The sequence below is a fragment of the Streptomyces kurssanovii genome (assembly GCF_040677245.1).
GTDB lineage: Bacteria > Actinomycetota > Actinomycetes > Streptomycetales > Streptomycetaceae > Streptomyces > Streptomyces kurssanovii.
The window spans coordinates 56,720-286,453 of sequence record NZ_JBFAQK010000003.1 but is presented as its reverse complement, the minus strand read 5'-3'; the positions used below and the strand labels follow the sequence as shown (position 1 = coordinate 286,453).

Sequence of the window (229,734 nt, the reverse complement as noted above, 5' to 3'; positions counted from 1 at the left end):
CGCCCGCGCTTCCCACCGCACCCCGCGGGCCGAGCCTCTCGGCGGGGGCCGCCCGGGGGCAGCCACGAGGCGCCGGCCGGGTCTGCGGTGGTGGTGGCCGGGCGGTCAGCCGCCCGGCCGGCCTGACGGGCGAGGTGGGACACCTCTGCCCGCCCGGTCGGGGCGAGTATCAGCGGCGGTGGTCACGGCCCCAGGACTCGGTGTCGACGGTGTGGCCGCGGTGGTCGCGCAGCGTCGCCTTGTCGGAGCGCTCGTCCCAGACCGAGTGGCGGCGGTCCTGGTAGAGATCCGTGCGGGTGTCGCGTCCGGAGCCGGTGTGGACGCGGACGGTCGAGCGGCCGGCGAGACGGTAGTCGTCGAAGCGGTACCGGTTGCCGTCGCGGTCGCGCAGGGTCCAGCCGTCGAGGTTGACCGGACGGCGGCTGTTGTTGGTGATCTCGACCCACTCGGCGTTCAGCGCCCGGTTGGAGCGGTGGTCGCGGCCGCGGTCGCCGGTCTGCACGGCGCTGATCTCGACCCGCGCGTCCTGGCGGTGCCGACGGTCCCCGTCGTGGGCGGAGGCCGGCAGTGCGACGGCCGAGACGACGGCACCGGCGGCGAGAACGGTCGCCGCGATGCGACGGGAGGTTGAAGCAGCAGACATAAGTGATGTCTCCTCGAAACTGTGCGCCACCCGCTGCGAGAGCGGTGGTGGCGGTGCGGTCACCGGCCCGTGACGAGCCGGCGGACCCGACTCTGCGGCCGCGGCGGGCACGACGGCCCGGCGACCCGACCGAGTTACCATTTACGGACATTTCCGTAACTGTCGACTGCACGGACCGTGCGCCGACGCTGACGTGACCCCGGCAATCGCTGAGCGGTACATCGACCGCCCATGAACAGCGGAAAGTCCATGCCCACCGCCGCACACCATCGGTCGCGCCACCCCGCGAACCACCCAGGACATCGACTCCCGTGCCGGTAACAGCAGTTCTGCACGTTTCTTCGCACAGAGGGTCCGGGATCGCACATCCGCGCCGGCCGCCCCACGCTCCGGCACGAGCGCAAGAGGCGCCGGTGCGGGGGCGTGACACGTACCCGTACCCGCCCGGCAGAGGTGCTGCCGAGGCGCTCGTGACGCAAGACGACCGGACACCCGCCGCTCCCGCATGGGAACGGCGGCGGGCGCTGCTTCTCTCGCGGGGAGCCCGGACGGCGGGCGTCAGGAGATCTGGGCGCTCTGCAGCCGCGCGTAGGCACCGCCGCGTGCCAGGAGTTCGCCGTGGGTGCCCGCCTCTTGGACGCGGCCGTGCTCCAGGACCACGATCCGGTCGGCGTTCTTGATCGTCGACAGCCGGTGGGCGACGATGAACACCGTACGGCCCGCGACCAGCCGGGCCAGGGCCTGCTGGATCAGCGCCTCCGAGCGGGCGTCGAGCGCCGAGGTCGCCTCGTCCAGGACCAGCACGCGAGGGTCGCGGATGAGCGCCCGGGCGATCGCCAGCCGTTGGCGCTGGCCGCCGGACAGCCGGGCCCCGCGCTCACCGACCACGGTGTCGAGGCCGTGGGGCAGACGGTCGACGAACTCGGCCGCGTTGGCGTCGGTCAGTGCCCGGCGGATGGCCGGTTCGTCCACGTCCGGCAGCCCGTAGGCGACGTTGTCGCGAATGCTGCCCTCGAAGAGGATGGACTCCTGCGGGACGACGGACAGGAACCGCCGGTAGCTGCGCAGATCCAGTTCCGCGAGGTCGCGGCCGTCGAGCAGGATCCGGCCACGGGTCGCGCGGTGGAACCCGAGCACGAGACTGAGCACGGTGGACTTGCCGGCGCCGGAGCCACCGACGAGGGCGATGGTCCGACCGGCGGGGACGGTGAGGTCGAGGCGGTCGAGAGCCGGGCGGTCCCCTGCTTCGTAGGTGAGGCTCACGCCTTCGAAGCGGAACTCCCCCGCCACGGCGGCGACATGCTCCTTGCCGTCGTTCTCCTCGAGGTCGGGTGCCTGGAGGACCTCGCCGACGGACCGTACGGACTCGAGGGCCTTGCCGATCACGGGCGCCAGGGTCAGCAGGGTGGTGACGGAGCCTGTGAGGCTGGAGAAGTAGGCGCTGAGCATGACCACGGCGCCCGGGGTGATGTCGAGCCAGCCGTAGTAGGCGACGAGCGCGGCGCCGGCCAGACAGCCCATGCCGAGCGTGTTCAGGACCATCCAGGACAGCGAACCGAACCGCCCGTTGAGCAGATCCAGGCGTGAGCCCTCGCGCAGCACCGTGTCGAGGTCGTGGTCGACCCGGCGCAGGGCCGTGCGTTCCAGCCCGTGGGCGCGGGTGATGGGTATGAGGGTCGTCATCTCGCTGACGCTGGAGGAGAGTCGCTCCACGGAACGGCGGAAGGAGGCGTTGCGGTCCCGCAGACGGGACCGCAGGGTCACCACGATGAGCGCGGAGGCCGGGACCAGGACGACGAAGACAGGCAGGAACGCGGGCGTGACGACGGCGATGACGGCCAGCCCGCCGGTGAGGGTGGCGGCGGCGGTCAGGCCGTTGTCCGCCGTCTGCTGCACGCCGGTCTCCAGGGTCTCCACGTCGCGGATCACCTTGGCGTGCAGCACGGAGGAGCTCGTGCGGGAGTGGAAGCCGATGGACAGCTGCTGCATGCGCTGCACGAGTGCCGACCGCAGATCGCGGCCGACGCGGCGGACGGAGCCGTGCATCCAGTGCACGTAGAGCAGATGCAGCGGCAGGTTGAGCGCGAGGACGACGAGCATGACCGCGCAGTTCCACCACAGTTCGGAAATGGGACGCTGCTCCACGACGACGTCGATGATGTTCGCCGTCACCGGCGGCAGCAGCCATACGGGGGCGTGCTTGCCGAAGAACACGACGACCGCGCCCGCCATGGGGGCGCGTTCGGGCCGGAACAGATAGCGCAGTGTGCGGACGGGATGCTCACCGCGGTACCGGTGGTCGAGCGGACTCTCCGGCATGGCCATCGGCCCTCTCCCCTTTCATGGCGGCACACGTCTTTCATGGCCGGACTCGCACCGTGCATCCGGGCGTGCCGCGGCGCGTGCGCGCCGCGGCTCTGCCGAACGGTGGTGCTGCTACTTGGTCGCGCCCTGGGCGAAACCGTTGTAGATGTACCGCTGGAGGAACAGGAAGACGGCCAGCGTCGGCAGGATCACCAGGATCGCGCCGGCCGAGATGTTCTCCCAGTGGGCCCCGAAGGGCCCCTTGAAGCGGAACAGGGCGGTGGAGATCGTGCCCAGTTCCTGGGACGGCATGTAGAGGAAGGGGATGTAGAAATCGTTGTAGACGGTGATCCCCTTGATGATCACCACTGTCGCGATCGCCGGTTTGAGCAGCGGCAGGATGACCTTGCGGTAGACGGTGAACGAGTTCGCGCCGTCCAGCCGGGCGGCTTCGTCGAGCGAGACGGGGATGCCCCGGACGAACTGCAGGAAGATGTAGATCGAGACGATGTCCGTGCCCATGTAGAGCAGGATCGGCGCCCACCGGCTGTCGAACAGGCCGAAGCTGTTGACCACTTGGAAGGTGGCGACCTGCGTGGTGACCCCCGGTACCAGCGTGGCGATCAGGAACAGCGCCATGACGAGCTTCTTCGCCCGGAAGTGGAAGCGGTCGATCGCGTACGCGGTCATGGAGCCGATGATCACCGTGCCGGTGATGGAGAAGAGCAGGATGAACGCGGTGTTGCCGAACGCGGTCAGCATCCTCCCGTCGGAGAACGCGGTCGCGTAGTTGCCGAAGTTGAGCCAGTCCCCCGGCAGGGAGAGCGCGCCGCCGTCGGCCACCTCGCCGGAGGTCTTGAGCGAGGTCAGGAAGACGACGACGAGGGGCAGCAGGACCACCAGCGAGGCGGCGACCAGCGACAGGTAGACCAGCGCGGGGCCGATGCGGCCCGCTCGCGCAGTCCGCCGGGCCGTGTCCGTCCGCCGGGGAAGTGGCCCCCGCGGTGGCAGCTTCGTCTGCGGGGCCGTGGTCATACGAGGTCCACCTTGTCGTCGGGTACGAGACGGCGCTGTATCCAGGTGATCAGCAGGATGATCAGGAGCAGTACGACGGCGGCGGCCGAGGCCAGCCCCGTCTTGTTGAACTGGAAGGCGAGCTTGACCGTCTGGATGACGAAGGTCGAGGTGCCGGTCGCGCCGCCGGTCATGATGTAGGGGATCTCGAAGACCGAGAGGGACCCGGAGACGGCCAGGATGATGCTCAGGCTCAGCACGGGCTTGATGCTCGGGGCGATGATGTGCCGGAACTGCTGCCACCTGCTCGCGCCGTCCAGCTGGGCGGCCTCGTAGAGCTCGCCGGGGATGGACTGGATCGCCCCGAGGAACAGGACGAAGTTGAGGCCGGTGAAGCGCCAGACGGACACGCCGGCCAGTGAGGTGTTGGCGGAGGCGGGGTCACCGAGCCAGGCATGGTCGGTGGCGGCGCCGAACCAGGAGAGGACCGAGTCGAGGGTGCCGCCGTCCTGGAAGAAGTACAGGAAGACGAAGCCGATGGCCACGCCGTTGATCAGGTAGGGGAAGAAGAGAATCCCCTTGAACAGGTTGCGGAAGCGGATGTCGAAGCTGAGGACCGTCGCGAAGTACAGCGCGACGACGATCTGCACGACGGATGCGGCGAGGTAGTAGAAGCTGACGAAGAACACCCGGAACAGCTCCGGCCGGGTGAAGATCTGGGAGTAGTTGTCGACCCCGGTGAAGTTCCGGTCGGGGCTGATGCCGTCCCAGTCGGTGAAGCTGTAATAGATCATGTTCCCTACGGGGACGTAGGTGAACGTGATCAGCAGAACCAGGGGCACGGCCAGGAACATCCACGGAGTGATCCGGCGCAGGGTCTGCCCCCGCCGGTTCCGCGTACCGTGAGGGGCGCTCGCCGCCCTGGTCCCGCGCGAGGAGGTGGCGGCGCGCGGCGGTCGCGCGGCCACCGTCTTGGTCGTCTCGGTCATGTCGGGCCTTTCGTGGTCCGCTGATGCGCGGCAGGCGATGGGCCCCGGCCGGTGTGGTGCGGCCGGGGCCCGCCTCCGCCGTCTGTCAGGAGCCGGCGGTCTTCGCCGCCTCGTCCCACCTCTTGTCGAGGTCGGCGAAGAAGTCCTGGAGGCTGCCGCTCTGGGCGCCGCGGGCGATGTCGATCAGCTTCTGCCGGTAGTCGGGCGTGTTGAGACCGATCTCGGCCGCGTTGTCTATGGCGTTGACCTGCCCGGTCCTGGTCTCGGAGCGCTCCACGAAGGTGACATCGTTGTCAACATAGTCCTTGAGTGTGTCGGGCATGGCGGCCGACTTCACGGTGGGGACAGCGCCCTCCTTCGCGGAGTAGCCGGACTTCTCCGTGAACCAGTCGATCCACGCCCGGGCCGCCCCCTTGTGCTCCGAGTGGATGTTGACGGCCTGCTGGTAGTCGGAGACGACCGTGGCGCAGAACTTGCCGTCCTTCTGTACGGGGAACGGCATGAAACCGATGTCGTCCGGCTTCGCGCCCGCCTTCTCGGCCGCGTCCCTCATCTGCGTGATCGACCAGGAGCCCAGCATCATCGCGCCGATCTCGCCCTTGGCCACCATGCCCTTGGAAGCTTCCCAGTTGGTGGTGTTGGGGTCCTTCTCGGACAGCCCGCCCTTGACGATGTCGTGCAGGAGCGTGTCGCTCACGTTGAGCTCGCCGCCCTGCTTCCAGGGGGAGACGGCACCCGCCAGCTTGTTGCCGGCGTCGCTGTCGCAGGTGACGGAGCCGAGGTTGCCGCCCCACTGGACCAGGGGCCAGCCGTCCTTGAAGTTGGTGTAGTACGGCACCGCGCCGGTCCTGGACCTGATCGCCCGGAGCCCGGCGAGGAACTCCTGGGGAGTGGTGGGCCACTTGGTGACGCCGGCCTTCTTCCAGACCGACTTGTTGTAGACGAAGCCGTTGGCCGTGCCGAACTGGGCGATGCCGTAGACCTTGCCGCCGACGTCCGTCTTGTCGCTGAAGCGGTACTTGGCCGTCAGTTCGCCGGTGGGACCGAGGGGTGCGAAGAACTTCGGGTAGTCGTTCTTGGACACGGCGGCCGGGATCATGAGGACGTCACCGTAGTCGTCGGTGTTCATCCGGATCTTGACCTCGCCCTCGTAGTCGGTGAGGCCCTCGAACTTCACCTTGACCTTGGGGTAGATCTTCTTGAACTCCGCCGCGTACGCGTCCATCGCGCCGTTCTGGACGAGATCGGTGCGGTGGGTGAGGACGGTGATCGCGCCGGACACCTCGTTCGGGTCGGCGGGAACCGTCGCCGGCTCGGCGGAGGGTGTTCCTCCGCCACTGCACCCCGCGACGGTCAAGGTCGCGACGGCGAGAAGCACGCCCGCGAGCGTCTTCTTCTTCCCCATGTGCCCAACTCCTTCAGGATTGCGGCTCAGGTCCGGGTGGGATGTCGGCACTATGGCAGGCGAGAGGTGAACCGGTAAAGCTCTGATTTCCACCACGATGCCTAATCGTTACCAGGCAACCCTCTTGAAGCCACTTGACGGTGCCAGGAGCCATCCCTCGCCCACAGAACTGGAGCTTGACCGGTTTATGGACAGGATCTGATCACCGGGTTAGGTTGTGCGACGTCGTACATCCACGGCCTGAGTCAGGCGATTGGAGCCGCACCATGAAGGACGTCACCCAGCTCACCGAGGGGTGGAGCGTGCGCCACGAAGAGGCGCTGCTCCCGGCTCGGGTCCCCGGCTGCGTGCACACCGATCTGCTGGCCGCCGATGTCATCCCCGACCCCTTCATCGGACTCAACGAGGCCGAGGTCGACTGGGTCGGCCGGCGCGGTTGGACCTACCTCGCCGACCTGGCGCACGACAGCGCCCACGAGCGGACCGACCTGGTCTTCGACGGCCTCGACACCGCGGCGCTGATCACCCTCGCCGGCCAGGAATTGGGCCGTACCCGCAACATGCACCGCTCCTACCGCTTCGATGTCACCGGCCGCACCGGCCCCTTGGAGGTCCGCTTCGCCTCCGCCTACGAGGAGGCGGAGGCGGTCCGTTCACTGACCGGGTCCAGGCCGAACGTCTATCCGGAACCCTCGCAGTACATCCGCAAGATGGCGTGCAGTTTCGGCTGGGACTGGGGTCCCACGCTGGTGACCGCCGGGATCTGGCGGCCGGTCCGGCTGGAGCACTGGTCGACGGCGCGCCTCGCGCGGGTCCGCCCGCTGGTGACCGTCGCCGACGGCACCGGCCGGGTGGAGGTGCGGCTGGACGTGGAGCGCACCCGCCGGGGCGAGGGGCGGCCGCTCACGGCCCGGGCGACGGTCGCCGGAGTGCGGGCCGAGGTGACCTTCGAGGGCGAAGAGGCGGTGCTGGAGCTGGAGGTGGCGGACCCGCGGCTGTGGTGGCCGCGCGGCTACGGCCGGCAGCCGCTGTACGACCTCGAGGTCACGCTGTCCGACGAGAACGGACCGCTGGACGCCTGGCAGCGCCGGATCGGCTTCCGCCGGATCGAACTCGACCGCTCGGCCGACGAGTACGGCACCGGCTTCACCCTCGTGGTCAACGGCGTGCGGATCTTCGCGCGCGGGGTCAACTGGATCCCGGACGACGTCTTCCCCTCCCGGATCACCCCCGAGCGCTACCGCGCCCGGCTCGAGCAGGCCGCCGACGCCAACGTCGACCTCGTACGGATCTGGGGCGGCGGCATCTACGAGGACGACTCCTTCTACGACGCCTGCGACGAACTGGGTCTGATGGTCTGGCAGGACTTCCTCTTCGCCTGCTCCGCCTACCCGGAGGAGCAGCCGCTGCGCGGGGAGGTGGAGGCCGAAGCCCGCGACAACGTTGTCCGACTGATGCCGCACCCCAGCCTGGTGCTGTGGAACGGCAACAACGAGAACCTGTGGGGCTTCAGGGACTGGGGCTGGGAGAGCGAACTCGCCGGCGACTCCTGGGGCGAGGGCTACTACCTCGGCCTGCTGCCCCGCGTGGTCGCCGAGCTCGACCCCACCCGCCCCTACACCGCGGGCAGCCCCTGGTCCGGCTCCTGGGACCACCATCCCAACGACCCGGCCCACGGCACCTTCCACTCGTGGGAGGTGTGGAACCGCCAGGACTACGCCGAGTACCGCACGAGCGTCCCGCGTTTCGTCGCCGAGTTCGGCTGGCAGGCACCGCCCGCGATGGCGACCCTGCGGCGCGCGCTCCCCGGCGAGCGGCCGGCACCCGACTCCCCCGGCATGCTGCACCACCAGAAGGCCGAGGACGGCAACGGCAAACTGAACCGCGGTGTCGCCCGCCACTTCCCCCTCCCCGACGACGACTTCGACCGCTGGCACTACCTCACCCAGGTCGTCCAGGCCCGTGCCGTCGCCGCGGGCATCGAGCACTGGCGCTCCCACTGGCCCGTCTGCGCGGGCACGGTGGTCTGGCAGCTCAACGACTGCTGGCCGGTCACCTCATGGTCGGCGGTCGACGGCGACGGCAGGCTCAAGCCCCTCCACCACGAGCTGCGCCGCGTGTACGCGGACCGGCTGCTCACCGTCCTGCCCGGCGACGGAGGCCTGACGCTCGCCGTCGTCAACCAGTCCGCGACCGTGTGGCGGACGTCGGTGACCCTGCGGAGGCTGGAGGCGGACGGCACCACGGTGCACGAAGGCGTCGTCGACGTCACCGCCGGACCGCGCTCGGTCGTGCGGTTGCCCGTTCCGCCGGTGCTCGCACCCGCGGAACGCTCGGCGAAGGAGTTCCTCGTCGCGGACGCCGACGGCCTGCGCGCCCTCCACTTCCCCGTCGCCGACAAGGATTTCGCCTATCCGCGGGCCCAGTACGACATCGCCGTGGAACCGGTTCCCGGCGAGAGCGATAGAGTCGACATCGTGGTGAGCGCACACACTCTGGTCAGAGACCTCCTCCTCCAGGCCGACCGGCTCGGCCCCCGAGCCGCCGCCGACCAGGGCCTCACGACGCTCCTGCCCGGCGAGCGGACCCGTATCAAGATCAGCGGCTGCGGTTCCGTGGACGTCGAGGACGTGCGGGCCGCCCTGTTCAGCGTGGACGTGATGTGACGGGAACGACTCGCGTCACGATCAAGGACGTCGCCGCCCGTGCCGGTGTCTCCAAGGGGGCGGTCTCGCTCGCCTTCAACCACAAGCCGGGCGTCTCGCAGGCCACCCGCGAGCGGATCTTCGCCGCCGCGCGCGAACTGGGCTGGGCGCCGAACCTCACCGCACGCAGCCTTTCCAGCCAGCGGGTCGACATCGTGGGGCTGGCCTTGTGCCGGCCCGCTCGGCTGCTCGGCCTCGAACCCTTCTACATGGAATTCATCTCGGGCATCGAGAGCGTCCTGGCCGACCGCTCCTGTTCGCTGCTGCTGCGCCTGGTACGGGACCTCGACGAGGAGATCGACCTCCACAAGACGTGGTGGCGCAGCCGGACGATCGCCGGAGCGATCCTGGTCGACTTCCACGACGACGACCCGCGGGTGCCGGCGCTGCAGGCCGTCGGCCTGCCGGCGGTCGCGGTCGGGCATCCGTCCCTGACGGGCTCCTTCCCGGCCGTCTGGACGGACGACGCGACCGCGGCCGCCGAGGCGGTCCGCTATCTGGCCGCGCTGGGCCACCGCCGCATCGCACGCGTCGGCGGCCCGGCCGGGCTGGGGCACAGCTCCATCCGGGCGGCCGCCTTCGAAGCCACGATGCGCCAGCTCGGGCTGGAACAGGGCCGGCAGATCTCCACGGGGTTCGACGGCAAGGAGGGCGCCCGCGCCACCCGGTCCCTGCTGCTCTCCGCGGACCGGCCCACGGCCATCGTGTACGACAACGACATCATGGCCGTCGCCGGCGCGGGCGTCGCGGCCGAGATGGGGTTCGTCATCCCCGACGACGTGTCGCTGCTGGCGTGGGACGACTCCCAGCTGTGCCGGATAACCCATCCGACGCTGTCGGCCATGAGCCACGATGTGCACCACTTCGGTGCGGAGGTCGCTCGCACGCTGTTCGCGGTACTCGACGGGACGCACAGCGGGGCGCTTCAGGTGCCCACTCCCTCGCTCACGCCTCGCGGCTCGACGGCTCCCGCACCGCAGCGCACCTGACACGGAGGACATGGTCCAGGGCCCCGACCTTCCCGGTCGGGGCCCTGGTGCGTTCCGGTGCCCGGCAGGACGTCCCGTCAGCCCTTGGTGCAGGAACCGCCGTTGAGGGTGAAGGCGGCGGGGATCCCGTTGGCGCCGCCGGAGGAGCCGTTGAGCCCGAAGCTCACGCTGCCGCCGGCGGGGACGGTCTCGGTCCAGGACTCATGGGTGGCGCGGACCTGTTGCCCCTGCTGGACGACCTTGGCGTTCCAGGCCGCGTTGACCCTCTGGTCACCGGGGAAGGCGAAGTCGAGCTGCCAGCCCTTGACGGCGGTGGTGCCGGTGTTGCGGATCGTGACATCGGCGTTGAAGGAGCTGCCCCAGTCGCTCAGCCGGTACGTGACCTGACAGCCGCCGGCTGCCGGGCCGCCGGAGAAGACGCCGGCCTCGCGTGCGGTCTGCTTGATCCCGTCGGCGCCGTTGAAGATGCGCTGCCCCCAGGGGCTGAGCTGCGAGGCGTTGAAGCCTGTGGCCATGTCCAGGTACTCGACGCCGCCGCCGTTTCCGCTCCAGGACCAGCCCATGTAGCCGACGCCGAGCTGCTCGGCCGTCGCCATGATGGCGTCCTCGTCGGGGTTGCCGTCCGAGTGGGCGTCGCCGAACTCGCCGACGAGGACGGGAAGTCTGTTGGACACGAACCGGCCGAGGTAGTCCCTGACCTCGGCCGCGGTGTCGAAGACGCCGTACATGTGGATCGAGAACATGGTGTTCCGGTCGGGGTCGGCGGCGAAGACGCCGGCCGCGTTGTCGCGCATGGTGAACGACCAGTCCTGGCCCCAGTTCGGCGCGTCGACCATGAGGGTGTGGTCGAAGCCGGCGGCGCGCAGCCGCTTGATCGCGTCGGTCGTGCCGGACGTCCAGGCGCTGTATCCGGAGTTCCCGTAGGGCTCGTTGCCGATGTTCAGGAGGACGTACTTCTCCTGGCCCTTGAGCGCGGCCTGGACGTCGATCCAGTAGTCGACCGCGCGGGAGAGCGGGACCGCTGCGCCGGCCTCGCCGTACCCGGTCGTGTCGTGCGCCTCGAGGACGCAGACGAGCCGGTTCGCCTTGCACTGCGCGACGACGTCCGCGACGTCGGCAGTGTCGTTCCTGGTCCACTGGTCGCCCGTACTCAGCACGACCCGCACGGAGTTGGCGCCGAGCGCCTTGATGTCCTTGAGTGCTTGCGTCGTGCGGCTCGGATACCAGGTGTGGGCGTGATTGACGCCCCGCAGGACGAAGTCGTTGCCGCCCGCGTCCAGCAGCCGGCCTTCGCTGATGTGGAATCCGGACGCCGTGTCCGCCGAATGGGCCGGTGTGGGGGCGGCGAACAGCGTGGCGGCCATGGCCAGCAGCGCTCCCGCCGCGGTGGCCAGTTTCCTTCTCATGGTCTGCTCCCAACGTGGTTGCACGCGCGTCACGGGCACGGTGGTCCGGGCGCGCGGCACTGTCATGTGTTTCGGACGCTCTTGTCCCTCTGCCGCACTGGAAACCGGATTCCGGATTCGGAGCTCTCACGTCCGGAATTCGGCAGGGCGGCGCGATGAACACTGCGATGAATGCGATGAATAGTGCGATGAATTCGTCGCAGGGCGGGACAGGGTCCCGCCGACCGGGTATTGACTGCGGCTCCCACCGGTCGGCGGGAAGAGGTCACCCGGACGGACTGCCGCCTTTTGCTGGTCGAAGCGGTGTCGAGCGGCGGCAGTTCGCCTTTCGTGCGGGCGACTGGAAGAGAGGCTAGGCGTCGAAAGACATGGACACAACACTTGAAGCCAAACCGGTTAAGTTTAGTAGTTGTTCATCTCGGCGGGCTTCGTGGACACCGTTCGTGCCGGTGCCCGCAGCCCCTTACGGGCGGGGCGCCGCCGCCACGTGGGCGGCCGGGTGGCCGAGACCGGCCGACGCGGCAGCCGCGGCACCGATGAGCCCGGCGTCGAGGGCGAGGCGGGCCGGCACGATCGGCACGTCACGGGTGAAGTCGAGTACGGCGTAGTCCGCCATGCGGCGGCGCAGGGGCGTGAAGAGGGTGTCACCGGCCTGCGCCACCCCGCCTCCGATCACCACGAGGTCCAGTTCCACGAGGGCGGTCGTCGCCGCGATCGCCGCCGCCAGCGCCTGCGCGGCACGCTCGTACGCCGCTCGAGCGCGGACGTCCCCGTTCCTGGCCGCGGCGGCGACCGCCGCCGCGTCCGGCGTCGCGCCTGGCGGAGCGGTCCAGCCGGCGGCCAGGGCGTGAGCCGCGATCGCGGTTCCGCTGGCCAGTCCCTCGACACAGCCCGGGGCGCCACAGGCGCAGACGGGACCGTCCAGGTCCACCGTGATATGGCCTATGTGGCCCGCGTTCCCCGAACGCCCGGGATGCAGACGGCCGTTCAGTACGAGACCGCCGCCCACGCCGGTCGACACCACCATGCACAGGGCGTTGTCCACCCCGCGGGCCGCGCCGAGCCAGTGTTCGGCCGCCGTCATCGCGACGGCGTCACCGACCAGTACGGGACGGAGACCGACCGGCGTCCGGGGATGCGCGCGTACCCGCTCGACCAGCGGAAACCGGCGCCACGCCGGGATGTTGACCGGGCTGACCGTGCCGGCCGCCGTGTCGACCGGACCGGCGCTCGCGATCCCGAGGCAGGACAGCGCCTCCCATGCGAGGTGCGAGGCCAGTTCGTCGAGCACGCCCGACACGGCACCCATCAACTCTTCGGCCGGACGCCGGGCCGGGGTCGCCCGCTCCGTCCGCACGAGCAGCCGGCCCTCGTCGTCCACGAGCGCGCCGGCGATCTTCGTGCCCCCGATGTCCAGTGCTCCGTACACCATCACGTTCGCCCTTTCATGGAGGGAGCGGATTCATCACTCCGGGGCGTTACTGTGCACGGAACTGACAACGTTGTCCAGTAAACGGTTTAGTAGAGCAACTGTTTAGTCAAGAGCGGAAGTTGCTTTTCGACCCCGGTTCGGGCCGGACTGCTGGTTCCTGTCCGGGGAATCAGGGGATTCGCCAGGGTCCCGGCGCACTGTTCTCCGTGTGCGAGGCCTACGGACGCGGAGCGGGCCCGGTCGGCGGGGTATCCGCGAAAGCCCGACGGCCGAGGCGGGCGACCATCGCTCCGACGACTGGCTGCGCCGGGGCCGTCCGACCCGCAATGGCGTTTGGGCCTTCCCAGGTCAGGTAACGGGCAGGCCGGTGGATCGTTCGGTCCCGCATGGGGGCCCTGACGGGTAACGGGGCCGGCCCTTCTCAAGGGCGAGCGGCCGTTCGGGCGTTGACCGTCACCGCGCCTCAGCCCGTGGCGCAGCCCCCCACCAGGCCGGGGACACGTTCAACGCCCACACGTCGCCCGCCTGGTGAGCCTCCTGATCATCGGGATCATGGGCGCCGTCCCCATACGGGTCGGGGTCGCTGATGACGAATATGCGAGCATCGGACTCGGGCACGCGATAGCGGTGTACGTCCCCTGTGAGGTCGTCGGGCTCGACGGTACGCCCCAGAGACAGGATCGCGGCCTGCAGTTCCGTGAACCGGGCGCGGGGCGCGAACTCCCCGTACTGCCGTGCCAGAGCGGTCGGTACGGACAGACCGTGGATCAGCCGGTGGACCTGCACACTGATCCCGAAACAGGCCAGAGCCCCTTCGGCATCCGAAAAAGAGAGCTCCACCAGACCGTAGTCCCGGCGTAGCAGCCCATTGCCCGGCTCGTCGAGGCAGTCCGCCCCTATTGTGGCTTCCCATGCGGCAGGACTGGATCCGATGCCGGTTCCGAACACATCGCAGCGCGTGGCGACGTGTGCGTAGAAGTCCAGATCGGACACTTGTTGATCTCCTTGGGCCCGTCACATGTACGGACGGAACCCTACGACAGCGCCCTGAACGATCGGTCCCGACGCCGGAGGGCTGGTCGTGCCCTCCGGCTCACTGCCTGACCAGCTCCGCGCGGCGCTGACCCCGCTCGCGCCCGCGTTCGACGCCGCCGAGCGACGTACCCAGCCGTGAAGTCGGCCCCACCGGAGCATCCGCCGACAGACAGCGGATCCGGAACATGCCGACGCATCCGGCCGTCGCCATCGCCATGCGGTACGCACGGTGATCAGTCAGCGGACCGGCTGACCGAGTCCCAGCATGTTGCCTTCGCTGTCACGGAACCAGCACCCGAGCTCGCCCGTCGCGCCCTTGCTCGGGTAGTTCCCCTGGATCTCGGCGATGCCGTCCACGGTCTTCAGGCCCGGCAGATCGACCTCTTCGAACACCACGCCGCGCCGCTTGAGTTCGTCCATGGCGGCCCGGAGGTCGTCCACCTCCAGCGCCATCTGGGTGAAGGTCCCGGGCGAAGCGCCCGCGGACCGGAACAGGGCGAAGTCGGCGCCACCGCAGCGGTACAGGAGGCCACCCGGGCGCTCGTCGACGGGTTCGAGCCCCAGCTTCTCGGCGTAGAAGCGCCTGGCTCGCTCCAGGTCCTGTGCGGGCAGCCGAACGGCCACGCGCGCGCTGTCGAGGATCCCCATGCCGCCTCCATCCATCGGTCCGGACACACCGAGGTAACGGGTCGTCAGCGTGATGGGCAACGGGCAGGGGCGCAGACCGCGGGCATCCGGGGGACCCGGCGGGGAGACGGAAGCCGGGGCCGGTGGATCAGCGGACCGGAACGGCGTCGTAGTCGTGCCGGGCCTGCTCGACCTTGTCCAGGTTGTCGGCGGCCCATTCGGCCAGGTGCGCGAAGAGCGGGGCGAGGCTGCGGCCGAGCTCGCTGATCTCGTACTCGACCCGAGGGGGGACCTCGGGATGGTAGGTGCGTACGACGAGACCGTCGCGTTCCAGTTGCCTCAGCCGCTGGGTCAGCACCTTCGGGGTGATCCTCGCGATCCGTCGTTCCAGTTCGACGAATCGCTGCCGCCCGTAGGTGTGCAGGCTCCACAGGATCGGTGTGGTCCACCGGCTGAACACGATGTCGACGACCGGCCCGATCGGGCAGGCCAGCTCCGGGTCGGTCGCGGTGGGCGGCGTCCGGGTGGCTTCGCGTGCCATGCACATCCCTTCTGGAGAGTCACTTTCCTGTAGGTACCTACTATACCGGCGGTGTTAGCGTCCCGACATCGCCCGGACCTCAAGGTCCGCGGCACTCCGGCCCGTTGTGCGGGCATCGGTAACGACACTGGGAATACAGGGGAGTTGTCATGATCGTAGTGACGGGGGCGACCGGCAATGTCGGACGCTCGTTGGTACAGGTTCTCGAGGCCGGCGGTGAGCGCGTGAGTGCGACGTCCCGGAGCATCACGGACGCGGACGTCCCGGAGGGCGTCCGGCACCGGGCGGCGGACCTCACCGACGCGGAGAGCCTGCGCCCCGTGTTCGACGGCGCCGACGCGTTGTTCCTGCAGGACGGCGGTGCGAGCGCGCACCTGCTGAACCCGTACGAGATCCTGGACGTCGCCAAGGCCGGAGGAGTCGGCCGGGTCGTCCTGCTGTCCTCCCAAGGAGTCGCGACCAGACCGCAGTCGGCATCACACGGGGAAACGGCGCGCACGATCGAAGAGGCAGTACGCGAGTCCGGCATGACGTGGACGATCCTGCGGCCTGGTGGCTTCAACTCCAACGCCTACGCCTGGGCCGAGACGGTCCGCGCGCACCGGAGCGTCGCCGCACCGTTCGGGGACGTCGGCCTGCCCACCGTCGACCCGGACGACATCGCCGAGGTCGCCGCCGTGGCGCTGCGCGAGGACGGACATGACGGGCGTATCTACGAGTTGACCGGGCCCGCGCCGAGCACGCCCCGGGAGCGGGCCGCGGCGATCGGCGACGCCCTCGGCGAACCGGTCCGGTTCATCGAGCAGACCCGCGAGGAGGCGCGCGAGCAGATGCTGCGGTTCATGCCGGAGCCGGTGGTGGAGACGACCCTGGCCATCCTCGGCGAACCGACCGGTGCGGAACAGCGCGTCAGCCCTGACGTCGAGCGTGTTCTCGGTCGTGCGCCGGGTACCTTCGCCGACTGGTCACGACGGTACGTCGCCGCGTTCCGATAGGGCTGTCGGGTCAGGGCCGTCGCTGTCGGCCCGGTCGTTCCGGAGGCGGGCGACGGGCGGTGGGGCGAACGGACGAAGGGGGCGGCGACTACGGCCCGCGCGCCCGCCGGGGAACCACAACTCGCCGTACCGGGACGGGCGGCGCGTCGGTGTCCGGGACCGTAGCGCCGGGTCTCGCGGTCTATCGTGGACGCCATGTCCACCCTTGACCAGATCCGCATCGTCTCCCGCGACTCCCCCATGGCGCTCGCCCAGGTGGAGCGCGTCCGCGCCGAGCTGGCCGCGCTCCACCCCGGCATCACGACCGTGGTCGTCCCGGTCAAGACCACCGGCGACAAGTGGATGGGCGACCTGTCCCTCGTCGAGGGGAAGGGCGCGTTCACCAAGGAGGTCGACGCCGCTCTCCTCGCGGGCGAGGCCGATCTCGCGGTGCACTGCGTCAAGGACGTGCCCGCGGACCGGCCGTTGCCGGCGGGGACGGTGTTCGCGGCGTTCCTCGAGCGCGACGACGTACGCGACGCGCTGATCCACCCGGGCGGTCTGACGCTCGACGAGCTGCCCGACGGCACCCGCATCGGCACCTCCTCCGTGCGTCGTACCGCCCAACTGGCCGTTTCCCACCCGCATCTGCAGTGTGTGCCGATGAGGGGCAACGCCAACCGGCGTCTGGAGAAGCTCGCCGCGGGTGACGCCGACGCGCTGCTCCTGGCCGTGTCGGGCCTGGAGCGCATCGGGCGCGAGGACGTGATCACGCAGACGCTGTCGACGGAGGTGATGTGCCCGCCGATCGGCGCGGGGGTGCTTGCTCTGCAGTGCCGGGAGGGCGACACCGCGCTGATCGACACGGTGAGCGACCTCGGCCACCCCGGGACGCACCGGGAGGTCACGGCCGAGCGCATGTTCCTCCATGTGCTGCAAGGGCACTGCAACAGCCCCATCGCGGGCTACGCCCGGTGCGAGCGGAACGGCGAACTGTCCCTGCGGGCGAAGGTCTTCTCCCCCGACGGCAAGGTGATCCTCAACGCCCACGAGTGGGCCGGACGCCTCGACCCGGCCACGCTGGGCACCTCGGTGGCGGTCGCGCTGCTGCGCCAGGGCGCACGGGAACTGATCGACGGCATCCCCCACTGATCTCTGCTCCTCTGGCCGCTGCCGAAATCCGGCAGGTACGCAGGGGTGCGGGCCATCCGGGCGAGGTGGCGGGGGCAGCAGCGGCAGCAGGCCGAAGTTCGCCGGCCGCAGAGGCACCAGCGCCTTGCGCCGCCACGCCCGGCCGAAACGCGCGCACCGGCCACTCCGGCCGACCGGCTCAGCACAAGGTGGGCGTCGACCCCGCCGGACACCTGACAACCGGCGGCAGTGACGTCCACACTGGGGCATGCGAGTTGATCAGACGCTGAGAGTGGCCCTGGCCAGGGTCTTCACCCCCATGGCGATCACCATCGCTTCGCCCGTCCTGTTGGTGGCGGGAGCATCGATCCGCCGCCGCTACCTTCGACACGTCTACCGGGATGAAGCTCCGGACATCGTCGCCAAGGCCGGCGGGCACGTGAGCATCCACTACTTCGTCGTGAGCAGCCGGCTGCTGCACTGGCTCTGCCTGCCCACCGAAGCGCTGACGCGACGGACCAGGTGATGCGCGCCCGGAGACCGGGACGAATTCACCCGGGCCGCGACACGCCGCCCGGGCGCTTCGTGGTCGGAGGCGTCCGTCTCACCGGCCGGCCGGCGGTGCAGCGTTTCCATAGCATCGACTGCACATAAGACATTTGGTCCGTCTCGGGTAATCGTTGGCCGGCGAGGTGTCGCGCACCGTGGAAGATCGTTTCTCCGGCGTGGAACCACGTGAATTTTGGCAGCGCAACTCGCTTCTGGCTGAAGCTTTCTGCAGCAGCGACGACAAGGTACGGCAGGCACGGGCGATCCTGGACGAGGCGCACGCGGACCGAGCGCGGATGCTCGCCGCGTTCGCGGTCACGGTCGGCAGCGACGGAGCCGTCGCGGATCTGATGGGGCTGAACGCGCGGGATGTCCGCGTGGCCCGCAAGACCGTCGGCAAGGCCGACGCCCGCACCGTCGCGGAGCACATCCTCACCACTCGTCCGGACTCCCGTGCGGCGCCGGTCCCGCACGAGGACGACTTCGCGGCACCCGAAAGCCCGTTCCCCCACCCACGTGTGGAGACACCTCCGGCCCCGGTCCCCGCGCCCGCGCCACCGCCCGCGCCCGCGCCACCGGTCGAACATGTGGCACGCCCCGCCGATGACTCGGTGGTCTGGTCACCCGGCATGGACTCCGTCCTCCAGTGGAGCTGGCAGTCGGGACTGGACCTCCAGAGGGTCGCCGAAGAGCTGGGCCTCAGTTCCAGGGCACTGCTGCTGCGCGCCCAGCACCTGGCCGCCGAGGGCCGTCTGTCACCGAGGGCCGGCGACAGCGAGCTGCTGCAACCCGGTCGCCACCGCAGAAACGAGGAGACGCTCTCCTCAGCGGTGCCGGACAACATCGAGAGCCTCTACTACTCGCCCGCGCCGCACAGCTGGGCACACGCCTGACGGTCGGCGGTTCGGCCGGAGGGCGATGAAGCCCGCTGCGAAGCAACCGTCCGGATCGCCGCCATCACTGACTGGCTCTGAGCCCGTGGGTCAAACGGGCTTCGGGCCGGGTCAGTGTCCGATGGCCTCTCGGAGAAGCAGCACGGTGCCCCGCCTTGGGCGGGGTTCCGCGTTGGGCGAGGCTCCGCGTTGGGGATGAGCAGGCGGTCGACGGCGCTGGGCATCCGGTACACCGTCCGGGCGCGGGCGTTCTCCAGCGGGAGGGCGTGCTCCTCTAGGCGCCGCCGTCCGGGGCGGACGCCCGGGCCGCGCGGCGGAAGGCCGCCCGGTAGACGCTGGGGCGATGGCCGGTGTGGCGGGCGAAGAGGGCGGCGAAGGTACCGGGGTCCTCGTAGCCGACTGCCGCGGCGACTGCGGCGACGGTGCGGTCGGTGGTCTCCAGAAGATGGCGCGCGCGGCGGACCCGGGAGGCCTGCAGATGGGCCAGCGGGCTGCGTCCGGTCTCTTCGGCGAAGCGGCGAAGCAGCGTGCGGGTGCTGACTCCGAAGGCGTCCGCGAGCGCGGCGAGGTCGTACCGCTCGGTGAGGTTCTGGTCGAGCCGCCGCATGACCTGCTGGGAGAACTCCCGGCCGGGCTGCGGGAGGAGCCGCGGGTCGACGTACGGGGTCTGGGAGGTCCTCGCGTCGTCGACGAGCGCCAACCGCGCGGTGGCGCGGGCCACCCTGGCGCCGTGGTGCCGGCGGATCAGGTCCAGCGCGAAGTCGTACATGGCGCTGAAGGCGGCCGTGGTCGTCACCCCCGTGTCGGTGACGACCAGGCGCTCGGGCCGCACGTCCACGTCCGGGTAGCGCGTGGCCAGTTCGCCGGCGTGCAGCCAGGAGGTAGTGGCCCGGCGCCGGTCGAGGAGCCCGGCCTCGGCGAGCAGGAACGCGCCGACGCACAGGGAGACGACGGCGGTGCCGGCGGCGGCCTGCGCGCGGATCGCGGCGATCTCGGGGGCGAGCCGGGCGAGCCGCGCGTCGAGGTCCGTGTCGGGGCGCAGTTCGAAGCCGGGGACCACCAGGACGTCGACCTCGCGCAAGGGACGTACGTCCAGGCTCGCGCCACCCGAGGCGGTGACCCGGCGGCGGGGCGAGACGACCGACACCTGGTAGCCGGGTGCGTCCGGTCCGGCGACATGCCCGGCCATCGTCAACAGGTCAGGGACGCCGAACACTTCGGACGCGAAGCAGTCCGGGTACGCCAGGACCCCGACCCGTAGTGCACCCGACCCGGCGCCCGTGCCCGCACTGTCCTGCGCCTGCCGCGTCGCCTCCGTCATCGCTCCCCACCCCCTGGTGTCCCGGGCCCGGGCCGGCCGCGTACCGCTCGCCTCCCTCGCGTGTGGCGAGATTACCCCTGGCCTTGGCGATCCCGCCCCTCACCCGGCGGCCGGCCCCGGGAGCAGGCTGGCCTCCATGAGCGACGACGATCCGATCACTGACTTCACCCGCCGGAGCGTGGCCGTCGAGGGGGTGGAGAAGACGGTGTACGTGGCCGGGACCGGGCCCGCGGTCGTGGTGCTGCCCGAGATGCCGGGCATCAGTCCCGACGTACTGCGGCTCGCGCGCTGGGTGCGGGACGCGGGCTTCACCGTCCACGTGCCCTCCCTGTTCGGGACGGACGGCGCCTTTCCCACGGTCGAGGGCGGCCGGGAGGTCGTCCGCCGCGCCTGTGTCAGCGCCGAGTTCCGCGCGTTCGCCGGGGGCGGCACCAGCCCGGTGACAGCCTGGCTGCGCGGCCTGGCGCGCCAGGCCCACACCACGTGCGGCGGGCCCGGCGTGGGCGCGATCGGACTGTGCTTCACCGGTAACTTCGCCCTCACCATGGCCCTGGAGCCGGCGGTGATCGCCCCGGTGGTCAACCACCCGTCGCTGCCGCTCGACGACCCCGGCGGACTCGAACTCGACGAGGCGGACGCGCAGGCGGTGCGCGACCGGCTCGACCGCGACGGACTCACCGTCCTCGCCTACCGCTTCGAGGGCGACCGCTGGTGCACGGGACAGCGCTTCGCCGCCTACCGGTCGCTGCTCGGCGACGCCTTCGACGGGCGCGTCCTGCCCGACAACGCCGCCAACCCGTCCCCGCCGCCCTTCTTCGCCGATCTGGTCGGCACCCCGCACAGCGTCGTCACCGCGCATCTCGTCGACGAGGCCGGCCATCCGACGGTACGGGCCCGCGACGAGATTCTCGCCTTCCTCACCAACCGCCTGCACCCGCACGGGACCCGACCGCTGCCCGCCAACTGACCGGGCCCCGTCGGGGGCTGTCACAGGACCCAGTTGCTGAACGCTTCCTGGGTCACCGTACGGATCAGTTCTTCCTCCACCGGGTGGAGCCCCGCTCCGGATGCCGGCGAAGCACCGTACGGCGCACCCTTGGCACGCCATGCCTTACGAGCGCCCGGCGTTGCCACCAGGCATTCGAACCGCAGGTCGCCGGCGATCCACAGGACACCGCGACCGTCGGCCGTGTTGCGCCACACGTCCTCAGGAATGGTCGACCGCAGTTCCCGCGCGACTCTGCCGTCCGGGGCCAACAGCAGCACGACCCCTTCGCCGGTCCGGAGCCGCTCGAGCTGGCACGGCCACGCCTGGAACGGATGAGCCCGGGAGATTCTCACCAGCTGCTGTGCCTGGGGCAGGACCATGAACAAGCCTGGGAGCAGGAAGAAGAGCCCCATAAGGGCCGAAAAGACAGACACCATGATCACCCACTCCGCCACACCGGTCCCGGCGGGGATCCACCACTGCCACATGAGGACTGTGGCCACGGCGCACAGCAGGCACCCCACCATGACGATGGTGCGTGCGGTCCGCCGTTCACTGAGCAGCCGCTCCGCAAGGCCGGGAAAGCTCGACGCCGGTACGCGTGACACCTGATAGCCGTACTCGTCCGCCAGCATCGTCCCCCCATGTCCTGGTCCGTTGACCCCTGTCCGGGTAAGTGCCGGACGTCGTCCGGACGTACGGACTCCGCCCCGGATCCCGCCGGGCCCTTCCGCCCGGCTTCACGGGCAGGGTCCTCTCCCACAGGCCGTGCGGGCCGGCACGCCGCCCCGGACTGGGCCGGGATTCGCGGGTGGCACGTCCTGCTATGAGGATGCCGCGTCCGGCGTGGCCGGCCCTTGGCTATCTCTGCACAGTTGTTGTTCTTTCTTGCACGACGTGGCGGCGATAGTCGGTGGGTGTCATGCCGCAGGCTCTGCGGAAGATCCGGCTGAAGTGAGCCGGATCGGAAAAGCCCCAACGCGCGGCGACGGCCTGGATGGTGCAGGAGAGAAGGCGTGGATCGGCGAGGTCACGGCGGCAGCACTCCAGGCGGCGCTCACGGATCCACGCGGCGACGGTGAGGCCCTGCTCACGAAAGAGCGTGTACAGATGACGGGTGGAAATGCCGTGGGCGGCGGCGATGGTCTCGGGGGTGAGATCCGGGTCGGCCAGCCGTTGTCGGACGAAGTCGTGGATGCGTGCCTGAAGGACAGACCGACGGGCCTCGGGGCTCATCGCATCCTCAGCCTCCTGGTAGCGAGCGACTACGGACGCCAGGAGGTCCACGGTGACCGACGTGAGCGTGGGGACATCGGCCGGGGTGAACTCGTGGGCGCGGGTGTTGAGGTCGGTCACCCAGCGGGCGAACACCCCGCCCATGCCGTGTCGTCCGCTGATCGGGACACCGAGCAGGCTCCGCACCGTCTTCTCCGGCAACGGCAGCAGCCCGCGGGGACACTGCACGGTCACATGCGACCAACCGCCCGGAACCGCATGCACGTCCCCCTGATAGGGACGGCTGCTGTCCATCACTACCAGGTCGCCGACGCTCAGCGCCGTGTCACCCCCGTCCAGGGAGACAGCGCCCTTCCCGGCGAGAAAGTAGTTGATCTGGTACACCTCGGGGTCCGACTGCCGGATCAGCTTCGCCGTCCGCGCTATCTCCAGATGCGGGTAGGCCACCGCGGACACCTGCACCTCACCCAGGTTCAGAACGCGCAGCTCGGCCCGGAAGTCGTCGCGGTCGTTGCTGCGCAGCCGATTGCGCATGTGCGACCGGTTCGTCGCTTCCTCCCACACGGCGAACCGCTCCGGCGCTTCCACGACGTCGGTGCTGAACTCGGCAACCAGCATTCCCAGCCCCCCGTAGCCGGTTTTCCCTGTGGCAGCGAACCTGGCACGGGCAGGTGCAGGAGTCCAGCGGCACTTCAGCCACATGCGGCCCGACGGGCGACCTCTCGCAGGCGTCGCAGTTCCCCGCAGACCGTGCCGGTGCCGGTGCCGGTGCCGGTGCCGGCACCGTCACCGTCCCCAGGCGTCGCGCCAGTTGTTGAATCAGGAACCGGGGGCCGAGCCGTCCCCTCAGTTCGGGTCCAGGGCCGATGACGGCAGGATGACGCCGGGCTGACAGCAGGTCCGTAGCCTGCAAGTGAGGCGGCTGCTGCATCGACCGTCCTTCCGTACTCGGTGGGCAGCCGGGCACCGGCCCGGCACCGGCACCGACGTGGAGGCCACGCAGCCACGCGCCGTCGAATCCGCGGAGGTGTCGCCATGCCCATGTTGCTCATCAAGGGCTTCTACGACGTCAAAGGCTCGCAACCCGACGGGGACACGGTCCATTTCACGGCCGACGACCCCTCGGAGTGGAGCCTGGTCGGCGGTGGGCTGGGCCGCGCCGTCGAGCACAGCGTGGTGGGGCGCGCGAAGCTGCGGCTCGACGCGGTGGACGCGCTCGAGACGCACTACGGCGCGAACCGTGTCCACCAGCCGCTGCAGTTCGCCCACGCCGCACGCGACGAGCTGTTGGGGTGGCTCGGTTTCACCGATGTCCAGCGCCGCCCGGACGAGACCGTGACCGCCACCACCCCGGACACGGTCCCCGGGTTCGTACTCACCCGCGGTTCCGATGTCCACGGCCGCTGCATCGCCCTGGCAGGGCGCGGCGCACCTCCGGGGACCAGTGGCCTGGAGATCGACGTCGACACCGCTGTGCTCAGGACGACGGTCAACCACCATCTGGTCACGACGGGCCTGGTGTACCCGACGTTCTACCGCAGCCTGTTCACCAGCCTGCGGGCCGAGATGGCCGGTGCGGTCAAGGAGGCCCGGGACGCGGGACGGGGCCTGTGGCCGAGTGATGTCACCACGACCGGGGCGAAGATCACCGGTCTGGCGTCGCTCACGGACGATGTCGTGCTTCTCCCCAAGCTGTTCCGCAGGCTGGTGGACTACCTCCAGCTCGGGACCATGCCTCTGGCGTGCTTCCCGGCCTTTCTGGCCGGCGTCGGGGACCGCTTCTCCGTCCTGTCCACGGGCGAGCGGTGCAGGGGCCTGCACCGTGTCGTCGAGGCCACGAACGGCCAGACCGTGAAGATGACGCATCCGCCCGAGGACCTGCTCTTCGAGGATGCCTGACACGTCCGTCCTCGGCGGAGCCGGCGCCGTCTTCCTGGCCCCCACGGCGCTTGTGTGGGCAGCGGGCTCGTTTCCGGGGTCGGCACCGGTGTGAAGGAAGTCCTCGTCCGCGTCCCGCTCAGGGCGCCTCTGTAAGCCGTCGCCATGGCCTGGGCTGTCGCCTGTCGCCTGTCGGCTTCCGGCTTCCGGCTGTCGGCTGTCGGCTGTCGGCTGTCCAGAGGCTTCGGCCACAGCCCAGGGGCAGGACCTGACGGCCGCCGGGCCCCACGCGCGGACTGCTGTGACGTGGACGCCGCCGGCCGCGCTCCTCCCCGGTGTGCCGCCATGGGTGTGCCGCCATGCGAGTCGGAAACGAGACACGAAAGGCGCTCTGCCGCGTCAGGTCCCGCGACTCGGATGTGACGAGGTGTTTGCTTGCCGACATCTCATGCCACCGTCTCGCACTCCGCGGCGCGGCCACGGGGGTGACCGAAAGGCCCGGAGTGTTCGCGCAAGGGTGTGGGTTCCTCTTCTACGAGCTGGAGGCCGGCATGCGGTTGCTGTTGATTCATCCGAGCGCGCTCATGTATTCGGAGATCTTCCTGCGCCTGGAGCCGCTGGGTCTCGAGCGTGTTGCGGGTGCCGCACGGGAATCGGGTCATGAGGTGCGGGTGATCGACCTGCAGACCGAATCGCATACGGCGTTGAAGCGTCTGATGGAATCCTTCCGGCCGGAGGCCATCGGCGTTTCACTCAATTATCTGGCGAACATTCCCGAGGCGATCGAGATCGCCCAGGCCGCCAAGCGCAGGCTGCCCGGCGTGTTCGTCTTTTTCGGCGGGCACAGCGTGTCCTTCGTCGCCGACGACGTCCTGGAGCAGGCCGACGGCGCCGTGGACGCGGTGGCCCGTGGCGAGGGGGAGGCGGCGATCGGGCCGCTTCTCGACGCCGCCCGCGACGGCGGCCTGTCCTCCGTGCCCGGGGCGGTCACCCTGGAGGGCCGGGGCCCGGCGCCCACCATGCTGCACAGCATCGATTCGCCTCGCCCGGCCCGCGATCTCCTGCGGCACCGCCGCCGCTACTTCATCGGCGAGCTCGACCCCTGCGCCTCGATCGAATTCACCCGCGGCTGCCCTTGGGACTGCTCGTTCTGCTCCGCCTGGACCTTCTACGGCCGCAGTTACCGCAAGGCTTCCCCGCAGGTCGCGGCGGAGGAAATGGCGAGCATCCGGGAGCGGAACGTCTTCATCGTCGACGACGTCGCATTCATCCGTCCCGAACACGGCGACGGGATCGCCGCGGAGCTGGAACGCCGCCGTATCCGGAAGAGCTATTACCTCGAGACCCGTGCCGATGTCCTGCTGCGCAACAGGGAGATCTTCGAGCGCTGGTCGCGGCTCGGCCTGAAATACATGTTCCTCGGTATGGAGGCGATCGACGCCGAAGGGCTCGATCTCTACCGGAAGCGCATCAGCCCTGATGAGAACTTCCACGCCCTCGAGACGGCGCGGAAGCTCGGTATCACCGTCGCCATCAATCTGATCGTCGACCCCGCCTGGGACCGGGAAAGGTTCAGGATCGTCCGGGAATTCGCTCTTTCGGTGCCGGAGATCGTCCACCTCACCGTGATGACTCCGTATCCGGGGACGGAGATCTGGCACACCGAGGCTCGGAAGCTGACGACCCGCGACTACCGGCTCTTCGACATCCAGCACGCGGTCGTGCCGACGACGCTGCCCCTGGACGAGTTCTACCGCGAGCTGGTGCGCACGCAGTCGGTGATCAACCGCAAGCACCTCGGCCTGCGGACCGCGTTCGGCGCGGCCCGCGTCCTGGCGGCCAACCTGGCCCGCGGCCAGACGAACTTCGCCCGGATGCTGTGGCGCTTCAACCGGGTCTACAACCCGGCGAGGCAGATGGCGGACCACGGCCGCCCGGTGCGCTTCGAGCTGCCGCTGCCCCGGCACCTCGAGGTGGAGGACCGCCGGCAGCTGTACATCCACACGAAGCCGGCACCGAAGGGCCGCGACGACGCCGCGGCGCGGAACCCCGAAACCCTGCCCGAATAGGGGTGCGGATCCGGCGGGAATCGTGTCGGGGCCGGCGGCCGGACCGGGCCCGGCCACGGAGTCTCGGCTAGGGTGATTTGGTATTAAATGATCCATTTGTAGTGAGGTCTCATATTGGACGCTCACCGGCCGGCGGGCCAGGTGCCGCCCGTAGGCGCTGTCGGATACGCGGGCGTACTCCGCGAGCTGCTGCCGATCGCGCTCTGGAGAGAGGATGCGGACGGACGCGTCGTGGAGTGGTCCCTGGCCGCCCAGGACCTGCTCGGGCACCGGCCCGAGGACATTCTCGACCGACCCGCGTCCGCCTTGCTGGTCCCGGAGGGCAACGCGCCACTGGCCGATCAGCTCACGCGGCGCGTCCACGCCGGGGAGACCGTGGTCGGGACCCTTTCCGTGCGCCACCGCGACGGCCACCGGGTGACCATGGAGATGTGGATCGTCCCGGCCGCCGACGCGCAGGGACGGGCGGGAGCCCTCCTGATCGCCGTGGAGACCTCGCAAGTGCTGCGTATGCGGGAATCGCTGGCGGCACTGGAAAGTCTCTTCACCCAGTCGCCCATCGGCCTGGCCACCCTCGGCACCGATCTGCGTTTCCTGCGGGTCAACGACGCCCTGGCCCGGATGAACGGTGTCCCCGCCGCCGAGCATCTGGGCAAACGGCTGACGGAAGTGGTGCCCGGCGTCAATGCCGCGGCGCTCGAATCGACCATGCGCGAAGTACTGGACCGGGGCACCGCGGTCGTCGACATCCGCCGTACGGGCCGGACCGCCGCCGACCCGGACCGGGAGCGGACCTGGTCCTGCTCGTACGCTCCGCTGGTCGACGGCTCCGGCCGGACACTGGGAGTGATCGCCTCCCTCATCGACATCACCGAGGGGCAGCAGGCCGAGATCGAGGCCGAGCGCGCGCGGCGCCGCTTCGCCCTGCTCGCGGAGGCAGGTACCCGTATCGGCACCACCCTGGACCTGCGGCAGACCGCCGAGGAGGTGGTGCAGGTGCTGGTGCCCCAGCTCGCCGACTCGGCCGACGTACAGCTCCTCGAAGAGCTCATCGACCCGGACGAGTCCGCGGCGTCCACGCAGGGTGTGGTCCGCCGCATGGCCGCCGTCTTTCCCGAGCCGTCCGCCCCCACGGCGAAACTGCTGCCCGGCATGACGTCCCGGATCCCGCAGGGATCCCTGTACGAACGCGTCATCGCGGACGGGCGTCCGACGGACCTGTACCGCTCCGACGTGCCTGCGTTGATCACCGATCCCCGGGCCGACGACCTGCGTGCGTACCTCAAGACCCTCGGCTCGGCGCGGCTGATCCCCCTGGTCGCGCGGGGCAAGGTGCTCGGAGCCGTCGTGGTGACGCGGCTCAGCACCCACGAGCCCTTCGACGAGCAGGACTGCGTGCTCATCGACGAGCTCGTCGCCCGAGCGGCACTGAACATCGACAACGCGCTCATGTACACCCGCCAGCGCGCTGCGGCCCTCACTCTGCAGCGCAGCCTGACGAACAGTGAACTTCCCACGGTCAGCGGCCTCGAACTCACCGGCCGCTACCTGCCCGCCAGCGAACACGATGTCGGCGGCGACTGGTTCGACGTCATCACGCTGCCCCAGGGCAGAACCGGACTCGTCATCGGGGACGTCATGGGCCACGGCATCCATGCCGCCGCCGTCATGGGGCAACTGCGCACAGCGGTGCGGACGCTCGCCCGGAGCGACATCCCACCCGCACAGGTGCTCCGCTCGCTCGACGCCGTGGTGGCCGACATGGGACAGGACGAAATGGCGACCTGCGTCTACGCCGTCCACGATCCCGTGTCCGGCGGATGCCTGATCGCCAGAGCCGGCCACCCTCCGCCGGCCGTCGCCTCGCCCGGCGGCGCGATCACCTACCTGGACGGCCCACCGGGCACTCCACTGGGAACGGGGGGACAGGACTTCCGGGCGGAACAGGTCCGGCTGCCTCCCGGCAGCCTGCTGGTGCTGTACACCGACGGCCTCATCGAGGCCCGCGGCCGGGACCTCGATCAGGGCCTCGGCCAGCTCGCCCACGCCCTGCGGGACCATGATCAGCAGCCGCTGGAGGAGCTGTGTGACGGCGTCCTGCGGCAACTTCTGCCCGTACGCCCGCAGGACGACGTGGCGGTGCTCATGGCGCGGCCGCAGCACCCGCAGGGCGGCGGTGGGGCGGGACACCCGGTCACGCGAGAGCGTTCACCGCGGCGGTGAACACGCGGGGCAGTCTCCGGGCCGTGGGAACGATCAGCCGGGCCAGCAGGGGCTGCTGCCGGGCCCGTACGAGGCAGTCGGTCAGAAGCCGGTGTCGCCGGGTGGCGGCCTTCCAGGCGGACTCATAGGCGGCGGGCGTCCCGCGTCGCAGATGGTCGACCAGCACTTCGGCGCCCGTGAGGGCCAGCGAGAGGCCTTCTCCGGTGATCGCGTCGATGTATCCGGCGGCGTCGCCCACCAGCAGCACGCGCCCGTGGACGCGAGCGCCGGCCGTCTGCCGCAGCGGGCCCGCGCCTCGCACGTCCGTCACGGCCGCCCCGGCGTGGAGCCGGGCGGCCAGTTCGGGGAAGCCGGCCAGCTGGGTGCCGAACGGCGAGCGCCGAGAGGTCAGGAGGGCGACGCCCACGAGCCGGGGACCGAGCGGTGTCACATAGGCCTCCCCGTGCCGGCCCCAGTGGACCTCGACGTACGGGGACCGCGACGGCACCGCGTAGTGCCGGCGCAGTCCGTACCGGGGGGTGCCACGGCTGGTGGTCAGGAGTCCGAGCGACCGCCTCACCGGCGAGTGGAGTCCGTCCGCCGCGACCAGCCATCTGGCACGGAGGCCGGTGCCGCACTCGGTGACACCCGTGGCGTCCTGGTACACGTCTTTGACCCGGAGGGGCAGCACGGGCACTCCCTCGTCGACGACCGCCGTATGGAGGGCCAGATGGAGGCTGGTGCGGCGCACGCCGAGGCCGTGCCCCTGCCGGAACGCGGCCTCGACCCCGCGCGTGCCCTGCACGTAACGGATGCCGGCGATCGGCTGGCCGGGGACCTTCAGACCCAGCGCCTGCAGCGCCCGTACCGCCCCGGGCATGAGTCCCTCGCCGCACGCCTTGTCGATCGGCGCTCCGCGGGGCTCTGCCACGACGACGTCGAAGCCCGCCCGGGCGGCGTGCAGCGCGGTCGCCAGGCCGGCGGGCCCGCCTCCGACGACCAGGAGGTCGTGGATCGGCTTCATGCCGTCACGGCCTGGGCAAGAGCCGTGTTCTCGCAGCGGACCCGGACGCCCATGAGGACCGCGTTGGCCGCGCTGAGCACGACGGCCGTCACCCAGGCGGAGTGCACCAGTGGCAGGGCGACGATCTCCGCGACGACAGCGACGTAGTTGGGGTGGCGGGCGAAACGGTAGGGCCCTGCCCGGACGAGGCGCGCCCCGGGAACCACGATGACGCGGGTGTTCCAGTAGGGGCCGAGTGTCCTGATGCACCACCAGCGCAATGCCTGGGCCAGCACGACGACGGCCAGCATGGACCAGCCGAGGGCGGGGACGAACGGCCGGTCGCCGACGGCCGGCTCGATCAGGCAGCCTGCGAGCAGAGCCGTGTGAAGGGCCACCATGACGGGGTAGTGACCGCGGCCGTGCTCGACGCCGGCACGGGCGAGGGTCCAGGCGGCGTTGCGCCTGGCCACGACGAGTTCGACGACGCGTTCCGCCGCGACGGCGAGAACGAGCACGGTGTACCAGAGCATCAGCGTTTCCTCACCAGCGCAGGAGGACGAACTCGGTGCAGAACCCGGGGCCCATGGCGAGCAGTACGCCCCAGGTCCCCGGCTCGGGGCGCCCGGCCCTGCCGATGTCTTCGAGCAGCCTCAGTACGGAGGCGGAGGACATGTTCCCCACGCTCGCCAGTGACCGCCAGGCGGACTCCAGGGCGCCATCGGGCAGGTCGAGTGTGTCGGCGACCGCGGAAAGCACCTTCGGGCCGCCGGGGTGGCAGATCCACGTGCCGACGTCGTCGGGGCCGAGGCCGTGGGCGGCGAGAAAGGCCCGCAGGTCCGGACCGAGGCGGGCCCGGACGATGTCAGGGATGCCGGCGTCGACGACGACGCGGAAGCCACTGGCGCCGATCTTCCAGCCCAGCAGGTGTTCGGTGTCCGGATACAGCCGGCCCCGGGTGGCCACGACCCGCGGCCGGCCGGCGTCCGGCCCCGCCGCCCGGCCGCCGCGTGCGACGACGGCGGCCGCGCCGTCTCCGAAGAGTGCCCCCGCCACGAGGTTGGCGAGCGATCCGTCGCGCTGCTGCAGGGTCAGCGAACAGAGTTCGACGCTGAGAAGGACGGCGGTGTCCTCCGGATGGCCGCACAGGTAGTCGTGGATCCGGCCGAGACCCGCCGCGCCGGCGACGCAGCCCAGGCCGAACACGGGGATCCTTTTCACGTCGGGCCGCATTCCCACACGTACGGCGAGGCGGGCGTCGAGCGAGGGAGCGGCGACCCCTGTGATGGACGTGCAGACCAGGAGGTCCACGTCCGCCGCTGTGATCCCGGCGCTTTCGAAGGCGCCCACCAGGGCTTCCTCGCCGAGCGCGAGACCCGCCTCGATCCATGCGGTGTTGGACTGCCCGAAGTCGCTCAGCCCCTGGTACCGCTCGATGGGCAGGGCGAGGTGACGGGTACGCACCCCCGCAGAACGGTGCAACCGGCGCAGCAGGCCCCGGTCCTCGCCCGGCCGCAGGCACAGATCGCCGATCAGCTCGGTCAGGTCGCTCTGGGCGTACCGGTGCGACGGCAGAGCGGTCCGTACGGCGGCGACGGTGGTGGTCCGGTTCGACGCGACGGAGTGGGCGGGGGTCATTTCATCGAGCGCGGGGACACGCATACCGGGATGTCTCCTCACGGTCGATCCGGTCATTACCTTGCACCCGTGTCTCTATACCCCTCCGCGACTTCCCTTCGGGCGACACACCGGCTACTGGTGCTGCTGCGTGCGTGCCACCCGGAGGCGACGGTCGCCGTGACGGTGTTCGTCACCGCACTGGCCCTGTCGGCCGGCCGCGGGCCGGCCGGCTCACTGGGCGTCGCCGCCGCGGTGCTGGCCGGACAGCTTTCCGTGGGGTGGTGCAACGACGCGGTCGACGCGCGTCGGGACACCGCCGTCGGCCGCCGGGACAAACCGGTGGCCGCGGGCGTGTTGGCTCAGCACGTGGTGACGAGGGCAGCCGCGGCGGCGCTCGTTCTCTGCGTCCCGCTGTCCCTGCTGAGCGGGGTGACGGCGGCGGCGGTGCACCTGGCGGGAGTGCTGGCCGGGGGCTGGGCCTACAACCTCCTGCTGAAAAGCACCGTGTTCTCCCCTCTCCCCTACGCCCTCGGGTTCGCCTCACTGCCCGCGTTCGTCACGCTCGGCCTGCCGTCCCAGCCGTGGCCCGCCTGGTGGGCGACGGTCGGGAGTGCCGTGCTGGGCGTCGGGGCACATCTCGTCAACGTCCTTCCGGACATCGACGACGATCTGGCGACCGGTGTCCGGGGACTGCCGCAACGGCTGGGCGCCACCGCGTGCCGGTGGCTCGCCCCCGCCGTGATGCTGGCGGCTCTCGGCGTGCTCACCGCCGGGCCTCCGGGCACGGCCGGAGTGATCGGATGGGCGGTAGCGGCCACGGCCGGGTGTGCGGCGGTGGCTGCCACGGCCATGCGGCACGGCAACAGGAAGGGGCCTTTCCGGGCCGCGATCGCTGTGGCCGCGCTGGCCGTGGGACAACTGCTGCTGCGGGGCGCGGATCTCACCTGACAGCTCGCGGCCGGGTACCGGGCCGCGTAGACGCGGGCAGTGCTGCGGAAGTGACGGGGGATCACGTCGACAGGTGCGGGAAGCGGAACTCGGTGCGGCTGGTCAGGGTCGCGCCGGGGCGCAGGACGGTGCTGGGGTAGTCGGGGCGGTTGGGCGTGTCGGGGAAGTGCTGGGTCTCCAGGCACACGGCACTGTGGCGGCCGAGGCTTCGTCCGTGGCCGTCCATGAGCGAGCCGTTGAGCTGGTTGGCGGTGTAGACCTGCAGTCCCGGTTCCGTCGTCCACACCTCCATGACCCGTTCCGCGGACGGGGCGGTGAGCCGGGCGGCGCGCCGCAGTGTGCCGGCGGGGGCGGCCGACAGGACCCAGCAGTGGTCGAAGCCCCCGGCCCGTTCCGTCTGGGCGTCCGGTGCGGACAGCCGGTCGCCCAGAAGCGCGGGCGTCGTCAGGTCGAAGGGTGTGCCCGGAACGTCGAGTGGCCGGCCCGTCGGGATGCCGTCCTCGCGGACCGGCAGGTACGCGGGGGCGTCGACCTGAAGGGTGTGGGCCAGGATGTCGCCGGTTCCGGCGAGGTTGAAGTACGCGTGGTTGCAGAGGTTGACGACCGTGGGGCGGTCCGTCTCCGCCGTGAAGGACAGGGAGAGGGTGCCGGAGGAGTCGAGCGCGTAGGTGACGGTGACATCGAGCGCGCCGGGAAAACCCATCTCGCCGTCCGGGCTGTGCAACGACAGCCGTACCGCCGCTCTGTCGTCCTCGACCAGCGGGGTGGCGTGCCAGACCTTCGTGTCGAAACCTTCCGGGCCGCCGTGCAGGGCGTGCCCGCGGTCGTTGACGGGGACGTGATGGGTCGCCCCGTCGAGGGTGAAGCGGCCATGGGCGATGCGATTGGCGTACCGGCCGATGAGGGCGCCGAAGTAGGGGCTCTTCTCCGCGTACTGGTCGGCGGAGGGCAGGGAGAGCACCACGGAGGCGGTGTCGCCCGCGGTGTCGGGCACGCCGAGTGCGTGCAGGATGCCGCCGTAGGTGAGGATCTCGGCGTACACGCCGGTGCCGGATTCCAGCCGCCACAGGCCGACGTCCTCTCCGCTCGGCGTGCATCCGAACGGCCTGTGATGCGCGGTGGGTCGGGGCATGATGAGTCCTCGTAGCGAGTGGTGTCCCCAAAGAACACGGTTGGCCGGTGGGGGTCGGATCCCGGTGGTCGCCGGGATCGTGCCGGAGCGTCGCCGGTCGGATGCCGGGTCGCCGTCAGGCGGATTCCGGTCCCTCTACGTCGCCGGTGCGGGACCGGCCTCCGGAGCAGGGACGGAACGCGTCTCCCGGACCGGTGCGGAACCAGCCTCCGGAGCCGGTGCGGAACCTGCCCCCTGGGCGGGCACGCGGGCGGCCTGCCGCCCCTCCGCGGGGCCGGTCGACTCCCGGACCACGAGCCGGTAGCCGGGTCTCGCCCTGCGGGGCTCGGCCATCACGTGACCGGAGAGCCGTTCGACGAGGCTGTCCACGGCCAGCCGGGCGATGGCCTGCTTGTCGGGAGAGATGGTGGTGAGTGTGACGCTGCCGTAGCGGCTCTCCTCGATGTCGTCGAAGCCCACCACGGCGACGTCGTCCGGGACGGTGAGTCCGCGTTCCGTGAGCGTACGCATCGCTCCCATGGCGATCAGGTCGTTGTAGGCGAACACGGCGTCGGGCCGCCGGCCCCGGTCGAGCAGGGCGGCCATGGCGGCGGCGCCGTCGGCGCGCCCGTAGCCGTCGGTGGCGACGACGAGTGTCTCGTCCGGTTCCCGGCCTGCGGCGGCGAGTTCCTCGCGCCAGCCCCGCAGTCGCAGGTGGGCGGGCCGGCGCTCGCGGTCGGTGCGTGAGCCGAGGAAGGCGATGCGTTCGCGGCCCAGATCGAGCAGGTGCCGTACGGCGGTGCGGGCGGCGGCCACGTTGTCGATGGCGATCTGGTCGTACGGGGCCTCGTACTCCCGCTCCCCCAGCAGCACCAGGGGTGAGGTCTCCTGACGGCCGATCAGGTCCTCGGTCTCCAGATGGATGGGGCTGAGGATCAGTCCGTCGATGACGTGCGACCGGAACTCCTGGCTGACCAGGAGCTCCCGCTCGCGCAGGCCGGCGGTGTGATCGACGAGCACCGTGTAGTCGTGGCGGGCGGCGGCGTCGATGACGGCGCCGGCCAGTTCCGCGAAGTAGGGGTTGCCGAGTTCGGGAACGGCGAAGGCGATGATGCCGGTGCGTCCCTTGCGCAGATGGCGTGCGGTGAGGTTGGGACGGTAACCGAGTTCGTCGATGGCCTGCTGCACCTTGGCGCGCATGTGCGGTGTGACATGGGGATAGTTGTTCACCACGTTCGACACGGTCTTGATCGACACGCCTGCCCGCTGCGCGACGTCCTTGAGGCTGACGCCCACGGCACTCCTTGTGTTCGACTTGAGCCGACCGGAAGGCGGCCGGGTTGTCCAGCTCCGGGGGTGGTCGACCGGGCGGCGGCCCCCGGTCCCCCGAGGTCCGCGGGCCGCCGCCCGGCTCAAGCGGTTCTTCGGCTTCGCGCCAGGTACCGCTGCGCCACCACGACGACGATGAGGAATCCGCCGCTCACCACGGACTGGTAGGACGAGTTGAGCGAACCGATCTGGTTGATGAGGTTCTGGATCACCGCCAGCAGGAGCACGCCCCACAGCGTGCCGCTGAGGGAGCCGGCGCCGCCGACGAGGAGAGTCCCGCCGATGACGACGGCGGCGATCGCGTCGAGTTCCATGCCGACGCCGATGATGGTCACGCCCGACGAGAGCCGTGCCGCGTTGATCGCTCCGGCCAGGCCGGCCAGCAGTCCGCTCAGCAGGTAGACGGTGAGCTTGACGCGTGCCACGGGAAGCCCCATCAGCACGGCGGCGTCGCTGCTGCCGCCCACCGCGAAGAGTGTCTGACCGAACGAGGTGCGCTGGAGCACCACGCCGCCTGCGGCGAAGAGCACCAGGGCGATCAGGATCGGGTAGCCGAAGCCCCACACGCTGCCCTGGCCGAGCTCGGCGAACGCCGAGTCCTTGGGCACCAGATAGGTGGTGGCGCCCTCGTCGGTGATGGCGAGCAGCAGTCCACGGGCGCCCAGCAGGGAGGCGAGCGTGACGATGAAGGGAGCCATGCCCACGCGGGCGATGAGCACTCCGTTGAGTGCGCCGATCGCTCCGCAGACCACCAGCGGGACCAACAGCGCCGGGAGTACGCCCCATTGGGACGCCCATGCCGCGAGTACGCCGCCGAGGGCGAAGACGGAGCCGACGGACAGGTCGATGCCACCGGTGATGATCACCATGGTCATGCCCAGCGCGACGATGGCGAGGAAGGACGCCTGCACCGTCACGCCACGGGCGTTGTCGAGCGTGGCGAACGTCGGGTAGACGAAGGAGGCGATCAGGACGACGAGGAGCAGGACCGCGAGCACGCCCTGCCGCTGGACGAGCGAGGCGACGCGCTGCCTGCCGGACACGCCGGCCTGGGCCTCCGGACCGGCCTGCCCGCCGGTCCCGGGGGACGGTGCTCGTGTCCCGGCGGGGTCGAGAACTGAGGAGAGTTTCATCGGGATCGGCGCTCCCGTGCGACGTAGACGGCGACGATGATGATGGCCGCCTGGGCGATCTGGGCGGTCGAGTCGGGCAGGTCGTGCTTGACGAGCGTGGCGCGCAGCAGCTGCATCAGCAGCGCGCCGGCGACGGTGCCCAGCACGCGGATGGAGCCACCGCTGAGCGGTGTCCCGCCCACGACCACCGCGGTGATCGCGGACAGTTCCATCAGGTTGCCCAGGGAGGATGGGTCGCTGGCGGTGAGGCGGGCGGTGGCGAGGATGCCGGCGAGCGCCGCGAGCACGCCGCACAGGATGTAGACGCCGGTGAGAACACGCTTGACGGGCAGACCCGCCAGGGCCGCGGCGGGCCGGTTGCCGCCGATCGCGACGACCTGCCGTCCGAAGGTGGTGCGGTGGACGAGGAAGGCGACGGCGAGCGCCAGTACTCCTGCGATGAGTACGACGAGCGGGATGCCGAGGAAGCTTCCGGTGCCGAGGGCCAGCAGGTCGGGGTTGGAGATCTGCTTCAGCTGCCCGTCCGCCATGACCAGGGCGATCCCGCGGCCTCCGACGAACAGCGCGAGTGTGGCGACGATGGGTTGCAGGCCCACCACTGATACGAGGGTGCCGTTCACCGCGCCGACCACCGCTCCCGCGAGGAGCGCGATGAGCAGGGCGGGAACGAGACCGTAGCCGAGGTAGAGCGGCAGTACGGCCGCCGCCAGGGCCATGGCGGAACCCACCGACAGGTCGACGCCCTCGGTGCCGATCACCAGCGCCATGCCCAGAGCCACGATGACGACCGGGGCGACCTGGATCAGCTGGGTGCGAAGGTTGTCGGCGGTGAGGAAATGCTCGGTGAAGAAGGCGTTGAAGAGGAGGAGCGCGGCCACCGCCGCGTACACGCCGTACTCCTGGAACCACGCGGGTCCGGGCAGCCGTGGCAGGCTCCGCCCCGGCGCTGCGGGGGCGTGGGTGGTCATCGGAGGTCCTCCTTGACGGCCGGGTCGTCGGCCGGGGCGTGGGCCGCGAGATCGGCGTGGACATCGCCTGGGGCCTGGTCAGGAACCGGGGCCGGGGCCGGTTCCGGGTCCGGTTCCGGGGCCGGTTCCGGGGCGAGCGGGTCGGTGGCGTCGGTGTCGGCGTGTGCGCCCCCGCCTGCATCGGCATCGGCGTCGCTGTCGGCGTCGGCCTCGACCTCGACCTCGGCGTCGGTCTCCGCCGCCGGCGGGGCCGGCGCGGGCGCGTGGTCGGCGAGCACCGCGAGCAGCGCCGCCTCGCTGACCTGGTCGCCCGTCAGCTCGCCTGCCGTCGCCCCGCCCCGCAGGACCACGATCCGGTCCGACCCTTCGATGAGTTCCTCGATGTCGGAGGAGATCAGCAGCACGGCGAGCCCTTCCTGCGCGAGCTCGTCGATGAGCGCCTGCACCTCGGCCTTTGCACCGACGTCGATGCCTCGGGTGGGCTCGTCGAGCAGCAGTACCTTGGGCTCCAGACACAGCCAGCGGGCGAGCAGCACCTTCTGCTGGTTGCCGCCCGACAGTTCGCCGACCTTCTGCTCGGGGCTCGACGCCTTGATGCGCAGACGCTTCATGAAGATGTCGACGATGCGGTCCTGCCGCTTGCGGGAGACGATGCCGCCGCGGGAGAGCCGGGGCAGTGCGGCGAGCACGATGTTCTCGCGTACCGAGAGGCCCGGCACGATGCCTTCGGCCTTCCTGTCCTCGGGCAGCAGGCTGATCCCGGCGCGGATGGCGCTCGCGGAGGAGATCCGGCGGAGCACCCGGCCCGCCACGCTGATGTTTCCCTTGTCCAGGGGCAGCGCGCCGGCGAGCGCCTTGGCCGTCTCGCTGCGTCCCGACCCCAACAGGCCGCCGAGACCGAGCACTTCGCCGGGGTGCAGATCGAGCGATATGTCGTCGAGGCGGTGCCTGCTGGTCAGTCCGTCCGCGGTGAGGACCGGCTTGCGCGCGATGTCGTGGCCCTCGTCGCCGAAGCTGGTCACGCCGTGCCGGCGGACCTCGGTGATCTCCCGGCCGAGCATCATGGACACCAGCTGCACACGCTCGAGGTCCGCCAGGTCGCCGGTGTGGATGTGCCGCCCGTCGCGGAGCACGGTGACGCGGTCGCAGACGCGGTACAGCTCGTCCATGCGGTGGCTGACGTAGAGGACGGCGATGTTCTGCCGGCGCAGATCGCCGATGACCCGGAACAGGGTCTCGACCTCGCGCGGCTCCAGGGACGACGTGGGCTCGTCCATGATCACCACTTGGGCCCTGACCGACACGGCGCGGGCCAGCGCGACCATCTGCTGGGTGCCGACGCCCAGCGTGTGCAGGGGCCGGCGGGGATCCACGGTGACGCGGAAGCCTTCGAGCAGGGTGGCGGCCTCGCGGTGCATCCGCCCGAAGTCGATGAGCCCCAGCCGGGTCCTCGGTTCGCGGCCGAGGAAGATGTTGCGGGCAACGCTCATCAGGGGGACGAGGTTCACCTCCTGGTAGATCGTGGAGATGCCGGCCTGCTGCGCCTCGAAGGGCCGGGCGAAGTGCACGTGCCGCCCTGACAGCAGCAACTCTCCGCCGTCGGGGCGGTGGACGCCGGTCAGTACCTTGATCAGCGTGGACTTGCCCGCCCCGTTCTCGCCGACGAGCGCGTGGGTCTCTCCCGCGCGCAGGGTGAACGAGACGTCGTCGAGGGCAACCACGCCCGGGAAGCGTTTGCTGACGCCGCGGGCCTCCAGCACCGTCGGCGTGAGTGACGGCGGTTCGCCGGTCGCCGCGGACGCTGCCGCTTCGGGGGATGCCATGAACTCGGCCTTCCGGAGATCGTGTGGGATGGTTCCCGGGCCGCCGCGGGCACGAGCACCGCGGCGGCCCGGAGCGAGCTCGGTCAGTACGCTCCGCCGATGGACGCCTTGGCGTTGGACTCGTCGTAGGCTCGGTCGCTGATGATCACGTTCTCCGGGATCTCCTCACCGGCGTAGAACTTCTGCGCGGTGGCGAACGCGAGCGGACCGAAGCGCGGGTTGGACTCGATGACGGCGTTCATCTCGCCGTTGACCAGGGCCTGGACGGCATTGCGCGTGCCGTCGATGGACACGATCTTGACGTCCTTGCCGGGCTTCTTGCCGGCGGACTTCAGGGCGGTGACGGCGCCGAGGGCCATCTCGTCGTTCTCGGCGTAGACGGCGGTGATGTCCGGCTTGGACTGGATGAGCTGCTCCATGACCTGCTGGCCCTTGTCGCGGGCGAACTCGCCGGTCTGCTGGGCGACTATCTCCAGACCGGGCGCCTTGGCGGCGACCTGGTCGACGAAGCCCTTGGTGCGGTCGGTGGTGACGTTGTTGCCGGACGCCCCGAGGAGGATGGCGACCTTGCCCTTGCCGCCGGTCGCCTTGATCATCGCATCGGCGGCCCGCTTGCCCTGTTCGACGAAGTCCGAGCCCAGGAAGGCCAGATAGTCCTTGCAGGCACCCGCGTTGACCTTGCGGTCGATGGTGAGGACGGGGACCTTCTTGGCCGCGGCGGCCTTGAACGCGGGCTCCAGGCCGTCGGAGTTCAGCGGGGCGACGATGAGGAACTGGGCGCCCTGGGCGAGCATGTCCTGGATGTCGCTGATCTGCTTGGACAGCTGGGACTGCGCGTTGGTGGTGAGCAACTTCTTGACGCCCACCTTCGCGGCCTCGTCCTTGATGGACTGCGTCTCCGCGATACGGAAGGGGTTGGCCTCCTTCTCCGACTGGGAGAAGCCGACGACCGCGCCCTTCAGGTCGAGCTTCGGGGCACCGTAGGTCTCGAGCGTGCAGCCGGAGCCGGAGCTGCCGGCGGGCGTCTCGGCCGCCTGGGCGGCCTGGCTGCTGTCACCGCCGGCGTTGCTCGGGGTCTCCGACTTGGCGCAGCCGGACACGGCCAGTGTCGCGGTGGCGGCGAGCAGACAGGCGACGGTGAGCGAGCGAGATCTCTTCGGGATGGTCATCTCAGGACACTCCTAGGCGGGGTGAGCGCACCGCCGAGTGGCGTGCGGTCGGGCGGCGTGGGTACGGAGAGTCAGCCTGCGACCGGTCCGGCAGGCTCGGTCGGAAACAACTCCGACCTGGGGAAAGGAAGGTGGAACGCGTCCGAGCGGCCGTTGGCGACCTCGGGTTTACAACGTTATATAGCCGCCGGTCGACATGCGGCAAGGGTGTTGCGCGACGTTTCCCAAAAGCGCCGGGACGAGGACCTGTTGACGACCGGAGTGACCCCCGGAGCCGTCCTGCGCAGGGCCTGGACAGCCGCCGGGCGGCGTGCTCTCATTCCGCTGCACACAGTTTTCCAACGATGGAACAGTGGTCGGCGACGGACGCCTGCCGCTGTCTGCGCCGGTGCCCTGCCCCCGTGGGCGGCCGACGGCCGTTCACCCGCTCCCACGAGCGGGCCCGGCCCCGGAGGCCGCTCCTCGAGGGCGGACACCCCCCATCACCGGATCCCATCTGCGCATCCACTCCTCACAGGCCCGGCTCCGATCCCTCTGTGCGAGGAAAGATTCGATGACAAGACAACTCACCCGACCCCGAACCAGGTTGTGGGCGCTGCTGACCGCAGCCGTCCTGACGCTGCCGGTCAGCAGCCTGGTGCCCACCGCGTCGGCCGCCGAGCCGATCGGCACCGTGTCCGCGTCCGCCGCCGAGACCGCCGCCATCGAGGTGCACGGCCTCAAGGGCGAGTACTTCAGCATGTCGGCGCCCGGTGCCCGGGACTTCGCCGACCTCGGCGGCGTATCACTCGATCCGCAGATCAACTTCCCCGGCCTCGCGGGCACTTTCGAGTCGCTGACCGGGCGCGCGGAGCACACGACCGCCCGCTGGACAGGCATGATCGAGGCACCCGCCACCGGGGACTACACGTTCTACGGCATCGGCGACAACGGCTTCCGGCTGTTCATCGACGGCAGGCCCGTCATCGACCACTGGGAGCCGGACTGGGACAGGGAGCAGACCAGCGCACCGGTCAGGCTGACGGCCGGCGAGAAGCACGAGTTCCGCCTGGAGATGTTCCAGGACTTCGGCGGGGCGAACATGTTCCTGCGCTGGTCGAGTCCGGCGATGGGCAAGCAGCTCGTCCCCGAGTCGGCCTTCACCCCGCCCGCCGGCTTCCAGGTCTACCCGGTCGAACTGTCCGTCACCGAGGACGGTCGGCGGCTGCGGGCGCGGTTCGAGAACGAGGTCGGCGACATCGAGGCGGTCAAGGACCACCTGAAGATCGAGGCCGACACGACGGCCATGCCGATCAAGTCGCTCGCCGTCGACTCGGCCGATCCCGACTCGCTGCTCGTCGACCTCGCGGCGCCGATCCAGAAGAACCAGCAGGTCAAGGTGACCTACGACGGTGAAGGCGGCCTCAAGGCCGGCGCTGAGACCGTGCCGCAGATCGTCCGTTCGGCGCAGAACGCCTCCACCCACCGGCTCACCACCACGTGGGGCGACAAGGTCGACAAGAACAACCCGCTGCCCGAGTACCCCCGCCCGCAGCAGGTCCGCGGCAAGTGGAAGAACCTCAACGGCCCCTGGCAGTTCAGCGGCGCCGAGGCGGGTGAGCAGCCGGTCTTCGGCAAGGATCTCGACGAGAAGATCGTCGTGCCGTTCCCGGTCGAGTCACAGCTGTCCGGGCTCGAGCGGCACGAGGACCACATGTTCTACCGCAAGCTGGTGAACGTGCCCAGGGACTGGAAGGTCGGCAAGGGCAACCGGCTGAAGCTCAACTTCGGCGCCGTGGACTACCGGGCCCGTGTCTGGGTCAACGGCAAGCAGGTCGCCGAACACACCGGCGGTTACAACGCCTTCAGCGCCGACGTCACCGACGCGCTCAAGGGCACCGGACCGCAGGAGGTCGTCGTCGCGGTCACCGACACGGGCGGCGCGAACCAGCCGATGGGCAAGCAGTCCACCAACCCGGGCGGCATCTTCTACACCCAGACCTCGGGCATCTGGCAGACGGTCTGGATGGAACCCGTCGCCGACGCCTCGATCGACAACGTCGTCACCACGCCCGACATCGACACCAGCAGCCTGGCCGTGACCGTCGAGTCCGACGACGCCTCCGCGAACGCCCGTGTCGAAGCCGTTGCCCGCGACACACGTGGCAACGTTGTCGGCAAGGTCAGCGGTCCGGCCAACAGCAAGCTGCGGTTGCCCGTGGCGAAGCAGCACCTGTGGACCCCGGACGACCCGTACCTCTACGACCTCGACATCAAGCTGACCGACGGCAGGTCGACCGACAGGATCGACAGCTACTTCGGCATGCGCGAGGTCGGGATCGAGAAGGTCGGCGGCTTCCAGAAGCTCGTGCTCAACGGGAAGCCGGTCTTCTCCCTCGCCACGCTCGACCAGGGCTTCTGGCCCGACGGCCTCTACACCCCGCCCAGCGACAAGGCCCTGGCCTTCGACCTCCAGGCTCACAAGAAGCTCGGCTTCAACGCCGTCCGCAAGCACATCAAGGTGGAGTCGCCGCGGTGGTTCTACCACGCGGACCGGCTCGGACTGCTGGTCTGGCAGGACTTCGTCTCCGGGAACATCACCGACGAGACGGGACAGAAGGCCTTCGTCGACCAGGGCCGGGAGATGATGCGCCAGCATCACAACTCCCCCTCCGTCATCGGCTGGATCGTCTTCAACGAAGGCTGGGGCGAGTGGAACCGCGAGGAGAGCGGACGCATCGCCGAGTCGGTCAAGGCCGCCGACCCGTCCCGTGTCGTCAATGCCCACAGCGGCGTCAACTGCTGCAACTCCAAGGGTGACTCGGGCAAGGGCGACATCATCGACCACCACGACTACAACAACACCGACCCGGCCTTCCCCGACGCGAACCGGGCCGCGATGGACGGCGAGCACGGAGGCTTCACACTGCGCACCCCGGGCCACATGTGGCCGGGGGCTCCCACGGTGATCTACAGCGGTGTGGCCGACAAGGACGCGCTCACCCGCAAGTACGTCGAGAACACCGAGAAGTTCTACCTCGAGCAGGCCGGCGCAGAACTGTCCGGCTCCGTCTACACCCAGATCTCCGACCTGGAGAACGAGCTCAACGGGCTGTACACCTACGACCGCCGGGAGATCAAGGTCGACCCGGTCAAGGTGCGCGAGGTCAACCGCAGGATCATCGCGGCCGGCGCCGCCGCGGGCGAGCATGACGAACTGAAGGGCGGCGGGTACTGGGCCCTCGACGAGGGCCAGGGAACCACCGCACGGGACGTGGGTCCCAACAACAAGCCCCTGGAGCTCACCGAGGGCACCACCTGGACCCCGGGCGTCAGCGGAAGCGCGCTGAAGTTCGACGGCCAGGGGCAGTTCGCCCAGACCGAGGGCCCGGTGCTCGACACCACCAAGAGCTACTCCGTCTCCGCCTGGGTCACGCTCGACGCGGTCCCCGGCAACTACGCGACCGCCGTCAGCCAGGACGGCCGCCGCCAGGAGAACCCGTTCTATCTGCAGTACGGGCAGGGCGCCTTCGCGTTCAGCACACCCGGCGGCCATCGCGCCCGCGTGGAGACGGTGCCCGAACTGGGGCGCTGGTACCACCTCGTCGGCGTGCGCGACACGGTGAGCAACGACATCAAGCTGTACCTCGACGGCAAGCTGGTGGCGACGGCCGAGCCCGGCCCGGCCGACGTCAGCACCGGCCCTCTCGCCGTCGGCCGCGCCCGGTGGAACGGCGGGAACGTCGACTTCTGGAACGGCGCGATCGACCAGGTCCACGCCTTTGACAAGGCACTCACCGCGGAGGAGGTGAGCGCTCTCCACACCGGGGAGAAGTCGTAGCGTCACGGGCTGACCGGTCCCGGCGAGCGGCGCCGACCGCTCGCCGGGGACCGTCGTGCGCGGCGGCTCCCTTCGACCGAGGGAGCCGTTCGGGCGCCGTTCGCAGGCCGCCGGCGCTTCATGGCGGCTCCGCCGGCCGGTCGCTCCGCGCCCGGGAGCCGTGAGCAGCCTCAGGCGTCGCCCATGACCAGGCCCTCGATGGTGTGCTTCTGGGTCACGGGTGTCAGCGCCTCCACGACAGGGCAGTCGAGGTGCCGGCGCACACGCTCGGAGAGCGTTTCCCAGTACGCGCGGGTCACGGCGGTGTCGTGACGGTCGCCGTTGGTCGCCTCGGGGCCGTCGACGCCGAGTACCAGCACGGGCCGGGGCCGTTCCGAGTGGTTGGTGGTTCCGCGGTGGACCGTCAGCGCGCTGCGGGCCGAGATGTCGCCACGCTGCGGGAACTTGCGCACCGCGCGCTGCTCGTAGCGTGCGTGCTCGGCCTTCGGCGGGAACATGCCGTGTGCGAAGTGCGGGCCGTCGTCCCACTGCGTACCCGGCGCGATCTCGAACGGGCCCATGTCCGGCGTCGTGTCGACCGTGGTCACGTTGAAGGCGAGCGAGGTGTAACGGCGCTCCCTCCGTGTCTCCTCCGGCATCGGGAAGTCCCGGTGCCACGGCTGGTCGACGGCGCCCGCGAGCGGTACGTCGAAGCCGACCTCGACGATCCGGTAGTCAGGGCCGAGGACGGCGGCGCACAGGGACCGCACCCAGGGGTGGTCGACGAGGTCCACGAAGCCGCGGATCTGTTCCGGGTGGATCTCCACGTAGTAGCGGTTGGGTCCACGGCCGACCGCCCCGCCCGGCCGCTGGAGGGCTGCCTCGAAGGCGGCGGCGATGTCCTCCCCCAGCCGGTCGGCCCATTCAGGGTCGAACGCGCCCTTCCGGGCCGTGATGCCGTCGCGGTAGAGAGCCTCCACATCCGCGCTGACGTCCACCTCCGGGTCGGCGACGGGGCTTCCTGGGAACACGGGACTACTCATGTATGCCTCCTCGCACAAGCTGTCACCGCCATATTGCATCGTTGAATGCAACGTTGCAATACCCAGGTGGGCGAGGCATCGAAGCGGCCGGGCCCGTGACACGATGGGGCGGTGAGCAGTCGTCTGAAGGATGTCGCCGCCCGGGCGGGCGTGTCGGTGCGAACGGTCTCGAACGTGGTCAACGGCTCCGCCTCGGTGGCCGAGGACACGCGCTTGCGCGTGCAGGCGGCCCTCGACGAGCTCGGCTACCGGCCCAACCTCGCGGCCCGCAGCCTGCGCGCGGGCCGGACAGGCTTGATCGGGCTCGCCATCCCCGAAGTGCGGTCCCCCTATTTCGGCGAGCTCGCGGGGCTGCTGGTGGAGGCGGCGGAGCGACGTTCCTGGACGGTGATCATCGATCAGACGCGGGGCGACGCCGAAGCTGAACGCCGCCTGCTGACCCGGGCCGGCGGCCGGGTCGTCGACGGGCTCGTCATCAGCCCCTGGGCGCTCGGCCCCGAGGAACTCACCGCCGCCGCCCGCTCGACGCCCGTGGTGCTGCTCGGCGAGCGCAGCCCAGAAGGGCTGGTGGACCGGGTGGCCGTCGACAACGTGATGGCGGCGGACCAGGCGACCACGCACCTCCTGGAGTCGGGGCGGCGGCGCGTCGCCGCCCTCGGCCTCCAGCCGCATCTGCGCAACGGCACCGCCGAACAGCGCCGGGCGGGCTATCACCAGGCACTTGTGCGAGCGGGAATCACACCGGACCCGGCCCTGGAGGCAGAGGTCTCCGCCTTGCACCGTGCGGACGGGGCGAGGGCCATGGCACAGCTGCTCGACGGGGCCGGCCGGCCGGACGCCGTGTTCGCGTTCAGCGACGAACTGGCCCTCGGCGCGATGCACATGGCCCGTCTGCGCGGGCTGGACGTGCCGGGGGACATCGCGTTCGTCGGCTTCGACGACGTGGAGGACGGCCGGTTCGCCAACCCCGCGCTGACGACCGTCGCACCGGACAAGGAGCAGATCGTCGAGCGGGCACTGCAGTGTCTCGCCGACCGCATCTACAGCCCGGGCAACGCCGTTCGGCCCCTCGACGTCGTCGTGCCTCACCGGCTCGTGGTCCGGGCCAGCAGCGACGCGCCGTCACCCTGACCCGGGGCCGGCCGGCAGCGGAACCCGCCCGCACCCGTGCCCGCCCCGCACCGACTCGGCGCGTCCGGCGGTGTCACGTGGCCGGTCCCGGCGACGCCGGGGGCGGCCGGCCGTACACACCGCCGGTCCCCCACGCACGGACAGCGTCTGGTCGGCAGAGGGCGCGGGTGCCGGTGGATCTGGCCGGGCGTGGGTCGGCGTCGGTGGGGTGTGACGGCATTGGGCGACGGGGACGGGGCGGCGGCGCACCGCCCCCCTGGCGCCCGGCATCGGGTGCCCGCGTCCTACCGCTGGGCGGAGGGCGCACGCCAGGCGAGTACGCCGCCGGAGAAGTCGTCCTGGAGGCGCACCTCAAGACGCAGCGCGGTGGTCGTCACCGGTGCGAAGGTCACCCGGTTGAACCGGTCCTTGGCCGTGCCGTACTCCGTGGTGGCCGCCACGGGACGCCATTCGCCGGCGGCGTCACGGTGCAGGAGCTGCCAGGACCCGGGGACGCGGCAGCGTCCGACGCCGGTGTCGTCGAACCAGTACACGGAGACCTCGTCCACCGGCCTCGCGGCGGCCGTCTCGTACTGGACCCACTCGGTGGTGCCCGTACGGTCCCACCAGGTGAAGCGGGGCACGGAGTGGTCACCCGAACCTGACGGTTCCGTACCGGCGTTGAGGATCAGCGCCTGGGGGCTGTCCACGCCGCTGAACGACGCGCTGCAGGAGATCCATTCGTGGGCGCGCGGTCCCGAACCGGCCGTGGGGAAGGCCGTGATGCGCAGGCGTGCCGCGGCCGAGGGAACGAGCGTCACCGGCTCGAGTGGTTCCGCGGTACGCACGGGGCTCTGCTGAAGGGGCGTGACGACGTCCTGGTCGTCGGTGCTCCATGCGGGGACGCGGCGGGCCCGTGCCCGTATCCGGACCGGGGTACCGGTGTGGGTGAACGGGTTGGCCTCGTCCGCGCCGGTGCGTTCGAGGGTGAACGACTTCGCCGGGGACTTCTCGTCGATCTCCAGGGCGTAGTTCCAGGGTGATCCCGGGTGGACCTCGTACTCCGGCCAGTCCTCCGTTCCGGCGAACCGCCGCCACTGCTCGGCGATCTGGAGGGAGTAGGTGAGCGGGCCGTGGTCCACGGACACGGCGTCGCGGTTGTCGCCCCACGTCCGCACAGTGGTACGCATGGGCAGGCGCAGCTCCACGGTGTCGCGGTCGTGCCATCGACGGTCCAGGACGAGGTAGCCGCCGCTGGTACGGGCGCGCACAGGGCGGCCGTCGAGCCGGACGGAGGGCGCGGAGCACCAGCCGGGCACCCGCAGATAGAGCGGGAAGGACACGTCCCGTGGCGTGGACAGCGTGAACCGTACCCTCTCCTCGAAGGGGTAGTCCGTGTCCTCGGTGAAGGTGACGGTGGTCCCGTCGCCGACCTTGGCGCGCACGGACGACTGCCCGTACAGGGAGGCGCACAGGCCGCCGTCCGCGGAGGCGAGCCAGGCCTCCTGGGCGTAGTAGGGCCAGCCCATACCGTAGTTGTGGGGACAGCAGCGGTAGTTGTGCACGCCCGGCATGTACGCCTGCATCGCGAAGCGGTTGTCGAACTGGCCGTGGTTCTTCGCGCCGTTGTCGAGCTGGACGGAGTTGGCCGAGGTGACGTAGTGGATGCCCTTGTGCATCGGGTCGAGAGCGGCGGGCAGCATGTTGAGCGCCAGCTCCTCGCAGCGGTCGGCCCACACCGGGTCGCCGGTCAGCCGGGTGAGCAGCTCGTGGCTGTACATGTACTCGACGATGCCGCAGGTCTCGAACCCCTGACGGGGGTCTTTGTAGCCGGCCCGGCAGTTCTCGTCGCCGGCGAATCCGCCGCCGGGGAACCGGCCGTAGCGACGCATCACCGTGTCGTAGTTGCGGTACGTGGCGTCCAGCAGGGTGGAGCCGCCGTCGAGGAGGCCGTACTGGGCCGGCTCACGGAAGCCCTGCGCCAGGTTGACGTTGTGCCAGTTGGGAATGCCGGTGGTGTAGTCGGCGGAGTGCGTGTGCACCTTGCGGACGAGGTCCAGCAGCCATGCGTCCCCGGTGCGGTTGTAGAGCCAGTAGACGCTCTCGATGACGTCCGCGCAGCGGTAGGTGCCCCAGCCCAGTGCGAACAGTTCGGGATTCCGGCCGTTGAGGTAGGCGAACCAGCCCGTCAGCGCCTCGATCACCCGCTCGTCGCCGTTGTACTCGTACCGGCTGCGCAGCGCGTCGAGCACCGGCACATAGGGCCAGAAGTCGGGGCCGCCGTTCAGGGCCGTGCGCAGCGCGGTGGGTCCGAAGAAGCCGTCGGGCTGACGGGTGGCGAGAATACGGTCGATCCAGGTGCCGGTGAGTTCCAGGACGCGGGCGTCGCCGGTGACATGACCGAGGTCGCCGAAGCCGCGTAGCCAGTACGGCAGTTCTTCCCATCCGCCACGGTCGGGGTCGGACCAGCCACTGGTCGCCGGATCGAGGAAGTCGGAGACCTCGGGCAGGCGTCCGCCCAGACCGTCGAGCTGCAGGCGGAGCTGTTCGCGCAGCCATCCCCCTGGAGTGATGCTGCCCGGAGGTAGACGCAGAAAGGGCGCGGCGCGCAAAGGGGCGCGGTTCTGCGGGTAGTGGGCCGTGCCGCGGCCGACGAGGCGCACCGGCGGTCGCGGTGCGGCGGCCTGTGCGGGCAAGGCGGCCATGCCGCTGAGCGCGGCGCCGCCGGCGACGGCGACCGTGCTGGTGAGGAACGTTCGTCGCTCCATCTGAATCCCTTCCGAAGACCTTGCGTCGGCGCGGTGCGGGACGGCCGCCGCCCGGCGGGCGGCTCGGGACTCCGGAGTCCTGGCGGGTCCTCGGGTCCTCCGGTGTGACCCTTTCGGGGCGGCGGCGGCTGTACGGGGCCGGGCAGTGCGCCGCGTTCCGGGTGCGGCAGACCTGTTCGAGGGCGCACGGAAGTTACCCGTCGAGGTGGCGGAGTGCGGTGGCCACCGGGCCGGGAGCGGCTCTTCTACTACGTTGGAAATTCTGGCGCAGTGAGCATGAGAGCACGGGTTCATGACCCTGTCCACCCTGCGGAACTCAAGGCGACCGGGGTCTTGCTTTGACGGCCCCCGAGCCTCTATAACGTTGCAAAGTCAGGCGCCTGGCGGCCGGCGCGTTGCGCCGCCTGCGGGCGGCCGCGCTGCTACGGCCGGGCGAGGCCCGGGCTCGGAGGCTCACCGCCACGCGTCGGCGCGAGCCCTCTAGGCTTGCCGGGTTCGAGAACGCATCGGCTACGAGAAGTGGGCACGACGATGGCGCGGGTCACGGCTGTGAGCAGCAACGGGACGTATTCGTTCAGCAAGCCGAACCGCGAGAGCATCACGCTGCTCGCCGGTCTCGGCGTGGAGGGCGATGTCCACGCGGGGGAAACGATCAAGCATCGGTTCCGTATGCGGCACGAGCCGCATCTGCCCAACCTGCGCCAGGTGCACCTCATCCACGAGGAACTCTTCGACGAGCTGGCCTTGAAGGGTTTCACCGTGGCCGCGGGCGAGCTCGGTGAGAACGTCTCCACGCGCGGGATCGACCTGCTCGGGCTGCCCACCGGCGCCCTGCTGCACCTCGGTGAAGAGGCGATCGTGGAGGTGACAGGGCTGCGCAATCCCTGCTCGCAGATCGACACGTTCCAGAAGGGCCTCTTGAAGGAGGTCTTCGAACTCGACCCGACGACCGGGGACTTCGCCTTCAAGTCCGGGATCATGGGCGTGGTCCGGCAAGGCGGAACCGTCCGCCCCGGCGACACGATCGGCGTCGAGCTGCCTGCGGGGCCGCACCGTCCGATGGAACGCGTCTGAACGCCATCGTTCGGGTCTGCGGTCATCATCACCGTACGCCGCCGACCTGACGCGCCTGGTCCCTCCGCCGCCGGGACGCCCGCCCACCCTGCATCGGACCACTTACCGGCAGAGCGGTTCGCCATCTGAAGCCATCGGCTGGGCCGCAGGCGATCAACACCGAGCAGCGCCACATCGGGATCACCGACGAACTCCGGCTCGGTCGGACTGATCGCGTCAGTGCTTCGTTCGCCGACGGAGCCGATGCCGGCGCAGACCCGGCGACCACCCGGCCCTGCCAACTCGCGCTCAATGCGCTGGTCCCTGCGTGGTTCATCCGGTCCTTCGCCGCGGACCTGAGCCAGCCCGTGGCGCTGGACGGGCGAGTCAACACGGCGTACCTCACCACTCAGGTCACCCAGGCTCCGGCCAGGAGCTTTTCCTGCCGCTCACGTGACAGTCGTTGCGACTGAACCTGATCGGCCACACAGGAAAATTGATCTTTGTCCAGTGTCGGCTGTGGCAAGGTGCTCATATGTCCAGCCCCATCGCGTATCCGGTCTTCCGCACCACCGACCCGGTACGGGCTCTGTGCGTGGCGCGTCAGCTTGTGGGAGTGGGCGACCTGCAGTACGCGGAGGTGTCAGTAGACGTCGAGCTGTGCACCGTCCCGGAAGTGTTGCGGATACGCGAGGCATTGCCGGACGCCTGGTTCCGGAAGGAGGATGCCGCGGGCTGGGCGCTGGATCTCACTGACCCGACGGGTTTGTACGGTGGTGTCCACGCGCCCGAGCTCTCGAGCGATCCGGACTTCCTCTCCTCGCACGTGCCGCTATGGGCATCGATGGAATATCGGCGCGTCGACAGCATCGAGGAGGAGTTCGCTGCCTTGGTGGGCTCGAATGTCGGCGAGATCTGGTGGTCCAGCCTGATCTGGCCCGATGTACCGGACTGCGACATCCGCGGCGAAGCCGACAACGCCCGGGTGTCACTGCTGTTCAACTGCCGCACCATAGGCCTCGACGAGCGCTCCGACGACCACACTGTGCTCGTCCACGTGCGCCGCAGGAATCGCGACGGATCCGAGGAACGGCACGCCTCCTGGCTGGCAGAGCAGATCGGTCAGTCCGTCATCGGCCCACCACAGGAGTGACCCCGATCGAGCCCAGCCGCTCCAGGTTGATTACGTGACTGTCCCGTCTGCGCATCACTCGGGGTGGACACAGCCATCGTGATCTGGCTCCGTAGCTGAGTACCGGCGTCACAAGACTGTCGGTCGGTAGGCCAAGGCCTGGTCGACCACTTCCTCGGCCGACAACTCCCGCTCCGGCGGCCAAAAGACCAGGCCACTGACGTAACCGGACGGACAGGCCAGAGCTCTGTCGAGCCGGGCCAGCCAGTCATTCACCTCGCCTTCGGAGGCGTGGTCCGCTTCCATGATCCGCCGCACGAGCGTGACCGCTTCCGCCCGACTCAACTCCACCGCACTCATCAGCCTCCTTCCAGCGGCCCCACCCAAAGGACTGTCCCGTAAAGATCTCCTGGCCCGTCGTGCGCTCTGCTCATGGTTGTGTTGCTTCAGGATCGCCCGGGGAAGTCGGGGTGGTCGGTGTAGGGCGAGGCGATGTCGATCAGGTCGTCGCATGGCCAGGGGTCGCCGTCGAACTGGCAGTCATTGCGGTCGTCCCACGGCAGTTCCGGGTCGCCCACTGCCGGACTGAGGGCGTGACGAGCCAGGATGCGTCGCTTGGCCTCGATCTCACGCAGGACGCGGGCCGGGTCGTGCAGGGCCACATGCAGAGCAATCGTGGGGTGGAAACCTGCGAGATCGGCCTGACAGAAGTCGACCGTGTGTCCATGAGCGGACCACTCCCCGCATCCGTCGCCGTCGCAACGCCGGGCCAAGTCGGCCTCCTCATCCAGCCGCGTCTTGAGGAACCTCACGAGATCTTCGTTCATAGGGGCATCCTCGATGATGCGTCGGGCGGCGACGCTTGATTTTCGTAGCGCGAGCAAGCCGTCCTTCGCCGGCGACGGTGAAATTATCTCGGTGTGGCTGGTGTGGTGTGACCACGGTGTCGGAGCCGTCTTGGATAGCCCCGTCCACCGGGTTGAGTCCCCGCCCGTTCGGCAAGCTGGTGGCTGTGCTGCGGTGCGAGGGTGCGGACGCGGCCCGCAAGGGCCGGCCGTGGGGCCTGCCACTGGAGGACCGGGGGCCCGAGTTGGGCATTGCCCAGCTGCGCATCTTGCGCTGACCCGATAAGCGAGGGGTGCAGCCCGGCTCAGGCCGCGCCGGAGCCCGCCGGCTGCGGGGGCCTCTGGTGCCCGCACTCCAGCCGCTCGCCGTCCGCGTCAGTCACGGTGTACTCCAGGACGACCTTGGCCGGGTCACCGTCCTCATAGAGCCACACCGTGATGCCCTCCTGGCAGAGAGCGGTAGAGAACCAGACATCGACCCCCTCAACCTCCGGAACGACCGTGAAGACCTCCCCGGGTTTCAGCCAGTAGTCCTCACCGTACGGCTCGATGAAGTGCCAGAGGTTGCCGTCGCCCACATTCTCCACAGGCAACCTGCTGCGTCCCACTTGTCTCCCAAGACCGCTGCCTCCATGAACCCCTACACGCTATCCACCAGCCCGCTTCGGCGCCGCCATCGATATCGTTGTGCCCACGCGCCCGGTGCCGGGCGCGACGGACGGGGATGCCGTCGCGACCCCACAGCGGAATGAGGCACGGCCGGTGACCACGATCGACGTCGACCGGCTGGTAGCGGTCGGAAGGACCTGGCTGACGGATGTCGCGCCCGGCGCGAACCTCAATGTCGTCGAGCTGGACGACGGCGCGGGCGTGTGTGTCGTGCACGCCGTCCGAGGCGGCGGCAAGGTCTACGTGGCGCCCGACGGGACGGTGCTGTTCGCCGGCTCGTCGGTGACCTTCGAGGCCGGGCTCGGCGCGTTCCTCGACGGAGCCCGCACGGCGCCGGAGGGCGCCCGTCCGGTCGCGCAGTAAGGCGCCCTTTACGGGCCGGCACGTGGTCCAGCAACTGGATGCGTGACGGGCCGGGGGTGCGGGAGGGGTCGTCACGGCAAGGCGCCGGCGCATCGGGCTCCGGGCTGGCACGGCACCGTCCGGGACCGGCGTGGCCGGTCAGGTCTCGATCGTCGCCACCGTGTCGACGCCCGCGTGCCGCAGGGTGCGCACCACGCCGCGGCGGGCGCCTCGGACGGTGATGCCGGCCGATTCCGGCGCGACGGTCACGGCGCGGAGCAGGCCGTAGGCGCACGCGAGGTCGATCCGCTCGAGACCGCTCATCTCCAGCACCCAGGTGCCTGCCTGTCTCAGCCGTGGGTCGAGGAGCCGTTCCTCGAGCTCAGGCAGCGCGTGGGTGTCCAGGACACCCGAGAAGACCAGGACGGCGTTCCGGCCGTCCGCCTCCACGATCCGAACGGACCCGGCCTGTGGGCGGGCGGGCTGGTCGGGTTCGACTGCCACAGCGACCTCCTCAGCGGTAGGCAGGGGCGTGCGCTTCCATTGTCTCAAGCCGGACGGCCGAGCCGGGATCGATCAGGGGCCGAAACCTGACGCGGCCGACGGCCGAGCGGGGCCGCGCCCGGTCGCCGAGCCCGTCCGCTCCCCCGCTGTCAGCTCGGCACCCGGCCTTCCAGCGCGGACCGCCAGGCCGGCGGTACGGCTTCGCGCACCGGCTCCGCCGGTCTGCCGCCGCCCGCCAGGAAGCCGGCCAGCGGCAGGGTGGCCGCGCCGACCGTGACCGCGTCCGGCCCCAGTTGCCCCAGGTCGATGGTCACCCGCCCGGCCGGATAGCGGAGCGAGTACGACGTGGCGTGCTCCCGCACGGCGGCGAGGAATCGAGGGCCGAGCTGGAGCCCGGCCCAGCCGCCGATGAGGACGCGCTCGGGCTGGAAGAGGTTGATGAGGCCGGACAGCCCGGCACCCAGGTACTCCGCGGTCTCCTCCACGACGGCGAGCGCCACCGGATCCGCCCCTGCGCCACCGTCCGGATCCATCCCTTCACCGCCGTCCGGCTCCGCCGCCACCTGACCGCCGCCCCGGCCCGCCACCTCGCCGCCGTCGCGGTCCGCGCCCCGGCCACCGCCCGCACCCGCCACCTGACCGCCGCCCCCGCCCACGACCTCGCCGCCGTCCCGGCCCACGACCTTGCCGCCGTCCGGGTACGCCGCGGAGAGCAGTGCCGTCAGTGCCGTCTCCTCGTCGGCCCCCTCCGGCGGCCGGCCGCCCGCCTCGCGCCACCGGTCCACCAGGGCCTCCGCCCCCGCGTACGCCTCGAGGCAGCCCAGCGCTCCGCAACGGCAGCGGCGGCCGCCGACGTTGACCGTCAGATGGCCCCACTCCAGGGCCCTGCCCTGTTCGGCGGTGTCCGTGACGTGACAGGCGCCCACGCCGGAGCCGAAGAGGATCACGGCCACGCTCTGTGCGCCCCGGCCGGCGCCGAACCACATCTCGGCCTGGCCGAGGGTCCTCGCGCCGTTCTCGATGAAGAACGGCACGGTCTCGGGCAGCCGGCAGGAGGCACGCAGCAGGGATTCCAGGGGTACCGCGTCCCAGCCGATGGTCTGGCCGTGGACGACGGCCCCGCACTCGGGTGTGGCGGCGACGATGCCGGGCACGCCGACACCGACGCCGAGGAGTCCGTCGATCCCGATTCCCGTCACGTGCAGCACCTCGTCCATGGCGTGGCGGATGTGCTCCACGATGACCCCGACGTCGTAGTCGACTCCGTTCAAGGGCCGTTCGGTGCGGGCCAGTTCCGTGAGCGTGAGGTCGAACAGCTCCACCCGGACCCGGGTTTCACCGACGTCGACACCGATGAGGCATCCGCTGCCGGGCGCGACACGGACCAGGGTGCGGGGGCGGCCGCCGTCGGACTCGATACTGCCGGCTTCCTCCACCAGGCCGTCGCCCAGGAGTTCGCCCACGACGTTGCTGATGGTGCCGGAGCTCAGTCCGGTGGCGGGTCCGAGGGCCTGCCTGCTCATGGGGCCATCGAAATACAACCGTTGCAGTACGGTCGCGCGATTGCTCCGCCGCAGGTCATTGACCGTTCGCCCGCTTCGTCCAGACATCCTTCGCTCCTTCGGCCCGCGCTGTCCCGGAAGTGCGCCGGGTCGCACCCCTTGACGATGTCGCTCGCGAAAGCTTAACTCACGTCCTAAATTAAGCCGTGAGGGCATTCAGAGGTTGAAGCCGCAGCCTGTCGGCCCCTCCCCGCGGCGCCACCCCTCCGGAAGGGACACCTGGAGTTATGCGCAGATACAGAGCTGTAGCCAGTGGTGCGGTCGCCGTCTCCCTGCTCGCCACCGCGACCGCGTGCGGCGGTGGCTCGTCCGCCGGAGGCGGCGGATCCAACGAGTCACCGAAGACCCTCACCTACTGGGCGTCGAACCAGGGTCCGAACATCGAGGCCGACAAGAAGATCCTCGAGCCGGAGCTGAAGAAGTTCGAGCAGAAGACCGGCATCAAGGTCAAGCTCGAGGTCGTTCCGTGGTCCGACCTGCTGACCCGAATCATGACCGCCACCACGTCCGGCCAGGGCCCCGACGTCCTGAACATCGGCAACACCTGGTCCGCGTCCCTCCAGTCCACCGGCGCGCTGCTGCCGTGGGACGAGAAGAACTTCTCGAAGATCGGCGGCAAGGACCGGTTCGTGGAGGCCGCGCTCGGCTCGACCGGGGCGGCCGGTTCCGACCCGGCGGCGGTGCCGCTGTACTCGATGTCGTACGCGCTCTACTACAACAAGAAGATGTTCGCGGACGCCGGCATCGAGAAGCCGCCGGCCACCTGGGACGAGATGGTCGCGACCGGCAAGAAGCTGTCGAAGGACGGCAAGTGGGCCCTGGGCGCGGAGGGCGCGAACCTGTCCAACAACATCCACCAGGTGTTCGTCCTCGGCAAGCAGCACGGCGCCGACTTCTTCGACGCCGAGGGCAGACCCGACTTCACCTCCGACGGCGCCGTCGCGGCCGTGAAGCAGTACGTGGACTTCATGGCCAAGGACAAGATCATCGCTCCGGGCAACGCCGAGTACGCCCAGAACCAGTCGCTGAGCGACTTCGCCAAGGACAAGACGGCGATGGTGCTGTGGCAGGCGGCCGCCTCCACGTTCAAGTCCCAGGGCATGGGCGACGACGAGTGGGGCGTCGCGCCGGTGCCCGTCCATGCGGGCGCTCCGGGCCAGGGCAAGAACGTCAACTCCATGGTCGCCGGCATCAACATGGCCGTCTTCAAGAACACCAAGAACCTCGACGGTGCCCTGGAGTTCGTGAAGTTCATGACCAGCGACGAGGAGCAGAAGCTGCTCTGCAAGACCTACGGGTCCATACCGCCGGTCAAGGCCGCGCAGAGCGACCCCGCGTTCGACCGGCCTGAACTGAAGGTCCTGCGTGACACCCTCGCCACCAGTGCCGAGGCGCTCCCCCAGGTCCCGAGCGAGTCGCAGTTCGAGACGGTCGTGGGCACCGCGGTCAAGAACCTCTTCGCCTCCGCCGCCAATGGCGGTGAGGTGACCACCGAGTCCGTCAAGGCCGAACTGGCCAAGGCCCAGCAGCAGATGCCCCAGCAGTGAGCGACACTCTCATGAACACGACCGCCGTCCCGGCCACCGGGGAACCGGCCGTGCGGAAGAACTCCCCCGGGGCGGCGCGCGGCCCGCGCCGTCCCGGGCGGACCCGCCGCACGGCGCTGCCGTACCTGCTGTTGCTCCCGGCGCTGCTGCTGGAGATCCTGATCCACCTGCTGCCGATCGTCATCGGCGTCGCGATGAGCTTCAAGGAGCTCACGCAGTTCTATCTGCGCGACTGGGGAGCCGCCCCGTGGCGGGGCCTGGACAACTTCAGGTTCGCGGTCGACTTCGACACGCCGGCCGGTGAGTCGCTGCTCAAGTCGTTCACGACCACGTGCCTGTTCACCGTTCTGTCCGTCGGTCTGTGCTGGCTGCTCGGCACCGCGGCGGCGGTCTTCATGCAGGAGACGTTCAAGGGCCGCGGCTTCCTGCGGGCCCTGTTCCTGGTGCCGTACGCGCTGCCCGTCTACGCCGCCGTCATCACCTGGTCGTTCATGTTCCAGCGCGACAACGGCCTGATCAACCACGTGCTCCACGACCAGCTGGGGCTGACCGACAACCCTTCCTTCTGGCTGATCGGCGACAACAGCTTCTGGGCCCTGCTCATCGTCTCGGTGTGGAAGGGCTGGCCGTTCGCCTTCCTCATCATCATGGCCGGTCTGCAGAACATTCCCAAGGAGCTGTACGAGGCGGGAGCGCTCGACGGCGCCGGCATGTGGCAGCAGATCCGCAAGATCACGCTGCCGTCGCTGCGCAGTGTCAACCAGGTGCTGGTCCTGGTGCTCTTCTTGTGGACGTTCAACGACTTCAACACGCCGTTCGTGCTGTTCGGCAAGTCGGCGCCGGAAGCGGCCGACCTCATCTCCATCCACATCTACCAGTCTTCCTTCGCCACCTGGAACTTCGGCGCCGGTGCGGCCATGTCCGTACTGCTGTTGCTCTTCCTGCTGCTGGTGACGGGCGTCTATCTCTTCTTCACCTCCCGCGGGAGGAAGGCCACCGATGCATAGTTCTCCGGAAACCGACACCGCCGTGCCCCGGTCCCCGATGGCCGCGCCGCGGTCCTTCGTATGGTCCCGGCGGATCTTCCTGACCCTGCTGACGGGCTTCGTGCTGCTGCCCGTGTACGTCATGGTCTCCAGCTCGCTCAAACCGCTGGAGGACGTGTCGAGCGAGTTCCGGTGGATGCCGAGCGGTCTGACGATCCGCCCGTACTTCGACATCTGGGAGACCGTCCCGCTGGCGAAGTACTTCGTCAACTCCCTGATCGTGGCGGGTGCTGCCACCGTCTGCTCGGTGATCATCGCGATCTTCGCCGCGTATGCCGTCAGCCGGTACCGCTTCCGGGGCAAGCGGCTGTTCACCGTGTCCGTGCTGTCGACGCAGATGTTCCCCGGCATCCTGTTCCTGCTGCCGTTGTTCCTCATCTTCGTCAACATCGGGAACACGACCGGTGTCGCGCTGTTCGGCTCACGCGGCGGCCTGATCCTCACCTATCTCACGTTCTCGCTGCCGTTCTCCATCTGGATGCTGATCGGCTACTTCGACTCGGTGCCCAGGGAGCTGGACGAGGCCGCGCTGGTCGACGGCTGCGGGCCGCTGAAGGCCCTCTTCCGGGTCGTCGTGCCGGCGGCAATCCCCGGCATCGTCGCCGTCGCCGTCTACGCCTTCATGACGGCGTGGGGAGAGGTCCTCTTCGCCTCCGTCATGACCAACGACACCACGCGCACGCTCGCCGTCGGCCTCCAGGGCTACTCGACGCAGAACGACGTGTACTGGAACCAGATCATGGCCGCTTCCCTCGTGGTCTCCGTCCCCGTGGTGGCGGGCTTCCTGCTCCTCCAGCGCTATCTGGTCACCGGACTCACCGCCGGCGCCGTGAAGTGACCGGCGCCCTGCCGCGCCATCCCCTGATCCCTTGTCAGAAAGGACGTCCGTGACCGAGTTCACCGACCTCGCCGCCCTCCCGCAGGACTTCGCCTGGGGGACCGCCACCTCCGCCTACCAGATCGAGGGCGCGGTCGCCGAGGACGGCAGGTCGCCTTCCATCTGGGACACGTTCTCGCACACCCCCGGCAAGATCGAGGGCGACGACCACGGCGATGTCGCCTGCGACCACTACCACCGCTGGCGCGAGGACATCGCGCTGATGAAGCGGCTGGGCACCAACGCCTACCGCCTCTCCGTCGCCTGGCCCCGCGTCGTGCCGGGCGGCGACGGCGCGGTCAACGCCAAGGGCCTCGACTTCTACGACCAGCTCGTGGACGGGCTGCTCGACGCGGGCATCACGCCGTCCGTCACGGTCTACCACTGGGACCTGCCGCAGGCCCTGCAGGACCGGGGCGGCTGGCCGGAAAGGGACACCGCCCACCACCTCGCGGCGTACGCCTCCGCCGTCGCCGAACGGCTCGGCGACCGCGTCAAGCACTGGGCCACGCTGAACGAGCCGCTGTGTTCCGCGTGGATCGGGCACCTGGAGGGCCGGATGGCTCCTGGGGCGACGGATCTGACCGCCGCCGTCCGTGCCTCGTACCACCTGCTGCTGGGCCACGGTCTGGCCGCCGGGGCGATCCGGGCCGCCGCGCCGGGCGCGCAGGTGGGGATCGTCAACAACCTGTCCACGGTGGCCCCCGCGAGCGACCGCGACGAGGATGTCGCCGCGGCCCGGCGGATGGACGGCCACACCAACCGCTGGTGGCTCGACCCCGTCCACGGGCGTGGTTTCCCCGCCGACATGCTCGAGGTGTACGGCGTCGAACTCCCGGAGCTGCCGGGTGACATGGAGACCATCGCCGCTCCGCTGGACTGGCTGGGGCTGAACTACTACTTCCCCGCGGTCGTCACCGACGATCCCACCGGTCCCGCGCCCTTCGCCCGGCAGGTCGAGCGTCCCGGCGTGCCGCGTACCGGCATGGACTGGGAGATCGACGCGAACGGCATCGAGGCGCTGCTGCTGCGGCTCACCGACGAGTACGGCGCGCGCAGGCTCTACGTCACCGAGAACGGCTCCGCCTACCCGGACGTCGTCCGCGCCGACGGCAGCATCGACGACAGGGAGCGTGCCGGGTACCTGGAAGAGCACCTGGCCGCCTGCGCCCGGGCCGTCCGCAAGGGCGCACCGCTGGCGGGCTACTTCGCCTGGTCCCTGCTGGACAACTTCGAGTGGGCGTACGGCTACGACAAGCGCTTCGGCCTCGTCCATGTCGACTACGCCACGCAACGCCGCACCATCAAGGGCAGCGGCCACCGCTACACGGACATCATCCGCGCGCACCGCGAGATGCGCGCCGGCAACGCGGCCTGACCGGTCGGCCGAGGGCCCGGGACGCGTCGCGTCCCGGGCCCTTGCCGTCTTCCGGCCGGCGCCGGCGCGTCCCGGTCAGATCCGCAGCCACACCGCCGTGTCCTGCGGCAACTGCCCGCCGTCGTCCAGCGGGCCGCTGGCGAGCAGCAGGCTTGTGTGCGGCGGGAGCCGGACGGGCTCCGCGTCGAAGTTCACCAGGCACACCAGCCCGCCCGGCCGGGCGAAGGCGAGCACGGCAGGGCCGCCGACGGACAGCCAGGTGAACGGGCCGTCCCCGAAGCCGGGCTCGTCGCGGCGCAGCCGCAGAGCTTCCCGGTAGAGGCTGAGCATCGACCGGGGGTCCCCGGCCTGGCGGTCGGCGGCGTAGGCGGCCCAGTCCGCCGGTTGCGGCAGCCACGGTTCGGTCCGGGAGCCGAATCCGCTGTACGGCGCGTCCGCGCTCCACGGCAGCGGCACCCGGCAGCCGTCCCGGCCCGGGTCCGTCCCCCCGGAGCGGTGGTGCATCGGGTCCTGGATGCGGCTCGGCGGGATCTCCGCCTCCGGCAGGCCCAGTTCCTCGCCCTGGTAGAGGTAGACGGCGCCCGGCAGCGCGAGGGTGAGCAGTGCGGCGGCGCGGGCGCGCCGGGTGCCGAGTTCCAGGTCGGTGGGTGTGCCGAAGGCCTTGGTGGCGAAGTCGAAGGCGGTGTCCTCGCGGCCGTAGCGGGTCACGGTGCGGGTGACGTCGTGGTTGCACAGCACCCAGGTGGCGGGGGCGCCGACCGGCGCGTGCTCGGCGAGTGTGTCGTCGATGGTGCGGCGCAGCCGCCGCGCGTCCCAGGGGCTGCTGAGGAAGTTGAAGTTGAAGGCGGTGTGCAGTTCGTCGGGGCGCAGGTAGCGGGCGAATCGCTCGGCGTCGGGCAGCCACACCTCACCGACGAAGACCGCGCCGTACTCGTCGGCGACGGCCCGCCAGGAGCGGTAGATGTCGTGGAGTTCGTCGCGGTCGATGTAGGGGTGCGGGTCGCGGCCCTCGACGAAGTCGGCCAGGTCGGGATCCTTGGCCGGCAGGGCGGCGGAGTCGATCCGTACGCCTGCCACACCGCGTTCGAACCAGAAGCGCAGTACGTCCTCGTGTTCCTCGCGGACGGCCGGATGAGCCCAGTTCAGGTCGGGCTGCTGGGGCGTGAAGAGGTGGAGGTACCACTCGCCGTCCTCGACCCTGGTCCAGGTGCTGCCGGCGAACTGCGAGGGCCAGTCGTTGGGCGGCAGTTCGCCGTTCGCGCCGCGTCCGGGGCGGAAGTGGAACAGCTCGCGTTCCGGGCTGCCCGGTCCCGCGGCGAGTGCGGCGCGGAACCAGGCGTGCTGGTCGGAGACATGGTTGGGGACGATGTCGACGATGGTGCGGATGTTCAGCTCGCGGGCCTCCGCGATCAGCTTCTCCGCCTCGGCAAGGGTGCCGAACGCCGGGTCGATGGCGCGGTAGTCGGCGACGTCGTACCCGCCGTCGGCCAGCGGCGAGAGGTACCAGGGCGTGAACCAGATCGCGTCGACGCCCAGTTCGGCGAGATACGGCAGCCTGGCCCGTACGCCGGCGAGGTCCCCGGTGCCGTCACCGTCACCGTCGGCGAAGCTGCGCGGGTACACCTGGTAGATGGCGGCGCTGCGCCACCAGTTGTCGGTGCGGTCCGAATGAGGGACTGCCACGGGAGGTCCTTTCGGGCAGAGGGTTCTCCGCCGCCGGCCCGGACAGCGAGGCGTCAAGGACGGACCGGCGGCGGAGGCTTCATGGGTGAGCGCGGGGGCGGGCCGCCGCGAGGGCGGCCGGGCATGTCAGCCCTTCAGGCCGCCCGCGGTGAGACCGCTCATGATGTTGCGCTGGAAGAGGAGGAAGATGAGCAGCGTCGGCACGGACGCGATGGTGAGCGCCGCTATCAGGATGTTCTCGGGCACACCGGTGGACAGTGAGTAGATGCCGACGTTCAGCGTCTGCTTGGTCGGGTCGGGCAGGGTGAGCATCGGCCAGAGGAAGTCCTTCCAGACGCCGACCACCGCGAAGATGGAGACGACGCCCAGAATGGGCCGTGAGATGGGCAGCACGATCGACCGGAGCGTGCGCATGGGGCTCGCGCCGTCCATGGAGGCCGCGTCGAGCAGCTCCTTCGGGATGGAGTCGAAGAAGCGCTTCAGCAGGAAGATGTTGAAGGCGTTGGTGACGGACGGCAGCCAGATCGCCCAGGGCGAGTTCAGCAGGTTGCGTTCGAAGACCGGCACGTCGAGCACGGTCAAGTACTGGGGCACGACGAGCACGGTCGCCGGGATCATGAGCGTGGCGAGCATCATGCCGAGGATCGCCTTGCCGAAGACGGGCCTGAGGCGGGACAGCGAGTAGGCCGCGGCCACGTCGAGGACCAGCTGGAAGGCGAGGGCCCCGAAGGCGTAGTAGAGCGTGTTGAACAGCAGCCGGGCCAGGTCCATGACCTCCCAGGCCCGCGAGTAGTTCTCGGGGTGGAGGGCGTCCGGCACGAGCGTCGGCGGGGTCTGGACCACTTCCTGGGTGGTCTTGAGTCCGCCGGAGACCATCCAGTACAGCGGGCCCAGGAAGACCAGCGTGAACAGGACGACGACCAGGGCGAAGGTGACCCAGTAGAGGACCTTGCCGCGGGGCCGTGCCAGCTGGGCCGGCGAGATGAGAGTGCGTGTGGTCATCTGTCGGTTCCCGTCCTACTCGTCCTCGGCGCGGCTGAGTTTCACGTACACGGCCGAGATTCCGGCGAGCAGCACGAGCAGCACCAGGCCGAGCGCCGCCGCGGCGCCGTAGTTGTTGAAGTTGAAGGCGTACTGGTAGATGAGATACACGACGGTGGTGGTCGAGCCCTCCGGGCCCGCGCCGCCGGTGAGCAGGAAGGGCTCCACGAACACCTGCATGGTCGCGATGACCTGCATGAGCAGCATCAGCGAGAGGATCAGCCGGGTCTGCGGGACGGTGACGTGCCAGATCTTCCGGAGGACGCCGGCGCCGTCGAGCTCGGCCGCTTCGTAGAGTTCTCCCGGGATGCCCTGGAGTGCCGCCAGGTAGATCAGGGTGGCGCCGCCCATGTTCATCCAGGTCGCCGCGATGACGACGGAGAGCATGGAGGTGTCGGGGTCCTGGAGCCACTGCTGGGCGGGCAGGCCGAAGAAGCCGAGGATCTCGTTGAAGAGTCCGTAGCCGGGGTCGTAGAGGTACTTGAACAGCAGCACCGACGCGACCGGCGGCAGCATCACCGGCAGGTAGACGAGCATGCGCAGGTAGCCCTGGGCATGGCGGAACTCGTTGAGCACCACGGCGACGAGGAACGGCACGGCGAAGCCGAGGAGCAGCGCGAGGACCGTGAACAGGGCGGTGTTGCGCCATGCCTGCCAGAAGGCCGGGTCGTTGAAGACGGTGGTGAGGTTGGACCAGCCGGCCCAGGTGGTCTGTCCGCCCTCGGTCTTCTGGAAGGCGAGGAGGAACTCCCTGACCATCGGGTACCAGGAGAAGAACGAGAAGCAGAGCACGGCACCGATCAGGAATCCGTGGGCCGTGAGGTTGCGGCGAAGGGCCTTGGCGAAACCTCCGCCGCGGGGCCGCGGGACGTCCCCGCGGTGCCGCGGGCGGCGGGGCCCGGCCGCCTTGTCCGTGGTCATGGTGGGGGCCGACATGGTTGCTCCTTGGTGCGTCGTGATGACGTGACGGTGCCGGCGCGCCGGCTCGTGAGGCCGGCGCGTCGGCGGGGTGCACGGGGGCCGGGCGGGCCCGGTCCCCGTGTGTCACCCGGTGGCGAGCACCTGGTCGACCTGTGACGCCGCCGTCGTGAGGAGCTTGTCGATGTCGGCGTCCTCGTTGGTGAGGATGCCGGACATCACGTTGTCGAGGACCTTGTAGATCTCCTGCGCCTTGGGCGGTTCGGCCTTGCCCGGGACCGGGTTGTCCATGAAGGTCTTGAAGTTGGCGACGGGCATGGAGGCGTGCTGGGCGCGGGCCGCGTCGTCCTTGGTCTTGGACCCGTCGAGCCAGAAGTTGGGCTGCGGAAGTCCGACCGGCAGCTTGTCCGCCTTGCTGCGGGCCCAGTCGAACTGGCCCTTGCCGACGGTGAGGTTCTTGAAGTTGAGCCAGGCGACGGCGGCCTTGATCTTGTCCGGGGAGATCCCCTTCTTGATCATGTAGTTGTTGCCGCCGGCCAGCGTGCTGCGCTCACCGGGTATCGGTCCCATGCCGAAGTTCTCGTACGAGGCGCCGAGTTGCTGAACCATGTACGTGATGTCGTCCGGGGCGGCCAGGAACATCCCGAGCTTGTCTGAGGCGATCTGCTTCTGGAGGTCGCCCCACTTCAGCAGTTGCGTCTGCCCCATGCTCTTGTCCTGCCAGCGCATGGCGTGGAGGTTCGCCGCGACCTGCTTGCCGATGTCGTTGTCGAAGGCGGCCTTCTTGCCGCTCGCGTCCACGATCTCGCCACCGAGGCTGTACATCTGTGCGGTGAAGTGCCAGCCGCCGGTGTTCCCGGCGCTGTACTCGCCGAAGCCGGCGATGCCCTTGCCGAGTCCGGCGATCTTCTTGGCGGCCGTGCGGACCTCGGCCCAGGTGCGGGGCGGGTTGTCCGGGTCGAGCCCGGCCTGCTGGAAGAGCTTGCGGTTGATGAGCAGGCCCATCGTGTAGTTGCTGGTGGGCAGCCCGTACAGCTTGCCTTCGTGCTTCAGGGAGTTCAGTACGTCCGGGTCGATGTCCCCCAGCAGCGGGACGGTCTTGTCGGTGACGTACGCGGTGATGTCCGCGGCGCCGTCGTGGTCCAGCACCTGCGGCAGGTCGGTGAAGTAGGTGTAGAAGACGTCCGGCTGGGACTTCGCCTTCAGCATGGCGGTGAAGCGCGGCGGTTCCAGGCACTGACCGGGCGTGGAGCGGCCCTGGATCGTGATGTTCGGGTAGGTCTTGTTGAACGCGGCGACGTCTTCCTTCCACTGCTCGAGCTCGGCGGCCTTGGCGGCCGGCGGCATGCAGTCGATCGTGAGCGTCAGCTTCGTCTTCGGGTCCAGTGGAGCGGCGGGGTCGGAATTGCCGCCGCTGTCGGATCCGCCGCTGTTGTCGCTGGTGCTGCTCGTGCCGCAGGCGGCGAGCGCGGTGAGCGTGAGCGCGGATACGAGGGTGACCGCGCCGGCGCGGCGTGAACGACGGAACCGAGCACTTCTCATGGATGGTCCCCTTCGGGCATGAACGTGGAAGGCGCCCCACCACCGATGCGAGGCGGGCGTCGCACACTCAATCATCACCACCAGGTGAACGCAATATCTCGCGCATGTTCCGTAATTGATTGACAGGTGGTTGCAGAACGGGACAGGTGCGTCCGAGGACCCCCTCCGCGGGCGGGATCCCGGCAAGCCGTACCACTGGAGTCCCGCAACGCACGCGGCGGCTACGCAAGGACCGTTGACAAACGAACCCAGCGCTAGAAACCTGTCAGCGCACTCAGCGCAAACATTTGACTGAATCACTCAAATTCTGTCCCGGGAGCGCTGGACCGGCTCCGGGGCCCGCCGTCACCTACGGAACCGAGGACACCATGAGACGCAGACTGTTCAGATGGCGACTGCTGCCGGGCACGCTCGTAGCCGGGCTGGTCGCCGCCGGGCTGCTGCCCGTCAGCACTGCTCACGCGGCTGATCCGAGCCCCAACCTCGCCCTCGGCAGGGCCGCGACCGCGGGCGGCTCCCACGGGTCCTACCCCGCCGCCAACACCACCGACGGCAGCCAGCATTCGTACTGGGAGGGCCCGGCGGGCAGCTTCCCGCAATGGGTCCAGGTCGACCTCGGCAGCAGGACGGACGTGGACCGGGTGGTGCTGAAGCTGCCCTCCACCTGGGAGGCGCGCACCGAGACGCTCAGCATCCAGGGCAGCGGCGACGGCAGCGCCTTCAGCACGCTCTCCGCCTCCGCGGCCCGGTCGTTCAGCCCGTCGCAAACGAACACCGTGGGCATCGACGTCACCGCCGACGACATCCGCTACGTCCGTGTGCAGGTCACGGCCAACACCGGCTGGAACGCCGCACAGCTCTCAGAGATCGAGGTCTACGGGGAGACCGGGGACACCGGCAACCCGCCCGTGGACGGCGCCGACCTTGCCCACGGCAAACCGATCGAGGCGTCCTCGACGACCCAGTCGTATGTCGCCGCCAACGCCAACGACGGCCGTGTCACCACCTACTGGGAAGCCGGCGGCCATCCCTCGACACTGACGGTGAAGCTGGGCGCCAACGCGGACGTCGAGGCCGTCGTCGTCAAGCTCGACCCGAACCCGATATGGGGAGCCCGGACCCAGAGCATCCAGGTGCTCGGCCGCGAGCAGTCCGCGAGCGGCTTCACCTCGCTGAAGGACCGCGCCGACTACGCCTTCGCCCCGTCCACGAACCAGAACACGGTGACCATTCCGGTCACCGGCCGCTACGCCGACGTGCAGCTGAAGTTCTTCGGCAACACCGGGGCCCCCGGCGGGCAGGTGGCCGAGTTCCAGGTCATCGGCACCGGGGCGCCCAACCCCGACCTCACGCTCACGGAGCTGACCTGGTCACCGGCCTCTCCCTCCGAGAGGGACGCCGTGACCGTGAACGCGACGGTACGCAACGCCGGCACGGCGCCGGCCGGCGCGACCACGCTCGACGTCAGTCTGGAAGGCGTCGTCGCGGGCAGCGCCCCGGTGGGGGCCCTCGCCGCGGGCGCCACGGCCACCGTCGCGGTCGACGTCGGCAGACGCCCCATGGGCAGGTACACGGTCACGGCCGTGGTCGACCCGAGGGACACGATCGTCGAGGCCGACGACACCAACAACAGCCGCACGGCCGCCTCCCAGCTTGTCGTCGGCCAGAGCCCCGGACCGGACCTGGAGGTCCGCTCCATCACCACCAGCCCGGCGAACCCCGCCGTCGGATCCCCGGTGACCTTCACCGTGGCCGTGCACAACCGCGGCACCACCGCCGTCGGCGCCGGCACCGTCACGCGCCTGGTCGCGGGCGGCACCACGCTCCAGGGCACGACCGGCCAGGTCCCCGCCGGCGGGACGGTCGACGTACCCATCGGCGGCAGCTGGACCGCCACCAGCGGCGGCGCGACGCTGACGGCCACCGCCGACGCGACGGCCCTGGTCGCGGAGACCGACGAGAACAACAACGTGCTCGCGCGTTCCGTGGTCGTCGGCCGCGGGGCCGCGGTGCCGTACACCGAGTACGAGGCCGAGGACGCCCGGTACGAGGGCACCCTGCTCACCGCCGACCGGAAGCGCACCTTCGGGCACACGAACTTCGCCACCGAGTCCTCCGGCCGCGAGTCGGTCCGGCTGAACTCCACCGGCCAGTTCGTCGAGTTCACCTCCACCAACGCGTCCAACTCGATCGTCGTGCGCAACTCCGTCCCCGACGCTCCCGGCGGTGGAGGAGCGGACGCCACCATCAGCCTCTACGCCGACGACACCTTCGTGCGGAAGCTGACCCTCACGTCCAAGCACAGCTGGCTGTACGGCAACACCGACAGTCCCGAAGGGCTGACGAACACCCCCCAGGCCGATGCCAGGCGGCTGTTCGACGAGTCCCACGCACTGCTGTCGCAGACCTATCCGCCCGGAACGAGGTTCCGGCTGCAGCGCGACGCGGGCGACTCCGCGGCCTTCTACATCATCGACCTGATCGACCTGGAGCAGGTGGCCCCGGCGGCGAGCCGACCGTCCGAGTGCACCTCGATCACCTCCTACGGAGCGGTGCCCAACGACGGGATCGACGACACGGACGCCATCCAGCGTGCGGTGACCGCCGACCAGGAAGGTGACATCGGCTGCGTGTGGATCCCGGCGGGGCAGTGGCGCCAGGAGCAGAAGATCCTCACCGACGACCCGCTCGACCGGGGCACCCACAACCAGGTCGGCATCAGGGACGTCACCATCCGCGGCGCGGGCATGTGGCACTCCCAGCTCTACACCCTGACCCCGCCCCACGAGGCGGGCGGCATCAACCACCCGCACGAGGGCAACTTCGGCTTCGACATCGACGACAACACCAAGATCTCCGACATAGCGATCTTCGGCTCGGGCACCATCCGGGGCGGGGACGGCAACGCCGAGGGCGGTGTCGGCCTCAACGGCCGGTTCGGCCAGGACACCAAGATCTCCAACGTGTGGATCGAGCACGCCAACGTCGGTGTCTGGGTCGGCCGCGACTACTCCAACATCCCCGAGCTGTGGGGGCCGGGAGACGGCCTCGAGTTCACCGGGATGCGCATCAGGAACACGTATGCCGACGGCATCAACTTCGCCAACGGCACACGCAACTCGACGGTGTTCAACTCCTCGTTCCGCAACACCGGTGACGACGCCCTCGCGGTGTGGGCCAGCCGGTACGTCAAGGATCCCGCCACCGACATCGGCCACGACAACCACTTCCGCAACAACACCGTCCAGCTGCCCTGGCGCGCCAACGGCATCGCGATCTACGGCGGCTACGGAAACACCATCGAGAACAACCTGATCTCCGACACGATGAACTACCCCGGCATCATGCTGGCGACCGACCACGATCCGCTGCCCTTCTCGGGCCGGACCCTGATCGCCGGCAACGCGCTGCACCGCACCGGCGGGGCCTTCTGGGGCGAGGCGCAGGAGTTCGGTGCGATCACGCTCTTCGCGGCGGGGCAGGACATCCCCGGTGTCACCGTCCGGGACACCGAGATCCGCGATTCCACGTACGACGGCATCCAGTTCAAGTCGGGCGGGGGCGCCGTGCCGGGCGTGCAGATCCAGAACGTCATCATCGACGGGTCCGGCAACGGCTCGGGCATTCTGGCCCATGGGGGCGCCCGTGGCAGCGCGACCCTGACGGACGTGACCATCACGAACTCGGCCGAGGGCGATGTGGTGATCGAACCGGGCTCGCAGTTCGTGATCAACGGTGCGCCCGCCGCGGCGTCGGAGAGGAGGACACGGTGACCGTCCCGACGACGCGGGACTGATCACCGCGGGAGCGGTTTCCAGGAGACCGATCGTGGTCCCGGCCGAGGCGTACGTCGTACCGACACACCGCCGGAGCCGGGGCCACGTTCCGTGCTCCGGCTGCCCCGCGTGGCGAAGCGGGGCCCTGGCCCCAGGGCGCGGCGAAGAGCGACGTGAGGCGCGGGCGTATCTGGGTACCCGGACCTCAGCACGGACGGTCCGGGCACGACCCGGGCCCGTCGTCGTGCTGAAAGAGGGATCGCCGCAGAACAGAAGGAGGCACTGATGAGCACCGTGAAGGAAGCCGTCGAGGTCGAGGTTCCGGTGCGGACCGCGTACAACCAGTGGACCATGTTCGAGGAGTTCCCCCGCTTCATGGAGGGCGTCGAGGAGATCCGGCAGATCGACGACCGCCACAACCACTGGACGACCAAGATCGGCGGCGTGCGTCGCGAGTTCGACACGGAGATCGTCGACCAGTTCCCCGACGAGCGGATCGCCTGGCGGACCATCAGTGGCGACACACAGCAGAAGGGCACCGTCCGCTTCGAGCGTCTGGACGACACGCACACGCGGGTGGAGCTGGTCATGGACGTCGAACCGTCCGGTCCTGCTGAGAAGGTCGCCGACGTCACGGGCACCATCGACCGGCGCGTCAAGGGGGACATGCGGAGGTTCAAGGACTACATCGAGAGCCAGGGCGGCGAGTCCGGCGGCTGGCGCGGCCGGATCGCGCCGAGCGACGCGTGATGCCCCTCGCGTGGCGTCCGGCGCCCGCGGCCTGACGCGCCCGTCGATGTCGACGCGCGGCCGCGACGCCGCTTCGCCACGCGGGGCTGCTTCCCCGTAGACCTGTGGCCCGCTGCCCACGGGTGCCTCGTAACCGGCCGGCGCGCACTGCGCGCCGGCCGGTCCGCTGTGTACGGGGCCAGTCCGCTTTGTAGGGGGCCGGTCCGCTGTGTACCCCGGTCCGCTCTGTAGGGGCCAGCCCGGTTTGCGCGGCCTCGCCCCTGCGACGGCCCGCAGGTGATTCACCGCCTCCCGGCGGCTGAGAATGCGATTTGTGAACGGCGGACTTCAGGCGCATGGCGAGATATTCGGCATGTGAGACGGGCCCGTTTCCCGCATTGACGTGGCCGATTCGCGCTGCAAGCCTCATGGGCGTGAGCCAGTCAGCGAACTTCACCGCGCGGCGGCACGTCGATCTTCGACGGCACGCCAGCGCCCTCTGTCTGTTCCACCGCCGCGGCTGCTAGGCCCCGTCCGGCGGGTCGCTCCTACGCCTGGTCCGCAGGGCGCTGTCCCCTTCCCTGGCCCCCCGCGTCGTCCGCGCTCGGCCCGGCCCCGACCCCGGCCCCGGCCCCGGCGCCGGATGAGTTCGCCTTCCTCCGGCGCCCGTTCTTCCTTCCTGCCTTTTCCGTCATTCTTCGGCATTCCCTCGCTGCGATTCCGCCGGGCTGCCGTATTTCGTCCAGGGGGCTGCTGTGCCGTCCGTCGTCGCCATTTCCGGAAGCCCGTCCGCCGATTCCCGGACCGCCCGCGTGGTCCACCACGTGCTGCACCGGCTCACGGTCGGCGGGGACGGCGCCGACCACATCGCCGTACGCGACCTCCCCGCGCAGGAACTCCTCAGGGGGTCGGTCGCGCACCCCGTGCTGGGGCAGGCGCTGGAGGCTGTGGCCCGCGCCGAGGGCGTCGTCGTGGCCACGCCCGTGTACAAGGCCTCGTACAGCGGCCTGGTGAAGGTGTTCCTCGACCTGCTGCCGCAGGCCGGGCTGGCCGGGAAGACGGTGCTGCCGCTCGTCACCGGCGGCAGCCTCGCGCACATGCTCGCCATGGACTACGCGCTGCGCCCGGTGCTGTCGGCGCTGGGCGCCCGCCATGTGGTGCCCGGTGCGTTCCTGCTGGATTCGGCGATCGAGCGCCTCGGCGCGGACGCGTGCCGGGTCGACCCGGCAGCAGAGTTGCGGCTCCTCGAGGCCGTGGACGGATTCACCCGTGCGCTCACCGGCCGGGAGGCGCTCACCGTCACCGCCGGCACCTGAGCTCCGTACGTGCTCCTGCCCGCTCTCCCCCTCTCCCTCTCTCCCTGAACAGGAAGTTCCCATGAGTACGTTGCGCCCGGCGGACCGACGCCGGTTCCTCGCCCTGCTCGGTCTCTCGGCGGTCGCGGTCGGCTGCGGCACGGCCGTGGGCGGTGGAGGCTCCGGCAAGGGCGGCACCAGAACACTCCGCTACCAGGGGTGGACCGGCCAGGTCACGCCCGCGGAACTCGCCCAGGATCTCGGACATCTGGAGGACGTGAAGCTGGAGTGGGTCGGCGACACCATCAGCGGCCCTCAGGACATCCAGTCTGCGGCCACGGGCCAGACCGACTTCGGCGGCGCGTTCAACGGCGCGGTGGTCAAGCTCGCCGCCAACGGCACCCCGGTCAAGGCCGTCATCAGCTACTACGGCGCCGACAAGGATGCCTACAGCGGCTACTACGTACTCGCCGACAGCCCGATCCGCTCCGCCCGCGACCTCATCGGCAAGAGGGTCGGCATGAACACTCTCGGCGCGCACTCGGAGGCCATGCTGGACATATACCTCCAGCGCGGCGGACTCTCCGCCACGGAGGCCGACAGGGTCGAGTCGCTCGTCGTGCCGCCGGTCAACACCGAGCAGTCCCTGCGCCAGAAACAGATCGACGTAGCCGTGCTGAGCGGTGTGCTCCGGGACAAGGCGCTCGCGAGCGGCGGCCTGCGGCCGATCTTCACCGATCACCAGCTCCTCGGTTCCTTCAGCGCCGGGACGTACGTCATGACGGAGCGGTTCGTCGAACAGAACCCCGACACGGTACGGACGTTCGTCACCGGCGTGGGGCGCGCGATCGACTGGTCGCGCACCACCCCCCGCGACGAGGTCGTCGCGCGCATGACGGAGATCGTCAAGAAGCGTGGACGGAACGAGGACGTCGCCACGCTGCGCTACTGGAAGTCGTTCGGCGTCGCCCGGCCCGGCGGTCGCATCGACGGCGACGAATTCCGGCTCTGGATCGACTGGCTGGCCGAGCGCGGCGACATCGACCGGGGCCGGGTCCGGCTCGACGCCCTCTACAGCAACGACTACAACGCCGCGGCGTCCGCGTCGCCTTCGCCTTCAGCTCCGAAGGCGACGGCGAGCGGGACGACGGCGACAGCGACAGCGACAGCGAGCGGGAGGTGAGCGGCACCGTGGCTGATTCCGTGAACGCGCACACGGCCAAGATCGTCCTCGACGGCGTACGCAAGGAGTTCCCCGTCAAGGGCCGGAACGGCGAGCGGTCCGCGGTCACCGCCCTGGACGGTATCGACCTCACCGTGGGAGCCGGCGAGTTCCTCGTCGTCGTCGGCCCCAGCGGCTGCGGCAAGTCGTCCCTGCTCGACCTGCTCGGGGGCCTCTCCCGGCCCACTTCGGGCAGCATCCTGCTCGACGGTTCACCGGTCACCGGACCCGGTCTGGACCGGGGCCTCGTCTTCCAGCAGTACGCGCTGCTGCCCTGGCGCACTGCCCAGGGCAACGTCGAATTCGGTCTGGAGGCCACCGGCGTACCGCGGCGTGAACGCGCCGCCCGCGCCCGGGAGTTCCTGGACCTGGTGGGACTGAGCGGGTTCGAGGGCCGTCATCCCCACGAGCTGTCGGGCGGTATGCGGCAGCGGGTCGCCATCGCGCGGAGCCTCGCGTACGACCCGGACGTACTGCTGATGGACGAGCCGTTCGCGGCGCTGGACGCCCAGACCCGTGAGTCTCTCCAGGACGAGCTGCTGCGCATCTGGCAGCGCACGGGGAAGACGGTCGTGTTCATCACGCACGGCATCGACGAGGCCGTCCACCTGGGACAGCGCGTGGCCGTCATGACCTCCCGGCCCGGCCGGATCAAGGAAGTCGTACCGATCGACCTGCCCGCCCGCGCCGGCAGCGACGATCCGCGCTCCAGTCCCGAGTTCGCCCGGTACCGGCACCGGATCTGGTCCCTGCTGCGCGACGAGGTGTCCAGGGCCCAGCAGGAGGAACGAGAAGGAGTCGTCGTATGAGTCCCGTGACCGAGGCCGGCACCGGCCTGGCCCCGCATCCCGTGGCGCGCCCCCAGGGTGCCGCTCCGCAGCCGGTGGCCGTCCTGGCCGCTCCCCCGCCGCGCCCCGAACGGTTCCGCTCGGCCGTCCGGCGGTCGGCGTACGCCCTCGTCAAGGCCGGCACCACATCGGTGGCCGTCGTGGCGCTGGTCCTGCTGTGGGAGACGGCTCCCCGGTTCGGGCTGGTCGACCGGACGTTCCTGCCTCCGTTCAGTGAGGTCGCCCAGGCGTGGTGGCAGCTCGCCGCCGGCGGACAGCTGTCCGCCAACGCGGGCGCCAGCCTCACCCGCTCGCTCAGCGGATTCGGGATCGCGGTGGCGTTCGCCGTTCCCCTCGGGCTGCTGATCGGCTGGTACCGGCCGGTGGCGGACCTCCTCGGCCCGCTGCTGGAAGTGTTCCGGAACACCGCCGCCCTCGCGCTGCTGCCGGTGTTCGTGCTGCTGCTGGGCATCGGGGAGACGTCCAAGATCTCGATCGTCGTGTACGCCTGCACCTGGCCGGTGCTGCTGAGCACGATCAGCGCGGTGCGCTCCGTGGACCCGACGCTGCTGAGGCTCGCCCGGTCGCTGGACCTGTCCCCGCTGCGGCTGTTCCAGAAGGTGATCCTCCCGGCGTCCGTGCCGGCGGTCTTCACCGGGATCAGGCTCGCCGGGGCGGTGTCCGTCCTGGTGCTGGTCGCGGCGGAGATGATCGGCGCCAAGGCGGGACTCGGCCATCTGATCAACACCTCCCAGTACAACTTCGCCATCCCGCAGATGTACGCCGGGATCATCACGATCTCCGCGATCGGCGTGGCCTTCAATCAGCTCCTGGTCGCCCTGGAGCGGCGACTCAGCTCCTGGCGGGTCCCCGCGAACGGCTGAACCGGCCGCCTCCGCTGCCTGATCCCGTTCCCGGCTCCTGTGCCGGCTGCCCGCCGCTTCGCCCCTCCCTGTCCTCCATTCCCTCACCGCCAAGGACTTCGCCATGCCTTCCTCGCCCACCCGTCGGCTGCACCTCAACGCCTTCCTGATGAACGCCGGCCACCACGACGCCGCCTGGCGGCATCCCCTCACCGAACCGGGGCGCGTGACCGACCTGACGTACTTCCAGCAGCTGGCAAGGACCGCCGAACGGGGCCTGCTCGACTCGGTGTTCCTCGCCGACGGCCTGACCCTGCCGCGCAACGTCCGGCACAACGCCCTGGGCGGCTTCGAGCCGCTCACGCTCCTGTCGGCGCTGGCCGCCGTCACCGAGCGCATCGGGCTCATCGCCACCGTCTCGACCACGTTCAACGAACCATTCACCACGGCCCGTGCCTTCGCCTCCCTCGACCACCTGAGCGGCGGCCGGGCCGGATGGAACATCGTGACCTCCGGAAACGTCGAAGAGGCCCGGAACTTCGGCCGCGACGAACACCTCGAGCACGGCCTCCGCTACGAGCGGGCACGGGAGTTCGTCGACGTCGCCGTGAAGCTGTGGGACAGCTGGGAGGACGACGCGATCGTCCTCGACCGCTCGAACGGCGTCTACGCCGACACCGACAAGGTCCGGCCGATCGACCACCGGGGAACGCACTTCCAGGTGCGCGGTCCGCTGAACGTGCCCCGCTCCCCCCAAGGGCACCCGCTGCTGGTGCAGGCGGGGTCGTCGGAGGACGGCAAGGAGTTCGCCGCCCGGTACGCGGAAGCGGTGTTCACCGCGCAGCAGACCCTGGCCGACGCGCAGGCGTTCTACAAGGACCTCAAGAGCCGGACGGCCCGCCACGGTCGCGCGGCGGACGACGTGAGGATCCTCCCCGGCGTCTGCCCCGTGATCGGTTCGACGGAGGCGGCGGCCCGGGCCCTGGCACAGCAGCTCACCGACCTCCAGGTGCCCGAGTACGGCGTGGCCCAGCTCTCCGGGATGCTGGGGACCGATCTGACGGGCCTGCCGCTGGACGGGCCGCTGCCCGAACTCCCGGACGAGAGGGACATCAACGGCAACAAGAGCCGCTTCAGGCTCGTCGCCGAGCTGGCCCGGCGGGAAGGGCTCACCCTGCGGGAGCTGATCGCCCGGCTCGGCGGCGGTCGCGGTCACCTGGTGGTCGCCGGCACCGCGGAGCAGATCGCCGACCACCTCCAGGAGTGGTTCACCGAGGGAGCGGCCGACGGGTTCAACATCATGCCGCCGTACCTTCCCGGCGGCCTCGACCACTTCGTCGACCAGGTCGTGCCGATCCTCCAGGCTCGCGGCCTGTTCCGTACCGAATACACCGGCCGCACGCTGCGCGACCACTACGGGCTTCCGAGGCCGGTCGGGTCCCGTGCCGGCCTGCCCGGCGCGGGGTGGGTCGCGCAGCCCGCCTGACCGGGGGCCGCCGACCCGTTCGTTCCCGCTGTCCACCGCCGCCGATCCCCCGCGTGGCAGTCCGGGGTCCGCACGCGCCGTCGGACCGGAAGGCGCCGAGGGCCCCGGACGCCCACTGGTGCATCGTGTGCTTGCGCCGGATCTCCAGGAGAACCCCTTGTCAGTAGTCGACGCGGTCGGACTTGGCCAGCCACTCGTCGAACGGCGCCGTACGGTTCGCCACGTCCAGCCGCTCGACCGGCATGGGCCACATCGACGCGGGCTTCTTGTCGAACAGGTCGTAGAACCTGCGGTCGTCGAAGCCGGCCACCGCGGCATCGTGGCGATCGGCGGCGTAGACGATCCGGTCGACACGCGCCCACAGCGCGGAGGAAAGACACATCGGACACGGCTCGCACGAGGTGACCAGGACGCAGCCCTCGAGCGAGAAGGTGTCCAGTTGCTTGCAGGCGGCGCGCATCACGCTCACCTCGGCGTGCGCCGTCGGGTCCAGGGTCGCGGTGACCTGGTTGTTCCCGACCGCGACCACCTCGCCGTCCTTGACGACCAGGGCGCCGAACGGGCCACCGCCGTTCGTCACGCTCTCGCGGGCCGATCTGATCGCCCGTTCCATCCAGATTCGCTCGATCTCCTGGATGCTTGTTTCCTGGGCGTGTGCAGTCATGGTCATTCCTCTTTCGTGGGTGGGATCCCCGGATGCTCTGACTTGTTGAGGAGTACACAGGGACCCGAGTGGAACCAGCCAGGAGTAAAAGACATGAAAGCGTCGGCAGGCTCGTCATAGATTTCTACAAGCAGCGGTCGGACCTGCGACGTTGGCCGACTTCCGGCGCCCCGGACGTGGTCGTTGATCAGGCCGGCGGCGCTCGGTGGCCCTGGGTGAGGCGGCAGCGGCCCCCGCGTGGGCGGCGACGGATCCGTCGATCCAGGAACGCGCCGCGTCGTCACCGACGGCGCCCGCGTGCCGCACGACCCGGCGGGCATCCTGGCAGGCCTGCTCGCCGCCTGTCGGGCCGGCGTGTCCCGGCGCGCCGCACCCTCATGTGCGCAGGTGAGACGCGCCGTTGAGGTCGAGCACCGCGCCGGACGACCATACGGCACCGGGTGAGGCGAGGTAGAGCACGGCCTCCGCCACCTCCTCCGCCGTCCCGACCCGCCCGAACGGGCTCTCGCCACGCAGCGTCTCCCCGTCCCGACCCGCCAACTTCGCGGCCTGCCGTTCCGTCGCGACGAAGCCCGGCGCCACGGAGGTCACGGAGATCCCGTGCGGCGCCAGCGCGACGGCCATCGACTGCCCGAACGCGTGCAGCGCGGCCTTGCTCGCGCCGTACGCGGGAAAGTCGGGCTCTCCCCGGAACGCCCCGCGGGAGCCGACGTTGACGATGCTGCCCGTCCCGCCCCTGTCGATGAGGTGCCGGGCGACGCCGTACGTCAGGTTCGCCGCGCCGAGCAGATTGACGTCGATCATGCGGTGCCAGGACTGCTGCCAGTCCTCGTAGGAGACGTCGGCCACGGAGTGCCGGTTCTCGGCGGAGGGCGCGACGGCGGCGTTGTTGACCAGTACGTCGACCCCTCCCAACGCGGCCACGGCATCGTCGACGATGCGTCGTGCCACGGACGGATCGCTGATGTCGCCCGCGAGAAGAGTGTGGCCGTGGCCGGGCAGGCGCCGCAGTGTCTCCTCGGCGTCGTCGCGCCGGGCCGCGTAATGGACCGCCACGGTGTCGCCCTGTTCCGCGAACGCCATCGCCACTGCGCGGCCGATCCCTCGCGACGCTCCCGTGACCAGTACCCGCCTCATCGGTTCTCCTTCAGCTTCGGCATCCGCCCGACCGTAACCGGTCCGTGCCCCGACCAGGTTCGGCGACCGTCGGTCACGGGCCGAGCGGCCATGACAGGACCGTGGCCCGGCGGACTACCGTGGAGTCATGGGCAGTGGCCTCGTCACCCTGTTCCTCAGCGGTGACGTGATGCTCGGCCGCGGCGTGGACCAGATCCTTCCGCACCCCGGGGACCCGGCCCTGCGCGAGCCGTACGTCCGGGACGCGCGCGCCTACGTCGACATGGCCGAGGCGGTGAACGGCACGCTCCCCGTCCCGGTGCCGTTCTCCTGGCCCTGGGGCGACGCGCTGCCCGTGCTCGACGAGGCCGGGCCCGACGTGCGGCTGCTGAATCTCGAGACCTCTGTGACGCGGAGCGACGACGCGGCTGCCGACAAGGAGGTCCTTTACCGGATGAACCCGGCGAATCTGCCCTGCCTGACGGCGGCCCGTCCCGATGCCTGCGTCCTCGCCAACAACCATGTTCTGGACTACGGCCGCCGAGGGCTGGAGGAGACACTCGCGGTTCTGGCGGATGCGGGCCTGCCCACGGTCGGTGCGGGGCGGGACCTGGCGGCCGCCCGGCGATGCGTGAGCCTCCCGCTCCCCGAGGGCCGACGGGTGCTCGTCGTCTCGCTCGGCCTGGAGTCCAGCGGTGTCCCGCCGGAGTGGGCGGCCACCGCGCGGCGCAGCGGGGTCCACTTCGCGGCCGACCCGTCGCCCGCCGTCGCGGCGGAGGTGACGGCCGGGCTGCGCGAGGTGAAGCGGCCGGGCGACGTGACGGTCGTGTCCCTCCACATGGGCTCCAACTGGGGTTACCACGTCTCCCGCGACCAGGTCCGTTTCGCCCACGCGCTGATCGACGGCGGCGCGGACGTCGTGCACGGGCACTCGTCCCACCATCCGCGGCCCGTGGAGGTGTACCGCGCCAGGCTCGTCCTCTACGGCTGCGGGGATCTGATCAACGACTACGAGGGCATCGGCGGCTACGAGCGGTACCGTGACGACCTGCGTCTGCTCCACATCGCCTCGGTCGATCCCGCCACCGGCGCCCTGCACGAGGTCAGGATGGTTCCCCTGCAGGCCCGGCGGCTGCGGCTGACGCACGCCTCCGCGTCCGACTGCCGTGTCGTGCACGATGTGCTGGACCGGATCAGTCACGGCCTGGGCGTCCGTATGCGGGCCGAGCGGGACGGCTCGGTCACGGCCCGTCCTTCCTGAGGACACCCGGCCCGGCGGGTCACCGGGCGTTCCGGTCACCGCGCTCCCCGCAGCGCGGACCGCCCTCGCACATGTCAGGAGGGGGCTGCTCAACCGATCGGACGACCCCGCTGTCAGCCGTCCCGTGCACCGTGTCGAGCCGGTCCGTCGATGATCACGGGACGCCCACGGGACCAGACTGGAGACACAGCGCACAGCGCCCACACGTGCCATCCGGGACCGCGTCGCTGCCGTCCGGCACCGCACGGCGCCGGACGTCGAATCGCCCGCTGCCACTTCGTGAAGGAGTTCGGTCGTGCCCAAGAAGTCACTGTCCCCGACCGGCCTTGCCCTGCTGGCCGCCGCGTCGGTACTCGCCGGGTGCGCGTCCGGCGGCGGCCCGGCCGCCCCCTCCCCCTCCGCGCCTCGGTCCTCCGCCTCCGTTCCCTCCTCCCCCGCGGGTGCGGGGACGCCGGACAGTTCCGCCGGCGACGCGGCGCGTACACCGGAAGACGCCCTGCTGGTCGCCGACTTCGGAGCGGACACCGTGACCTTCGTCGATCCGTCACAGCGAGGTGAGGACGCCCGTCCGGGATCGGTGAAGGTGGGCACGGCCCCGTACGGGATCGCACTCGGCGAGGACGGCACGGCGTGGGTGGCGACGGCGGAGGGCGTGGCCGCCGTGGACACCGCGACCAGGAAGCGCACCGCCCTGATCCCGTACAGGACGGACAGCGGGCCGGTGACCACCGGCGAGTACCGGGGCGGCGGCATGGGCATCGCGCTCTCCCCGGACGGGAGACACGTCTACGTCGGCGTGAACGTCCCTGGCGGGAACGGCGTGTTGGAGGTGGTCGACACAGGGCGGCGCCAGGTGGTGGCGACCGTCCCGGTCGGCCGCCGGCCCTTCGACGTCGATGTCTCCCGCGACGGCCGCCAGGTGTACGCGACGAACCACGACTCCTTCGACGTCACCGTCGTCGACACCGGCGACCGGAGCACCCGCCGGGTCGAAGTGGCCCCCTACGGCACCGAGGGCGGCCTCGGCTCCTGGCTCAAGCCGCACTACACCGCCGTGCGCCCTTCCGACGGCGCCCTCCTGCTCCCCTTCGAGGGCGAGCGGCTCGCGGTGGTCGACCCGGACACCGGCCGGGTCCGCGTCGAGCGGATGACCGCCGGCACCCACCAGCACGGGGCCGCGGTGGCCGACGACGGCACCCTGTACGTGGTGGGCACCGGCCCGATCGACCCGTCGGAGGACAACGGCCCGTCCCTGACCGTGCGTACGCCCGGCGGCAAGGAGCGCGTGATCCCGCTGGACGGCCCGCACGAGGACGTCGCCGTGTCGGCCGACGGCCGCACCGCGTACGTCTCCGGCGGTTTCACGCGCGACGGTTACTGGAACGGCCTCAGTATCGTCGACACCGCCACGGGGCACGTGACGCGTCTGCCGGTGGGCGTACGGCCCCTGGGGATCGTGGTGTTGTAGGGCGCGCCGCCGGTGCGGACCGGGTGTGCGGCAGGGGGCACGGCTCGTTCACGCGGCCCGGCTCCGCGCGGCGAGCACGTTGTCGGAGTTCCGCATCATGAGCGCGTAGACGCATGCGGCGACGACCATGCCGGCGGGCAGGGCGAGGTCCACCCCGCCCAGGGCACGCGCCACGGGCCCGGTGTAGAGCGTGTTCACGCTGAGGGCCGCCGCGACGACGCCGGAGACGAGGGCGAGGGCGCCCGCAGGGTTGACGCCGGCGGTGTACCAGAAGGGGCTGCCGGTGGTCTCGTCCATGAGGACGGGGCCGTCGTAGCGGTTGCGGCGTATCAGGATGTCGGTGGCGTAGACGGCCATGGCGGGACCGAGGAGGACGACGGTCAGCTGGAGGACGTTGCTGACGGTGTCGAGGAAGTTGGAGACGAGGAGCCCGTACAGCGTGAGCGAGACGGCGGCGATCCCGTCGACGAGCACGCTGCGGGAGCGGCGGATGCGGATGCCGACGGCCTGGAGGGCGAGGCCGGCGCTGTAGGCGGTCAGGGCGTTGATGGCGATCGTGCCGACGATCAGGGAGAGCAGGAAGACCGGGTGGAACCAGCCGGGAAGGATCGTCTCGAGTCCGGTCTGCGGGTCGGTCATGTCGACAGCGGTCGCGGCGAAGGCTCCGAGTGAGCAGACGACGACGCTCGGTACGAAGCCGCCCAGAGCGGTCCAGCCGATGATCGCCTTCGCGGACGTCGCGCGGGGCAGGTAGCGGGAGAAGTCGGCACTCGTGGTGTAGGAGAGCGGGCCGGAGCCGACGAGGGTGACACCGGCGGCCAGGACCGCCCACAGGTCGACGCCGGTCAGCGGCTCGGCCGGCGTGTAGCCGAAGTCGGTGTGCCGGACGACGGCGACGGCCACGACGGCGAACGCGGCGGTGAGGGCCAGCGTGATCGGGAGGTAGAGCTTCATGATCATGCCGTGGCCGTAGACGCCGATGACCAGGGTGAGAGCGGCGACGACCACGACGACGGCGACCTTGACGCCGGTGTTCGCCATGATGCCGGTCTTCTCCACGAGGGCGAAGGCGGCGGTCGCGGCGGCGGCCAGGTTGAGGGCGAAGTAGCAGACGGAGATCATCCAGCCCACGATCGCGTTGTTCACGCGGTTGCCCCGGATCCCGTACATCGCCCGTGTGATCACCTCGCTGGGCGCGCCGGCGGCCGGGCCGGAGACGGAGAGCAGCCCGGTGAGCACCCAGAACAGGTTGCCCACCACGATCACGGCGAGGGCCTGCCACAGGCTCAGGCCCATGAGCACCAGGGCGCCGCCGATGACCAGGCTGAGGTAGTTGACGTTCGCCGCCGCCCAGACGGAGAAGAGCTGCCGTGGCCGGCCGCGGCGCTCGTGGTCGGGGATGTGGTCGATGCCGTGTGCCTCGATGCGGACCGCGCGGTCCTCCGGAGGCTGCGAGGCCGCATCGGGTGTGGCGTGCGTGCCGGGACGCGGGTCGGGAATCGTGGACGCCATGGGCCCCTCCGGGTGCTGGTTTACCCACCTGCTTGTTTGTTGGTCGCAAACTCAATAGCATCGATTCCATGTCGTCAAGCGTTCAACACAAACGAATCCGCAAGTCTCCGGCCGCCAGACGTGCGGAAATCGTTGCGGCGGCCGCGATGGTCGCTCTGACGGAGGGGCTGGAGTGCATCACGCTCCGGCGCATCGCGGAGGAGCTCGACGTGCGCCCGGGACTGATCAGTCACTACTTCCCCGCGGTGGAGGACCTGGTGGCCGAGGCTTACGGCAGCGCCGCCGGTTCCGAACTCGACGGCCTCCTCCCGGCCGACCGGGCCGGCGCCACCCCCACGCAGCACCTGGCCCGGTTCTTCGCCCGCGCGACGGGACCGGCGTACGACGACATCAGCCGGCTGTGGCTCAACGCCCGGCACCTCAGCCGCTACCGGCCCGCCCTGCGCGACCGTGTCGCCGTGCAGGAGGCCGAGTGGCGCGACCGGCTCGGCGGCCTCATCCGTGACGGGGTCGAGCAGGGCGAGTTCCGCACCGACGACCCGGCGGTGACGGCCGTTCAGATCCTCGTCGTCATCGACGGGCTCGGCGTCCACGCCAACAGCGCCACCGGCGACCGACCGCCCGCCGTCGTGCACATGGCCGTCACCACCGCGGAGCGTGAACTCGGCCTGCCCGACGGCACGTTGACCGCCGCCGCCACCTCGAACTGACCGTCTCCAAGGAGCTCCTTGTGCGCACCTCACTCGTCCTGCTCTCGGCCCGTCTCCTCGACCCGGCCTCCGGCTCGTTCCTGCCCGGGACCGCTCTCGCCGCGGCCGGCGGCCGGATAACCGCCATCGGGGACGACCGGGAGATCCGCGCGCTCGCCGACCCCTCGACGACGGTGATCGACCTCAAGGGCGCCGTGCTGACCCCCGGTCTCGTCGACGGGCACCTCCATCCCGTGAGCGGCGCCGAACTCACCCACGGTCTCGACCTGTCGGGCTGCGCCGACCTCGACGCCGTGCGCCGGGCGCTGGCCCGCGAGACGGCGGGCCTCGCGCCCGGGGCGTGGCTGCACGCCTGGGGCCTCGACCCCAATGTCTTCGCGGACCGGCCCGTATCGACCGCCCCTTTCGACGCCGTGCTCGACGGCGTTCCCGCCCTCCTCCTGCTCTTCGACGCCCATTCCATGCTCGCCAGCCGACGGGCCATGGAACTCGCCGGTGTCGACGGGCCGCGCCGCTTCGACCAGGCCTCGGCCGAGGTCGTCTGCGACGAGGCGGGCCGGCCCACCGGTCTCCTGCTCGAGGACGCCGCCTGCGAACTCGTCGAGCGCGCCGCCCCGCAGCCCACCCGGGCCGAGCGCCGCGACCGGCTCGCCGCCGCCCTGCGTGCCATGGCGGCCGCCGGCCTCACCGGCGGCCACGCCATGGACGCGAACGGCGACAGCCTGGAGCTCTACGCCGACCTCGACGCCGCCGGGGAACTGCCTCTGCGGCTACGGGTCGCGCCCTGGTGCCAGCCCGGCATCGACGCCGACGCGCTGCAGACCCTGATCGAACAGCAGGGCACCGGGGGCGCGTTGTGGCGGACCGAGGGCGTGAAGCTCTTCATGGACGGCACCATCGACAACGGCACCGCGTGGCTGGAACGTCCCGACTGCCACGGCGAGTCCACCCACGCCTTCTGGCCGGACCCCGCCGAGTACACCCGTGTCATCGGCCGACTCCACCGGGCCGGGGTGCCCACCGCCACCCACGCCATCGGCGACGCGGCCGTCCGGCACGCCCTCGACGCCGTCGAGAAGGCGCAGGCCGAGGGCGGGCCCGAGGTGCGGCACCGGATCGAACACATCGAGACCGTGCCCGACGACACGCTGAGCCGCTTCGCCGCGCTCGGCGTCGCGGCCTCCATGCAGCCCACCCATTGCTGCGACTTCACCCGGGCCGACCACACCGACAACTGGTCACGCCGCCTCGGCGAGGAACGTGCCTCGCGCGCCTGGCGCTGCCGCGACCTGTGGGACTCCGGCGCCACCGTCGTGCTCGGCTCCGACTGGCCCATCGCCCCCTACCCTCCGCTGGGTGTCATGGCAGGCGCCCGCCACCGCCGGCCCGGCCGGGACCTCACCCAGCCCCCGCACGGGCCCCAGCAGGCGCTCACACCGCTGGAGGCACTCCAGGGAATGACCGTCAACGCCGCCCGGGCCGCGGGCGAGACGCGGGAGGCCGGCCGGCTCGCCGTGGGCCACCGCGCCGACCTGACGGCCTTCGCCGCCGACCCGCTCACCACGGCCGCCACCGACCTGCCGGACGTGCCCGTGCTGCTCACCGTCCTCGACGGCCGTCCCACGCATCGCGACCCGAGCGTGTGACACCTCCGGCGCCCCGGTCGACCCGGTCGCCCCGGTCGCCGCGAGGTCCGCGGCGACCGGGGCACCGGACGTCGGGGCGCGGTGCCGCGATGCGTGGCTGCTCCATGACCGGTTGATCCCTGCGACCGCACGACACAGCAGCGGACAGCAGGGCCTCCTCCCGACAACGTGCGGACCCACCCACCCGGGGAGCAGGACCCCTGTTATCGTGCGCCAATGTCAACGATCAAACAGTTCCAAGTGACCTTCGACTGCGCGGAACCTGCGCGCCTCGCCGCATTCTGGTGCGAGGTGCTGGGGTACGTCGTACCGACGGTCCCGGAGGGCTTTGCCACGTGGGAGGAGTACCACCGCTCGCTGCCGCCTGAGGATGAGATCTACTTCGCGTGCGCTGATCCCTCGGGTGCGGGTCCACGCCTGCTCTTCCAGCGAGTTCCCGAAGGCAAAGTCGTCAAGAACCGGGTGCATCTCTGTGTGCGGGCCGGCGCCGGGCTCGTGGGTGACGAGCGCCTGGCCACACTCGAGGCCGAATGCGCACGGCTGGTGGCTCTCGGCGCGAAACACGTGCTGACGCAGCGCGCCGACGGCGACAACGAGTCGTGCATCACGATGCAGGACATCGAGGGCAACGAGTTCTGCCTCGACTGAATCTCCTCCGAGACCGCAAGGTGGGGAGCCGTCTCCCGTGGACCTCTCAGGTCCCCCAGGCGGCAGGAGCTATCCAGTGAGAGCCAGGTTGTTCGCCGCATCCGCGCGGCGCCGCCCATCTCCCGCACCGGGCGCCCGAGGTCGCTCGCCGCCGCCGGACGTGCCGTCGTCAGGTTCCACGGATCGCGCCGCACCGGCCTGCCCGACGGGCCCGGGCGTGCGGCCCGGCCGACCGACTCCGCCACCCCACGGCCCCGTGCTGGGCGGGTTCCGCCGTCCGCCCGCTGGTTTCTGTTCAGGGTTCGGGTCACCCCCGCGACGACTGCTGTGGTGAGTACCCAGCCTGCGGCGATCAGCACGTAGGCCAGCCACTGGGGGCCGCTGTCCGTCCAGTACCAGGCGGTGCGCTGACCAAGGCCACCGATGGGAATCAGCAGGTCGAGGGTGTAGACGAAGGACTGGAACGGGGCGCCTTCTCCGGGCTTCACCGGGGTAGGAGAGTGGGCCCCGAATACCAGCGTGCCGACCAGGGCCAGCGCGATGAGCCACACGCCGGCCAACCACGGTCGGTAGCCGTAACCAACGGTGGCGTCCAGTAGATGACCCCATATGCGTCCCGCAGGATGCAGCGTGCTGCGGCGGTGGCGCTGCTTCGCAAGGAGTACCCGGCGCGCGTCGCCGTCGTGGCCGATCTGCCGGTACCAGCCTGCCAGTTGCTCGTACGGCTGCGGTGCGTAGCCGGGATTCCGGCGGATCCATGCCAGGCGACCGGCGACCTCGTCCCCCGCGGGCATCGTGTCTCCCAGAGGCGTTCCGTCCTCCCCTGCCGCCCCGCCTTCCGTGGACGCTGTCTCCCCGAAACGGATGGAGCCGTACGTGAACCCTTCCAGCAGTACTTCCTCCGGCCAGGCCCGCTCGCTGTCCTGGCACCAAGTGGCATGCGCGGAGCGGAGGTCCACCGTGCCCGAGGGCGGTGAGGCGGCCCTGAAGTCGAAGTCCCCCACGTGCATCGCTGTGCACACCAGGGCGGTGCCGTCGCCATTCAGATGTGCCCCCTCGAAGGTCAGCAGGTCCTCTATGCGAGCACTTCGCAGCCGCACGGTCCCCTGCGCGGTGAATCCCTGGGAGCAGTCCACGGTCGAGGCGGCCACATGGCCTGCGGCGAGTGCGACACCGTCGGGGTTCTCCAGCCGGGCGCCCTGGAGGAACAGGCCCTTGGGCAGGTGTGCGCCAGGCAGCCGCAGCCCGCCCTGCGTGGTGAGTCGCTTGCCGAAGACGCCGCCTTCCATGACGAGCCCGCCCGCGAGCACCGCCCACTCTCCGGGGCCCGAGATCCTGGCGTCGGTCAGGATCAACTCCCCGGCCACCCGGGCGTTGATGAGTGTGAGAGAGCCGCCTGCAAGGGTCGACCGCCTCAGGTCGAGGGCGCCGTCGATCCGGGCAAGCCCGGCGTCGATCCCAGGAACCCAGCTGTTCGCGATCCCGATCGTCCGGGTCGCGGCCCCGTACAGGCTCACCGCCTCCTCCAGCCGGCAGTCCTCGAACCAGAACGTGTGACAGATCTCCGCTCCGGACAGGTCGAGGCGGCCGGTGATCCGCGCACCGGCGAGCCGCAAGGCGGCGACGACGCCGGACCGCTCGGCATTCGCGCCGAGCAGCAGCGCCGCCACGACAGCTGCGCGAACAGAGCGTTCGGAGCCCCACTGGGCACCCGCGGCGGGTCCGTCCGCCTCCGACACGCCCGTACGCAGACCCACAAGACGCCCCTCGGGGAAGGCGTCCCACAGTTCACGTTCCGGCTGGGTCAACTCATCGTATGAAAGCACCCGTGCAGGGTAATGACCTGCTCATCCTCAGAGCCCGCCCTGTCGCACGCCAAGTGGGAGACGGATTCATTCTGTTGGTGGTTCTTACGCACGAGGGGCTGCACAAGAGTCCGCAGCGAACGGCGTCCAGGATGAGTCCGCCGCGCGCATGGCGCCATTTCCTGACGCGCCACAGCACTTCAATCGCGCGCTCGTGGCTGTCGGTGGGTGAAGCTGGATCAGATGGAGCAAAATCAGCGGTCCGCGTCCTGGCCGTCGATCCTCTTGTCGCCGTGGTCCATGGGGATCGGGGCCCTCGGCGTCTCCACATCGGCGATCCTGATCGGCCTCTCCGGCGCGTCGCCGGGAACAGCGTCCTTCTACCGGTGTGCCCTGGCGGCGCTGCTGCTCATGCCCTTGGTGATCTTCGAACGGCGTCGCGAGGGTCCGCCGACAAACCGTCAACGACTGTACGCATCGGCGGCCGGCCTGCTGTTCGCTGGCGACGCGCTGTGGTGGACCCAAGCCATCGGCGAGGTGGGTGCGGGCCTGTCGACCGTACTGGTCAACGCCCAGGTGGTGATCGTCCCGCTGCTCGCCCTGATGGTGGACCGGGAGCCGATCAGCCGACGTTTTCTGGCGCTCCTTCCCGTCATGGTCATCGGTATCGTGCTCACCGGGGGCGTCCTCGAACGGAAAGCCGCTGGTACCGACCCGGTCGCGGGGACAATCCACGCGCTCCTGGCGGCCGCGTGCTACTCGGGCTTCCTGTTCCTGCTGCGGCGGGGTGGAAGCCAGGGTCACATCGTGCAGTCGTACCAATACGTGGTGACGAGTGCGGCTGCGGCTTCCCTTGGCGCGGGTTACCTCTGGGAGGGCATGACCTTGACGCCGGGCTGGGCGCAGTTCGGCTGGCTGCTCCTGGTCGCCTTCGGTGGCCAGGTCGCCGGGTGGTTGCTCGTCGCTCTCGCTTCCCCGCACCTGCCCAGTGAAGTAGGAGCGGCCCTGCTCATGTTGACGCCGGTCGGTGCGCTGGCTCTCGGCGCACTGGTACTCGATGAACACCCCTCGCCACTTCAGCTCAGTGGCTGCGCACTGATCCTGGCCGGCGCGTACCTCATCTCACACCGAGCCAAGCGCGACGAAAGCGATCGCTCAGGCGGTGCGCGACGTTCTCTTTGAAACACGCATGCCGTCGATCTCATCGGGCACGTGCGCGGCGATGTAAGGAACGGCGCGACCTGTGCCGGCCATGACTGCGCGAGGACTCTGCAGGGATGCGTACGTTCATCGCGGAGCAACTGCGGGCGGCCGGAGCGGACAGCACCGACCCCCGAACTCGCGGCGATCGGCCTGATGGCGCTCGTCGACGGCCTCGGCATGCAGCTGCTGTCACGGCAGTACGCAGAGAAGGACGCAGTCGCCGCACTGGATGTCCAACTCGCTGCGATCTTCGGTGCGGCCTGAGCGGGCTGATCGCGGCGTGGCGCTTGTGCGGCCACCGGGTCGAGATGGACGCACGAGCGGGCCGGGCCGGGCGGGGCGGTGGGCCGGTGGGCCGGTGGGCCGGTGGGCCGGTGGGCCGGTGGGCCAGGGTGATGGGCAGTGGTTGACGTATTCCCATATCGGCATACGATGGGGGTATGGCACGGGCCGCGACGACAGCAGACGCGTTCAACGCCGTAGCGGAGCCGCAGCGCCGGCGGATACTCGACGTCCTCGCCGACGGCGAGCGTTCCGTAACCGCCCTCGTCGAGGACCTGGGGCTGACGCAGCCGCAGGTCTCCAAGCACCTGCGCGTCCTGCGGGACGTCGGCGCCGTGGACGTCCGGGAGGACGGCCGGCACCGGCTCTACCGGCTCAACGCCGAGGCACTGAAGCCGATCCACGAGTGGGTCGGGAGATATGAGCGGTTCTGGTCGGAGCGGTTCGACCGGCTGGACGCCGTCATCGAGGACCTCAAGCGGCAAGAACACCGCGACGAGCGAACGGAGAACAGGCCATGACCAGCAACCGCACCGCGACCCTGACCCTGCCGGCGGACGACCAGATCCTCATCACCCGCGACTTCGACGCGCCCCGGCGGCTGGTCTACCGGGCGTGGACCACGCCCGAACTGGTCAAGCGCTGGTGGTGCGGCGAGCGCGGCACAATGGACACGGTCGAGATGGACTTCCGGGTCGGCGGCACGTGGCGGTACGTCATGACGGCCGACGGCGGCGTCGAGGTCGCCTTCCACGGCGAGTACCGCGAGATCGTCCCCGAGGAGCGGATCGTGTGGACCGAGGTCTTCGAGGGGGTGCCTGGGATGACCCCGAAGGAGGCGGAGAAGAACGCCGCGGTGAACACCGCCGTCTTCACCGAGAAGGACGGCCGCACGTCGCTGTGGATGCTCACCGAGGTTCCGGACCGCACCGTCCGCGACGCGATCATCCAGTCCGGAATGGAGGTCGGCATGCAGGAGCAGATGGCGGCACTGGAGAAGCTGGCGGCCTCGCTGCCCGACTAGCGAGCAGCGCAGGGACGGGAACGCCGGCCTGAGCAGACCTGCTGTCTCAGTCCCCGAGGAACACTGACCATCTTCCGTGAAATGGGAGTCAAGTGGAGGACGACGAGATACGTGCACGCTTCGACGGTCGTGCCCGCGTCAAGCTGTTGCTCGGCAACATCACCACCTTGGAGCAGCGCCGGGCCGACGAGATAGCTCGCGCACTCGGCTACCGGTTCTTTGCTGTCTACAGGCAATGGCCCAGTGGCGTCCAGCTCGTGTACGAACGCGACGACGACCCGCGAGCACACGGCCGCCGCGAGCTGACCATTGCCCGTCTGCGCGCGGGCGGACCGCTGCTGTCTGAGATCGAGCCGCCTCCGCCGCCGCCACCAGGTCCGCCGCCTCCGGCCCCGACACAGCCACCCCGGCAGCCGAGCCGGCCTCCTGCGGAGCCCCCGCCACCTCCCACCGCGGTACGGGCCGGACCGCGGATTCCGCCACGGCCACCAGTCCCGCCGCCTCCACCTCCGCCCCCGATCACCGCGGCGTCGTGACGGAATTCCCCCTTGATTGGACGGTTGACGTGGTCGAGTGAGTCGACGGGCGCCGGGGCGTGGGTGGACATGCGCGCGACTCCGGAAGTTCGGGGAGCGGCGGCGGGGGAGGCTTGTCTGCGCCTCCCGCCGATGTTGAAGGGGGCGCGGCCGGGGCGGCGGGCCCGCCTGGTGGGGGGCGGGCCCGCGCGGCCTACGCGGCCAGCACCAGCGGCTTCAGGTCCGGGTGGTCGCGGTCCAGCCCCAGGGAGATCAGCTCTGCCTCAGTCTTCGCAGCGCCCCCCACTGACGGTCCGGACGTCGTGCCGCCCGGATGCCCGTACCGGCGGCACCGGCTACCGGCGGCCTACGGGGCCGGCGGCCCGTTCTCGCGAACGGCCGCGGCCCTCACGTCGGTCGGGCCCCAGCCCGGCGGCAGCAAGTCCCATGAGCCGTGGCGAAGCCACTCGCTGAACGTCACCGGACGGGCGCCGCCCGCGTGATCGAGGGACAGCGGGACGATCAGATCGCAGGTGGCACGGCCGTCCCACCAGACCGTGCCGGCGAGAGGACCGGTGACCGCCAACAACGTATAGAAGCCGCAGCCGTTGTCCTGCAGAACCACGGCTCCGGCGGTCTTGCGGTCCTCGAAGTCCTCGCACTCCTCGTCCCACGCCCGCCAGGCCTCCTCGTGTGCCTGCTCGTCGGCGAAGTCCTCCGGCCGGGGTTCACGCGCCGCCAGCGCGGCGTCCGCCTTCACGTACGAGTCGGGGTGCGGGAACGGCAGGGTCAGCAGCCGCGCCGGTGTCGAACGGTCAGCGCCCCAATCCCATCCCCACTCCCTCCGACGGGGTCGGACGACCCGCTCGGCGGGCTTCTCCTCCATCAGACACGCGCGGTACGCAGCCGGGAAGGAGACCCCGAGCTCGTCCTCGGCCATGGCCAGCTCGGACGCGGTCAACGGCGGGGACACGGGCGGATGCTGCATGACGCCGAGCCTAGAGCCGATCCGTTCGTGTGCGCGCATGGGACGGCCACGGGAGCCGGCCGGGCCTGGGACGTGATCAACTTCGAGCTGGTTGGCATCGAGCTCGAGATCCGCCTACGGCACGCACTCCGGGGCGCCGTCTCCCGGCTCGCAGAAGAGGGGATAGCGGCGGAACCCGTCGTCGGCCGCGGCCGACGGCCCTATGCGCCAGCTCCGCAGCACCGCGGCGGACGGCGCGAACAGCGGCTCCGGCACGGCCTCCGGCGGGAACCACTCCCACCGCACGATCTTGTCCGGCTCCCGCACCCGCGGTGTGCCGGCCGTCCGCGCGACGAGGGCTGCGCCCGTCACCCGCGTGAGCCCCCGCTCCCCGTCCACCAGTACCGCCCCGATGCGTACCGCGGCCGGCTCCGCCAGCAGGCCCGTCTCCTCCGCCAACTCCCGCGCCGCGGCCTGCTCGAACCCCTCGCCGGGGTCGACCTTCCCGCCGGGCAGCTCCCATCGTCCGTCGTGGCCGAGTCCGAGCAGCACCCGCCCTCCGCTCTCGTCGAGGACGACGACACCGACTCCGGTGAGGCTGTTGGGGGTGGGGAACGCCCGCTCATGACGTTCGGCAGTCCGGTGGTCGTCGTGCACGGGATCTCCTGGTGTCGCGTCGCTCGGGCGATCGCGCCCGGCACCACCCTCATCCTCGCACCCGAGTGAACCGGAGAAGCGACGACTCTTGCCGCCACGCTTCAGGGCTGGAGGTCGAACACCGGCTCCTGGTCGGTGGGCGTGAACAGCCGCGCCTGAGGCCTCCCTTCCGTCTTCCTGACCTCCTGCCCCCCTGACCCTCTTGGCCCTTCCGGGCTCGCCGGAAGGCACGCCCGGACGCGCCGCGTCACAGGCGCGCGGCGATCCGTTCGTATGCACAGCCGTCCGGTGCGCGTCGGAACGAGGTTGCCCTGAAATGGACATCGCGACGACGCGGACCCCGCACTCGGGTGATAATCCCGCCGTGGACAACGACCATGTGGTGCCCCTGCCGGGCAGCACGCACCGGCCCGGCGCGCTGCCGGCGGCACACCTGCCGGCGTCCTGGCCCCAGTGGCAGGACGAGTACCCCGTCATGGCGCCCGGCGGGCACCCGTACGTGCTCGCCGCGCTGCGGATGGAGGTCGCGGGCAATCGGCACTGGCAGCAGCAACGCCTGGTCGAGAACGACGATCTACGGGCCAGGCTCGTGCCGTTGTTCAGCACCGTGCCGGTCAGTCACTCGCTGCTCCAGGAACCGCACGGCGGACAGCACTGCCGCTTCAGTACCGACGGACCCCGGCTCTGGCAGGACACCGACCCCGACCGCTGGCCGAACACTCTCTACCGGCAGCTCGAGCAACAGGACGGCCCACGGCGGGGGCTCGGCGAAGTGACGGTGGCTCTGCGCCTCCTGACGAGGAGCGGCCTCACGCTGGAGGTCCGCCGGACCATAAGCGAGTGCAACGTGCGGGCAGACGCCCGGTTGCTGCTGGTCCAGCTCCCCCAGCAGCTCGCCGACGACCGGTCCTGACCGTCCCGGACTCCGCGACCCGGGCCGCGCCACGCCGACACGATCCTAAGACCCTCACGATCCGCAGGCCCTCACGATCCGAAGGCGCCGGCCCGCCCGGAATCCCGTACGCACGCCGACGGCTCGGGCGGCACCGCGGGCGCCCCGGCGGCGGTGCCCATGTCGGCGTGACCACTCCGCGGAACGCGGCCCGCGTCGCCGTCACTCGTGCGCGACCACCGCGACAGGTGCCCTGCAGTGGTGCATCGCGGCATGCGCGACGTGGCCGATGTGCGGGACCAGAGGCGCGCGGCGGACATGCCTGCCGACCACCACGAGGCCCGCGTCGGCGGCCTCGTCGACCAGCACTTGTGCACCGGCGCCCATCACGGGCCGTTCCACCACCGCCACCGACGGGTGCTCCTGCCTCCAGGGGAGCAGTGCCGCGCCGAGGGCCGTCGCCGCCTCGCGCCCGGCGTCGGCCCGGGCCTCGTCGGAGTGGGCGAACACCAGGGGCAGCTTCCAGCCGTGCACGGCGCGCAGGGCGCATCCGCGCCGGGCCGCCTCCTCGAAGGCGAAGGCGAGGACCGGACCGGCCGGCCGGTGGAGATCCACCCCGACCACGACCTCCTTCTCGGGGCCGTGCCCGTGTTCGCAGCCGTCGGCGCGTACGACGACGACCGGTGCCGTCGTGGCGGCGACGGTCGCCAGACCGACCGAGCCCATGAGAGCGCCCATCACGGTCCCCAGCCCCCGTGATCCGAGGACCAGCAGCTCCGCGTCGGCGGCCTCGACGGCGAGTGCGCCCGCGGGCCGCCCCGACATCCGGCGCCCGGAGACCCGAAGGCCCGGGTGGGCGAGCCGCAGCTCGTCCACCGCGCCTTCCAGCAGCCTGTCCGCCCAGTCGCGGTGGTCGTCACGCGTGACGGTCGGCATGGCCACGGCCACCGGCAGCGGCCACTCCTCCACGTGCAACAGAAGCAGGTCCGCACCGCGCAGCACGGCCTCCCGGGCCGCCCAGTGCGCCGCCGCGAGACTCTCGGGCGAGTTGTCCAGACCGACGGTCACGTGCCCGGTCATGGTGGCTTCCTCCTTCGGATCGCTGTCTGCGGCCACCTTCCAGCCTCCCGCGCCGGCGCGCTCGGCGGCGCCGGGCGGCGACCACCACAACCATGGGGCCCGGCGCCCGTGATCCGGTGGCCGACGCGCGTCCCGCCGTCGCCGCTCCCCCGACCGCGGCCGGTCGGCAACCGCGTGCCGGTCCGCCATCGGTGCCCGTCCCCGCCCGGGTGCCCGCTCCCGATACCGCGTACCGTCCGCGAGCGGGGGGCGAGCGTGCTGGACACCGCCCAGCAAATCGTTTCGGCAGCGGGTTCGCCCGGTCCTACGATCACGAGATGACGGCTCCCCTGTACCCCGCCAAGCCCCGCCCCGGAGATCCGGTCGCGGTGCTGTCCCCTTCCTCCGGTCTGCCCGGACACCTGCCCCTGCCCTACGAGTTGGGTCTGCGCAGGCTCCAGGAGGACTTCGGGCTGAAGCCGGTGGAATACCCGACGACCCGGAAGACGGGCGCGACGCCGCAGGAGAGAGCCGCCGACATCCACGCCGCCTTCGCCGACCCCGACATCAAGGCGGTCATCGCGAGCATCGGCGGCGACGACCAGATCACCGTCCTCCCTCACCTCGACGGAGACCTTCTCCGCGCCAACCCGAAGCCCTTCTTCGGCTACAGCGACAACACCAACCTGCTGCTGTTCCTGCGGAACCTGGGCATGGTCGGCTACCACGGCGGTTCGGTGATGGTCGAGCTCGGACGGCCCGGCGCGATGCACCCGCTGACGGCGGACTCTCTCCGGGCGGCGCTGTTCACGTCGGGCGAGTACGAGCTCACGCCCTCGAGCACGTACAGCGACGTCGACCGGCCCTGGGACGACCCGCGCACCTTCGAGACCGAACCGGGGACCGAGCCCGCCGAAGGCTGGTTCTGGCACAACGGTGACCGGGTGGTCGAAGGAGCCGGCTGGGGCGGCAATCTGGAGATCCTGTCCTGGCTGATGATGGCCGACCGCGTGGTGCACCCGGTCGACTCCTACGCCGGCAGCGTGCTCTTTCTGGAGACCTCGGAGGACATGCCGCGTGCCCAGGACGTCTTCTGGATCCTGCGGAGCATGGGCGAACGCGGGCTGCTGCGGCAGTTCCCCGCGCTGCTGATGGGCCGGGCGAAGAGCTGGTCGTTCGAGAACCCGCTCGAACCGCGGGCCCGGGCGCGCTTCCGCCGGGACCAGCGCGAGGCCGTCCTGCGGGCCCTCGACCGGTACGCCCCCGACACGATGGCGGTGTTCGACGTCGACCTCGGCCACACCGACCCGCAACTCGTCATCCCCGTCGGAGGACGGATCCGGGTGGACGGTCCGGCGCGCCGCATCCACGTCACCTACTGAGCCGCCGATCGCCCACGGCCCGTGGACCGCGGCCGGTGGGGCCCGGTCTCCCCGGCCGGGAAGACGGGTACAGCTGCTCGCGCCGCCGGGGAACGCCTGCCTCACGCACGGCGAGCGCTCTCTCCCCGGACGACGGCACAGGGCACAGCACACAGGGCACAGCACCCGGTGCAGGCCCATTACCGTGACGGCGCCGGCGCGGCGACGCAGTGGACGACACGGACGCCGGTGAGACCTCTTCGGCGTCGTGCGACCGCGACCGACGGCGCGCCGCTGGGGCGGGCCGCCGGGGTTCAGCCGCTTTCCGTGGCGCAGGCCGGGTGGCCCCAGCCGTCGGGGTTCTTCGCGATCGTCTCTCCCTTGGCGTAGGGCCGACCGCAGCGGCACCGGCCGGGGAACTTCGCAGCGACCGAACCTCGGGAGGAGCCCGCGGCCGGTGAGCGCCGGTCCGCGGGCCGCCGGCCGCGCCCCGCTGTCGCGGGCCGTGACGCCGGCTCGGGCGGCGGCAGGACGGAGCCGGCAGCGGAGCCGGCCGGCTCCTGGGAGCGGGCGGTGTGACTCGCGGCGGCGTCGGCGGCCGCGTTCAGGGCGTCCCCGTCGACCTGATGCGCCGGGGTGTACACGAAGGTGACGTCCCGGCCGGTCAGCAGCGTGTCTATCGCGACCACCAGGTCCCGGTTGGCCACCGGCGTTCCGGCGGCCGTCTTCCAGCCCTTGCGGCGCCAGCCCGGCAGCCATGTCGTGACCGCCTTCATCGCGTACTGCGAGTCCATGCGCACCTCGAGCGGAACGACCGGGTCGGTCGCCTGGAGCAACTCGCGCAGCGCGGTCAGCTCCGCCACGTTGTTCGTGGCCCTCCCCAGCGGGCCCGCCTCCCAGGAGGCCACCTGGCCGTCCGTACCGGCGACGACCCATGCCCAGGCCGCCGGCCCGGGATTACCCTTCGACGCCCCGTCACACGCGGCGATGATCCGTTCCACCATGCACCCGATGCTGCCACGTCCCGGACACGGGGCCCGCACGGCCCGGACGTCCGCGGGCGCGGCGCCCCCGCGAGGCGTGCCGCGCCGGGCCGGGCACGGGCACGGAGGGGGCCGCGGCGGGGGCGGCGTCCAACGGCACGCCGCCCCCGGGCGGACGAACGGCCCCGGGCCCGGCCCCGGGCTCGGTGCGGAAATGCTTTCACACCGTCCGCCGCACAATTGCCGTTTCTTCACAGACCTGAACGGCCCGTGAATTCTTTCAGAGACGCCGCAGCCGTGAGGCGACACCGTGCCCGATCAGCAGATAAATCACCGCGGGCAGCCCGTAATTGAGGAGAACGCGGAGGCCTTCCGTGTCCATTGTGAAAATGTCCTGTGACCACCACGCCAGCAGATCCGCCATACCTTGCACGAACTCGACGAAGATGTTGGACCGGTTGGCCTCGAGCAGGTAGAGCAGGACCCACAGCCCGAGGAACGCCGCGGCGATGTCGGCGATCGTGTGGGTGATCAGGGCCGCCCGACGTGTGCCGGACCCGTCTCCGCCGTGCGCAGCACGGTGACCGCTGCCCTGGGTGGGGTCGTACTGCCGGTGGTCCGGCAGGGGTTCGGTATTGCTCACTGGATTCCCAATCTGGCGCGTAGGCAGCCTCGACGGCACGGAAGCACGGTCGGCACACAGAGGGAATACCACAGCGGGGAAATCCCGGCCCTGACCGCATCAGAGGTCGCTATTTGCGCCCCTGCCGGAAACTGCGCCACGCATGGACGAAGCGTTACACGGAGATCGAATCAGGTCCGTTTTCACCGGCTACGCCAATTCCTGTCGCACGGATACCGATCGGTCCGGAGGTGTCCGCAGCGGTCGGTGGTCAGAAGTTGCCGTAGTTGACCTGCCATGTGGGCAGGCCCATGCGGCGCCAGACGGCGACGACACGATCGCGGTCGTCGAGCGAGACGCGCACCGCGAAGCGGTGACGGACATGACGGTCGAAGAGCTCCGCCTTCACGACGTCGTCACGCCGGCCGTCACCGGCCGCGCGCATCCAGAGTTCGTCGTAGGGGACCTCGTGGCGGCGCAGCCACGCCTCCGTCCGCTCCCGGTGCTCCTCGCCCCGGCCGGAGAGCAGGACGATCACGTCGCCGTCCGCACGCCGGAACGACCACAGCGCGCCGCGCACCGACACGTTGAGCAGGTCCTCCTCGCAGCGGGTGAAGTCGTAAGGGCCCCGGTCACCTCTGAGGGCGAGTGTGCCGTCGATGTCGCACATCACCGCCGCGGGCAGCGCCGGGTCGGCGGCATAGGGCTCGACCGGGATCTCGTCGTTCAGCCACTCCTCGGTGAGGCGCCAGCCGCCCCTCCTGGCCTTGGCGTGCTTGTCCGCGAGAATCCGGATGATCTCCTCGCCGACCCGCCGGTCCCGTCCGGCGTCGCGCCGTATGCATTCGTCGACCGGTACACCGGTGAAGTCGTGCACCCTGAACTCGGCCTGACCGGCCACCGCCGCCTTCAGACGCTTCGGGATGTGCGGTGTCAGGTGTGTGTTGTCCACGACGACGTCGAACCCGCCGTCGACCGCCTCCCGCACCGCCGCGTCCTGGATGGCCAGCACGGTCTGCTCGTGCGCGTGCGAACGGCCCGTCCCGGGCGCCGGAATGTCGAGCATGACCCGCAGGTCGTCCAGATTCACCCGTCGGATCCGGCCCGCCGACTCCGCCTGCAGCGTGCGCGCCGCTGTGGTCTTTCCCGAGGCAGGGAGCCCCGTCATCACGTGTACCACGGGCACGGTCAGTTCTCCTCGTCGGTCTGGAACGGGTCGGCCGTCGCGGGCCGCACGGATCGGTAGGTCAGGAGTTCGGTCGGGCGTCCGTCAAGGCGCAGGAACATGGCGGAACGGACGGCGGTGTCGGGCAGCGACTTCGCGGCGCGGGCGAACGCGCCCCGGTCGGCGGCGAGCGGGACCAGTGACCGGTACGCCTCGTCGATCGCGCGCTCGCGGTCGGCCACGTCCTTGTCGATCCGGGCGATCACCTCGCGCACCCACGCGTCGAACTCGTCGGGCACCTGCTCCAGCAGCGAGTCGAGCGGCTTCCCGTCGGACTCCGCGAGGTCCGCCACAGAGCAGCCCAGCGTCTGCGCCACCTGCTTGGCGGGCAGGCCGGCGAAACGCTGGATGCCGTGGCTGCGCCAGATGTCCCGCTCGGTGACGCCGGTGAGTACCTTGTGGAGCCGTACGTACTCGGACAGTTTGGCCTTCGCCCGTACGCCGGAGGCGAAGCGCAGCACGAAGCCCTCCGCTTCGGTGCCGGTGGCCGTCCGGCCGCCGGGCAGCTGATTGGCTTCGGCCAGGGCGAGCAGTTCGGCCAGCGGCACGGCGGGCCAGGCGGTGACGACGGAGCCGATGCCCTGCCAGGCGGCCGCGGTCTCCGTCAGGGCGATCTCCGTGCCGTCCTTGGCGAACGCGGCGAGGAGCACCAGGTCCCGGCGGTCTCCGTAGTCGACGACTATCCGGTTCTGCGGGTAAAGGATCTCGGCGAGGTAGGTCACGCCGGGTATCAGCGCGGAGGTGTCACGGCCGTCCAGCAGGCGCTGTGCCCAGACCGCCTGGGCGCTGATGAAGGAGCCCTTGGACGCCACCCGCCACCGGCCGGCGTAGTGGAAGACCACCGCGAGGCTGCCGTCGACCTTGTCGTAGACCTCGAACGGCTCGTCCGGGAGAGCGGGCGCGTACGGCTGACCCGCCTCGTGCTCGCCGACGTTGAAGAACTTGGGCAGCGGAAGGGCGACGATCTCACCGGTGGCGTCGTCGGCGACCAGGCCGCGGCAGCGCGTGGTGACCCGGTTCCACACGCGCTCGTACTGACACGTCCTCGTGTACGTGTAGAGGGAGAGCGGCAGTTCGGGGTGGCGCTTGCGGGTGACGTGGCCGGCCTCGAGTGCTGCCGCCAGTTCGTCGGGCGGCAGCAGCTCTTGGAGGGTCGCGTACGCCTGGCTCATGGGGTCCTCCCGTTCGTGGACCGTGATTGTCACGCGCGGGAGACCGTGTTGCGTACCGATTTACCTGCGAGGAAGCTGCCGGCGCGGCCACCTCCCCGTACCACCACGCTTGCGGCGGGCCGGTCAGCGGGGCCCGGAGAGCAGCCCGTTGAGCTCGGGGAAGGCGATGCCGTCGGCGAGGGAGTCGTAGCCGCCGGTGTCGAGGAGTTCCCGCGTGGCGCGGCGGGCGGCGGCGTACGCGGCCTGTGCCACGCCCGAGCCGAGGCTGACGCGGGCCACGCCGAGGCCGCCGAGCTCGGCGACTTTCGGGGCGCCCGGGCCGGCCATGACGTTCAACGGTACGGAGATGTCCCGGGCCAGCGCCGCGATCGTGGCGGTGTCGGTGACTCCGGGGACGAAGATGCCGTCCGCGCCGGCGTCGACGTACCTGCGTGCCCGTTCCAGGGTCTCCGCGAGCCGGGTTTCCGGGTCGCCGAGGCCGAAGAGGTAGGTGTCGGTACGGGCGTTGAGGAAGAGGTCCGCGCCGGCCCGGTCGGCGGCCTGCCGGGCGGCGGCCAGCCGGGCCGCGAGTTCGCCCGGCGGCCGGGTGCCGTCCTCGATGTTGACGCCGACGGCACCCGCCGCGAGCACGCCGGTGACGGTCTCCGCGACATCGGCCGCGTCCCGCCCGTACCCGCCCTCGATGTCGGCTGTGACCGGGACCGCGACGGCGGCGGCGATCCGGGAGATCAGTTCCAGTGCCCGCTCGCGGGTGAGGGCGTCACCGTCCGGCGAGCCCAGCGACCAGGCGACGCCGGCGCTGGTGGTGGCGATCGCGGCGGCGCCGGCCGCCTCGATGACTCGGGCGCTCGCGACGTCCCAGGCGTTGGCCAGTGCCAAGGGTCGCGACGAGGTGTGCAGGGAGCGGAAGCGGCGGGCCTGGTCCGGCCGGGTGGTGAGCATGCGGGCAGTCAAACACCGCCCGATCGCCGCTGTCCGGCAGGAATCCGACATCGACGTCGGACGGAACCCGTCCGGCGTTCGTGTGGGTGACGGGGCGTCACGCGCCCGGCAGGGCCTGCTCCGCCCAGATCGTCTTGCCCGTGGGGCCGTACCGGGTGCCCCAGCATTCGGTGAGGCTCGCGACGAGCAGCAGTCCGCGGCCACCCTCGTCGAAGGTGCGGGCGCGGCGCAGATGGGGGGCGGTGCTGCTGCCGTCGGACACCTCGCAGATGAGGGAGGTGTCGCGGATGAGGCGCAACCGGATGGGGGCGCCGCCGTAGCGGATGGCGTTGGTGACCAGCTCGCTGACGACCACTTCCGTGGTGAACACGACGTCGTCCAGGCCCCATCGCTCGAGCTCTGCGGCGACGTGCTTGCGCGCCCGCGAGACGACGGACGGGTCCGCGGGCAGGTCCCAGGACACATGATGGTCCGCGTCGAGGCGGCCCGCGCGGGCGAGGAGGAGCGCGATGTCGTCGCCGGGCCGCTCGGGCAGCAGGGCCGTCATCACGGCGTCGCAGGTGTCCTCCAGCGATCCGGTGGGACAGGTGAGCGTGTCGCGCAGCACGGCGAGCGCCGCGTCGATGTCCCGTCCGGGCGCCTCGATCAGACCGTCGGTGTACAGCGCGAGGATGCTGCGCTCCGGCAGGTCGAACTCCGCCGCCTCGAACGGCACTCCGCCCACCCCGAGCGGCGGGCCGCCGGGCAGCGGGACGTGGGCGGCGCTGCCGTCGGGACGGACGAGCACCGGCTCGGGGTGCCCCGCCCGGGCCATGGTGCACCGCCCGGAGACGGGGTCGTACACGGCGTACAGGCAGGTCGCGCCGGCGACGGAGGAGCCGCCCGCGGGGTCCACCGACTCCTCCCGGTCCAGTTTCAGCACGAGGTCGTCGAGCTGGGTGAGCAGTTCGTCGGGTGCGAGGTCCACGTCGGCGAGCGTGCGCACGGCGGTACGGAGCCGGCCCATGGTGGCCGACGCCTGGACGCCGTGCCCGACCACGTCGCCGACGACGAGGGCGACCCGGGCGCCCGACAGGGCGATGACGTCGAACCAGTCACCGCCGATGCCGGCTCCCGCGGTGTTGGGCACATAGCGGGAGGCGACCTCGACGGCCTGCTGCCGGGCCGTCCGCCGGGGCAACAGGCTGCGCTGCAGCGCGAGGGCGGTGGCGTGTTCACGGGTGTAGCGGCGGGCGTTGTCCACGGCCACGGCCGCCCGCGCGGCGAGTTCCCCGGCGAGCAGGACGTCGTCGTCGTCGAAGGGGTCGGGTGTGCGGTGCCGGGAGAACACGGCGACCCCCAGGGTGATCTGACGCGCGGTGAGCGGAGCGACCACCGAGGAGTGGATGCCGTGTTCGCGGATGCTGCGCACGCGTTCGGGGTCGGCCGGCTCCCACAGCCGCAGTGCCTCCTCGTCGACGGTGAAACGCGCGGCCTCGCCCTGGACGAGCACGTGCCCCATGGCCGACTCCCGCGCGAAGGTGTGCTGCGCGCCGACGGGCAGCACGGACTCGGGGCAGCCCTCCAGGACCGAGTGCTGGGCGACCCGGTGGAAGACGATGGTGGTTCCGGGCTCCGGGGCGCCGGGTTCGTCGCCCGCGAGTACGGGGGCGAGCAGGTCCACGGTGACGAGGTCGGCGAAGGTCCCCGTGGCCATCTCGGCCAGTTCCTCGGCGGTACGGCCCACGTCCAGCGTGCTCCCGATGCGCAGGCTGGCCTCGTTCAGGACGGTCATGCGTGCGCGGGCGCGGTACTGCTCGGTGGTGTCGAGGGTCACCACCGAGCAGCCGTGCACATGCCCGGAGCCGTCCTTGACCGGGGAGATGACCGCCGTCCACACGCCCTCGCGGCCGACGTCGGGGCGGATGAGGGTTTCGTAGCTGCGGCCCTCGCCGCTCGCGATCACCTCTTCGACGGCGGCTTCGAGGCCCTCCGCGCCCCTGATCACCACACCCGGTTCCACTTCGCCCGGCCGCAGCCCGAGGAGCTGCTCCGACTTCATGGCCACGGACTCGAGGGTGGCGTCGTTGGCGGACACGAGCCGGGCCCGGCGGTCGAAGAACACCACGGGCACGGGCAGCTGCTCGAGGATCCACCACGGCAGTCCGGGGGGACCGTCCCCTCCGGGGCCCGGTCGGCCGCTCACGTCTTCGTCCATGGGGACCTTCATTCGCCCTTCGCCGTACGACCGCCCCGCGGAGCCGGCGCCGGCTCACCTCCAGCATGCTCCCGCGCGCACCCCCTCGCCATGGCGGTGCCGCGGGCCGGCTCACGCGTCGGGTACGCCCGGCCCCGTGCGTTCGGCGCACCTCGGCCGGGTCGTCCTCGCCGTCACGATGCTGACGCCGCCGGTCGGCCCTCCACCCGCCGTTGCCCGAGGGCGGCCGCCGGTACACATCGACGGCGGTTCCACGTCCTCCCCCGGCGGCGACGGGCCGGGCCTCCGGAACCGGCCCCGGCCCTCGCCGCCGACTCGGGAGGCTCGGCGTCGAATACCGTGGACAGGCCGTCTTCTCCGGCCGGAGAAGACGGGCGTGCACCTTGTCGGGGCGAACCCGCCCAACCCGGCGCAAGGCTCGGCGGCACGGCGGACCAGCGAGCGTCACATCCGTCCGACGGGGCATGTGGAGAACGGCAAGGACGGACGCGGACGGCAGGATGGGCCCTTCGGGCAGGGGAGGCAACCACATGACGGAACCCAAGACGGTGGATCCGGTCGGCGACCGGTCTCCGGACAAGGCTCTGGAGACACTGACCGGGGCGTTGGACGCCCTGCGGTCCGGTGCCTATCTGACGGACGAAGAGGGTTGCATCATCGGCGTCAACGTACGGGCCGAACAGCTCCTGGCCCGGACCGGGGCGGAACTCCTCGGTCGGGACGCGCACGACATGCTGCACCGCAACCGCCACGGGGAGCCCATCGCGCGGGCACAGTGCCCGGTACGGCAGGCCATCTTCGCCGGAAGGGCGGCACAAGGGGCGAACGAGTGGATCGAACGTGGAGACGGGTCGATGCTGCCGGTGTCCTGGCTGGCCACGCCCTGCGACCTCGATGAGCGGACCACGGCCACCCTTGTGATCTTCCATCCCCGCGATGCCGCGGGCCCTCCCACCGCACTCGCCGACCGGCCCGCCGCATCCCTCTCGGAGCTCGAGCGGCTGGCGCTGCTGGCGGAGACGACCACGAGTCTCACCTCCACGCTGGACGTCGACGAGGCGCTGCGAAGACTCGTGAACCTGGTGCTGCCCCGCCTCGCGGACTGGGCCGTCATCGACCTGATCACCGAGCGCGACGAGGTGTGGCGCCGTGCCGTCGTGCACGTGGAGGACGAGGCGCTGGTGCACAAGGAGGAACTCCAGGGGCCGATGCCGCCGGTACCGGAGGGATCCCCCATGCCCCTGTCCCGGGCCCTGCGCGGCGTGTCGTCCGCGCTGACCGGGCCGGAGACCTACCAGGGCCCGCCGGACTCGGGCATCGCGGTGGAGCAGCGCCGCCTCTTCGACGTGACCGGCATGCACTCGGCGGCCATCGCCCCCATCCGCGGCGTACGGGAGATCCTCGGGGCCGTCACCCTGGGCCGCTCCGAGCAGCCGGAGCCGTTCACCGCGGCGGACATCGCGCTGCTCGAGGACATCGCGCGCCGGGCGGGCCTGGCCCTGGCCAACGCCGGCCTCTACCAGCGGCAGCGCAAGGTCGCCGAGACCATGCAGCGCCATCTGCTGCCCCAGCTGCCGAGCGTGCCGGGGCTGGAGATGACCGCCCGCTACCAGCCCGCACCGAACGCCTCCCAGGTCGGCGGCGACTGGTACGACGCCTTCACCCTGAGCGACGGCACCACAGCCCTGGCCATCGGTGACGTCGTCGGTCACGACCTGGACGCCGCTGCCGGCATGGCGCAGCTGCGCAACATGCTCCGCGCCTACGCCTGGGCGCAGCAGGAACCGCCGAGCAAGATCGTCGAGTGGCTCGACGACGCCTCCCTGCACATCGCCGAAGCCTCCATGGCCACCCTGGTGTACGCCCGGATGACGGTCTCCGACGACGGCCGGTGCGAGATGACCTGGACCAACGCCGGCCACCCGCCGCCCCTGCTGGTCACGCACGACGGCGTGGCCGAATTCCTCACCGACGGCCACGGCGTCCTCCTGGGCATCGCGGCCCACGAGGCCCCGAAGGGCCGCGTCGACGCGACCGTGACACTGCCGCCGGGGTCGACCGTGGTGCTCTACACCGACGGCCTGATCGAGGCCTCCGGCCATTCCCTGGACGAGGGCCTGGAGCGGCTGCGCCGGAACGCCGCCTCCCTGGCCCACCGGCCTCTGGAGCCCTTCACCGACCATCTGCTCGAGCGGTCCCGCCCGCCTCAGAACGAGGACGACGTCGCGCTGCTGGCCATACGGATCCCGCGCTGACCCCGTCCGTGATGGCCGAACCCGGTCCCGTACAGGGGCAGTCGGCGTCGGTCCTCACGGAGGGCTCACGGGGTGTACGGGGCATCGCTGTGGTGGAGCTCCGCCATGACGGGACCCGCCACCCGGTAGACGGCGGTCCGCCGGATCGTCACCACGGCGGCCGGGTCGGCGTCACCGCGGGTGAGGTAGACGACGGTGGCCTGCTTCGGAGGCGCTGTGGAGATCTCGACGGACTCCACGGGGGTCCTGTCCCCGAGCGAGGCCGCTGCGGCGGGGACCGGCGTGCCCGCGTCGTTGCGCCAGGTGACCAGCGCGTAGAACCGGCCCGTACCCTCCGTCGTCACCTTGATGGGCGCCACGGCGTCCGGCGCCGCGTCGCCGGTCATGTCGCCGATGTCGCACTGCGGCTGGAGCTCGATGACGATGCCGTCGCCCTCCCACCGCCCGTCGGTGAACGAGATGGATCCCGCCGGGGCGTCGGGGAGCCGCAGCTCGGAGTTCTGCAGTTCCGCGTTGCGGAGCTGGTCGCACGTCAGCCCACCGGCCGGCCTGTCCGAGGAGCGGGGCGAGGGCCTGGCGGATTCCTTCCCGTCATCGTGACCGGCACCGCCGCCGGGCGACTGCGAAGTCCGGCTCCGGTCGGGCGACTTGGCACCGGGGCCCTTGCCGTTGTCGTTGCCGTCCGTGTCCTGGCACCCCACTGCCACTGACGCCAGGATCAGCGGGGCGATCATCCACGATCCCCGTCTTGTCCAGCCGCTGTTTCCGTTCACCGCAGGTCCCCCCGTACGTTCCGCACACCGGGCCGCGGGCGCGGCCGGCACGGTCGGAGACGCGCCTGTTTTCCTCCCGGTTGCGGATGTCACGCACCAGGTACGTACGCGGACCCGTGGCGGCGACCCCCTCGGCCCCGCGGTGGACGGGCGTCCCGGCCGGGGCCGTGCGTCGGTGCACGGCCCCGGGACGGGGAACGCTCAGTCGAGGACCGCGGTGGCTTCGACCTCGACCAGATGGTCGGGTACGTCCAGTGCCGCGACGCCCAGCAATGTCCCCGGAGCCACCGGCGTGACGCCCAGCTTCGCCGCTGCCCGGGCGACCCCCTCCAGGAACAGGGGCATCTTGTCGGGGGTCCAGTCGACGACGTGGACGGTCAGTTTCGCCACGTCGTCGAAGGAGCCACCGACCTCGGCCAGGGCGGTGGCGATGTTGAGGTAGCACTGCTCGACCTGAGCGGCGAGGTCGCCTTCGCCGACCGTCGCACCGTCGGCGTCCCAGGCGACCTGCCCCGCGATGAAGACCAGCCTCGAGCCGGTCGCGATCGACACCTGCCGATAGGCGTCGATCTCCGGCAGTCCGCCGGGGTTCACCAGTGTGATGGCCATGCTGTACGCCTCCATGTCATGAGAGCCCGTGGGCCCTGTTCCACCGGACCGAGCTCCCGGTCTCTTGTGGTTACTCAGGAACTGTAGGAGAGTGAGCGCTGACCTGGAAGAACGCACTTTTCAGTGACTGGGGAACCTTATGGTGACCAAGCAGTTCAAGGGCTCCTCCGAGGACGCGGACCTGACGCGCGCGGACTCGTTGGCCCGGGAGATCTTCTCGGACGTCGCCAACAAGTGGGCGTTCCTGATCATCGAGTCTCTCGGTGAACGCACGCTGCGCTTCAGCGAGTTGCGGAACGAGGTCGAGGGCATCAGCCACAAGATGCTCACCCAGAACCTGCGCATGCTGGAGCGCAACGGCCTGGTCGAGCGCGACGTGCACCCCACGGTGCCGCCACGTGTCGAGTACACGCTCACCGAGCCTGGCCGGGCGCTGCGGGCGACGGTCGACGGCATGTGCGGCTGGACCAAGCAGTACCTCGGTGACATCGAGGCCTCCCGCCGCCGTTTCGACGCCTGACGGACCCGCGGGCCGACCCGACCCCGGCCCGAGCCGGTCCGGGGTCGGCCCCCGGTCGACCGCCGTCGGCGCCCACCGGCGCGGACAGGGCCGTGCGGCATGGCGCCACCCGTCGGCGGCGCCCGGCCATGGCCCCCGATCGGCCCTGGCGCACGTGACCCGCGGCCCCGTGCGCAGGCGAATGTGCCACCCCCTCCGGGTCGGCGTAACGTCCCGTAGTAGACGACGCTGGAGGTGCCTCGTGACCAGCACGGGTGACCCGGCCGTCGACGTCGGCGCCGTGGATGCCGCGCTCGCGGAGACGGTGCGGCGCACTGGTGCCGCGATCGGTGCTCTCTATCTGCTCCCACCGGACCGGCAGGTGCTGCATCTCGAGGTGCTGTGCGGTGCGCCGGCCGAGTTCGCCGCTCCGTGGATGAGAGTGCCGGTGGCCGCGCCGGCCCCGGTGGCGGACGCGGTCCGCGAGGACCGCTTGATCTGGGTGGGCAGCCAGGAGGAGATGGCCCGCTCCTATCCCCGCACGGCCGTCGCACTCCCCTACCCGCTCGCGCTGGCCGCCGCACCCGTCAACGGCGTCCGGCGATGGGGCTCGCTCCTGCTGACGTGGCCCGCCACCCGGCCCCCGCGGATGACCCGGCGGGAACGGGGCCACATCACTTCGGCGTGCCGGAATCTGGCCAGGCTGCTCGAGGAGGCCGCCGAATCCGGGATCCCGGTCCACGGCAGCGGGCCCCGCATCCTGCCCGTCGCGGCCGGCCGGCCGGTCGCGACACCGGCGCTGGCCGCCGCCGACTTCGCGGAGCGTCTGCCCGGCGGTTCCTGCTCGCTGGACCTGGAAGGGCGCATCACCTACCTGAGCTCCGGGGCCGCCGAGTTGCTGGGCCGCGACGCCGGTCAGCTGCTGGGCACGCTGCCGTGGCAGTCGCTGCCCTGGCTCGACGATCCCACGTACGAGGACCGCTACCGTGCCGCGGTGATCAGCCGCGAACCCGTCGCCTTCACCGCGTGCCGCCCACCGGACCGGTGGCTGGACTTCCAGCTCTACCCGGACGCGAGCGGCATCAGCGTGCGCGTCTTCCCCGCCGACGCGCGCTCACCGTCCTCCGCGTCGCCCCCGCGGTCCCCGCACACCGAATCACGGGCCCGTGCCGGCCGGCTGTACCAGCTCGTGCATCTGGCCGCGGCCCTGACGGAGGTCGTGGGCGTCCAGGACGTCGTGGACCTCATCGCCGACCAGATCATGCCTGCCTTCGGCGCCCAGGGCCTGGTGCTGTCCGCGGCCGAAGCCGGGCGGCTGCGGATCACCGGCCATCGCGGCTATCCGCCCCACGTCGTCGAACGCCTCGACGGCCTGCCGCTGGACACCTCCTTCACCCCGGCCGGCCAGACACTCACCACCGGCATCCCCTCGTTCTTCACCGACCCGGAGGAGATGCGGCGGATCTACCCCGAGGCCCCGATGGTCAGTGGCAAACAGGCCTGGGCCTTCCTGCCGCTGATCATCTCCGGCCGGCCCGTCGGCTGCTGCGTCCTGTCCTACGACCACCCTCACGCGTTCACGGCCGAGGAACGCGCCGTCCTGACCTCGCTCGCCGGGCTCGTCGCGCAGGCCCTCGACCGCGCTCGCCTGTACGACACCAAGCAGCAGCTCGCCCACGGTCTCCAGCAGTCCCTGCTGCCGCACACCCTTCCCGCGGTCGACGGCCTGCGGGTCGCGGCCCGCTATCGGCCCGCGACCCGCGGCATGGACATCGGCGGCGACTTCTACGACCTGCTGCGCCTCGGCGACACCGCCGCGGCGGCCGTGATCGGTGACGTTCAGGGGCACAACGTCGCCGCCGCCGCGCTGATGGGGCAGGTCCGCACCGGTGTCCACGCCCACGCCACCCTCGGCACCTCGCCCGACCAGGTCCTCTCGCGGACCAACCGGCTCCTCACCGACCTCGACCCCGGCCTGTTCACCAGCTGCCTCTACGCCCACCTCGACTTCGCCCGCGGACGCCTGTGCGTCGCCACCGCCGGCCATCCCCCGCCGCTCCTGCGCCTGCCGGGCCGGCACACCGTCCCCCTCGACGTCTCCCCCGGCCCGCTCCTGGGCGTCGACCCCGACGCCACCTATCCCGTCACCGAGATCCCTCTCACCGCGGGTCTGATGCTGACCCTCTACACCGACGGCCTCGTGGAGTCGCCGGGCGTCGACCTGGACGACTCCGTCGCACGACTCGCGCACTGGCTCGACCGTGCCGACGACCGGGACCTGGACCAGGCCATCGACACCCTGCTGGAAGAGGTCCGCCCCACCCGGCAGAACACGGACGACATCGCGCTCCTCCTGCTGCAGACGGGCAACGGCCACGGACCGTCCACGGCCTAGCGCAGCACCACGGTGACGCCCATCCGCTCCAGGAACGGCACCACCGCGTCGAAGTAGCCCACCTCACCGTCCATGTCCACGCTGACGCCCGCGAGGGCCTGCCGGGCCACGTCCGCGGTGTGCCAGACGAGCGTGAAGGGCGCGGGAGGCGCCTCGCCGCCGCACTGGCAGCCGCGCAGCGCGTTCCAGCACTGGTGCCACCGGTGTCCCGGGCCGCCGACCGCCTCGCCGATCGCGCAGTGCAGGCCCGGGACGTCGGTGGCGTACCGCCCGTCCATCTCGCACACCGTGCCGGGATCCTCTGGGCCCAGGCACACCTTCGTGAACCGCAGCCACTCGCTGCGCCCCTCGGTCGGGAACCGTGCCCAGGCGTTGCGTTCCCGGGGTGGGCCCTCGTGCCAGGCGTCCCACACGGGCCGGGCCGCGGGCGGGAAGGGAATGCGCCGGAGGAGTCCCCTCTTGAGCGTCACGTCGATCAGCGCACCGCCCAGCGCCGAGGGGCGGCACTCGTCGACATCCGCCGTGATGTGCTCCTCGACCGCGGTCGGCCGGCCCGTACGGTCGAGGAGCCAGAGCTTCATGTGGTCGCCCCCGCCGCCGGGGTGGACCAACCGGCGCACCAGGTTCGGCGCGGGCTCGCACCCGATGAGGCGTACGGGGCGACGGGCCGGGTCCGGCCGGGCACCGTACACGCCCTCCACACTGCGGCAGTGCCCGAGCGTGCCGCCGCTGGTGCCGTTCAGGAGGGCGACGTCCGTCCTCGCGGGCTCTTTGCGGTAGCCGGGCGGCCCGTCTGTGACCACGCACTCGACGACCAGGTCGAGCAGCGTCGGGTCCTGAGCGCTCGGCCGGCTGCCGATGACGAGGACGTCGTCGAGCGCGTAGTAGTCGTAGGTGTAAGGATCCTCAGCGTCCACGTCGTGCACCGTGAAGTGCAGCTCGCCGAAGGGAACAGGCGCGTTCCTCGCGCACCGCTCGACGGCCTTGAGGAGCCTGCCTGTGGGGGCGCAGCCGAGGAGGGTCAGCCGCTCGCGGAACGCGGCCCGGTCCATGAACAGCCCCTCGACGTCGACGCATCGCGCCCACACCGTCTGCTCCCCGTCCCACTCCTCGCTGACGAGCGCGAAGCGCAGAGGCAGATCCCGCCCCCAGACGACCTCACGCAACGAACCGTCCTCGTCCACCGTGCCCTCCCCCTCCCGGCCCTCAGGGCCGGGTCGATCTTAGGGTCGGTGCCTCTTTGAGCGACCGGGCCACGTTGACGGCGGGTCCGGGCACGGAGTGGCGGCGGCAGGGGCGGGCGGACCGTATGCCCGGCCGAGTGATCCCGCGCACAGGCCGTCGAGGACGGTCACGGTGCGTGTTAGCGTCCGCGCGTGACTTTTCCGGCCGGTGACGCATCGACCTCGGGAACCGCGACCGCGGACCCCGAGGCGGACGGCGTGCCTGGTCGAAGAGCCGCAGCGCCACCGGCACGGACCCAGGGTGCTCCAGTGCCGGGCGACGGACTCGATCTGTTCGGTGAGGACTTCGTACGCGACCCCTACCCGTGGCTGGACCTCCTGCGCGCCGAGGCGCCCGTGCACCGCGACGAGGCGACGGGACTGTGGCTGGTCAGCCGCCACCAGGACGTGCGGCGCGTGCTGTCCGACGGGTCGGTCTTCCTGCCCGACAACGCCCAGCACGCAGTCGCCCCCCTGCCGGTCGCCGCGCTGCGGACGCTCGCGAAGGCCGGCTTCACCCTGCCTCCCGCGCTGGCCAACAACGGCACCGGCAGCCACGCCGGGCTGCGCCGGCTGGTCAACCGGTTCTTCAACGCCCGGCGGGTCGCGGCCGCCGTCCCCGTGATCGAGCGCTGCGCCGAGGAGTTGCTGGACGCGGCGCGGGCCAGGATCGACGCCGACGGTCATGAGGACCTGTTCGCCTCCTACGCCCAGGTCCTGCCGTGCCGGGTGCTCATGGAACTGCTCGGCGTCCGGGGTGTCACGCCGGACACGCTGATCCGCTGGAGCGACGCGTCGCTGGAGCTGTTCTGGGGCAGGCCCTCGGCGGAGCGGCAGCTGGAACTGGCCGAGCTGGTCGGTGAGTTCCACCGATGGCTGACCGACACCGTACGCAGTGCCACGTCGTCGCCGGACGTCCTGCCGGAGTCCTTCATCGGCGCGCTGTCCCGCCACCTCCTGCCCGAAGGCGAACCGCTGGACACAGCGACCGCGGTCAGCGCCTGCTTCTTCATCTTCATCGCCGGCCAGTCCACCACCGGCCAGCTGATCGCCACCGTACTGCGCCGGGCGCTGGGCGAACCAGGGCTGTGGCCGCGGCTGGTGCCGGTAGCCGGCCTGGCCGAGGCCTGGGTGGAAGAGGTGCTGCGCCGCGAGCCGCCGGTGACCACCTGGCGCCGGGTCACCGCGCGGCCGGTGGAACTGGGGGGCACGCGACTCCCGGCGGGCGCACAGCTGTTGCTCATGCTGATGGGCAGCGGCTCCGACCCGGCCGTGTTCGCGGAGCCGGAGCGGATGTGCCCGCAGCGGGCGAACGTCCGTCACCATCTGGCGTTCGGCGCCGGACGCCACCGCTGTCCCGGCGCGTCCCTCGCCCGCACGGAGGCGGCGATCGCCCTGCGGGCGGTGGCACGCCGTCTGCCGGAGATCCGGCCGGCGCGGGAAGGAGAACGACCGCCCATGCTGGGCCTGTTGTCCTTCCGGGCGCCCCTGGAGGTCATGGTGGAGCGGCAGCCCGGTCGTTGACACCCCGCCCGCGGTCGGCGACCGACCGCGCACCGGCCGTGCGGGCGGAACTCGCGCACCCATGGACGACTTCCCGGCCGGACCGCGTACGGCGCCCGCGCGCGCCACCGCCCCACACGGTGGCGCGCGCAGGCTGTTCATGGGAAGCCGGCCCGGGGTCCGTCTGTCGACGGTCCGACGTCAGGTGCAGGAGGGGCACACGCCCCGGTAGGTGACCTCGACCTCGGACACCGTGAAGCCGAACCGCTCCTCCGCCGGGAGGTCCGCCAGCGGATCACCGGTGGGGTGGACGTCGCGGATGGTGCCGCAACGGGAGCAGACCAGGTGCTGGTGCGGGCGGTGCGCGTTGGGGTCGTAGCGCTTGGCGCGCCCGTCGGTGGAGACCTCCAGGACCTCACCGAGGGAGACCAGTTCGCCCAGCGTGTTGTACACGGTCGCCCGTGAGATCTCGGGCAGTCGCTGTGCCGCGCGGGCGTGGACCTCGTCGGCGGTGAGATGTACGTGGTCGCCGTCGAGGACCTCCGCGACGACACGCCGCTGGGAGGTCACCCGCCAGCCGCGTCCTCGCAGCCGTTCCAGCAGGTCACTCATATCGGTTCACCTATTCAGGCTTGGCGGAATACCCGAAGTTTACCGGCAGGTGTCCGGAACCCGATGGGATATGAAACGCGCGAACTTCTTGACCTGGACAGCGTCCATCGTAGGATCGGTTCCGGCATAGGCCAAGGGAGCCGGCACCTCCGGTTACGGCAGGAGACTGAGACATGACGGGACCACCGCCGAGCAGCCGCACCGCGCTGCCGGGCGGCGGCTGACGGGCCTTTCACGTCGTGCCGCTGCCGTGCCGTCCCGGCAGTCCGGCCCCTTCACAGGGACCCATGTGCCCCGACCTTCCGCCGCAGGCTTCATGAGCACCACGATCCCGCTCCGCCCGAAAGGATTCCCATGTCCGAGAACCCGGATGCAATCGTCACAGACCCCAAGACGGAGGGCCGAGGCGGCGGCTGCCCGGTAGCGCACGGGCGCGCTCCGCACCCGACCCAGGGCGGCGGGAACCGCCAGTGGTGGTCCGAGCGGCTCAACTTGAAGATCCTCGCCAAGAACCCGGCCGTGGCGAACCCGCTCGGTGAGGAGTTCGACTACGCCGAGGCGTTCAAGAACCTCGACCTCGCGGCCGTGAAGCAGGACATCGCCGAGGTGCTGACCACCTCGCAGGACTGGTGGCCCGCCGACTTCGGGAACTACGGCCCGCTGATGATCCGCATGGCCTGGCACAGCGCGGGCACCTACCGGATCAGCGACGGCCGCGGCGGCGCCGGGGCCGGTCAGCAGCGCTTCGCGCCCCTCAACAGCTGGCCGGACAACGCCAACCTCGACAAGGCCCGCCGACTGCTGTGGCCGGTCAAGAAGAAGTACGGCCAGTCCATCTCCTGGGCCGACCTCATGATCCTCACGGGCAACGTCGCACTGGAGCAGATGGGCTTCGAGACCTTCGGCTTCGGCGGCGGCCGTGAGGACGTCTGGGAGCCCGAGGAGGACGTGTACTGGGGCCCCGAGACCACCTGGCTCGACGACCGGCGCTACACCGGCGACCGTGAGCTGGAGAACCCCCTCGGCGCGGTGCAGATGGGCCTCATCTACGTCAACCCGGAGGGCCCCAACGGCAACCCGGACCCGCTCGCCGCTGCCCGCGACATCCGTGAGACGTTCCGCCGGATGGCGATGAACGACGAGGAGACGGTCGCCCTGATCGCGGGCGGCCACACCTTCGGCAAGACCCACGGCGCGGGCCCGGCGGACAACGTCGGCGACGACCCCGAGGCCGCCTCTCTGGAGGAGCAGGGCCTCGGCTGGAAGAACGCCTACGGCACCGGCAAGGGCGGCGACACGATCACCAGCGGTCTCGAGGTGACGTGGACGAACACCCCGACCACCTGGGACAACAGCTTCTTCGAGATCCTCTTCGGCTACGAGTGGGAGCTGACCAAGAGCCCCGCCGGCGCCCACCAGTGGCGGCCGAAGGACGGTGCCGGGGCAGGCACGGTCCCCGACGCGCACGACGCGTCGAAGACCCACGCCCCGCAGATGCTGACGACGGACCTCGCGCTGCGGTTCGACCCGGTCTACGAGCAGATCTCGCGTCGCTTCCTGGAGAATCCCGACCAGTTCGCGGACGCCTTCGCCCGCGCCTGGTACAAGCTGACCCACCGTGACATGGGCCCGAAGTCGCTGTACCTCGGCCCGGAGGTCCCGGAGGAGACCCTGCTGTGGCAGGACCCGCTGCCGGAGGCCGAGGGCGAGGTCGTCGACGCCGAGGACATCGCGGCCCTCAAGGCCAAGCTCCTCGACTCGGGACTGTCCGTCTCCGAGCTGGTGTCCACCGCGTGGGCGTCGGCCTCGACGTTCCGTGCCAGCGACAAGCGCGGCGGCGCCAACGGCGCCCGCATCCGCCTGGAGCCGCAGCGCACGTGGGAGGTCAACGACCCCGACCAGCTCGCCACGGTGCTGCGCACCCTCGAGGGCATCCAGCAGGAGTTCAACTCCGGCGCCAAGAAGGTCTCCCTCGCCGACCTGATCGTGCTCGGTGGCGTCGCGGCCGTCGAACGGGCCGCCAAGGACGCCGGCTTCGACGTCCAGGTGCCCTTCACGCCCGGCCGGGTGGACGCCTCGCAGGACCAGACCGACGCGGAGTCGTTCGCCGCGCTCGAGCCGACCGCCGACGGGTTCCGCAACTACCTCGGCAAGGGCAATCGCCTGCCGGCCGAGTACCTGCTGCTCGACAGGGCGAACCTGCTCAGCCTCAGCGCCCCCGAGATGACCGTCCTCGTCGGTGGCCTGCGCGTGCTGGGCGCGAACCACCAGCAGTCGCAGCTCGGCGTCCTCACCACGACGCCCGGGTCGCTGACGAACGACTTCTTCGTCAACCTGCTCGACCTGGGCACGACGTGGAAGGCGACGTCCGAGGACCAGACGACCTTCGAGGGCCGCGACGCCGCCACGGCCGAGGTGAAGTGGACCGGCAGCCGTGCCGACCTCGTCTTCGGCTCGAACTCCGAGCTGCGCGCGCTCGCCGAGGTGTACGCGAGCGACGACGCGAAGGAGAAGTTCGTGAACGACTTCGTCGCGGCGTGGGACAAGGTCATGAACCTCGACCGGTTCGACATCGCCTGAGGTGATCCCCGGGATCTGACGTCCGACGCGATCCCCATGGCCCGACCGTGATGTCCGGGCCGGCCGAACCGGCCGGCCCGGACATCCGCGTGCCGGGGGCAGAAAGGCGTCAGGGGGACGGACTCACCCGCGTACCGCGTCGGGGAAGGACCTGTCGCCGAACAGGACCCGGCCGGCCGCGGCCCGGCCGAACGGTGTGCGCAGCACGGCGAACGCCGCCGCCGCGGCAGCCGGCGTCCGCACCTGGGCCAGTCCCCTGCGCAGCATGAGCCGTCCCCTGAAGTGCGGGCGCAGAGCGGCCCCGTCGTAGGCGCTCATCGCGTCCGGCTTCCCGGCCCGCAGCGCGTCGTCGAGCACCTCGGCCGCGAGCTCGGACTGCCGAAGGCAGGGATCCAGGCCACCGGCGGTGAGGGGAGAGACCGCACCCGCCGCGTCCCCCACGAGAAGACCGTCGGGGCAGCTGATCCGGCGCAGCAGGCCACCGACCGGAATGAGGCCCCCGCGCCGCTCCACCGCCTCCGGACGGTCGACTCCCGCCAGTCCGGGCGCTGATGCGCTGAACTGCTCCACCGCCCGGCGAAGGCCCTCCGGATAGCGGTCGGCATAGCCGGCGACGCCGACATGGGCGTGCTGCCCGTCGTTGACGACCCAGGCCAGGTAACCGGGGGCGAGCGTGGGGTCGAGAACGCAGTGGAACGTCGGTGGCTCGTCGCTCCCGGGCAGTTCGAAGACCTCCTCCGCGCCGACGAGCAGGTGGTGGTTGCGGTCGAGGCCGAGGTCGCGGGCGACTCTCGAGCGTGCACCGTCGGCGCCGACGACGAACCGTGCCCGGACCGTCGTCGGCCCGTCCCGACCGGCCAGGTGGAAGGTGTCGCCGTGCCGGCCGGCGTAACGGGTGCTCAGCGCTATCCGTACGCCGGCAGCCGCGGCGGAGGCGGCCGACGCTTCATAGAGCGGCGCCATGTCGCCCACCCGGTACTCGTCGCGGGAGCTGACCAGGTCGACGGGGCGGCGGAGGTTCGGCGGGTAGAGCACCACGCGCCGGATCGGCGGCCCGAGGCATTCGGGAGGCAGCGGAAAGTCGTCGAGCGTCTTCCGCACGAAGATTCCCGTGGTGCGGATGGCGCCGGCGAGACCGGCCCGCCGTTCGACCACGAGCACGTCATGGCCCTGACGGGCGAGGAGCGTGGCGGTGTGCAGCCCGGCCAGCCCGGCCCCGACCACCAGTACGTCGGCACTGTCCGTGGCCGGGAGGCGGTAGGGGTAGTCGGCTGTCGTCATGCTCTGCTCCTCATGAGGGTCCGTCATCGGTTCTCACCGGTACGCGGGCGGCCGTCGGCCGTCGGCAATGCGGCGGGGCGCAGGTCGGCTGGGCACCGCCGGACACCGGTCGAATGACGATGGAAATCTATCGATATTCGATAGGAACGGCAAGGCGGGCCCTCCACCGAGCGGCTCGTGGGGAGACGTGCGGGGACATGCGCTCCAGCGCTTCCACCGGTCGGCGCACCGATCGGCACCGGCGGACGCGGCGGGGAAGGACGCAAGGGCGGCACCCGTCGGCGCCCTGGACCGTGGTGCGTACGGAACGTCTACCGAACGGACTCCGCACTCTTCCGGAGCCGGGCCACGGCCTCCCTGATCACCGGCAGCCGCTCGTACAGCACGTCACCGGGGCAGTCGGTGCGGAAGGCGTCGCGATGGCCGGAGATGACGTGGAGTCGGGCCACCTCGCCCTTCTTGTAGGTGCTCTCGTCGTTCGTCGAGACGAGCCGAACCGTGCCGCGGGGGTCGGCCCCCGACCGGAGCTTCCAGGCGGCCACTTTCACGATCCCCGCCTCGATCGCCGGCGGGACCGTCGTGCCGGGACCGAAGGTACCGAGCGCCGCGATGCCGATGCTGTCGGCGTTGAAGCCCTTGGTGTGCGCCCCTTGCACGGGACGTCCGACACCGCCGGCGCGGCCCTCGTAGATGGTTCCGCAGCGGTCCACCACGAAGTTGTAGCCGATGTCGTCCCAGCCGTCGCTCTCGACGTGGTCCCGCTGCATCTCCCGCAGCATGCGCGGGACGTCGGCGCAGTCGTAACCGTTCAGATGACCGGTGTGGTGGAGGAAGACCGCGCTCACCGCACCCGTGTAGGTCGCACGCTCCCTGACCATCCCCTCGTCCGCCCGCCACGCCTTCCGGCTCACGATCGGGGGCCGCGGGACCACGGGACCGACGGCGACGGGCTCGGGCGGGGCGGGCCGGTACGGGGCGTCCCGCAGCACGAGCAGAGCCAGCGCCACGGCCCCGGCACCCAGGACGATCCGACGGGACCACATGGAACCACCCTGCGCCCCGGCCACCCACTCTCACAGGTGAGCACGCCATTCGGGTGAACGCGGCGTAGTGCGTGACCGAAGGAGGTGCACGGCGAAGGACGCGCCAGGCTGCCCGACTCCAGCGGCCTGCTGCAACGGAAGGCCCGCCGGCACCGACCGGGCAGGTCGGTGCCGGCGCGGACGACGGAAGCCGGCCCCGGGCCCCCGCCGACTTCGCGCGGGCGGTTGGCGCCGGCCGCCCCGCCGTCAGGACCGTGCCTGCCGCCGGACCGGTCCCGCGCCCGGATCGCGGCGCGCCGGTTCAGCCGGAGCCGCACCCCTCCGGACGCGTGCGCGCCGCGGCGGGAGCACGGCACGACGACAGCACGGCACCGCGGTCCTGCTGACGGATCAGAGCGCGCCCCGGCGCCAGGGGCCGGTGATCGCGAACGTGATACCCGGGGTCTGGATGTTCACGAACAGCCAGTTCCCGTTCTTCGGTTCGAACACCGAGCCGGCCCACTCCGAACCCCTGTGGTCGGCCGCCGGGACGTTCTTGCCCGCCGTCCCGTCGCGCAGGTCCACGTCGTTGGCGGCGAAGCGGAAGATCTCGCCGTCCGGGGTCAGCCCGTGGACGTACTCGGTGCCGCCACCGTCCTCGCACAGCACCAGACCGCCCCGGGGGCTGACGCACATGTTGTCCGGCGCGTTGAGCACCTCCGAGCCCGGGGAGGCGAAGAGCACCCGGAACTCGTCGGTGGCCGGGTCGAGTTCGAACACCTGGCCCTGGCGGGCGGGTCCACCGTCCGTCGTGATGACGTAGACGCGGTCGTTGCCGTACCAGGCGCCCTCGAGTCGGCTGAACACCGCGGCACCGTTCGCCTGCGCCTGGAGCCGCACCGTGTCCGTCGCCGGGTCGACGTCGTCCACCGGCACCCAGGAGACCGTGCCGTACGCCTTCTCACCGTCGGACCGGGTGTCGTAGGTCGTCGTTCCGATGCGCAGGGCCTCGAGCCGGCCGCCCTTGGACAGGTCGCCCGGCACCGCCGGGACGAAGCGGTACAGGGACGCGTCGCCGCGGTCCTCGGTCTCGTAGACGTAGCCGGTAGCCGGGTCGACGGCGACGGCCTCGTGGTTGAACCGGCCCATGGCCTTGTAGGGCTCCGGGTTGCCCTTGCCTTCCGAGGCCACCTCGAAGATGTACCCGTGGCGCTTGCCGGCCGTCGTGGAGAAGGTCTCCTCGCAGGTGAGCCAGGTGTTCCACGGGGTGGGGCCGCCCGCGCAGTTGCGGATCGTACCGCCGAGGCTGCCGTAGGACTCCAGCCACTGGCCGGCATCCGGGTCGAAGACCATGGTGGTCGTCCCGCCGCCGGCGGCGGGGTTGTAGGCCGGGGCGGTGAAGGCGGGCCCGGCGCCGAGCTCATGGTTGCGGACGATGTGGACCTTGTCGCCGTAGCGGAAGGCCGCCATGCCGTCGTGGGCGCCGGGGGTGCGCACGCCGTCGTCCATGAGGTCGTTGGTCCAGCCGTACGAGATGTACTCGAAGCCCCGGGGCAGCTGGAGCAGTTCCAGGCCCGTCGCCTGGTCCTTGACCGGGCCGAGCGGGCCGTAGCCGCCATCGAGCCCGAGCTTGACCGGCGCGGCTGCCGCCGTCCGCGCGGCCAGTGCCTGGAAGGGAAGGGAAGCCGCCGCGGCAACCGCGGCCCCGCGCAGGAGGGTGCGTCGTTCGAAACCGGGACCGGTCGGTCTTCCTGCGGACGTGCCTGTCATGGGAGTCCTCTCGAATGCAACGGTCTGGGGAGCGGCACCGGTCACCCTAGGAGCGAACACCGCGCCCTTTTCCCAACGGGAAGTGAGCGTTGGGAGAACCGTTCCTTCCGGAAGCGGGGACCACTGCTGCCGCCCCGGCGGCTGCCTGTCCGGCGGCCGGGGCGACGCGGCTTCCGTCGCGGCCCGCGGACGGACCGGAGGATCAGACGGTTGCGCCGGTACGGCTCAGCATTCGCCCCGCCACTTCACCGTCCCGGTCGTGGCGCAGATGATGTCGGCCTTGACTCGCGCCCCACCCGCTGTCCGACTGACGCCGGGCCGCGCGATGCCTGCTCGCGCAGGCCCTGGCCGTCAGTGAGTGGTCAGCGGCGGACGACGAGTACCGCCGCGGTGTCGTCGTCGAAGCCGTGGCCGCTGTAGCGGACGAGGTCCTCGCGCAGAAGCGTGGTCATCCGGTCCGCGGGCTCCTTGGTCCACGCACGCATCCGCTCCTCCAAGGGGTAGAAGGCCCCCGTCTGATCACGGGTCTCGCTCACACCGTCCGTGAACATCAAGAGCCGGTCGCCCTGCTCGAAGGGCAGTTCCTGGACGTCGTAGTCGTCGCTCCCGAGCCCGAGTCCGGAGAGATTGACGGGAAGCGACGGAGAGGGCAGGTCGGCGGTCGCCAGAACACCCCGGTGCTGGAGGAGGGGTGCCGGATGCCCGCAGCTGACGAGCCGGACGACCGGTTCGTCGTCGGGGATCTCGGCGAGCAGCACGGTCGCGAACCGGCCCGCCACGTCCGAGTCCTGGGTCCGTTCCGTGTAGCGGGCCATGCTGAATTCCAGACGCTCGGCCACGGCGGGGAGGTCCGGGGCCGTATAGGCGGCCTCGCGGAACGAGCCGAGGAGGATGGACGCCGTCTCCAGCGCACCAAGGCCCTTTCCCTGGACGTCGCCCAGCATGATCCGTACTGCGCCCCGTACCTGGAGAGCTTTGTAGAAGTCCCCGCCGACATGTGCTCCTGCGGCTGACGCCTCGTAGAGAAGGTGGAGCTCGACGGGTCCCAGATGTGACGGCATCGGTCGCTGAAGGGCCGTCTGCACGGCTTCGGCCACGGAGTGCACCTGACGGAGCTCCGCCTCACGGTTCTGCCGGAGACGGCTCGACCATGCGGCGGCGACCGTCACGGCCAGCAGGACCGTCTCGTTGATCAGCAGGCCGGGAACATCCTCCGACCGCAGTTCGGCCAGGCCGGCGGAGGCCACCATGGACAGCAGTCCGACACCGGCGGTGACACGGCTTCCCCAGGTCACTGCTGCCAGTGCCGGGGCCGCGAAGAGCACACGGTCGAAGGGTTCACGGTCGGAAGTGAGCGCGTCGGCCACGACGGACAGAGCGATCACCAGGAACGGAAGAAGGCGGCCGGCGATGTATCCGGCATCCGCCTTCCACGACAGTTCGTCTCGGACAGTGCTGAGGTCACGCATCTGTTCATGCATGGACCGTTCCGAGCGAAACGCATCGGGGACTACGCCGTTCGGGGGCGGGCGGCGCGGACGAACCACTTCAGGAACCGGATTCCGGGCCTCACCCTCGTGTGTTTCCCGTCGGCCGTGCGGACCATACTGGAACTGCCCGCGACCCCCGACAGAACGACTCCATGCCGAAGACCAGTACCTCCTCGACCACCGTCCCCGACACGACATGGCTGGGGCACGGGCGCCACCTCGGGCCGACGCCCGAGCAGGACGTCCGGCGCAACCTCATCGCGCTCAAGGCCGCCGGTGTCATCGACGACTTCCTCGACCTCGCCCCTGCCGATGCCGGTGCGGGAGGCGTGGGCGGCCTGCCCCCCGCGCTCGACACCGACGAGAGCGCCCCGCCGGACCCCTCCGCCCGCCGCCTTTTCGAGGCCCGCTGGCGCGTGGACGGCGATGTGACCGTACGCGCCCAGCTGACGTGCTTCGACTCCCACGGCAGACAACGTGACGGCGAGGCCGTCGGATGGGTGCTGGCCGCGAAGGCGGAACGGACCTGGGACCAGCGGTGGCCCTCCCCCGCGACGATGTTCTGGCCCGACAGCGACCGCATCGACTGGGACCACGACGCCGTCCCCGGTCTGCGGCTGCGGACCACCAACCGGCTGCCGGACGACGACAAGGAGATGCGCCGTCTCCTCAAGGACTGCAGTCGCGTCAGCTGGAACATCCACATCGTCGTCCACGAGGCGATGACCCCCGACGCGCGTGGCCGGCTGCCTCTGACCCCCTTCCTACCGCCGAGCCTGCGGCACCGGGTGGTGGAGCACCGGGCCTCGCCGGAACAGTTCCAGATCGTCAATTGGGCGATGAGGGACCTACACGTTCGGGTGCCTCGGGGCGGGGCGGTGATCCTGCCCACGGCGTCAGCGGGCCCGGAGTACGACGCGGAACGCTTCGCCGTCCGCAGTGTCTTCCTGGACGGCTCGGAGCCGGCGGAACTCGTGGACAAGGTCACCGCCTTCGCAGAGCTGCCGCGGACGGTGACCGCCGACGCGGAAAAGGCCCTCGACAGCCTGCGCCATCGGTGGCATCTGCTCACCATGGAGGAGGAGTTGGCCCACACCCGTCGGCTCGTCACCAAGTACGCGGAGGCGCTCGAGGCCATGACCAGGTCTCGGGACCTGTACCGCGAAGCAGCCGAACTCGCGCAGGCCGCGCTGGCCGAGGCGACCGGCCCCGACGGCGTGCCGCGTCCGACCCCGGAGGACACGGCCGCCAGGCCGGCAGGCTCCCCACGAAGCGCGCTGATCAAGGCGCTGGGGCGCTTCAAGGACACGTCGAAGCAGCACCCTCAGAAGTAGCGGACCCCTGCGGCGCCGCACTGATCCGAACCGCGGCCGGCCACCGCGCGTTGTTCACGGCTGCGGACCGGGAGTTCGTCCCCACCGCCAGGTCCGACGTACGGGACGCCTTCCGTCCCGTCCTCGAACGATGACCGGGGACCGGCCGCTGCCGGGGGAACGCTGTCCTCCGTGCACGTCCTCTCCCATACTGGGCCGGGGGCAGGAGGGACATGGACACGGAGACGGCGACCGAGCCACCGGCGCCCGCTGCTCGGCGCCGCGAACTGGACGTACTGCGCGCCCTGATCGTTCTCGGCCTGGTCTTCTTCCACGCCGCCCTCGTCTTCGCGCCGGACGACGACTTCTACGTCAAGAACGCGGAGACGGCCGACGCCGTCACCGTGCTGGCGGGGTTCGGTGTGGTGTGGGCGATGCCGATGCTGTTCCTCGTCGCCGGCCTCGGCACCCGGCATTCGATGCGCCGCCGCGGCCCCGGCAGGTTCGCCCGGGAACGCCTGCTGCGCCTGGGTGTCCCGCTGGTCCTCGCGTCGCTCGCCCTCAATCCCGTCCCGCAGTGGCTGCGGCTGCGGGCGGCGGACCCCGGCTACGACGAGTCGTACTGGCGTTTCTGGCCCCGTTTCCTCACCGTCCGCCTGGAACCCGGTGACTTCCCCTTCGTCCTCGACGGCCGCTACTTCGAGACCGGCCACCTGTGGTTCGTCGTACTCCTCCTCGCCTTCTGCCTGCTCCTCGTGCCGGTCGCGGGCGTGGTCGCTGTTGCCGGCGAGCACGCGGCGGCGGCGGTGGCCCGCCGGCCCGGACTGCTCCTGCTGCCCGCGCTGGCGCCGGCTCTGCTCAACGCGCTGCTGGGCATGGAGGAGGACTACGCGGGCTGGAACCGCTGGACGTACCTGCTGTTCTTCCTCTGCGGCTACGCGGTGGCCGACGACGCCCGGTTCCGCGCCGCCCTGCGCCGCCTCGCCGTGCCGGTCGGCCTGCTCGGGCTCGTCCTGTTCGGCGCGTCCGCGCCCGGGTTCGTGGCGGGGGACGACCCGTTCACCGCGTGGAGCCCGCTCGCGCTGGCCACCAGGGCGCTGTTCGGGGCGGCGGGGTGGTGCTGGGTCGTGGCGATCGTGGGACTGCTGGACAGGCCGCGTGAACGTGGTCGGTCCTCGGGCGGGGGCGGACGGGTGTGGGGGTATCTCACGCTCGCCGCACTCCCGTTGTACGTGTTGCACCAGCCGGTCGTGGTCGCCTTCGCCTACGCGGTGGTCGGATGGCCCGCGCCGATCCTTGTCAAGTACGCGGTGATCGTGACGGGTTCACTGGCGGTGATCCTCGTCGTGTACGAGTACGCGGTGCGCAGGACCCGGGTGACGCGGTTCTTGTTCGGCATGCGTCCCGAGCCCGGTCCCTCCAGGACCGAACTCGGATCCTGAAAGCACGGCCGCACCGCTCGTGCGGGCGCGCAGCCCCGGCCGTCCCGTGAACCCGGCGGGCTCGGCTACAGCCAGCCGTTGCGGCGGAAGCCCCGGTGGATGACGAAGCAGGCCAGGGTGATGACGGTCAGGGTCAGGGGGTACCCGTATCTCCATCGCAGTTCGGGCATGTGGTCGAAGTTCATGCCGTACACGCCGCAGACCATGGTCGGTACGGCGACGATCGCCGCCCAGGCGGTGATCTTGCGCATGTCCTCGTTCTGGGCGACGGTCACTTGCGCGAGATGTGCCTGAAGGATCGAGTCCAGCAAGGCGTCGTAGGCGGTGATCTGCTCGGTCACCCGCGCCTGGTGGTCGGCCACGTCCCGGAAGTACGTCCGTATGTCCGCATCGACCGACGGCAAGGAGCGGGTGGCGAGCGCCTGCAGGGGGCGGTCCAACGGGGTCACGGCGCGCCTGAGTTCCAGGAGCTCCCGCTTGAGCTGGTAGATCCGGCCCGCTTCACCCTGGGCCCGGGCCGCATGCTCGCTGAAGACGGCGGTCTCGACATGGTCGATGTCGTCCTGCACCGCATCGGCGACGGCGAGGAATTCGTCGACGACGTGGTCGGCTATGGCGTGCAGCACCGAGGACGGACCTTTGGCCAACAGCTCCGGGGTCTTCTCCAGCCCTTCCCGGAGCGGCCCGAGCGACCCATGACGGCCGTGCCGGACGGTGATCACGAATTGGTGGCCGGTGAAGACCATGAGCTCGCCGGTGTCCACCACTTCGCTGGTGGCGGTGAGCTCCTGGTGCTCGACGTAACGGCAGGTCTTGAAGACGGCGAAGAGCGTTTCGCCGTACGCCTCGAGTTTGGGGCGCTGGTGGGCGTGCACGGCGTCCTCGACGGCCAGCGGGTGGAGCTCGAACAGCTCGGCGATCCTTGCGAACTCCTCCTCCGAAGGTTCGTGCAGACCCAGCCAGACGAAGCCCTCCCCCGACTTTCCGACCCGTTGCATCGCCTCGTCCACCGGGCAGGTCCCGGACTGCCGTACGCCGTGCTCGTACACCACGCAGTTGACCACCGCGTTGCCCAGCGGGGAGCGGGACGGGTGGCTCAGGTCCACGGTCCTGCGCTTGGCGCCGCGTACCGCACGGCGGAGGTTACGGATCACCGGCACGGCATGGCTCCTTCGAACGACCATCGGCCAGTGTGCCACCGGCCCTCGTGCCTGTGGGGGCCCGGTGTCAGGGGCCGGGCCCCCACAGGCTGCTCTGTGGCCGCTGCCGCTCGGTGGTGGTGATGCGCCTGACCGCTTCGCGGGTGAGCGCGCGGTCGTGCGGCGCCCGGTCGAGGGCCCGGTGGAGGGTGAGTCCTTCGATGAGCGCGTCGAGTTGGCGGGCGGTGTCGGGGTCGAAGTGCCGTTCCAGGAGGTGACGGCTCCGGAGCATCCATGCCTGGGTGAGTTCGCGGTACTCCGGGCGCCGGGCGGCGAGTGTGTAGAGCTCCTGGGTGAGTACCAGGTCGCGTCGCGGTCCCTCGGAGAGCTCGTGGACGAGTGCGGTGACGGCTTCACACGCCTGTTCCGGGCTGCCGGCACGGCCCAGGTGGTGCTCGAAGACGGCGACGAAGTGGTCGGCGAAGCGGGTGAACGCTTCGCGGAGCAGGTCGTCGATGCCGGTGAAGTGGTAGGTCATCGAGCCGAGGGGTACGCCGGCACGGGTGGCGATCTTGCGGTGGGACACGCCTGCGATGCCCTCGTCGGCGATGTGGTCGAGGGTGACGGCGATGATCCGTTCGCGTCGCTGCGGGTCGGTGTGTCCGGTGGCCATGGGTGCCGGGTCTCAGAGGTGGCGGATCGGCCGGGCGGGGTTGCCGACGGCTACGACATCGGCGGGGATGTCCTTGGTGACCACGGACCCGGCGCCGATGACGCTGTTGTCGCCGATGGTCACGCCGGGGCAGACGATGACGCCTCCGCCGAGCCAGACGTTGTCCCCGAGGGTGACGGGCAGGGCGGCCTCCAGCTTGTCGCGGCGCGGCTGGGGATCCAAAGGGTGGGTGGGGGTGAGGAGTTGGACATTCGGGCCGATCTGGCAGTCCTCGCCGATGGTGATCCGGGCGACGTCGAGCGCGGTCAGGTTGTAGTTGACGAAGGTGCGGGCCCCGATGGTGATGTTGCTGCCGTAGTCGACGTACAGCGGCGGGCGCACCTCGACGTCCTCGCCCACAAAGGCGAGCAGTTCTCCGAGGATCGGCCGGGCCTTCACCGGGTCCTCCAGGTGGGCGGCCTGATAGCGGGCGGCGAGCCGCACGGCCTGCTGTTGCCTGCGGGCGATCGCCGGGTCGTCGGCGATGTAGAGGTCGCCGGCGAGCATGCGCTCCAGATTGGTGCGGGGGTCGTCAGCAAAGTGGTCCGTCGCCATGCGTACGACCGTACACTCCGAAAGGTACGTTCGTACACTCCCGCTGCCTTCGGTCCGGCCGGCATGACCGGCGCACCTTCCTCGGTCCGGGCGCAGCGCCTCGTCAGGGTCATGAAGGCCGCTCGCCGCGGCTCTCCGCGTCACGGTCTTCGGCCCCGTTCACGTGCCTCCCCTGTCCAGGTCTCGCTCCGGCCCTTCGAGGTCGTTGTCGCGTACGACATGCATGGCGGCCTCCTCGGCGCCCGCCGCGCCCGCGTCGACGCCCACGTCGGAGGCGAAGAGTTCCTTGTCGGTGTCCGGGTGGGCGCCCTCGTCCGGCGCGACGAGCCGTCCCGCCCGTTCGGTCCCTGCCTCGGGATCGATCGGTTCACCCTCGCCACCGGGCAGGTCGCCGATGCCGTCCGACTCGTCCGCTCCGGCGTCGGGCAGCTCTTGGGCCAGCCGCTGGTCGAGGGTCTCGCCGTCGTGCTGCTCGGCCGCGGTGGTGCCTGCCTTTTCCACCCCGAGCGGCCTCTCCGGCGGCGAATAGCCCTCGTCGAGGATGTCGTCGTAGCTACGCTCGCCCACTGTGTTCTGGAGGTCCAGTGGTGCGGCGTCCTCCTGCTCTTCGTTGCTGCCCGTCGGCTGATAGACGTCGTCCGCCATGCTGCCTTCGGTCATCATCACCGCCTCCGTTCTCCGCGGGCCGGTCCCTTCGGCGCCGCTCTTTCGGGGTCGCACTGTGCCCGACCGGCTCGATCTCTTCCTGTCTTCCTCTGTAACCCATCCGGAGGCGTCGGGCGACGTCACGGCTCTGGGCGGTCGGCGCGTCTTCCCGCCCTGGAGGCGGCGTAAGCGGCCTCCCGCAGCGTGACGAGCCTGGCGGTCGGGTGCAGCTGCGGCAGGCGGTTCGTGAAGGGGTCGTACGAGACGGTGTCCTCGGGCGGAAGGTCGTGGGGCGGCCCTGTGGTGAGCGTGCCCAGGGCGCGCCACGCCTGCCCGGGCTGCGCCGCGCACAGGTGGAACGTGACCGGGGCCGCCTGAAGAGTTCCGCGCAGACCTGAGAGGTCGCTGGGCGCGAAGGGTGAGGTCACCACCGGATGTGCCGCCAGCGTGCCCGCACGGTCGCCGATCCGGTAGGAGAGCAGCGTGGAGTAGGGGCCGGCGAGTGCGTCGAGCCGGGGCCTGGGCACATGTCTGGTCCGCGGCCCGCTGCCGCTGCTGGTCAGCAGCAGATCGAGGGGGCGATCGGGGCCCCCGGCGTCGTACACGCGGACAGCGAGGCCCAGTGCGTCCGGCAGCCGCCCGGGCAGCCCCGCGGCGCGTGACCACCGCAGCCGAACCTGGTAGACGCCCGGGTCGTCCAGCCACGGCTCGCCCCAGGGAAGACCGGCCGGATGGATCTCGAGGACGCCGTTGCAGCTGACACCGAACGGGTGCAGAGCCGGCGCGTGGCGACGGCGCGCGATGCCGCGTGCCGCCCGCGCGGCGAACCTGACGCCGACGGGCAGCTTCGTGCCTGCCTGAGACGTGTGACTGGTCAACGAGGCTCTGCTCCTGTCGCGAGGGAGGCGGACACCGTCGCGGGTTCCCGTGCCGGGCAGCGTGAACCCTGTGCCGGCCGTCGGACCGTGAGCCCACCGTGGCGAGCCGGCGTCCCGCTGGGCCCGTAGGCGTGCCCGCGGGGGTGCGGGCCGACGCCTGCGTGGTGGCCTGTGCGGCCGCCTCGGGCGGACCGGGCTCGGACCGGCTCGGACCGGGCTCGGGCGGACCGGCTCGGACCGCGGCTCGGGCGGACCGGCTCGGACCGAGGCTCGGGCGGACCGGCTCGGACCGAGGCTCGGGCGGACCCGCTCCGGCGGACCCGCTCCGGCGGACCCGCTCCGGCGGACCCGCTCCGGCGGACGGGCTCGGGCGCACCGGGCTGGGGCGGACCGGCTCGGGCGAACCGGGCTGGGGCGGACCGGCTCGGGCTGCCGCCGTGTCGGCGACCTCTCTGGTGACGTTCTAGGGATCTGCCCACGGGTGAGCGGGCGACGTCGAACACGGATGCCGACGGTCCACGGGTGCCCGGTCGCCCGGCCCGGACGGCGGCAGCGGCGGCGGCAGTGGCGGCAGTGGCGGCAGTGGCGGCAGTGGCGAGCCGACAGCTCCGGACGAACGGCTCGCAAGCCGGATCGTCCACTGTGCTCGCGGCAACGCGTCAGCATCGTTGCAGGGCAACACCGGGCAACGGTTACGCGCATGCCCGCTCCGACCAGCGGGAACCGACACCGTCCGCCGAGAGATCCGGTGCCAACAGTGATCGCTGTTGCACTACTTCTCCGGTCGCGGAGCGCATCGGCCCCGCCGACCGCCATTCTGTGATTCCCCGCTCCGGCAATCCGCCGGAAGCGTGACAAGTCCCGTTGCCCACGCACGGGTCGGACGGACGGAGATCTTTGGTGGACCGGCCTCTGTTGTCTCAGAGAGCGACCCTGGTGTTCCTGCTCGCCGTGATCGGGGGCGTGACCGCGGGAGTTCTGACCGCGCTCGCCGGCGAAGGAACGCCCCGCAGCGTCCTCGCGGGCCTCGCGACCGCCGGGCTGTCGGTGGCCTTCTTCGACCGCCTCATCGCCGCCGAGACCGCCGGCTGCCGCGAGGCGGCGGGTGCCGGCGCCGGAGAGGCGGAAGACCGTGGGTGAGCTGCGACCTCTCGGCAACGATCTCACCGAGGCGTCCCGCGCTCTCGCGCAAGCGCTGCGGGAGCTGTTCGAAGGGATGGAGGTCTCCGTACGACGCTATGCGGCTCGGCGCCGGCGCGATCCCGGGACGTTCTCGCGCTACCTGAACGGAACCCGTTTACCCCCGTGGCAGGTGATCATGGACCTGTTCACGGACCTTGCCGAGCACCATGGAACCGCCGTCACCACCGAGGCCATCGAGTTCGTTCGCGGCCTGTACGGCTCGGCGGTCGACGCCGCCTCCTCGCCCAAGCACGCGGTCGAGCTCCTCGAGCAGCAACTGGCCGACGCCGACCGGGTCTCCCGGCGCTCCAGCGTCCGCGGCGACGTCCTGGGCGACGCGCTTCTTGACCGCACCCACCGCATCGCCGACCTGGAGGTACGCCTCAACCAACTGGAGGCCGACCGGAGCGCGGAACGGGAGCGGGCGGACAAGCTCGCTGCCGCACACTCCGACGTCACCGAACTCCTCCAGGAGCGCAACGACCTCGAGATGGAGGTGTCCCGCCTGGACAACGAACTGCGTGCGGCGCGGGAACAGCGTGCCGCCGCCGAGGCACGGTGCGATCTCCTCGAACGTCAACTGGAGGCCGTGGAGCGGCCGGCGGCTCTGCCCGCTGTCTCGCAGCCGCAGGACATGCCCAAGATCCTCATCGTCGACGACCAGGCGGACAACCTGCTCGCCATGACCGCGGTGCTGGCGACCCTGGACCAGGAGCTCGTCACCGTCTCTTCAGGCCGCGAGGCGCTCAAGGCGCTGCTCGACCACGACGACTTCGCCGTCATCATCATGGACGTGCAGATGCCGGAGATGGACGGTTACGAGACGTGCGCCCACATCAAGCGCCGGCCGAGGACCCGCGACGTCCCCATCATCTTCCTGACCGCGATGGGCGTCGATCCGGAGCACTCCGCCCGCGGCTACGCCGCAGGCGCCGTCGACTACATGAGCAAGCCCTTCGACCCCTGGGCGTTGCGCGCCAAGGTCGCCGTGTTCACGTCCATCTACCTCGAACGCCGAGGCCATCGGTGAGCCTTCGAGTCCGGTCGGGGCGAGTTTGTGAACGGCGCATCCGGACAGAAGCGTGGTGTGCGGCAGCGCCGTTCGGGCAAAGACGCGCTGCGGCGACGTCGATCAGGAGGATCAGCCGTTCACATCCACGGCCGATCGCGTCCGAGGAGGCGGGGTTGCGTCTTCACCACAGCCGGCCCACCGACCCCGGTTACACCCGGAGGCGCCACGGGCGCGGCTTCCGCTACTTCGACGCACAGGGGCAGCCGCTGCGCGACCCCGCCGAACTGGCCCGTATCCGTGCGCTCGTGGTCCCGCCCGCCTGGAGCGACGTATGGATCTGCAGCCGGCCCAACGGCCACCTCCAGGCCGTCGGCACCGACGCCGCCGGCCGCCGCCAGTACCTGTACCACCCGCAGTTCCGCGCCGAGCAGGAGCAGGCCAAGCACGACCACGTCCTCGACGCCGCCGAGGCCCTGCCCGCCGTACGTGAGACCGTCGAGGGACACCTCGGCGACCGCGGCCTGACCCGCAAACGGGTCCTCGCCACCGCCGTTCGTCTCCTCGACCTCGGCTTCTTCCGTATAGGCAGCGACCAGTACACCGAGCTGAACAACAGCTACGGCCTGACCACGCTGCTCCGTGAACACTCCAGCTGCCAGGGCGGCGCCGTCCTCTTCACCTACACCGGCAAACACGGCAAGGAGATCGTCCAGACCGTGGCCGACCCCGCCGCCTGCCGCAGCCTCACCGCGCTGCTGCGCCGCCGCGGCGGCGGCGACCGCCTCCTCGCGTACTGGGAGCGGCCCGCCTGGCACAACGTGAGCAGCGCCGACGTCAACGCGTACCTCCAGGAGCTCGCCGGCCTGGAGATCACCGCGAAGGACTTCCGCACCTGGCACGCCACGGTCATGGCCGCCGTCGCGCTCGCCGTCTCGCAGTCCGTCGCGCGCAGCGAGACCGCGCGCCGCCGCGCCATCGCCCGCGCGGTCCGCGAGGTCTCCGGATACCTCGGCAACACTCCCGCGATCTGCCGCAGCTCCTACATCAACCCTCGAGTGATCGAGCTGTACGAAGAGGGCGTCACCATCGCCGCCGCCCTGCCGCGCCTCGGCGACGAGGGCGCGTTCGGCATCCCCGCCACCCGCGGACCCGCCGAGCGGGCCGTCCTGCACATGCTGCGCACGGACAAGCCACCCGAGGCCGCTCCCAGGGGCCTGTCTGACAAATGATCCCGGCGGGTTCGCGGGGCCACAGGATCAGAGCTGCCACGACGATTCCAGGGTGATCCCGCCACGGCCGACCACGACCATCAACGCGCGGCAGCAAGGGCTCTGTTCGCTCCCACGTCGCCTCCGTCAACGCGCCTCGACCTGCCACGAAATCAATGATCAGAGTGCTCGTGCTCGGACTCCCGCGCGGGGCCCGTCACGAAACGGCTCAGCCGGTAGGTGGTCGGCAGCGTCAGGCGCCCGCACAGCGTGTCGATCCGGATCATCGACCCGTCGACTCCTGCCTCCCGAAGACAGCGCAACCGCTCACGCATCTCCGCCTGGTCCCGAGTCTCGACGACCACTTCCCACTGTCCGGCGTCCGGCGCGGTGCGAGCGGCAAGCCGCTGCCGCGCGTCCTCTTGCCGCCGCCTTCTCTTCCCCTGTCCTGGCACCTGCCCAGAATCACTGGGCCGGCGCCGGCACGGCAAGGCAATTGGACCGAGCACGCACCCGATCGCTGATCGTTTGCCGGACAGGCCTAAGGGCTGTCCGGTAAATGATCTCGGCGAACCGCTTGCTGGAACGTAAGGCGAGCATCGGTCCGAGGTGGTCGATGATGCGGTCCGCCGCCGACTTGGACACCCCGAACAGCGGCGCGAGCCGGCGCATGGTGAGGTTCGTGCACCAGTAGGTCGTGACTAGCAGAGCCCGGTCCTCCAGGGAAAGACTCCACGGTCGGCCCCTGCGGACCGTGTCCGCGCCTTGGCGCCGCGGAACTGTCACCAGCTTCCCGAAGGCGCGAGGGCTCAGCCCGGAGAGCGTGGCCGTCCACGGCTCCGACGCCGTGATCACACCAGCCAGACCGTGATCGTTCCACCCAGAAGAGGTCGAGCGAAGTGTCCTTCCAAGCAAGGTCAGCGGCCATCGGTGCTGCACCTGCCGACATGGCAAGTCCAGAATGCTGCCGTGGCCAAAGACGAGCAGAGCGGCATCGAACCGCGTTCATTCCTGACATGCGCGACAGAGGTAGCTCGACTGCTGGGCGTCGAAGACGTCGCCATGAAGCCGAACGACCAGGCCCGCCGCTTCGCCCATGCGGTGCGTAAGCCCCTGCTCGAACGCGTAACCCTGCCGGAGGAGTTGTTCGCCCCACTGATGGCTGCAGCCGTGTACGACCCGGATCCCAGTTTCTGCCGCTGGTTCGTTGAGCCGGCGGTCTACGCATTCGGCCGCCGCCGTGTGATGGCGGCACTGGTCGACTATCTGCGGGGCGGCACGGATGCTGAGCGAGCTGGTGCCGTGCGGGCCTGGTACAGCGCCCACGTGCCCGTCCGTGCACATCGGTCTCCGGCGTACGGACCCGGCGGGGTACGCGATCCCGCTCTGGACGAGTCACATGACATCAAGGCCGCCTGGCTCGAGGCATCCATGCGGGTGTTCGCCGAAGCCACCGACCTGCAGATGCGCCACCGTGTCCTGCTGGGCCTGCCCACCTCCCGCGCGGCATACCCACCATCCCTGCACGAACTACTTGAAAGCACGCTCGCATCTGCCCGAGTCCATCCCGATCTACACATCCGTCGATGGGCCGCAGCAGCAAACCACGAGGAAGTCTGAGCCGATTCTCACCCCTCCCATAGTTACGGGAGGGCCCTTAGGCCGGCCTGGGGCTCCGTGGCGGGATCTGCCGTTGGAGCGCCAGGCTCGGTCAGAGAATCCGGTATCGCTGCAGGCAGCCAGGCTTTAGCCTGCGGCCCATGCATCAGCCTCGAAGGCGCGACCGGCGCCCGGCTCGCCGCGTGTCGTCAGAGCCGAACCTGCGCCAGGAGTTTCGAATCCCTGCCGCAGGCGCCGATGTGGTCCTGGTCGGCTACTTCTCCGCAAAGCAAGGGGACTTCGAAACACTCATGCACAGTTCGCCATTTCGGGAGGCACAGTTGCCCGGCGCCGCTCCTCGATGGCGGCAGAACGGTCACCGGGCGGCGCGGGGCATGGTCTTGGAGCCTTTCGCCGGCCGGCTAGAAGTTGCCCGCGTGCATGTGTCGTGCGGGGCGTTCGAAGATGTCGCGCAGCCATGGGCCGCGGACGGCCGGCAGCCGGGCCAGGGTGTACCGGAACAGTGCCACGTCGATCCGGAACACGCCTTGGACACCCGGCGTGGGCGGGTCGTCGCGAAGGACGTCGTCGGGCATGAGACGTGACGCGGGGACGGGCGGCTGCTGTTCGGGGAAGACCAGCCGGAGCCACACCCCGAACGGCAAGGGCACCGAGTACGCCCGGGTGACCGTGCCAGCGGGGGTCCAGACCTCCCCGGTCTGCGGATGGGACGGGACGAGGAGGATGTCGGCGTCCGCGTCGGGGGCGGGCAGCCCCGGTCCGGCGAGGACGGCGCGCCGCGCCGGCGGACCGGACGGCAGCAGGGCGTCGAGGGCGCGTTGGAACATCTCCGCTGTCAGGCCGTCAGGGACGGACACCGCGCGGCCTTCCGAAGCCGCCAGGAGGTGGGCGAGCGCCACCCCGGCCGCCGCCTCCCACTGCGGGCTCCAGGACCATCTGTCGCTCGCCCCGGACAGCGATCCCCACAGGGTGATCGGCTCGAACGGGGGCACGCCCTTCCCCTCCGCCATCAGCTTCGGCCAGGAGAGCGGTCCGGAGACGGCGCCTTCGGCAGGGAGGCGGCACACGGCGTCCGGGGCGAGCCACACGGCCTGCCAGAGCGAGCAGTCGTCGATCCGGGTCGCCACCGGCAGACCGCACGACTCGCATGCCATGTTGGGGCCGTCGCCCCCGGCGAGGCCGCAGCAGGCACCGCCGCGCTTCTCCGGGATCAGCACCGCGCCACGGGAATCTCCGGGGGCGATGACGATCGCACCGGGCGCACCGTCGGACAGGGCGTGGACAGGCGCATGGACGCCACGCGCCGCCGCCTCGTCCGGACCGATCTCCTCCCACCTCCGCCACGGCGGCCCCCAGGGCTCCGGTTCCACGGCGAACGTCCCCGGTTCCATGAGCACCGGGAGCTGAAGCCCGTTCCCGTACTGCTGGTGGGCGCGGACCGGCAGGGCGACCTGGGACAACGGGGCGGTCAGCTCGGCGCCGCACCCCGCGCACACGAAAACGAACAAATGCCCTCCGCTCGGGAAACAGGGGCATCCTCGCAGCTCGGCGGCGGCCGTCCAACGTGTTTCCGCCCCTTGCCGCGAGCGCAGGCGGGGTGTGTCGGCAGGCCTCAAGAGTCGAGCACGGCGGCGACAGCCTCGATCTCGACGAGCTGGTCCTTGTAGCCGAGCACGGTGACTCCCATCAGGGTGCTGGGGACGTCATGGTCGGCGAACGCGTCCCGGACCACCTCCCAGGCGGCCACCAGATCCTCCCGCCGGGCGGATGCGACGAGAACCCTTGTGCTGATCACGTCCTGGAGCGACGCGCCGGAGGCTGCGAGAGCAGTCTGCATGTTCTCGACGGCTTTCGACGCCTGACCCGCGTAGTCCCCCACCGCTGCGGTCGAGCCGTCGTCGTTCAAGGGACACGCCCCGGCGAGGAAGATCAGGCGGGCATCGGCGGGCGCCGTGGCCGCGTAGGCGTACTCGGCCACGTCGGACAGGGACGCGGAGCGGATCAGGGTGATGGCACGATTCACGGCCGGCGGGTTCCTTCCCATCAGGTGTTGAGCGTGGACATCCTGCCAACGACCCGACGGCACCCGCCTTTTCTTTTCTCACCGGGCCACCATCACGGCCGCGGTCGCCATGCACTGCTACGGGTGCATGATGATCTTTCCCACGTGGTCCCTCCGGGAGAGTTCCTCCTGGGCCTGGGCGGCCTGTTCCAGGGGGAAGGTCGCGGCGATGACCGGCTGGACCTCGGCCTGACGAGCCAGGTCCATGAGGAGGTCGAAGTGGATGGGCGTGTGCATCGCGGAGCCGATGACCTGCGCGTTGTGCAGGTAGAGACGGCGTACATCAAAGGTCACGTCGTATCCGCCGAGCGCGCCCGCGATGACCCACCGGCCTCCTTCGCGCAGCAGCGGCAGCCCTTCGCTCACCAGCCCACCGGCCACGACGTCGAGTGCGACGTCGATGCCCTGCGGGGCGGCGGCGCGGATCTGCCCGGCGACGTCTCCTGCGCGGTCGACGACTTCGTGTGCGCCTGCCTCGCGCACCGCATCGATCTTGGGTCCGCTGCTGATGGCGAGCACCCGCGCGCCGCGCGCACGGGCGATCTGTACCAGCGCGACGCCGACGCCGCCGGACGCTCCCGAGACCAGGACGGTCTCCCCCTCCTGCAGCCGACCTCGCTCGATCATGCCCAGTGCCGTGCCGTACGCGGTCGGCAACGCCGCGAGCTGGTCGTCCGTGAGCGGGGACTCCGTCACGTCATGTACACGCTCCGCAGACGCGGTCACGTACTCCGCGTAGCCGCCGTCGCGCTCGCTCCCCATCAGGCCCACCGGGTTCGCATCCGGCCCGTCGGTGTCGTAGATCGCCGGGTCGACGACCACTCGGCGCCCCACGAGACTCCCCTCCACTCCGGCGCCGACCGCCACGACCCGGCCGGCCACGTCGGCGCCCTGGATACGGGGGAAGTCGATGGGACCTCGCCAGCCCGACAGCGCCCCCGGATCTCCCGGCCGGCCATAGGCGCCCTCCCGGGTCCACAGGTCGGTGTTGTTCAGCGCTACGGCGCTGACCCGGACCAGCACCTCTCCGGCCCGGGGGACCGGGACGGCCACCTCCGCGAGCTCGAGGACCTCCGGTCCTCCATGCCCCGTGATGCGCATCGCGCGCATGAACTCGGACGCACCCATCGCTTGAACCTCCTCGCAGGTATGACCTCACGGAACACGACCGGGGCCGACGGTCGACGGTCGACGGTCAACTCGGCCGTGCCGCCGTTGACACCGGCGACGGCCCCGCCATGACCGCTGCCCCCGTCGACGCCGGCGACGGCCCCGCCGAGACCGTCACCGCACCCTACGAGGCAGTGCGGACCTGGAGCGGGACCCATACCCGTGGTTACGTGCTCGTCAACGCCCTGGCCGAACCCCCGGCCCCCTCGCATCCCGCATACCGTGTCGCCGCGGCCCTGAAGCGCTGGGTGCTCAACCCGCCGGCGCCTGCTCTCCGGCGCCCCCCGCGCCGCCGACGGCGCCGGAGAGCCGGACTCAGTTCCCCACGCCGAGACCGGACATGAACGCGGACGGATACCGGTCGCCGCGTGCCGCGCCCTGCGGTACCGCCTTCTCGATCTCGGCGAGGTCGTCCGCGGCGAGGGTCAGGTCCATCGCGGGCAGCGCCTCGGCCAGCCGCTCGCGGGTGCGGGCGCCGACCAGCGGCACGATGTCGTCGCCCTGTGCCGCCACCCAGGCGATGGCCAGCTGGGCCACGGTGCACCCCTTCGCCTCCGCGACCCGGCGCAGGGCCTCCACGAGGGCGAGGTTGTGTTCCACGTTCCCGTTCGAGAACCGCGGGCTGAAGGCGCGGAAGTCACCGGGCCCGGCGGTGCGGTCGGCGGACCAGTGCCCGGAGATGAGGCCGCGGCTGAGGACGCCGTACGCGGTCAGACCGATGCCGAGCTCCCGCAACGTGGGCAGGACGTCGGCCTCCACCGCGCGGGAGATCAGCGAGTACTCGATCTGGAGGTCGGTGATCGGGTGCACGGCGTGCGCCCTGCGGATCGTCGCCGCGTCGACCTCCGAGAGGCCGATGTGCCGCACGTACCCGGCGTCGACCATCTCCTTGATCGCGCCCACCGTCTCCTCGATCGGAACCGCCGGGTCCAGCCTGGCGGGACGGTAGATGTCGATGTGGTCGGTGCCCAGCCGGGTCAGGGAGTAGGCCAGGAAGTTCTTCACCGCCTCGGGACGGGCGTCGGCACCACCGAAGTCGTGGCCCGGTCCGCGCAGCATCCCGAACTTGACGGACAGTCGGTAGCTGTCCCGGTCCCGGCCGCGCAGGGCCTCGGCGAGCAGCAGCTCGTTGTGGCCCATGGCGTAGAAGTCGCCGGTGTCGATGAGCGTGACGCCGGCCTCGAGCGAGGCGTGCACGGTGGCGACGCTCTCCGCGCGGTCGGCCGCGCCGTACACGTCCGACATGCCCATCGCACCCAGGCCCAGCGCGGAAACGGCCGGGCCGGTGCTGCCCAGGGTTCGTGTCTGCATCGCGTTCTCCTTCGTCGTCGAATCCGTCACCCACCTTGCGGGTGCGCCGCGGCGTACGGGAGCGGAGCGTTCATCATGGGAGCGCCGCTCCCTGGATCGGCTCGCGGGCGGCGCGGGACCATGGAGCCATGCAACGTGACCAGCTCGCAGACTTCCTGCGCCACCGCCGCGAGGGGATCCGCCCGGCGGAGGTCGGCATCCCCGACGGCCCGCGCCGCCGCACCACGGGCCTGCGCCGGGAAGAGGTGGCCATGCTCGCCGGCATGTCGGTGGACTACGTCGTACGCCTGGAGCAGGGCCGCAGCAGTCAGCCCTCGACCCAGCTGCTCGGCGCGCTGGCCCGGGCGCTGCGCCTCTCCGACGACGAGCGCGCCCACCTGTTCCACCTGGCCGGCCACCGTCCCCCACCCGCCGACGCGGTGGCCCGCCTGGCCCGCGCCGGCCTGGTGCGCATGCTCGACCTGCTGGGCGACACCCCTGCCCTGGTGCTGTCCGACCTGGGCGAGGTCCTTGCCCAGAACCGGGCAGCCGTCCTGCTCACGGGCGACCACACCGGATTGTCCGGCGACCGGCGTTACCTCGTGCACCGCTGGTTCACCGAACCCGCCACCCGCGCCGTCTACCCGCCCGAGGAGCACGAGCACCAGGCCCGGCAGCTCGTGGCCGACCTGCGCGCCGCCGCCGGCCGCCGGTCCGGCGATCCCACGGTCGCCGGGCTCGTCGACCGGTTGCGGGCCGTGAGCGCCGACTTCCGCCGGCTGTGGGCCGAGCACGAGGTGGCCGTGCGGCGCGCCGACCGCAAAACCCTGCTGCACCCGCGGGTGGGCCGCCTGCTGATGGACTGCGAGACCCTGATGACGCCCGACCAGGGGCAGCAATTGCTGGTGCTCACCCCGGCGGACGCCGAGGCCCGCGAGCGGCTGGAGCTGCTGCTGGTGCTCGGCGTGGAGGAATTCCCCTCGGGTACGACGGGCCCGCCCGTTCGGTGAAGCGGACGACCGGAGGACGAACCGGTGAGGAGTGCCCTTGAGACGCCCTGGGTACTCGCGGAACCGGCGGCGTAGGCGACGAACCCCGGAGGGGCCCGCCGAACGAACCCGGCCCCGGGCCACCACATGGGCTGAGGAGGCCCCGATGTCCACCTCCATCACACAGCAGAGCGTCGAGGAGCTCGGCGGCGAGGCCAGCGTCCTGGTCCGGCAACGGCGCGACCACGCCAAGCTCGACCGCCTCATGAACCGCTACGTATCCAGCGGCCGGCCGCCGGAGGAGCGGCAGCAGACGCTGCACGACATCATCCAGCTGACCTTCAGCCACGCCTTCGCCGAGGAGACCGTGCTGTGGCCCGCGCTGCGGCGGCTCGCGGACGACGGCGAGGAACTGACCTCACGAGTCGAACGGGAGCACCAGGAAATCAACGACCTGGTCGCCGCCGTCCAGCGCACCGACCCGGCCGACCCCCGCCACGACGACCTGGTCGAGCAGGCCTTTTCCCTCATACGGCAGGACATCCGCGACGAGGAGGAACTGCTCCTGCCCCGCTTGCAGGAGGCCCTCGGCCATGACAACGCACGGCTGAGGCGACTCGGCACCACGTGGGAGACGGTGCGGCGCACCGCCCCCACGCGTCCTCACCCGGCCGTGCCCCGCCGTCCCCTCGCGAACGTGCTGGCCGGAGTCCCGCTGAGCGCGTTCGACCGGGCTCGCAACATGGTGAGAGCCGGCGCCGGAAGCTCTGCCGTCCGGACGACCGTGGTGGTGAGCGGGTCCCTCATCACCGCCTGGTTCATGGCAAGGCGGGCACGGGCGGGTCACTGAGCCTTTCAGCGTGGACCGCTGACCGGATGAGGGGCCCGGCCCGCCGCCGGCTACGGCATCGCCATGGCAATCGAAAGTCGCAGTCGGGGCCGCCGTCAGAGTCGCAAAAGGAGTCGCAAGACGGGCCGCGAGACGAGTCGCTGTCGAAGTCGCCTTCAGAAGAGTTCGTCACCGGGCAGGTCGGCGGCCTGACGGATCCAGCTTTCGACGAGCTCCTCGTCGAACTCCTCGTCCTCGTGGATGTCGAGGTAGCGCACGCGCTCATGCTTGGAGTCGCCCGGAGGGAGCGGATCCAACGACGAGCCGTTGAGCCACGTCACCTTCACGTACTTCGTGAAGCAGTGGAGACCGAGGAACCACCCGTTGCCTTCAACGCCGTAGAAGGGCGAGTTCCATCGGACCGCCTTGCGCACGCCGGGGACGGTCCGCACGATGAGGCCGTCCAGATGCCGGCCGACATCGCGTTTCCAGCCCGGCATCGCATCGATGTAGGCCTGGACGGGACCGTCGCCGTCGCCCTTCGGGATCTGCGGGTTGCCACCCGACAGCAGTCGCGGCTTCTCAGATGGCCGATGTGCCATGCGCCTGATTATACGATCGTGACCGGATCCCGGCCTTTCAGGCGGGGTCCATTCCCCCGTCACCGCCCTCCCCCGACGGAACCGACTCGTCGGGATCCTCCGTCGAGGGCTCATCGGCATAGGTGGGGCGAGAGTGCTCGTCGGCGAAGTCGGGCTCCTCTTCCGGCTCCGGAGGCACGAATCCGTCTTCCTGATCGGACATGACCCGATTCCTTTCTGTGAGGACGGTGTACGGCTTCATCGTTGTCCTCTCGGTCCCCGGCCGCACGCCCATAAGGACAGCAGCACCACACGCTCCGGCCCCGTCGCCCCGGCGGCACCCCTGGCGTGGAACGCGCGGTGGCTTCCGTGGGGGCTCAGCCCGGATGCGGTTTCGTGTGCTCGCCCGTGGTTACTCAGCTCCTATGAACCGATGGGACACATCACCGGGCAGCGACGGGGCCGAACTCCGGAAGCGCTTCTTCTCGTCATCCGCAGGCCCCGGCCGGTTCCTCGCGGCGATGGACCGCCTGGAGCGGATCCCGCGCAACGACCGGGTGATCGACCGTCTCCAGCGGGCCGTGCACGGGCTTCCTCTGGGACGTGGAAGGGACTTCCTGCACGGCAGGTGGCTGGGGCATCCCGTCCATCCCCTGCTGGTGCAGGTGCCGATCGGCAGCTGGCTCTCCGCGGCCGTGCTCGACCTGTTTCCCGGGCAGGCCCGCGGAGCACGCGCCTTGGTCGGCGTGGGGCTCGCCGCGGTCCCCCCGGCGGCGTTGGCGGGCTGGGTCGACTGGGCCGATCTGCAGCGCCAACAGATGCGGGTGGGGCTCGTGCACGCGGCGACGAACGTCACGGCCGTGGTGCTCTACGCGGGGTCGTTCACCGCCCGCACACAGGGTCGCACCCGACTGGGCAAGGCCCTCGGCTTCGCGGGCCTGGCCGCGGTCGGCCTCGGGGGCGCGCTCGGCGGCCACCTGGCCTACCGGCAGGCGTCGGGCGCCAACCACGCGGAAGCCGTGCCCCATCTCGTGAAGTCCGGGTGGCAGGAGATCGGCGCCGTCGCCGACTTCCCCGTCGGCATGGCGGTCCGCCGGCACGTCGACGACGTGCCGGTCCTCGTGGTGCGCGAGAGCGGCAACACCGTGCACGTTCTCGCCGACACATGCAGTCACATGGGCGGCCCGCTCTCCGAAGGGACGATCAGCGACGGCTGCGTCCGTTGTCCCTGGCACGGCAGCGTGTTCCGCCTGGCCGACGGCTGGAACGTACGTGGCCCCGCGACGGCACCGCAGCCCGCCTTCGAGACCCGCATCACCGACGGCCGTGTCGACGCGCGCCTGCGGCAGCCGGAGTCGGATGCCGGACCGCACAGGACCGACGCCGCCTAGCAGGAGCGCCGCCGCCACGACGATGCGTCCCCCCGTCGCCGACGGCGCGAAGCCCGTCACCGTCCCTCCCGTTCCGCGGTTCCCCTTCTGCGGTTCGTCCCGGAACCGGTCCCGCCCGTAAGGGACTTGCCCGTTGCGCCCTTCCCGACTTCCTGAGCCCCCCACCACTCCGTGCGGCCGGAAATCGGGTGCGGACCGTCGGCGCGATGGTGTGTGATCGGGGGCATGGCGATTGTGCTGGGCAAGCCGGAAGTCGACGGGCTGGGTGAGGCCGTGGGCGTGCTGCGGGAGTGGCAGTACGACGGGGCGCCGATGCAACTGCATCCGGGGGATCTCGGCTGGTTCTGGCGTTCAGGTGCGGAAGCGACCGCCGCGGCGGTCAGGACGTGGAGCCGGGCGGGCCGGATTCTCGCCGTCGGGCTGCTGGACGGTCCCGGGCTGCTGCGGCTGACGATCGCGCCGGACGCTCAACGGGACGAGGAACTCGCGCAGAAGCTGGTCGAGGACGTGACCGACCCGGAGCGCGGCGTGCTGCCCGAGGGGAGGGCGAACATCGAGGCGCCGATGGGTGCGCTGGTCCAGGATCTGCTGTTCGAGGACGGCTGGAACACCGACGAGCCGTGGACGCCGCTGCGCCGCGACCTCACGGAGCCGGTGAATGACCCGGGCGTGCGGATCGAGGCGGTCGGGCCGGAACGGGCGCATGTGTTCGCCGCCGTTCAACGGGCGGCGTTCGACGGGTCGAGGTTCACGGACGAGCGCTGGCACGCGATGGCGGCCGGATTGCCGTACGCGGACGCCCGGTGCCTGGTCGCCTACGACGACCGGGGCGACGCGGTGGCGGGGGTGACGGTGTGGTCGGCCGGTCCGGGGAAGCCCGGGCTGCTCGAGCCGATGGGCGTGCACCGGGACCATCGCGGTCACGGCTACGGCAAGGCGATCACCGTCGCCGCGGCGGCCGCACTCCAGGAACTGGGCGCGTCGAGCGCGCTCGTCTGCACCCCGAGCTCCAATGTCGGCGCCGTCGCCACGTACAAGTCGGCCGCGTTCCAACAACGCCCGGAGGTCCGGGACCACTACCGGGACGCGTAGGGGTTTACTACGAAGATCGAAGCTCTGTCAGCAGCGCGCCGCACCGAAGCCGCATCTCCTCCGATTCATGGGGCCGTCGCCCGCGGAAAAACGTGCGTGCGTACGCGATCCGGGCCGTGCCACGATGGCGTCGGAAAGCGAGGTGTCGTGGACGAGTTGACGCGGTTCCGCCTGGCGCTGGTCGCGTGGGCGGCCGGTGGAGCGGGGGCGGGTGCGGCGGCCGTGGAGGCGCGGGAGCTGGCCGGCGGTGTGCGGACGATCGTGCTCGTCGAGGGCAGCAGTGATCAGGTCGCACTCGAAGCGCTGGCCACGCGTTACGGCCGCGACCTCGGCGCGGAGGGCGTCGCGGTGGTACCGCTCGGAGGTGCGACGAGCATCGGGCGTTTTCTCGACGTGTGCGGTCCTCCGGGGCTCGGCCTCCCGCTGGCGGGTCTCTGCGACATCGGCGAGGAGCGGCATTTCCGGCGCCATCTGGAGCGGGTAGGGCTCGGATCGGGTCTCACGCACGCCGGACTGGAGACACTCGGGTTCCAGGTGTGCGTCGCCGATCTGGAGGACGAGCTGATCCGCGCACTCGGGGCCGATGGTGTGCAGCAGGTGATCGAGGACCAGGGCGAGATGCGCCCCTTCCACACCTTCCAGGGCCAGCCGGCACAGCGGGAACGGCCCGTGGAGCACCAACTGCGCCGCTTCATGGGCACGCACAGCGGCCGCAAGGCGCTCTACGCGCAGGCCCTGATCGCGCACCTGGACCTCGGGCGCGTTCCCCCGCCGCTGGAGCGCCTCCTCACGCACGTCTGAACCGAACGGAAGACGGCGTCACATCAGCGTGGGGCGTGTGCGGTGTGACGGGCGTCCCGCTCGTCGTGGAGCACGCCGATGCTCGGACACGGCGTTCCGGGCGGGCGTACGACGTTTCTGAATCGGGGACTTCGGGGCCGTCCGGAACGGGGTCGTTCCCGGCCCCGGCGGACCCTGGGCCGGGCTCCGGACCCGGCTCCCGATCCCTCGGACGACCGCCTCCGGGCAGGCGCTCACCCGCCCACCCGGGCTCCCGGCGAACCGGCTCTGACCTGGCGTTTCCCTGGGATCCGCCTAGGCTGGCAGCGTCTGCCGGACACTCCGAGGGGGAGTTCATGAATCAGGACGCCATCAGGTACGACGCCACCCACATTCAGGTGCTGGAGGGGCGCGAAGCCATTCGGAAGCGGCCCGGGATGTATGTCGGCTCGACCGGCGAACGGGGCCTGCGTCAGCTCGTGTTCGAGGTCGCCGACCGGGCGATGAACGAGATCATCGCCGGCCACGCGAGCTCCGTCGACGTCATCCTCACGCCCGACGGCGGCGTCCGCGTCGCGGACGACGGGCCGGGCGTCCCCGTCGAGGCCGCCGGGACCACCGGCGGTCCGGGCCTCGAAACCCTGCTGACCCGCCCGCGCATCGGACCGGAGCCGGGCGGCCGCCACGCCGGCGTCCTCGGCCACATCGGCATGGGGCCGTGCGTCACCAACTCCCTGTCGAGCCACCTGACGGCCGAGGTGCGGCGCGAGGGGGTCCGCTGGGTCCAGGAGTACGCGCGCGGCGTCCCGGTCACTCCGCCCACCGCCGCGGGACCCGCGACCGGGAGCGGGACCACCATCGCCTTCCGGCCCGACGCCGACATCTTCGGAACGGCGGAGTTCTCGTTCGCCGCGCTGGCGGAGATCTTCAGGGAACTGGCCCTCCTGAACCGGGAGTTGGACATCTCACTGACCGACGAACGCCTCCCCGGCAGTACCCGGGCGGTCCGGTTCCGATTCCCGGGCGGGGTACAGGACTTCGTCGCCTTCCTCGAGGGCGAGGCCGCGGTCCCACTTCATCCTGACATCGTCGGCTTCGAGCGGGAGGACCCTCGGATGGCGGGGACGGTGGCGGTGGCCCTCCGGTGGTGCGACTCCCGCGAGGAACAGATCCGGACCTTTGCCAACAGCCGGCCCACCCCCGAAGGCGGCACGCACGCAGAGGGTTTCCGCGACGGGGTCGCGGCCGCGGTCAACGCGTTCGCGCGTCAGCGGGGACTGCTCACGGCGGCAGACCCCGATCTCGGTGCCGACCGGATCGGCGAGGGGCTCACGGCGATGGTGTCCGTATCGCTGGATCACCCCGAATACGGCGGCGCCACCCGCGCCAGGCTGGACAACGCCCCAGCACGCGCCTGCGTCGGCCGGGCCGTCCGGGAAGACCTCGGCGCGTGGCTCGAGGCACGGCCGGAGCAGGCCGCGAACGTCATCGGCCGGATCCTCCAGGGCGCCCGGGCCTGAGCGGCAGCAGGCCTCCCCCGCCGGTTCCGGAAACGGGACCGGCGGGGCGGCCGCACTGCCGCTCTCAGTCGTCGGCTGCTCAGTCGTCGGCGGCGACCAGGAGGGCGATGGTGCCGACGCGGCGATCGATGAGCACGAGCTCATGGAATTCGATGTGGATCGGGCCGTAGTCGTGCTGTGCGTCCTCGGGGAGGTCTCCGAGTGCGTAACGGCTCGTTGCCTGACGGATCGGGGTGTGGACCGCCTCTTGCAGCCTCGCGTCCAGATCCGGCGGAGGAAGCACACCGCTGGTCGCCCATGTGTGAATCGTGCCGGTCGCGCTCGACTCGTCGACTGCCACATAAGTGCCGGGAGTGATGCGGTGCGCCCACCACTGACCGTGGCGCGGTTCGAGCCAGATGCCTGCTCCGTCGTATGTGTCCCGGAACTGCGGGTGGGCGATCAACGCGGCCAGGAGCTCCTGGTCGGTCCGTGAGTCGGCCGGCAGGTGGAAGCGCTTGATGTGTACCCATCGGTAGCCGTGGCCTCGCCCGTCCGGGAAGTCGAAGAAGTCCTTGAAGTTGATGAAGGGACTGTCTCAGTGAGTGAGTGCATGCCGCATACCGAGCAGCATCACCCAGCGCCCCGGCGTGAACCAAACGGCAAGCCAGCAAATAAGGACGACCGAGGATGCCCGGCGCACCGGCGCAGAGTGGCCGCGCCATCCCCGGCGACGGCTACTGGTCGGCGCCATCGGCGTGCCTCACAGCAGCTCGGCTCGTCGGCGTCATCCTTAACCATGGACAACGGCGAAGCGACATGGAGCAGCACCGACACTCTTGGCCTCGAGATCCGGACGGACGCGACCGGCACCGTCGCCATGAGGCTCTTGGGCTGGGAAGGCGTATTGCCCCTCTCCGTGATTCGTCTGACGACGACCGCGGTCATGGCTGCGGCCCGCCAACCAGCGGGCGGCGATCTCGAACCGCGTGGCATGAGACCGCAGGGCTGCGCGGTCTGAGCGGGCTGAATGCCGCTGACCGACGTGATGCCGGGTGCCGGGACCGGCGCCTGGGCCGGGTGACGACGGGTCCGCACACGCGAGAGCCCCCCACCGGTGCGCGGTGCGGGGTTCTCGGTCCCGGAAGTGCCACGGTCGCTACGAGCCCGTGGAGTCCGTGGAGTCGAGGGATATGGCTCCGGCGGGGCAGAGGCCGGCGGCCATCCGGGCCGCTGCCCGGTGCTCAGGGGCCGGCGAGGGGTGCAGCAGCACCACCAGGCCTTCTTCGTCGTCCTGGTCGAAGACCTCCGGAGCTGTCAGGGCGCACATGCCGGCGCCGGCGCAGCGGTCACGGTCGACGCCGAGGCGCAGCGGTTCTCGTGGGTCGCTCATGGGCTACTCCTTGTCCCAGGTGACCGGCAGGCTGAGCGCGCCGTAGATGTTGGAGCGGTCGCGCAGCGGCACCTCCTCGGGCGGCACCGCGAGGCGCAGGGTGGGGAAGCGGGCGAAGAGCGCCGGGAACGCGACGGTCATCTCGACGCGGGCGAGCTGCTGGCCCAGGCACTGATGCGCGCCGTGGCCGAACGCCAGGTGCCCGGCGGCCTTGCGGCGGATGTCGAGCCGGTCTGGGTCGGGGAACCTGTGGGGGTCGCGATTGACGGCCTGCACGGAAATGGTCACCGTCTCGCCGGCCCTGATCAGCCGGCCCTCCACCTCGACGTCCTCGAGTGCCGCCCGCGGCAGCGGGTCGGCGACGCTGAGGTAGCGCAGCAGCTCCTCCACGGTCTGTCCGGCGAGGGCGGGGTCGGCGCGCAGGGCCTCGAGTTGGCCGGGGTTGCTCAGCAGGGCGAAGGTGCCGAGGCCGAGCATGTTCGCGGTGGTGTCGAGCCCGGCGGCGAGCAGCAGCCCGCCGATTCCGGCCAGTTCCTCGTCGGTGAGGTCGGAGGTGGTCAGATCGCTGAGCAGGTCGTCGGTGGGCTCGGCGCGCTTGGCGAGGACCAGTTCGTTCAGGTACTGGAGCAGCGCCGTGTAGGCCTCGCCCTTGGCCTGCGCGTCCGCCGTCTGGTCGAAGAGTGTCGCCACCTGGCTCTGGAAGCGCTCCCGGTCGGCGTACGGCACGCCGAGCAGTTCGCAGATCATGAGCGCGGGCACGGGCTGCGCGAACGCCGTCACCAGGTCGGCCGTGGGCCCGGCCTGCTCCATGGCGTCCAGGCACTCGGTGGTGAACCGTTCGACCCGCTCCGTGAGTTGCCGCATACGGCGGACGGTGAACCGGCCGGTGAGCAGGCGCCGGTAGCGGGTGTGCTCGGGGGCGTCGAGGCCGATCATGTCGCCGACCGGAGCCGGCGGTAACTCTCCCGACACGCCCTCCATCGGGACCGGCAGGTGCAGGAGTTCGTAGCGAGAGCTGAAGCGCGGATCGGCCAGGATCGTGCGGGCGGCGGCGTGTCCGGTGACCAGCCAGCCGATGTGTCCGTCGGCGTAGCGCATCCGGCGCAGCGGCTGGTCGCTCAGCGCGGTGAGTCCGGCGGGCGGGTCGAAGGGGCAGCCGGTGCGCCGGTCGGTGGGCAGAGTGGGCGGCTCTTCGGCGGTGGTGTCGGCTGTGGTGCCGGCCGTGGCGCCGGCGGCCGTCGGGTCGTACGACATGGGTCTCCTCCTGCGATCGTCGGGCGGGGTCCAGGTGGTGCGGCGCGGTGAAGTGGCTGAAGAGGACCGGCGGTTACCGCTTGACGCCGGCCTTGAAGGTGCGGCGCGCCCACACGTATCCGACGAGGGAGAGCGCCACGCACCAGGCGAGGCCGACGACCGCGCTGGAGCCGATCCCGGTGCCGAGCCACAGACCGCGCAGGGTCTCGATGATCGGAGTGAAGGGCTGGTACTCGGCGAACCAGCGCAGGCCGGCGGGCATCGAATCGGTCGGCACGATGGCGCTGCCGACGAACGGAAGGAACGTCAGCGGCATCGGGATGTTGCTGGCGGTCTCCACGTTCTTGGCGATCAGGCCGATGCCGGCGGAGATCCAGGTGAGCGCGAGTGTGAGCAGCGTGAGCAGGCCGATGGCGGCGACCCACTCGACGGGCGTCGCGCTGGGGCGGAACCCCATCAGGAGGGCGACGCCGATGACGAGCGTGATGCTGGTCATCGTCTGGATGACACTGCCCACGACATGGCCGGTGAGGAACGAGGCATGGGAGATCGGCATCGTGCGGAAGCGGTTGACGATGCCCTCGGTCTTGTCGACGCACACGCTGATCGCCGTGGTCAGGGCGCCGGACGTGGCGGCCATCAGGATGATGCCGGGGGCCAGGTAGTCGATGTAGTCGCCACTGCCGGTCGGCAGTCCGCTGATGCCGTTGCCCAGGGCGCTGCCGAAGACGTAGTTGAACAGCAGCAGCATCACCAGGGGCATCGCGACGACGGTGACCGTCAGGGAGGGGTAGCGCAGCGCCTTCTTGAGGTTGCGCCGCAGCATCGTCCTGGAGTCTCTTGCGGCGTAGGACATGGTGGACATCAGGCGTTCTCCTTGGGCGATGCGACGGTGCCGGCGGGGCGGGGCTGACCGGTGAGGGTCAGGAAGACGTCGTCGAGGTCCGGGGTGTGCACGGTGAGCGATTCGGCCCGGACGTCGGTGGCCTCCAGGGTGTCGAGGACGGCCCGCAGGTTGGGGATGGAGCCGTCGCTGGGGATCTGGAGGGTGAGGGAGTCCTCGTCGCGCGTCGCGATACCGAAGATGCCCGCGGCGGTGTCCAGATTCCGGGCGTCGGCGAACCGCACCCGGATGTGGCCGCCGGGGATGCGCTGCTTCAGCTCGTCGGCGGTGCCCTCGGCGATCAGCCGGCCGTGGTCCAGTACCGCGATACGGTCGGCGAGTTGGTCGGCCTCTTCGAGGTACTGGGTGGTCAGGAAGATGGTCACGCCGTCGTCGGCGACGAGGTCGCGGATGATCTCCCACATGGTGCGCCTGCTGCGCGGGTCGAGTCCGGTGGTGGGCTCGTCGAGGAAGATGATCCGCGGATCGCCGATCAGGGTCATCGCCAGGTCGAGCTTGCGCCGCATGCCGCCGGAGAAGGTGACGGTGGTCCTGCCCGCCACCTCGGACAGGTCGAAGCGGCGCAGCAGGTCCTTGGCCCGCCGCCTGCCCTCACTCCGGTCCAGGTGATGCAGATCCGCCATGAGGAGGAGGTTCTCCTCGGCGGTCAGCAGATTGTCGACGGCCGAGAACTGGCCGGTGACTCCGATCACGGAGCGCACCGCGTCGGCGGCCCTGGTGAGGTGGCGGCCCGCGACCCAGGCCTCGCCCGCGTCGGCGTCGATGAGCGTGGAGAGGATCTCCACCGTGGTGGTCTTGCCGGCGCCGTTGGGCCCGAGCAGAGCGAAGACGGTGCCTTCGGGGATGTTCAGGTCGATGCCGTCGAGCACGAGCTTGTCGCCGTAGGACTTGCGCAGTCCGGTGGCGGTGATCGCGAGCGCCGGAGGGTTGGCGGTGATCGGCGCGGACGTCTGGGTGGCAGTCATGCCGCATTCCTTTCGGGATAGGGGAGTTGGGGTCACGTCCGGTCAGGCACGGCGGATGATGACGTCGCCGACCCCGGCCCGGGCGTGCACCTCGACGGTCTCGTCGGAGTCCGCGGGGCCGGCGGAGGAGCCGAGCGAGTTGCGTACCGTGCCGTACTTGGTGTGCACGTCGAGCCAGGCGGCGGTGCCCTGGTGGATGCCCACTTCGAGGTCGCCGACGGAGCTGCGCAGGTCGATACGGCCGCGGATGATGTCGCCGACACGGATGCGGCCGTTGGCGGACACCGCGTCGACCCCGGCGTGGGCGACGTCGATCTCGATGCGGCCGTTGGCGGACCTGGCGTCGACGCTGCCGTGCGCGATGCCCACGGAGACGTCGCCGTTGGCCGCGCTGGTCTTCAGGCCGCCGGTGACCTCGCCGACCTCGGTCGCGCCGTTGCCGTTCTTGACGGTCGCCGTGCCGGCGACGGTGCCGATCTCGATCCGGCCGGCGCCGATGACTTCGATGTCCCCCGTCGAGCGGGCCAGGCGGATGTCACCGTGGTCGGTCCTGAGGTCGGCTCCGGTCACCTCGTCGACCTGAAGGTCACCGAGCGACGTCTTGAGCACGGCCTCGCCGAGGCGCCCTTCGCAGAAGAAGCCGCCCATGGCCGTGGTGCCCCGGACATCCGATCCGGCGGGCAGCTCGACGCTCACGTCGATGGCGCCCGGCTTGCCGAACAGGGACCGCTTCCTGGGAGTCCGGACCGTCAGCCGGCCGCCCGAGAAGGTGACCTGGGTCTGCTGCACGGCGCGTACGTCGTTGTCGTCGGAGCCGTTGCGCGGCAGGACCTCCACGACCGTGTCGGTGCGCTTGCCCGCGATGACGCGGGCGGTGCCGACCGCCAACTCGAGGACGGCGGAGATCGGTTCGGGTGTGTCGAAAGAAGGCATGGCTGTCCCGTCCTCTTGGCTTGGGGTGGGTGATCCCGCCGGTGAGGCGGGTGATGGGTCACGTCGGCGGGATCGGCGATCCGCCGGTGAAGTGGGGTGGGCCGGGCCGGCGGTTCAGCGCACCCAGCCGGTGAAGCCCCGGCCGCCCGACTCCTTGCCGCGGCCCGGCGGGCTCACGCGCTCCGCGCCGTCGAGGGCGGTGGACACGGCCCGCACCAGCCAGGCGTTGACCGACAGGCCCTCCGCCGTGGCCGCGTCCTCGGCGCGGGCCTTGAGGTGGGCGGGGAGGCGGAAATTGATCCGCGCCATGGTGCCGTCGTCGGCGTCCGCGGCCGGTGACGGCGGCGCGGGTGCGGCGGCCGCGACCGGCGCCCGCGCCTCCTGGAACGGCTCGGGAGCGGGCGGTGGCGTCACCACGAACTCGGGGTCGAGCCCGCGCAGCCGCACGTCGACCGATCCGGGCGCCAGCTCCCGGGTGACCTCACCCATGGCCGCGGACAGCGCGTTGAGCAAGGTGAGCCGGGTGGCGGACTCAAGGGGGGCGGTCAGCCGCTCGGCGAGGGCGCGGGCTTCGTCACCGCCGGCGTCCGCCGCGACGGCGAGTTCGTGCCGGAGGTTGTCGACGTAGGGCGTGAGGTCCATGACGCCATGATGGCACACGAATGGCGCCATTGCGAGCCAGATTGGCTCCCATTTGGCACCCACGCCTCTGAGCTGTGCCTTTCCCGCTGAATGGGCGAGTCATGGTGCCGCATCAGGAGGAGAACGACTCACGATGGCACTTCGAAGGCGCCACGGTGGCACCACCGAGTGAGGTGATCTGGCACCATCGGACCAACGGTCCGGTGCCACCGCTGATCAGGCCTGCGCAGCGGATCAGGCCGCCGTCCGGGGGCCTGGACTCAGGACTCCTGGTCCCCGGAGGGCGCAGCGCAGGGAACGAGGTCGCGAAGCGACTGCCAACGCCGAGAGCGGATGAGGGCGGCGGCGCGGGCGGCGGTGGAGCGGTCGACGGTGGTCGTCCACGTCCGGCCGGTGAACTCCTCCGCCGCGTCGGTCGTGTCGGAGGGACGTTCCATCGCTTCGACGAGCAGGATCCCGTTGGCATCGATGTCGAAGACCACTTCGATCAATGGTGCGGGCGGCAGATCGGTGAGTTCCAGGACGGCGAGCGACCTGTTCTCCGAGGCCGGCTCACGCTCGCCTTCGACGATGTGCAGGACCATGGTCGTCCGGTTCGGCGCGTTGGCGACGAAGAGTTCACTGCGTCGCGTCGGGATGGTGGTGTTCCGCTCGATCAGCTTCGTCGTGATTCCGCCGGCCGTCTCCAACCCGAGCGAGGCCGAGCAGACGTCGAGGAGGAGTGTGTCCTTGACGGCTCCGGCCAGGATGCCGCTCTGGAGAGCGGCGCCGGTGACGATTCCCTCCGGGATGAGGCCGCGGTACGGCTGTCTGCCGTTCATGATCCGGCTCACCCACTCGCCGATGGCGGGCATCCGGGTGGCGCCGCCCGTAAGAATCACCTGATCCAGCTCGGACAGCCGGACCCAGGCGTCGCAACAGGCCTGTTCGACCGGTCCATGGCAGCGTTCCAGCAGGTCCTGTGTCATGGCCTCGAACTCCTGGCGGGTGAGGGTCTCCTCGAGATGGACCGGGCTGCTCCCGTCGAACGCCAGGTAGGGCAGGGAGATGGTCGTGGTGCGTGCCGAGGACAATTCGATCTTGGCTGCCTCCGCGGCCTCCTGGAGCCGTTGCATCGCGCGGACGTCGGGGTTGAGGTCGACTCCGTGGCGCTCCCACACTCCGTGGACCAGGTGCAGGACGATCCGCCGGTCCCAGTCGTCGCCGCCGAGACGGTTGTCGCCCCCGGTCGCCTTCACCTCGACGCACCCGTCCTCGATCTCGATCAGCGAGACGTCCAGGGTGCCTCCGCCCAGGTCGAAGATCAGGACGGTCGTGAGCCGCTCACGGTTGAGCCCGTACGTCACCGCCGCCGCCGTCGGCTCATTGATCACCCGCAGGGCCCGGATCCCGGCCCTGCCGGCGGCCTCCACCAGGGCTGCCCGCTGGTCGAGGTCGAAGTTGGCCGGGGCGGTGAGCACCGCTCCGTACAGCGGGCCACCGATGTAGGCCTCCGCGTCCTCTCTCAACTGACGCAGGATGCGCTCCGCCACGTCCTCCGCCGTCAGCCGGACGGCGCCCCGCCTGATGCTCCAGTCCGTGCCCAGCTTCAGCTTTGCCGAGCGGACCGTGTAATCGGGGTTGGCGATCGCCTGGCGTTTCGCGGGGGTGCCCACCAGGATGTCGCCGGTCTCGGTGATGGCGACCATGCTGGGCGTGGTCAGGGCGCCCTCGGTGTTCGGGATCAGGCGGACGTCCTCGCCCTCCAGCACGGCGATCGCCGAGTTCGTCGTACCGAAATCGATGCCCACCACCGGGCCGGAGCCGGTGCCTCCCACGGGTGGGCGGGGTACGGCCGGGCGCGGTGCGCGGGCCGTCGGGATGTCGCCCATGCCGCGGTCGTGCCACAACCGCCTTGCCCTGCGGGCGACTTCACGATCCGCGTCGCCGATCAGACCCAGCAGACTCGCTCTGGCGGCGTCTCTTGTCGGTTCGCGGACGCTGCCCAGCAACTGCTCGACGAGGTGCAGCGAGCCGATACGCTTCCACGGCTGCGGGTCAAGGGCCGCCGCCCGCATGTCCACCAGGCGGTCGACGTCGCCGTGGCGCGGACTGCGGGCCAGGTGGATCGTGCCCTGGGCGCTGTCCACGCTGAGGGTCGGGGTCTGGCCCGAGATGCGTTGGCGTACCTGCTCGTGGACGTAGTCGTAGAGCTCGTCGACCGAGACCAGGCCGTCGCCGTCGAGGTCCGCGGAGCCGTCCCGCAGGCCTTGGACCACCGCTGATGTGAAGACCGACGGCTGGGCGGGGGTGCGGCTGTAACGGATGTCGCGGTCGCCCTCGTAGGCGTACTGGAGAGCCGTGGAGGCGGTGAGCACCACCCGGCCGTTGCCCGCGAACGGCTCGGCCACGTCGACCGTGGGCGGGCCGGCGTCGCGACGGAACGCGTTCATGTTGAACGCGCCGCTGTAGCAGCAGTCGAGAAGGACGACGATGCGGCGGGAGCGGCTGTGGCCGATCCAGTCGCCCACCAGTTCCGCGCTGACGGCGGTCGAGCCCAAGTAGTCGCGCTCGGTGTCGCGCATGACGAAGTGCAGGCGGCCCCTTGTGTCCTTCCACCCGTGCAGGGAGAGGTGGAGGAGGAGCAGGTCGTCCCGGGCCGCCTTGGTGAAGAAGGATTCCAGCGCGCGCATCGCGAGGCGCTGGGGTACGTCGACGAGGGTCTCGACCTCGAAGCCGCCGATGTCGGGGGCGCCGAGCACTTCGGCCAGGGCGTCGGCGTCGGCGGTGGCCGCCGGCAGGGCGGCGAAGTGGTCGTCGTCGTAGACGCTGTTGGCGATGATCAGGGCGCGCTTCGCCACGACGGGTCACTGCCCGTGGCGGCGCAGGAACTCCTCCAGGGCGCGCTGCTGCGCCTCGTCGGACACGCCTGTCAGCTCGATCTCGTCCTCACCGATCTTCAGGCGCACGCTGCCGGAGCGGCGGCGGTTCAGCCAGTCCTGGACGAGGGCGGCCAGCACCGGGAGCAGGGCGCCGCTGCCGCCCAGACCGAGCAGGAGTGCCCCGGCCTGTACGGCTTCCGTGGAGCGGGTGCCCGGCGGAGGCGGGCCCTGCGCCACCCGCTCGATGGTCTCGAGATCCAATTCGCCCAGCTCGGCGATCAGATGCTGGAGCTGCTCCTCGACGTAATCCGGGTCGTCGTCCTCCGTGTCGAGTCGGAGCACGACCGGAATCGTCCTGGTCCCCACGACGCCACCCCCGTTCACTCGCGTCGAAGGAACTGTAGCGAGGCGGGGCGCCGCGAGGGGGCCGGTCCGGACAGATCGTGTTCCGACTTCGCGCAGGCGCAAGCTTGCGGTCCTGCGGCGGACGCATCCGGTGCGTCCGGGGATGACCGGCATGTATCGGGGCATGCGATTCAATGCCGAAGAGCTCCGACGGAGGGTTTGTGATCATGCAGGCACCCGAAGCGGACAGCGAGTCCCTCACGGCCCGCCCGCAGACGGCGGAACGGGCAAGGGACGCGACGCGGAGGTTTCTCGCCGCGGTGGCCCCCGCGAGCATGCCCGAGGTGGATGCGGTGCTTCTGGTGGTGTCGGAACTGGTCACCAACGCGCTGCGGCATGCCGGCGAAGTGACCCGCTTCCGTCTGGAGGCCCGCCCCGGAACGGTGACGGTGTCCGTGGACGATCCCAGCCGTGCCGCCCCATGTGCGCTGCCGCGGGACGTGGAGCGCCCCGGCGGGTTCGGCTGGCACCTGGTGCGGTCACTGTCCGCGGAGGTGCAGGTCCGCGTCCGGCCGGGCGGCAAGACCGTCTCGGCGGTCCTGCCACTGCCTCAGTGACCGCCACCACGCCGGGGCTTGCGTTTGCGTGCTCGCCGGTCCGTAGGATGCGCGGGTGGCGCGATTCAACGAGGTCAAGGCGACGTTCTGGGGCGATGGCCGCCATGGGGTCCAGCCGCCGTTGACCGAAGCGGCTGTCCATGAAACCGAGGTTCAGCTCGGGGTCCGTCTGCCGTCGTCCTTCCTGGAGTTGCTGCGGTGCCGGAACGGCGGCCAGGTGGCGGCGCGATGGGACGCGTTCCCGACCGATGTGCCGACCTCGTGGAGCGAGGACCATGTTCCGTTCGACATGATGATGGGCATCGGCCGTCACGATGACCGGTTGTCGTTGTCGGACACGCCTTATCTGGTGGAGGAGTGGGGTCTGCCGTCCCCGATCGTCCTGCTCTCGGGCGATGGGCATTGCTGGATCGCACTCGACTACCGGGTCTGCGGCCGGCAGGGCGAGCCTTCGGTGACATGGTTCGACGCGGACGGAAACTCGGAACTCGCCCTGGCTGCGGACTTCAGGGCGTTCGTCGAGGGCCTCACGGCAGCGGAGATCTTCGACGCCGACGGCCAGGACGGGGATCCGCCTGCGCCCCAAGTCGCTGTCCCGGCGCCGAAGGAGGAGTAGGCGTTCGACCGCGCGGCTCGGTCACAGCACCAGCGGTCGAGCGAGGACGAAGAAGTGCCGGACGGGCGGACCCGGCGGGCCCGGCAGACCGTGTCTCAACGCCGCGCGTGGCGGATCTTCAACCGTCCGAATCCCATGGCCCCGTTGATCCTGATCCTCGGCCCGCCGGGGCGGGAGCGCCGCCGGGGCTTGTAGAGCACGTCCTTCCACCCGGTGTGCAGATCCTCGACGTCGACGATCGCGTCGCGAGGCACCGTGATCTTGGCCCTGCCGGTGCCGAGTTGCAGCTCGATGTCGACCACCGAATGCTCGATGACCGCCCGGGACAGGTCCAGATGCACCCTTCCGAATGCGGACTCGACCTTCAGGCTCCGAGGCACCCGCCAGACGCCGCGTCGCCGGATCCGTCCCCCAGCGGCGGCGATCGTGGACGTGGCACCCGCGTTCTCCTCCGGGAGCGAGGCCAGGGCCGACACGAGCTCGCCGTGCGTCTTGACGGTGAGCGCCTGGTGGAGGCGCTCGTCCAAGTCCTCATGGGAGATGTGCCCTTCGGCGTACGCCTCCTGCAGGCGCCGCACGGCCGTGTCACGTTCGTCTTCGCCGATCAGTGGCGGCCGGTCGTCCGGCAGAGCGGTCACCCTTTTCACTCTACTGCCCTGCCGACGATGCGAACGTGCCAAAGCGACCGGTCTCTCCTGGGCCCGAGACGACAAAGCTCAGTGGCTCGGGGTGCGTTGCCGACCTGAACGGCCTGCGCCGCCGCAGCCCGACCCGCCGGCCCTGCGAGGGGTGCTCGACCGGGGCGGCACCGGTGACACGGATCTCGAGCCGCACCTCGTCGGGCGGGCGGGCGCGCTGGTGCCCGGCCGAGACGGACAGCCGCACCGTGCGGGAACGCGGCCGTAACGCTCGCGTCGAGTCGCTGACCGATGTCGCACAAGTGCCCCGGGGCAGGCGAGCCTTCGGACAACGCCGTGCCCCGGTTGACTCCGACGACGACATGGCCGCGGCCGGCCGACTGCCTCTCGGGGCCGCGCCGGGGTTGTCCGGTCAGAACCAGTGCAGGCAGTGCGGGGAGCGCTCGGCGCGGAAGAGGGTGTCGGCGAGGGCGGCCGCGCCCGGTCGGTGGGCCCGGATGTGTCCGGCGCGCACGAGCGTGCTCGGGGTGGTGCCGCCGAGGTAGACAGAGCCCAGGTCGCTCACGTCCAGGGACAGGTCGGGCTCACGGTCGGTGGGGACGCAGTCGGCCTTGCCGTCCTGGACGGCCAGCAGGAAGCGGCCGCGCTCGCCCAGGAACGGGTCGTCGACGTCGAGGACGAGCTCGCCGTCCGTGAACCAGCCGCGCGCGGTCAGCGCCCGCGGGACGTCCAACAGCCGTACCCAGAGCCAGTCGGTGTCGCCGCTCACCTCGCCGGCGCGGAAGTCCGCAAGCTGCCAGCGAAGCGGGTGCTCGGGCGGGAAGTGCTTGAACACGACCTGGGTGACCAGGTCGTGTCCGAGCACGAACCGGGCCAGGGCCGCGAAGGCGGCGTCGTCGGTGGCGATGGTCTCGTCGACCGTCAACGTGCCGGCCTCGCCGAGCGAGTAGCCGGCGTACCCGTCCGGGACGCCGTCGGCGTCACGGTGGACGGCGACGTAGCGCGGCGCCGGAGAGACCGGGGGCTGCCCCGCGCCCAAGGCCCACCAGCGGTGCGGCCGGGACAGCGCGCCGGGCTGTGCGCGGCGGTACCGGTCGTAGACCTCTTCCAGGATCTCGCCGCACTCGGCACGCCTCAGTACCTCGACGGAGCCGGTGTCCGACCCGGTCGCCGGGGCGTCGGCCCCTCCACGCGCCCGTGGCAGGGCGAACGCGGCCTGGTGGCGCGGCACCGTCAGCCGCTGCGTATAGGTCGCCGGTCCGTAGCCGAACCTGCCGTAGATGGCGGCCTCGGAGGCCAGCAGTACGGAGAGGAACTCCCCCCGGGACCGCAGATCGTTGAGCTGGTGCCGCATCATCGCGCTGAGCACGCCCTGGCGTCGGTGCGAGGGCAGGACGCCGACGGCGCTCACGCCGGCCGCCGGGGCCAGGATCTCGCCGGGCAGGGTGAGCTCGAAGGAGTACGCACCGGCGGTGCCGACGGGCCGCCCGTCCGCCGCCATGGCGAGCAGGCCGCGGTCCATTTCGAGTGCCGACCACCAGACCCCGCCGCCGTCCTCGCTCGGGGTTTCCGGGAAGCGTCCGAAAGCGGCGTGAAGTGTGTCGACGAAGACGTCGAGGTCCTCGTCGGTCGTGGGACGGATCTCCATCACTGCCGCTGCCTCCTACGGAATCCGGCACCGCGCCTCCGGGTGCCTGCCACAGTGCAGCGTCGCCGCGTCGTCAGGGCAAGCGAATTTCGCGGTGGGGGCGGAGACAACCGGTGGTCCACGGCCGCGGAATGCTGCGCACGACGACAGTGTTCACACGGGTGTCCGACCCATGATCAGAAAGGCACGCAGGTGAGCGAGAGCTACTTCGAGTTCGGGACGCCCGCCGAGCGGTGGGACCGGGCAAAGATGTTCTTCGACGCCAAGGAGTACGTGACGGCGGCCCGGATCCTCACGGGTCTGGTGGACGAGGTGCCCGAGCAGGTCGCGCCGCGGCTGCTGCTGGCACGCGCGTACTACCACTCCGCTCGACTGGCGAAGGCCGAGACCGAGCTGCTGGCGGTGCTGGAGCGCGACCCGGTCGAGCACTACGCGCACCTGATGCTGGGCCGCACCCTGGAGCGGCAGGGACGGGCGGACGAGGCCGCGCCGCATCTGCGGATGGCGGCGGCGATGTCGGGTGAAGCCGTGATCTGACGGCCTCACCCCGAGCAGCCGGGTGGTCGGACTCGGTGGACCCGTTCATCAGCGGCTGCGAAGACACACTGAAGCGACTCCGGACACGCGATGCGGCCCCGGCGCGACTGCTGCGCCGGGGCCGCATGGCGTGCGGCGCCGACCGGCAAGGCCACTCATGCGGCACCGCCGACCGGGCTGCGGACCGTCAGAGCGCTGCGAGGCCGGCCAGCAGCTCGGCGGCGGGCTTCGGGTGGACGAGCCAGCGCAGGTGGCTCCCGTCGAGTGTGCGGACGTCGAACGGGTTGTCGGGTGTGAGCGCGTCCGCTTCGCGGATCAGGCGGTCCTGCATGGCGGGCGGCATGCTCGCGTCGCCGGCCAGGCGCACGAAGGTCTTCGGGATCCGGCCCCACGTCGCGGCCTGTGCCCGGTCCGCGGACGTCCCGACATCGAGGTTCTCGTCGGGCTGGAAGGTGTTCAGGAAGGCCCGGAACTCATCGTCGCCGAGGTCGGCGGCGAAGGCCTGCCTGAAGGCGGCGAGCGCCGCCGGGTCGGCGGTCCGGAAATTGGTCCGGATCAGACCGAGCTCGGCCGGGTTCCCGGCGAGCGCGGGCGCGAAGGCGGCGGGGTCCACCTCCGACATCTCCGGCTCGGCGTAGTAGTCGTTGACGTCCAGGTCGACGGGGCACCAGGCGGAGACGTAGCAGATCCGGTCGATCAGGTCCGGGCGGGCGTTGCCGGCCGCGGTGATCGTGATGCCGCCCCTGCTGTGGCCGACGAGGACCACCGGCCCGTTCCGCTTCGCCCGCTCGAGCACGTCGATCAGACGGGCGGTGTTCTCGGCGAGGGTGACGCCCTTGATGCTTCCCGGTTCCGAGGCGAGCGCCTGAAGATCCTGGGGAGCCTGGTAGGCCGCGGGGAATGTCGCCTGGAACCCGTGCCCGGGAAGGTCGACCGCGACGGAGCGATGCCCGAGCAACCCGAGCTCGGCCTGCAGCGGCGCGAACGAGAACGAGTTCGCGAAGGCACCGTGAACAAGTACGAATGTCGGCAGATTCTCCATGCCCTCAGACTCCAGCAAAACGATCTTGAAGACAAGACCGCGAGGTGATTCCCGCCGACGGCCGGCCCGCGGCCGCCCGGTGGAACCGCGGGTTCCGCCCGCGCGCCGGGCCGGGCCGGCCATACGGATATCCGCTTCCCGTCGCCCGGCAGGGCGATGGTGACGATCAGAGGGTTTTCGTCTGCCGCATGCCCCTGATTCCTGGAATACCGACAGGCATCGAGTCATACCCCGAACGGCTTTTCGACTTCGGCTTGCGTTATGCGCAGGCGGTGCTCTGCGTGTTCTCTTAGCGGTGCGGCCCGCGGTGCGCGACCATACGGACGCCGACACAGACTCGATCATCGGCGTCGCAATTCTCGACACCGGCAATGCAACGACATCACGAGCAAACAGCCAGCAGAAGGACCCAGACAGGAAGAAGGACGGACGTGTCCGGCAGCGAAAGCGAGAACCCGGTAATCCCCTCCCCGACCCCCACGCCGACTCGTCCCAGGACGAACCGGGACTGGTGGCCGAATCAGCTGGACCTTCAGGTTCTCCACCAGCACTCGCCTCTTTCCAATCCGATGGGCGAGGACTTCGACTACGCAGCAGAGTTCGCGACCCTCGACGTCGACGCGCTGAAGCAGGACGTCTTCGAGGTGATGACGGCGTCACAGGAGTGGTGGCCCGCCGACTACGGCCACTACGGGCCGCTCTTCATCCGGATGAGTTGGCACGCAGCGGGCACGTACCGCATCGCCGACGGCCGGGGAGGTGGCGGCAGCGGCGCTCAACGCTTCGCCCCCCTCAACAGTTGGCCGGACAACGCGAGCCTCGACAAGGCGCGCCGTTTGCTCTGGCCCGTCAAACAGAAGTACGGCCGGAAGATCTCCTGGGCCGACCTTCTCGTTTTCGCCGGCAACTGCGCCATGGAATCGATGGGCTTCAAGACGTTCGGTTTCGGATTCGGGCGGCAGGACATCTGGGAACCGGAGGAAATCTTCTGGGGACCCGAGGACACCTGGCTCGGGGACGAGCGCTACAGCGGCGACAGGGAACTCACCGGTCCTTTCGGTGCCGTCCAGATGGGACTGATCTACGTCAATCCGGAGGGGCCCAACGGCAACCCGGATCCGCTGGCCGCCGCCAGGGACATTCGCGAGACCTTCGGCCGCATGGCGATGAACGACGAGGAGACGGCCGCGCTCATCGTCGGCGGCCACACGTTCGGCAAGTGCCACGGCGCGGTCGATCCCTCGTACATCGGCCCGGAGCCCGAGGCGTGCCCCGTCGAGCAGCAAGGCATCGGCTGGCGGAACACCTACGGCAGCGGCAAGGGCGCGGATGCGCTCACCAGCGGGCTCGAGGGCGCGTGGACCTCGGAACCGACGAAATGGGACAACGGGTACCTGGACAACCTGTTCCGGTACGACTGGGAGCTGACGACGAGCCCCGCCGGCGCGAATCAGTGGACCCCCAAGGATCCCTCGGCGCAGGGCACTGTGCCTGATGCCCACGATCCGTCGAAGAGGCACGCGCCCATGATGCTGACGACGGACCTCGCGCTGAAGCTGGATCCGGTCTACGGGCCGATCGTGAAGAGGTTCCACGAGAATCCGGACCAGCTCGCGGAAGCGTTCGCCAAGGCGTGGTACAAGCTGTTGCACCGCGACATGGGTCCCCTCTCGCGCTATCTCGGCCCGTGGATTCCCGAGCCGCAGTTGTGGCAGGACCCCGTCCCCGAGGTCGATCACGAGCTGGTGTCCGAAGAGGACGTAGCCGCTCTCATGGACAGGATCCTCTCCTCGGGACTGTCCGTCTCCCAGCTGGCCACCACCGCTTGGGCAGCGGCGGCGAGCTTCCGCGGCACCGACAAGCGTGGCGGGGCCAACGGGGCACGGATCCGGCTCGCGCCGCAGAAGGACTGGGCGGTCAACGACCTGCCCGAGGTGGCCGAGGTGGTGAGGACCCTCGAGCGGATCCAGCAGGACTTCAACGGCTCACAAACCGGCGGAACGAGGATCTCGCTCGCCGACCTGATCGTCCTGGGCGGGTGCGCGGCCGTCGAGCAGGCCGCCAAGGAGGCCGGGCACGACATCACGGTGCCCTTCGCGCCGGGCCGCACGGACGCCACGCAGGAGCAGACCGACGTGGAGTCGTTCGCCGTGCTCGAGCCCCCGGCGGACGGCTTCCGCAACTATCTCCGGGCGGGAGAGAAGTTGTCGCCGGAGACACTTCTGCTCGACCGCGCCAACCTGCTGACACTGACCGCTCCCGAGATGACCGTTCTGATCGGCGGTATGCGAGCCCTGAACACCGGCTTCAAGGGGTCCCCCCTCGGCCTTCTCACGCGCCGGCCGGGAACACTGACCAATGACTTCTTCGTCAACCTGCTCGACATGGGAACGGAGTGGAAGGCGTCGACCTCTGCCGAGAACGTGTACGAAGGCCGCGATCGCGCCACGGGCGAGGTCAAGTGGACCGCCACCGCCGTGGACCTGGTCTTCGGTTCGAACTCCCAGCTCCGAGCCGTCTCGGAGGTCTACGCGTCCAAGGACGCGGGAGACAAGTTCGTGCGTGACTTCGTGGCCGCGTGGGACAAGGTGATGAACCTCGACCGGTTCGACCTCGTCTGAGCCCGCTGTCCCGGCCGTGTCCGTTCCTCGGCCGGCCGGGACATCCGCGGAGCCGGTCGGGGCGGTGACGGCAGCTCACTCCCCCGGGCCGGCGCCCCTCGGGCCGGCGCTCCCCCAGGGCCGGCGCTTCCTCAGCCGGCGCTCCCCGGGCCGGCGCCCCTCGGGCCCGCGCTTGCTCAGCCGGCGCTCCCCCCAGGCCGGCGCCCCCTCGGCCCTGGCCACCGGCATGAGTGACGAACCAGGTGTGCCGCGCGGGATCCCGCCCCCGCCCCCGGCTCTGGGCACCTCGACGGCTTGATCAGGCGAAATGGGCCGGCTCCGGCTGTGCCTGGCGGCCAATGTCACTCGGCCTCTTGACCTCTGTGACCCCAGCCACTAATTTGCGGTGGACGCTGACCCGTCACGACCGAAAGGAGGCGACCAGCGGATGTACACCAGCTCTGATCTTGGTCGCCTCGCCCACTGCACGGTCTGGATTCCGGGTCGAATCGCGCACGGCTGCTGACACGCCGTTCTGATGTGCCCTTCCGCGGCACATTCCGGGTTTCCCTTCACCATCTTCCGGCACGTCGCTGTTGCGTGCCGTTCTGCGCCCGCTTCTCGCACGTGGCGCGTCTGAACACAGAAAGCTGCCTGAAATTGGCGAACATCATGAATCGACCCGTCGCGTACCGAAACGGTGGCCCGTCATGGTAGCGGCGCGGATCACGGTCAACGGGAAAGAAGCACCGATCTCACCGGCTGCGCCCCACACCACAACGCTGGATTTCCTGCGCGAGCGAGGCCTCACCGGCACCAAGGAGGGCTGCGCCGAGGGTGAGTGCGGCGCCTGTTCGGTCCTGGTGGCCCGTCCCGGGGTGAACAAGCCCACCGACTGGGTGGCGGTCAACGCCTGCCTGGTCCCGGTCGCGGCGCTCGACGGTCAGGAGATCGTCACCTCTGAAGGTCTCGCCACCGCCGGCGAAGCCGGCATGCCGTCCACCCTGCACCCGGTACAGGAGGAGATGGCGGTCCGCGGCGGCTCCCAATGCGGTTACTGCACACCGGGATTCGTCTGCAGCATGGCCGCCGAGTACTACCGACCCGACCGCTGCGCGCACGCGGCCCCGAACTCGCGCGCGGACTCGGACTCGGACTCGGTCTCGGGCTCCGCCCACGGCACCGACCACGAGCACGGTCCGAACGGTTTCGACCTGCACGCGCTGAGCGGAAACCTGTGCCGCTGCACCGGCTATCGCCCGATTCGCGATGCCGCGTTCGCCGTCGGTACCCCCACCGATGAGGACCCGCTGGCGCAGCGACGCGAACAGTCCCCGCCCGCACCGGTCGCCACCGAATACACGCAGGACGACAGCGCGTTCCTGCGGAAGCACACCCTGGCCGAAACACTGGAGTTGCTGCGCGAGCGGCCCGACGCGGTGGTGGTCGCCGGATCCACCGACTGGGGTGTGGAAGTGAACATCCGCTCGCGCAGGGCGGGTTGCGTGGTCGCCGTCGACCGGCTCCCCGAACTTCGGGAGCTGCGGGTCGAGTCGGACCACATCGAGATCGGCGCTGCGCTGACGCTCACCGAGATCGAACGCCGCCTCGACGGCGCCGTCCCGCTGCTGGCCGAACTGTTCCCGCAGTTCGCGTCCCGGCTCATCCGCAACGGTGCGACCCTCGGCGGCAACCTCGGTACCGGCTCCCCCATCGGTGACAGCCCGCCGGTGCTCCTCGCGCTGGAGGCGTCGGTGGTGCTCGCCGACGCCGACGGTGAGCGCGAGGTCCCGCTGGCGGACTACTTCACCGGCTACCGGCAGAGCGTGCGCCGTGCCGGTGAGCTGATCCGCTCGGTGCGCGTCCCGCTGCCGCTGTCGCCGGTCGTGGCCTTCCACAAGATCGCCAAGCGGCGCTTCGACGACATCTCCAGCGTGGCGGTCGCCTTCGCGCTCGACGTCGAGGACGGCATCGTCCGCAAGGCACGCATCGGCCTGGGCGGCGTGGCCGCCACCCCGATCCGCGCGCTCGCCACCGAGGCCGCCCTGGAGGGCAAGCCGTGGGCGGCGGAGACCGTCGAGGCCGCGGCCCCGCTGCTGCGGGCCGAGGGCACGCCGATGAACGATCACCGTGCCAGTGCCGACTACCGCTCCGCGATGCTCGGCCAGAGCCTGCTGAAGCTGTACGCGCAAACCACTGAGGCGGTGTCGTCATGAGTCATCTTTCCGAGCGCCCCGAAGCGCCCGTCGTCGGCGTCTCGATGCCGCACGAGAGCGCCGTCCTGCACGTCACCGGCACCGCGCTCTACACCGACGACCTGGTCGCTCGTACCAAGGACGTGCTGCACGCCTATCCGGTCCAGGTCATGAAGGCCCACGGCAGGATCACCGCGTTGCGCACCGGGTCCGCGCTCGCGGTGCCCGGTGTGGTCCGTGTGCTGACCGGTGCCGACGTGCCCGGCGTGAACGACGCAGGCATGAAGCACGACGAACCGCTGTTCCCCGACGAGGTCATGTTCCACGGCCACGCGGTCGCCTGGGTACTCGGCGAGACCCTCGAGGCGGCCCGGCTCGGTGCGGCGGCCGTCGAGGTGGAACTGGAGGAACTGCCCTCCGTGGTCACGCTGCAGGACGCGATCGCGGCCGACAGTTTCCACGGCGCCCGGCCCGTGATGCGGACCGGCGACATCGACGCCGGCTTCGCCGACTCCGCGCACGTGTTCACCGGCGAGTTCCAGTTCTCCGACCAGGAGCACTTCTACCTCGAGACGCACGCGGCGCTGGCCCATGTCGACGAGGCCGAGCAGGTGTTCGTCCAGAGCAGCACCCAGCACCCTTCGGAGACCCAGGAGATCGTCGCGCACGTGCTCGGTCTGCACAGTCACGAGGTGACCGTGCAGTGTCTGCGGATGGGTGGCGGCTTCGGTGGCAAGGAGATGCAGCCGCACGGGTTCGCGGCCGTCGCCGCGCTCGGCGCCAAGCTGACCGGCCGGCCGGTTCGGGTGCGGCTCAACCGGACCCAGGACCTGACGATGTCCGGCAAGCGGCACGGGTTCCACGCCCGGTGGAAGATCGGGTTCGACGCCGACGGCCGCATCCAGGCCCTGGACGCCACACTGACCGCGGACGGCGGCTGGAGCCTGGACCTGTCCGAGCCGGTGGTGGCCCGTGCCCTGTGCCACATCGACAACACCTACTGGATCCCCAACGCGCGCGTCGCCGGTCGCATCGCCAGGACCAACAAGGTCTCCAACACGGCCTTCCGCGGCTTCGGCGGGCCGCAGGGCATGCTGGTGATCGAGGACATCATGGGCCGGTGCGCGCCGCTGCTCGGCCTGGATCCGGCGGAGTTGCGGGAGCGCAACTTCTACCGGCCGGGTCGTGGTCAGTCGACGCCGTACGGACAGCCGGTCACTCAGCCGGAACGGATCACCACCGTCTGGCAGCAGGTTCAGGACAACGGCGGCATCGCCGACCGCAAGCGAGAGATCGCCGCCTTCAACGCGGCGCACCCGCACACGAAGCGGGCACTCGCGATCACGGGGATCAAGTTCGGAATCTCGTTCAACCTCACGGCCTTCAACCAGGCCGGCGCGCTGGTGCTGATCTACAAGGACGGCTCGGTCCTGATCAACCACGGCGGCACCGAGATGGGCCAGGGCCTGCACACCAAGATGCTTCAGGTGGCCGCGACCACGCTGGGTATCCCGCTGCACAAGGTCCGGCTGGCCCCGACGCGGACCGACAAGGTGCCCAACACCTCTGCCACCGCCGCCAGTTCCGGGGCGGATCTCAACGGCGCGGCGGTGAAGAACGCCTGTGAGCAGTTGCGCGAGCGGCTGCTGGAGGTGGCCGCCACTCAGCTGGGTTCGAACGCCTCGGACGTGCGCATCGTCGAGGGCGTCGCGCGCACCCTGGGCAGCGACAAGGAGCTGGCCTGGGACGACCTGGTGCGCACCGCGTACTTCCAGCGAGTTCAGTTGTCGGCGGCGGGTTTCTACCGGACCGAGGGTCTGCACTGGGACGCGAAGACCTTCAGGGGCTCGCCGTTCAAGTACTTCTCCTACGGCGCCGCCGCGGCCGAGGTGGAGGTGGACGGCTTCACCGGCGCGTACCGCATCCGGCGGGTGGACATCGTGCACGATGTCGGCGACAGCCTGTCCCCGATGATCGACATCGGTCAGGTCGAGGGTGGTTTCGTGCAGGGCGCGGGCTGGCTGACGCTCGAGGACCTGCGTTGGGACGCCGGTGACGGGCCGAACCGCGGTCGGCTGCTGACCCAGGCCGCGAGCACCTACAAGCTGCCGAGCTTCTCGGAGATGCCCGAGGAGTTCCATGTCACGCTTCTGGAGAACGCCACCGAAGAGGGCGCGGTGTACGGGTCCAAGGCGGTGGGTGAGCCGCCGCTGATGCTGGCGTTCTCGGTGCGGGAAGCGTTGCGGCAGGCCGCCGCCGCGTTCGGGCCGGGCGGGGTCGGTGTCGAGCTGGCCTCTCCCGCGACGCCGGAGGCGGTGTACTGGGCGATCCAGACGGCTCGCCAGGCCGCGGCCGCCCGGAACGGTGACGCCCGCGACGGGGTGGCCACCGACGGGCACACCGGAAGCGGGCCCGCCGGCGGCCGGGTCCCGACCGACGCAGCAGCGCTGAGCGGTGCCTGACATGACCTGGGTCGCCGCGGTCGCACGGCTGCGGGCACGCCGGGAGTCCGGCGTGCTGGTGACCGTCGCGACCGTGCGCGGCCATGCCCCGCGCGACGCCGGTGCGAAACTCGTCGTGGGGCGGACCGGGATGTGGGGCTCGATCGGTGGCGGCAATGTCGAGGCCGTCGCGATCGATCGGGCCCGGGAGATGCTCGCCGCGTCCGCACCGGAGCCGGAGCTGATCGATTTCGCCCTGAACGACAAGGTGGTCAACCAGCATGGCGTGCAGTGCTGCGGCGGCACGGTCTCGGTGCTGCTCGAACCGCTGCCGGTGGTACGGGCGGTGGCGGTCTTCGGCGTCGGGCACGTCGGGCTGGAACTGGCGCGCATCCTGGCACGTCAGGACCTCGATCTCCATCTGATCGACACCCGCGCCGACATCCTCGCCAAGGAGCGGCTCGACGTGCTGGCGGACGCGGTGGCGCAGGTGCACGTGCATCACACTCCGCTGCTTCCCGAGGAGGTGCTGGCGGAGTTGCCGCGCGGCACCCATGTCCTGATCATGACCCATGATCACGCCGAGGACGCCGCTCTGTGCGACGCCGCCTTGCGCACGGACCATCTCGGCTCCATCGGGCTGATCGGGTCCGCGGCCAAGTGGGTGCGGTTCCGCAAGCGCCTCGCCACCGAGGGCGGTCACGACGAGGCCACCATCGATCGGATCAAGACCCCGATCGGGCTGGCCGACATCACCGGCAAGGAACCCGCGACGATCGCCGTGAGCGTCGCCGCCGATCTGCTGCGCACCTTCGAAACCGAAGGGACCTGACGCTCCGACCGGACGGACAGGGGTGCCCCGCGCGCGTGCGAACGCACGCACGCGGGGCACCCTTTCGGCACGACCGTGCCCGTCACTTCAGGAGACAGGACGGGGACACGTTCGCGGCCCTCAGTCGAGACAGAACTCGTTGCCCTCGATGTCCTGCATCACGATGCACGACTCGTGTCGTCGTCGGCGAGCAGCACTCGCTCGCGTACCGCGCCGAGCGCGACCAGTCGTGCGCACTCGGCCTCGAGTGTGGCGAGGCGCTCTTCACCCACGAGCCCCGTGCCGCCCCGCACGTCGAGATGAACCCGATTCTTGACGACCTTCCCTTCGGGAACGCACTGGAAGTACAGTCGCGGGCCCACACCGGAGGGATCACTGCAGACGAACGATGCGTCCTGACGCTCAGGCGGCAGCGAGCGATCGATATCGTCCCAGGTAGCGAACCCCTCCGGCGGCGGCGGTACGACGTATCCCAACACCTCGCACCAGAAACGAGCGACGCGCTGAGGTTCAGCGCAGTCGAAGGTGACCTGGAACTGCTTGACCGACGCCATCGTTCCACCCTACTGGTGGTGCTGTTCACCGGGACTGCGAGGAGACGAGGACCGGATCACGGCGTCATCTCATAGGCCCCGGACAGGGCTTCGACCCGCTTCCAGACCCGGGCCGACCGGGCGTCGTCGACGACGGAGCGCCGGACGGCGTCCAGGGCCCAGCGCTGCTGCTGTGCCGTGGCGGAGTCCTTGCCGTGGAGTTCGACGGCGTGGGCGGAGAAGTCGCGGACCAGGACGGCGAACAGTTCGTCGAGCACGTCCTCGTCCGGGCTCGTCAGCCCGGCCTGCTCAAGGATCAGCTGACCGTGCACGACCAGCGCGAAGAGCTGCCCCACGGCGAGAAGCAGGTCGAGGTCACGGCTCTGCTCCTCGTCGGGCGCGGCCGTGGTGACGAACTCGCACAGCGCCTCCGCCTGTTCCCGGAAGCGGGCGACGTTGGGCAGGTGGGCGTAGGCGTCGAAGGCGGGGCGCCAGTCATGGAAGCGGACGGAGCCGAGGCCGCGGGCCGGTCCCTGCTGGAAGAGGAAGACATCGTCGGCCGCGTCGAGACGCGTGGGCACGGGCGCGTACTCGGCCGGGTTCAGCAGATGGTTGCGCATGAATTTGAGGATCAGCGCGAGATTGACGTGGACCGTTCCCTCGAGCTTCGGCAGCCCGCGGATCTCGACGGCGGCCTGGGCGAAGTAGGTGTCCTTCTCGAAGCCCTTGGCGGCGATGACGTCCCAGAGCAGGTCGATGACCTTCTCGCCCTCTGTGGTCACCTTCATCTTCGTCATCGGGTTGAAGAGCAGGTAACGACGGTCGTCGGGCCCCGCGGAGCGGAAGTAGTCGACGGCGCGGTCGCTGAACAGTTTCATCCCGACCAGGCGGACGTACGCGTCGGCCAGCTCGCGGCGCACGTGCGGGAAGGCGGTGACGGGGCGGCCGTACAGGATCCGGTTCCGGGCGTGGGTGACCGCCTCGTACATCGCGTGCTCGCAGATGCCGATCGAGGCGGTGCAGAGGTTGAACTTGCCGACGTTGACGGTGTTGAGCGCGGCGTCGAAAGCGGCGCGGCCGGTGTGCAGCACGTCCTCTGCGCCGACGGGGTAGTCCTCCAGCCGGAACTCGCTGACGTACTTGGAGGAGTCGACCACGTTCTTCACGACGTCGTAGGCGGGGTGGCGGCTGTCCGCGGCGAAGAAGACGTAGCCGTCAGGGCCCTCGACGTCGGTGCGGCGGCCGAAGACGGAGACCAGTCCGGCGGCGTTGCCGTTGCCTATGTAGTACTTGGAGCCGCGGGCCCGGAAGCCGCCCGCGCCGTCGGGCTCCAGCAGCATGTCGGTGGAGTAGATGTCGGCGCCGTGGGCCTTCTCGGACAGTCCGAATGCGAACACCTCACCCTGGTCGAGCAGTTCGGCGGCGCGGGCCCGGGCCGCGGCGTTGTCGCTCTGCCAGACCGGTCCGAGGCCGAGGACGGTGACCTGCCATGCGTACCAGTAGTCGAGCCCGTAGAAGCCGAAGATCTCGTTGAGAGCGGCGATCCGCGCCGTGTCCCATCGCTTGTCCCGGTCGGTGCCGGCCTCGGAGGCGGGGGTGAGGAAGGTCGCGAACAGTCGTTCCCCGGCGGCGAACTCGAGGAAGTCCGCGAGCCAGGCGCGGGTGCGGTAGTCCTCGATCAGCCTGCGCTTCCCGCGGGCCTCGAACCAGTCGACGGTGGCACGCAGCAGCCGTCGGGTCTCCGGGTCGAAGTGCGTGGGGTCGTAGGTGCGGGGATTGAACAGCAGCGGGTCAGCCATGAGGGGTGCCTTTCCGGCTCGAAGTCGTAGGGGTCAGAAGGAGTGCGGAAGGAGTGCGGAAGGGGGTGTGGTCCGGCTCAGCCGGCACCACGCCGAGGCGTCAGAGCGAGGGACGGATTGCTGCGCGGCAGCGGGTCACCGGCCGGGGCCGATGCGACGGAGGGTGGCGAGTACGTCGTCGAGCCAGGCGATCATCATCCGCTCGTACGCGATCCCGCCGCGGAGTACCACGTGCTGCAACTCCCGCCCCGCGTCCGGGGGTTCTCCTCCGGACGTGCGGGGGTCGCTCGCGGTCGTACGGGTGTCGCTCCCGGCCGTAAGGGGGTCGCTCGCGGTCGTCCGGGTGTCGCTCACGGCGAAGTCCCGCCGCTCGCCCGCGAGGTAGTGGTCGAGCTGGTCCCTGTGCATCCGCTGGTGTCGTTCGACCTCGCCGATCAGGGCGCGCGGGTCGTCGAAGGCCGCACCACGGATCTTCACGGCGAGTTCGTGCCGGACGCTTTCCGGTTGGATCGGCTCATGGAGCCACTCCCCCAGGGCGGCGAGACCGTGCGCCGAGACCGAGTACTCCTTCTTGTCCGGCCGGCCCTGCTGCGGCACTTCCCGCACGTCGAGCCGGCCGTCGGCCTCCATGCGCTTCAGGACGCGGTAGATCTGCTGGTGGGTGGCCGTCCAGAAGTAGCCGATGGAGCGCTCGAACCGCCGGGCCAGCTCGTACCCGGAGCCCGGTTTCTCCAGCAGGGAGACGAGGATCGCGTGTTCGAGCGCCATACGGCGATCCTGCTATGCAACTTGTTGCATAGGCAAGCGGCGACCGCACGGTTGAGACACGGCTCACTCGCCCCCGGCCCCGCTGCCGGCCAGTCGCCTTCCCGCGCGCCGACCGCGATGCTGAGCCGGCCGGCGCGGGACGAGTTCGCCAGGGGGACGGCCGGAGTGACGCGGCCCGAGGAGTTCTTCGGACACATGGAGGAACGGACGGCCCAGGAGGCGGGCCGCGCGGCCTGACCGTCGCAGACCGACCCCGACTCACAGTTTCCGATGGGCGGAATGTATTTTCCATTCCATCAGGAACGGGGGGTCATCATGGGTGCGGACAGAGCGCTGGCCCGCCGCGCGGTCGCCGAGTCGGTGGGCAGCGCGGCGCTGGTCGCCGTCATCGTTGGGTCGGGTCTTCAGGCGACGGAACTGAGCAGCGACACCGGAGTCCGGCTCCTCGCCAACTCCCTCGCCTCCGCAGTCGGGCTCGGCCTGCTCATCGCACTGTTCGGCCCGGTCTCCGGGGCGCATCTCAACCCGGTGGTGACCCTGTGCGCGTGGTGGACACGCCGCCCGACCGGAGGCGGGGCCGCCGGTGTCGAGGCGGCGGTCTACATCGGTGCGCAACTCGTCGGCGCCGTCGGGGGCGCACTGCTCGCGGAGGCGATGTTCGGAAGGCCTCCGGGAACATGGTCGACACAGGTCCGCACCGATACGCATCTGCTCCTCGGCGAGATGGTCGCAACGGCGGGCCTGGTGGTGCTCGTTCAGGGGCTCGACCGGATCGAACGGTCGTCGGCGGCGCCGGTGGCCGTCGCCGCCTACATCGGGGCGGCGATCTGGTTCACCTCGTCGGGGTCGTTCGCCAATCCGGCGGCGACCGTCGGGCGCTCTCTGACCGACTCGTTCACCGGCATCTCACCGGGCTCGGTACCCGGCTTCGTCGCGGCACAGCTGCTGGGCGGACTCGCCGGAGCCGGGTTGGCGACCCTGCTGTACGGCAGGCGGCGCCACACCTTCCACGGCAGCACCCTCATGGTGCGACGCGGCGGGGGCGATGCCGTCGGCCAGGGCCCGGGCGCGACGCGTCCGAGGTAGCCGGCCGTGATGGGACCGGGCGCGGGTTCGCGCGGTCCGTCAGACTGTGGATCGACTGCCAAGCCCTTCTCCCCGACCGCCGTGTCGGCGATCGCTCCGGCCCTCGCCGCCTTCTTGGTCCAGGTGCGATGGGTTTCGTCGTGGTTTTCGGTCTGTCCTAGCAACACGCGATCCAACGCACCCGAGGAGAGCATCATGACCGCTACCTACACATTCGACGTATTTTCCAGCCTCGACGGCTTCGGCGCGGCAGGCGGCGACTGGACCGGCTACTGGGGCAAGCAAGGCCCCGAGCTCCTCGACCACCGCCTCGCCCAGTACGGCGAGGAGCAGCGGATGGTCTTCGGGGCCAACACCTACCGGGCTTTCGCGCGGATGCTGGCCGCGAGCACCGAGGAGTCCGAGGTGCGGGACCCATGGGTCACGCGGATGAGGAGTCTGCCGGCAACGGTGGTGTCGACCACACTGGAAGGATCGCTCGACTGGCCGGACGCGACCGTCGCGAGCGGCGACGCCGTCGACGTCGTCGCTCGGCTCAAGGAGGAGTCCGAGGTGCCGTTGCGCTCCCACGGCAGCCTGTCCATGAACCGGGCGCTGATGGCCGCCGGTCTGGTCGACCGCGTCCAGGTGACGCTCTTCCCTGTGATCACCGGGCAGACCGGGCTGGATCCGATCTTCCGGGGTGCGGCCGACTTCGACCTCGAGCTGATCGAGCACCGGACGCTCGACAGTCACATCCAAGAGCTCGTCTACCGGCCCACCCTGCATGGCTGAGTCCGTCCCTGCGCCCCGCCCGCAGGCCGGCCGGACCTGACCGGATGTCCCGCCGCCCGAACGCCGACCGTTCGACGAGCTGCGCGACACTCCCGAGGGCCGCCTCCGCCCGCCCCGCACCGTGAAGGACTGCCCCGATGACGACACCGCCCCGCCCCGGCAGCCCCGCCACCGAGTGGCTTGCGGACGCCGTGCTCTACCAGATCTACCCGCAGACCTTCGCCGACGCGAACGGCGACGGCATCGGCGACTTCGCCGGCATCGAGCAGCGCCTCGACCACCTCGCCCGGCTCGGCGTCAACACGGTCTGGCTCAACCCGTGCTTCGCCTCCCCGTTCCAGGACGCGGGCTACGACGTCTCCGACTACTACTCCGTCGCCCCCCGCTACGGCACTAACGAGGACCTGGCGAAGCTCGTCGACAGCGCCCGCGGCCGCGGCATCCGCATCCTGCTCGACCTGGTCGCCGGCCACACCTCCGACCGGCACCCCTGGTTCACGCACTCCGCGAGCGACCCGGCCGACCACCGCTACATCTGGGCCGACACCGACGAACGCCCCGACGAGGGCTTCGAACCCTCGCCCGGCACGCGCCACGGCTGGTACAAGCCGAACTTCTTCGCCGGTCAGCCCGCCCTCAACTTCGGCTACGCACGCACCGACCCCGCCGAACCCTGGCGCCAGAGCGTCGACGCCGAAGGCCCCCGTGCCAACCGCCGGGCGCTGCGCGACATCATGTCCCACTGGCTCGGCCTGGGCGTTTCCGGCTTCCGGGTCGACATGGCCGCCTCCCTCGTCAAGGACGACCCCGGTCACGCGGAATCCGCGCGCCTGTGGCGCGAACTGCGGGCCTGGATCGACACCACGCACCCGGAGGCCGCGCTGCTCTCGGAGTGGGGCGACCCGGCCGTCTCCGTACCGGCCGGCTTCCACGCAGACTTCTTCCTGCAGTTCGGCAGCGACGACGACGGCCTCACCCTGCGCTCCCTGTGGAACAACAACGCGGGCACCGTGAACGAGCAATGGGCGCCGCTCGAGCCCTACTTCGACGCGGACGGCGCCGGTTCGCCGGCGACCTTCCTCGCCAACTGGCAGGCGGCCGACGAGGCGATCGCAGCGTCCGGCCGCCGCGGCTTCATCTCCCTCCCGACCGCCAACCACGACTTCTCCCGCCTGTCCTCGGGCCCTCGCGCCGCCGAACAGCTCCCGGCCGCCTTCGTGTTCCAGCTCACCTGGCCCACACTCCCCGCCATCTACTACGGCGACGAGATCGGCATGCGCTACGTCCCGGGCCTTCCCGACCACGAGGGCAGCGTCCTCGGCCCCCGCTACAACAGGGCCGGCTCCCGCACTCCCATGCAGTGGGACGACACCGAGAACGCCGGCTTCTCCACCGCCCTCGCCGACGCCCTCTACCTCCCCCTCGACCCGGACCCGGCCCGCCCCACGGTCGCCGCACAACTGGCCGACCCCGGATCGCTCCTGAACCTCGTGCGCCGCCTGATCGCCCTGCGCAAGGACACGCCCGAGCTCGGCACCGCGGGCAGCGTGCGCGTGCTCCACGCCGGATACCCCCTCGTGTATGTGCGGGGAGGCCGGTACCTGGTCGTGATCAACCCCCGGCGGGACGCGGCGGAAGTCCTGCTGCCGCAGGCGGTGACAGCGCGGCAGATCGAGGCCGGCGGCGTGGACGTGGCGGCCGACCGGGTCAGGGCCGAGGGCTTCGCGTACGGCGTCTTCGACCTGGCGTGACGAGGGAGCTCTGATACGGACGCGAGTCGGCCCGCCTAGCACGGTGTGCCTGGCGGGCCGACCTGACGTCTGGGACCCACCGTGGGCCGGGAAGCGCCCCTCGTTGCCCGGCCGATGCCGCCCCGCAACCGGATCCGGCCGGGGTGGGACGGTCAGCCCTGGTCGGCCACGAAGGAGGCCATCCAAGTCAGGGCAGAGTTCCAGTTGATGGTGAGCTCGTTGGTCGACCAGGACTGGATGTCGTCGATGTAGCAGAACTGTCCGACGCAGCCCTGGAGTTTGCCCTGCGCGAGCGGATCCTGAATGCTCGAGTTCGGACCGCCGGACAGCGAGCCGACAGGCGGCTCGGGCAGCTTCGGGTCGAGCTGGTGCGCGTACCAGCGGCTGTGCTGGTTCTGTGCGCTGACTTCGCCGAAGCCCGTGACGTAAGAGATGTTCAGGGCGTTGCGGCCCAGGATGTAGTCCATGCTCTGGACGGCCCCGTCGCGGTACTTCGATCCGCCGGTGATGTCGTAGGCGGTGGCCAGGACGACGGCGTTGTTGAGGATCTGGTGGGTGGAGCCCCAGTCGTAGGTGTGGCCCTCGGGGGCGTACGGCATGCCGTAGGGGTGGGCCTTCAGCGTGGCCAGGTAGCGGTCCGCTCCCTCGCGTACGGACTGGCGGACCTTGTCGCGGCCGGGCAGCCGGCTCGGGACGGTGGCCAGGTCGAGCCGGGCGGGGACGGCCGTGCGCGCCCAGTCGAAGCTGATCGGTCCGAAGATGTCGGCGGTGTGGACCGGGGAGTCGAGGATGTGGTCCTGGAACTCCTTGCCGCCGGTGGTCAGATACAGCTCGGTGGCCGCCCAGTAGAACTCGTCGGCGACGTCACGGTCGGCGTAGGTGCCGCCCCCGATGCCGTCGCTCTCGGAAGCGAGGACGGCGGGGTGGGCGAGAGCGGCGGCCCATGCCTTTCGGGCGGCCGCGAGCGCGGTGGCGGCGAACTGAGGGTCGTACGCCTTGTACAGGCGGGCCGCCTGGGCGGCTGTCGCCGCGAGGTTCAGGGTGGCCGCGGTGGTCGGCGGGTGCAGTTCGCGCTTCTGCGGGTCGTCGGAGGGCATCAGCGGCAGACCGGTCCACTGCTCGTCGTGGATCTTGTGGTGGACCATGCCGGCGAGCGGCTTGCCCTCCGGCACCTGCATCTTGAGCAGGAAGTCCAGCTCCCAGCGGGCCTCGTCGAGGATGTCCGGGACCTTGTTGCCGCTCTCCGGGATGTTCAGCGTGCCGTCGCCGAGCTTCTCGACCTGCCCGGTGCGGGCGAGCCGGGCTCTCTCGTAGGTGCTGAGCAGCTGCCAGACGGAGATGCCGCCGTTGACGACGTACTTACCGTGGTCGCCGGCGTCGTACCAGCCGCCGGTGACGTCGAGCGTGTAGTCGCACACGCCGGGTTGGCAGGGCACGTTGCCGTCACCCTGGTTGGGGGCGACGTCGACGTGGCCGGCCTTACGGCCGTAGCCGGGCCGCAGGTCGTCGCGTATCCCGGTGCCGCTGCGCTGGGTGTAGTAGAACTTCGCGGCGTCCAGGCGGAGCTTCTCGTAGGCGGCGGTGCCGATGTCGAACGGCCGGCTGGTCTCGCCGTCGGCGACGAGAGTGAGGCCCTTCCCCGCACTGCGGTAGTCACCGAAGTGGATCGAGTGGACGTTCTCCCCGGAGGAGGGGTCCACGCCGCGCGGCACGGTCCAGCCGCCCGCGACGACGGCGCCGGCGGCGTTCTTCAGCCGCCAGGGCAACCGCTCGGTGGCGTCGGTGACGAGGGTGGCGTTCTTCGGCCCGCGGGGCAGGTAGGCGACCTGGTTGACCCGGACCCGGGGGCCGGTGTCGGGCTTGTACTCCTCCGGCGGCACGCCGCCCAGCAAGGAGACATCGTCGAGGCAGAACCGCCAGGGGTCGGCGCCGCCACCGAGCTGGAAGCCGACCTGGCCCTGGGTGGTGTCGACAGGCGAGGCGAAGGTGTAGGTGTAGGTGTTGCCGGAGACGCTCAGCTGCGGGGTGACCTCGTAGTACGTGTCGTACGGCGACACTTGCAGACCCACGATCGCCCGGACGGAGTGGCCTTCGGGGGCGCCCGTCGCGCTGAAACCGAACCGGTACGACTCCCCCTTGACGAGCTTGACGTCGTTCTGGCCGACGGCGGCGTCCCAACGGTTCGCCGTGCCGCCCGGCACGTCGGCGCAGAGCTTGCCGTCGGACAGTCCGGCGGTGACGTTGTTCGTCCACCACGGGTCGGTGGTGGTGTCGAAGGTGCCGTTCCTGACCTGCTCGGCGTCGTCCGCCCCCGCCGGTCCGGCGGGCACCGCGGCGAGACCCGTCGCCAGCAGGGCCGTCAGGGACAACAGGGCGGTTCTGCGTCTGTTCACGTCTGGGCTCCTCGTCGGAGGTGCGGAGCGGCTCGCGAGTGGGAGCGCTCCCACGGTGGCGGTGGACATACTTGTGGCTGTAGTGCCGAGCCGTCAACGGCCCGGACAGGACACGTCGACCAACCGCCCGCGCCGGGCGTCGTGGGCCTCGCCGGCAGCCTCCTTCGTCCCCGTGGCGCCGACGGTTGCGGCACCGCCCGTGCCCTCACCCGCACGCCGCCCGGCCTGCGGGATATGTTGCCTGCGGCGGCGCGTCGAGATCTGTCTCCGCGCCGCGTAAGGGAGGGAACCTATGCGCAAGACCCTGCTTCGGCGCGCGGCCGCGTTGGCCACGACGCTGGGGCTCGCATCACTGGGACTGCTCGGCGCCGGCGCGGCGCCCGCGCAGGCCGCGAGGAGCGACTGCCCGTCGGGCTACCTGTGTGCCTGGCAGAGCGACTACGACGGTCCGATGTTCAAGACGAACACGAACAAGGCCACGCTCGGCTCCTGGGACGGAAAGCTCCAGACGATCTTCAACCGCACGTCCATGATCGCCTGCCTCTACGAGCAGCCGAACTATGAGACGCCGGGCTACCACTGGGTCGAGCCCGACCCCGACTATGCGACCCACTTCGGGCACCTCTCCACCAGCTCGATCAAACTCGTGCGCACCTTGCGCGAGTGCGAGGCGGAGGCTTACCCCGGCTGGGTGGCGACGCCGTCGCCCCAGGCGAGCGGGTTCGGCGACATGAACGCCGACCGGCGGGCGGACATCGTCGTCCGCGACGAGGCCGGGCGCCTGTGGTTCCTGCCCGGCGACGGCACCGGGCGTCTGATCGGCACCGGGGGGTGGAACGCCTTCAACGCCCTCGTCCGGCACGGTGACTTCAGCCGCGACGGCCGCGAGGACGTGATCGCCCGTGAAAGGGCCACCGGCAAGCTGTGGCTCTACCCCGGCACCGGCAGCGGCGGCCTCGGCGCGCGCAAGCTCATCGGCACCGGCGGCTGGAACTCCATGGGCCAGATCGCCGCGTTCGGCGACCTGTCCGGCGACGGCCGCGCCGACCTCCTCGCCGTGGAGAAGGCCACCGGCAAGCTGTGGCTCTACCCCGGCACCACGTCCGGCACCCTCGGCGCACGCAAGCTCATCGGTACCGGCGGCTGGAACGGCATGAACGCCCTCATCGGCGCCGGTGACATGAACAGCGACGGCCGCGCCGACCTGGTCGCCCGCGAGAAGGCCACCGGGAAACTCTGGCTCTACCCCGCCACCTCGACGCGGACCCTGGGCGCACGCCGGCTCATCGGCACCGGCGGCTGGAACTCCATGCAGCCGATCCTCGCCGTCGGCGACACCTCCGGCGACGGGCGACCCGACCTGGAGGCTTCGGACAGCTATGTGCTGTGGCAGTACCAGGGCCTCGCGACCGGCGGCCTGAGGAAGGCCGACTACAACGGCGGCTGGTGGGGCCTGGAAGGCGCCACCGCCTTCTGACCCACCCGCGGGGGTCTCCGCCTGCGGAGGCCCCCGCACACGGGGCTCGACCGGCATCCGTGGTACGGGCCGCCGGCCGATCGGTCCGGCATCAGGCCGCCCTCGACCGCATCACCGCCGGCTTGGCACGCACCCTCGGCGGCATCCACGTCGACACCCACCACCACCCGCTCACCGCCGACCCAGGCATCTACGCCACCGGCCGCATCCACGCCTACGCCCGCGGTCACGCGGTCGCCTTCGCCGCCATCGCGAACACCCTGGCCCAGCACGCCCGGAAGCACGCAGGCGACTCACCACGCCTCCGATTGCCCGGCACAGTCCAGCGCCCACCACGTGTCGGCGCAGGCTTGATTCCTGCTGGTCAGGCATGGTTTCGCGCGGAGTGCGAGAGGCACTACGACGTCTTGTTCCCGCTTCGTGGTGGAGGCGGGTGCACGGTAGCGCCGGTGCCGGGACTGCTGGAGGAGCGGGAGGCCGTAAACGGACGCCGAGTCTCGCACATCCCCCGATGACCAGTGCTTTTGCGCTCAGCCGCAACGGCATGGCCACGCACTCGCCCCCGCGCTGATAGTGGATCCGGCCGCGCGAGAACGTTGGAATTGCCTGCGAGAGGAAGCAGCAGATGAAGCTCAAGTCAGCATCGCTGGGTGCCGTCGCCCTGATGGTCACCGGCCTGGGGTTCGCCACTCCGGCCGCCGCCGCGACGCCGTCCTGCGCGTCCAGCGTGGCGATCTGGAAGTCGTCCAGCACGTACATCCAGCTGCCCACCACCAGCGGTGGCAGCCTCACCTGCGAGATGAGCCAGGGCGCCGAGGGCCCGCACGTCCGCGCTCTTCAGCGTGCGCTGAACCACTGCTACGGAGCGGGCCTTTCCGTCGACACGATCTTCGGGCCGAAGACCTACAACGCGCTCCGGTCGGCGCAGGCCGAGGCGGAGACCGGGGTCGACGGCATCTACGGTCCCAATACCCGGGACGCGCTCGAGTGGCCCCGGCTGGACAAGGGCGGCTACTTCACCGGGTACTGCGCGAAGCGCTGACCGGCCGCCCGGGCGGACCGGGGGCCGCCGGTCTCGCGGGGGATCGCGGGGGTGAGGACGGCGGCCCGCCGCCCGGGCCGGGCGGACGGGGGACGCCCGGGCCGGGCGGACGGGGATGCCCCGCTCCCCAGGGCCGGGCGGCGTCCTCACGTTCGCCGGGGATCGGCCGCCCGCTGCCTGGCGTGGCGTGCGGCGGCACCCAACAGGGAGGCGCCCACCGGCGTCAGCGTGTGGAGTACGCTCGCGCCGTTCCGGCTGCTGGTGATCAGTCCGGCATCGCGCAGCACGGTCGCGTGTCTGCTGGCGGAGGACGCGGAGACGCCGATGGCACGGGCTATCTCACCCGTGGTGGCGCCGCTCGCCACCGTCCGCAGAACCGCGGCGCGGGCATGGCCGAGGAGGGCGGTGAGGGCCTTGCCGGGCGGGCCGTCCCCGGCCGCGAGGGACGCCACCGGCGGTTCCTGGAGAACCGGGTAGGACAGGACGGGTTGGAGGTCCGGGTCGGCGAAGCTCACCGGGGCGCCCCAGGAGAAGTAGGACGGCACGAGGCGCAGTCCGCGGCCGTTCAGGTGCAGATCCCGGTCCTCCGCCGGGTACTTGACGTACAGGACGGGGCTCTCCCACCGCATCGTGGGGCCGAGGCCGGCCAGCATGCCCTCCACGCCGCCCGTCATCATGGCGCGAAAGCGTGTCGCGCGTTCGGCCTCGATGCGGGCCTGCATGCGCTCCCAGTGCGGCGCGATGACCGCGTCGTGGTAGGTGCGCAGCATCCGGACGAGATCCTGCCGCCCGTTGGCGCCGGGAATGTCCGCGGCCCACCTGGGCACCGCGGCGCTCCGGGAAAGCCTGCCGATCTCCTCCGCCATGCGGCGGGGATGAGTGTCGAGAATCGCCGCGAGCCCGCTCTCCAGGCCTTCCGCGGACTGAATCGGCGTCAGGAAGTCCGGAAAGTAGACCCCTTTCGAATAGAGCGGCAGGAGTTGGGTTCGTATGCCTCCTCCGATGCCTTGTTCCCGCAGTTCGCGGCGTGCCGTGCCGAACCAGTCGGCGAATGCCCAGCGCCCGCGTGACGACTGGAAGCGGTGCAGGCTCGCAGCGATTTCCCAGAGCGGGTCAGGCGCGTCGGCGAGTCTCGTTCTTGCCAGATCGGCGTCTGTGAAGTGAATACGCAGCACCGTTCAACCCCCCTGCTGAGCTGGTCTTTTGCGCTCAGCCGCAACAGTATGGACGGCGTTGGGGCCCCCGGCAACCATGGGGACCGGCCGGTCAACGGCCGTGCAGGTCACCGGAATCGGCACCTCGGATCGTACGGCCTCGGCGGTCCGGATCCGCCGAGGGCGAGCGACCGCCGGCGCCGGGGGAATCCTTGACCACAGCAGAGAGAGTTGTGATCTCCACACATGGCATCCGTCACGATCGAAAAGCGGTCCACCTGGGCCCAGTACATCATCATGGGCTTGTTGACCCTCAGGAAAGAGGGGCGCGACAACGGGTGGTTCGTCGACTACTACAGCAAGCCGCCGCGCGAGTCCAGCCGCGCCTGGGAGCCCTGGAAAGGCGGCGTGTTCATTCATTACATGGGCAGCCGGTTCTCGTTCTCCCCGGACTCGGAGACCGAATGCCGCAAGAAGATCGCCGCCATGTTCCCGCCCGACTGGGAGGAGAGCGGCGACATCCTCTACAACTTCCTCGTCTGCCCGCACGGCAAGATCTACGAGGGCCGGGGGTACGAGCGCGGTGAGGCGAACGGGGGCGCCTACATCGACGTGGACCGCACGCGCAGCCTCGGCAGGAACACCGCGTTCTATTCGATCCAGGGCATGCTGGCCAAGTCGGACCGGCCCACGTCCGAGATGCTGACCTCGATGCGGAATCTGGTCTTCCATCTGCGGTACGAGCTGCCGGACCATCAGAAGGCGGGAGGCCTGATCTACCCGCACAGCGCGGGCGGGTGGCCCACCGAGTGCCCGGGCGAACATCTGACTCCGCTCGCGAAGCGCGGAGAGTACCTCGACGCCCATCCCCCGGGTACCGGCGGCGGCGACAAGCCCGGCCCCGGAGCCCCGCAGATCAGAATCATCTCCCGGTCCGGCTGGGGCGCACGCCCGCCCCGTGAAGTGGCGAAGGTACCGACGTCGGAGCGCACCGGCTTCGTGGTGCACTACTCCGCCGGCCCCACGAGCCAGACCGTACGGGCGATCCAGAACTACCACATGGACTCGAACGGCTGGTGGGACATCGGCTACAACTTCCTGGTGGACCACGACGGCCGGCTCTACGAGGGGCGCGGCTGGGACAACGAGGGCGCACACACCAGGGGCCACAACAGATCACACATCGCCGTATGCTTCATCGGCCGGGACGGAGACGCCACACCGGCCGCCAAGCGTGCCATCCGCAGCCTTTACGAGAAGACCAACGGCATCGTCGGCCGGAGACTCTCGACGACGTATCACAGCGCTCTGGACTCCACCCAGTGCCCCGGCGACGACCTGCGGTCGTGGGTGCGGTCGGGCATGCCGGTGGACGGACTGAGCGACGTCATAGGTGGCGGCGAGGCCGGCACCCCGGGCTCCATGCGGTCGGTCGTCTCCCAGCAGACGGCCGTCAACGGCCTCGGGTACACGCCGCCGCTGGACGTCGACGGCATGTTCGGACCGAGGACGGAGGCCGGCGTCAAGTGGCTCCAGACCAAGGTCGGCGTCGCGGCCGACGGCATCTGGGGACCGATGACGGAGTCCGCCTACCGGGCGTACATCGGCACCGGCACCAGTTCCAACGGTCTGACGTCGATCCGGTCGGTCGCGTCCCAGCAGCGTGCCGTGAACGGCCTCGGATACAGCCCCGCGCTCGACGTCGACGGCATCTTCGGGCCCAGGACCGAAGCCGGCGTCAAGTGGCTCCAGACCAAGGTCGGCGTCGCAGCCGACGGCCTGTGGGGTCCGGCCACCGAGTCCGCGTACAACGACCACACGGGCGGGGAGGCGACCTACTCCGACGGCGGGCTGACGACGATCCGCTCGGTCTCCTACCAGCAGCGGGCCGTGAACGGACTCGGGTACCGCCCCGCGCTCGACGTCGACGGCATCTTCGGACCCAGGACCGAAGCCGGCGTCAAGTGGCTCCAGACCAAGGTCGGCGTCGGCGCCGACGGCCTCTGGGGTCCCGACACCGAGTCCGCGTACGGGCGTTACGACGACGGCGCGCGGCTGACCGTGGACGGCGAGTTCGGTCAGAAGACCGTCACGGCGACGCAGCAGGCCATCGGTGTCACGGCGGACGGCGTGTGGGGACCGGAGTCCGTGCGCGCACTGCAACGGCACCTGAACACCTGGGCGGCCGCCGGTCTCACCGTCGACGGCGGCTTCGGACCGACCACGGTGAAGGCCCTTCAGCGGCACCTGAACAGCATGACCGGCGCCGGTCTCACCGTCGACGGCGACTTCGGGCCCGGCACGATCAAGGCCCTGCAGACCGCTCTCAACCAGGGGAGGCTCTGATGAGCGACGACGCCGCGACGAACACCACGAACCCGCGGACGCCCGGCATGAACCGCCGCGGCGTACTCACCGGCGGCGCCCTGGCAGCCGCGGGACTGCTGGGTCTCGGAACCTCCACAGCCGCCGCGCTGCCGGCCGCCGGCACACGGCCCGGACCGTCGGGACCCGTCCCCCTCGGCCCGTCGGACTTCACGGCGGTGGCGGCGAGCCAGGCGGACACCGTCACCGTCCCCGCCGGGTTCACGGCGGACGTCCTCGCCCCGTGGGGCCTGCCGCTGCGCGCGTCCGGGCCGAAGTCCCGGGCGGACGGCGGCAGCACGGCGGCCGAGCAGGCACTGCAGATCGGCACCCACCACCACGGCATCCGGTTCTTCCCCACGGCGGAGGGTGCCGCCGGCAGCCGTCGGGGACTGCTGGTCATCAACCACGAGACGTCCGACCGTGCGCTGCTGGGCGGCGGGGACGACAAGGCACTCGCCGCCCAGGGCGTGTCCGTGGTGGCCGTGCGCGAGTCCGGCGGACGCTGGCGGGCGGTGGACTCGCGGCTCAACCGCAGGCTCACGGGTGACACCCCGGTGCGGTTCTCCGGGCCCGTGAAGACGGCGGGACAGGCGCGGGGTGTACTCGCCTGCGGCGGTCACGGCGTCACCCCGTGGGGCACGTACCTGGCCGCGGAGGAGAACTTCAACGCCTTCTTCGGGACCGACGCCCCGGGGTGGCAGCGGCGCGAGGCGGACATGCGGTACGGGCTGTCCGCCGGCGGGTTCGGCCACGCCTGGCACCGTACCGACCCCCGGTTCGATCTGGCGTCCCCCGAAGCGCGGCCGGAGGACTTCGGCTGGGTGGTCGAGTTCGACCCCGGCGACCCGTCGTCCGTACCGGTCAAGCGCACCGCCCTCGGGCGCTTCATGCACGGCGGCGCCACGGTCACAGAGGCCGCCGGGCGGGTGGTGGTGTACAGCAGCGACGCCGAGGACGGCGAATACCTCTACAAGTACGTCGGCGAGGGCGGTTGGCGCAGTGTGCGGGCGGCCGGCAGGAGCCCGCTGGACCACGGCACCCTCTACGTCGCAAGGATCTCCCCCGACGGATCGGGCCGGTGGCTGCCGCTCCGGCACGGCGAAGGCCCGCTCACCAGGGCCGCCGGCTGGCGCGACCAGGCCGACGTCCTGCTCCGGGCCCGGCTCGCCGCGGACGCCCTCGGCGCCACACCGCTGGGCCGGCCCGAGCGGGTCGCCGTGGGGCCGGCCGGCGACGTGTATCTGGCCCTGGCCAACAGCAACGGCGGCTCGGACTGCGGGAGTTCGGGTGCGACCGGCGACCCGGCGTCGGCGGAATGCACGGGGGACCCGTACGGACGGATCATCCGGTGGCACGAGAACCACGAGGAGCAGGGCGAAGGCGGGGGCTCCTTCCACTGGGAGGAGTTCCTCACCGCCGGTGACCCGCGGCAGGCGTCCGACGGCGCGTTCGCGGCGCCCAAGGGGCTGTGGTTCGGCGCCGACGGAACCCTGTGGATCTCCACCGGCATCTCCGGCCACGATCTGAACGGCCCCTCCGCCGCGCACAGGGCGGCCGGGAACAACGCCCTGCTGGCCGCCGACACCACCGACGGCACGGTCCGGCGTTTCCTCACCGCCCCGCGCGGTGCGGAGGTCACCGGCGTCACCGCCACGCCCGACGGCCGGACCCTGTTCGTCAACATCCAGCACCCCGGCGAACGCACCGCCCGCTGGGGCGCCCCGGACGCGGACGATCCCGGCGCCGTCAGCACCTGGCCGGGCGGCCGTGCGGACGGCCGGCCCCGATCCGCGACCGTCGCCGTCCACCGCTCGCCCTGACGGGCCGCGAGGGGGTGTCGGGGCCGTCGGCCCCGACACCTGGGAAGGTCACGCCTGCGGCCTCGCCGCCCCGGTGACGACCCCTGATCGCGCGCACGTCGTCGGGGCCCGGCTGTTGGACCGAATGAGCGAGCCGCCGAAGCGCTACTGCGTGGCGCCCGGGAGCGCGGCGCAGCCTGGTGAGCATGGTGGTTCCAGGCGACCTCTTGGCAGCCTCCCCAGAAGCGAATGGAGACGCTCGTGAACGACAGATCACCGAGCCCGGCCCTCCCGCCTGTGGTGGACAGAAAGACCTACCAGGAGGCGCGGGAAACTCTGCTCGTACGGGAGAAGGCGCACACCCGCGAAGGAGACGCGATCGCAGCGGCGCGACGGCGGCTGCCGATGGTGGAGGTCGATGCCACCATCGAAGTCATCGGCCCCGACGGGCCGATCACGATCCTCGACGTCTTCGAAGGCCGCAAGCAGCTCATCGCGTACTTCCACGCCTGGTGGCCCGGACGACCCGCCGCCGGGCAGTGCGAGGGCTGCACGTTCTTCAACAGTCAGGTCCGCGAGCTGTCCTACATCCACTCCCGCGACGCCACGTACGCCACGCTCTGCAAGGGCCCATACCAAGAGAGCGTCCGCTACCGCGACTTCCTGGGCCTGGACATGCCGTGGTACTCGGTCGAGCAGACGGCGCCGCAGCTCTTGGAGGGTCGTGACTGGCAGCGTCACCACCTCGTCTGCTACGTCCGCGACGGCAAGCGGGTGTTCGAGACGTACTACACCGGCGGTCGCGGCGTCGAGGTCATGGCGCCCACCCACGGGCTGCTGGATATGACCGTCTACGGACGCCAGGAGGCGTGGGAGGACTCCCCCCGCGGCTGGCCCCAGCCCTGGTACTCCGCAGAGAACCCCGAGGAGTGGCGTACGAACGGGCGCCCCATCGCCCAGTGGTCCCGCATCGAAGCCGGCCGCTCCGACGAGCTGACCTAGTCCTGCGCATCTCGGGGCCCTCGGTCCCGGGAAGGCCGGCCGTCCGGTGCTCACCGCGGCTGGGCGGTGACGAGCCGCAGGCCGAGGCGCCGGACGAGACGGATCCGCTGATCCTCTCTCTGATGCTGACGGGGCTGACCGACCGCAGTGCGGCCAAGCAGACCGAGCTGGGGCTGCGCACGGTGCCGCGGCTGATGGAGCCGGCCGACGTCACCACTCGGATGCAGCTCGGCTGGTACGCGCACGAGCAGGGGCCGGGTACGGCGGTAGGTACGCCCTGGGCGCTGCCCCGAGCCGCCCACCTTTCGATGCTGCCGGAGGGCTTGCTTCAGGCCCCAGCCACTCCGGACGGATGTCCGGAGTGGCTGGGGAGCGTTTCGCGCGCCGCAGCGCCGACCTCGCCACCTCGGCAACGGTCAATTTCCAGACAGCGCCGGTGGAGCTTGCCCAGCGGTCATTTACGACGAAAGGAAGATCAACACTCCACGTCGTCAGACACCTGACCGGTTACGGCAGATCAGCCCGTCGCGTCGCGAACGTCCTTTCCCTGCTCGGCGAACGCCTTGAAGTCCTGCATGTGCTGTTGCGACTGCTTGCGGAAGGCGCCGGGCATCAGAAGTCCCACCAGCTTCATCAGAAGGCCGCTGAACCGGTATTCGTTCTCGCTCTCCCAGAGCGTCGTGTCCGGGCCGGCTTCCGTCAGCCGGTCGCGCACGGCGCTCCACATGCCCTCGCCGACGATCTCGCGGTCGAAGTGAACGACGCTCGTTTTCGGGATCTCGCGCAGGTCTGCCGGTTCCCGGCGTGTGATGGTCTCGGTGCACTCGATCTTCCGTCGGCCCATCTGCATCACGACCCGCGACTTGGTGCCGAGCTGCCCGTGCTCCCCACTCAGCGGCTCGTGCAGCACCAGGCCCCGCAGCCATTTCGGCAGGTGTGCCGGGTCGGCGAGCAGCCGGACCACCTTCTCCCGCGGCAGGGCGATCTCGATGGAGACGGTGTATCTCATGGTGCGCATCATTTCCTGTAGGACAACCTGCTTTTGTACTGCTCGTCGTGCTCCTCGGCTGAGGGCACTGCAGTCTGTGTCCGTAAAGTAAAGGGTATCGAGGTATACGGGGCGAGTATCTCCAGTGCCTCTGCCTGTCGGCCCTGTTCGCCGAGCAGCCGTGTCCACTCCCGCGCGCAGAACAACTCCCCATGGCCGGCCCAGAACTCGAGATCAGCAGCGTCCCCAGCGCGTACCGTAATGGTCGTTGTCGACCGGATCATTCGGGGCGCCCGCCGGGAACGGCAGCAGTGGACCGCCCAGCCGACTCCCCGGAAAGGAACCGGGAGCGACGACCGGGATGGACACAGCCGACGGCCATCCACCTGCGGTCGGCCACCCGGCCGAATCCTGTCGACCGGGGCATACGCACGAGCCTGTCCGCGGGGGCCGACAGCGAGAAGGTCACGAGGCGAATTTCCTCAGGTCCGCGGCGAGTGAGGCGATGGCCGCGGGATTGCGCGGGCTTTCGACCAGCTCCGCGTAGTCGAGGACGACGATGCGGTCGTTCTTGACGGCCGAGACGCCGGCGAGCGGGGGGTAGGACTTCAGAAACTTCCGCTTCTGGTCCGCGGTGGTGTCACCGTAGTCGTTGATCACGATCACCTCGGGGTCGCGCTCGACGACGGTCTCCCAGCCCACCGTCGCCCAGCTGTCCTTGAGGTCCTTCATGACGTGATCGCCACCCGCCTTGGTGATGATGTCGTGCGGCCCGGCGTACAGACCCGAGGTCAGCGGCTTGTCCTGCCCGTCGTCATAGAGGAAGACGCGCGGGCGGTCGGCGCCCTTCAGGGCCTTCGCCTGCGCTTCGGCCACCTGCTTCTCGAAGTCCGCGATGAGGGTCCCGGCGCGGTCCTCGACGTCGAAGATCGTTCCCAGGTTCCGCAGGTCGGTGTACAGCGCTGCGAGCGGTGGCATCACCCCGCGGGCCTTCCCTCGCCCGTTGCGGCACGATTCGCTCAGGAGGTACGAGTCGATCCCCACCTTCTCCAGCTCGGCCGGACTGAAGCCCTCCCCCTCGTTGAAGCCGTAGTTCCAGCCCGCGAAGACAAGATCGGCGCGGGCGTCGAGGACCAGTTCCTTGTTGATCGTCTTCTTCGAGAGCCACTTCGTCTTCTGGTAAGCGTCCTTCCAGGGAACGGCTTCGAGATCGCCCCTGTCGTCGGGCATCACATAGCCCGCCATACGGTCCTCAAGTCCGAGTGCGAACATGATCTCGGTGATACCGACGTCATTGGTGACCACGCGCTGGGGGGCCTTGTCGTAGCTCTTCTCCTGGCCGCAGTTCTCGATGGTCACCGGATAGTGGCCGCCGCGTGCCTGGGCACCACCACCCTCCTCGTCCTGAGAGGTGACCTCCGCGCCGCATCCGGTGAGCACCAAGGCGGCGGCGAGTGCGAGTGCGGCGGGGCGTACGAGATTCGGCATGATGGCCATGACTCCTCAAGAAGCGGGCTGAGCGGGCAGGAGACGATCGAAGAGCAGTTGTACGGCGCCGGACTCCGGATGCGGCACACGGTGTGCCCGTACGCCGAAGACCTCGGCCAGCAACTCGGGCGTGAGCACGTCGTGCGGAGCACCGTGGGCGACGATCCGGCCGCTGTCGATGACGTAGAGGAGGTCACAGTGGAGCGCGGCGAGGTTGAGGTCGTGCAGCGCGGTGAGTACCGTCAGCCCACTTCCGCGCACCAGAGCCAGCACCTCCAACTGCTGGGCTATGTCGAGGTGGTTGGTGGGCTCGTCGAGCACCAGTACGCGCGGCTGCTGCGCGAGCGCGCGGGCGATCAGGACCCGCTGCTTCTCGCCGCCGGAGAGGGTGAGGAAGCCGCGGTCGGCGAGGTGACCGGCGCCGACCCTCACCAGCGCTGCCTCGCACGCCTTCCGGTCCTCGTCGGTGGTCCGGGCCACGGACCGCTGGTGCGGCAGGCGCCCCATCGCAACGACCTCGGCGACCGTGAAGTCGAACTCGCTGACCGCTTCCTGGGGCAGGGCGGCCAGCCGACGGGCGCCTTCGCGCGCACTCAGGGAGTGCAGGTCCTCACCGCCGAGCCGGACCGCACCGGCCGAGGGGCGCAAGGCCCGGTAGACGCAGCGCAACAGCGTGGACTTGCCACTGCCGTTGGGCCCGACCAGCCCGACGACCTGCCCGTCGTCCGCGCTCAGCGTCACCTCCCGTACCAGCCGCGCGCCGGCGACCTCGACCGTCAGTGCATCGATGTCGACACGCATCACGCGCCTCCGAAGGTGTAGGAGCGGCGGCGCATCAGCAGCACGAAGCACGGCACGCCGATGACTGCGGTCAGCACGCCCACCGGCAGCTCGACGGGCGCGAGCACCACGCGCGACAGGATGTCCACCCAGATCAGCAGGACGGCGCCCGCGAGTGGGGCGACGGCCAGCAGCCGGCGATGGTCCGCGCCGACGAGCATCCGTGCGGCGTGCGGAACCATCAGGCCGACGAAACCGATCGCACCGCTCACCGCGACCACGGCCCCCGTGACGGCGGCACATACCAGGAACAGCTCCTTGCGCAGCCTCCCCGCGTCCACCCCCAGGGCGGCCGCGGTCTCGTCACCCATCGCCAGGGCGTTCAGGCGACGCGCTGACACAGTGAGGTGGGCGAGGCCGACGAGCACGGCTCCCGCGGCGATCGGCACGGAGGCCCAACTGGCTCCGCCGAGGCTGCCGAGAAGCCACATCATCGCGGAGCGGGCCGCCTCGCCACGCTCGGCCGCGAACACCATGAACGTGGTGACGGCCGACAAGCCGTAGTACATCGCGGTACCCGTCAGGACGAGCCGCAGCGGGGTCAGACCATCAGCGGTGCGGGCGATCGCGTACACCAGCGCCATGGCGAGGAGCGCGGAGAAGAACGCCGCCGTGGACAGCGCCCACAGACCGAGAGCGCCGAAGGCCCCAAAGAGAAGGACGGCATTCGCACCGACGGCCGCACCCGAGGAAATACCCAGGACGAACGGGTCGGCGAGGGCATTGCGGACCATGGCCTGCACAGCGACGCCGATCGCCGACAGGCCGGCCCCGACGACAGCGGCCAGCACGGCTCGCGGAAAGCGCAGCTCCCACACGATCGTGTAAGCCGACACTTCGTCATGCGTCAGGGATCCGCCGGTCAGCCCGGCCCACAGAAAACGCAGTACCTGGCCCCAGGACAGTCCTGACGCCCCCATCCCCGCCCCACAAACGATGGAGAGCACGAGCGCGGCGCACAGGGTGACGAAGAGAAGGGACAGCGATACGCGCTTGGGCGGCGCGGGGCCGACGCCGGCGGGCGCCGTGTGAGGTGGCGCGGTCGGCTCGAGTTCCAGGGGTGTGGCCACGGGCGGATCGCCTTCGCCTCAGGCCGTGCACCCACGTGAGCACAGGAGCGGCCCGGGACGCGGGGCGCCCTGTGCAGCGCCCTCTCGCAGTCCACGGCGAATTGACAGGAGCCTTCACCACCGCGGGTAATCGGGCTCACGGGGCCACGTGTCGGGCTCCGCCTACCGTTGCGGGTCAGCGCCGGACTTCGACCGGCTTCCCCCGCGGGGTGCTCGCAGCATAGCGCTTACGAAGGGCGCTCCTTCGCCACAGGGGAAATTCCACAAGGGGGGCCGATTCACCTTCCTTCCGGTGATTGGCCGGGGGCGGCGGCTGTGTGCTGCAGGCGTCACTCGCACTGGGCAGGGTCGACGGTGGCGACGGGAGTCGCCTCGTGATCCTCAAGCTCCCTTGCGAACCGGCGACCTCGCTCGAACTGGTCCACCGTCCCAGCCGTTGACCGGTCGACGTGGGTAGCGGTTTCGACCACCTTGCGATCCGAGTGGACGTACTGGCCGCCGCCCTGGAGCCGCTGCCCGAGCCGGCCTGGAGCCGGGCCCTGTCCAGTACCCCGGCGGCCCTCGCGGCCCGAAGGCATCGTGGCTCACCGACACGGACGGATACCGGATCGAGTTGGTGGAGTGGCCACCCGGACACCCCGACGGCATCACCGCCGCGGACGAGGGCCGCGTCGATAGGTCTGCGGCGGCAGCCCGAAGCTGCGATCCGCGCCGGAGGAGCGCCAGGTCGGCTACGTCCTCGCCGTGCCTGCTCCCATGAAGTCACTACCGATGCCGGGAAGTTCCGCCCGGATGTGCTGGCCGCGAAAGCGCCCAGGCGGGACTGGCAGAAGGTGCCCAGGCGGGCCTGGAAGAAGCTGTCGGCAGGAGCCGGCGCGAAGAGCTACCGCTTCTACGACTGGTCCGTCATCGACCTGGCCGGACCCGCCCCGTCAGCCACCAGTTGCTGATCCGCCGCAACCGCACCACCGGCGACAGCTCCACAGCCATGAAGATCACGAACTGCGATGAACGGTCAGTGATCGTCCAACTCAACGAACTGGCTCACCCATGCCCTGAAGCGATCGTCGGACTTCTTTCGCCCGGTCCAGAGCACGTGCGGGTCCTCCGGTGGCTCAAGGCCGAAACTCTGGTTCAACCAGGTGAGGAACTCATGGTGGCCATCGCTGTGTTCCTCAACGTCTCCAGCGGCAAGAAACCCGAAGTCATCGACAGGCTCGCTGTCGATGGCCAGAAGCTGGAACAGCTCCATCAGGTTTCGCGCGATCACATAGAGCTGCCCTTCGTCGCCGACCAGGACGACGGGCAGAGTGGCAAGGTCGGTCCGATCGTCGCACCGCCACAGCGCGTAGTCGGAGCCGGAGTGGTTGGCCTGCGCGAAGGGGATGAACCGGCTCAGGAAGTCCGGATGCTCCGACCAGGTGTGGAGGCCGGCGTCTGCGCCGTACTCGCGCAGTTCGAAACCCTCCGAGTAGTAGACAGCACCGATCCGGTCCTCGAACTCCTTGAGCAGGTTCAGCGCCAAGATTGGCGAGTACGCCTCGCTCATGTGGCCTCCTTGCTGGGCCGGGTCACCTGGCGCGGTTGCGGACGACTTGCACTGGCCAGGTGATGCTATCGACGCAGGGGACCTTTGGGCAGTGCCGCCAATAATCGCGCGCTCTCCACGGTCACCATCTGTCGCTCCCCCGGCCGTCGCTGATCCACGAGCTCTCCTCCGCCCTCGACCGGGACTCCGTGGTGTCCCTCGCACTGGGCGCGGCCGATGACCGCACATCGGAGCTTCCCGCCCTTGGCGGTCTGACGGGGCTGCGGTGCCTGCACATACGCAATCCGACGTCCACGGTGTCCCTGAACCCACTCGCCGACAGCGGCATCCGCGAACTCGTCCTCGACTGTGTGCCGGTCGGCCTGGACCTCTCCTCGCTCCAGGCCGTTCCGCTGCTGACCACGCTGAGCCTCGGCTTCGCCGACCGTGCCGCCCTCCCCGAGGTCGCGCTGCCCTCGATCACGTCCCTGCGGCTCAAGGGGGTGGCGGACACAGCGCCGTTGCCTGACTTCGCCACCCTCTTCCCCAGGCTCACCCGGCTGCACCTGTATCTGCACCGCAGGCCCGCGCCGGGCGCCCCTCGACCTGTCCCGAGTGCGGGGCATCGACTCCGTCACCGTCCGCGTCCGGAACACCACGAAGGTCATCGGCCTCGACGGGCTCGACCCGGAGCGGGTGTCGGTCACCGTGGAGGCGCCACCGAACCGAACAGCGGTAGACCTGGAGGCAGGAACCGCGGTAGTCCGGATCCCGGGGGCCGCTCAGTAACAGGCCTCCCCTCTCGCAGTCACACGTTAAAGAACAGCTAAGTGCGTGTTCTAAAAAAGGCTGGGCCTGATGGATGGACCAGAAGGGTTGGGTTAAGGCTGGTGGCCCCATGTTCCTGGGAGGTGGTCAGCTGGTTCGGTAGCGTCCTCGCATGATTAACGGTGCTCACGTGGTGATCTATAGCCGGGACGCGGAGGCTGACAGGGCCTTCTTCCGAGACGTTCTCGGATATAAGAACGTCGATGCTGGCGACGGGTGGCTCATCTTCAAGCTGCCGCCGGCCGAGATCGCTGTGCATCCGGCGCAGGGGCCCTCGCACGAGTTCTTCTTGATGTGCGATGACGTGAAGGTCACCAGGGAAGAGCTCACGGCGAAGGGTGTTGAGTTCACCCAGCCCGTCAGCGATGAGGGCTGGGGTCTGATGACTGTGCTGCGTCTCCCCGGTGGCGGCGATTTGGGGCTGTATGAACCGCGTCATGAGAGAGCTCACGCGCTCTGAGTCACTGTCCGGACCGCATGACGATCATGACCCTGGCGGGGAAGGTTGCCGGGCGGGTCCAGGATTCTGAGCCATCGCAGGTCAAGGACTGGAGGGCCTTCCTTCGTTCATGTGTGGCGTCCCGGTGCCGCATCAGGACTGCAGTTCCTTGCGCGTGCCGCTGGTGATCTCGATCTTCCGCGCCTTGGCCTGCTCGGCCACCGGGATCCGCAGCCTCAGGCCGCCGGCGTCGTGCGTCGCCTCGATGTGCTCGGTGTCGAGGTTCTCGCCGAGAAAGAGCTGCCGGGGAACTCGCCGGTCGGCCGCAGGGGGATCACGACCTGCACTCCCTCCTTCGGCCGCGGCGTGCGCACCGCGGCCGAACGGTCAGCACATCCCGCTCCATCTCGACGTCCACGAAGTCCGGATCGACAACTGGAAGATCGAAAAGATGATCTGCTGGGACCCTGGGATCTCGGCGGCTCTGGTCGGCTTCGGTGGCGCTGTCGTTGGTGGAGCCGTTGCCTTCGGTGGTGCGTGGCCGGACCTCCTGGCCATCTTCGGCTGAGAGCCGGAATTGCACAGTCAGCGGTCCGCCAAGGGGCGCGGAGAACCGCACAGGGCCGGCGTTCTCGAGCAGCGGCCCGGGAGGCGTAGCGCACAACCACCTTCTACTGTTTGCCGCACATGCCTCCACCACCGAGCATGCGCCTGACCCGCACCGCACCTCTCGCCCTCCAGGACGGTGAACCAGCGTAGCCAGGAGCCGGTCGACGAATACCAGCTTGTACGTCGCACCCGCACCCACAGCCCGACGACGCGGGCGATCAGCCGGCTCGGCATCTCTTCGCGCCTGCCACACCGGCCGCAGCTCGGACACCAGATCAGCGATCAAGGACGCCGAGCGTCCCATGACACGAAGCCCGACAGGACCAACCTGCGTGCTTCAACTCCCACCCCACACGCAGGCCAACGACCCAAGTCAGCCGTCGTGGTGCGCGGGTTGGTGCGCTGACCTCCACCCGGACTCTTCGGTGACCACCTGGATATGTCCAACGCCGCCTGGGTTCCACGAGCCCGGCGATGTCTGGCGCTTGTGGAGGTCTGGGTCCCCGTCGACTTCGTCGGCGGGGACCGCGGCCGCTCCGGCTCCGAGGCCCGCTCGCCCTCGGTATGACCCCGGGGAGTGAGCGGAGCCACATCCTCCGCAAGGGCTTCGTCAAGACGCGCCCTCCTGACGTATGGGCTCCATCAAGGGTCCTTAACCCATGGGTGAAGGCGCGGTTTGCTCATCTCGGCCGGGTGGCTGAGTTCTTGTCCGGCCGAATCCATCTCTTCTCTTCATTCAGGAGCTCGCGATGGCCGACGTGGCCTTCGTCGTCACCATGATCGCGGTATTCGCGTTGGTGGCCTTTGTTGCCAAGGGGGTGGCGAAGCTGTGACTGCCGAGAACATCGTCGGACTCGTCGTGGCCGTCTCCCTCCTGGGATATCTCATCCTCGCCCTTGTGTACCCGGAGAGGTTCTGAGCACGGCTATGAGCCCCTTTCTTGCCGGTGTGCTCCAGCTGCTGGCGCTGATGGCAGCGCTCGCTCTGGCATACCGTCCGCTCGGCGACTACATGGCCAGGGTCTACGGTTCCACCCGGCATCTGCCGGTGGAGAAGTGGATCTACAAGGCCATTGGTGCCGACCCCACCGTCGAGATGCGCTGGCCCGCCTACCTGCGTGGCGTCCTTGCCTTCTCCGCCGTGAGCGTCGCCTTCCTTTACCTCCTGCAGCGCCTTCAGGGTGTCCTGCCCGGCTCGCTGGGCTTCGTATCGATCGACCCTGACCAGGCCTTCAACACGGCCGCGTCCTTCGTGTCGAACACGAACTGGCAGTCGTACTACGGCGAGCAGGCCATGGGTCACGTCGTGCAGACCGGCGGACTGGCGGTACAGAACTTCGTCTCCGCGGCCGTGGGGATCGCGGTCGCGGTCGCGCTGGTGCGCGGCTTCGCCCGCTCCCGCACCGGTGAACTCGGCAACTTCTGGGCCGACCTGGTGCGCGGCGTCATACGCGTCCTGCTCCCGATCTCGGTGATCGGCGCGATCGTGCTGGTCGCGTGCGGCGCCATCCAGAACTTCGCCGGCATCCACGAGATCGGGCAGTTCACGGGCGATGCGCAGCAGTGGAACGGCGGGGCCGTGGCCTCGCAGGAGGCGATCAAGGAGCTGGGCACCAACGGCGGCGGCTACTTCAACGCCAATTCCGCCCACCCCTTCGAGAACCCGAACGCCTTCACCAACCTCTTCGAGATCTTCCTGATCCTGCTGATCCCGTTGGCACTCACCCGCACGTTCGGACGGATGGTCGGCAGTGTCCGGCAGGGCTACGCGATCCTCGCCACGATGGCGACGATCTGGCTCGCGTTCATCGTCTTGATGTGGGCGACGGAGTTCGCCGGCAGGGGCCCGGCGTTCGAGATCGCAGGCGGGGCGATGGAGGGCAAGGAGACCCGGTTCGGGATCGGCGCCTCATCGATCTTCGCGGTGTCCACCACTCTCACCTCGACGGGCGCGGTGGACTCGTTCCACTCCTCCTACACCGGCCTCGGCGGCGGGATCACCCTGCTCGGCATGATGCTGGGCGAGATCGCGCCCGGCGGTGTCGGCTCCGGCCTCTACGGCATGCTGATCATGGCGATCATCGCGGTGTTCCTCGCCGGCCTGATGGTCGGCCGCACGCCCGAGTACCTCGGAAAGAAGATCGGCACCCGCCAGATCAAGCTCGCCGCCTGCTACATCCTGGTCACCCCCGCGCTGGTGCTCGGCTTCACGGCCGCGGCGATGGCGCTGCCGACCCCGGCCGGCTCGATGACGAACTCCGGCGCGCACGGCTTCTCCGAGATCCTCTACGCCTACACCTCCGGCGCCAACAACAACGGGTCCGCCTTCGCCGGCCTCAACGCCGACACCCAGTGGTTCAACACCACCATCGGCATCGTGATGCTGCTGGGCCGGTTCCTGCCCATGGTGTTCGTGCTCGCCCTGGCCGGCTCGCTCGCCGAGCAGACGCCCGTACCGAAGACCGCGGGCACGCTGCGCACCGAGAAGCCTCTGTTCACCGGCCTGTTGGTCGGCACGATCCTGATCATCACCGCTCTGACCTACTTCCCGGCGCTCGCGCTGGGGCCGCTCGCCGAAGGGCTGGCGTCATGACCATCGACGTGGAAAAGCACGACGCACAGAAGCAAGAGGACTCCATGTCCCACGCCACTTCGACCCGCGCGCCGCACAGCGACGTGCCGACCGGCCACAGGCCCGAGGCCGGCCGGGTCGCCGGCGGCCTCTTCGACCCGCAGCAGCTGATCACGTCCTTCCCGGACGCGATCCGCAAGCTCGACCCCCGGGTGATGGTCAAGTCTCCGGTGATGTTCGTGGTCCTGGTCGGCTCGGTGGTGACCACCGGGCTCGCGTTCAAGGAGCCGGGCGACTGGTTCGGCTGGGCGATCACCGCCTGGCTGTGGCTCACGACCATCTTCGCCAACCTGGGCGAGGCGGTCGCCGAGGGCCGCGGCAAGGCACAGGCCGACACCCTGCGCAAGGCCAAGACCGACACCGTCGCCCGGCGCCTCACCGGGGCCGGCGAGCAGCGCGTGCCGGGCACCGACCTGCGCATCGGAGACCTGGTTGTCTGTGAGGCGGGCGACACCATCCCCGGCGACGGCGACGTCGTCGAGGGCGTCGCGTCGGTGGACGAGTCCGCGATCACCGGTGAATCCGCCCCGGTCATCCGCGAGTCCGGTGGCGACCGGTCCGCGGTCACCGGCGGCACGAAGGTCCTTTCCGACCGGATCGTCGTCAAGATCACGACGAAGCCGGGCGAGACGTTCATCGACCGGATGATCAGCCTGGTCGAGGGTGCGGCGAGGCAGAAGACGCCGAACGAGATCGCACTGAACATCCTGCTCGCCTCGCTGACGATCGTCTTCCTACTGGCCGTGGTCACGCTGAAGCCGTTCGCGATCTACGCGGGTGCCGACGGACAGACCTCGATGATCGTGCTTACCGCGCTGCTGGTCTGCCTGATCCCGACCACCATCGGCGCACTGCTCTCGGCGATCGGCATCGCGGGCATGGACCGGCTGGTGCAGCGCAACGTCCTGGCCATGTCGGGCCGCGCGGTCGAAGCCGCGGGCGACGTCTCCACGCTGCTGCTCGACAAGACCGGCACCATCACGCTCGGCAACCGCCAAGCCGCCGAGTTCGTCCCGGTCAAGGGCACGACCGATGCCGAGGTCGCGGACGCCGCCCAGTTCTCCTCGCTCTCCGACGAGACGCCGGAAGGCCGCTCCATCGTGGTCCTGGCCAAGGAAAGGTACGGCCTGCGCGAGCGTCACGACGGCGAGCTGGCGCACGCCGAGTGGATCACCTTCACCGCCCAGACCCGCATGTCGGGTGTGAACGTGGACGGGCGCAAGGTCCGCAAGGGCGCGACCGCTTCGGTCATCGCATGGGTTCAGGAGAACGGCGGTCGGGTGGCCGACGACGCCGACGCGATCGCGAACCGGATCTCCGAGGCCGGGGGCACGCCGCTGCTGGTGGCTGTGGAGGACGGCCAAGGTGCCCGCGTCCTGGGCGTCATCCACCTCAAGGACGTCGTGAAGGACGGCATGCGGGAGCGGTTCGAGGAATTGCGCCGCATGGGCATCAAGACCGTCATGATCACGGGCGACAACCCGCTCACCGCTAAGGCCATCGCCGACGAGGCGGGAGTGGACGACTTCCTCGCGGAGGCCACCCCCGAGGACAAGATGGCGCTGATCAAACGGGAGCAGGCCGGCGGCAAGCTCGTCGCCATGACCGGCGACGGCACGAACGACGCCCCGGCGCTCGCGCAGGCCGACGTCGGCGTGGCGATGAACACCGGCACCTCGGCCGCCAAGGAGGCCGGGAACATGGTCGACCTCGACTCCAACCCGACCAAGCTCATCGAGATCGTCGAGATCGGCAAGCAGCTCCTCATCACCCGAGGCGCCTTGACGACCTTCTCGATCGCCAACGACGTGGCCAAGTACTTCGCGATCATCCCCGCGATGTTCGCCGTCGCCTATCCGGGCCTCGACAAGCTCAACATCATGCGGCTCGCCTCGCCGGAGTCCGCGATCCTCTCCGCCGTCATCTTCAACGCGCTGATCATCATCGCGCTCGTGCCGCTAGCCCTCAAGGGCGTCCAATACCGGCCGACCACTGCGGACAAGATGCTCCGCCGCAACCTCGGCATCTACGGACTCGGCGGCCTGATCGCTCCGTTCATCGGCATCAAACTCATCGACCTGCTCCTCTCCCTCATCCCCGGAATCGGCTGACCTGCCATGAACAACTCCATCGGAAGCACTGCACGGCTCATCGGGGCGGGTCTGCGGGCCCTTCTGGTCCTCACGCTGGTGACGGGCGTCATCTATCCGCTGGTCGTCACGGGCGTCGCACAGGGACTGTTCAGTGACAAGGCCAACGGCTCCGAGATCAAGAGCGACGGCAAGGTCGTCGGCTCCGGACTCATCGGACAGCGCTACGACCTGCCGCTGAAGGACGGCGAGGACACCCCGGAGCCCGACCTGAGGTGGTTCCAGCCCCGTCCATCCAACGGCCTGGGCACGAACTCCGTCAACACGCAGTACCAGCTCATCCTCTCCGGGGCGACCAACCGCTCCGGCGACAATGCTGAGCTGATCCAGTGGGTCAAGGACGCCAAGGCCGCCGTCGTAGAGGACAACTCCACGGCGACGTACAAGGTCCGGCCCGCGGAGGTGCCGGCCGACGCTGTCACCTCCTCCGCCTCCGGCCTCGACCCGCATATCTCGCCCGAGTACGCCCGGCTTCAGATCCACCGGGTCGCCGAGAAGAACCACCTCGACGTCGACGCCGTCGACAAGTTGGTCGAGGACCACATCGACGGGCGGATCCTGGGATTCATGGGGGACCCCACGGTGAACGTCCTGAAGCTGAACATCGCCCTGAAAGCACTCACCGAGCAGTGACGGCGCCGTGGCCGACGGCGGCCGCCGGCCCCGCGTGGACATGCCCGTCGGCTACCACATGGCGCTCGCCCTCTCCGGCCGCGTCCTGCCCGCCGAGGACCGCCGCGTGCTGGGCGCCTTCGCCGCCCAGGCCGCCATCGTCCTCGACCGCCAGCGCCTCCAGCACCAGGCCGACCAGGCACGTGACCTCGCCGAGGGAAACCGCATCCGCACCGCCCTGCTCGCCGCCGTCAGCCACGACCTGCGCACCCCGCTGGCAGCGATCAAGGCATCGGTCACCTCTCTGCGCTCCGACGACATCGAATGGTCGCCCGACGACCAGGCCGAACTCCTCGCCGGCATCGAGGAAGGCGCGGACCGCCTCGACCACCTGGTCGGCAACCTCCTGGACATGTCCCGCCTTCGGACCGGCACCGTCAAGCCGATCATCCGCGAGATCGACCTCGACGAAGTCGTACCGATGGCTCTCGGCGGCGTTCCCGACGACAGCGTCGTCCTCGACGTCCCCGAGGAACTCCCCATGGTGACCGTGGACGCCGGCCTCCTGGAACGAACCGTGGCCAACGTGGTCGAGAACGCCGTCAAGTACAGCCCCGACGGCACACCGGTCATGATTTCCGCGAGCGCGATCGCCGACAGGGTCGAGGTCCGCGTCGTGGACCGCGGCCCAGGAGTCCCTGACGAGGTCAAGGACCTCATCTTCGAACCCTTCCAGAGGCACGGAGACGCCCCACGCGGCTCGGGAGTGGGGCTCGGTCTCGCGGTCGCCCGCGGCTTTGCCGAAGCCATGGGCGCCACCCTGACCGCCGAGGACACCCGCCGTCGGCGGTCTCACGATGGTGCTCAGCCTCCCCTGCGCGGCCGGTCCACCACCCGAGCGCCTCCAACCTCCCGACAGCCGCCCCATAGGGCTCGCCGTCGGGGCCGGCGTCCGCGACAGCCCCCTGGCCAGGTCTCCGGCATTGCCTTCGCCGTCACCCATTGCAACGCAGCGTTGCGTTCGCCTTCAGTGCCATTGCATCGATTTACCGCATCTCACCTGCGGAAATGCGTTATCGCTCATTGACGAATTTTGAAACGCAACGTAGCTTTCGGTGCACGCCAAACGCGTAATGTCGCGAGACGAGGAATGGCCATGAGCGAATCCCTCCACACGGTCACGACGCTGCCGACGGAGCGTCAGCCCGGTTGCCCCTTCGACCCGCCGGCGGAACTGCTCGACGCCCGCCGGCACGGCCGCATCAGCCGCTACACCCACCCCGGTGGGAAGCCCGGCTGGCTGATCACTGGATACGACCTGGTCAGGTCGATCCTGGCCGACTCACGGTTCAGCTCCCGCAAGGAACTCCTGAACGTGGTCGACTTCGAGCTCCCGCCGGCGCCGCCCGGCGAATTCCTCCTCATGGACGAGCCACAGCACGGGCGCTACAGGAAACCGCTGGTGGGCAAGTTCACCGCACGCCGGATGCGACTGCTCACCGAACGCATCGAGCAGATCACCACCGACTGCCTGGACGCTATGGAGGAGACCGGGCCGCCGACGGACCTGGTGACCGCCTTCGCCAAGCCCATCCCCACCATGATCATCTGCGAGCTGCTGGGGGTGCCGTACCAGGACCGTGACTCCTTCCAGGAGCAGATCGACAAGTTCATGAACGCCGCGACCCAGGACTACCTCGCACAGCTGGTGGTCGCCAAGCGCGCGAACCCCACCGACGACGTGCTCAGCGAACTCACCGACAGCGACCTGACCGATGAGGAACTGCAGGGCATCAGCCTGATCCTGCTGGCGGCCGGATTCGACACCACGGCGAACATGCTGTCCCTCGGCGCCTTCGCGCTGCTGCAGAATCCGGCGCAACTGGCCGCGCTGCGCGCCGATCCCGCCCTCACCGACCCGGCCGTGGAGGAACTGCTGCGGTACCTGAGCGTCGCCAAGTCGTTCATGAGGACGGCCCTGGTGGACGTCGAGGTCGGCGGCCTGACCATCGAGGCCGGAACGACGGTCGTCCTGTCCTACAACACCGCCAACCGCGACCCCGACCGCTACGCCGATCCCCACGTGCTCGACATCCGGCGGGAGTCCGGCGGTCACCTGGCCTTCGGCCACGGCATCCACCTGTGCCTGGGCCAGCAGCTGGCTCGCATCGAGATGCGGGTCGCGCTCTCAGCCCTGCTCAGCCGCTTTCCCACACTGCGCCTGGCCGTACCGGCCGAAGAGGTCGGCCTGCGCCCGGAGACCGCGGACATCTACGGAGTGAAGAGCCTCCCGGTCACCTGGGACGCGTGACCCATGACGAGCGTGCGGCGTGACGGTCGGCGAGGTGCTCGACCACCGTCAGACGATGCCAAGGCGACCCGGTGACCGCCGCCCCTCGGTGAGTTGAGAAAGCCGCCACCGGATAGGCAAGGTAGCGTCGCTGAAGTTCAGGGGCTCTGTCCGAGCTGATGTGGCATGGCGGAGACTGCCCTGACCATCCCGCCCAGCCGATCGTCCAGATCCTCATTCCCGATGCCCGTCGGCCGGTGCTTTCCTGCTCGGGTCGGCGCGGCCGACTCGCCTGGAGACCGGTGTCAGCGGTGCGGTTGTCTCATTGGAGTTCGCTGAAGCGTTCGGTCTGGCGGGTGCGGCCGGCGACGATGATGGTGTCGTCGGCCTGGACGACGGTGTCGGCGGTGGCGTAGGTGAAGCCTTCGCCTGGGCGTTTGATGGCGACGACGGTCAGTCCGTATCGGGTGCGGATGGCGCTGTCGCCCAGGCGTTTGCCGATGACGTCCGCAGGCGGGTTGGTCTTGGCCATGGCGAAGTCGTCCTCGAACTCGATGTAGTCGAGCATGCGGCCGCGCACCAGGTGCGCTACACGCTGTCCCATGTCGTGCTCGGGGTAGACGACGTGGTGCACGCCGAGCTGGGTGAGGATGCGGCCGTGGGCCTCGCTGATCGCCTTGGCCCAGACATCCTGGATGCCGAAGGAGACGAGCAGCGAGGCGGTCAGGATGCTGGCCTCGAGGTCGGTGCCGATGGCGACGACGGCGCGGTTGAACTCGTGGACGGCCAGTTGCCTCAGCACGTCCTCCTTGGTGGAGTCCGCCCGAACGACATGGGTGAGGGACCCGGACAGCTGCTGAACGAGTTCGGCGTTCTCGTCGATGCCGAGGACCTCGGTGTCCTCGTCGACGAGTTCGAGCGCCAGGGCGCGCCCGAAGCGGCCCAGGCCGATGACCACGACGGAGTCGTCGTGGTCGGTGCGGCGGGATTTGGGGCGGCGGTTCCTAGCCAATGACGGGTCGCTCCTCGGGAAGGTCGTACAGGCGGACGCGTCGGCGCAGGGCGAGCGCGGACGCCACGGTGATGGGTCCGAGGCGGCCGATGAACATGAGCACGATGAGCAGGACCTTTTCGGTGGTGGGCAGGTCTGCGGTGATGCCGGTGGACAGGCCGACGGTGGCGAAGGCGGAGATGACCTCGAACAGTGACTGGTCGAGGTTGATGTCGGTGAAGACCATGAACGCCACCGTGGATCCGACGACGGCGGCCACCGACAGCAGCACCAGCGTGAGCGCTTGGCGCTGGGTGTCGCCGTGCAGGCGACGGTGGAAGATGTTGACCGTGCTCTCGCCACGTACTTCGGCGTACAGGACGAAGAACAGCACGGCGAAGGTGGTGACCTTGATGCCGCCCGCGGTGCCGGCGCTGGCGCCGCCGACGAACATCAGGACGTCCATGCCGAGCCAGCTGGCCGGGTTCATCTGGGCGGTGTCGACGCTGTTGAAGCCGGCGGTGCGGGGCATCACGCCTTGGAAGAAGCCGGCCAGAAGCTTGCCGGGTGTGTCGAGCGGTCCGAGGGTCGCCGGGTTGGTCCATTCGATCGCGGTGATGAACATGCTGCCGCCGACCAGGAAGATCACACTGGCCCACATCACGATCTTGGTGTGCAGCGACCACGACATCGGCCTGCGCCAGCGGCGCCGGAGCTCGAACAGGACGGGAAACCCCAGGCCGCCGGCGATGACCGCGCAGGCGATGGGCAGGCAGATCCACGGGTCGGTGACGAACCCCATCAGGTTGTCGGAGTAGAGGGCGAAGCCCGCGTTGTTGAACGCGGAGACGGCGTGGAAGACGCCCAGCCACAGCGCCCTCGACCACGAATTGTCGTAGCCGGTGGCGAAGCGCAGCATCAGCACCAGGGCCGTGATCGCCTCCAGCAGCAGGCTGACCTTGACCACGCCGAAGATGACCGACCTGACCTCTCCCAGGCCCAGTGTCTTGGTCTCGGCCGCCGCGGTCAGACGGGCCCTCAGCCCGAGCCGGTGGGAGACGAGCACCACCAGCAGGGAGGCGAAGGTCATGATGCCCAGGCCGCCGAGCTGGATCAGGCACAGGATCACCACCTGACCGAACCCGGTCCAGTAGACCGGGGTGTCGACCACGATCAGCCCGGTCACGCACACCGCGGACACCGACGTGAACAGTGCCTCCAGCAGACTCGCGCCGCCGGGACCCCGTCTTGCCACCGGGAGCATCAGCAGCACGGTGCCGACCACGACCGCCACAGCGAACCCCGCCACGACGACCTGCGCCGGATGCCGTAGACGCGGCCACCACCGGCTCACCACGCGGGCTCCGGACTGTCGCGGGACCACAGTTCGATCATTCGCACCGCACGACGATAACCACCTGCACAGCCTTCTATACGTCTCCTTGACGCGAGCGCCGCGTACCTATACGCAGCCCTGACGTGTCAGGCCCGTCCCCGGTGTCAAGTCGCGGCCTAGCGTTACCCCCATGACCGCTTCACACCTTCGGCCGACAGCACCGGCGCCCCGAGCAGCGCCCGAGCCGCCCAACTGCTCGAGGGGTGCCGTGTGAAGGTTGCCGGGAACGCCCGCAGCCTCCGGCTCGCCACCTTCGCGCTCAGCCTGGCCGGGGCGACGCTGATGGTCTGCGGCTTTCTCATCGAAGCGGGGTGGCTTGTCGGAATCGGCGGCTGGATGATGATCGCCGCCGTCCTCATCGCTTTCCTGTACCGCCCCTGACGCCCTCCGGGCGGCCTGTAACGGCGAGTACGGTCCTCCACGTCCGCTGCGGCAGGCCGAAGAAGGCCACCACAGCCGCTCCATGGCCCGCTGCTGCGTCGCCATGTACTCAAAGGCGGGTTGAGCCCCTCTGCGAAGATGCGCGCCACCAGCGGTTTCGCCGAATACGCCTGGGACGTCCGGCATTCAAACGCCGGCACCCTCCCGACCGTCCGTAACGGGGGTTCAGGACAGCTCGTGCGACGAAACCCTCCTGACTGACCCTCCCCGTGCTCATCACCAACGGCTCGTCCCGTTGGCGGCTGTTCGGCGCGGTGTTCGGCGAGGCCGGGAGGAACGTCATCGACTGGGACCTGATCGAGTCTCAGTTCCGGCACCTGATGGAGGTCGGCCGAACGGATCATCGATCCGAACCGTGCGCCTTGGCGCGGTGGCGTCACAGCGAGGACCCTCATCAGGGTTGGCCAGGGTGTGGACCACCGTGGACAGGCAGCTGGAAGCGCTCACGGATTTCCCCGTGATCGCGGGCGTCCACGAGTTCGCAACCCCACTCGGGCGAAAGAAGGGCTCCACCACTGACGGTGAAGCCCTTTCTCATGCTGTGATTCCGGGCCGTCATTCAGCGCAGCTTGAGCACGCTCCGGACGCCGGCGTGGTCGGAGGGCCACAAACCTGACGGGGTGCGGTCGGCCTGTGTGTGGCCCACCAGGTTGGCCGTCAGCGCGGTGACGCTCCCACGGAAGAGCACATAGTCGATGCGCTGGCTGAGGGTGGAGGTGGGGTTGCGCAGGTCGGGGTTCTGGCAGCAGGTGAAGCCGGGGTTGCGGCCGCCGCGGGTTGCGGTCCAGGCGTCGGTGAAGCCAGCGGCCAGCAGGTGGTTGTGGGTCTGGGTGGCGGTCCCTGGTGTTGCGCCGACTCCACCAGCGGCCGAGTTGAGGTCGCCGAGAAGGACGGTGGGAAGTCCGGTGTCCAGCGGGCCGTCGAGCAGTTCGCCCGCCTGCGCCTCCTGGACGGCGCGGGAGAGGGGGTCCAGATGGGTGGTGACCACCCGAGCCGTGCGCCCTCGCAGGGTGGCATCGGCAGCGACCCAGCCGCTCAGGAACCGGAGGGGGGCATTGGGCGGACAGCCCAGTACCGGGCTGCAGATGGGTACGTGGTTCTCGAACTGCGCCGACTGCGCGTTGGTCACGGAGAAGACGCGCGCGGGCAGGTCGGTGCGGGCCAGGAGTGCGTTGCGGTCGGTGAGCCGGATGTCCTGCAGGCCGGCGGGCGTAGACCGCGGTGCCTCGAAATCGCTGAGCTCCACGGTGGCCACGGCTCTGTAGTGCTTGCCCCTGGCGGCGAGCTTGTCGAGGAGGATCCGCAGGAAGTCGTACTCGACGTGGGTGGCGCTGCCCGGTCCGGCGGGGGTCTGGCTGCGCCAGAGCACGGCTTCCTGCAGGCCCACCAGGTGGGGGTCGCTGTCGGCGATCTCGTCGGCCAGTGCCTCGGCCCGCTCGGGGAAGTTCGTCGCCTGGACGTTCGCGTACGCCGCGGTCACCGCGGCGACGAGCGCCTGTGGGCTGGTGGCGGCGAGGACGGGCGTGAGGTCGGCACCCTGGTAGATGTTGCGGGTCATCACCCGCAACGTGGCAGGGTGCTCGGCGGCCGAGGCCGCGGTGAGTGACCCGGGTACGAGAAGCAGGAGCGCGCCCAGGGCGGCTGTGAACCAACGGCGACTCATCCAGACAGACCTTTCGGTGAAGAGCGGGTGAAAACCCGCGTCCTCCGCGAAACCTAAGGTGGCCGACAGGACGTGGCGATCCAGGCGTAGGCCGTCCGGCCGATGTACATCGCACGCGAATCGGCTCTGTTCTCGTGTACCTGCGCCCAGTTGGCGTGTAGCTGTGCGTACCGCTCAGGGATGCGGCAGGAGCGAGGGAGGGCGGTGCAGCGGACAGCGATAGCAGTCGTTCCGCTTCGAGGTTCGGAAAGCCCCCCCGTCGCCGCTATCGACGATCCGGCGCTGCCGGGGTGCTGGCCGAACCGGCGGCGGCGCGGGCGGACGGGATGGACGCCGACAGCGGTCAACCAGTGGACGCCTGGGCGCTGGGGCTGGTCCAGGTGGGCAGGTGTACTGGCTGTGCGGGTGGCCTCGTGGACTGTGCTCACCGACCGCCGGCGTTGTCAGTTGCTCGGGATACGGTGCGGAGTGATAGGCCGGACGGAGATCGTGAGGGACCGCGGCCATGGGGGGTGGGTAGGAAGGTCCCCGGCATCCAGCCCGGGACTGGATTGGTATCCGTGTCCCCACCCCCCAGCTCCGCCCGCCAGAGTCTGGACTGTGCGGTGAGCGGTACGGTTGACCAACCGTGCCATCTGAAGCGTCGGCATGGACGGGATGATCTTGGTGTGGCCGGTGTGATCACGGCGTCGGAGCCGTCCTGGACAGGTTCGTGCGCCAGTACGCCGCGACCAGCAGGTCCCGGTCCTCCCGCGGAAGGCTCCACGGCCGGTGCGGACCGCGTCCGCGCCCTCGCGCCGCAGAACCGTCACCAGCTTCCCGAACTGCCGCGGGCTCAACCCGGTGAACGGGCAACGACGGCACCCTGGTGCCCACCCGCGACCACACCATCGCCGAGCGGTCGAAGAACTACCGATACTCCACCAACCACCAGGTCGTCATCGACGCCGACACTCGGCTGGTCGTCGTGGTCGGCCGGCCACCGCCCGGCAACCGCAACGACTGCAAGGCGTGGGAAGAGTCCGGAGCGAAAGCCGCCGTCGGCACAACGATGACGATCGCCGACGGCGGTTATCCGGGCACCGGACTCGTGATGCCCCACCGGCAACGCAAGGACGAGGAACTGCCCGACTGGAAACAGGCCCACGACGCCCCGGAGATGTCATGGCTGATCCCCCTGGGCCTGTTGTACGTCCGCGGCGGGAGCAGATCAGGAAGAGGCTGAAGTTCCTCCGTTCCCCGTACAGATGGGAACAAAGGCTGAAACCATACGTACCAGGGGCCTTGAGCCATGCTGGTGCCAGGTCGCGGAGCCCTGCGCACAGCACGGAAACCGTTCATCGGGGGGATGTCCATGGGTGAGACGATCAAGATGCGTATCCCCAGCGACCTTGCGGATCTGCTGGTCAGCGAGGGGTACGCCACCCCGACACGCGGTCGGCGGAGTTCGTTGTGGGCGCTGGACGGGGACTTCCTGGGAAACGCCACTACGGTAATCGCGCTGCTGCAGGCGCCGCAGACCGTCGCCTACCTGGCCAAGGCGATCCGCAAGCTGGCCAACCGGGCCCGGGACGAGGACACAACGAGTAGTCCCAGACTCTCGGTCGAGGCGACCGGCCCGTCGGGGCAGATCCGGTTCGACGGTGAGGCGAGTGTGGAGGAGATCGAGCGCCTGCTCCGGCAGACGATCCTTGTCCAACCCGCCGACCACCGGGAGGTCCACGGCGCCAGTGGCACGGACTGATCGGACCCCGACATGAGTTCCTGGCGACAGCGCGTCGAGTCCCGCATCGTGTCTGCCGTCCAGCAGCGCCTGGGCGTCGAGTTGGTCAAGGACCTCGGCAAGGTCGACGACCAGGACGTGCAGGCGATCGCCCGTCTGTACCGAATCCTCGACCGGAAGCCTGTCTACGCGGCGGCGCTGAACCACATCGTGTCGGCCGTGGAACAGCACTACGCCGGCCCGTCGCTCAAGCCCCTGACGGGTTGTCTGGTCTCTTCTCTGCTCCATGAGACCGGAAGGGCCTTCCAGGCACGCGGATTCGCGGAGGAGGCGAGGGAATGCGATCGTCTCGCCGCCGCGGTGGCCCCCGGCGGGCCGGACCAGGTCATTCTCCACCTGCTGTCGGCCATTTCGAGTCAGCAGGAGCTGTACCTGCTGACCCCGCTCACGGTGGACGCCGTCCTGCGGGCGCTGCTCCACGAGACGAGCCGCAGCGGCCGCCGGATCCGACGCGCGGGCATCCTGGTCGGCGTGGCCTACGCCGCCCACACCACCGCCAACATCGAGCGGCTCGGGGACGCCGTCGAGGCGCTGTCCCACGTGGCGACCACCTCCGGGGCCGCCGCGCTGGCCACCTACTACCGCTCCCGTCACCTGATCGCCACGGGAGACATGGAGGCCGGGCTGGCGGCCGAGACGCAGTTCAGACACCAGGCGGCCGCGATTACCGCCCGGGACAAGGACTACAAACAGGTCGACCTCATTCGGTCCACCTTCCGGAACACGTCCAGCGCCATGGCGAGGGCCGACGCAGCTGTACGCGCCGAAGACTACGTCCAGGCTGCGCAGTGGTACGAACGCAGTGCGGAAGAGCTGCCCGCAGGACCCATGCGGGCAGCCATGTGTGTCCTGGCAGAGGCCGCACGTGTGACGGGGGACCTCCTGCCCTCCGTGGACGCCGTGCGGGCGGCACTCTCCCGCCTGCGCGCCGGCGACGCGTTCGCGGCACGATCCACTCTCGACGTGGAGATGGTCCTGACAGGGATCCTCATGCGGACGGTCGACCTGTACGAGGCCGCGGACCAGACGCCTGGTCAAACGCCCCAGGCCGAGGCGACGCTCGTGGCAGAGGTCGCCGATCTCCTCGGTGACGTGCGAGGCGGTGCCGTGGTGGGCCACCCGAAGCAGAGAGACGCGTATCGCAGCGACGCGCTCGCGGATCTCACCCTTCTGAAGCTGCTTTCGCGCACTCCCCAGCCGGTCGCACCGTCGGCGATTGCCGAGCGCCTGCCCGACCACCATGTTGTCTGGGTCGTCTTCAGCGGTGCCAGGGTCGGTGAGCACGTCCTGACCATCGTCACTCTCCGCCCCTCCGGTCCGTATCCCCTGGTCCGGCGGATTTCCGTGTCGATGGCCGACGGGAGGGCACTGGCACAGTGTTCGGACGAGGAGTCCGAGGATGCTCCGGAGGAGGCCCTGCTCCACGTCCGTTCCCTCGTCTTCGCCGATCTGGACCCCGCCGTTTCCGCTCCGCGCATCCTGCTCGTGCCGGACACCGCGACCTGGTCGATGCCCTGGAGCGAACTGGCACCGCCGCAGGCCTCGGACGTGGCACTCACCCGGTCCGCCGGTGCGACCCTCCGCAGTCGGCCTGCAACACGCGTCGACCGGCCGCGGGTTATCGGGATCTTTGACGAACAGGGCCTTCAGGGCTCACGCCAGGAAGCGCAAGCGCTGGAGGAGCTGGCCGAACAGGGACACATCCGCTTCACCCGTGTGCACTCCCTGCCGGAACTCGACAACGCGCTCGCCAACGCTTCCTACGACCTGCTCACCATCAGCGTGCACGGCACCGCGGACGACGGTGTCGAGTACCGCATGCTCCTGCCCGACAAGCCCTCCTCCCCAGCGGCCCTGCTCCATCTCGCCCTTCCCCCGACCGTCGTTCTCGGCTGCTGCTGGTCGGCCAAGTCCACGGACACGCCCGACACCACTGCCGCGGCGCTGTCCTGTCTGGCCGCAGGCGCGTCCCAGGTCATCGGCGGACTGTGGGCCATCGACGACGAACTGGCCGGTGAACTGCTCACCCGCACCTACGACGGCCACCTGCGCCACGGGATGCCCCTCGCCCAGGCGTTCCGCACGGCTCATCTGGCACTCCCCCGGGACGACCGCCCAGCGGCTGCGGGACTCGCGTTCATAGGCCACCCCTGACGCCTCACACGACCCACATCCGGTAGATGCCGTCGGATCACCGTCACCTCGTCCTTGATTCACTCGGACCACCTAAGCGCTGTGGCACGCGCTGCCGAGGGCCTGGGAGTAGTCAGCGGGGCCAGACAGGACCGCCTGCCTGGCCCCGCTGACGTCAGGTCGCGGCCCTCCACCCAGCCCCCGACGACGGCACTCGCCGTCCGTCCCCCACGGCAACCCACCCCGGCCCCTGGCCGGGGTGGGTGAGACCGGCCAGGGCCCGCCCCCTGCTCCGCATGTCAGGCGGCGGTCCACCGATGCGGCCGCAAGGGCGCGGCGCTCCACCAATGCCGTTGGCGTACGCCTCGCGCCTGGCCGCGACGCAGGTGCCGGGGAACGTGCGTAAGCGATACTGGTGACATTCCCTCCGGCCCCGGGTCGGCGGAACGCCGCATCCGGCCCGCCGTTGTCTCTTGATGCCTCTGACTACGAGAAACGGAGGAATCCGAGATGTGCCGCTGGATCGCGTACACGGGTACACCCGTCTTTCTCAGCCGGGTCCTGTTCGAGCCGGAACACTCCTTGATCGACCAGAGCCTGCATTCCCGTATGGGTGTGGAGACGACCAACGGTGACGGCTTCGGCGTCGGCTGGTACACGCAGGACACGACCACTCCCGCGGTTCTGCGGGACGTCGGCCCGGCTTGGAACAACCGCAATCTGCAGGAAGTCGCCCACCATGTCCGGTCGGGTCTGTTCTTCGGGCACATCAGGGCCTCGACCGGAACGGCCGTGCAGCAGACCAACTGCCACCCCTTCCGGCACGGTCGCTGGATGTGGATGCACAACGGGATGATCAGCGGATTCCACCGGTTCCGGCGTGACTTGGTCCTGACCGTCGACCCGGCTCTGTACCCGGACATCGAGGGTTCCACCGACTCCGAGCTCATGTTCTTCCTGGCTCTCACCTTCGGCCTGGCAGAAGATCCGCCCGGTGCCGTGGCGCGTATGGCAGGCCTGATCGAGAAGACGGGGCACGCGCATGACGTCCCGTACCCGTTGCAGATGACCATCGCGGTCGCCGACGGCGAACGAGTGTGGGCCTTCCGCTACTCCAGCGAGGGCCGCTCCCGGTCGCTGTACTACAGCACCAAGGTGGACGCTCTGCGCGCGCTGCACCCGGAGACCTCGTTCCTGCGGGATATTTCGGACGAGACCCGCCTCGTCGTCTCCGAACCGCTGGGCGCACTCCCCGGAGCCTGGAACGAGGTGCCGGAGAGCAGTTACGGCGTCATCCAGCCGGGTGGGGACGCGCTTCACGCCTTCCGTCCCCAACTCCACGACGGTCCGCTTCCGGCCTGAGCGCGCCGGCCTCACTGAGGCAAGGTGTCCGCGGAATCGTCTCGGGCCGGGGATCCGGGAAGGGGCACGGCCGCCGCGAGCCGCCGAGTCCGATCATGGCGGTCAGGAGGCTGGTGAGCGGCTCGGAGTGCGTGCCACGTCACTCACAGCTGCCCAACGGCGTCGGCGCGGAGCGTCTCAAGGGCTGCGATTCGTGGCCGTGGCGACGTACTGGCTGGTGAGAGGGCCAGGAGCCGGTGTCCCGTGCGCCGCGGCAGGAGGACTGGGATGCTGGAACGGGAGGCGCTATGAAAGTGACGCTGCCGGCAGGTGGTGAGCGCTGTGGTTGATATCTCTGACCATGCCAGGGGCCCGACCATTCCGGCTGTGCCGTACGCCGACCCTGTCGGAGACCCGTTCCTGCGGGCCCGATTCGCTCTTCCCGCGAGGCCGGTCACGTTTCTGCGGCGACAGCGGCTCATCGACCATCTCGATCAGGCTCTCCGGACGCCGTTGACAGTGATCAACGGCGCGGCCGGGGCCGGCAAGACCGTGCTGGCAGCGCACTGGGCCGCCGGACTGCGGCAGCCGGTGGCCTGGCTCACGGCTGAGGCCGGGGCGCTGCGTCCGGGGGTGTTCTGGGCGTACGTTCTTCAGGCCATGCGTGCTTGCGACGGGCCGCTGTCCGACGCAGTGGTGGCTCCCGCGGACGCCGACCGGGTGGACCGTAGGCTGCTGGCAACGCTCGCTGCCGAGCTCAACGATCGCGACCGGCCCCTGGTCCTCGTACTCGACGAGTACGACCGTGTGACCGCTCCAGATGTCGCTGAGCAGCTCGAGTTCGTCCTGCACCATGCCGGTCGGGGGCTGCACCTCGTCCTCGTCACCCGCACCGAACCGTTGCTTCCGTTGCATCGGTACCGGGCGGCCGGCGAGCTGACGGAGATCCGCGCCGCTGAGCTTGCCTTCACGCCGGAGGAGACCGTCGCGCTGCTGGAGCTGCACGGTCTGAGTCTTCCGGTCCGCGCCGCGCGCGCCCTGGTGGACCGGACCCGGGGATGGGCGGCCGGCCTGCGGCTGTCCGCCCTGGCCGCTCTGGACAGCGCTGATCCGGAGCTCTACCTGAAGGAGTTCGAGGCGGACCGCAGTACGGTCGCGGACTTCCTGCTGGCCGAGGTCCTGAAGGGACAGCCGGAGGAAACGCAGGATCTCCTGCTGCGTGTCAGCGTCCTGGAGCGTTTCTGTCCCGATCTGGCCAACGCGCTGACACTGCGGACCGATGCCGAGCCCATCCTCGCCACGCTGCACCGCGACAATGCGTTCGTCGAGCCCTTGGGGCACTCGTGGTATCAGCTCCACCCCCTGTTCGGGGAGATACTCCGGGCACATCTGCGCCAGCGCCTGCCCGGCCTGGAGCCGGAACTGCACCTGAGGGCCGCGCGGTGGCTGCGCCGTTCCGGATTCCTGCCGGAGACACTCGCCCACGGCGCCGCTGCGGGCGACTGGGATTTCGCCGCCGGTGCCCTCGTCGACGACCTGGCGATCGGGCAGCTCTTCACCAGCCTGCGCTCGGGTGACCTGACCCAGTTGTTCTCCCACATGGGGCCCGAGGCCAGGAGTCCGGCTTCCGACCTCGTGCGCGCGGCCCGCAACCTGTCCGGGCACGACCTGGAACGCGGCATGACCCGTCTGCGCCACGCCGAGAAGCGTCTGGCCGACGACGCGCCCGACCTGGCGGCCGCCCAGCTGAGCTGTGCGCTGCTCGAGGCACTGGCCGGTCGTCTGACCGGATGTCCCTCACTGGCCGAGAAGGCCGCTGAAGCGGCCGACGGACTGGTCCATGAGGTCCCGGCACACCTCCTGGACAAGCATCCTGAACTCACCGCTCTGCTGCTGACCCATCTGGGCTCGGCCCGCCTGTGGGCCGGGCACTTCGAGGACGCGAGAGCTGCCCTGACCACGGCGGCCGGCGCCCCCGGCGGAGCCTCTACCGTCCTGCCCCGGCAGGACTCGATGGAGCACCTGGCCCTTCTCGACTACCTGGACGGCTGGCTCGGGCGGGCGGAGCGCAAGGCCTTGGCGGCGGTGTCCCAGGCGGAGCGGGACGGCGTTCCCCAGCCGTCCGGCTCAGGCATCGGCCAGTTGGTCCTCGCAGCCGTGGCCATCGACCGCCATGAGCTGGGCCGGGCACGGGCCCTCCTCGATGAGGCGCCGCTCCCACCAGGAGGACACGACCCGGTGTCGGCTGCGGGACGAGCCCTCGTCACGGCTCGCCTCCTGTTGGTCAGGGGCAAGGCGGGAGCCGCTGCCGAGGCGACGGACCCGGCCGTCTCCACCGCCGTGGCCTCACCTTGGGCGACAAGCCGCGCAGCGCTCGTCGTCTCCGCCGCCCACCTGGCCGAAGGACGGCCGGACCAAGCGGCCGAGGAGCTCCAGGGCGTGTCCGGCGACCAGCCGGTGTGTGTCGCGGAGGCCGCGGCGATCCAGCTTGCCGCAGGCGGTACCGGGGCAGCCATCGATCTGCTCGACGGCATCCGGTCCGGGGGCCGCTCCGGGCCGGCCGTGACCGTGCGGGCGGCGCTGGTGAGGGCTCAGGCAGCTGAGAGTGCGGGGGACGCCGCCACTGCCCGCAGGCTCGTCGGGCAGGCGCTCCTCGACGCCCGGCGGGAGCGGCTGCGACGTCCGTTCCTCGACGCCGGAGCATGGATACGGCCGCTCCTGGCCACGCCTCCGCTTGACGAACTGGCTGCCGACTGGCTCACACCCGGCACGCCGCGACGCGACGAGCAGCCGCAGCAGGCTTCGCCGCCCCCGCCGCTCGTCGCGGTGGAGCTGAGCGGACGCGAGCGCGATGTCCTGGAGCGGCTGGCCCGGATGATGTCGACGGAGGAGATCGCCGCCGACATGTACGTGTCGGCGAACACGGTGAAGACCCATCTCAAGAGCGTGTACCGAAAGCTGGCGGTGAACAGGCGCGGCGACGCAGTGCGCCGCGCACGCGACCAACGGCTGTTGTGATGGCTCTGCCGGTTCTGCGCTCGCCGGTCTGTTCGCTGAGGAGGTCGGTCCCACGGGAGAGCAACTCGGTAACTTCCCGCAAGCGTTCACTCACCTCGCGCTGATCACGGCTGCTCTCTCCCTCGATCAGCAGATGGACGCCGCCGACCGAGCCTCGGGCCCTGCGCGCGGTCCTCAAGGAACCCGTGGGGCCGCGCGCTTGAGCAGCGCCCGGTAGCACCCTGACCGGGCCGTTGCGCGACCGGCACAGGCTCTCCAGGGATCCGGTCCCTTCCCCCGTCACGGGTGAGGCGCGGGGTGGGTTCCTTCGGTTCCGATGGGAGGAGCGGCGAGGCATGTGCCGGCCGCTGCCCGGCGACTCCGTCGGCGTTCCGGCCTAGGCGGCGAGGTGGACAGCGTGAAGCACTGGCGGGCCCTGATCGTCCTCGGTACGGCCCAGTTCCTGATGGTCCTGGACACATCCGTCATGAACGTGTCCATCAGTCAGCTGGTCGAGGACTTCGACACGGAGGTCACCGCGATACAGGCCGTCATCACCCTGTACGCGCTCGTCATGGCGGCGTTCATGCTCATCGGCGGCAGGTTCGGTGACATCGTGGGGCGTCGCCGCATGTTCCTTCTGGGGCTGGTCGTGTACGCCGTGGGGTCGGCTCTGACCGCCGTGGCGCCCACGCTGTGGGTCCTCCTGCTGGGTTGGTCCGTCATCGAGGGGATCGGCGCCGCCATGGTGCTGCCGGCCATGGCCGCCCTCGTCGCGGAGTCGTACCGCGGGCGGGAACGGGCCGTCGCCTACGCGGTCATCGGCGGGCTCGCCGGCGCCGGGATCGCGGTCGGCCCGCTGCTGGGCGGCTGGGTGACGACGTACCTGACCTGGCGCCTGGTTTTCGCCGGTGAGGTCGTGGTCGTCGTGGCCGTCCTCTTGTGCCGCCGGATGATCGCGGCGTCCGCCCCGACCGGCGCTCGTCCCCGGCTGGATGTGGTCGGTGCCGTGCTCTCCGCGGCCGGACTCGCGCTGGGCGTGCTCGGGGTGCTGCAGAGCAGCACCTGGGGATGGGTGCAGCCCCGCAACCCTCCCTTCACCGTCTTCGGCTTCGCCCCGACACTGTTCGTCGTCGGCGCCGGGGCGGCCGTCCTGGCACTCTTCCGCTACTGGGAGCGGCGGCGGGAGCAGCAGGGTGCTGACCCCCTCATGCACTTGTCGCTGTTGCGCAGGCCCGTGCTTCGGTCCGGCCTGATGACTCTGCTGAGCCAGAACCTCATCCTGCTGGGTCTGTTCTTCGCCATCCCGCTGTACTTGCAGGTGGTTCAGGGTTTCGATGCCTTCCAGACGGGCCTGCGCCTGCTTCCTGTGTCCGTGACCATGTTCGTGACCTCCTTGTCCGCCGCCTCGCTGGGGCGGGTGCTGGGGCCGCGCCGGGTGGTCCGGCTGGCTCTGGTGACCTTGGCGGCGGCGGTCGTGTGGCTGCTGGCCACCATCGATCCGGTCATCGACGACGCGCAGTTCGCCGGAGCCATGGCCCTGCTGGGCGTGGGTGTGGGCCTGCTCGCCTCGCAGCTGGGCAACGTCGTCCAGTCCGGCGTCGGCGAGGAGGAACGCAGCGAGGCCGGAGGACTCCAGTTCACGGCACAGAATCTGGGCTCGGCGCTGGGCACCGCGCTCATCGGGTCGATCCTCATCGGTGCGCTGGCGCACGCCTTCACGACGCAGGTGGCGGACAACCCGCGGCTGTCCGCAGAGACCCGTGAGCAGGTCGGTGTCGCTCTTCAGGCGGGGGTCACCTTCGTCCCTACCGATCAGGTGCGCTCCGCGGCCGAGCGTGCCGGGTTGCCGCCGTCCGAGGTCGATGCCGTCGCGGACGCCTACGCCTCCGCGCAGTTGGACGGCCTGAAGGCGGCGATCCTCGCCACCGGCGGGATCGCTCTGGCCAGTTTCCTGGTCACACCGCACCTTCCGAGCACCCGGGAGAGCCGCCCGCGGCCGGGCGACGGCACTTCGGCCGGCGCGACGGGATCGACGCGCTGAGTCCGAGAGGAGTCACCAGTGCCCAGAAGCAGGTCCGGCCCGAACACTCCGCGTCGGCCGGGCGATGTCGAGCACCGTGCTCACGCGGACTACACGGGCGGCGTCTACGGATCGATGCTCGCCGCCTCCGTGGTGATCGGCGCCGGCTCGCTGGGCTCCTTCCCACGAACCGAGCTGGTGCTGCTGCTGCTCGTCACCTCTCTGGTGTTCTGGATCGCGCACGTGCATGCCCAGCTGTTCGGGGCGCGCCTGGCGCAGCAGGCTCCGGACCGCCGGGTCGTGCTGCGCGTGTGTCGCGAGGAGTGGCCGATCGTCAAAGCGGCCGTCCCACCGGCCGCTGCCGTGGCCGTCAGTCCGCTCCTGGGCCTTGATGTGCGAGGTGGTCTCTGGCTGGCTCTGTCCGTCGCTGTGGCCGGCCAGGTGGGCTGGTCCGTGGCCGCCGCACGCCGCGCCGGTGCTCCGCCGCGGCTCATGGCCGTCACCGCGTCGGTCAATCTGTTGCTCGGTCTGCTGATCGTCTCTTTCAAGATCCTTCTGACTCATTGACGACGTGCCGGCCCTTCGCCGCCGTGCGACGGGTCACCTGCCGCGGGTGAGGTGCGCAGTGGCGGCAGGGGGGACGATCGCAGGGAAGGGAGTCGTCCGCCTGTCCCAAGCATGTCCATGGGAGGACAGCTCGTGCGCTACGAGATCCGCGTCGAAGGGCACTTGTCGGAAACCTTGGCCAAGGCATTTCCGGAGCTGGGCCACGTAGTGATGTCCGGCCAAACGGTCCTTTTCGGTCCTGTCGTGGACGAAGCACACCTGTACGGTCTGCTGGCACGCTGCCAGTCGCTCGGATTGCGCGTCATGGAGATGCGGCAGTTGCCGGAATGACAGCGCGGCGGGGACACCGGCTCCGCACGGGAACTTTCGCCACGGCCGCTCTGGGCCCCGTCGGGCGACCTCACGCCCGGCAGGAGCGTCAGCTCCGCTCCGCCGTGATCCGTCCGGAGCGACAGGCGGCCTCCAGCGCCTCGTGGTCCCGCTCGTTCTGGTCGGCGTAGGACTGCGCGAACTCAGCGAGCGCGCGGTCGAAACGGTCGCTGCCACCCAGATAGGCGGCCAGGGCGATGGGATCGCCCGAGCGGGCATGGGCCCGTGCGAGGGATGCCCCGCACAGTCCGGCGAAGAGGGACAGCAGACCCGGCCCCATGGTTTCCGGCCGTGCGATGCCCTTCCAGTCCCACAGCTGGCGCACATAGAAGTCCCGGCCCTGCCCGTCGAGGCCGACGACGCGGGTCCAGCCGAGGAAGATGTCGCCGGCCGTCTGCATCAGGCGCTGCCCTGCCACCACCCGGCGGCCCTGGTTGTCGTAGGGTTCGCCGCCCGTGTGGGCGGCCAGCACCGACTCCTGGGCCTCCTTGGCCTGCAGCAGCAAGGGGTCGTCGTCGTCCTTGCCGAGCAGGAGCAGCACCCAGCAGCGCGTACCGACGCTCCCGACGCCCACCACCTTCCGCGCCATGTCCACCAAGCGGTAATGACGCAACAAGTGCCGGCGTTCGGACGGGAGGGTCCGGGCGTAGTCGTCGAGGAGGGCCTGGAATTCCTTTACCCGCCCGCTCTCGGACTGGTCCGGCGACAGTTGTCCGAGCGGGGTGATGAGCGGTGGGTCGGGGGCGATGCGCCGGCCCTCTGCCGTGACGCGGGTGAGCTTCGCGAAGGCCTCGAGATGCGTACGCGTGCGGGCGCGCGCCGTGGCTTTGGCGGTACGGCGCCTGGCTTCCCTGTCCATCGACGAGGCCACGAGTTCCCGCATCCGGTCGGCGTCGTCCTGCGCGTACCAGATGTCCAGAGTGCGCATGCCGGCGAACTGGTGCATCCGCTCCCGATACGCCCTCACACAGGCCAGCACGGTCCTGTTCTGCTCCTTGAGCGAGAAGCCGTTGGCCCGGCCCGCCGTCACGAAACCCGCCGTCAGCCGCTTGACATCCCATTCGAACGGTCCGGGCAGGGTCTCGTCGAAGTCGTTGATGTCGAAGACCAGACGTCGCTCCGGCGAGGCGAGCAGCCGGAAGTTCAGCGGGTGGGCGTCCCCGCAGAGCTGCACCTGCAGCCCGGTGTTGGGCAGGGGTGCCACGTCCGCCGCCATGATCGCGGCTGCGCCGCGGTAGAAGCGGAACGGCGACTCCAGCATGCGGCCGTAGCGGATCGGCACCAACTCCGCCACCCGGTCGGCCGACTGCCGCTCTATCGCTGCGATCGGGTCGGGTCGCTGCTGTGCCGTCTCGTACCAGCCGTGGCAGGAACGAGACGCCCGCCTGCGCGCGTTCCTGCCGTACGCCGCCCGTTCGGCCGGTGACAGGGACGCGGTGAACCCGCTGGGTACGGTCATGGTCCGGCCTCCCGGTCTGGCGTCCCATCAGTGCCGGAACGCGGCTCGTGCGACGGCTCGGCGCGCTGCCTGCTCCCGCCCGTCCGGACAGCGTTCGCCGGCACCCGCGGCGCCTCCGACGAGCGGCAGCCGTCCCGTGCTCCGGAGCATGACCGTGCTGAACGTGATCAGGGTGAAGCACGGGGCATCCGAAGGCGATGAGCACGGCGCGGCCCTCCGGGCGGAGCCGCCGGTGGGCGTACGGCCCCGACGGGTCGTGGGTCCGGACCGTGCTCGGATCGCTCTCATCTCATGTCTCTTCGTTCCGTCCCACTCGGCGGACCGGTGGGCAGCTCGTCCGCGGACTCCTAGCTCACCGCCTGGGCGGCGTCGCCGGTTCACCCGTGGCGGGTGACCCCTGGCCCGGTGACAGGCGTGATCCTGAAACGGTCGGGTGGCACACCGCCTCTTCGTACCACCCCACGGACGTCCCGAGGCACCGCTCGATCATGCGTGGAGGAGCCATGACCATGCCGCGTCATCAGGCATCGCGCACCGGGCCGGAGCCCCGGCCCGACGAACCGGCCCCCGGTACGACGGGCGGCGACCCTGCGTACGTCCTTGCCCGGCTCGGCCGTTCCTGGACCTGGCTCCTCGGCTCCGCCGTCGCGACGCTGGTGCCGGGCGTCCTCGTCCTGGTGTGGCCGGAGGCGACCCTGCACGTGCTGGCTGTGCTCGTCGGCCTGTATCTGCTGGTGATGGGGGCGTTCCGGTTCGTGGACGTCTTCGCGCGCAAGGGACACGAACGACTGCCCGGGCTGCTCGTGGCCGTGCTGTTCGTCCTGGCCGGAGTGCTTTGCCTGCGGAACCCTCTGCAGACCATCACCGCTCTGGCGCTGATCGTCGGAGCCGTCTGGCTCGTGTCCGGAATCCTCACGCTCTACGCGGCCCTCACCACAGACGATCTGCCGCACCGTGGCGTCGTCCTGGGCGCCGCGGTGCTCGGCATCGTCGCGGGCGTCGTCGTTCTCGCCGTGCCGACCGAGTCGGCCAACGCCCTGACCCGGCTGCTCGGCCTGTGGCTCGTCCTGCTCGGCCTGGCCGAAGCGGTGGTCGCGCTCGCGTGGCGGGCCGCGCTCGCGAGGACGCCCGTCCCAGGGCCGCAAGGTCCCCCTCCTGCGGTCTGACACCGCAACCGCCCCGAGGAGTACCCGTGAACCCGACCGCGGCCCCCGGTCCCTCCGACTCCGGCGGCGCCACGAACGGCGAGCACGCCCTCACCCCCGAGGAACGTGCGGAGTACGAGCGGCTGCGCCGCCTCGCGGCGGTGCGCCACCGGCGGGTACGCCGGGCGGGCTCCTCCGTGCTGCTTGTGCTGACACTTCTGCTTGCGCCCCTGGCCGTCGTCGCGGCCTGGGTCCAGGACACGGTCTCCGACACCGACAGGTACGTGCAGACCATGGCGCCGCTGGCGTCCGAGCCGCCCGTACAGGACGCCGTGATCAACCGGCTCACGGACCGCGTGGTGGAGCGGGTGGACGTCGGGGCGGTGACGGACTCGCTCACCAAGGCACTCCAGGACGCGGGAGCACCACCCCGTGTCGTGGAGGGGGCCGATGCCCTCACCGCTCCCCTGCAGGACGCGGTCAGGAACGTCGTGGACCGCACCGTCCGCGGTGTGATCACCAGCGACGCCTTCCAGCAGGCCTGGGAAGGCGCCAACCGGCGGTCGCACGCCGCGGTGGTGAACATGCTCACCGATGACGGCGGGGGCGCCCTGCGTGCCGAGGGGGGAACCGTCCAACTGGATGTGGGCGAGGTCGTCGACCAGGCACGGGACCGACTCGTCGACGCGGGCTTCGACAAGGCCGCCGCCATCCCGGACACCGACCGGACGATCACGCTGTTCCAGACGGAGGAGCTGGGCAAGGCGCAGGACGCCATGCGCCTGCTCGACGTCCTGGGCGTCTGGCTGCCCGTCCTGACCGTCGCACTCGCCGCCCTCGCCGTGTGGACCGCTCCGGCACACCGGGTGATGCTGATGATCACCGCGACGGGTGTCGGCGTGATGATGGTCGTGCTGCTCGTCGCTCTCGCCGTCGTCAGACGTGTCTATCTGGACTCCGTCCCGCCCACGGCACTGCCCCCCGACGCGGCCGCCGCGATCTACGACACGTTCGTCCGCTTCCTGCGCGACAGCACGCGCACACTGCTGGTCGTGTCGGTGATCACGGCACTGATCGCGTACCTCTACGGTCCCGGTCGTCCCGCCCGTGCCGTCCGCGCGGTGGCGGACCGGAGCACGACGGCCGCCGGCCGGGGCCTGGGCCGCGCGGGAGTGCGCACCGGGTCCACCGGACGCCGGCTGGCGGACCACCGGGCGTGGACCACGGGTGGGATCATCGCGGCCGCAGCGCTGGCGCTGGTGCTCTGGAACCACCCCACGGTCGGAGCGGTGGCGCTCGTCCTCGGCGTCGCCCTGGCAGTCGTGATCGTCCTGGCGATCCTCGCGGCCGCCTCCGGGCCGACCGACCGGGCGGCGGACCGGGCGGCTTCGTGAGCCATGGGCGGAGCCCCGTGGTCCCCCAGGCATCCGCCGCACCCCGCAACCGCGGAAGGAGAGCGACCCCTGGTCCGAGACGGCGGGGAACGGGTCGAGCGGCAGCGATCAGCGCAGCGCGCACACTCACCCGCGCCGGGTGAGGCGCCCGGTGATTGCCGTGGGCACGCTGATGGTGACAGAGAACCGCTGCCGGGTGAACGCCCGGGACGGAGGCCGGACATGACCGCGCAGACCTATATGGCGTACGACTTTCCGCTGCTGGGCGCCTTCTGGGCCATGCTCTTCTTCTTCCTGTGGATCATGTGGTTCGTCCTGCTCTTCCGGATCGTCGCCGACATCTTCCGTGACGACGCGCTGAACGGCTGGGCGAAGACCGGCTGGCTCCTCTTCTGCATCCTCCTGCCCTTCCTCGGCGTGTTCGTCTACGTGATCGCCCGCGGCAGGACCATGGGCCGCCGTGAGGTGGCGCAGGCGCGGGCGCGGCAGGAGGTGTTCGACGCGTACGTCCGGGAGGCCGCGGGCGGGCGGTCCAGCAGCGTCGACGAGCTCGCCAGACTGTCCGAGATCCGCGACCGCGGCGCCATCACTGACGAGGAGTTCCGCAGGGCGAAGGAACTGGTCCTCACCGGCCACGGCCCGGCGGAGCACTCGGGCTCCACCCCTCACACCTCCGGACGCTGAGCATCCGAGCACCACGAAACGAGGCGCGACATGACCGCGACACACACTCGCCCGACGGACACGCCGAAGCAGGAATGGGCAACCGGCCTGACGGTCTTCGCCGCCGTGATGCTCTTCCTCGTGGGTGTGCTCGACATCTTCCGGGGCATCATGGCCATCGCCGAGGACGACATCTTCGTCACCACACCCAACTACGTCTTCGAGTTCGACCTGACCAGTTGGGGATGGATCCACCTCGTCCTTGGGGCGCTCGCCGTGATCGTCAGCATCGGACTGCTCCGGACCGCGATGTGGGCGCGCGTCACCGGCGTGGGCATCGCCGGACTCGTCATCATCGGCAACTTCCTCTCCCTGCCGTACTACCCGGTGTGGTCGATCGTGATGATCGCGCTCTCCGGCTTCATCATCTGGGCCCTGTGCGTGGTCGAGCGCGGCAACCTCTCCGAACTGTCCGAGCGGCGCTGACCGAGCACGGTGTGAGCCGGCCACGGGCGGACGGCGCCGGAGGGCGGAGGGAGGCGTGCCCGAGGACGGCGAAGAAAGGGGCCGACCGGTGGGAACACACGCAGGACACACGAGGAGATCAAGAGCGGCAGGGCCCGCGCCCTCTCGCCAGGGCAGCACCGGACGCGCCCGCCTCGCCGTGCTCGCCCTGCTGGCGAGCATCACGGTGCCGCTCGTCGCCGCCGGTCTGCGGAGCGTGCTGTGGGTGCTGGTCGGCATCGCCGGCGTGGCGCTCGCAGCCGTCGGCGTGTGGTGGGCCCTGGCGCACACCGGTGCGGTGCGCGCCTTGGGCGCGGTCCTCTCGGTGGCCGCGCCGCTCACTGTCCTTGCCCTGTTCGCCACGTTCGGCATGCTGGGGCCGGCCTTGCTGTCCCTGGCCCTGTGGGTGCTGGCGGTAGCGTCGGCGCGTACGGCCCTGAGACCTGGGCACGCCGTCTCCAAGCAGTCACAAGAGGCTGTCGCCGAAACGCCCCGCGCCCCCTGGATCGTCATGAATCCTCGCTCCGGCGGTGGCAAGGTCGGCCGTTTCCAACTGGTGGAGAAGGCCCGGGCGGCCGGCTGCCGGGTGGCCCTGCTCGACGCGGGCCAGGATGTCGTCCAGCTGGCCCGGCAGGCCGCCGCCGCGGGAGCCGACCTGCTGGCGGTGGCAGGTGGCGACGGCACCCAGGCGCTGGTGGCCGAGGTCGCGGCGCGCCACGACCTGCCGTTCGTGGTGGTTCCCGCCGGTACCCGCAACCATTTCGCCCTCGATCTCGGCCTTGACCGCGACGATCCGGCGAAGGCCCTGGAAGCCCTGACCGACGGCGTCGAACTCCGCGTCGACCTCGGGTACGCCGCGGACCGGGTCTTCGTGAACAACGCCTCGTTCGGAACATACGCGTCCGTCGTCACCGAACCCGCGTACCGGGACGCCAAGGCCCGCACGTCCCTGCGCACCCTCCCCGGCCTCCTCACCGGCGAGGGTGCGCCCAGGCTGCGGGCGCGGGCCGACAGGACGTACGTCGACGGACTTCAGGCGCTGCTCGTCAGCAACAACCCATACGGACGCGCCGTCGACGCCGCCCGTCCGGGACGCAGGGAGCGGCTGGACACCGGGCTCCTCGGAGTGGTGTGCCTGCGGGTCGGCAGTGCCGTTCAGGCGGCGGGCGTGGTGCGCGGACCGCGCTCGGGAGGCCTCGTCCGGCTGAACGCCGGGAAGGTCGTCGTAGAAGCCGACTCGGACGTCATCCCGGTCGGCATCGACGGTGAGCACGTCGTCCTGCCGGCTCCCGTCGTGTGCCACAGCGCGCCCGGCGCTCTCCGGGTCCGCGTACCACGCCGTCGCCACGCGCCGCGGGTCGTCGAGGCGTCCGCCGACTGGCCGCGGGTGGCACGGTTGGCGCTGCGCCGCCCGGTCCGGGGACGCGACACCGCACCGGCCTGATGTCCCCGGTGCACGGCATCGCCCCGGAGCGCGTCGCGCAGGCTGCTGCCACAGCTGACCGATGTGTCGGTTCACGGCCGGGGAGCCGGTTCGCCGGCGGACGCCGCGTGGTCACCGATCGGTGACCACGATCTCGCGCTTGAGGATCTTGCCGGTGGGGCCCTTGGGTAGCTCGGCCGTGAAGGTGACGATCCGTGGGTACTTGTACGCCGCCAACCGGTCCTTGACGTGGTCGCGGACTTCCTCGGCCGTGGCTCGGGCACCGGGCCGGAGTGTGATCACCGCGGCGATCTCCTCGCCGTGAACCGGGTGCGGCACGCCGACGACGGCGGCTTCGGCGACGGCCGGGTGCTCGTACAGCACCTCCTCGACCTCACGTGGGTACACGTTGTAGCCACCTCGGATGATCAGGTCCTTCTTGCGGTCGACGATGAAGTAGAAGCCGTCCTCGTCGACGCGGGCCAGGTCGCCGCTGTGGAACCATCCGTCACGGATCGCCTCCGCCGTGGCCTCCGGACGGTTGCGGTAGCCGGTCATCACGTTCTCGCCGCGGATCACGATCTCGCCGACCTCGCCCGGGGGGACCGCGCCGCCGCCCTCGGTGACGAGCTTCATCTCGACTCCGCGGACGGGCCGGCCGATCGAGCCCGCCTTGCGCGGGCGGTCGGGGTGGTTGAACGCGGCGACCGGCGACGTCTCGGAGAGTCCGTATCCCTCGAGTACGGTGACGCCGAAGCGCCGCTCGAAGCCGTGCAGCACCTCGACCGGGAGCGAAGCGCCGCCGGAGACGGCGAGGCGCAGCCTGTGCGCGTCGAAGCCTTCGGGAAGCTCGGCGTGGAGCAGGGCCGCGTACATCGTCGGCACGCCGAGGAACACGGTGACCCCGTCGCGCGCCATGATCTCCAGGGCGCGCCCCGGCTCGAACCGCGGCAGCAGGGTCAGCGTGGCGCCGGCGGCGACGGCCGTGTTGAGCGCGCAGGTCTGGCCGAAGGCATGGAAGAGGGGCAGGCCGCCGAAGAGCACGTCGTCAGGTCCGACCTGGAGCAGCGTCTCGGCCGTGGTGGCGGTGTTGGTGGCCAGGTTCCGGTGGGACAGTTCGGCCCCCTTCGGCGTCCCTGTCGTGCCCGAGGTGTAGAGGATGAGGGCCGGGTCGTCATCGGTCCTGTCGACAACGGGCATCGGTTCGTGGGCCCGCAGTACATCGTCGAAGGCCAGGGGCTCAGTCACCAGGCATGCGGTTCCGGTCTCCGCGGCGGCCTTCGCCACCTCGTCCGCGAACAGGGGGTGCACCAGCGCGATCCGTGCCTCGCAGTCGCGCAGGGTGAAGGCCACCTCTCGGGCCTTCAGGAGCGGATTCAGCGGCACGACCACACCGCCGGCCCGCAGGACGCCGTAGTAGACGACCGGGAACAGCGGGACGTTGGGCATGGTCACCGCGACGCGGTCGCCGGGCCGGACGCCACGGTCATGCAGGAGGGCGGCGAGTCTGGCGCTCGCGTCGTCCAATTGAGCGTAGGTGAGCGTGCTGTCGTCGTGGCGCACGGCGATGCGATCGCCCTTGGCCGCGGCGGAGTTCACCACGAACGTGGCGAGGTTGGTCATGTTGGCAGTCTCCTTGGGTTCGTCTCCGCCTGCGAGGCGGTGTTCCGGGGGCGGATCACGTCGAGTGGGGTGACCCCGCCGCGAGCACCGTCCGTACGTGGGCGGTGTGGCAGGGTCAGCCACAGTCGCAGTAGATGGCGCTTGAGTTCGGGCTGGTCGTGGTCCTCGAACTCCTCTCGCGCATGCATGATCGTGTGGGTGTTGAGCAGCAGCAGATCGCCGACCTGAAGGTCGATGTCGAGCCGGAACTGCGGGGAGCCCGCTACCTCGTCAATGAGGTCGAACAGCTCCAGATCCGCCGGTTCGAGGCGGGGCACCTGGGGGAAGCGCTGGGCGGACTCCAGGTAGCACCGGTTGTAGCGCATGCTCAGTGCTCCCCCCGGCAGCCGGGCGGCGAGCGGGGCGGCCGTGCAGGGCGGCTCCTCGGGAGGTTGTTCCTGCCGACGGTCGAAGCAGTACGGGCGGTACATCCGCTCGGCCAGATCGGGACGCATGCTCAGTACCGCGTTGTGGACGGCCGCCGCGCTGACCAGGGACGTGCGTCCTCCGGTGCGGGGTGCCCGCAGACAGAGCAGCGCGAGCAGATCGGCCCCATCGGTGTGGAAGGGCAGCGCCGCACGGGTCTGGTAACCGCGTGTTGCGGGATCGGCCAAGCTACGGCCGGTGTCCCGGACGTGGCCGAGCATGTGCCCGTCCGCGTTCTGTGCGACGGGGCGCCCCACGTGCTGACCGAGGCCCCAGAAGACCGCGCTCGCTGCCGGCCCGCCCAACTGCTCGGCCGGGAGGCCCTTGACGACCGCGAACCCCCGCCCGTGTTCGAGTGTCCCGGCGATGCTCTTCAGTTCACCGGCGAGCGTGGGGAGCGGGAAGTCGGCTGCTGTCAGCTTCAGCAGTGTGAGATCGCGCCCGCGCGCCTCGCACAGCGCGGTGTCGAGCTCCGCGAGGTGGTGGGGCGAGAGCCGCAGGGTCCACTCCTCATGGTCAGCCAGATCTCCGCCTCGCCACACCGAAGGGCCCGAGCAGGGCGCGGGCAGCGCCCCACCTGGGTCCGCCGTACCCGTCATGTGCGCCTCCGTACCGTCACGCGTATACCGGCCCGGGCCGTCGCCGAAGGGGACCGGGCCGGTGAACGTGCGCCATGCTAGGTTGCGCCTACCTGCCTTGCTTGTCCTGGCGGGACATATGACTTGTTTTCTCGGGACACGACCCGGACAGCCTCTGGAGGGCCACATGAGGCCTCTGGTCCGCACCGCGGCCCTCAGCGGTTATGTCGAGCTGTGCCGCTCGCTCGGCATCGACCCGCAGTCCCTGATGCGGCGCGTGGGCCTGGACACCGCGGCCCTCGCGGTCCAGGACCGGTGGATCTCCGGGGCGGCCGCGGTCCAGGTGCTCGAACTGTCGGCAGCCGCCTCCGGGCACGAGGATTTCGGCGTACTGATGGCCGAGTTCCGGCGCTTCTCCAATCTCGGCCCCGTCAGTCTGGTCGTCCGCGAGGAACCGGACGTACGGAGCGCACTGGGGCTGTTGATCCGTCATCAGCACATGTACAACGAGGTGCTCCACGCCCGGCTGTCCGAAGGCGACGGGCTGGCCACGTTGAAGGTCGACCTGCGGCTCGGCGAGACGATGGAGACCCGGCAGGCCACGGAACTGGCCGTCGCCGCCTTCCACCGGATCCTGCGGGGCTTCCTGCACACACGGTGGCAGCCTCTCTCCGTCTGGTTCAGGCACCCCGGACCGGCGGACACCACGACGCACCGACGCGTGTTCGGCCCCGCGGTGGAGTTCGGCCGCGAGTTCGACGGCATCGTCTTCTACGCCGACGACCTCGATGCGCCCAACGCCACGGCGGACCCGCTGCTGCGGGAGTACGCCCGCCAGTACTTCGAGGCGATCGCGGTCCCCAAGGACACCACCGTCGCGGACCGGGTACGGGAGCTGATCGAGGTCCTGCTGCCGAGCGGGCGCTGCTCGATCGAGCAGGTCGCGCGCAGCCTGGGGGTCGACCGGCGCACCGTCCACCGGCATCTCGCCTCCTCGGGCGAGACGTTCTCCTCACTCCTGAACGCCACCCGCGTGCACCTCGCCGAGCAGTTCGTCGCGAATCCGCGGCGCACGCTGACGGAGATCTCCGACCTGCTGGGCTTCTCGTCGCTGAGCGCCTTCTCGCGGTGGTTCCGCGAGCAGTTCGGATGCAGCCCGAGGTCGTGGCGCACCGACAGGAGCCGACAGCAACTCCCCGGCCAGGACTGACGCCCCAAGCGGCACGAGGGCGGCCGGCACGGGCCGGCTCACTCGGCGCATCACTGAGCGATGTCCCCAAATGACAAGTTTTCCGTCCCCGAGGGTCAAGCAGGCTCGGGTGCTCGCCCCTACCTTTGCAGCACCGCAGAGACGCGGTCGGCCGCCGGAGGAGAGCCGTGGTACTCCCCCAGTGCACGTCCCCTCCGGACCGGTCGAGCGTACCGGGCCGCCATGCGCCCGTTGTCCCCCGGTGACCCGCATCGATCCTCGCCGGTATCTCATGGCCCCCGCATCGCACCGGGCGCTGCTCCCGGCGGGTGATCACCGATCGCACGAAGGAGACGGACCGTGCACTTCCACGACGACTCACTTTTCCCGGAGAACCAGGAGAAGCTGGTGATCCAGGCCGCTCCCTACGGGCCGGAGTGGCTGCCCGGGGACGCCGACGACCTTCCCCTGACGATGGACGAGCACGTCCAGGCGGCCGTCGACTGCCACAACGCCGGCGCCACCGTGCTCCACATCCACGTACGTGAGCTCGACGGCAAGGGCTCCAAGCGGATGTCCATGTTCAACGAGCTGCTGGGCCGACTGCGGGAGGCCGTGCCGGACATGGTCCTGCAGATCGGCGGCTCGATCTCGTTCGCTCCGGAGGACGAGGGCAGCGAGGCGAAGTGGCTGAGCTACGACACCCGCCACCTGCTGGCCGACCTCACCCCGGCGCCGGACCAGGTGACGATCGCGATCAACACCAGCCAGATGAACATCGTCGAGATCATGACCGACGACGATCTGGAAGGCACCTCGATCGCCAAGCCCGAGTACTACAAGGCATACCGCGACATGGTCGTCGAGGCGGGTCCCGACTTCTACCTGGAGCACCTCAAGCGCCTGCACGCGAACGGCATCCAGCCGCACTTCCAGCTCGCCACGCTGGCCCAGCTCGAGACCGTGGAACGGCTCGTCCGAGCCGGCATCCACACCGGTCCGCTGGTCCTCAACTACGTGGCCATCGGTGGCGGCTTCGCGGGCCGGCACCCGGCCGACCTGATCGAGTTCGTCCGCCGCACCCCGGACGGCGCCGTCCTCACCATCGAGAGCTCCATGCGTGCTGTGGCGCCGATGAACGCGATCGGCATCGCGCTCGGCGTGCACGTGCGCGTGGGCAACGAGGACAACCTGTGGCGGCGCAAGGGCGAGCGCATGACCACCGTCGAGCAGGTCGAGCAGATGGTGCAGATCTCCGAGGCGCTCGGCCGCGACATCGCGACCGGCGCCGAGGCCAAGAAGATCTACAAGCTCGGCGAGTACTACTCCGGCGCCGACGAGACGCTGGCCCGCCTCGGCATGGTGCCCAACCGCCGTCCTGGCCGGCGCGGCTTCATGCTGCGCGACGTCTGATCGCGGCACGGGACCACCGCGCCGCCGCGCCCGGCGCGTTTCCGAGCCCCATGAGGCCGCCGGGGCCGGCCCCCGGCACCGGCGGTCCCTTCTCCTCCTCACCTCACGAACAACGGAGTACGCCCATGGCTCACGCCATCCGCTTCAAGGAGACCGGCGGTCCCGAGGTCCTGCGCCGGGAAGAGGTCGTCGTCGGCGACCCCGGTCCGGGCGAGGTACGGATCCGGCACGAAGCCGTCGGACTCAACTTCGCCGACACCTACTTCCGCAGTGGCCTGTATCCCGCGACGCTGCCCGCCGGACTGGGCGTCGAGGCCGCGGGTGTGGTCGAGGCGGTGGGCGAGGGGGTCACCCACGTCGCCGAGGGCGACCGGGTCACGTACACCGGGAGCCCGCTCGGTGCCTACAGCACGGAACGGGTGATGCCCGCCGACTCCCTGATCCGGCTGCCGGAGGGCATCGGCTTCGAGACCGCGGCTGCGATGACCATGCGCGGACTCACCTCCGCGTACCTGCTGCGCAGGATCCACCCGCTGGAGGCCGGCGACACGATCCTGCTGACCGCGGCGGCGGGAGGCGTCGGCCTCATCGTCTGCCAGTGGGCCAAGCTGCTCGGGCTGAACGTCATCGGCACCGTCTCCACCGAGGAGAAGGCCGAGCTCGCCCGCGCCCACGGCTGCGACCACGTCATCCACTACAAGCGCGAGAACGTGGCCGAGCGGGTCCGCGAACTGACCGAGGGCGCCGGGGTCCCCGTCGCCTTCGACAGCGTCGGCAGGACCACGTACGCCGCCTCGCTCGCCTCGCTGCGGCGTCGCGGGCTGCTGGTCTGCTTCGGTACGGCCTCCGGGCCCGTCCCACCCATCGACGCCATGCAACTGGCCGTCAGCGGCTCCCTGTTCGTCACCCGGCCCGCGCTCGCCGACTACATCGCCGACCCCGCCGAGCGGGCCGAACTCGCGGGCGAGCTCTTCGAGCACGTCGCCTCCGGACGCATAGCCATCGAGATCAACCAGCGCTACGCGCTCGAGGACGCCGTCGAGGCGCACCGCGAGCTGGAAGCGGGACGGACCACGGGATCGTCCGTCTTCGTCCTCTGAGCCCTCACGCGCACCACCACCCTCTCGAGGAGGAAGCACCATGGAAAAGACTGTCGCCCCTCTGCAGGGCGCGCCCGCGTCGGTGCGTGCCCACTCCCGCGGCTCGATCAAGGTCGAGCCGCTGACCTGCACCATCGGCGCCGAACTCTCCGGCGTGAACCTTGGCGACGCCTCGCGCGACGACGGCCTGGTCGCCGAGATCAGGGCCCTGCTCCTGCAGTACAAGGTGCTGTTCCTGCGGGACCAGGACATCACCCGCGCCGAACACGTCGCCTTCGCCGAGCGCTTCGGCCCGCTGGAGGACCACCCGGTCGCCGGCAGCGACCCCGACCACCCCGGCCTCGTCCGCATCTACAAGGAACTGGACAGCGCGCCCGAGCACTACGAGAACGCGCTCCACACCGACGCCACCTGGCGCGAGAACCCGCCCATGGGCGCCGTGCTGCGCTGCATCGAGTCGCCCCCGGTGGGCGGAGACACGATCTGGGTCAACATGGCCGAGGCCTACAGCCGCCTCCCGGAGCACATCAAGACGCAGATCCACGATCTGCGCGCGCGGCACAGCATCGAGGCCACCTTCGGCGCCGTCATGCCGCAGGAGAAGCGTCACGCGCTCAAGGCGCGGTTCCCCGACGCGGAACACCCGGTGGTGCGCACCCACCCCGAGACCGGCGAACAGATCCTCTTCGTCAACGCCTTCACCACGCACTTCGTCAACTACCACACGCCCGGGAACGTCCGCTTCGGGCAGGACTACGCCCCCGGCGCGGGCCTGCTGCTGAACTACCTGATCAGCCAGGCCGCGGTGCCCGAGTACCAGGTGCGCTGGCGCTGGACGCCGAACAGCGTCGCCATCTGGGACAACCGCTCCACCCAGCACTACGCCGTCCAGGACTACTGGCCCGCCGTCCGCCGGATGGAGCGCGCCGGGATCGTCGGCGACAGGCCGTTCTGACCCTTTCCTTTTCCGTCAAGAGCAGTTGAGGTGATGACAATGGGGTTTCTCACCACTGCGGAACCCGCCCCGGGCAGAACCGGTGCCGGTTCCTCGGAGTGGCCCGTGTCCCGGCGCTATGCCTGGGCCGTCTTTGCACTGAGTTTCGGGCTCCTGCTCTCGGACTACATGTCCCGGCAGGTCCTCAACGCCGTCTTCCCGATGCTGAAGGCCGACTGGCTGCTGTCGGACGCCCGGCTGGGCTCCCTCAGCGGCATCGTGGCGCTGATGGTCGGTCTGCTCACCTTCCCCCTCTCGCTGCTGGCCGACCGGTGGGGCAGGGTCAGATCGCTGGTCATCGCGGCCACGATGTGGAGCCTGGCGACCCTCGGCTGCGCCGTGGCGGCGACCTACGGCCAGATGTTCGTCGGCCGGCTCTTCGTCGGCATCGGTGAGGCCGCGTACGGCAGCGTCGGCATCGCCGTGGTCCTCAGCGTCTTCCCGCGCGCCCTGCGGGCCACGCTCTCCGGAGCCTTCATCGCCGGCGGGGCCTTCGGCTCGGTCCTGGGCATATCCATCGGCGGCGCCGTGGCCCAGGCATACGGCTGGCGTTGGGCGTTCGCCGTGATGGGCGTCTTCGGCCTGGTGCTCGCGGGCGTCTACGCCGTCGTCGTCACGGAGAAGCGGCTGGCCCCGCGACAGGATCCGGTCGAGGGCAGGGCCGGCGTCGGGGCGCCCGACCGCCTTCGCGTGCTCCTCCCACGGCTGTTCTCCTCCGTCTCCGTGATCAGCGCCTACATCGGCAGCGGTCTGCAGTTGTTCACCGCGGGGGCCCTGATCGCCTGGCTGCCCAGCTACTTCAACCGCTACTACGACATGCCCACCGCCCAGGCCGGCGCGACCGCGGGCCTCTTCGCCCTGGTGATCGGAATCGGCATGATCGCCGGCGGAATCGCCTCGGACCGGTTCAGCCGGCGCGCCCCGATCCGCAAGTGGACCGTCGCCATCGGTTGCAGCGTCGGCTCTCTCGTCCTGCTGATGACCGCGTTCCGCCTGCCGGCCGGCCCGACACAGTTGCTGATGCTGGCGCTCGGAGCCCTGCTGTGCGCCGGAACGGCCGGGCCGGGGGCCGCCATGGTGGCCAACCTGACCCCCCCGGCCATCGCGGCGACGGCGTTCGCCACACTCACGCTGGCCCAGAGCCTGCTCGGACTGGCCCCCGGCCCCGCGGTCACCGGGGCGCTCGCGGACCGGCTCGGTCTGCTCGGCGCGCTCCAGCTCGTCCCGCTCGTGTCGATCGCGGCCACCGGGGCCCTTCTGGTCGGCCGCCACCGGTACGAGCGCGATCTCCACCGTCTCACCCGACCCGTCGCGACGACGGAGCCCGCGGAACCGGAGGCGTCCTCATGACGCGAACCTCGAAGCCCACGATCGTGATCGTTCCCGGCATGCGGGACCACGTCGAGGATCACTGGCAGACCATCCTCGCCGAGCAGCTCCGTCATGCCGGCCGCACCGTCCACATCGTCCCCCCGCCGGCGCGGAACCGTCTCAGCCGCGACGCCCACGTCGCCAACGTGGTCGAGGTGATGGCGCAGATCACCGGGCCGGTCGTGATCGTCGCCCACAGCGCGGGCGTCATGACCACGGTGCAGTGGGCTCAGTGGCACGACGCGGACGTCCGGGGCGCACTGCTGGCCACGCCCCCGGACTTCGAGACGCCGCTGCCGGACGGCTACCCCACTCCCGACGAGCTGGCGACGTACGGCTGGACACCGGTGCCCCGGAAGCCGCTGCCCTTCCCCAGCATCGTCGCGGTGAGTTCGAACGATCCCCTGGCGTCCCTGGACCGCGTCGCCGAACTCGCTCGGGGATGGGAAAGCCGCCTGGTGGAACTCGGCCCAGTCGGACACCTCAACCCCGCCTCGGGACATGGTCCGTGGTTCCAGGCCGAGGAGCTCGTCGAGGCACTCGCAGACGGCTGGTGCCATGCGGGCCCCCGGCCGGCCTCATAGGCCGCCGCGCTCGGACTCCGTACGACAACAGCATGTGCGGAGCGTGATCCGCACCCCGCGCACTTGCCTGGCACCACTGACAGCAGCCCCCGGCCGCAGGGTCCGGGGGCTGCCGGTCCTGTACCGCACGGAACGGTGGGCTCTCACGCCTCCGCGTATGCCTTCAGGACGTCGGCCTCACCCTGGTCGACGGCCAGGCGGCTGCGCGGCTTCGTGGCGGTCCGTTCCCCGGCTCCCGACGCCAGTGGCGCGCGGAGTGCACCGCATGATCAGCTTGAGCGATGGTACGGGGCAGCTTGCCCTTCACGCTCGCCTGCCGCCCGCGGCTCGCCCTCGGACGTGTCCCGCACATCGCCCGGACCGCAGCGGTTCACTTGATTCCATGACACGCAACAGTCCGCGAGCGCGTCGCAGGACCAC

At 70.4% G+C, this 229,734-nt stretch carries 191 protein-coding genes, 12 pseudogenes and 1 riboswitch (1 of these 204 running past the window's edge); of the genes and pseudogenes, 105 read left to right on the top strand and 98 right to left on the bottom strand.

Features of this window, described 5'->3' with window-relative positions; translation table 11 throughout:
* Positions 1-169: 169 nt before the first annotated feature.
* The 5 genes from AB0K36_RS04985 to AB0K36_RS04965 all read right to left on the bottom strand — a co-directional run bounded on the left by AB0K36_RS04985 (position 170) and on the right by AB0K36_RS04965 (position 6,355).
* Entirely contained in the window at positions 170-643 is a 474-nt protein-coding gene (locus tag AB0K36_RS04985; RefSeq protein WP_364588385.1) for a lamin tail domain-containing protein, read from the bottom strand.
* Positions 644-1,201: 558 nt separating this feature from the next.
* Positions 1,202-2,968, bottom strand: a complete 1,767-nt coding sequence (locus tag AB0K36_RS04980) for an ABC transporter ATP-binding protein (RefSeq protein ID WP_364588382.1) — start codon at positions 2,966-2,968, stop codon at positions 1,202-1,204.
* 111 nt (positions 2,969-3,079) lie between these two features.
* On the bottom strand, positions 3,080-3,982 hold the full coding sequence (locus AB0K36_RS04975) for a carbohydrate ABC transporter permease (protein WP_364588379.1): 903 nt from the start codon (positions 3,980-3,982) through the stop codon (positions 3,080-3,082).
* A complete protein-coding gene (locus AB0K36_RS04970; protein ID WP_364588376.1) occupies positions 3,979-4,950 on the bottom strand; it encodes a carbohydrate ABC transporter permease in 972 nt (323 codons plus the stop codon). Before AB0K36_RS04970 ends, AB0K36_RS04975 begins: the two co-directional genes overlap by 4 nt.
* A gap of 85 nt (positions 4,951-5,035) precedes the next feature.
* Positions 5,036-6,355 carry an ABC transporter substrate-binding protein gene (locus AB0K36_RS04965; protein ID WP_364588373.1) on the bottom strand — a complete coding sequence of 440 codons (1,320 nt, stop codon included), beginning with the start codon at positions 6,353-6,355 and terminating at the stop codon, positions 5,036-5,038.
* Positions 6,356-6,621: 266 nt separating this feature from the next.
* Here AB0K36_RS04965 and AB0K36_RS04960 point away from each other — a divergent pair, with 266 nt between their 5' ends.
* Together AB0K36_RS04960 and AB0K36_RS04955 are read left to right on the top strand one after the other, a co-directional pair.
* Positions 6,622-9,021 carry a glycoside hydrolase family 2 protein gene (locus AB0K36_RS04960; protein ID WP_364588370.1) on the top strand — a complete coding sequence of 800 codons (2,400 nt, stop codon included), beginning with the start codon at positions 6,622-6,624 and terminating at the stop codon, positions 9,019-9,021.
* Positions 9,018-10,049: a LacI family DNA-binding transcriptional regulator gene (locus AB0K36_RS04955; RefSeq protein WP_364588367.1), complete on the top strand. Its 1,032-nt coding sequence runs from the start codon at positions 9,018-9,020 to the stop codon at positions 10,047-10,049. Before AB0K36_RS04960 ends, AB0K36_RS04955 begins: the two co-directional genes overlap by 4 nt.
* A gap of 77 nt (positions 10,050-10,126) precedes the next feature.
* Here the strand turns inward: AB0K36_RS04955 and AB0K36_RS04950 are convergent, their stop codons facing one another.
* The 3 genes from AB0K36_RS04950 to AB0K36_RS04940 all read right to left on the bottom strand — a co-directional run bounded on the left by AB0K36_RS04950 (position 10,127) and on the right by AB0K36_RS04940 (position 13,880).
* Positions 10,127-11,455: a cellulase family glycosylhydrolase gene (locus AB0K36_RS04950; protein WP_364588365.1), complete on the bottom strand. Its 1,329-nt coding sequence runs from the start codon at positions 11,453-11,455 to the stop codon at positions 10,127-10,129.
* Positions 11,456-11,918: 463 nt separating this feature from the next.
* Positions 11,919-12,887 carry an ROK family protein gene (locus tag AB0K36_RS04945; RefSeq protein WP_364588363.1) on the bottom strand — a complete coding sequence of 323 codons (969 nt, stop codon included), beginning with the start codon at positions 12,885-12,887 and terminating at the stop codon, positions 11,919-11,921.
* 453 nt (positions 12,888-13,340) lie between these two features.
* Positions 13,341-13,880, bottom strand: a complete 540-nt coding sequence (locus tag AB0K36_RS04940; RefSeq protein ID WP_364588361.1) for a hypothetical protein — start codon at positions 13,878-13,880, stop codon at positions 13,341-13,343.
* A gap of 73 nt (positions 13,881-13,953) precedes the next feature.
* Between AB0K36_RS04940 and AB0K36_RS04935 the strand changes: the two are divergent.
* A pseudogene (locus AB0K36_RS04935) lies at positions 13,954-14,061 on the top strand (TetR family transcriptional regulator); the annotation flags it as partial.
* Between the two features lie 98 nt (positions 14,062-14,159).
* On the opposite strand, the gene AB0K36_RS04930 reads toward AB0K36_RS04935, so the two are convergent.
* Both AB0K36_RS04930 and AB0K36_RS04925 read right to left on the bottom strand, forming a co-directional pair.
* Positions 14,160-14,570: a VOC family protein gene (locus tag AB0K36_RS04930; RefSeq protein ID WP_364588359.1), complete on the bottom strand. Its 411-nt coding sequence runs from the start codon at positions 14,568-14,570 to the stop codon at positions 14,160-14,162.
* Between the two features lie 127 nt (positions 14,571-14,697).
* Entirely contained in the window at positions 14,698-15,096 is a 399-nt protein-coding gene (locus tag AB0K36_RS04925; protein ID WP_364588357.1) for a winged helix-turn-helix transcriptional regulator, read from the bottom strand.
* A gap of 143 nt (positions 15,097-15,239) precedes the next feature.
* Between AB0K36_RS04925 and AB0K36_RS04920 the strand changes: the two genes are divergently transcribed.
* The 4 genes from AB0K36_RS04920 to AB0K36_RS04905 all read left to right on the top strand — a co-directional run bounded on the left by AB0K36_RS04920 (position 15,240) and on the right by AB0K36_RS04905 (position 18,637).
* Positions 15,240-16,085 (top strand): NAD(P)H-binding protein, encoded by an 846-nt coding sequence (locus tag AB0K36_RS04920; protein WP_364588355.1) that lies wholly within the window; start codon positions 15,240-15,242, stop codon positions 16,083-16,085.
* 195 nt (positions 16,086-16,280) lie between these two features.
* The gene (gene hemC / locus AB0K36_RS04915) at positions 16,281-17,216 is read left to right on the top strand and encodes a hydroxymethylbilane synthase (RefSeq protein ID WP_364588353.1); all 936 of its coding nucleotides are present in this window, start codon (positions 16,281-16,283) and stop codon (positions 17,214-17,216) included.
* 247 nt (positions 17,217-17,463) lie between these two features.
* Positions 17,464-17,721: a hypothetical protein gene (locus tag AB0K36_RS04910; protein ID WP_364588350.1), complete on the top strand. Its 258-nt coding sequence runs from the start codon at positions 17,464-17,466 to the stop codon at positions 17,719-17,721.
* A 178-nt stretch (positions 17,722-17,899) separates the two neighbouring features.
* On the top strand, positions 17,900-18,637 hold the full coding sequence (locus tag AB0K36_RS04905) for a hypothetical protein (protein ID WP_364588348.1): 738 nt from the start codon (positions 17,900-17,902) through the stop codon (positions 18,635-18,637).
* 274 nt (positions 18,638-18,911) lie between these two features.
* On the opposite strand, the gene AB0K36_RS04900 is transcribed toward AB0K36_RS04905, so the two are convergent.
* A complete protein-coding gene (locus AB0K36_RS04900; protein ID WP_364588345.1) occupies positions 18,912-19,958 on the bottom strand; it encodes a GlxA family transcriptional regulator in 1,047 nt (348 codons plus the stop codon).
* Positions 19,959-20,094: 136 nt separating this feature from the next.
* On the opposite strand from AB0K36_RS04900, the gene AB0K36_RS04895 reads away from it, so the two are divergent.
* Positions 20,095-20,925, top strand: coding sequence for a dienelactone hydrolase family protein (locus AB0K36_RS04895; RefSeq protein WP_364588342.1), 831 nt, complete (start codon positions 20,095-20,097; stop codon positions 20,923-20,925).
* Between the two features lie 20 nt (positions 20,926-20,945).
* On the opposite strand, the gene AB0K36_RS04890 is transcribed toward AB0K36_RS04895, so the two are convergent.
* Positions 20,946-21,581, bottom strand: coding sequence for a hypothetical protein (locus AB0K36_RS04890; RefSeq protein ID WP_364588340.1), 636 nt, complete (start codon positions 21,579-21,581; stop codon positions 20,946-20,948).
* A gap of 226 nt (positions 21,582-21,807) precedes the next feature.
* Positions 21,808-22,800, bottom strand: a complete 993-nt coding sequence (locus AB0K36_RS04885; RefSeq protein WP_364588337.1) for an AraC-like ligand-binding domain-containing protein — start codon at positions 22,798-22,800, stop codon at positions 21,808-21,810.
* 417 nt (positions 22,801-23,217) lie between these two features.
* Between AB0K36_RS04885 and AB0K36_RS04880 the strand changes: the two genes are divergently transcribed.
* From AB0K36_RS04880 to AB0K36_RS04870, 3 genes are all read left to right on the top strand, one after another.
* The gene (locus tag AB0K36_RS04880) at positions 23,218-24,081 is read left to right on the top strand and encodes a nuclease (RefSeq protein ID WP_364588334.1); all 864 of its coding nucleotides are present in this window, start codon (positions 23,218-23,220) and stop codon (positions 24,079-24,081) included.
* A 530-nt stretch (positions 24,082-24,611) separates the two neighbouring features.
* A complete protein-coding gene (gene hpnR / locus AB0K36_RS04875; RefSeq protein ID WP_364588331.1) occupies positions 24,612-26,129 on the top strand; it encodes a hopanoid C-3 methylase HpnR in 1,518 nt (505 codons plus the stop codon).
* A 114-nt stretch (positions 26,130-26,243) separates the two neighbouring features.
* The gene (locus AB0K36_RS04870) at positions 26,244-28,352 is read left to right on the top strand and encodes a SpoIIE family protein phosphatase (protein WP_364588329.1); all 2,109 of its coding nucleotides are present in this window, start codon (positions 26,244-26,246) and stop codon (positions 28,350-28,352) included.
* Here AB0K36_RS04870 and AB0K36_RS04865 read toward each other — a convergent pair.
* From AB0K36_RS04865 to AB0K36_RS04855, 3 genes are read right to left on the bottom strand one after another with little or no spacing between them, the layout of a single operon-like run.
* Entirely contained in the window at positions 28,324-29,355 is a 1,032-nt protein-coding gene (locus tag AB0K36_RS04865) for an NAD(P)/FAD-dependent oxidoreductase (RefSeq protein ID WP_364588326.1), read from the bottom strand. The genes AB0K36_RS04870 and AB0K36_RS04865 overlap by 29 nt on opposite strands.
* Complete coding sequence (locus AB0K36_RS04860; protein WP_364588323.1) at positions 29,352-29,867, bottom strand: isoprenylcysteine carboxyl methyltransferase family protein; 516 nt, start codon at positions 29,865-29,867, stop codon at positions 29,352-29,354. The genes AB0K36_RS04865 and AB0K36_RS04860 overlap by 4 nt, the downstream gene beginning before the upstream one ends.
* Positions 29,868-29,877: 10 nt before the next feature.
* Positions 29,878-30,996: a type III polyketide synthase gene (locus AB0K36_RS04855; RefSeq protein WP_364588321.1), complete on the bottom strand. Its 1,119-nt coding sequence runs from the start codon at positions 30,994-30,996 to the stop codon at positions 29,878-29,880.
* Between the two features lie 6 nt (positions 30,997-31,002).
* On the opposite strand from AB0K36_RS04855, the gene AB0K36_RS04850 reads away from it, so the two are divergent.
* The gene (locus AB0K36_RS04850; RefSeq protein WP_435877778.1) at positions 31,003-31,902 is read left to right on the top strand and encodes a UbiA family prenyltransferase; all 900 of its coding nucleotides are present in this window, start codon (positions 31,003-31,005) and stop codon (positions 31,900-31,902) included.
* Positions 31,903-31,963: 61 nt separating this feature from the next.
* Here the strand turns inward: AB0K36_RS04850 and AB0K36_RS04845 are convergent, their stop codons facing one another.
* The 6 genes from AB0K36_RS04845 to AB0K36_RS04820 form a co-directional block, all read right to left on the bottom strand.
* Entirely contained in the window at positions 31,964-33,034 is a 1,071-nt protein-coding gene (locus tag AB0K36_RS04845) for an aldose epimerase family protein (protein WP_364588315.1), read from the bottom strand.
* 135 nt (positions 33,035-33,169) lie between these two features.
* On the bottom strand, positions 33,170-34,309 hold the full coding sequence (locus AB0K36_RS04840) for a LacI family DNA-binding transcriptional regulator (protein ID WP_364588312.1): 1,140 nt from the start codon (positions 34,307-34,309) through the stop codon (positions 33,170-33,172).
* A gap of 116 nt (positions 34,310-34,425) precedes the next feature.
* Positions 34,426-35,475, bottom strand: coding sequence for an ABC transporter permease (locus AB0K36_RS04835; protein WP_364588309.1), 1,050 nt, complete (start codon positions 35,473-35,475; stop codon positions 34,426-34,428).
* A complete protein-coding gene (locus tag AB0K36_RS04830) occupies positions 35,472-36,443 on the bottom strand; it encodes an ABC transporter permease (protein ID WP_307709964.1) in 972 nt (323 codons plus the stop codon). The genes AB0K36_RS04835 and AB0K36_RS04830 overlap by 4 nt, the downstream gene beginning before the upstream one ends.
* A complete protein-coding gene (locus AB0K36_RS04825; protein ID WP_435877777.1) occupies positions 36,440-38,266 on the bottom strand; it encodes a sugar ABC transporter ATP-binding protein in 1,827 nt (608 codons plus the stop codon). The genes AB0K36_RS04830 and AB0K36_RS04825 overlap by 4 nt, the downstream gene beginning before the upstream one ends.
* An 83-nt stretch (positions 38,267-38,349) precedes the next feature.
* Positions 38,350-39,435 (bottom strand): ABC transporter substrate-binding protein, encoded by a 1,086-nt coding sequence (locus AB0K36_RS04820; RefSeq protein ID WP_364588306.1) that lies wholly within the window; start codon positions 39,433-39,435, stop codon positions 38,350-38,352.
* Between the two features lie 553 nt (positions 39,436-39,988).
* Between AB0K36_RS04820 and AB0K36_RS04815 the strand changes: the two genes are divergently transcribed.
* Positions 39,989-43,255 (top strand): LamG-like jellyroll fold domain-containing protein, encoded by a 3,267-nt coding sequence (locus AB0K36_RS04815; protein WP_364588303.1) that lies wholly within the window; start codon positions 39,989-39,991, stop codon positions 43,253-43,255.
* Positions 43,256-43,425: 170 nt separating this feature from the next.
* Here the strand turns inward: AB0K36_RS04815 and AB0K36_RS04810 are convergent, their stop codons facing one another.
* Positions 43,426-44,277 carry a phytanoyl-CoA dioxygenase family protein gene (locus tag AB0K36_RS04810; protein ID WP_364588300.1) on the bottom strand — a complete coding sequence of 284 codons (852 nt, stop codon included), beginning with the start codon at positions 44,275-44,277 and terminating at the stop codon, positions 43,426-43,428.
* Positions 44,278-44,388: 111 nt separating this feature from the next.
* Here AB0K36_RS04810 and AB0K36_RS04805 point away from each other — a divergent pair, with 111 nt between their 5' ends.
* Positions 44,389-45,408 carry a LacI family DNA-binding transcriptional regulator gene (locus AB0K36_RS04805; protein ID WP_364588297.1) on the top strand — a complete coding sequence of 340 codons (1,020 nt, stop codon included), beginning with the start codon at positions 44,389-44,391 and terminating at the stop codon, positions 45,406-45,408.
* Between the two features lie 284 nt (positions 45,409-45,692).
* On the opposite strand, the gene AB0K36_RS04800 is transcribed toward AB0K36_RS04805, so the two are convergent.
* Positions 45,693-48,155 carry a beta-L-arabinofuranosidase domain-containing protein gene (locus AB0K36_RS04800; RefSeq protein WP_364588294.1) on the bottom strand — a complete coding sequence of 821 codons (2,463 nt, stop codon included), beginning with the start codon at positions 48,153-48,155 and terminating at the stop codon, positions 45,693-45,695.
* A 531-nt stretch (positions 48,156-48,686) separates the two neighbouring features.
* Here AB0K36_RS04800 and AB0K36_RS04795 point away from each other — a divergent pair.
* Both AB0K36_RS04795 and AB0K36_RS04790 read left to right on the top strand, forming a co-directional pair.
* A complete protein-coding gene (locus AB0K36_RS04795) occupies positions 48,687-49,229 on the top strand; it encodes an MOSC domain-containing protein (protein ID WP_364588425.1) in 543 nt (180 codons plus the stop codon).
* 514 nt (positions 49,230-49,743) lie between these two features.
* Positions 49,744-50,361, top strand: a complete 618-nt coding sequence (locus tag AB0K36_RS04790; RefSeq protein ID WP_364588291.1) for a hypothetical protein — start codon at positions 49,744-49,746, stop codon at positions 50,359-50,361.
* A gap of 108 nt (positions 50,362-50,469) precedes the next feature.
* On the opposite strand, the gene AB0K36_RS04785 is transcribed toward AB0K36_RS04790, so the two are convergent.
* The 3 genes from AB0K36_RS04785 to AB0K36_RS04775 form a co-directional block, all read right to left on the bottom strand.
* Positions 50,470-50,700, bottom strand: coding sequence for a bacteriocin immunity protein (locus AB0K36_RS04785; RefSeq protein WP_364588288.1), 231 nt, complete (start codon positions 50,698-50,700; stop codon positions 50,470-50,472).
* Positions 50,701-50,786: 86 nt separating this feature from the next.
* Positions 50,787-51,167 carry a DUF6221 family protein gene (locus AB0K36_RS04780; protein WP_364588285.1) on the bottom strand — a complete coding sequence of 127 codons (381 nt, stop codon included), beginning with the start codon at positions 51,165-51,167 and terminating at the stop codon, positions 50,787-50,789.
* 323 nt (positions 51,168-51,490) lie between these two features.
* A complete protein-coding gene (locus AB0K36_RS04775; protein WP_364588282.1) occupies positions 51,491-51,772 on the bottom strand; it encodes a hypothetical protein in 282 nt (93 codons plus the stop codon).
* 175 nt (positions 51,773-51,947) lie between these two features.
* Here AB0K36_RS04775 and AB0K36_RS04770 point away from each other — a divergent pair, with 175 nt between their 5' ends.
* Entirely contained in the window at positions 51,948-52,217 is a 270-nt protein-coding gene (locus AB0K36_RS04770) for a hypothetical protein (protein ID WP_364588279.1), read from the top strand.
* A 138-nt stretch (positions 52,218-52,355) separates the two neighbouring features.
* On the opposite strand, the gene AB0K36_RS04765 is transcribed toward AB0K36_RS04770, so the two are convergent.
* Positions 52,356-52,700, bottom strand: coding sequence for an STAS domain-containing protein (locus tag AB0K36_RS04765; RefSeq protein WP_364588276.1), 345 nt, complete (start codon positions 52,698-52,700; stop codon positions 52,356-52,358).
* Positions 52,701-52,849: 149 nt separating this feature from the next.
* On the bottom strand, positions 52,850-54,310 hold the full coding sequence (locus tag AB0K36_RS04760; RefSeq protein ID WP_364588273.1) for an ROK family transcriptional regulator: 1,461 nt from the start codon (positions 54,308-54,310) through the stop codon (positions 52,850-52,852).
* A gap of 179 nt (positions 54,311-54,489) precedes the next feature.
* Here AB0K36_RS04760 and AB0K36_RS04755 point away from each other — a divergent pair, with 179 nt between their 5' ends.
* Genes AB0K36_RS04755 through AB0K36_RS04740 form a run of 4 tightly spaced genes read left to right on the top strand, consistent with a single transcriptional unit; the run spans position 54,490 to position 59,110 of the window.
* Positions 54,490-55,809, top strand: a complete 1,320-nt coding sequence (locus AB0K36_RS04755; protein WP_364588271.1) for an ABC transporter substrate-binding protein — start codon at positions 54,490-54,492, stop codon at positions 55,807-55,809.
* Positions 55,810-55,820: 11 nt separating this feature from the next.
* Positions 55,821-56,816, top strand: a complete 996-nt coding sequence (locus tag AB0K36_RS04750; RefSeq protein WP_364588268.1) for a carbohydrate ABC transporter permease — start codon at positions 55,821-55,823, stop codon at positions 56,814-56,816.
* Positions 56,817-56,853: 37 nt separating this feature from the next.
* Positions 56,854-57,693 (top strand): carbohydrate ABC transporter permease, encoded by an 840-nt coding sequence (locus AB0K36_RS04745; RefSeq protein WP_356623966.1) that lies wholly within the window; start codon positions 56,854-56,856, stop codon positions 57,691-57,693.
* Positions 57,694-57,742: 49 nt separating this feature from the next.
* Positions 57,743-59,110 (top strand): GH1 family beta-glucosidase, encoded by a 1,368-nt coding sequence (locus AB0K36_RS04740; RefSeq protein WP_364588265.1) that lies wholly within the window; start codon positions 57,743-57,745, stop codon positions 59,108-59,110.
* Positions 59,111-59,185: 75 nt separating this feature from the next.
* On the opposite strand, the gene AB0K36_RS04735 is transcribed toward AB0K36_RS04740, so the two are convergent.
* The 4 genes from AB0K36_RS04735 to AB0K36_RS04720 all read right to left on the bottom strand — a co-directional run bounded on the left by AB0K36_RS04735 (position 59,186) and on the right by AB0K36_RS04720 (position 64,294).
* Positions 59,186-60,793 (bottom strand): glycoside hydrolase family 13 protein, encoded by a 1,608-nt coding sequence (locus tag AB0K36_RS04735; protein ID WP_364588262.1) that lies wholly within the window; start codon positions 60,791-60,793, stop codon positions 59,186-59,188.
* Between the two features lie 126 nt (positions 60,794-60,919).
* A complete protein-coding gene (locus AB0K36_RS04730) occupies positions 60,920-61,795 on the bottom strand; it encodes a carbohydrate ABC transporter permease (RefSeq protein WP_364588259.1) in 876 nt (291 codons plus the stop codon).
* 15 nt (positions 61,796-61,810) lie between these two features.
* A complete protein-coding gene (locus AB0K36_RS04725) occupies positions 61,811-62,770 on the bottom strand; it encodes a carbohydrate ABC transporter permease (RefSeq protein WP_364588256.1) in 960 nt (319 codons plus the stop codon).
* 108 nt (positions 62,771-62,878) lie between these two features.
* Entirely contained in the window at positions 62,879-64,294 is a 1,416-nt protein-coding gene (locus AB0K36_RS04720; RefSeq protein ID WP_364588253.1) for an extracellular solute-binding protein, read from the bottom strand.
* 368 nt (positions 64,295-64,662) lie between these two features.
* On the opposite strand from AB0K36_RS04720, the gene AB0K36_RS04715 reads away from it, so the two are divergent.
* The 8 genes from AB0K36_RS04715 (at position 64,663) to AB0K36_RS04680 (ending at position 74,492) form a co-directional block, all read left to right on the top strand.
* Positions 64,663-68,067 carry a CARDB domain-containing protein gene (locus AB0K36_RS04715; protein WP_364588250.1) on the top strand — a complete coding sequence of 1,135 codons (3,405 nt, stop codon included), beginning with the start codon at positions 64,663-64,665 and terminating at the stop codon, positions 68,065-68,067.
* A 288-nt stretch (positions 68,068-68,355) separates the two neighbouring features.
* Positions 68,356-68,820, top strand: a complete 465-nt coding sequence (locus AB0K36_RS04710; RefSeq protein ID WP_364588247.1) for an SRPBCC family protein — start codon at positions 68,356-68,358, stop codon at positions 68,818-68,820.
* Positions 68,821-69,155: 335 nt separating this feature from the next.
* A complete protein-coding gene (locus tag AB0K36_RS04705) occupies positions 69,156-69,326 on the top strand; it encodes a putative leader peptide (RefSeq protein ID WP_364588244.1) in 171 nt (56 codons plus the stop codon).
* Between the two features lie 228 nt (positions 69,327-69,554).
* On the top strand, positions 69,555-70,115 hold the full coding sequence (gene ssuE, locus AB0K36_RS04700; protein WP_364588241.1) for an NADPH-dependent FMN reductase: 561 nt from the start codon (positions 69,555-69,557) through the stop codon (positions 70,113-70,115).
* A gap of 61 nt (positions 70,116-70,176) precedes the next feature.
* Entirely contained in the window at positions 70,177-71,277 is a 1,101-nt protein-coding gene (locus tag AB0K36_RS04695) for an ABC transporter substrate-binding protein (protein WP_364588238.1), read from the top strand.
* Between the two features lie 8 nt (positions 71,278-71,285).
* Positions 71,286-72,125, top strand: a complete 840-nt coding sequence (locus AB0K36_RS04690) for an ABC transporter ATP-binding protein (RefSeq protein WP_364588235.1) — start codon at positions 71,286-71,288, stop codon at positions 72,123-72,125.
* Positions 72,122-73,027 (top strand): ABC transporter permease, encoded by a 906-nt coding sequence (locus tag AB0K36_RS04685; RefSeq protein ID WP_364588232.1) that lies wholly within the window; start codon positions 72,122-72,124, stop codon positions 73,025-73,027. The genes AB0K36_RS04690 and AB0K36_RS04685 overlap by 4 nt, the downstream gene beginning before the upstream one ends.
* A gap of 103 nt (positions 73,028-73,130) precedes the next feature.
* Positions 73,131-74,492 (top strand): LLM class flavin-dependent oxidoreductase, encoded by a 1,362-nt coding sequence (locus AB0K36_RS04680; protein WP_364588229.1) that lies wholly within the window; start codon positions 73,131-73,133, stop codon positions 74,490-74,492.
* 160 nt (positions 74,493-74,652) lie between these two features.
* On the opposite strand, the gene AB0K36_RS04675 is transcribed toward AB0K36_RS04680, so the two are convergent.
* Together AB0K36_RS04675 and AB0K36_RS04670 are read right to left on the bottom strand one after the other, a co-directional pair.
* Entirely contained in the window at positions 74,653-75,156 is a 504-nt protein-coding gene (locus AB0K36_RS04675; RefSeq protein ID WP_435877774.1) for a nucleoside deaminase, read from the bottom strand.
* A 375-nt stretch (positions 75,157-75,531) separates the two neighbouring features.
* Positions 75,532-76,293 carry an SDR family NAD(P)-dependent oxidoreductase gene (locus tag AB0K36_RS04670; protein WP_364588224.1) on the bottom strand — a complete coding sequence of 254 codons (762 nt, stop codon included), beginning with the start codon at positions 76,291-76,293 and terminating at the stop codon, positions 75,532-75,534.
* 127 nt (positions 76,294-76,420) lie between these two features.
* On the opposite strand from AB0K36_RS04670, the gene AB0K36_RS04665 reads away from it, so the two are divergent.
* On the top strand, positions 76,421-77,533 hold the full coding sequence (locus AB0K36_RS04665; protein WP_364588221.1) for a CapA family protein: 1,113 nt from the start codon (positions 76,421-76,423) through the stop codon (positions 77,531-77,533).
* 295 nt (positions 77,534-77,828) lie between these two features.
* Entirely contained in the window at positions 77,829-79,001 is a 1,173-nt protein-coding gene (locus tag AB0K36_RS04660; RefSeq protein ID WP_364588218.1) for a YncE family protein, read from the top strand.
* Positions 79,002-79,049: 48 nt separating this feature from the next.
* Here the strand turns inward: AB0K36_RS04660 and AB0K36_RS04655 are convergent, their stop codons facing one another.
* Positions 79,050-80,513 carry a purine-cytosine permease family protein gene (locus tag AB0K36_RS04655; protein WP_364588215.1) on the bottom strand — a complete coding sequence of 488 codons (1,464 nt, stop codon included), beginning with the start codon at positions 80,511-80,513 and terminating at the stop codon, positions 79,050-79,052.
* A 68-nt stretch (positions 80,514-80,581) separates the two neighbouring features.
* Between AB0K36_RS04655 and AB0K36_RS04650 the strand changes: the two genes are divergently transcribed.
* From AB0K36_RS04650 to AB0K36_RS04640, 3 genes are all read left to right on the top strand, one after another.
* The gene (locus AB0K36_RS04650; RefSeq protein ID WP_364588212.1) at positions 80,582-81,223 is read left to right on the top strand and encodes a TetR/AcrR family transcriptional regulator; all 642 of its coding nucleotides are present in this window, start codon (positions 80,582-80,584) and stop codon (positions 81,221-81,223) included.
* A 20-nt stretch (positions 81,224-81,243) separates the two neighbouring features.
* A complete protein-coding gene (locus tag AB0K36_RS04645; RefSeq protein WP_364588209.1) occupies positions 81,244-82,869 on the top strand; it encodes an amidohydrolase in 1,626 nt (541 codons plus the stop codon).
* A gap of 216 nt (positions 82,870-83,085) precedes the next feature.
* Positions 83,086-83,517, top strand: a complete 432-nt coding sequence (locus AB0K36_RS04640; RefSeq protein ID WP_364588206.1) for a VOC family protein — start codon at positions 83,086-83,088, stop codon at positions 83,515-83,517.
* A 287-nt stretch (positions 83,518-83,804) separates the two neighbouring features.
* Here the strand turns inward: AB0K36_RS04640 and AB0K36_RS04635 are convergent.
* Positions 83,805-85,343, bottom strand: a pseudogene (locus tag AB0K36_RS04635) (oxidoreductase); the annotation flags it as partial.
* Positions 85,344-85,550: 207 nt separating this feature from the next.
* Here AB0K36_RS04635 and AB0K36_RS04630 point away from each other — a divergent pair.
* The 4 genes from AB0K36_RS04630 to AB0K36_RS04615 all read left to right on the top strand — a co-directional run bounded on the left by AB0K36_RS04630 (position 85,551) and on the right by AB0K36_RS04615 (position 87,831).
* A complete protein-coding gene (locus tag AB0K36_RS04630) occupies positions 85,551-86,504 on the top strand; it encodes a DMT family transporter (RefSeq protein ID WP_364588203.1) in 954 nt (317 codons plus the stop codon).
* A 30-nt stretch (positions 86,505-86,534) separates the two neighbouring features.
* Entirely contained in the window at positions 86,535-86,789 is a 255-nt protein-coding gene (locus AB0K36_RS04625; protein ID WP_364588200.1) for a hypothetical protein, read from the top strand.
* Positions 86,790-86,965: 176 nt separating this feature from the next.
* A complete protein-coding gene (locus tag AB0K36_RS04620; protein ID WP_364588197.1) occupies positions 86,966-87,328 on the top strand; it encodes an ArsR/SmtB family transcription factor in 363 nt (120 codons plus the stop codon).
* Complete coding sequence (locus AB0K36_RS04615) at positions 87,325-87,831, top strand: SRPBCC family protein (protein WP_364588194.1); 507 nt, start codon at positions 87,325-87,327, stop codon at positions 87,829-87,831. The genes AB0K36_RS04620 and AB0K36_RS04615 overlap by 4 nt, the downstream gene beginning before the upstream one ends.
* A gap of 882 nt (positions 87,832-88,713) precedes the next feature.
* On the opposite strand, the gene AB0K36_RS04610 is transcribed toward AB0K36_RS04615, so the two are convergent.
* Together AB0K36_RS04610 and AB0K36_RS04605 are read right to left on the bottom strand one after the other, a co-directional pair.
* The gene (locus tag AB0K36_RS04610) at positions 88,714-89,334 is read right to left on the bottom strand and encodes an SMI1/KNR4 family protein (RefSeq protein WP_364588191.1); all 621 of its coding nucleotides are present in this window, start codon (positions 89,332-89,334) and stop codon (positions 88,714-88,716) included.
* A 114-nt stretch (positions 89,335-89,448) separates the two neighbouring features.
* Positions 89,449-89,970, bottom strand: coding sequence for a nucleotide triphosphate diphosphatase NUDT15 (locus AB0K36_RS04605; RefSeq protein WP_364588188.1), 522 nt, complete (start codon positions 89,968-89,970; stop codon positions 89,449-89,451).
* 316 nt (positions 89,971-90,286) lie between these two features.
* On the opposite strand from AB0K36_RS04605, the gene AB0K36_RS04600 reads away from it, so the two are divergent.
* Positions 90,287-90,883 (top strand): hypothetical protein, encoded by a 597-nt coding sequence (locus tag AB0K36_RS04600; RefSeq protein WP_364588185.1) that lies wholly within the window; start codon positions 90,287-90,289, stop codon positions 90,881-90,883.
* A 201-nt stretch (positions 90,884-91,084) separates the two neighbouring features.
* Here AB0K36_RS04600 and AB0K36_RS04595 read toward each other — a convergent pair whose 3' ends face one another.
* Complete coding sequence (locus tag AB0K36_RS04595; RefSeq protein ID WP_364588182.1) at positions 91,085-91,942, bottom strand: universal stress protein; 858 nt, start codon at positions 91,940-91,942, stop codon at positions 91,085-91,087.
* A gap of 317 nt (positions 91,943-92,259) precedes the next feature.
* Between AB0K36_RS04595 and AB0K36_RS04590 the strand changes: the two genes are divergently transcribed.
* Entirely contained in the window at positions 92,260-93,303 is a 1,044-nt protein-coding gene (locus tag AB0K36_RS04590; protein ID WP_364588179.1) for a S66 family peptidase, read from the top strand.
* Between the two features lie 293 nt (positions 93,304-93,596).
* Here AB0K36_RS04590 and AB0K36_RS04585 read toward each other — a convergent pair whose 3' ends face one another.
* From AB0K36_RS04585 to AB0K36_RS04560, 6 genes are all read right to left on the bottom strand, one after another.
* Positions 93,597-94,286 (bottom strand): ribonuclease H family protein, encoded by a 690-nt coding sequence (locus AB0K36_RS04585; protein WP_364588176.1) that lies wholly within the window; start codon positions 94,284-94,286, stop codon positions 93,597-93,599.
* Positions 94,287-94,545: 259 nt separating this feature from the next.
* A complete protein-coding gene (locus AB0K36_RS04580) occupies positions 94,546-94,908 on the bottom strand; it encodes a hypothetical protein (RefSeq protein WP_364588173.1) in 363 nt (120 codons plus the stop codon).
* Between the two features lie 250 nt (positions 94,909-95,158).
* Positions 95,159-96,073, bottom strand: coding sequence for a phosphatase domain-containing protein (locus AB0K36_RS04575; protein ID WP_364588170.1), 915 nt, complete (start codon positions 96,071-96,073; stop codon positions 95,159-95,161).
* Between the two features lie 2 nt (positions 96,074-96,075).
* Entirely contained in the window at positions 96,076-97,284 is a 1,209-nt protein-coding gene (locus AB0K36_RS04570; RefSeq protein ID WP_364588167.1) for an RNA ligase, read from the bottom strand.
* Positions 97,285-97,407: 123 nt separating this feature from the next.
* Entirely contained in the window at positions 97,408-98,226 is an 819-nt protein-coding gene (locus AB0K36_RS04565; RefSeq protein ID WP_364588164.1) for an isocitrate lyase/PEP mutase family protein, read from the bottom strand.
* Positions 98,227-98,323: 97 nt separating this feature from the next.
* Positions 98,324-100,423: a SpoIIE family protein phosphatase gene (locus AB0K36_RS04560; protein WP_364588161.1), complete on the bottom strand. Its 2,100-nt coding sequence runs from the start codon at positions 100,421-100,423 to the stop codon at positions 98,324-98,326.
* A 530-nt stretch (positions 100,424-100,953) separates the two neighbouring features.
* Between AB0K36_RS04560 and AB0K36_RS04555 the strand changes: the two genes are divergently transcribed.
* Entirely contained in the window at positions 100,954-102,678 is a 1,725-nt protein-coding gene (locus AB0K36_RS04555) for a SpoIIE family protein phosphatase (RefSeq protein WP_364588158.1), read from the top strand.
* Between the two features lie 65 nt (positions 102,679-102,743).
* Here AB0K36_RS04555 and AB0K36_RS04550 read toward each other — a convergent pair whose 3' ends face one another.
* On the bottom strand, positions 102,744-103,412 hold the full coding sequence (locus tag AB0K36_RS04550) for a hypothetical protein (RefSeq protein WP_364588155.1): 669 nt from the start codon (positions 103,410-103,412) through the stop codon (positions 102,744-102,746).
* Positions 103,413-103,652: 240 nt separating this feature from the next.
* Positions 103,653-104,060: a RidA family protein gene (locus AB0K36_RS04545; protein ID WP_364588152.1), complete on the bottom strand. Its 408-nt coding sequence runs from the start codon at positions 104,058-104,060 to the stop codon at positions 103,653-103,655.
* Positions 104,061-104,199: 139 nt separating this feature from the next.
* On the opposite strand from AB0K36_RS04545, the gene AB0K36_RS04540 reads away from it, so the two are divergent.
* Complete coding sequence (locus AB0K36_RS04540) at positions 104,200-104,580, top strand: winged helix-turn-helix transcriptional regulator (protein ID WP_364588150.1); 381 nt, start codon at positions 104,200-104,202, stop codon at positions 104,578-104,580.
* A gap of 241 nt (positions 104,581-104,821) precedes the next feature.
* Complete coding sequence (locus AB0K36_RS04535; RefSeq protein WP_364588147.1) at positions 104,822-106,954, top strand: SpoIIE family protein phosphatase; 2,133 nt, start codon at positions 104,822-104,824, stop codon at positions 106,952-106,954.
* On the opposite strand, the gene AB0K36_RS04530 is transcribed toward AB0K36_RS04535, so the two are convergent.
* The gene (locus AB0K36_RS04530; RefSeq protein WP_364588144.1) at positions 106,951-108,138 is read right to left on the bottom strand and encodes a barstar family protein; all 1,188 of its coding nucleotides are present in this window, start codon (positions 108,136-108,138) and stop codon (positions 106,951-106,953) included. The genes AB0K36_RS04535 and AB0K36_RS04530 overlap by 4 nt on opposite strands.
* A 309-nt stretch (positions 108,139-108,447) precedes the next feature.
* On the opposite strand from AB0K36_RS04530, the gene AB0K36_RS04525 reads away from it, so the two are divergent.
* The gene (locus tag AB0K36_RS04525) at positions 108,448-109,701 is read left to right on the top strand and encodes a cytochrome P450 (RefSeq protein WP_364588141.1); all 1,254 of its coding nucleotides are present in this window, start codon (positions 108,448-108,450) and stop codon (positions 109,699-109,701) included.
* A gap of 180 nt (positions 109,702-109,881) precedes the next feature.
* Here the strand turns inward: AB0K36_RS04525 and AB0K36_RS04520 are convergent, their stop codons facing one another.
* A complete protein-coding gene (locus tag AB0K36_RS04520; protein ID WP_364588138.1) occupies positions 109,882-110,292 on the bottom strand; it encodes a Fur family transcriptional regulator in 411 nt (136 codons plus the stop codon).
* Positions 110,293-110,646: 354 nt separating this feature from the next.
* Here AB0K36_RS04520 and katG (AB0K36_RS04515) point away from each other — a divergent pair, with 354 nt between their 5' ends.
* Complete coding sequence (gene katG / locus AB0K36_RS04515; RefSeq protein WP_364588135.1) at positions 110,647-112,872, top strand: catalase/peroxidase HPI; 2,226 nt, start codon at positions 110,647-110,649, stop codon at positions 112,870-112,872.
* Positions 112,873-112,995: 123 nt separating this feature from the next.
* Here the strand turns inward: katG (AB0K36_RS04515) and AB0K36_RS04510 are convergent, their stop codons facing one another.
* The 4 genes from AB0K36_RS04510 to AB0K36_RS04495 form a co-directional block, all read right to left on the bottom strand.
* Complete coding sequence (locus AB0K36_RS04510; protein ID WP_364588132.1) at positions 112,996-114,153, bottom strand: FAD-dependent oxidoreductase; 1,158 nt, start codon at positions 114,151-114,153, stop codon at positions 112,996-112,998.
* 311 nt (positions 114,154-114,464) lie between these two features.
* Positions 114,465-115,196 carry a peptidoglycan recognition protein family protein gene (locus AB0K36_RS04505; protein WP_364588129.1) on the bottom strand — a complete coding sequence of 244 codons (732 nt, stop codon included), beginning with the start codon at positions 115,194-115,196 and terminating at the stop codon, positions 114,465-114,467.
* 390 nt (positions 115,197-115,586) lie between these two features.
* A complete protein-coding gene (locus AB0K36_RS04500; protein WP_364588126.1) occupies positions 115,587-116,945 on the bottom strand; it encodes an alkaline phosphatase PhoX in 1,359 nt (452 codons plus the stop codon).
* Between the two features lie 362 nt (positions 116,946-117,307).
* Positions 117,308-118,426, bottom strand: a complete 1,119-nt coding sequence (locus AB0K36_RS04495) for a PP2C family protein-serine/threonine phosphatase (RefSeq protein ID WP_364588123.1) — start codon at positions 118,424-118,426, stop codon at positions 117,308-117,310.
* Positions 118,427-118,587: 161 nt separating this feature from the next.
* On the opposite strand from AB0K36_RS04495, the gene AB0K36_RS04490 reads away from it, so the two are divergent.
* Both AB0K36_RS04490 and AB0K36_RS04485 read left to right on the top strand, forming a co-directional pair.
* Positions 118,588-119,769 (top strand): hypothetical protein, encoded by a 1,182-nt coding sequence (locus AB0K36_RS04490; RefSeq protein ID WP_364588120.1) that lies wholly within the window; start codon positions 118,588-118,590, stop codon positions 119,767-119,769.
* 212 nt (positions 119,770-119,981) lie between these two features.
* Positions 119,982-121,190, top strand: a complete 1,209-nt coding sequence (locus tag AB0K36_RS04485; RefSeq protein ID WP_364588117.1) for an acyltransferase family protein — start codon at positions 119,982-119,984, stop codon at positions 121,188-121,190.
* 65 nt (positions 121,191-121,255) lie between these two features.
* On the opposite strand, the gene AB0K36_RS04480 is transcribed toward AB0K36_RS04485, so the two are convergent.
* The 5 genes from AB0K36_RS04480 to AB0K36_RS04460 form a co-directional block, all read right to left on the bottom strand.
* On the bottom strand, positions 121,256-122,350 hold the full coding sequence (locus AB0K36_RS04480; RefSeq protein ID WP_364588114.1) for a magnesium and cobalt transport protein CorA: 1,095 nt from the start codon (positions 122,348-122,350) through the stop codon (positions 121,256-121,258).
* A 67-nt stretch (positions 122,351-122,417) separates the two neighbouring features.
* Positions 122,418-123,002, bottom strand: a complete 585-nt coding sequence (locus AB0K36_RS04475) for a TetR/AcrR family transcriptional regulator (protein ID WP_364588111.1) — start codon at positions 123,000-123,002, stop codon at positions 122,418-122,420.
* Positions 123,003-123,014: 12 nt separating this feature from the next.
* On the bottom strand, positions 123,015-123,596 hold the full coding sequence (locus AB0K36_RS04470; RefSeq protein WP_364588108.1) for a sugar O-acetyltransferase: 582 nt from the start codon (positions 123,594-123,596) through the stop codon (positions 123,015-123,017).
* 159 nt (positions 123,597-123,755) lie between these two features.
* The gene (locus tag AB0K36_RS04465) at positions 123,756-124,256 is read right to left on the bottom strand and encodes a DUF5709 domain-containing protein (protein WP_364588422.1); all 501 of its coding nucleotides are present in this window, start codon (positions 124,254-124,256) and stop codon (positions 123,756-123,758) included.
* Positions 124,257-124,381: 125 nt separating this feature from the next.
* Positions 124,382-125,119: a phosphodiesterase gene (locus AB0K36_RS04460; protein WP_364588105.1), complete on the bottom strand. Its 738-nt coding sequence runs from the start codon at positions 125,117-125,119 to the stop codon at positions 124,382-124,384.
* 915 nt (positions 125,120-126,034) lie between these two features.
* Between AB0K36_RS04460 and AB0K36_RS04455 the strand changes: the two genes are divergently transcribed.
* From AB0K36_RS04455 to AB0K36_RS04445, 3 genes are all read left to right on the top strand, one after another.
* Positions 126,035-126,259, top strand: a complete 225-nt coding sequence (locus AB0K36_RS04455; protein ID WP_435877773.1) for a hypothetical protein — start codon at positions 126,035-126,037, stop codon at positions 126,257-126,259.
* The gene (locus AB0K36_RS04450) at positions 126,252-127,331 is read left to right on the top strand and encodes a response regulator (protein ID WP_189465680.1); all 1,080 of its coding nucleotides are present in this window, start codon (positions 126,252-126,254) and stop codon (positions 127,329-127,331) included. The genes AB0K36_RS04455 and AB0K36_RS04450 overlap by 8 nt, the downstream gene beginning before the upstream one ends.
* Positions 127,332-127,486: 155 nt before the next feature.
* Entirely contained in the window at positions 127,487-128,542 is a 1,056-nt protein-coding gene (locus AB0K36_RS04445) for a DNA topoisomerase IB (RefSeq protein ID WP_364588099.1), read from the top strand.
* Positions 128,543-128,561: 19 nt separating this feature from the next.
* Here the strand turns inward: AB0K36_RS04445 and AB0K36_RS04440 are convergent.
* The 3 genes and pseudogenes from AB0K36_RS04440 to AB0K36_RS04430 all read right to left on the bottom strand — a co-directional run.
* Positions 128,562-128,690 (bottom strand): annotated as a pseudogene (locus tag AB0K36_RS04440) (transposase); the annotation flags it as partial.
* Positions 128,691-128,694: 4 nt separating this feature from the next.
* Entirely contained in the window at positions 128,695-128,886 is a 192-nt protein-coding gene (locus AB0K36_RS04435; protein ID WP_364588097.1) for a hypothetical protein, read from the bottom strand.
* A 148-nt stretch (positions 128,887-129,034) separates the two neighbouring features.
* A pseudogene (locus AB0K36_RS04430) lies at positions 129,035-129,385 on the bottom strand (helix-turn-helix domain-containing protein); the annotation flags it as partial.
* 105 nt (positions 129,386-129,490) lie between these two features.
* Between AB0K36_RS04430 and AB0K36_RS04425 the strand changes: the two are divergent.
* Entirely contained in the window at positions 129,491-130,141 is a 651-nt protein-coding gene (locus AB0K36_RS04425; protein ID WP_364588094.1) for a hypothetical protein, read from the top strand.
* A 401-nt stretch (positions 130,142-130,542) separates the two neighbouring features.
* Here AB0K36_RS04425 and AB0K36_RS04420 read toward each other — a convergent pair whose 3' ends face one another.
* The 4 genes from AB0K36_RS04420 to AB0K36_RS04405 form a co-directional block, all read right to left on the bottom strand.
* Positions 130,543-131,649, bottom strand: coding sequence for a hypothetical protein (locus tag AB0K36_RS04420; RefSeq protein WP_364588091.1), 1,107 nt, complete (start codon positions 131,647-131,649; stop codon positions 130,543-130,545).
* Between the two features lie 104 nt (positions 131,650-131,753).
* Entirely contained in the window at positions 131,754-132,164 is a 411-nt protein-coding gene (locus tag AB0K36_RS04415; RefSeq protein WP_364588088.1) for a RidA family protein, read from the bottom strand.
* A 117-nt stretch (positions 132,165-132,281) separates the two neighbouring features.
* On the bottom strand, positions 132,282-133,331 hold the full coding sequence (locus tag AB0K36_RS04410; RefSeq protein ID WP_364588085.1) for a zinc-binding dehydrogenase: 1,050 nt from the start codon (positions 133,329-133,331) through the stop codon (positions 132,282-132,284).
* Between the two features lie 357 nt (positions 133,332-133,688).
* Positions 133,689-134,684, bottom strand: coding sequence for an aldo/keto reductase (locus AB0K36_RS04405; RefSeq protein WP_364588082.1), 996 nt, complete (start codon positions 134,682-134,684; stop codon positions 133,689-133,691).
* 128 nt (positions 134,685-134,812) lie between these two features.
* Here AB0K36_RS04405 and AB0K36_RS04400 point away from each other — a divergent pair, with 128 nt between their 5' ends.
* Complete coding sequence (locus AB0K36_RS04400; protein WP_364588079.1) at positions 134,813-135,673, top strand: helix-turn-helix transcriptional regulator; 861 nt, start codon at positions 134,813-134,815, stop codon at positions 135,671-135,673.
* 145 nt (positions 135,674-135,818) lie between these two features.
* Complete coding sequence (locus AB0K36_RS04395) at positions 135,819-136,502, top strand: hemerythrin domain-containing protein (RefSeq protein ID WP_364588077.1); 684 nt, start codon at positions 135,819-135,821, stop codon at positions 136,500-136,502.
* Between the two features lie 155 nt (positions 136,503-136,657).
* Here the strand turns inward: AB0K36_RS04395 and AB0K36_RS04390 are convergent, their stop codons facing one another.
* Both AB0K36_RS04390 and AB0K36_RS04385 read right to left on the bottom strand, forming a co-directional pair.
* Positions 136,658-137,083: a DUF1801 domain-containing protein gene (locus AB0K36_RS04390; protein ID WP_364588074.1), complete on the bottom strand. Its 426-nt coding sequence runs from the start codon at positions 137,081-137,083 to the stop codon at positions 136,658-136,660.
* A gap of 37 nt (positions 137,084-137,120) precedes the next feature.
* Entirely contained in the window at positions 137,121-137,285 is a 165-nt protein-coding gene (locus AB0K36_RS04385) for a hypothetical protein (RefSeq protein ID WP_364588071.1), read from the bottom strand.
* A 202-nt stretch (positions 137,286-137,487) separates the two neighbouring features.
* Between AB0K36_RS04385 and AB0K36_RS04380 the strand changes: the two genes are divergently transcribed.
* From AB0K36_RS04380 to AB0K36_RS04365, 4 genes are all read left to right on the top strand, one after another.
* Positions 137,488-138,453, top strand: coding sequence for a Rieske (2Fe-2S) protein (locus tag AB0K36_RS04380; RefSeq protein WP_435877771.1), 966 nt, complete (start codon positions 137,488-137,490; stop codon positions 138,451-138,453).
* Positions 138,454-138,678: 225 nt separating this feature from the next.
* A complete protein-coding gene (locus tag AB0K36_RS04375) occupies positions 138,679-139,545 on the top strand; it encodes a GNAT family N-acetyltransferase (protein ID WP_364588068.1) in 867 nt (288 codons plus the stop codon).
* 147 nt (positions 139,546-139,692) lie between these two features.
* Positions 139,693-140,346, top strand: a complete 654-nt coding sequence (locus tag AB0K36_RS04370) for a TOPRIM nucleotidyl transferase/hydrolase domain-containing protein (RefSeq protein WP_364588065.1) — start codon at positions 139,693-139,695, stop codon at positions 140,344-140,346.
* Between the two features lie 335 nt (positions 140,347-140,681).
* Positions 140,682-141,845, top strand: a complete 1,164-nt coding sequence (locus AB0K36_RS04365; protein ID WP_364588062.1) for a DNA gyrase subunit B — start codon at positions 140,682-140,684, stop codon at positions 141,843-141,845.
* Between the two features lie 79 nt (positions 141,846-141,924).
* Here the strand turns inward: AB0K36_RS04365 and AB0K36_RS04360 are convergent, their stop codons facing one another.
* Entirely contained in the window at positions 141,925-142,290 is a 366-nt protein-coding gene (locus tag AB0K36_RS04360; protein WP_364588059.1) for a hypothetical protein, read from the bottom strand.
* A gap of 333 nt (positions 142,291-142,623) precedes the next feature.
* Here AB0K36_RS04360 and AB0K36_RS04355 point away from each other — a divergent pair, with 333 nt between their 5' ends.
* Positions 142,624-142,845, top strand: a complete 222-nt coding sequence (locus AB0K36_RS04355) for a hypothetical protein (protein WP_364588056.1) — start codon at positions 142,624-142,626, stop codon at positions 142,843-142,845.
* Between the two features lie 138 nt (positions 142,846-142,983).
* Here the strand turns inward: AB0K36_RS04355 and AB0K36_RS04350 are convergent, their stop codons facing one another.
* From AB0K36_RS04350 to AB0K36_RS04315, 8 genes are all read right to left on the bottom strand, one after another.
* A complete protein-coding gene (locus AB0K36_RS04350; RefSeq protein ID WP_364588054.1) occupies positions 142,984-143,217 on the bottom strand; it encodes a ferredoxin in 234 nt (77 codons plus the stop codon).
* A 3-nt stretch (positions 143,218-143,220) separates the two neighbouring features.
* Positions 143,221-144,471 (bottom strand): cytochrome P450, encoded by a 1,251-nt coding sequence (locus tag AB0K36_RS04345; RefSeq protein ID WP_364588051.1) that lies wholly within the window; start codon positions 144,469-144,471, stop codon positions 143,221-143,223.
* A gap of 73 nt (positions 144,472-144,544) precedes the next feature.
* Complete coding sequence (locus AB0K36_RS04340) at positions 144,545-145,336, bottom strand: ABC transporter permease (RefSeq protein ID WP_364588048.1); 792 nt, start codon at positions 145,334-145,336, stop codon at positions 144,545-144,547.
* Positions 145,336-146,340: an ATP-binding cassette domain-containing protein gene (locus AB0K36_RS04335; protein WP_364588045.1), complete on the bottom strand. Its 1,005-nt coding sequence runs from the start codon at positions 146,338-146,340 to the stop codon at positions 145,336-145,338. Before AB0K36_RS04335 ends, AB0K36_RS04340 begins: the two co-directional genes overlap by 1 nt.
* A gap of 42 nt (positions 146,341-146,382) precedes the next feature.
* A complete protein-coding gene (locus AB0K36_RS04330) occupies positions 146,383-147,273 on the bottom strand; it encodes a DUF4097 family beta strand repeat-containing protein (protein ID WP_364588042.1) in 891 nt (296 codons plus the stop codon).
* A gap of 114 nt (positions 147,274-147,387) precedes the next feature.
* Positions 147,388-147,915, bottom strand: a complete 528-nt coding sequence (locus AB0K36_RS04325) for a hypothetical protein (RefSeq protein WP_364588039.1) — start codon at positions 147,913-147,915, stop codon at positions 147,388-147,390.
* Between the two features lie 260 nt (positions 147,916-148,175).
* A complete protein-coding gene (locus tag AB0K36_RS04320) occupies positions 148,176-150,755 on the bottom strand; it encodes a caspase, EACC1-associated type (RefSeq protein WP_364588036.1) in 2,580 nt (859 codons plus the stop codon).
* A 6-nt stretch (positions 150,756-150,761) separates the two neighbouring features.
* Entirely contained in the window at positions 150,762-151,118 is a 357-nt protein-coding gene (locus AB0K36_RS04315; RefSeq protein WP_364588033.1) for an effector-associated constant component EACC1, read from the bottom strand.
* A gap of 230 nt (positions 151,119-151,348) precedes the next feature.
* Here AB0K36_RS04315 and AB0K36_RS04310 point away from each other — a divergent pair, with 230 nt between their 5' ends.
* Positions 151,349-151,738 (top strand): ATP-binding protein, encoded by a 390-nt coding sequence (locus AB0K36_RS04310; protein ID WP_364588031.1) that lies wholly within the window; start codon positions 151,349-151,351, stop codon positions 151,736-151,738.
* A 55-nt stretch (positions 151,739-151,793) separates the two neighbouring features.
* On the top strand, positions 151,794-152,354 hold the full coding sequence (locus tag AB0K36_RS04305; protein WP_364588028.1) for an SMI1/KNR4 family protein: 561 nt from the start codon (positions 151,794-151,796) through the stop codon (positions 152,352-152,354).
* Positions 152,355-152,449: 95 nt separating this feature from the next.
* Here the strand turns inward: AB0K36_RS04305 and AB0K36_RS04300 are convergent, their stop codons facing one another.
* Entirely contained in the window at positions 152,450-152,992 is a 543-nt protein-coding gene (locus AB0K36_RS04300) for a DUF1707 SHOCT-like domain-containing protein (RefSeq protein WP_364588025.1), read from the bottom strand.
* A gap of 412 nt (positions 152,993-153,404) precedes the next feature.
* Complete coding sequence (locus AB0K36_RS04295; protein WP_364588022.1) at positions 153,405-154,640, bottom strand: GNAT family N-acetyltransferase; 1,236 nt, start codon at positions 154,638-154,640, stop codon at positions 153,405-153,407.
* 192 nt (positions 154,641-154,832) lie between these two features.
* On the opposite strand from AB0K36_RS04295, the gene AB0K36_RS04290 reads away from it, so the two are divergent.
* Positions 154,833-155,177: a tetratricopeptide repeat protein gene (locus AB0K36_RS04290; protein WP_364588019.1), complete on the top strand. Its 345-nt coding sequence runs from the start codon at positions 154,833-154,835 to the stop codon at positions 155,175-155,177.
* 187 nt (positions 155,178-155,364) lie between these two features.
* Here AB0K36_RS04290 and AB0K36_RS04285 read toward each other — a convergent pair whose 3' ends face one another.
* On the bottom strand, positions 155,365-156,219 hold the full coding sequence (locus AB0K36_RS04285; RefSeq protein ID WP_364588016.1) for an alpha/beta fold hydrolase: 855 nt from the start codon (positions 156,217-156,219) through the stop codon (positions 155,365-155,367).
* Between the two features lie 431 nt (positions 156,220-156,650).
* Here AB0K36_RS04285 and katG (AB0K36_RS04280) point away from each other — a divergent pair, with 431 nt between their 5' ends.
* The 4 genes from katG (AB0K36_RS04280) to xdhC all read left to right on the top strand — a co-directional run bounded on the left by katG (AB0K36_RS04280) (position 156,651) and on the right by xdhC (position 164,287).
* Complete coding sequence (gene katG / locus AB0K36_RS04280) at positions 156,651-158,840, top strand: catalase/peroxidase HPI (RefSeq protein WP_364588013.1); 2,190 nt, start codon at positions 156,651-156,653, stop codon at positions 158,838-158,840.
* 689 nt (positions 158,841-159,529) lie between these two features.
* Positions 159,530-161,035, top strand: coding sequence for a xanthine dehydrogenase small subunit (locus AB0K36_RS04275; RefSeq protein WP_364588010.1), 1,506 nt, complete (start codon positions 159,530-159,532; stop codon positions 161,033-161,035).
* Entirely contained in the window at positions 161,032-163,476 is a 2,445-nt protein-coding gene (gene xdhB, locus AB0K36_RS04270) for a xanthine dehydrogenase molybdopterin binding subunit (protein WP_364588008.1), read from the top strand. Before AB0K36_RS04275 ends, xdhB begins: the two co-directional genes overlap by 4 nt.
* 1 nt (position 163,477) lies before the next feature.
* A complete protein-coding gene (gene xdhC, locus AB0K36_RS04265; protein WP_364588005.1) occupies positions 163,478-164,287 on the top strand; it encodes a xanthine dehydrogenase accessory protein XdhC in 810 nt (269 codons plus the stop codon).
* 120 nt (positions 164,288-164,407) lie between these two features.
* Here the strand turns inward: xdhC and AB0K36_RS04260 are convergent.
* From AB0K36_RS04260 to AB0K36_RS04250, 3 genes and pseudogenes are all read right to left on the bottom strand, one after another.
* Positions 164,408-164,841, bottom strand: a pseudogene (locus tag AB0K36_RS04260) (VOC family protein).
* A gap of 56 nt (positions 164,842-164,897) precedes the next feature.
* Positions 164,898-166,619, bottom strand: a complete 1,722-nt coding sequence (locus AB0K36_RS04255) for an acyl-CoA dehydrogenase family protein (protein ID WP_364588002.1) — start codon at positions 166,617-166,619, stop codon at positions 164,898-164,900.
* 135 nt (positions 166,620-166,754) lie between these two features.
* Positions 166,755-167,387, bottom strand: coding sequence for a PadR family transcriptional regulator (locus AB0K36_RS04250; protein ID WP_364587999.1), 633 nt, complete (start codon positions 167,385-167,387; stop codon positions 166,755-166,757).
* Between the two features lie 315 nt (positions 167,388-167,702).
* Here AB0K36_RS04250 and AB0K36_RS04245 point away from each other — a divergent pair, with 315 nt between their 5' ends.
* The 3 genes from AB0K36_RS04245 to AB0K36_RS04235 all read left to right on the top strand — a co-directional run bounded on the left by AB0K36_RS04245 (position 167,703) and on the right by AB0K36_RS04235 (position 170,998).
* Positions 167,703-168,473 carry an aquaporin gene (locus tag AB0K36_RS04245; RefSeq protein ID WP_364587996.1) on the top strand — a complete coding sequence of 257 codons (771 nt, stop codon included), beginning with the start codon at positions 167,703-167,705 and terminating at the stop codon, positions 168,471-168,473.
* Between the two features lie 195 nt (positions 168,474-168,668).
* The gene (locus tag AB0K36_RS04240; RefSeq protein ID WP_364587993.1) at positions 168,669-169,247 is read left to right on the top strand and encodes a dihydrofolate reductase family protein; all 579 of its coding nucleotides are present in this window, start codon (positions 168,669-168,671) and stop codon (positions 169,245-169,247) included.
* Positions 169,248-169,384: 137 nt separating this feature from the next.
* The gene (locus tag AB0K36_RS04235) at positions 169,385-170,998 is read left to right on the top strand and encodes an alpha-amylase family glycosyl hydrolase (RefSeq protein WP_364587990.1); all 1,614 of its coding nucleotides are present in this window, start codon (positions 169,385-169,387) and stop codon (positions 170,996-170,998) included.
* 152 nt (positions 170,999-171,150) lie between these two features.
* Here AB0K36_RS04235 and AB0K36_RS04230 read toward each other — a convergent pair whose 3' ends face one another.
* On the bottom strand, positions 171,151-173,391 hold the full coding sequence (locus AB0K36_RS04230) for a glycoside hydrolase family 9 protein (protein ID WP_364587987.1): 2,241 nt from the start codon (positions 173,389-173,391) through the stop codon (positions 171,151-171,153).
* A 292-nt stretch (positions 173,392-173,683) separates the two neighbouring features.
* On the opposite strand from AB0K36_RS04230, the gene AB0K36_RS04225 reads away from it, so the two are divergent.
* Together AB0K36_RS04225 and AB0K36_RS04220 are read left to right on the top strand one after the other, a co-directional pair.
* Complete coding sequence (locus AB0K36_RS04225; RefSeq protein WP_364587985.1) at positions 173,684-174,868, top strand: FG-GAP-like repeat-containing protein; 1,185 nt, start codon at positions 173,684-173,686, stop codon at positions 174,866-174,868.
* Positions 174,869-175,493: 625 nt separating this feature from the next.
* The gene (locus tag AB0K36_RS04220; protein WP_364587983.1) at positions 175,494-175,910 is read left to right on the top strand and encodes a peptidoglycan-binding domain-containing protein; all 417 of its coding nucleotides are present in this window, start codon (positions 175,494-175,496) and stop codon (positions 175,908-175,910) included.
* A 146-nt stretch (positions 175,911-176,056) separates the two neighbouring features.
* Here AB0K36_RS04220 and AB0K36_RS04215 read toward each other — a convergent pair whose 3' ends face one another.
* Complete coding sequence (locus tag AB0K36_RS04215; RefSeq protein WP_364587980.1) at positions 176,057-177,085, bottom strand: ArsR/SmtB family transcription factor; 1,029 nt, start codon at positions 177,083-177,085, stop codon at positions 176,057-176,059.
* 225 nt (positions 177,086-177,310) lie between these two features.
* On the opposite strand from AB0K36_RS04215, the gene AB0K36_RS04210 reads away from it, so the two are divergent.
* The 4 genes and pseudogenes from AB0K36_RS04210 to AB0K36_RS34695 all read left to right on the top strand — a co-directional run.
* Complete coding sequence (locus AB0K36_RS04210) at positions 177,311-179,410, top strand: peptidoglycan recognition protein family protein (protein ID WP_364587977.1); 2,100 nt, start codon at positions 177,311-177,313, stop codon at positions 179,408-179,410.
* Positions 179,410-181,251 (top strand): PhoX family protein, encoded by a 1,842-nt coding sequence (locus tag AB0K36_RS04205; RefSeq protein ID WP_364587974.1) that lies wholly within the window; start codon positions 179,410-179,412, stop codon positions 181,249-181,251. The genes AB0K36_RS04210 and AB0K36_RS04205 overlap by 1 nt, the downstream gene beginning before the upstream one ends.
* 228 nt (positions 181,252-181,479) lie before the next feature.
* Complete coding sequence (locus AB0K36_RS04200) at positions 181,480-182,232, top strand: DUF899 family protein (protein WP_435877770.1); 753 nt, start codon at positions 181,480-181,482, stop codon at positions 182,230-182,232.
* A 56-nt stretch (positions 182,233-182,288) separates the two neighbouring features.
* Positions 182,289-182,486: pseudogene (locus AB0K36_RS34695) on the top strand (helix-turn-helix transcriptional regulator); the annotation flags it as partial.
* A 263-nt stretch (positions 182,487-182,749) separates the two neighbouring features.
* Here the strand turns inward: AB0K36_RS34695 and AB0K36_RS04190 are convergent.
* The 4 genes from AB0K36_RS04190 to AB0K36_RS04175 all read right to left on the bottom strand — a co-directional run bounded on the left by AB0K36_RS04190 (position 182,750) and on the right by AB0K36_RS04175 (position 186,618).
* Positions 182,750-183,241, bottom strand: a complete 492-nt coding sequence (locus AB0K36_RS04190; RefSeq protein ID WP_364587968.1) for an SRPBCC family protein — start codon at positions 183,239-183,241, stop codon at positions 182,750-182,752.
* Between the two features lie 444 nt (positions 183,242-183,685).
* Entirely contained in the window at positions 183,686-184,708 is a 1,023-nt protein-coding gene (locus AB0K36_RS04185) for an ABC transporter substrate-binding protein (protein ID WP_364588416.1), read from the bottom strand.
* A gap of 15 nt (positions 184,709-184,723) precedes the next feature.
* Entirely contained in the window at positions 184,724-185,509 is a 786-nt protein-coding gene (locus AB0K36_RS04180) for an ABC transporter ATP-binding protein (RefSeq protein ID WP_364587965.1), read from the bottom strand.
* Positions 185,509-186,618 (bottom strand): FecCD family ABC transporter permease, encoded by a 1,110-nt coding sequence (locus AB0K36_RS04175; RefSeq protein WP_364587962.1) that lies wholly within the window; start codon positions 186,616-186,618, stop codon positions 185,509-185,511. Before AB0K36_RS04175 ends, AB0K36_RS04180 begins: the two co-directional genes overlap by 1 nt.
* A gap of 104 nt (positions 186,619-186,722) precedes the next feature.
* A riboswitch (cobalamin riboswitch) is annotated at positions 186,723-186,862 on the bottom strand.
* 94 nt (positions 186,863-186,956) lie between these two features.
* Between AB0K36_RS04175 and AB0K36_RS04170 the strand changes: the two are divergent.
* A pseudogene (locus AB0K36_RS04170) lies at positions 186,957-187,279 on the top strand (VOC family protein); the annotation flags it as partial.
* A 17-nt stretch (positions 187,280-187,296) separates the two neighbouring features.
* Positions 187,297-187,594: pseudogene (locus AB0K36_RS04165) on the top strand (IS701 family transposase); the annotation flags it as partial.
* Positions 187,595-187,633: 39 nt separating this feature from the next.
* Here the strand turns inward: AB0K36_RS04165 and AB0K36_RS04160 are convergent.
* Positions 187,634-188,167: a hypothetical protein gene (locus tag AB0K36_RS04160; protein WP_364587959.1), complete on the bottom strand. Its 534-nt coding sequence runs from the start codon at positions 188,165-188,167 to the stop codon at positions 187,634-187,636.
* Between the two features lie 937 nt (positions 188,168-189,104).
* On the opposite strand from AB0K36_RS04160, the gene AB0K36_RS04155 reads away from it, so the two are divergent.
* Positions 189,105-189,434 carry a VOC family protein gene (locus AB0K36_RS04155; RefSeq protein ID WP_364587956.1) on the top strand — a complete coding sequence of 110 codons (330 nt, stop codon included), beginning with the start codon at positions 189,105-189,107 and terminating at the stop codon, positions 189,432-189,434.
* Positions 189,435-189,566: 132 nt separating this feature from the next.
* Here AB0K36_RS04155 and AB0K36_RS04150 read toward each other — a convergent pair whose 3' ends face one another.
* Entirely contained in the window at positions 189,567-189,680 is a 114-nt protein-coding gene (locus AB0K36_RS04150) for an Hsp20/alpha crystallin family protein (RefSeq protein WP_364588412.1), read from the bottom strand.
* Positions 189,681-190,851: 1,171 nt separating this feature from the next.
* Between AB0K36_RS04150 and kdpF the strand changes: the two genes are divergently transcribed.
* The 6 genes and pseudogenes from kdpF to AB0K36_RS04115 all read left to right on the top strand — a co-directional run bounded on the left by kdpF (position 190,852) and on the right by AB0K36_RS04115 (position 197,726).
* Positions 190,852-190,941: a K(+)-transporting ATPase subunit F gene (kdpF, locus tag AB0K36_RS04140; protein ID WP_138907650.1), complete on the top strand. Its 90-nt coding sequence runs from the start codon at positions 190,852-190,854 to the stop codon at positions 190,939-190,941.
* 8 nt (positions 190,942-190,949) lie between these two features.
* Positions 190,950-192,614, top strand: a complete 1,665-nt coding sequence (gene kdpA / locus AB0K36_RS04135) for a potassium-transporting ATPase subunit KdpA (RefSeq protein ID WP_364587953.1) — start codon at positions 190,950-190,952, stop codon at positions 192,612-192,614.
* A complete protein-coding gene (gene kdpB / locus AB0K36_RS04130) occupies positions 192,611-194,764 on the top strand; it encodes a potassium-transporting ATPase subunit KdpB (protein WP_364587950.1) in 2,154 nt (717 codons plus the stop codon). Before kdpA ends, kdpB begins: the two co-directional genes overlap by 4 nt.
* 6 nt (positions 194,765-194,770) lie before the next feature.
* Complete coding sequence (locus AB0K36_RS04125) at positions 194,771-195,436, top strand: potassium-transporting ATPase subunit C (protein WP_364587946.1); 666 nt, start codon at positions 194,771-194,773, stop codon at positions 195,434-195,436.
* 34 nt (positions 195,437-195,470) lie between these two features.
* A pseudogene (locus AB0K36_RS04120) lies at positions 195,471-196,512 on the top strand (sensor histidine kinase); the annotation flags it as partial.
* 59 nt (positions 196,513-196,571) lie between these two features.
* Positions 196,572-197,726: a cytochrome P450 gene (locus tag AB0K36_RS04115; RefSeq protein ID WP_364587943.1), complete on the top strand. Its 1,155-nt coding sequence runs from the start codon at positions 196,572-196,574 to the stop codon at positions 197,724-197,726.
* A gap of 301 nt (positions 197,727-198,027) precedes the next feature.
* On the opposite strand, the gene AB0K36_RS04110 is transcribed toward AB0K36_RS04115, so the two are convergent.
* Positions 198,028-198,717, bottom strand: a complete 690-nt coding sequence (locus tag AB0K36_RS04110; RefSeq protein ID WP_364587940.1) for a potassium channel family protein — start codon at positions 198,715-198,717, stop codon at positions 198,028-198,030.
* Positions 198,710-200,050: a TrkH family potassium uptake protein gene (locus AB0K36_RS04105; protein ID WP_364588409.1), complete on the bottom strand. Its 1,341-nt coding sequence runs from the start codon at positions 200,048-200,050 to the stop codon at positions 198,710-198,712. Before AB0K36_RS04105 ends, AB0K36_RS04110 begins: the two co-directional genes overlap by 8 nt.
* 252 nt (positions 200,051-200,302) lie before the next feature.
* On the opposite strand from AB0K36_RS04105, the gene AB0K36_RS04100 reads away from it, so the two are divergent.
* Positions 200,303-200,473, top strand: coding sequence for a hypothetical protein (locus AB0K36_RS04100; RefSeq protein ID WP_364587937.1), 171 nt, complete (start codon positions 200,303-200,305; stop codon positions 200,471-200,473).
* A gap of 619 nt (positions 200,474-201,092) precedes the next feature.
* Here AB0K36_RS04100 and AB0K36_RS04095 read toward each other — a convergent pair.
* Together AB0K36_RS04095 and AB0K36_RS04090 are read right to left on the bottom strand one after the other, a co-directional pair.
* Positions 201,093-202,196 carry an endonuclease/exonuclease/phosphatase family protein gene (locus tag AB0K36_RS04095; protein ID WP_364587934.1) on the bottom strand — a complete coding sequence of 368 codons (1,104 nt, stop codon included), beginning with the start codon at positions 202,194-202,196 and terminating at the stop codon, positions 201,093-201,095.
* Positions 202,197-202,880: 684 nt separating this feature from the next.
* Positions 202,881-203,035, bottom strand: a pseudogene (locus AB0K36_RS04090) (IS5/IS1182 family transposase); the annotation flags it as partial.
* Positions 203,036-203,052: 17 nt separating this feature from the next.
* On the opposite strand from AB0K36_RS04090, the pseudogene AB0K36_RS04085 reads away from it, so the two are divergent.
* The 9 genes and pseudogenes from AB0K36_RS04085 to AB0K36_RS04045 all read left to right on the top strand — a co-directional run.
* Positions 203,053-203,346: pseudogene (locus AB0K36_RS04085) on the top strand (transposase); the annotation flags it as partial.
* 204 nt (positions 203,347-203,550) lie between these two features.
* A complete protein-coding gene (locus AB0K36_RS04080) occupies positions 203,551-203,940 on the top strand; it encodes a hypothetical protein (RefSeq protein WP_364587931.1) in 390 nt (129 codons plus the stop codon).
* A gap of 12 nt (positions 203,941-203,952) precedes the next feature.
* Positions 203,953-206,133, top strand: coding sequence for a CHAT domain-containing protein (locus tag AB0K36_RS04075; RefSeq protein ID WP_364587928.1), 2,181 nt, complete (start codon positions 203,953-203,955; stop codon positions 206,131-206,133).
* Between the two features lie 489 nt (positions 206,134-206,622).
* Positions 206,623-207,474 carry a class II glutamine amidotransferase gene (locus tag AB0K36_RS04070; protein WP_364587925.1) on the top strand — a complete coding sequence of 284 codons (852 nt, stop codon included), beginning with the start codon at positions 206,623-206,625 and terminating at the stop codon, positions 207,472-207,474.
* A 321-nt stretch (positions 207,475-207,795) separates the two neighbouring features.
* Positions 207,796-210,471 carry a winged helix-turn-helix domain-containing protein gene (locus AB0K36_RS04065; RefSeq protein ID WP_364587923.1) on the top strand — a complete coding sequence of 892 codons (2,676 nt, stop codon included), beginning with the start codon at positions 207,796-207,798 and terminating at the stop codon, positions 210,469-210,471.
* Between the two features lie 25 nt (positions 210,472-210,496).
* Positions 210,497-210,688: pseudogene (locus AB0K36_RS04060) on the top strand (hypothetical protein); the annotation flags it as partial.
* A 180-nt stretch (positions 210,689-210,868) separates the two neighbouring features.
* Complete coding sequence (locus tag AB0K36_RS04055) at positions 210,869-212,494, top strand: MFS transporter (protein WP_364587920.1); 1,626 nt, start codon at positions 210,869-210,871, stop codon at positions 212,492-212,494.
* An 18-nt stretch (positions 212,495-212,512) separates the two neighbouring features.
* Positions 212,513-213,040, top strand: a complete 528-nt coding sequence (locus tag AB0K36_RS04050; RefSeq protein ID WP_364587917.1) for a hypothetical protein — start codon at positions 212,513-212,515, stop codon at positions 213,038-213,040.
* A 132-nt stretch (positions 213,041-213,172) separates the two neighbouring features.
* Positions 213,173-213,370, top strand: coding sequence for a DUF8691 family protein (locus AB0K36_RS04045; RefSeq protein ID WP_069925412.1), 198 nt, complete (start codon positions 213,173-213,175; stop codon positions 213,368-213,370).
* 88 nt (positions 213,371-213,458) lie between these two features.
* On the opposite strand, the gene AB0K36_RS04040 is transcribed toward AB0K36_RS04045, so the two are convergent.
* Entirely contained in the window at positions 213,459-214,868 is a 1,410-nt protein-coding gene (locus AB0K36_RS04040) for a DUF2252 domain-containing protein (protein WP_364587914.1), read from the bottom strand.
* A gap of 503 nt (positions 214,869-215,371) precedes the next feature.
* Between AB0K36_RS04040 and AB0K36_RS04035 the strand changes: the two genes are divergently transcribed.
* The 5 genes from AB0K36_RS04035 (at position 215,372) to AB0K36_RS04015 (ending at position 220,018) form a co-directional block, all read left to right on the top strand.
* Positions 215,372-216,034 (top strand): HdeD family acid-resistance protein, encoded by a 663-nt coding sequence (locus AB0K36_RS04035; RefSeq protein WP_364587911.1) that lies wholly within the window; start codon positions 215,372-215,374, stop codon positions 216,032-216,034.
* Positions 216,035-216,060: 26 nt separating this feature from the next.
* On the top strand, positions 216,061-217,407 hold the full coding sequence (locus AB0K36_RS04030; protein ID WP_364587908.1) for a hypothetical protein: 1,347 nt from the start codon (positions 216,061-216,063) through the stop codon (positions 217,405-217,407).
* Between the two features lie 222 nt (positions 217,408-217,629).
* The gene (locus AB0K36_RS04025; RefSeq protein WP_364587905.1) at positions 217,630-218,091 is read left to right on the top strand and encodes an SHOCT domain-containing protein; all 462 of its coding nucleotides are present in this window, start codon (positions 217,630-217,632) and stop codon (positions 218,089-218,091) included.
* A gap of 30 nt (positions 218,092-218,121) precedes the next feature.
* A complete protein-coding gene (locus AB0K36_RS04020; RefSeq protein WP_189465551.1) occupies positions 218,122-218,556 on the top strand; it encodes a DUF7144 family membrane protein in 435 nt (144 codons plus the stop codon).
* 88 nt (positions 218,557-218,644) lie between these two features.
* Entirely contained in the window at positions 218,645-220,018 is a 1,374-nt protein-coding gene (locus AB0K36_RS04015; protein ID WP_364587902.1) for a diacylglycerol/lipid kinase family protein, read from the top strand.
* A 111-nt stretch (positions 220,019-220,129) separates the two neighbouring features.
* Here AB0K36_RS04015 and AB0K36_RS04010 read toward each other — a convergent pair whose 3' ends face one another.
* Both AB0K36_RS04010 and AB0K36_RS04005 read right to left on the bottom strand, forming a co-directional pair.
* Positions 220,130-221,620, bottom strand: coding sequence for a long-chain-fatty-acid--CoA ligase (locus tag AB0K36_RS04010; RefSeq protein ID WP_364587899.1), 1,491 nt, complete (start codon positions 221,618-221,620; stop codon positions 220,130-220,132).
* Positions 221,617-222,684: a TauD/TfdA family dioxygenase gene (locus AB0K36_RS04005; RefSeq protein WP_364587896.1), complete on the bottom strand. Its 1,068-nt coding sequence runs from the start codon at positions 222,682-222,684 to the stop codon at positions 221,617-221,619. Before AB0K36_RS04005 ends, AB0K36_RS04010 begins: the two co-directional genes overlap by 4 nt.
* A gap of 166 nt (positions 222,685-222,850) precedes the next feature.
* On the opposite strand from AB0K36_RS04005, the gene AB0K36_RS04000 reads away from it, so the two are divergent.
* The 7 genes from AB0K36_RS04000 to AB0K36_RS03970 all read left to right on the top strand — a co-directional run.
* Positions 222,851-223,873 (top strand): AraC family transcriptional regulator, encoded by a 1,023-nt coding sequence (locus AB0K36_RS04000; RefSeq protein WP_364587893.1) that lies wholly within the window; start codon positions 222,851-222,853, stop codon positions 223,871-223,873.
* A gap of 339 nt (positions 223,874-224,212) precedes the next feature.
* Positions 224,213-225,265, top strand: a complete 1,053-nt coding sequence (locus tag AB0K36_RS03995; RefSeq protein WP_364587890.1) for a beta-keto acid cleavage family enzyme — start codon at positions 224,213-224,215, stop codon at positions 225,263-225,265.
* A gap of 125 nt (positions 225,266-225,390) precedes the next feature.
* Positions 225,391-226,365, top strand: coding sequence for a quinone oxidoreductase family protein (locus AB0K36_RS03990; protein ID WP_364587888.1), 975 nt, complete (start codon positions 225,391-225,393; stop codon positions 226,363-226,365).
* A gap of 40 nt (positions 226,366-226,405) precedes the next feature.
* Positions 226,406-227,320, top strand: coding sequence for a TauD/TfdA dioxygenase family protein (locus AB0K36_RS03985; RefSeq protein WP_364587885.1), 915 nt, complete (start codon positions 226,406-226,408; stop codon positions 227,318-227,320).
* Between the two features lie 105 nt (positions 227,321-227,425).
* Positions 227,426-228,709 (top strand): MFS transporter, encoded by a 1,284-nt coding sequence (locus AB0K36_RS03980; RefSeq protein WP_364587883.1) that lies wholly within the window; start codon positions 227,426-227,428, stop codon positions 228,707-228,709.
* On the top strand, positions 228,706-229,314 hold the full coding sequence (locus AB0K36_RS03975) for an RBBP9/YdeN family alpha/beta hydrolase (RefSeq protein ID WP_364587880.1): 609 nt from the start codon (positions 228,706-228,708) through the stop codon (positions 229,312-229,314). Before AB0K36_RS03980 ends, AB0K36_RS03975 begins: the two co-directional genes overlap by 4 nt.
* A 382-nt stretch (positions 229,315-229,696) precedes the next feature.
* Positions 229,697-229,734, top strand: the beginning of a protein-coding gene (locus AB0K36_RS03970; RefSeq protein ID WP_364587877.1) for a YhjD/YihY/BrkB family envelope integrity protein. 790 nt of this gene lie beyond the right edge of the window; the window shows 38 of its 828 coding nt (coding positions 1-38); the start codon lies at positions 229,697-229,699; its stop codon lies off the right edge, out of view.

Bases quoted from the DNA above. Each gene is read 5' to 3' on its own strand.
- AB0K36_RS04985 (WP_364588385.1), bottom strand. From the start codon at position 643: ATGTCTGCTGCTTCAACCTCCCGTCGCATCGCGGCGACCGTTCTCGCC.
- AB0K36_RS04980 (WP_364588382.1), bottom strand. From the start codon at position 2,968: ATGGCCATGCCGGAGAGTCCGCTCGACCACCGGTACCGCGGTGAGCAT.
- AB0K36_RS04975 (WP_364588379.1), bottom strand. From the start codon at position 3,982: ATGACCACGGCCCCGCAGACGAAGCTGCCACCGCGGGGGCCACTTCCC.
- AB0K36_RS04970 (WP_364588376.1), bottom strand. From the start codon at position 4,950: ATGACCGAGACGACCAAGACGGTGGCCGCGCGACCGCCGCGCGCCGCC.
- AB0K36_RS04965 (WP_364588373.1), bottom strand. From the start codon at position 6,355: ATGGGGAAGAAGAAGACGCTCGCGGGCGTGCTTCTCGCCGTCGCGACC.
- AB0K36_RS04960 (WP_364588370.1), top strand. From the start codon at position 6,622: ATGAAGGACGTCACCCAGCTCACCGAGGGGTGGAGCGTGCGCCACGAA.
- AB0K36_RS04950 (WP_364588365.1), bottom strand. From the start codon at position 11,455: ATGAGAAGGAAACTGGCCACCGCGGCGGGAGCGCTGCTGGCCATGGCC.
- AB0K36_RS04945 (WP_364588363.1), bottom strand. From the start codon at position 12,887: ATGGTGTACGGAGCACTGGACATCGGGGGCACGAAGATCGCCGGCGCG.
- AB0K36_RS04930 (WP_364588359.1), bottom strand. From the start codon at position 14,570: ATGGGGATCCTCGACAGCGCGCGCGTGGCCGTTCGGCTGCCCGCACAG.
- AB0K36_RS04925 (WP_364588357.1), bottom strand. From the start codon at position 15,096: ATGTGCATGGCACGCGAAGCCACCCGGACGCCGCCCACCGCGACCGAC.
- AB0K36_RS04920 (WP_364588355.1), top strand. From the start codon at position 15,240: ATGATCGTAGTGACGGGGGCGACCGGCAATGTCGGACGCTCGTTGGTA.
- hemC (WP_364588353.1), top strand. From the start codon at position 16,281: ATGTCCACCCTTGACCAGATCCGCATCGTCTCCCGCGACTCCCCCATG.
- AB0K36_RS04910 (WP_364588350.1), top strand. From the start codon at position 17,464: ATGCGAGTTGATCAGACGCTGAGAGTGGCCCTGGCCAGGGTCTTCACC.
- AB0K36_RS04900 (WP_364588345.1), bottom strand. From the start codon at position 19,958: ATGACGGAGGCGACGCGGCAGGCGCAGGACAGTGCGGGCACGGGCGCC.
- AB0K36_RS04895 (WP_364588342.1), top strand. From the start codon at position 20,095: ATGAGCGACGACGATCCGATCACTGACTTCACCCGCCGGAGCGTGGCC.
- AB0K36_RS04890 (WP_364588340.1), bottom strand. From the start codon at position 21,581: ATGCTGGCGGACGAGTACGGCTATCAGGTGTCACGCGTACCGGCGTCG.
- AB0K36_RS04885 (WP_364588337.1), bottom strand. From the start codon at position 22,800: ATGCTGGTTGCCGAGTTCAGCACCGACGTCGTGGAAGCGCCGGAGCGG.
- AB0K36_RS04880 (WP_364588334.1), top strand. From the start codon at position 23,218: ATGCCCATGTTGCTCATCAAGGGCTTCTACGACGTCAAAGGCTCGCAA.
- hpnR (WP_364588331.1), top strand. From the start codon at position 24,612: ATGCGGTTGCTGTTGATTCATCCGAGCGCGCTCATGTATTCGGAGATC.
- AB0K36_RS04865 (WP_364588326.1), bottom strand. From the start codon at position 29,355: ATGAAGCCGATCCACGACCTCCTGGTCGTCGGAGGCGGGCCCGCCGGC.
- AB0K36_RS04860 (WP_364588323.1), bottom strand. From the start codon at position 29,867: ATGCTCTGGTACACCGTGCTCGTTCTCGCCGTCGCGGCGGAACGCGTC.
- AB0K36_RS04855 (WP_364588321.1), bottom strand. From the start codon at position 30,996: ATGCGTGTCCCCGCGCTCGATGAAATGACCCCCGCCCACTCCGTCGCG.
- AB0K36_RS04850 (WP_435877778.1), top strand. From the start codon at position 31,003: ATGTCTCCTCACGGTCGATCCGGTCATTACCTTGCACCCGTGTCTCTA.
- AB0K36_RS04845 (WP_364588315.1), bottom strand. From the start codon at position 33,034: ATGCCCCGACCCACCGCGCATCACAGGCCGTTCGGATGCACGCCGAGC.
- AB0K36_RS04835 (WP_364588309.1), bottom strand. From the start codon at position 35,475: ATGAAACTCTCCTCAGTTCTCGACCCCGCCGGGACACGAGCACCGTCC.
- AB0K36_RS04830 (WP_307709964.1), bottom strand. From the start codon at position 36,443: ATGACCACCCACGCCCCCGCAGCGCCGGGGCGGAGCCTGCCACGGCTG.
- AB0K36_RS04825 (WP_435877777.1), bottom strand. From the start codon at position 38,266: ATGGCATCCCCCGAAGCGGCAGCGTCCGCGGCGACCGGCGAACCGCCG.
- AB0K36_RS04820 (WP_364588306.1), bottom strand. From the start codon at position 39,435: ATGACCATCCCGAAGAGATCTCGCTCGCTCACCGTCGCCTGTCTGCTC.
- AB0K36_RS04815 (WP_364588303.1), top strand. From the start codon at position 39,989: ATGACAAGACAACTCACCCGACCCCGAACCAGGTTGTGGGCGCTGCTG.
- AB0K36_RS04810 (WP_364588300.1), bottom strand. From the start codon at position 44,277: ATGAGTAGTCCCGTGTTCCCAGGAAGCCCCGTCGCCGACCCGGAGGTG.
- AB0K36_RS04800 (WP_364588294.1), bottom strand. From the start codon at position 48,155: ATGGAGCGACGAACGTTCCTCACCAGCACGGTCGCCGTCGCCGGCGGC.
- AB0K36_RS04795 (WP_364588425.1), top strand. From the start codon at position 48,687: ATGGCGCGGGTCACGGCTGTGAGCAGCAACGGGACGTATTCGTTCAGC.
- AB0K36_RS04790 (WP_364588291.1), top strand. From the start codon at position 49,744: ATGTCCAGCCCCATCGCGTATCCGGTCTTCCGCACCACCGACCCGGTA.
- AB0K36_RS04785 (WP_364588288.1), bottom strand. From the start codon at position 50,700: ATGAGTGCGGTGGAGTTGAGTCGGGCGGAAGCGGTCACGCTCGTGCGG.
- AB0K36_RS04780 (WP_364588285.1), bottom strand. From the start codon at position 51,167: ATGAACGAAGATCTCGTGAGGTTCCTCAAGACGCGGCTGGATGAGGAG.
- AB0K36_RS04760 (WP_364588273.1), bottom strand. From the start codon at position 54,310: ATGTCTGGACGAAGCGGGCGAACGGTCAATGACCTGCGGCGGAGCAAT.
- AB0K36_RS04755 (WP_364588271.1), top strand. From the start codon at position 54,490: ATGCGCAGATACAGAGCTGTAGCCAGTGGTGCGGTCGCCGTCTCCCTG.
- AB0K36_RS04750 (WP_364588268.1), top strand. From the start codon at position 55,821: ATGAACACGACCGCCGTCCCGGCCACCGGGGAACCGGCCGTGCGGAAG.
- AB0K36_RS04745 (WP_356623966.1), top strand. From the start codon at position 56,854: ATGGCCGCGCCGCGGTCCTTCGTATGGTCCCGGCGGATCTTCCTGACC.
- AB0K36_RS04730 (WP_364588259.1), bottom strand. From the start codon at position 61,795: ATGACCACACGCACTCTCATCTCGCCGGCCCAGCTGGCACGGCCCCGC.
- AB0K36_RS04725 (WP_364588256.1), bottom strand. From the start codon at position 62,770: ATGTCGGCCCCCACCATGACCACGGACAAGGCGGCCGGGCCCCGCCGC.
- AB0K36_RS04720 (WP_364588253.1), bottom strand. From the start codon at position 64,294: ATGAGAAGTGCTCGGTTCCGTCGTTCACGCCGCGCCGGCGCGGTCACC.
- AB0K36_RS04715 (WP_364588250.1), top strand. From the start codon at position 64,663: ATGAGACGCAGACTGTTCAGATGGCGACTGCTGCCGGGCACGCTCGTA.
- AB0K36_RS04710 (WP_364588247.1), top strand. From the start codon at position 68,356: ATGAGCACCGTGAAGGAAGCCGTCGAGGTCGAGGTTCCGGTGCGGACC.
- AB0K36_RS04705 (WP_364588244.1), top strand. From the start codon at position 69,156: ATGGCGAGATATTCGGCATGTGAGACGGGCCCGTTTCCCGCATTGACG.
- AB0K36_RS04695 (WP_364588238.1), top strand. From the start codon at position 70,177: ATGAGTACGTTGCGCCCGGCGGACCGACGCCGGTTCCTCGCCCTGCTC.
- AB0K36_RS04685 (WP_364588232.1), top strand. From the start codon at position 72,122: ATGAGTCCCGTGACCGAGGCCGGCACCGGCCTGGCCCCGCATCCCGTG.
- AB0K36_RS04680 (WP_364588229.1), top strand. From the start codon at position 73,131: ATGCCTTCCTCGCCCACCCGTCGGCTGCACCTCAACGCCTTCCTGATG.
- AB0K36_RS04675 (WP_435877774.1), bottom strand. From the start codon at position 75,156: ATGACTGCACACGCCCAGGAAACAAGCATCCAGGAGATCGAGCGAATC.
- AB0K36_RS04670 (WP_364588224.1), bottom strand. From the start codon at position 76,293: ATGAGGCGGGTACTGGTCACGGGAGCGTCGCGAGGGATCGGCCGCGCA.
- AB0K36_RS04665 (WP_364588221.1), top strand. From the start codon at position 76,421: ATGGGCAGTGGCCTCGTCACCCTGTTCCTCAGCGGTGACGTGATGCTC.
- AB0K36_RS04655 (WP_364588215.1), bottom strand. From the start codon at position 80,513: ATGGCGTCCACGATTCCCGACCCGCGTCCCGGCACGCACGCCACACCC.
- AB0K36_RS04650 (WP_364588212.1), top strand. From the start codon at position 80,582: ATGTCGTCAAGCGTTCAACACAAACGAATCCGCAAGTCTCCGGCCGCC.
- AB0K36_RS04640 (WP_364588206.1), top strand. From the start codon at position 83,086: ATGTCAACGATCAAACAGTTCCAAGTGACCTTCGACTGCGCGGAACCT.
- AB0K36_RS04620 (WP_364588197.1), top strand. From the start codon at position 86,966: ATGGCACGGGCCGCGACGACAGCAGACGCGTTCAACGCCGTAGCGGAG.
- AB0K36_RS04615 (WP_364588194.1), top strand. From the start codon at position 87,325: ATGACCAGCAACCGCACCGCGACCCTGACCCTGCCGGCGGACGACCAG.
- AB0K36_RS04610 (WP_364588191.1), bottom strand. From the start codon at position 89,334: ATGCAGCATCCGCCCGTGTCCCCGCCGTTGACCGCGTCCGAGCTGGCC.
- AB0K36_RS04600 (WP_364588185.1), top strand. From the start codon at position 90,287: ATGGACATCGCGACGACGCGGACCCCGCACTCGGGTGATAATCCCGCC.
- AB0K36_RS04595 (WP_364588182.1), bottom strand. From the start codon at position 91,942: ATGACCGGGCACGTGACCGTCGGTCTGGACAACTCGCCCGAGAGTCTC.
- AB0K36_RS04590 (WP_364588179.1), top strand. From the start codon at position 92,260: ATGACGGCTCCCCTGTACCCCGCCAAGCCCCGCCCCGGAGATCCGGTC.
- AB0K36_RS04585 (WP_364588176.1), bottom strand. From the start codon at position 94,286: ATGGTGGAACGGATCATCGCCGCGTGTGACGGGGCGTCGAAGGGTAAT.
- AB0K36_RS04570 (WP_364588167.1), bottom strand. From the start codon at position 97,284: ATGAGCCAGGCGTACGCGACCCTCCAAGAGCTGCTGCCGCCCGACGAA.
- AB0K36_RS04565 (WP_364588164.1), bottom strand. From the start codon at position 98,226: ATGCTCACCACCCGGCCGGACCAGGCCCGCCGCTTCCGCTCCCTGCAC.
- AB0K36_RS04560 (WP_364588161.1), bottom strand. From the start codon at position 100,423: ATGGACGAAGACGTGAGCGGCCGACCGGGCCCCGGAGGGGACGGTCCC.
- AB0K36_RS04555 (WP_364588158.1), top strand. From the start codon at position 100,954: ATGACGGAACCCAAGACGGTGGATCCGGTCGGCGACCGGTCTCCGGAC.
- AB0K36_RS04550 (WP_364588155.1), bottom strand. From the start codon at position 103,412: ATGATCGCCCCGCTGATCCTGGCGTCAGTGGCAGTGGGGTGCCAGGAC.
- AB0K36_RS04545 (WP_364588152.1), bottom strand. From the start codon at position 104,060: ATGGCCATCACACTGGTGAACCCCGGCGGACTGCCGGAGATCGACGCC.
- AB0K36_RS04540 (WP_364588150.1), top strand. From the start codon at position 104,200: ATGGTGACCAAGCAGTTCAAGGGCTCCTCCGAGGACGCGGACCTGACG.
- AB0K36_RS04520 (WP_364588138.1), bottom strand. From the start codon at position 110,292: ATGAGTGACCTGCTGGAACGGCTGCGAGGACGCGGCTGGCGGGTGACC.
- katG (WP_364588135.1), top strand. From the start codon at position 110,647: ATGTCCGAGAACCCGGATGCAATCGTCACAGACCCCAAGACGGAGGGC.
- AB0K36_RS04510 (WP_364588132.1), bottom strand. From the start codon at position 114,153: ATGACGACAGCCGACTACCCCTACCGCCTCCCGGCCACGGACAGTGCC.
- AB0K36_RS04505 (WP_364588129.1), bottom strand. From the start codon at position 115,196: ATGTGGTCCCGTCGGATCGTCCTGGGTGCCGGGGCCGTGGCGCTGGCT.
- AB0K36_RS04500 (WP_364588126.1), bottom strand. From the start codon at position 116,945: ATGACAGGCACGTCCGCAGGAAGACCGACCGGTCCCGGTTTCGAACGA.
- AB0K36_RS04495 (WP_364588123.1), bottom strand. From the start codon at position 118,426: ATGCATGAACAGATGCGTGACCTCAGCACTGTCCGAGACGAACTGTCG.
- AB0K36_RS04490 (WP_364588120.1), top strand. From the start codon at position 118,588: ATGCCGAAGACCAGTACCTCCTCGACCACCGTCCCCGACACGACATGG.
- AB0K36_RS04485 (WP_364588117.1), top strand. From the start codon at position 119,982: ATGGACACGGAGACGGCGACCGAGCCACCGGCGCCCGCTGCTCGGCGC.
- AB0K36_RS04475 (WP_364588111.1), bottom strand. From the start codon at position 123,002: ATGGCCACCGGACACACCGACCCGCAGCGACGCGAACGGATCATCGCC.
- AB0K36_RS04470 (WP_364588108.1), bottom strand. From the start codon at position 123,596: ATGGCGACGGACCACTTTGCTGACGACCCCCGCACCAATCTGGAGCGC.
- AB0K36_RS04465 (WP_364588422.1), bottom strand. From the start codon at position 124,256: ATGACCGAAGGCAGCATGGCGGACGACGTCTATCAGCCGACGGGCAGC.
- AB0K36_RS04410 (WP_364588085.1), bottom strand. From the start codon at position 133,331: ATGGGTGCGTCCGAGTTCATGCGCGCGATGCGCATCACGGGGCATGGA.
- AB0K36_RS04405 (WP_364588082.1), bottom strand. From the start codon at position 134,684: ATGCAGACACGAACCCTGGGCAGCACCGGCCCGGCCGTTTCCGCGCTG.
- AB0K36_RS04400 (WP_364588079.1), top strand. From the start codon at position 134,813: ATGCAACGTGACCAGCTCGCAGACTTCCTGCGCCACCGCCGCGAGGGG.
- AB0K36_RS04395 (WP_364588077.1), top strand. From the start codon at position 135,819: ATGTCCACCTCCATCACACAGCAGAGCGTCGAGGAGCTCGGCGGCGAG.
- AB0K36_RS04390 (WP_364588074.1), bottom strand. From the start codon at position 137,083: ATGGCACATCGGCCATCTGAGAAGCCGCGACTGCTGTCGGGTGGCAAC.
- AB0K36_RS04385 (WP_364588071.1), bottom strand. From the start codon at position 137,285: ATGTCCGATCAGGAAGACGGATTCGTGCCTCCGGAGCCGGAAGAGGAG.
- AB0K36_RS04380 (WP_435877771.1), top strand. From the start codon at position 137,488: ATGAACCGATGGGACACATCACCGGGCAGCGACGGGGCCGAACTCCGG.
- AB0K36_RS04375 (WP_364588068.1), top strand. From the start codon at position 138,679: ATGGCGATTGTGCTGGGCAAGCCGGAAGTCGACGGGCTGGGTGAGGCC.
- AB0K36_RS04365 (WP_364588062.1), top strand. From the start codon at position 140,682: ATGAATCAGGACGCCATCAGGTACGACGCCACCCACATTCAGGTGCTG.
- AB0K36_RS04355 (WP_364588056.1), top strand. From the start codon at position 142,624: ATGGACAACGGCGAAGCGACATGGAGCAGCACCGACACTCTTGGCCTC.
- AB0K36_RS04350 (WP_364588054.1), bottom strand. From the start codon at position 143,217: ATGAGCGACCCACGAGAACCGCTGCGCCTCGGCGTCGACCGTGACCGC.
- AB0K36_RS04345 (WP_364588051.1), bottom strand. From the start codon at position 144,471: ATGTCGTACGACCCGACGGCCGCCGGCGCCACGGCCGGCACCACAGCC.
- AB0K36_RS04340 (WP_364588048.1), bottom strand. From the start codon at position 145,336: ATGTCCACCATGTCCTACGCCGCAAGAGACTCCAGGACGATGCTGCGG.
- AB0K36_RS04335 (WP_364588045.1), bottom strand. From the start codon at position 146,340: ATGACTGCCACCCAGACGTCCGCGCCGATCACCGCCAACCCTCCGGCG.
- AB0K36_RS04330 (WP_364588042.1), bottom strand. From the start codon at position 147,273: ATGCCTTCTTTCGACACACCCGAACCGATCTCCGCCGTCCTCGAGTTG.
- AB0K36_RS04325 (WP_364588039.1), bottom strand. From the start codon at position 147,915: ATGGACCTCACGCCCTACGTCGACAACCTCCGGCACGAACTCGCCGTC.
- AB0K36_RS04310 (WP_364588031.1), top strand. From the start codon at position 151,349: ATGCAGGCACCCGAAGCGGACAGCGAGTCCCTCACGGCCCGCCCGCAG.
- AB0K36_RS04295 (WP_364588022.1), bottom strand. From the start codon at position 154,640: ATGGAGATCCGTCCCACGACCGACGAGGACCTCGACGTCTTCGTCGAC.
- AB0K36_RS04285 (WP_364588016.1), bottom strand. From the start codon at position 156,219: ATGGAGAATCTGCCGACATTCGTACTTGTTCACGGTGCCTTCGCGAAC.
- AB0K36_RS04275 (WP_364588010.1), top strand. From the start codon at position 159,530: ATGGTAGCGGCGCGGATCACGGTCAACGGGAAAGAAGCACCGATCTCA.
- xdhB (WP_364588008.1), top strand. From the start codon at position 161,032: ATGAGTCATCTTTCCGAGCGCCCCGAAGCGCCCGTCGTCGGCGTCTCG.
- xdhC (WP_364588005.1), top strand. From the start codon at position 163,478: ATGACCTGGGTCGCCGCGGTCGCACGGCTGCGGGCACGCCGGGAGTCC.
- AB0K36_RS04255 (WP_364588002.1), bottom strand. From the start codon at position 166,619: ATGGCTGACCCGCTGCTGTTCAATCCCCGCACCTACGACCCCACGCAC.
- AB0K36_RS04250 (WP_364587999.1), bottom strand. From the start codon at position 167,387: ATGGCGCTCGAACACGCGATCCTCGTCTCCCTGCTGGAGAAACCGGGC.
- AB0K36_RS04245 (WP_364587996.1), top strand. From the start codon at position 167,703: ATGGGTGCGGACAGAGCGCTGGCCCGCCGCGCGGTCGCCGAGTCGGTG.
- AB0K36_RS04240 (WP_364587993.1), top strand. From the start codon at position 168,669: ATGACCGCTACCTACACATTCGACGTATTTTCCAGCCTCGACGGCTTC.
- AB0K36_RS04235 (WP_364587990.1), top strand. From the start codon at position 169,385: ATGACGACACCGCCCCGCCCCGGCAGCCCCGCCACCGAGTGGCTTGCG.
- AB0K36_RS04225 (WP_364587985.1), top strand. From the start codon at position 173,684: ATGCGCAAGACCCTGCTTCGGCGCGCGGCCGCGTTGGCCACGACGCTG.
- AB0K36_RS04220 (WP_364587983.1), top strand. From the start codon at position 175,494: ATGAAGCTCAAGTCAGCATCGCTGGGTGCCGTCGCCCTGATGGTCACC.
- AB0K36_RS04210 (WP_364587977.1), top strand. From the start codon at position 177,311: ATGGCATCCGTCACGATCGAAAAGCGGTCCACCTGGGCCCAGTACATC.
- AB0K36_RS04205 (WP_364587974.1), top strand. From the start codon at position 179,410: ATGAGCGACGACGCCGCGACGAACACCACGAACCCGCGGACGCCCGGC.
- AB0K36_RS04200 (WP_435877770.1), top strand. From the start codon at position 181,480: ATGGAGACGCTCGTGAACGACAGATCACCGAGCCCGGCCCTCCCGCCT.
- AB0K36_RS04190 (WP_364587968.1), bottom strand. From the start codon at position 183,241: ATGAGATACACCGTCTCCATCGAGATCGCCCTGCCGCGGGAGAAGGTG.
- AB0K36_RS04185 (WP_364588416.1), bottom strand. From the start codon at position 184,708: ATGCCGAATCTCGTACGCCCCGCCGCACTCGCACTCGCCGCCGCCTTG.
- AB0K36_RS04180 (WP_364587965.1), bottom strand. From the start codon at position 185,509: ATGCGTGTCGACATCGATGCACTGACGGTCGAGGTCGCCGGCGCGCGG.
- AB0K36_RS04160 (WP_364587959.1), bottom strand. From the start codon at position 188,167: ATGAGCGAGGCGTACTCGCCAATCTTGGCGCTGAACCTGCTCAAGGAG.
- kdpA (WP_364587953.1), top strand. From the start codon at position 190,950: ATGAGCCCCTTTCTTGCCGGTGTGCTCCAGCTGCTGGCGCTGATGGCA.
- kdpB (WP_364587950.1), top strand. From the start codon at position 192,611: ATGACCATCGACGTGGAAAAGCACGACGCACAGAAGCAAGAGGACTCC.
- AB0K36_RS04125 (WP_364587946.1), top strand. From the start codon at position 194,771: ATGAACAACTCCATCGGAAGCACTGCACGGCTCATCGGGGCGGGTCTG.
- AB0K36_RS04115 (WP_364587943.1), top strand. From the start codon at position 196,572: ATGAGCGAATCCCTCCACACGGTCACGACGCTGCCGACGGAGCGTCAG.
- AB0K36_RS04095 (WP_364587934.1), bottom strand. From the start codon at position 202,196: ATGAGTCGCCGTTGGTTCACAGCCGCCCTGGGCGCGCTCCTGCTTCTC.
- AB0K36_RS04080 (WP_364587931.1), top strand. From the start codon at position 203,551: ATGGGTGAGACGATCAAGATGCGTATCCCCAGCGACCTTGCGGATCTG.
- AB0K36_RS04075 (WP_364587928.1), top strand. From the start codon at position 203,953: ATGAGTTCCTGGCGACAGCGCGTCGAGTCCCGCATCGTGTCTGCCGTC.
- AB0K36_RS04070 (WP_364587925.1), top strand. From the start codon at position 206,623: ATGTGCCGCTGGATCGCGTACACGGGTACACCCGTCTTTCTCAGCCGG.
- AB0K36_RS04040 (WP_364587914.1), bottom strand. From the start codon at position 214,868: ATGACCGTACCCAGCGGGTTCACCGCGTCCCTGTCACCGGCCGAACGG.
- AB0K36_RS04035 (WP_364587911.1), top strand. From the start codon at position 215,372: ATGACCATGCCGCGTCATCAGGCATCGCGCACCGGGCCGGAGCCCCGG.
- AB0K36_RS04025 (WP_364587905.1), top strand. From the start codon at position 217,630: ATGACCGCGCAGACCTATATGGCGTACGACTTTCCGCTGCTGGGCGCC.
- AB0K36_RS04020 (WP_189465551.1), top strand. From the start codon at position 218,122: ATGACCGCGACACACACTCGCCCGACGGACACGCCGAAGCAGGAATGG.
- AB0K36_RS04010 (WP_364587899.1), bottom strand. From the start codon at position 221,620: ATGACCAACCTCGCCACGTTCGTGGTGAACTCCGCCGCGGCCAAGGGC.
- AB0K36_RS04005 (WP_364587896.1), bottom strand. From the start codon at position 222,684: ATGACGGGTACGGCGGACCCAGGTGGGGCGCTGCCCGCGCCCTGCTCG.
- AB0K36_RS04000 (WP_364587893.1), top strand. From the start codon at position 222,851: ATGAGGCCTCTGGTCCGCACCGCGGCCCTCAGCGGTTATGTCGAGCTG.
- AB0K36_RS03990 (WP_364587888.1), top strand. From the start codon at position 225,391: ATGGCTCACGCCATCCGCTTCAAGGAGACCGGCGGTCCCGAGGTCCTG.
- AB0K36_RS03985 (WP_364587885.1), top strand. From the start codon at position 226,406: ATGGAAAAGACTGTCGCCCCTCTGCAGGGCGCGCCCGCGTCGGTGCGT.
- AB0K36_RS03975 (WP_364587880.1), top strand. From the start codon at position 228,706: ATGACGCGAACCTCGAAGCCCACGATCGTGATCGTTCCCGGCATGCGG.